Source organism: Nonomuraea sp. NPDC049152, from assembly GCF_040648355.1.
Lineage (GTDB): Bacteria > Actinomycetota > Actinomycetes > Streptosporangiales > Streptosporangiaceae > Nonomuraea.
Window position 1 is genome coordinate 167608 of the sequence record NZ_JBEZDO010000003.1, and the last position, 225839, is coordinate 393446.

Consider the following 225839-nt stretch of genomic DNA (forward strand, 5'->3'; position numbering starts at 1 on the left):
CTGACCGCGCTGTCGATGGCGATCGGCGTCGCCATGGGCGTGGTCGCCGCCGTCATGCAGCTGTCGGACAGCCCCGTGCTGCGCGGCGCCTCGGGCCTCTACACCTGGTTCTTCCGCGGCACGCCGCTGCTGGTGCAGCTCATCTTCTGGTTCAACATCGGCCTGGTCTTCCCCGAGATCGGGATCGGCATCCCGTTCGGCGGGCCGATGTTCCTCCAGTGGCCGGCCAACGAGCTGATCACGCCGTTCACGGCGGCGCTGCTCGGGCTGACCATCAACGAGGGCGCCTACATGGCCGAGATCGTCCGCGCGGGCATCCGCTCGGTGGACCCGGGTCAGCGGGAGGCGGCCGAGTCGCTGGGCATGACACACCGGAAGATCCTGCGCAGGGTGGTGCTTCCTCAGGCGATGCGGGTGATCATCCCGCCGACCGGCAACCAGTTCATCTCGATGCTGAAGACCACCTCGATGGTCTCCGTCATCTCCGGCGCCGAGCTGCTGACCGTCTCGCAGCGCATCTACCTGGACAACTTCGAGGTCATCGCGCTGCTGGTCGTCGCCTCGGCGTGGTACCTGCTGCTCACCAGCGTGGCCACCGTCGGCCAGCGCTTCCTGGAGAGGAGGTTCAGCCGTGGGCACTAGCATGGTGAAGATCGAGTCGGTCAGGAAGCGGTTCGGGCCCATCGAGGTGCTGAAGGGCGTGAGCCTCGACGTGCCGCCCGGCGGGGTGGTCTGCGTGGTCGGACCTTCGGGCTCGGGCAAGTCGACGCTGCTGCGCTGCGTCAACAGGCTGGAGACGATCGACGCGGGCCGGGTGTGGGTGGACGGCGAGCTCATGGGCTTCACGGAGAAGTCCGGCAGGCTGCACCTGCTGCGGCCCGACGAGCTGTGCAGGCAGCGGCAGGAGATCGGCATGGTCTTCCAGCGCTTCCACCTGTTCCCGCACATGACGGCGCTGGAGAACGTCATGGAGGGCCCGTGCACGGTGAAGCGAGTCTCGAAGGCGGCGGCCACCTCGCACGCGCTCGCGCTGCTCGACCGGGTGGGCCTGGCCGACAGGGCGCGACATTATCCGAGACAGCTGTCGGGCGGGCAGCAGCAGCGGGTCGCGATCGCCCGCAGCCTGGCCATGAATCCCAAGGTCATGCTCTTCGACGAGCCGACCAGCGCGCTCGACCCCGAGCTGGTGCAGGAGGTGCTGCAGGTCATGCGCGACCTGGCGGCCAGCGGGATGACGATGATCGTGGTGACGCACGAGATGGGGTTCGCCAGGGAGGCGGGCGACCATCTGGTGTTCATCGACGACGGGCTGATCGTGGAGGAGGGGGCGCCGCGCGAGGTGCTGTCCAACCCGCGTCACGAACGCACCCGCGCCTTCCTCGGGCAGGTTCTGTGAACGGGCCGCTCCTTCCGAAGGGTACGGTGGCCACCCCGTGAGCCTCGACGTGCTGATCAGTGGCGGCCTCGTCGCCGACGGGACGGGCGCGCCGCTGCGCCGCGCCGACGTCGGCGTCTCCGGCGGCCGTCTCGTCCTGCTGCCCCAGGGCGGCCCCTCCGACGGCGGGGGAGCGCGGATGATCGACGCCACCGGGCTCGTCGTCGCCCCCGGCTTCATCGACGTGCACACCCACTCCGACGCGGTCACCCTGCTGGGCGCGGCGGGTAAGGAGCTGGCCGCGGCTCCCGTGCGCATGGGCGTCACCGTCGAGATCTGCGGCAACTGCGGTTCGAGCCTCTTTCCCGCGCTGCCGGAGCGCGTCTCCGCCCTGCGCAGGTCGAGCAGGGCAGGCTTCGGCGGCGATATCCCGATATTTCAGGACTACGGGGCGTTCGTGGAGGCGCATGAGCACGCCCCGAGGTCGAACCACCTGACCTCCCTCGTCGGCCACGGCACGCTCAGGGCGGGCGTGCTCGGCTACGAGGACCGCCCCGCCACGCGCGCGGAGCTCGACACCATGTGCGCGCTGCTGGACGACGCCCTGGCCGCCGGTGCGGCGGGCCTGTCCACGGGACTCATCTACACCCCCGGCACGTACGGCGACACCGCCGAGGTGGTCGCGCTGGCCCGCGTCGCGGCGCGGTACGGCAAGCCGTACGTCACGCACCTCAGGGACGAGATGTCCCGCGTCGAGCAGGCGCTGGAGGAGGCGGTCGAGATCGCGCGCGGCAGTGGGGCCGCGCTGCACGTCAGCCACCACAAAACCGCCGGCAGGCACGCGTGGGGCAGGACCGAGCGGACGCTCCCGCGCATCGCCGAGCTGCGCGCCCAGGGCATGGACGTCACCTGCGACGTCTATCCCTACACCGAGGGCAGCACCTCGCTGTCGGCGATGTTCCCTCCGTGGGCCAACGACGGCGGCACGGAGGCGCTCCTCGACCGGCTGCGCGACCCCGGCGAACGCGACCGGATGCGCAGGGCGATCGAGGACGGCGTGCCGGGCTGGGAGAACACGGTCGGCAACGGCGGATGGGACCGCATCTCCGTCGCCTGCGCCGCCAACCACCCCGAGGTCGAGGGCCGCACGATCGCCGAGCTGGGCGGCGACCCCGTGAACACCGCCGCCGAGCTGCTGCTCGCCGAGGAGGGCGAGGTGACGATCATCAGCCATTCGATGCGGGAGGACGACGTCCAGCGGGTGCTGGCCAGCGAGTTCGCCATGATCGGCTCGGATGGCGTGCCCAAGCCGGGGCACCCGCACCCGCGCCTGGCGGGCACCTTCCCGAGGGTGCTCGGCCGCTACTCCCGTGACCAGGGCCTGTTCCCGCTGGAGATCGCCGTCCACAAGATGACGGGGATGGCCGCGGACAGGTTCGGGCTCGAGGACAGGGGAGTGGTGCGCGACGGCGCGCACGCCGACCTGGTGGTGCTCGACCCCGCCACCGTTGCCGACGGCGCCACCTACGCTGACCCGCTGCTGCCGCCCGTCGGCGTCGAGGCCGTCGTCGTCGCGGGACGGCTGGCGGTGGAGCGCGGCACGCTCACCGAGGAGCGGCCAGGAAGGATCATCGGGCTGTGAACGACATCACGCTCGCCGTGGCGACACGCGACCTGGTGACGGGGGAGTTCCACGGCGTCAACGAGGACGTCGAGCTGCCGCTGGCCAGCGTCGGCAAGCTGCTCCTGCTGGCCGAGGTGGCGATGAGCATCGAGGGCGGCATCCTCCACCCCGACATGCCGCTCACGCTGCACGAGGACGACTACTGCGGAGGCTCGGGCCTGCTGCTGTCGCTGTCGGGCCGCAGCTGGACGATCGGCGATCTGGCTCTGCTCACCGCCGCGATCAGCGACAACACCGCCACGAACGCGCTGCTGCGTAGGGTCGGCGTCGACAGGGTCAACGCCGCGTCAGCCGCTCTCGGCCTGTCGAGGACCAGGCTCCTCGACCGCATCAGGGAGCCGCGCGGTCCCGGCGACCCGCCGACGTTCGCGATCGGCACCGCCGCCGAGCTGGCCTCGCTGGCCGCGCTCGTGGCGGGCTCGGACGGCTGGCAGGTGCTCATGCGGGGCTGGATGCAGCAGAACACCGACCACAGCCTCGTCCCCGCCCTGGTCAGGCACGATCCCGAGGGCGGCTGGCTGGCCAACAAGACCGGCACGGACGACGGCATCAGGTCCGACGTCGGGATCATGGACAGGCGGGTCGCCTACGCCGTGCTCGCCCACGGTCCCTCGGGCGCCGAGCACGAGCTGGCGGCCGCCGTACGGCAGGCGGGGCTGGCCATCGCCGAGCGGATCTCAGCGCAGTGAGGGCTCCAGCGAGTTCCTGAGCTGCGCGGAGGCCGTGCGGAGGTAGGCCAGGAAGGACCGGGCGGCCGGATTCGGGTTGGTCGGCCGCCTGGCCACGCCGATCCTGCGGAACAGGTTCGGCGTGGCCAGGCGGCACGTCTGCAGCCCGGTGGCGCCCATCAGGCCGAGGCTCGGCACCAGCGCGACGCCGAGCCCGGCCCGCACCAGGCCGATCGTCACCTCGTAGTGGTCGCTGCGGCAGCGGATCCGCGGCGAGAAGCCCTCCAGCGTGCTGGCCCGCTCGAGGATGGAGACCGGGTGCTCGGCGCCGAACGTGGTGATCCACGGCTCGTCGGCCAGGTCCGCCAGCCGTACCCTCGGCCGCTGGGCGGCGGCGTGCCCTGTCGGGACCACCAGCAGCTGCGGCTCGTCGAACAGGTGCACCACCTCCACCCCCTCGGGACACTGCCACGGGTCGAGGGCGTGCTCGAAGACCACCAGCACGTCGAGCGCACCCCGCTCCAGGTCGGGCAGCAGCTCGTACGGCTGGCCCTCCACCAGGTCGAGCGCCACCTTCGGGTACCTGGAGGCGAACCGCGACAGCGCCAGCGGCAGCAGCCGGTAGCCGGCGGAGGCGAAGAAGCCGATGCGCAGCTCGCCCGCGTCCACCCTGGCCTGGGCGAGCAGGTCCTTCTCCGCGGCCTCGATGATGTCGACGACCTCCTGCGCGCGGATCGCGAGACGGCGGCCCGCCTCGGTCAGGCGCAGGCTCTGGGCGTTGCGCTCGACGAGGCCGACGCCCGCCTCCTGCTCCAGGCGCGACAGCTGGTGGGACACCGCGGAAGGCGACAGCTTCAGCACCCTGGCCGCGCCCGCGATGCTGCCCGTCCTGAACACCTCAAGCAGGACACGCAGTCGGTTACTACTCAACACGTGACCAAGCGTATGAGCCTGATCACCGAACCGCAGCACGCGCCGGCGAGTCTCACCAGGTATGAAAGCCACATCCACCGTCGCCGCCCTGCTGGGAGCGGCGTTCCTCACCCCTGCGGCCGCCTCCGCGTCCACTGCCGCGCACACTGCCGCCTCCTCGGCGGCGCCGGCGCGGTGTACCACCGGCGTCCTCAAGGGGGCCCTCGGCCGCGAGGACGCGGGCGCGGGCCAGCGCCACCAGGCGCTCCTCCTGACCAACAAGTCGGCCAAGTCCTGCTGGGTGTACGGCTTTCCGGGGCTGACCATGGTCGACGCCGAGGGCGACGCGCTGCGGACCCGGGTGGTCAGGAAGAAGGCGACGCCGCACAAGGTGATACTGAAGCCGGGCAAGGCGGCGACGTCGACGGTCAGCTGGACCGTCGTCGAGACCGGCGAGGAGACCTCGTGCCCGGCCTCGGCCAAGCTGCTGGTCTACCCGCCGGACGAGCGGTCGCACCTGGAGGTCCGCTTCGTGTCCACCGTCTGCGGCGGCGGCCGGCTCAACGTGACCCCGTTCACCGCCCGCTGACCGGACGCGGGGGACGTCAGACCTTCGAAGGGCCGTCGGAGACGACGATCTCGTGCCGGTCGCCGGGAGCGAGGAAAGCCAGCAGCCGCGCCGCCTCCTCACCCGCCTCCGTGGGGTCGAAGGGCTCCCACCGGTGGATCGTCAGCGTGGTGGTGCCCTTGGATCGCGCCGTCGTCCAGTCGCCGGCGGGGAACCCGTCCACCAGGATCGTCCGCGGCTGCACGTTGTACGGGACGAAGCGCCTGAGGACGTCCACGTGCTCCACCACGCGCGACCTGTCCTCATGGGAGAGGAACAGGTTGTCGAAGTCGTACATGAACCGCACCGGCACCGGCAGGTCCTCGGCCGGCAGCTCGATGTCGGGAAGGTCGTAGAGCACCCGCCCCCCGGCGTCGCGGTAGGTCACCAGGTCGAGGGAGGCGACCACCTCTCCGAGGCGGGTCAGCCCCGACCACGTCTGCACGTCCTTCACGCTCGCAGGACCGAACGACTTCAGGTAACGCAGCACCAGCTCGCCGGCCGTCATCGGCGGCGTCTCGAACCCCAGCCACCCGTCCGCGGCGGTGTGCGCGATCGGCCCGCTCTTGCCCCACAGGCCGCGCGGCGGCACCTGCACCAGCGGCACCAGCCACCGCACGCCCTGCCCGAGCGCGTGCTGGTCGTTGTCCGGCCAGCGCTCGCCCAGCGCCCTGCCGAGTTCGGCGAAGGTCATCGCCCTGTCCTCCAGCAGCGACCTGGCGAGCGTCTCCAGCTCGTCGAGGTCGACGCCGGCCAGCTTCCTGCCGAACGTGGTGCGGGTCATCCGTTCGGTGACGATCTGGACCAGCGGCCGCATCGCCAGGCAGTCACGCGCGCTGACCAGGTGGATGGTCGAGCGCTGCAACGCGATGCGGACGATCTCCCTGCGTTCGAGCAGGTCGGCGGCCTGCTCCGCCTTGAAGCCCTCGATACGGTTCCACAGCCCGGTGTACCAGGAGTGCGGGGTCTGCGCCTGGAGCCCCGCCAGGTGCTCGATCACGTCGATGACCGGCATCGTGGTCCTGCGGATGAGGAGCTGCCGGTCGAGGGTGGCGCGGTTGAGCGCGCGGCGGCTGAGCACGGGATCCATGAGCGACACACTAAGGGCGAAAGCTCCCGCTCAGGAGCACATGCCGCCCGGGTACGGTGTGACGGGAAACAGCCGCTTCCATCCCGCCTCGTCCAGCGCGCCTCCCGCCTTGGCACAGACGGCCTTGGCGGCCATGGCGGGGTCGAGGGGGCTCTCCCGCACGCTGCCGTCCTCCCGCAGCCCGATCAGCTTCGAGCCGTCGGCGCTGAAGGCGACGTCGGAGACGTTCCGCCCGAGCGGCACCCTGCTGATGACGCGCAGCGTCGTGGCGTCCCACAGCGTGGTGTACTCCCCGCCCACGGCCAGCAGCTTCCCGTCGGGGGAGAACCTGACGCTGGTGCCGAACCCCGACCCCTTGACCGTCTGCGGGGGCCACGTGGCCAGCTTCCACACCGTGAAGAAGTCGGCGTCGACGACGAAGGCAGCGGTGGCGCCGCTGGGGCTGAAGGCGGTGGCGAAGGTGTCGCCGCCTCCGGTCTCGGTGACCTTGCCGGAGGACAGGTCCACCAGATCATTGCCCGCGAACAGCCTCCTGCCGTCGGGGGAGAAGACCAGCGGGGTCCTGATCGTGTCGAGCGGCCCCTTGACCGGCGTGCCCTCCGGCACGCTCCAGAGTCTCAGCCCCTTTTCTCCCACGGCCGCCAGCAGCCGGCCGTCGGCCGACAGCGCCACGTCGTGGACCTCGCCCGTGGGGATCGCCAGGACCTCCGTGCGGGTGGCAACGTCCCAGATCGTGGTGCGCGCCCCTCCCACGGCCAGCAGCTCGCCGTCGCCGCCGAAGGACAGCCGGCCCGCCGCCGGGATGTCGCCCATCGGCCTGCCGGCCGTCGTGTCGTAGAGGTCGGTGCGCCGGCCCTGCTGGACGGCGGCCACCGTGCCGTCGGGGGAGAGCAGGCGCTGCGGCGGGCTGCCGTAGAAGGACTGCTGCCTGGTGGCGCTGAGCGCGATCGTCTGCTGCCTGGGCGCGTCGGTCAGGACGTCGGAGACGTCGATCGAGAGGACGGTGCCGCCTTCCACCGTGTAGCGAATCGACCTGCCGTCGGCGGAGAAGGCGAACTGGCCCGTGGCCTTCCTGGCGGGATAGCTGCCGAGCAGGTGCCCGTCGGACAGCCGCCACAGCCGGACGGTCTGGCCGAGCTCCGGCTCGGGCCATCCGGAGGACTCCCCGGCGGGATCCTGGGAGGGCTGGTCGGATACCGGGCCCGTCCATTCGGGAGGCTCGACCTCCAGCTCGTCGGGTTCGAGTGGTTCGAGCAGGAAGCGGCCGTCGGCGGAGAACGACAGCGGCCCCCATCCCCCGGTGTGGCCTTCTTCGCTCTCCTCGTCCAGCCGGGTCTTCGATGCGCCCGTTCTGGTGTCGAGCACGGAGTCGCCGATCACCAACCGACGGCCGTCGGGGCTGAACGCCGTGACGGGAGGGAGCTCGACCTGGGCCTCACCGATGAAGGGCTTGCTCGCGCGGGTGTAGATCCGTTCGCGCCTGGTCAGATCCCATACCTGGACCTCGCCGGAGGTCGCGGCGACCGTGGCCCACCTGCCGTCCGCGGAGGTGACGATCGTCCTGCGGCGGACGTCGAGCAGCGGGGGGCCGCCGCCGGTCGAGTAGAGCCTGGTGCGATAGCCGGTGGTGACGCTGAGGAGCCTGCCCCGCGCGTGCAGCGCCGGCTTGCCGCCTGGCCAGGCCCCCCGGACCGCCGCCCCCGTGGCCAGGTCCCACACCCGCACCGACGCGGAGTCGCCGGCGGCGTAGATCCTGCCGTCGCTGGACAGCGACGTCCACGCGTCGGCCGGCGAGGGCAGGCGGTGCTCGCCGACCAGCTTCCTGGTGCCGAGATCCCAGCGCAGCACCTGGTCCTTGCGCTGGCCGAGCAGGCTGGTGCCGTCGTCGGACAGGCGGTAGGTCGTGCCCTCCACCGGCCCGGGGTCGGTGAAGCCGCCGAGATCGCTCTGGCCGAGCGAGCGCTGCAGCGCGTTGCGGGCCTCCGGCACCGGCGCCAGGCTCCACGCGGCCACGCTCAGCTTCATCGCGGTCATCGGGTCCGCGCTGCGCAGGCTCTCCGCCCGCGCAGCCACCTCGCGGGCCGCCCGGAGCGCGGGGCCCGCGAGCTCGGTCTGTCCCGCCCGCCCCTGGCGGGACAGACCGCTCGTCACGCTCACCACCGTCGCGGCCATCGCCACGGCCACCCCCGCCGCGACCCCCGCCACGAGGACTCTGCGCCTGATCCTGCGCCGCCTGAACGGGGTGACGTCCTCCGTCCACGTGCGCAGCCTCGGCCACGCGTGGAACAGGGCCGGGCTGGCCGGGCCCACCGAGTCGTCGGCGACGGCGACCAGGCGGCCCTCGGGCCGGTCGACGGGCGGGACCGCGATGCTCCGCCGTACCAGGATGCCCGCCTCGGTCAGCGCGGCGACGGCGGGATCGACCTCGACCTCGGCCAGCGGGAGCCTGCCGGGCTCGCGCATCCGCAGCAGCACCTCGGGCAGCGTCGACTGCTGCTCGGGCGGCAGGCTCTGGTAGACGCCCTCCGCCACGTCGCCGAGCGGGGGCGGCCCGGTCAGTCCCTCCGGCGGCCTGACGTCGGCGGCCAGGTGCGCGCCGACGGCGGGCTCGGCGCTGCCGGTCAGGCCGATCAGCAGTTCGCGCGCGGTGGGCCGGTCGCCCGGCTCCTTGGCCAGCGCCCTGGCGGCCATGGAGCGCAGCGGTTCGGGCAGGTCGCTCACGTCGGGGTCGACGGTCAGCACCGAGTGCATGAGCCCGCCCAGGCTCTCGGCCTCGAACGGCTCGCGGCCGGTCGCGGCGAACAGGACGGTCGCCCCCCACGAGAACACGTCGGCCGGCGGCCCCGCGACGCCCCCGGTGAACACCTCGGGGGCCGGGCGCTGGGCGTCGGCGGTGCCGATCCCGGCGACCCTGGGGCCCTCGGGGCCGAGCAGCAGGCAGTCGGGCCCGAGGTGGCGGTGCACGGCGCCCGCGTCGTGGATCGCCACCAGCGCGGTGGCCAGCGCCACGGCGATCCTGTGCAGCCGGTCGCCCGCGTAGGGACCGGCGTGCGCGACCGCCTCCCTCAGGCTGGGCCCCTGGACGAACTCGCTGACCACGAAACCAGGCCCCGACTCCACCACCCTGGCCACGCAGTGCGGCGCCACCACGGGCGCCCTGCCGGGCGCCATTTTGATCGCGTAGCGTCTGCCTCCACGGTCGTAGGCGTCGAAACACGAGCCGAGCCGCCCCGCCAGCCAGTAGCCGCCCAGCCGGTCAGGGTCCCCGGGAAGCAAACGCGTCGTCACTGCAGCTTAGATGCGCCAATCTCGGATTTGGTTGTGACCCATTCCCTCCGCAGCACCGACATCACGATCTCGTCGTGCCACTCGCCCTCCCACAGCAGGGCGTCGCGCAGTACCCCTTCCACCACGAAGCCCACCTTCTCGTAGACATGCCGCGCGCGCTCGTTGAAGTCGTAGACGCCCAGGCTGACGCGGTTGAGCGGGGTCGTGGAGAAGACGTGGCCGAGCACCAGCCTGAGCGCCTCGGTGCCGAAGCCCTTGCCGAACACCCGCGAGCCGATCAGCGCGATCCGCAGGTTGCACGAGAGGTTGTCGGCGTCGAGCTCGTTGATCACGATCTCGCCCACGTACTCGTCCTCGTGACAGATCGCCAGGTCGAGCCGTTCGGCGTGGTCCGCGCGCGTGACGTACCACATCGTGGCCGGCTCGCGGCCGACCCCCGCGCGCGAGCCGGTCAGCCGCCTGACCTCGGCGTCGGTGACGAGCTCCAGCAGACCTTCGACGTGCTCGGGACCGACGGGGCGCAGCGTGACCCGCTCTCCGACGAGAATGGGTTTGGTGGCGAACATGCGTTCTTCCTATCGGATCGCGTCGAGTGCTTCTTCGGCCACGTCCTCCGGAAGCGCGGACGTCACGTCGACGCGCAGATCGGCGACCTCCCTGAAGTACGGATCACGCCTGGCCTTCATCACGGCGGGGTCGAAGTCGGGCCGGTGGTCGCTCGACTTCATCCGCTCGGCCAGCACCTCGGGGGTGGTGTCCAGCCAGATCACGAACGCCTTCCGCATCGCCTCGCGCACCTCGGGGCGTTCGACGGTGCTGGCCGCCGCGGTGACGACCTGGTTCTCGCCGAGCGCGGCGAGCACGTGCTCGGCCTCCCGCTCGTGCAGGACGTCGGCGCCCTCCGTCCTGGCGATCTCCGCGGCGCTCTTGCCGTACCGCTGCCTGAGATAGGGGTCGCTGTCGCTCATCGGCACACCGAGCGCCTGGGCCAGCAGCCGGGCCACGGTGGTCTTGCCCGATCCCATCAGCCCGATCACAACGACGGGTTTGTTTCTCGACATGGGGATAGAAGTTTCCTTGGCTCTAGGGAGGTATTCCATGACCATCGCCGGAAGCATTTTCCTCATCATGCTCGGCGCCGTGCTCACGTGGGCCGTCGAATGGGACATCGCCGGCCTGGACATCAACATCGTGGGCGTCATCCTCATGCTGGGCGGCATCGCCTTACTGCTGTTCGGGCTCTACAGGGTCAGGGTGACGCGCCAGATCGTGTCGCCCGTCGAGCCCGACAAGGAGCGGACGACCGTGTACGAGGAGCGGCGCTACACCGACCCGCCGCAGATCTGACAGAGAGGGACAGAGGGGGACCGCCATGCCAGGACGCGAGGAACTGCCTTCGACCATCGCGCGTTCGCCCAAGAAGGCGCAGGAGACGTGGATCAAGGCGCACGACTCGGCCGTGAAGACCTACGGCGAGGGGGAGCGCGCCCACCGCACCGCGTTCTCGGCGCTGAAGCACTCCTTCGAGAAGGTCGGGGACCACTGGGAGCCGAAGTCTCGCAAGGGACCCTCCGACAAGGGCGCCACCGACCGTTCGGGGCGGACCGCCGAGGGCGTGGACGCCGAGGCCAGCAAGGAGCACCTGTACGGCGTGGCCGCCAGGCTCGGTGTCAGGGGCCGCTCCAAAATGACCAAGTCCGAGCTGGTCGACGCGATCATGAAGGCCAACAGGCGGGAGACGGCCAAGGCGCGCTGACCGCGTGCGAAAGGGGATCCCCTGGCGCAGGGGATCCCCTTTCGTATGGGTCCTTCTCACAGCAGGTGTTCTTCTCACAGCAGGCGCCGGACCGCGGCCACGATGGCGTCCTTGTCGATCCCCGCGTCCGCGAGCTGTTCGGCGGGCGTAGCCGAGCCGGGCAGCCCGCGCACGGCCAGTTTGATCACCCGCGGCCCCAACTCCGAGACCGCGTCGAGCACCGCGTCGCCGAGGCCGCCCTCGGGCCGGTGGTCCTCGACGGTGATGAGGTTGCCCGTCGTGGTCGCGGCCTCGATCAGGACCGCCTTGTCGACGGGCTTGACCGAGTACAGGTCGACCACGCCGATCGGGACGCCCTCGGCCCTGAGCGTGTCGGCGGCCGTCAGCGCCTCGTGCACGGTGACGCCCGCCGCGATGACCGTCGCCCTGTCGTCGGGGGAGTGCCGCAGCACCCTGGAACCGCCGACGGTGAACGGCTCGCCGGGATCGTAGATGACAGGGGTGTCGCCACGCGTGGTGCGCAGGTAGGAGACGCCGGGGATGTTCGCCATCTCGTTGACCAGCGCAGCGGTCTGGTTCGCGTCACACGGGTAGAGCACCGTGCTGCCGTGGACCGCGCGCAGCATCGCCAGGTCCTCGAGGCCCATCTGGGAGGGGCCGTCCTCGCCGATCGACACGCCCGCGTGCGAGCCGACGATGCGCACGTTCGCGCCGCTGACCCCGGCCATCCTGATGAAGTCGTGCGCCCTGGTGAGGAAGGCGGCGAACGTCGAGACGTACGGCACCCAGCCGCGCACCTGGAGGCCGACGGCCGTGGCGACCATCTCCTGCTCGGCGATGAAGCACTCGAAGAACCGCTCGGGGAAGGCGTGCGCGAACTCCTCGGTCTTGGTGGAGTCGGCCACCTCGCCGTCCACCACCACGACGTCGCCGCGGGCAGTGCCCAGAGCTTTCAGCGCGGCGCCGTACGCGGTCCTGGTGGCGGCCTTCGTCCCCACCTCGAAGACCGGCCACTCCGTGGGGCCGCTGTCGAAGGCATGCGGGAGACGGCTGTTGTCGGGCGGGCTGACCTTGACCGTCACGCCCCTGTCGCCGCCCAGCTCGTAGATCGCGTGCTCGGGGTCCTTCAACGGTTTGCCGTGCGCGCCTTCGCGGTTCTCCACGGCGTTGACCCCCTCGCCCTTGCGGGTGCGGGCCAGGATCACGGTCGGCCGCCTGCGCGTGTTCCGCGCGTCGGCCAGCGCGTAGTCGATCTCGCCAGGATCGTGGCCGTCCACCTCGATGGTGTGCCAGCCGAAGGCGCCGAATCTGCGCGCGTAGGCTCCGGTGTCCCAGCCGTGCCTGGTGGGGCCGCGCTGGCCGAGCCTGTTCACGTCGACGATCGCGGTGATGTTGGCGAGTCCCTCGTAGGCGGCGTGCTCGGCCGCCTCCCAGATCGACCCCTCGGACAGTTCGCTGTCCCCGCACAGCACCCACACGTGGTACGGCAGGCGGTCGAGACGCCGCCCCGCCAGCGCCACGCCGACACCGACCGGCAGGCCCTGGCCGAGCGAGCCGGTGGCCACGTCGACCCACGGCAGACGCGGGGTCGGATGCCCCTCCAGCCGGCTGCCGCGTTTCCTGAAGGTGAGCATCTCCTCGTCGGTGATGGCCCCCGCCGCCTTGTAGAGCGCGTAGAGCAGGGGAGAGGCGTGTCCCTTCGAGAAGATCAGGTGGTCGTTCGCCGGGTTGGTGGGATCGTCGAAGTCGTACCTGAGGTGGTGGGCGAACAGCACGGCCATGAGGTCGGCCGCCGACATGGACGAGGTCGGATGGCCGGAGCCCGCCGCCGCGGAACTCCGTACGGAGTCCACTCGCAACTGTTGCGCCAGCTCACACAGGTACGGAACATCCCGCTCGGGCATCGGTCCTCCTAGGCTCTCCCGCCGCCTACCCAGCCCCGCCTTCGCTATGTGCGGCGCAGGGCGCGAGTGGCCAAGGCGCCCGCCGCCGCTGCGCCGAGCGTGACCAGCACGGGCCTGCGGTGTTCGGAGAGCCAGACCTGCGCGCTCCTGCCGTGGGCGCGGGCGTCGAAGGAGCCGTGCGCGCCGTAGGCGTGATCCTCGTCGGCCGGTTCCCACAGGTTCGCCACCCCGGTCGGCGGCTGGTCGGTGGTGACCTGCGCCTTCTTGCCGGTCTTCGCCAGGTAGCGGTCGATCAGCCCAGGCGCGATCCGCTGCCCGAGCATCGTGAGCGCGGTGGACGTGCCCACCCAGTACTCCCTGCGTTCGGGATGGTCGGCGGCGTGGACCAGCGCCCGTGCCGCCACCTCGGGCTGGTAGATGGGCGGCACCGGCTGCGGGTGTCTGCGCAGGTGCGACAGCACCCAGTCGAACTGCGGGGTGTTCAGCGCGGGCAGCTGGACCATCGTCACCCGCACTCCACTGCCCTCGGCCATCAGCTCGGTGCGCACCGACTCGGTGAAGCCCTTGATCGCGTGCTTGGCGCCGCAGTACGCCGACTGCAGCGGAATCCCCCTGTAGGCCAGCGCCGAACCTGCCTGCACGATCACGCCCCTGCCGCGCGGACGCATGAGCTCCAGCGCGACCTTGGTGCCCCACACGTAGCCGAGGTAGGTCACCGCCGTGGTCCGCTCGAACTCCTCGGGCGTGATCTCGGGAAACGGGGCGAACACCGAGGAGAAGGCCACGTTCATCCACACGTCGATGGGGCCGAGGTCGTCCTCGATGCGCTGAGCGGCCTGCCGTACCTCCTCGTAGTTCGCCACGTCGGCGGGATAGACCAGGCCGGAGCCGCCCGCGGAGCCGACGTCGACCGCCGCGGCGCCGAGACCCGTCGTGCCGCGCGCGATCAGCGCCACGGAGTCGCCGTGCGCGCCGAGCTCACGAGCCACCGCCCTGCCGACGCCACCGCTCGCTCCTGTCACCACCACCACTCGGGAGGGCCGCATCAGCCGGCCTCTCCCGAGCCGCGCTCCTTCTGCCGTCGTACGGCCAGGACGATGTCGACGATCGTGGCCACGGCGGCCACCCCCGCGACGACGGCGAGCCAGCCGATCCCCGCGATGACGCTGATAGCGCCGACCGCCACGAGGAAGACGAGGATGAACGACCCGATCCTGATGTGGACGACGTCACGAGGGGTCGAGGGAACCATGGGCTGGCCCGATGCGGACTGCTGTTCGGGACGGTAGTCATCTTCACGCATGCCCGACCCCCTGCCCTTGCCGTTTGCCGCATAACACGCCGGGTAGCCGGGTCGGGTGCACCCCAGTGACCAGAACGAGCCGGGCATCAGGCGCAGGCGCAGGGGGAGGGGATTCAGCTACTCCTATCCCGACGGCCGCCCCGTGCGCGACCCCGCCACGCTGAACAGGATCAAGGCGCTCGCCGTGCCGCCCGCGTGGAAGGACGTGTGGATCTGCCGCTCGGCCGACGGGCACCTGCAGGCCGCGGGCACCGACGCGGCGGGACGGCGGCAGTACCGCTACCACGACGAATGGCGGGCCCAGCAGGACAGGCTCAAGTTCGACAAGGTGCTCGAGATGGCCGAGCGGCTGCCCGCCTTCAGGAAGAGGGTGCAGGAGCACCTGGAGACGAAGGGGCTGACCAGGCAGCGGGTGCTGGCCGCGGCCGCGCGCCTGCTCGATGTCGGGTTCTTCAGGGTGGGCGGCGAGGAGTACGAGTCGTACGGGCTGGCCACGCTCAGAATGGAGCACGTCAGCTGCGTGAACGGCTCGGTCGTCTTCTGCTATCCCGCCAAGGGCGACATCCCGCGTGAGGTGGAGGTCTCCGACCGCGACGCGTGCAGGGTCATCAGGTCGTTGAAGGCGCGCTGCCGCGAGGGCGAGCTGCTGCGCTACAAGGACGAGAACGGCTGGACGGACGTGCGCAGCGCCGAGATCAACGCCTACGTGCGCGAGACGCTCGGCTGCGAGGCCACGGCGAAGGACTTCCGCACCTGGCACGGCACCGTCCTGGCCGCCGTGGGCCTGGCGTCCACGCCGAACGTGCCCGAGGTCATGCGCCAGGTCGCCGACTACCTCGGCAACACCCCCACGGTCGCCCGCGCCTCCTACGTCGACCCGCGCGTGATCGAGGCGTTCGAGCGGGGCAGGACCATCGACACCGGCGGCGACGTGGAGAGCGCGGTCATCGACCTGATCAGAGCTGTTTGACCGCCGTGGCCGGGGGCATCGTGGTCACCTGACGAAGGAGGAAGCAATGGAGGCTCCCCAGTACGTCGCGGCGCGTGTCCAGCGGGCGCTGGCCGAGGACGACAGGTCCCACGAGCTCGGCATCCGCGTCGACGTGCGAGGCGACCAGCTGTTCCTGCGCGGCCAGGTCTCCGGCGAGGAGCACAGGCGCCAGATGGAGCAGGTGGCGAAGGAAGCGGCCCCAGGGCTCCACGTGCACAACGAGTTGCAGGTCATGCGGGTCCGCGAGCCAGGAGAGGATGAGCATCTTGACTGAGCTGCGTATTGCCGCAGTCGGCGACATACACCTGGGCGAGGACATGCGCGGCAAGTACCGCGAACAACTGGACGGCATCGAGCGGCGGGCCGACGTCCTGCTGCTGGCGGGTGACCTGACCAGACACGGGACGTTGGAGGAGGGCAGGCTGGTGGCCCAGGAGTTCCGTGGGCTGCCGGTCCCCGTCGTCGCCGTCCTCGGCAACCACGACTACCACTCCGACCTGGAGTACGAGATGGCGGCGGAGATGCGCGACCACGGGATCGTCGTGCTCGACGACGACTCCGCCGTTCTCACCCTCCATGGCGTACGGCTCGGCGTCGTCGGCGGCAAGGGCTTCGGGGGCGGCTTCGCCGGCAAGTGCGCCAGCGATTTCGGCGAGCGGGAGACCAAGAACTTCGTCCGGCACACCAGGCACATCGCCGAAAGCTGGCAGGCCGCGCTGAAGGAGCTCGACACCGATCGCAAGGTGGTGCTGTCGCACTACTCGCCGATCAAGGAGACGCTGGAGGGCGAGCCGCTGGAGATCTATCCCTTCCTCGGTAGCTACATGCTGGCCGAGGCCGTCGACACGGCGGGCGCCGACCTCATCCTCCACGGTCACGCGCACAAGGGCCAGGAGAAGGGCATGACGCCGGGCGGGATCAGGGTGCGCAACGTCGCGATGCCGGTGCTGGGAAGGGCCTACGGCGTCTACTGCCTTAGTGAGTCCGACTCATGTTAGGTATTGACCAAGCAGTAGCTTGGTGGTGATGTCAGTGCATGGTCGTACGCCGTGTCCTGGCTTTACTCGCCCTGTTGTGCGCGGTCGCGATGGCCGCGCCGACCCAGCCCTCCGCTCCCGTCCGCGGGTTCGTCGACGGGCACAGTCACCTGATGTCCTACGAGGCGTTCGGCGGCAAGCTGCTGTGCGGCAAGCCGTTCGATCCCGCGGGCGTCGCCCGCGCGCTGCTCGACTGCCTCGACCACTACCCCCACGGCGAGGCCGCCTGGTTCGAGAACTTCACCAGGACGGGCTCGCCGACCGGCACCCATGACCCCGTCGGCTGGCCCACGTTCAAGGACTGGCCCGCCCACGACTCCCTCACCCACCAGCAGGCCTACTACGAGTGGATCGAGCGCGCATGGCGCGGCGGCCTGCGCGTCATGGTCAACGACCTGGTGGCCAACCGGCAGCTCTGCGAGATCTACCCGCTGAAGAGCAACCCGTGCGACGAGATGTGGGCGATCAGGCGCGAGGCCCAGCGCACGATCGAGCTGCAGAACCACATCGACACGCTGTCGGGCGGACCGGGGCTCGGCTGGTTCCGCGTGGTGAAGAGCCCGGCCGAGGCGCGCGAGGTCATCGCGGCAGGCAAGCTCGCGGTCGTGCTCGGCATCGAGACCTCCGAGCCGTTCGGCTGCCGCACCACGCTCGGCGTCCCGCACTGCACCAAGGCGCAGATCGACCGCGGACTCGACGAGATGTACGCGCTTGGCGTGCGCAGCATGTTCGTCTGCCACAAGTACGACAACGCACTGTGCGGCGTGCGCTTCGACTCGGGCACCCAGGGGGCGATCGTCAACCTGGGCAACCTGCTGTCGTCAGGGAGCTTCTGGCGGGTCGAGCAGTGCAAGGGGCCCGAGCACGACAACCCGATCTCGCCCGCCGTCCTCCCGCCCGAGCTGGCCCGATGGCTGCCGCCTGGCGTCGGCCTGCCGGTCTACCCGCCCGCCCCGCACTGCAACTCCAAGGGGCTGACCTCGCTCGGCCGCTACATGGTCGAGGGCATGATGCGGCGCGGCATGATGATCGAGATCGACCACATGAGCGTCAAGGCCGCCGACCAGACGCTCGACCTGCTCGAAGCCGCCCACTACCCGGGCGTCCTCTCCTCCCACAGCTGGGCCGACCCCGCGTACCTGCCGCGCATCTACCGGCTCGGCGGCATGGTCACCCAGTACGGCCACGGCGCCGCGGAGTTCACCGAGGAGTGGCGGCGCACCCAGCCGCTGCGCCAGGAGATCGGCCGGCCGGGGTACGGCTACGGCCTCGACGCCAACGGCCTCGGCCCGTTGCCGGGACCACGGGCGGGCAGCGCCGTGACCTACCCGTTCACCACCGCTGACGGTGCCGCCACGCTGGACAGGCCGAGCACGGGGCAGCGGGTGTGGGACTACAACGTGGACGGCGTCGCCCACTACGGCCTGGTGCCCGACTGGATCGAGGACCTGAGACAGCTCGGCGGCCAGCCGATCGTCGACGACCTCGCCGCCGGAGCCGAGGCCTATCTCCGCACGTGGGAGACGGCTTCCGCACCCGCGACACGATGAATTCCGCGGGTGGTCCGGCCGCACGACACCCGGGCTGATCGCGGCAGGACGACGGCCGCGGAGCTGATCGGCTCCGCGGCCGTCGACGTCCCTGACGTGGTCGTAGTTTTCCCTGCCCCCTGCCCATCCGAAGGAGGGATGGCCTGGTCAGGGCTTATTTTGGGCGCAGCCTGGGGCGGGTGGGGACTCCGGTGTCCGGCCCGCCCAAGGGTCATACATTGAAGATACTGACGCCTCCGGGGCCGACCAGGAATCCGAGGACGATGAGGACGATCCCCCAGAGGATGTCGCGACGGGCCAGGATCACGTAGATCCCGGCGATGACGAGGATAACTGCGATGATCCAGAGCAATGTAGCCATGGCATGTGAGCTGCCCCTGAGAAAAGCCGCCTAACGTCCTAAGCGCTGAGAAGCGGCCGTTTTATGACGACATTCGATTACTTTTTGGCATCGGAGGAACACGGTCCGCCGAGCTCGTACGGCCGCCTGGGCGTCGGCATCGGTGAGGCCCTCAACGAGCACAGGAACGGCGTGGCCGCCCGCCGAAGAACGGCTGGACATGCTCGAAGAGACCGTCGGAGTCATCCGCGAGCTTCCCCCGCGCGACCGTCCATCGGTTCTGGCCCACGCAGGGCATCAAGGGTGAGGAGTCACAGCTCCGCTGAGGTGTCGCCGCGGGTGCGGTAGAGGTCCACGATCGGCTGAGCCAGCCAGAACCACCCCGCCGTCAACGCCACCGCGGCGCCGAACAGCGCGGCCGGCCAGCTGTTGATCACGGTTTCGGTGACAAGCGCGACGGCGCTGGTCATGGCGATCAGCAGGAACACCGCCCCCGCCACGCCGAGCCCGTTTGCGCGGTGCAACATCCGCTCCTTCAGCCCGGTCCTGAAGATCAACCGGTGCTGGGAGGCGGGAGTGATGAAGCAGACGGAGGCGAAGGCCGCCGACATCAGGGCGATGAAGAACAGCCAGTGACCCAGAGCGTCGACCTTGGAGAACCCGGCCTGAAAGGGCAGCGTCAGCAGGAACGCGAAGAGCACCTGCACGCCCGTGACCGCCACCCGCAGTCCCTGTAACAGCTCCCCGAGCTCACGGTCCACCCGTTCCTTGTGACTCTCACCGCGCTCGGGCGCCTCCTCGTTCACTCCGCCCCCTTCATGAGCTTCGCGTACCCCAGTTGCAACCAGTCGGACACGGCCACCGCCGTCATGGTCGCCCCGATCAGCCTGGTCAGCCGCGGCGCGAGCACGAGCCCCGCCGCGTAACCCGTCGCCACCCACTGCGCCAGGCAGAACGGGCACGCCATCAGCTCGCCCATCGCGTCGCGCGGCTCCTCCTTCAGCTCCGCAGGCCCGCTCACCCCCCTGAACCTGGTGAAGGGCGCACGCAAGGGGCTGGTCACCGGGTCCTTGGACAGGGTGCGCGACAGCCGATGGGTGCTCACACCCATCAGGAGAAGATCGAGCGGGCCAAGGCGGTCAGGAGGCTGCTTTCCCCTCAGTACGGCCACCGCGGCCGCCGCCGCGACGGCTCCGCCGTACGCCGCCATGATCAGCACGTAGCCGCCCAGCGGGCGGCCGTATTCCTTGGAAACCTCGCTCATGGAGGCCCGCTACCCCTGGCCGTGAGGTCTAGTCGCCGATCGATCGGGTAGCTCCCCGCCATGGGCAGCCACAGTCACGAGGTCACCGACGCGATCCTGGAAACCCTCAAGCGCGCCAGCTCCGGCCTCAAGGAGGCGGGCGTGAGATACGCGCTCGCGGGAGGCTGCGCAGCCTACGCGCGAGGAGCGGCGCCGTCCCTGCACGACGTCGACTTCGTCGTGATGGAGAAGGACGCACCCGCCGCGCTGGAGGCGTTGACGCGCGTGGGGTTCGACACGGTGCGGCCGCCCGAGGACTGGCTGGTCAAGGCGTACGACGAGGGCAGGCTGGTGGATCTGATCTTCAGGGTCTCCGACCGGCCGGTCACCGAGGCGCTGCTGGAGAGGGCCGAGCCCCTGATGGCGGCGGCGGTCATCGTGCCGGTCCTGGAGGCGACGGACCTGGTGGTCTCGTGGTTGCTGCCGATGTCGGAGCACGCGTGCGACTACGGCGGGCTGCTGCCGCAGGTCAGGGCGCTGCGCGAGCAGGTCGACTGGAACAGGGTGGCGGCGGTGACGGAGGATTCCCCTTACGCGTCGACGTTCCTGACGCTTCTGGAGCGGCTCGAGGTGATCGAGAAGCCGGTGGAATGCGGCATGGACCCCTCCTGGCCCTAACCCGCGCCCTCCAGCGGTGACCCCACCTGGTCCTGACCCCCGTACCTCCGGCCGGTACCCCTTCCCCAGCCTCCGCCCCTCCCAACCGGTGGCTCCTCCGCCGACCCCTCCAGAGAGGTGACCCCCGCCCCCCGACTTCGACCTTCTCCCGGCTCTGACCTCCTCCGGGCCCTGACCTCGGGCATGGATAAGGGCCGCGCCCCTGGTGGGGCGCGGCCCTTATGCCTCTAGTCAGAAGGTGTTGGGGAAGCGGCCGTAGTACTCGCCCAGCCGCTGCCGGTAAGCCGGCTCCTTGAAGGCGCCCTCGTCAAACTCGGGCGCGTTCTTGATCTCTTCCTTCGTCCTGGAGACGTAGACGTTGCGCTCCTGCGGGTCGATGCGCGTGATCACCGAACCAGGAAGCAGAACCTTCTTACCGAAGATCCACGGCCCGGTGTCGACGATCACGTAGCTCTCGCCGACCTCGTAGGTGGCCTCGTCGATTGACCCGATCTTTCCGTCCGTCGCCTGAACGTGGTACCCCACGAGGTCCAGACTCTGGTTCCGGTCGTAGACGTCAGGACGATAGTTCCAGAGCTCCATTGGTGCTCTCTCCCTCTCTTCTGTGCGTCTTTCTCGGGCCGGCCCCCTCTACCCGGGCAATCAACGATCAATCCCGTCATGGCGGATTTTTGCGCGACTATTCCACGCGATCATTCCGGTGCCACTCACAAGGCACACCAGATAGACGCCCAACATGATCGTGCGGACCTCATACGGCAGCTCCAGCTCCTGAGTCGCGATCATGAGCGGGAAGGAGGCGGCGATCAGCATGCAGGCCCACCCCTGCACGCGAGGGTTGTCGACGCTCCTCCAGTACGGCAGCAGCCGGATCGCGCGATTGGTGACCACCATGTACAGGCCCGCTCCGACGAGCACGGTGGACAGCGCCAAGCCGACCACGTCAATCACGTCGATCACCTGAGAGAACATCTGCCCACCCCGTGAATCTTATGAAGATCGTTCCAAAATCGTCGCAGACAAAGAGAGATAAGTCCGGATACGATCCGCCATGGCCACTGAGATTTTCCCCGAGTGGGCGCCCCCTGGCGTCGATCCCACCCGACCCAGCGTGGCCCGCGTCCATGACGTCCTTCTCGGCGGGACCGAGAACTTCGCGGTGGACAGGGCCGTGGCCGAGCGGCTCCGCCTGGCCGTACCCGACATCTCCGAACTCACGTGGTGCAACCGTGCCTTCATCGGCCGCGTCGTCACCTATCTGGTTCGCGAGGCGGGCGTGACCCAGCTGATCGACCTCGGCTCCGGTCTGCCCACCATCGAGAACACCCACGAGGTCGCCCAGGCCGCCGATCCCGCCGCCCGCGTCGTCTACGTCGACCTCGACCCGATGGTCGAGCCGCACGCCGCACAGATCCTGCGCGAGAACGGCAGAGCCGTCGCCATCGCCGTCGACGCCCGCGACGTCGACGCCGTCCTCGGCCATCCCGCCCTGGTGAACCTCATCGACTTCTCCCGGCCCGTCGGCCTCATGATGATCGGGCTGCTGCACCTCTTCCCCGACGACCGGGACCCGTGGGGACTGGTCAGGCAGTACATGGACGCCCTGCCGAGAGGCAGCCACCTGGCCGCCTCCCACATGCACGCCGCCGCCAATCCCGAGGCCCTGGCGCTGGAGCGGACGCTGCACGCCACGATGGGCACCGGCCACTTCCGCTCCGAGGAGGAGATCACCCGCTTCTTCGACGGCCTGGAGCCGGTGGAGCCCGGCGTCGTCCACGTCCCGCGGTGGCGGGCCCAGGTGGAGGGCCCGCTCGAACCGTGGCAGGAGCTGCTGCTGGGCGGGGTCGCGCGCAAGCCCTGACTCAGCCGTGGCGCAGCGCCGACGTCACCCGCTTCAGCAGGCGATCGAGCTCGGTGCCGAACGGGTTCTCCTGCACCATGTACGTCCACGTCGCCGAAGGGCGCTTCAGCTCGCGGGCCGGAGCCTCGAAGGACTCCAGCGAACGGCGCTCGACCTCGGCGAGCAGCGTCTTGTACTCCGCCACGGCCTCGCGCTGGAACTCGTCCACCGGGCTCATCCGGCCGAGCGCCCGCAGATGGATGCCCTCGCGCAGGTCGCTCAGGAAGGCCAGGTGCTCGGTCCAGCAGGTGTCGATCGCGTGCAGGACGATCTGCCTGGCCGTCTCGCCGCGGGTGTCCTCGTCGAGGGCGTCCCAGCGCTCGGGATCGGCGGCGGCCAGCGCGTTGGCGGCCGACTCGGTGTGCAGGACCTTGTCGCGCCACTCAAGGATGAGCTCGCGCTGGTGCTCCAGCAGGCGGGTGTAGCGCCAGGTGTTGCGGTGGATCTCCAGATTGACGCCCTCGGCGACGCGCTGGGCGTGGCCGACGAGGTAAGCGCCGCGGCGGTGCCGTACCACGCCGTCGGGGTCGGCGGACGGCGGGCGCTCGTCGGGGACGTACTGCGTGACCAGGTCGTCGCGCATGCTCGCGAAGAAGACGGAACCGCCGGGGTCGCCCTGGCGGCCCGCGCGGCCGCGCAGCTGGTCGTCGAGACGGCTGCTGACGTGCCTGCCCGAGCCGATCACGTACAGACCGCCCAGCTCGGCCACGCCCTCGCCGAGCCGGATGTCGGTGCCGCGCCCGGCCATCTGGGTGGAGACGGTGATGGCGTCCCGCTCTCCGGCGCGGGCGATGATCGCGGCCTCCTCCGCGTCGTTCTTGGCGTTGAGCACGACGGGCTCCATGCCGCGGCGCTGCAGCAGCTTGGCGAGGTTCTCCGAGGCGGCCACGTCGAGCGTGCCGATCAGGATCGGCCTGCCCGTGGCGTGCACCGCCTGGATCTCCTCCACCAGCGCCGCGTCCCTGTCGGGCTCCGTCGGGTAGAGGCGGTCGGGCTCGTCCTCCCTGACGCAGGGCGTGTTCGGCGGGATGACCGCGACCTTGAGGCCGTAGAACTCGCCGAGCTGCTCGCTGACCGCAACCGCCGTGCCGGTCATGCCGCAGACCTGCGGATAGCGTTTGATCAGCCCCTGCACGGTGATCTGGTCGAGGATCTCGCCCTTCTCGGTGGGGGAGAGCGCCTCCTTGGCCTCCACCGCCGCCTGCAATCCGTCGGGCCAGCGCTGCAGCAGCGCCACCCGGCCCCGCGAGGGGTTGATGAGCTGCACCCTGCCGTCGCGGACGATGTAGTCGACGTCCCGCGTCAGCAGCGCGTGGGCGTGGAGCGCCAGGTTGAGCTCGATGAGCGTGCCAGGCTCGTTCTCGTCGTACAGCTCGACGCCGAGGATCGACTCCACGCTGTCGGCGCCCTTGGACGTCAGGAAGACGTTCCTCGCCTGCTCGTCGATCTCGTAGTGGTAGCCCCTGACCAGGGTGCGCACCAGCTCCGCCATCTCCGGTACGGCATCGCCCGCGTCGGCCGCGCCCGCCAGCACCAGCGGCACCCGCGCCTCGTCCACCAGCACCGAGTCCGCCTCGTCCACCAGCGCCACCTCGGGCGCGGGCATGATGATGTCGCCGGCGCTCGTGCGCATCCTGTCGCGCAGCACGTCGAACCCGATCTCGCTGACCGGGCCGTAGCAGACGTCCCTGTCGTAGGCCTCGCGCCGCTCCTCAGGCGTGGAGTTCTGGCCGAGCCAGCCGACCGTGACGCCGAGCGCGTCGTAGAACGGCGCCATCCACTCCGCGTCACGCTGCGCCAGGTAGTCGTTGACCGAGATCACGTGGACCCGCTTGCCCTGCAGCGCGTAGCCCGCCGCCGCCATCGCGCCCGACAGCGTCTTGCCCTCGCCCGTGGCCATCTCCGCCACGTGCCCGTGGAGCAGGGCCAGCGTGCCGAGCAGCTGCACGTCGTACGGCCTGAGCCCCAGCGTCCTGTCGGCGGCCTCCCTGGCCACGGCACAGAACTCGGCCAGGTTGTCCATCTTCGGCTCGGGCAGCTCGCCGGGATAGGACAGCTTGCCGGCCGCCTCGACGATCTTCTTGTACGAGGTCAGGTTCAGGCCACCTGGCCGGTCCAGAATATTCCTGAAAAACCCGGAAAACGACGCCACGAATCCTCCAACGAGCGGTCAGTCGGCACCTGTTCCCGGATCTGTCCGGTACGGCGGCGTCCGCCGTACCGGACACTAGCTCATCCGCGTTCGTGAACGGTGAGCGTGATCACCGCGGCGAGCAGGACGAGGCAGCCTGCCGTGGTGAGCACGGTCAGCCGCTCGCCGAACACCAGCACCCCCAGGGCCGCCGCGCCGACCGCCTCGCCGAGGGAGATCACCGAGACGGTGGTCGCCTTGAGCACGGACAGACTCCTGAAGTACAGCCCGTACGCCAGGGCCGTCGGTATGGCGCCGAGGTAGAGCAGCAGACCCACGGTGGGCAGGGTGACCTGCGGCAGGAAGCCATCGAACAGCGCGAAAGGGGCGAGGCACAGCGCACCCACGGCGAACCCGCCCACCGCGGTGCCGTAGGGGTCGTCGTGGTGCCTCCGGGAGTGGAGGGTGACCGCGGCGTACCCGGCTGCCGAGACCAACCCGAACCCCAGCCCCGCCAGGGTCCCGGCGTCGGCGTTTCCCCGACCGAGCCCCGTCTCGCCGGTGAGCAGGATCAACCCCACCAGGGCGGCGGCCACGCAGATCGCGCCCACCCTGTCGAGCCGCTCCCCGAGGAACAACCGTCCCCCGAGCGCGGTGAACACCGGGGTCGCACCCATCGTGACCACCGTCGCGACGGCCACCCCCGAGAAGGAGATCGCCCCGAAGTAGGCGGTCTGGTACACCGCCATCCCCACCCCCACGAGCAGGGTCCTGCTGTGAAGGCCGGGCCTGCGACGAACGAGGGCGATGAGGAAGACCGCGCCGAGCAGGTATCGCCAGAGCGACACCCCGATCGGCCCCAGCCCGGCGGACTGGAAGAGCAGGGAACCGGCCGCGCCACCTGTGCCCCAGGCGGCCGCGGCCACAGAGACGTACAGCACGCCGCGCCGTACGGAAACTTGCGTCATTGATTTCTCCGGAAGGAGTGGTTGTCGACGTCCGGCCCGTACGCGGGCAGCGACCACCACCGGATCGCTCGGATCCGGAGAAATCAGGAGAGGTGCCGCCCGCTAGTGCGCGGGGGGCGGAGAAATCACGTAGAACGGCACGGGCCCACCCTACGCCCTGCTCTCCACACGCCTGAGCACCTCCCCGTCCTCACACCCCGCGATCCGCGCCTCCGCGCGATCCGTGCCTCCCCGCGATCCGTGCCTCCCCGCGATCCGCGCCCCGCGCCATCCGAGCCCCCGCGCCATCCGCGAGGCTCCGCCCTCTGCGACGCCTGCCACCTGCGCCGTCCCGCTCGTCTGAGACGCCCGCCACCGCCGACCTTCGGTCCGTCATCGGTGCGTTCGAGCTGGGTGGATTCGGTTTCTTGTACCTGACACAACCTGACAGGTATGGGATGAAGACTGGCCGCATGACAACGAAGGCAAACCTGCTCGCCGTCACCATCGACTGCGAAGACCCCGTCCGGATGGCCGAGTTCTGGCACCAGGTCACCGGGTTCGACATCCAGGTCGCCGAGGCCGAATACTCCGCCGTGAGCGACGGCACGAACACCATCTACTTCGCCCGTATCCCCGGCTACAAGGCCCCCGCGTGGCCCAGCGACGACAAGCAGTTCCACCTCGACTTCCGGGTGCCGGACGTGGCGAAGGCGGTCGAGGAGTACCAGAGCCTGGGCGCCACCAAGCCCGATTTCCAGTCGAGCGACGGCTGGGTGGTCATGCAGGACCCCGAAGGGCACCTGTTCTGCGTATGTCCCGAGAGGTCGTCCTAAAGTCTGATTCGAGCGATGCGGCCGGCATCATAAGCTGGAGCAATGCTCGTGAACATGCCCCTGCGTGGGCGCCCATGACCTGGGTCGGCCTGATCATCGCCCTCGCTGGGGCACTGGGATACGCCGTCGGAGCGGCGCTGCAGCAGTTCGAGGCAGTCGCCGAAGGCGCCTCGTTCAAGTTGGTGAAGCGCCCGCGCTGGTGGATCGGCGGCATCATCGGTTTCACCGGCGCCAGCCTGCACGCGGTGGCGCTGAGTTTCGCGCCACTCGTGGTCGTGCAGCCGGTGTCGGTGGCGACGTTGGTGTTCGCCGTGCCGCTGGCCGCCTACTTGTACGGCCGCAAGCCGTACAAGGCGGAGGTTCTCGGCTCCATCGCCGTCGCGGTGGGACTGCTGTGGCTGACGCTGCTGGTCCCGCACACCGACGTGACGCCCAAGCTGTCCACCCCCGCCGCGCTGGGTTTCCTGGCGGTGATCGGGCTGATCGTGCTGGTCGCGAACATGGCGGCGGCCAGGTCGACGGGCGCGACCAAGGCGCTGCTGCTGTCGGTCGGGGCGGGTGTGGTGACCGCGAGCGTGTCCACGTTCGTGCGGGTGGTCGGCGGCGGCCTGCATGGTGATTTCTCCAGGCTCATCCACTGGTTCACGCTGGTCATTCCGACGATGCTGGTCTTCGCGGTGATCCTGCTGCAGCGCTCCTACGCGGTCGGCTACTTCGGCATCGCGTACGCGGGCGTGCAGGTCATCGACCCGATCACCTCGGTGCTCGCGGGGGCGATCCTGCTCGGGGAGCCGTTGCCCACCTCGCCGTCGACGGCGGTGCCCGCCCTGCTGGCCGCGGCGCTGACCATCGGCGGGACGATCACACTCGGGCGGCTGGCCCCCGACCAGTCGCGACCGCTGCCCGAGGTGTCCATCCCAGTACCTCATCCATCGAGCGCAACATCAAATCAGCGCTGAACCTGGCCGCCAGCGACATTCCCGTGTCTCGCAGCCGTACGGCGAGCGGGTTGTGGATCTTGGTCAGCCCGCAGATCCTCATCGACTGGGCCACCACCTTCGACGTGCGTTCGAGCCTGGCCGCGGTGTAGGCGGGCAGGTCGCAGGGGGTCATCGCCAGGACGATCGCATCCTCGACGGCCTGGCACGCGCCCTGACCGAGGTTCGGCGTCATGGGGTGCGCGGCATCGCCGATCAGCGCAACCCTGCCGCGGTGCATCGCCGGCAGCGGGGTGTCGAGGTGGTAGATGTCGTTGCGGATCACCTTCTCCCCGCTGGCCGACCCCAGCAGCGTGGGCAGCGGCTCGTGCCATCCCCCGAACCTCCGCAGGAGCTCCTGCCGCTCATCCGCGTGTACGGCTCCCGCGGGCGACAGGTCGGTGGCGTAGACGTAGACGAGGTCGTCGGCCAGCGCGTGGACGCCGATGACCAGACCCTTGCCCCAGCTCTCCGTGCTCTGGATCGTGCCGCCAGGATGGGGGACCAGCGCCCTCCACGCGGTCACCCCTGAATAGACGGGGTCGGGATGGCCGGGAAAGAGCGTCCTGCGGGTGGCCGAGTGGATGCCGTCTGCCCCGATCACCAGGTCTGCCTCGAACTCGGCGGCGTCGGTCCGCACCACACCGTTCTCCGCGTCCACACCGGTGACGGTCGTGCCGAGGCGTAGATCCTTGACCCGGTCGGCGAGCAGGTCCATGAGCGTGGCGCGCAACATGATGACCACCGAGTCGCCGTACCTGGCGGTGGCCCGCTCCTCGGTGGCGTGGACGAGCCAGCGGCCCGTCGGCGTACGGATTCCACCCTTGCCCTGGATCCTGGACAGGCGGCGGACCTCGTCACCCAGCTTGATCATGTCGAGTGCTTTGAGGGCGTTCGCCGCGATCGCCAGGCCTGAGCCCACGGGTTCGAGCTTCTTCGCGCGCTCCAGAACGGTGACCTCCCACCCACGCTGCTCCAGCGCGATGGCCGCGGTCAGCCCGCCGACCCCTGCACCGATCACGACTGCCTTCGACATCGCCTGTCTCCTCACTACGACTGTAGTTGGGACCGTACTACAGCCGTAGTTCAACTACAAGTGTAGTCTGGCTAGGTGAAACGTTTGGATGCCGTCGCGGAGGCGGCCATCACCCTGCTCGCCGAGCGCGGCATGCGCGGGTTGACGCACCGCGCGGTGGACGAGTTCGCGGGTCTCCCTCCCGGCTCGACGTCGAACCTGGCACGCACCAGGGCCGCGTTGCTGGAGCTGACGTTGCAGCGCCTGACCGAGCTCGAGGCCGCGGCCCTGGCTCCCGCAATGGGCTTGCCGGGCGAGCGGACCGCCGCGCCCGGTGCCGGTTCCCCGGCCGAACGGGCACTCACCTCCAGCCTGACCGCGACGCTGGGGAAAGGCCCTGCCGCTGGGCCGGGCCCGACCGACGATGAGGGGGCCGGGGTGGCGGGCGGCGAGGGGGGCGCCCGCGGATCCGGGGTGGCCGAGCTGCTGGAGTGGGGAGACCTGGCGGGTCTGATGGCCGAGCTGCTCTGGGTGCAGCTGGCGGACCGGCGCAGGACACTCGCCCGTTACGAGCTGGCGTTGGAGGCGACCCGCCGTCCCGAGCTCCGGGAGATCTACGACATGGCGGGCGCCCGCTTCCGGGACCCCGCCGTCGCGCTGCTCGCCGCGGCTGGTTCGCGGGATCCGGTACGGCACGGGCGCCAGTTGGTGGCTTACGGCGAGGGCGTCATGTTCGACGCGATCGCGGGCGCGGGTGTGATGCCCTCGATCGAGGACCTTCGGGCGGGGCTGAGCGAGTTCCTCTCCGGCATGCTGTCCTGACCGACTGACCGACTGACCGACTGACCGACGTGCTGACTGACTGGCGGATGGTGAGGAGACCCGGTCGAGGTCAGGCGGCGGGTCCCACCAGGCGGGCGCGGTGCGGCGGCCACTCCTCGGGAAGGATGCCGAACACGACCGTGTCCCGCCACGTCCCGTCGGGCCGCTGCCTGTTGCGTCGCAGCGTCCCCTCGTGCACCCCGCCGATCCGCGCGATCGCCGCCTGCGACCTGGTGTTCAGGTGGTCGGTCTTCAGCTGGACCCTGTTGTACCCGATCACGTCGAAGGCGTGGTCGAGCAGCAGCACCTTGCAACTGGTGTTCACCGCCGTGCGCCACACCGCCCTGCCGTACCAGGTCCAGCCGATCTCGATGCTCTGGTCGAAGCCGGGCACGTCGAGGTAGGTCGTCCACCCGACGGCCTTGCCGCTCTGCTTGAGGATGACCGCGTGCGCCGCGTACTTGTCGCTCTCGATGAGCTCACCGGCGATCGCGGCGAGCTCCTCAGGCGTGCGCGGCACGGGTACGGACAACCAGCACCACACCTCCTCGTCCCCGCCCCCCGCCTCGAACAGGTCGGGGATGTGGTCAAGGGTCAGCGGCTCGAGCCGTACGACAGCGTTCTCGAGCACGGTGGCGGAGGGCAGCTTGGCGGTCATGTGGGACACCGTACCTAAGGCGTCCACCTGCGCTTATGGCCACCCGATCGGTTTTCCTCGCGACCACTTGTCGACACTCATACCGGCCGGTCGGTATGGTCAGGGCATGGACTTCGCCTTCGACACCGTCACCGAGGACCTGCGCGAGCGGCTGCTGCGCTTCATGGACGAATGTGTCTACCCGGCCGAGGAGGCCTTCGAGGAGCAGGCGGCCGTGAGCGGCTGGAGCAGCCCGCCGCTGATGGCCGATCTGAAGGAGGAGGCCCGCAAGAGAGGGCTGTGGAACCTCTTCCTGCCGGGCGAGCACGGCGCCGGCCTCACGAACCTGCAGTACGCGCCGCTGGCGGAGATCACCGGACGGAGCCCGAGGATCGCGCCGACGGCGACCAACTGCGCCGCGCCCGACACGGGCAACATGGAAGTGCTGTCGATGTTCGGCAGCGAGTGGCAGCGCAAGGAGTGGCTGCGGCCGCTGCTCGACGGCGAGATCCGCTCGGCGTTCGCGATGACCGAGCCCGACGTCGCCTCCTCCGACGCGACCAACATCTCCACCCAGATCGTCAAGGATGGCGCGGAGTACGTCATCAACGGCCGCAAGTGGTTCATCTCCGGCGCGATGAACCCGGACTGCAAGATCCTCATCGTCATGGGCAAGACGAACCCCGACGCGCCCAAGCACCGGCAGCAGAGCATGGTGCTCGTCCCTCGCGACACCCCTGGCCTGCACATCAAGCGCGGCATGCACGTCTTCGGCTACAGCGACGCCGACCACGGCGGCCACGCGGAGGTGGTCTTCGAGGACGTGCGGGTGCCCGCCGACAATTTGATCGGCGAGGAGGGCGGCGGCTTCGCGATCGCGCAGGCCAGGCTCGGCCCAGGCCGCATCCACCACTGCATGCGCATGATCGGCATGGCGGAGCGGGCGATCGAGCTGATGTGCAGGCGCTCGCTCCAGCGGACGGCCTTCGGCAAGACGATCGCCGAGCAGGGCGTCGTCCAAGACTGGATCGCCGAGTCCAGGGTCCGCGTCGAGCAGCTCAGGCTGCTGGTGCTCAAGACCGCGTGGCTGATGGACACCGTCGGCAACAAGGGCGCCCACACCGAGATCCAGGCCATCAAGATCGCCACGCCCCGCGAGGTGGAGTGGATCCTCGACAAGGCCATCCAGGTCCACGGCGCGGGCGGCGTCAGCCAGGACTTCCCGCTGGCGGGGCTCTGGGCGGGAGTGCGATCGCTGCGCTTCGCCGACGGACCCGACGAGGTGCACAAGCGTTCGCTCGCCCACAGGGAGCTGAAGAAGTGGATGTAGTCGACAGGTTCCTGGAGAACGCCCCCTCCGACCGCCTGGAGTTCCTGCGCGCCCGGTTCGACGCAGGGCTGGCGTGGGTGCACTTCCCCGTGGGGCTCGGCGGCCTGGGCGCGCCCCGCGAGCTGCAGCGGGAGGTCGAGCGCGCGCTCGCCCACACCCCGCAGCTCGACACCGGCGTGCAGGGGATCGGCCTCGGCATGGCCGCCCCGACCATCCTCTCGTTCGGCACGGAGGAGCAGAAGAAGCGCTTCCTGCGGCCGCTGTGGACGGGCGAGGAGATCTGGTGCCAGCTCTTCAGCGAGCCCGGCGCGGGCTCCGACCTGGCCACGCTGGCCACCCGCGCCGTCAGGGACGGCGGCGAATGGGTCATCGACGGCCAGAAGGTGTGGACCTCCGGCGCCCACCACGCCCGCTGGGGCATCCTCGTCGCCAGAACCGACCCTGACCTGCCCAAGCACCGCGGCCTGACGTACTTCATCTGCGACATGCACGCCCCCGGCGTCGACGTGCGCCCGCTGCGGCAGATCACCGGTGAGGCCGAGTTCAACGAGGTCTTCCTCACCGGGGTGCGGCTCTCCGACGACCTGCGCCTTGGCGAGGTCGGCGACGGCTGGCGGGTCGCCCAGACCACGCTCATGAACGAGCGCGTGGCCATCGGCGGCGCGCCCGTCCGCAAGGGCGGCGGCATGGTCGGCCTGGTCGCCGACGCCTGGCGTGAGCACCCCGAGCTGCGCACCCACGACCTGCACCAGCGCCTGCTCGCGCTGTGGGTGGAGGCCGAGGTCACCCGCCTTTCAGGGGTACGGCTGCGCGAACAGCTCGCCGCCGGGCAGCCCGGCCCCGAAGGGTCGGGCATGAAGCTGTCGTTCGCCAAGCTCAACCAGGCGCTGACCGGCTTCGAGGTGGAGTTCCACCGCGACCTCGGCTACGACGACTGGGCCTTCCGCCGCTCCGACTCGGTCGACTTCCTCGGCCGCGGCCCCGGCTACCGGTACCTGCGCGCCAAGGGCAACTCCATCGAGGGCGGCACCTCGGAGATCCTGCGCAACATCATCGCCGAGCGCGTGCTCGGCCTGCCCTCCGAACCCCGCGTCGACAAGGACGTTCCGTGGAAGGACCTGCCGCGATGACGCTGCTCTACACCGACGTCGAGGAGGAGCTGCGGGCCGCCGTCCGCGACCTGCTCGCCGACCACTGCCCGCCGTCCGCGGTGCTGGCCAGGATCGAGGGCGCGCCCCACGACCTGGACCTGTGGAAGACGCTGGCGCGCGACATCGGCGTGGCGGGGCTGCTGATCCCCGAGGAGTACGGCGGGGCGGGCGCCTCCGCGCGGGAAGCGGCGGTCGTGCTGGAGGAACTGGGCAGGGGGGTGACGCCTGTCCCGTTCTTCACCAGCTCGGTGCTGGCCACCCATGCCCTGCTCCAGGTGGGCGCCGTGGACCTGCTGCGCGGGATGGCGGACGGCGAGATCACCGCGGCCCTCGCCGTGCCGTTCGCGGCCTCGCCGTACAGGGAGGCAGGGGCGACGGTCACTCTCACGGACGGGACGCTGACCGGACAGGTCCGGGGGGTCGCGGGCGCCGATGTGGCCGACGTGCTGCTGGTGCCGGCCGACGGCGTCCTCCACGCGGTCCGCGCGGCCGATGCCCGCGTCGAGGTCGTGCCCTCGCTGGACCTGACCAGGCCGATCGCGCACGTCACCCTCGACGGCGCCGCCGAGCCGCTGGGCGCATTCGACCAGCGGGAGACGCTGCGGTTCGGGGCGGGACTGCTGGCCTCCGAGCAGCTCGGCGTGGCCGAGTGGTGCCTGGAGACGACGCTCGCCTACGTCAAGGAGCGCTACCAGTTCGCCAGGCCCGTCGGCTCCTTCCAGGCGATCAAGCACAGGCTCGCCGACCTGTGGCTGGACGTCGTCAGAGCACGGGCCGCCGCCCGCGGAGCCACCGACGCCGGTCCGATGTCCGCTGCGGTGGCGCAGGCGTGGAACGCTGGCGTGGCGGTGCACGCGGCGGAGGAGGCGGTGCAGCTGCACGGCGGGATCGGGATGACCTGGGAGCATCCCATTCACCTGTACCTCAAGCGCGCCAAGTCCACCGAACTCGCCCTCGGCACTCCGGGCGATCACCGGGACGCGCTGGCCTCGCTCGCCGACCTGCCGGGGCCTGCCTGAGCGTGGCGTAGGTCGTCCATCGGGAGCGGCGCGCAGGTCCCTCGGCGCGCCTGCTCCTTCGACGTCGCGTCGTACTTCGCCGCCTGCGGCCCTGGTCGGCCGGACGGTCACCAAGGGCGTCGCGCGTACCCTTACGGTCGCAGCGACGTGAGCAGCAGGTCGGCGAAGTGCGCCCCGACCTGGGCGCCCGAGAGCACGCCCTCGGCGTGGTACCAGGAGCCGAGGTGGTGGACCGAGCCGAAGAAGTAGTCGACGACGATCTCGGCGGGCACCGCGGAGCGGAACACGCCCTCCCGCTGCCCCTCCGCCACCAGGTCGCGGAAGCGCTCGTGGTAGCGGCGGCGCTCGGCCCTGACGGTCTTCTGCGTCTCGGGGGCGAGCAGATGCATCGACCTGAAGAAGATCTTGGAGTCGTCGAGGTTGTCGGTGGTGGTCTCCACGACGTCGGCCGCCGCCGCGTGCAGGCGCTCGGACACGGTGCCGGGGCCGTCGGCGATCTTCGTCAGCCGTTCCATCTGCATCCGGAGCACGCGGCCATAGATCTCGTGCAGCAGATCGTCCTTGGAGTCGAAGTAGTGGTACATCGCCCCCTTGGTGACCCCGGCCGCGACCACGATCTCCTGCACTGACGTACTCTCGAAGCCGCGGTCGGCGAACAGCCGCGTCGCCTCGGACAACAGCCGCTGTCTGACCGGTTCTTCCTGTGCCATGGTCAACAGCATACCGACTGGTCGGTCGAGTGTCCGGAAGGGGCTCCTCACGGCTAAGTTAGGCTTACCTTGGGTATTTGATGACCAGCGAGGGATCTTCGGCGTGGCAGATCCGTGGTCAACCTTCTGAGCTTGGGGGAGTTTGCCGTGCCCGGTGGCTCGATCTACGTGCAGCAGGACGAGAAGTTCACAGGCTCGTCCCCGCAGTGGTGGTACGAGAAGTTCTTCCGCGAGGACGCGAAGAACCGTCAGCGGTCCAGGGCGATCAAGGCGGGCGTGGGGCTCGTCGCGGGGCTGGCGCTGGCCATCCGCTTCGACCTCCCATGGATACCCGTCTTCGGGCTCCTGTCCGCCGCTCTCGTGGCCGCCCTCGACTGGGGCATCGTCTGGTACAACTTCAACGCCACCTCCGTCTGGCGCGGTCGCCGCCGCGGCGAGGTGATCACCCAGCGCAAGCTCAAGCGCGGTCTCAACAGCTCCGGCTACCGCATCCTGCAGGGCAGGGCCATCCGTGGTCAGGCCTCCATCGACCACCTGGTCATCGGCCCCGGCGGCGTCTGGATCGTCGACAACGAGTCGTGGTCGCCCGACACCGACATCGCGGCCTATGGCGGGCGGCTGTTCTTCGGCGAGAAGTTCGGCACCCACGTCGCCAAGCCGCTGGTCGCCACCGCCGACGCCTTCGCCGAGCTGCTCGGCAGGGAGACCGGGATCGCGCTGTCCATCCAGCCGATACTCGCCGTCCACTGCGGCAGGCTGCCGCGCGGCGGCATCGTGAGCGCCGAGGGCATCACGCTGCTCAAGCCCTCCCTGGCCGCCAAGGTCATCAAGAGGGCCGACAGGGTGGTGCTGAGCGAAGAACAGATCGAGCTGCTCGCCCGTACGGCGGCGCGGGAGCTGGCTAGGCCAGTCGCTCGATGAACTCCGCCAGCTGGGCGATGTTGCGACACTCGCGCATCGGCACGATCGAGCCGTAGGCGGTGGCGAGGGAGTCGCCGCTGTCCCACTGCTGCCTCGGCTCGGGATTGAGCCAGTACGCGTGCCTGGCGCCCTTCGCCAGCCGCTTCAGCGTGTCGAGCGCGGGCGGCTGGTAGTTGGAACGCGCGTCGCCGAGGATCAGCAGGCTCGTCTTGGGTCCGACGGCGTCCTTCTTCGCGAATTCCTCGAAAGCCCGCCCATAATTCGTCCGGCCAAAACGCGACATATTCGCTTCTGTTGCTAGTTTGGCCAGCGCTTCGCTCACGTCACCACCGGGCGCGAAGAACCGGGTGATCTCGTCCACCGTGTCGACGAATCCGAACGCCCGCACCTTCGTGAACTGCTCCCGAAGCGCATATGTGAGCAGCAGCGTGAAATGGGCGAACGACGAGACCGAATCGCTGGTGTCGCACAGGACCACCAGTTCGGGCTTGTGCGGCCGCGGCGGCCTGAACTTCGGCTCCATGGGCACGCCGCCCGTGGACAGCGACGCCCGCATCGTCCTGCGGAAGTCGAGCCGCCCCCGCCTGCCGTGCTTGTGCCTGATCGCCAGGCGCGTGGCCAGCCTGCGCGCCAGCGGATACACCTCTCGGCGCAGCCTGACGAGGTCCGCCCTGGTGATCCGCAGGAAGTCCAGCTGGTCCACGGGGGGCCGTACGGCGGAGCGGGCGATGCGCTCGATGCCCGAGTCCTCGGCGATCCTGCGCCTGACGTCGGTGGCGACGGCGTCCTCGAAGCGTTTGATGTTGGCGTTGACGCGCTGCCTGGCGATCTTCTCCTCCAGGCCGCCCCTGGCCACGCCCTGCAGGAGGCGCGCCATGAGGGTGTCGGGGGACAGGGCCCGCATGACGCTGTAGGAGAACCAGTTCTGCCTGCCCTCCGCCGCGGGCTGGCGGCCGAACCGCTCGACCATCGCGCGGGCGAACTCCCTCATCTCGGCGTCGGTCGAGGCGCGCAGCAGCTCGCCCAGGCGCTCCCTGGGATCGGCGTGATCGTCGTCGCGCTCGCCGTACCGGTTCCCCGGCTCCGCGGACAGACCCGTGGTGGAGGACGGGAACCACAGGTCGAACAGCACGTCGAAACCGGGCCGGTAGGCGGGCCTCTTGACCAGCGTCGCCGCGTATGCGGCGCGCAGCGACTCACGCTCGGCCAGGTCGATCACCTGTAGTGCCCTGGCCGCGTCGAGGCCCTCGGCCAGCGACACCGGTAGTCCCGCCTCACGCAGCGCGTGCACGAAGCCGACATGCCGGTCCACCAGGCTCACAGGCCCAGCTCCTTGCGGGCGCGCGCCTGGTCGGACGCGTGCTTGAGCACCACGCCGAGCGTGCCGGACACCGTCTCCTCGTCGAGCTCCTCGCGGCCGAGCGCCAGGAGGGTGCGCGCCCAGTCGACGGTCTCGGCGACCGAAGGGGCCTTCTTCAGCTCGAGCGCCCGCAGCGTGGCCACCGTCCTTGCGAGCTGCTCGGCCAGGTCGGCAGGCAGGGTCGGCACCTGCGAGAGCACGATGTCGCGCTCGCGGTCCTGCGTCGGGTACTCGATGTGAAGGTAGAGGCAGCGGCGCTTGAGCGCCTCCGACAGCTCGCGCGTGGCGTTGGAGGTGAGGACGACGAACGGCCGAAGCGTGGCCTCGATCGTGCCCAGCTCGGGGATCGTCACCTGGAAGTCCGACAGCAGCTCCAGCAGCAGGCCCTCGACCTCGACATCGGCCTTGTCGGTCTCGTCGATCAGCAGCACGGTGGGCCCCGCGCTCCTGATCGCCTTGAGCAGGGGCCGCTCCAGCAGGAACTCCTCGGAGAAGATGTCGTCGTCCGAGCTCGTCGCCTGAATGCGCAGGAGCTGCTTCTTGTAGTTCCACTCATACAGCGCCCTGGCCTCGTCGAGCCCCTCGTAGCACTGCAACCTGATCAGCTCGGCCCCCGTCGCCTGCGCCACGGCCTTGGCCAGCTGAGTCTTGCCGACCCCCGCGGGCCCCTCGGCGAGCAGGGGCTTGCCGAGCGCGGCGGCCAGGAACACCGAGGTGGCGATGGAGTCGTCGGAGAGGTAGTCAACGGCGGCGAGCCGCTCGCTCACGTCAGCGGGCGAGTTGAACATCGATGCTCCTGTCTGGGGGACCGAACTTTATTCTAGCAGACGCAGCAATAAGTCCGAATTGAGCTGTTCTATGGCGTTTAGAGAAATGCCGATAAACGGGGGTTCTGCCTTAATGCAGTAATGGTCATGGCAAGAAGCGGATTGTGTCGGTTCGGCGGGCGCGCGCAGGGGGGATTTCCGCACTGACTTCATAGTCACTCAGAGAGGAAATAGCGATGCGTATCGCAGTTGCCGCCACCGGCCTGATTCTGGTCGCTGGCTTCGGCCTCGCCTCCACGGCGACCACCGCTTCGGCGCAGACCCTGCCCGCCCGCGTCGTCCTCGCGGGCGACGACTGGAAGGACGGTGGCGACGAGTGGGACGACAAGGGCGACGGGTTCGGCAAGGGGCATGGCTGCCACTCCGGCCATTGCGGAGAATTCCACGGCTGCGGCGGTGGCGGCGGCGGCGGATGGTGGAACACCTGCCGCGGCTGGGGCCCCGGCCTGGGCGGCCGCGGCCCGCACACCGGCGGTGGCGCCATGGCCAAGGTAACCGTTCGCAAGTGATGAGGGGACACATCGTCGGCCGCCACGCCCTGTGCGTGGCGGCCTCCCTCACGACTCTGGCCCTGGCGCCGGTCGCCGCGCACGCCGGCATCGAGCGAGTCCAGGCCCCCAAGCCCGGTCGCGCCGCCACGAACAAGCCGGCCAAGCTCGTTCGCGCCGAGATTCCCAGGCCGGGGCGGGTGGGGACGGACAAGCCCGCCAGGTCTGTTCGGGCCGAGGCCCCGAGGCCGGGTCGCGCCGATACCGACAAGCCCGCCAGGCGCGAGATTCCCGGGCCGGGTCACGCCGCGACGGACAGGCCATCCAGACCTGTTCGCGCGGCGATCCCAAGGCTGGATCGTGTGGACGCGGACCGGCTCGTCAGGCTGGATCGTGTGGACGCGGACAGGCTCGTCAGGCTGGATCGTGTGGACGCGGACCGGCTCGTCAGGCTGGATCGTGAAGACGAGGACAGGCCTGCCAGGCCGGGTCGGGAGGACGCGGACGAGCCCGCCAGGCCGGGTCGCGCGGACCTGGACAAGTCCGTGAGGCCTGTTCGCGTCGAGACCCCGAGGCCCGGTCGCGCGGACCTGGACAAGTCCGGACGGGACGACACTTCCTGGGCCGATCGCGTCAACCTGTACAGGCCCGACAGGCCCGCCCGCGTCGCGGATCTCAGGGACGCTCGCCAGGAGACCGCCGCGGAGCGCCAGGCCAAGGCTGCCAACGTCCCTCCCGCGACCATCCAGATTCCCAGCCTGGACATCGGCGCCGGCGTCATGCGGGTCGGCACGGAGGAGGGCAGGATCGCCGCCCCGCCGCTCAGCGCGTCGGGGAAGGTCGGCTGGTTCGAGGGCGGTCCCAAGCCCGGAGAGCCGGGTGCGGCCATCCTGCTCGGGCACTACGACAACACCACGGGCCCCGCCATCTTCTACAAGCTCAGCGAGCTGCGCCCCGGTCAGCGGATCTATGTGACCCGCAAGGACGGAGAGCGGCTGCGCTTCGTCGTCACCAAGATCGCCACCTACCCGAAGGACGACTTCCCCGCCGCCAAGGTGTACGGCGACCCCGGCTACCCGGCCCTTCGACTGATCACCTGTGCGGGCGCGTTCAACACCACCACCAGGCATTACGTCGACAACACGGTGGTCTTCGCCAGGCTCCTCAACAGGGGCGAGTGGGCCTGATTGCCGCTGATTCGACCTGCGTCGCGAAGCCGGGTATATTTCTTCCCGCGGGCGCCGCTAGCTCAGTTGGTTAGAGCAGCTGACTCTTAATCAGCGGGTCCGGGGTTCGAGTCCCTGGCGGCGCACATATCGAAAGCCCAGGCCGGTTCACCGGCCTGGGCTTTCGCTGTTTCGGGGAAATGCCGGAAGAAATGTTCGGAGGCGCACGGATCTGCGCGGCCGTCCACCAAAGGACGGCCCGGACAAGACGAGCGGCGGGATGAAGGAGCGGTCGCGGCTAGTCGCGCTTGCGGCGCTTGCGCCTCACGTCGATGCCGCCCCAGAACGAGAACCCGGTGACCCTGATCCGCGGGGCGCCCGGCGCTCCCGCGCCGCTGGCGGCGTGGTCGAAGCCGCCCATGATCCCGATGCCCGTCACGTTGACGTCGGCGTCCTCGGGCACGACGATCTCGACCCCGCCCATCACGGCGAACGCCCTGATCGTGATCTCTCCGCCGTTCAGCACCGCGTCACGCAGGTCGATCTTCCCGCCGCCCCAGAACGCGACGGTGGTCAGCCGGCGCGGCGCCCGCCAGATGCCGGTCCGCTTGAACCCGCCCATGACGGCGATCGCGACGCCGCTCTCCTCGCCCGAGGTCGTCGAGGGCAAGGACGAGGGCGAGGGCGAGGGGGAGTGGGAGGGGGTGGGCAGGTCGTGGGTGAGGAGGTCGAGCTCAGCGTAGGTCTTGGCGGTGTAGACCTGGTCGAGGCGCTCGTGGAACTCCTCCATCCCCAGCCGCCCGTCTCCCGCGGCGGTACGGAGGATCTCGGCGGTGCGCTCACGGTCGAGGTCTGCGGCGCGCATCTCGCGCGGGTCGCGGTCGGGCAGGGGGGTCATGGGTAAAGCCTAGACCGGTTTCGCGTGGCCCGTGAGCTCGTGCGAAGCTGTCACTGTCCCCAAGACCAGGAGGTCCTGATGGCTGAAACACCGGCGGAACCCGAGCCCACCGAGGCTGCCGAGGATGAGCTGAAGCGGAAGTTCCGCGAGGCGCTGGAGCGCAAGAACAACGCGCACGCAGACTCGGTCGCGGGCGGTAAGGGAAAGGATCCCTCGAAAATCCACGGCGCCCACGGTCCGGCCTCGAGCAAGCGAACCTTCCGCCGTAAGAGCGGCGGCTGACGCCTCGGCTTCCCGGGAGGGTACGGCAATGCCGTGCCCTCCCGCTCTTTTTGGCCTGACTGAAACGATTCACCATTACGCCGAACTGCGGTGACGCGCTGCGGCCATAGAATATGAAAAACATTCTCAATGGCCGCCCGGCGGAATAGCCTTGCCACTCTGATGGGCTTTTTCGCTCCTCTAGCTATAAATATCCATAACCGTGGTCTCGTCCCTTCTTAAGATGACACGGCCTCCTCCTACGCTGTCCCGGTCAGCGCGACGGTGAGGGAGGTTTCGTGCTGGGACTCGATGACTGCCTGGCCGAGGTCATGGCCATACCTGGCGCCCTCGACGCGATGGTGGTCGACCACACCAGCGGCATGGCGGTGGCCGCGAGCGGGGGCGAGGGCATCGACGTCGAACGCTCGGCGGCGGCGCTGAGCGAGGCGCTGCGCCACACGACGGACGGGCTCGCCCAGACCTCGCCGGACGGAACGATCCGCCTCGACGAGATGCTCATCACCACCGACAAGGGTCACCATCTGGTGCGCCACCTGGTGACGCCGTTCGAGGGGCCGCTGGTCCTGTACGTGCGGCTGGACAGGGAGCGGGCCAACCTCGCCCTGGCGCGCTACCGCCTGCAGGCCATCTCAGGACAGTTGGCCAAGTGACATGCCCGCACTGGACACGCTGCTCGCCGGGCTGGCGAGAGAACGCTCGACGGGCGCCCTGCGGGTGGGGCGGGCCGGCACGATCTTCATGGACGCCGGACGGGTCACCTACATGGAGTGCGTCGACACGCCGAGGGCCGAGGACGTGCTGATCGCCAGTGGCAGGGTCTCGGCCCCGGCCCTGCGCAGGGCCCAGCGCGAGGGCGGCGGCGCGCGCCTGGTCGAGGACGGCATGGTCACCAAGGGCGAGCTACAGCACTGCGTGCTCGGCGCGGTGCTCGACGCGGCCTACTTCCTGCTGCCCGTCACGGGAAGCAGGCCCAAGTTCCGGCCGGGCGAGCGGCACTGGCTGGGCTCCCACTGGTACTTCGAGGTCGAGGAGATCGTCCGCGAGTGCGGGCGGAGGAGGGCTCAGTTGGCGGGGATCTGGCCGTCGGCCGAGGTGGACACCGCGCCTGTGGCGCCGGTCAGGCGGCTGCCGGGCCACCGCGTCGTGCTGAACGACCTGCAGTGGGAGATCCTCGTCCACGCCGACCGCGCGACCACCCCGCTGGAGCTGGCCATGAAGCTCGGCAGGCCCGGCTACTCGACGCTGGTGGCCGTACGGCGGCTGGCGGCGGCGGGCCTGCTCGCGCGCCCGGAGGGTACGGCGCCGCCGCCACTGCCCAGGCGGCTCGGCCGGACCGAGGAGCCGGGGCCGCGCCCCAACCTCGACGCTCCGACCCTGCCGCTCGGGCCCGTGGTGACCGCGGACCCGACCGACATCAACCTGCTGATCCGGCTGAAGAAGGCGCTGGAGGAGCTGTCGTGAGGTTCCCCTCACTCAGAAGGAGGCCACCGATGGAGCTGCGGGACGAGGTGCTGAGAGAGATGGTCCTCCTGCGTGAACGCACACCCGACGTGAGCGGGAGCATCGCCTGCAGCGTGGACGGGCTGACCATCGCCAGCGACCTGACGGGCGGCAACGTCGAGCAGACGGCGGCGCTCTCTGCCGCGCTGCTCGCGCTCAGCAAACGCATGGCCGTCATAGCGGGCAAGGGCGCCCTGGAGGAAACCCTCATCTCGGGCACCGCGGGCTTCGCCGCCTTCTACGCGGCCGGCCCCACGATCGTCCTCACGGTCCTGGCTGACCCGGGTACCAATCTCGGGCTGCTGCGGCTGGAGGGTCGCAAGACGGCGGCGAGCGTCGCCGCCATCGCATCGCGAAAGTGACTCACATCCACACGGAGGAAACGCATGGCCAGCATGGACGTCTCCCTCAAGGAGATGATGGCGATCGACGGTGCTCTCGGCGCCGTCGTGGTCGACTACGGCAGCGGCATGGCGCTGGGCGCCCTGGGCGGCTCCAAGGACCTGGACCTGCAGGTGGCGGCCGCGGGCAACACCGAGGTCGTCAAGGCCAAGATGCGCACGATGGACTCCCTCGGCCTCAAGGACGTCATCGAGGACATCCTCATCACGCTGACGGGGCAGTACCACATCATCAGGCCGATGACCGGCAGGGGCGGCAAGGGACTGTTCCTTTACCTCGCCCTGGACCGCGGCAGGGCCAACCTCGCGATGGCGCGGCACCAGATGCGCTCGATCGAGGAGAAGCTCGAAGTCTGACGGACCGCGCCCCGTGTCCGCGGCGCGGCGGACACGGGGCGTGCCGTGGGACCTGGGCGCGCCCCCTCGCGCCGTGACGATTCCGGCGTTCTACCATGACTCATTCAAGATTCTTGTCTACTGATCGAATTACTGCGCTGAACCCCACGAAACCCGTTGATTCGCAGGGGTTTTCGTGTCTTCTGCGCCTGTCGATTCATGACGATAAAGGGTAGATCTTCTTTCCGATTCATGGGCTTGCTTTTGCCTTTGGGGTGTTTTGCCCATAGAGTCCATTACGTGACCGACCGGTGACCGTGCTCTTCACAAGGGAGAGCAGGCTGGTTGGCGCCGAATCCCGCGAACGCGGGAACCGGGGACCCATCTCATTGGGGTGAATCCGGCTCTGTGCCGGTAGGGCATCTCCACGCCCGAACCCGTCAGCTAACCCGGTAGGCGAGATGGAGAGGACCACACTCGTGCACTATCACCCCCTGAACTGAGCGGCGCTTTCTTCCCCCGCTTCTTCGCGCTCCCTCTGCGTAGCGACTGTCAGGCCCATGCCCGGCTACGCCTTTGCCTGATCTTCATTTGAGCGCGGACTGCCCATTTCCCCCGCACAAAGGACTTTCATGACCCGCCGCTTCGGCATGCGCGTTTCCGCCCTGCTCGCTACCACCGCTCTCACCGTCGGTTCCGGCGCCGCCGCCGCTTTCGCCGAGCCGACGGGGCCCGACATCTCCCAGGTCACCCAGCAGCGCGCCCTCCTTCAGGGGGCCACCACCGCCTCCTACTACTGGGATGACGCCTCCGGCCGCGCCGGAGACACCGGCCTGCCCGCGAGCGGTATCCCGATGCGCAAGGGTCTGGTCGCCAGCCCGAGCTGGCCCCTCATGACCGAGGGCTACGTCCTCTACAAGGGCAAGAAGGCCCCGTTCTTCGTCGGCGACCGCGGTCCCGGCAACCCCTCGAACAACGGCATCATGCTCGACCTCGATGCCAAGACCTTCGCCGAGCTCACCGGCGGCAGGTTCAACTCCGACACGCTGGGCGTGGACGGCATCGGCGGCGAGGGCCACATCAAGGTCCAGTACGTCGTCACCAAATGGGGCAACGGCCCGGGCAAGAAGAACCAGCCCGTCGCCTTCTCCACCGGCGCGTGGAGCCGCAAGGACACGAACCCGGCCAAGCCGCCGGTCGACCTTCTCGCCCTGGCGAAGAAGAAGAAGGCCGAGGAGGCCGAGGAGGCCAAGAAGGCCGAGGCCAAGAAGGTCGCCGCGCTGAAGGTCGCGGAAGCGGAGAAGTCGGAAGAGGCGCAGGGCGGCGCGTCCGTCGAGCCCGCCTCGTACGACTCGGGCGCCACCACCACGGCCGCCCGTACCGTGACCAAGGACGAGGACGGCCACACCGGAACGGCTCTCGCCCTCATCGGCGGTCTGGCGATCGTCGGCGGCGTCGGCTACCTGGGCCGCGGCCACCTGCGCAAGGTCATCTCCCGCTAGCCTCTTGCCGTCACCCGAAACAGAATGGAATTCTGTTTCGCATGACGCTCATGGCGCACGCCAACGGTATCGAGATCTCCTACGACACCTTCGGCATCCCCCGTGACAGGCCCCTCCTGCTGATCATGGGGCTCGGCTCCCAGCTGGTCCACTGGGACGACGAGTTCTGCGAACTGCTCGCAGAGAGGGGCCACCACGTTGTCAGATTCGACAACCGCGACGTGGGGCTCTCCACCCACTTCCCGGAGGCGGGGGTCCCCTCCCTCGCCCCAGGCTCGGCGGCGCCGTACCTGCTGAGCGACATGGCCGACGACGCGGCCGGCCTGATGGACGCGCTCGGCTGGCCCGCGGCCCACGTGCTGGGCGTCTCGATGGGCGGCATGATCGCCCAGGCGCTCGCCATCGCGCATCCCGACAGGGTGCTCACGCTCACCTCCATCATGTCGACGCCGAGCCCCGAGGCGGGCCCGCCCACCCCCGAGGCGATGGCCGCGCTGTTCTCCCCTCCCGCGCCCGACAGGCAGACCGCGATCGAGCGGGCCCTCGAGGTCTGGTCGGTGATCGGCTCGCCCGGCTACGAGCTCGACCGCGAGCGCGTCGCGAAGCTCACGGGGCTGGCATACGACCGCGGTTACGATCCCGCGGGAACCACCAGGCAGCTGGCCGCCGTCCTGGCCTCGGGCGACCGTACCGAGGAGTTGACGCGGCTGCGGGTGCCCACGCTGGTCGTCCACGGCGAGGCCGACGCGCTGGTGCAGGTCTCCGGCGGCAGGGCCACGGCCGCCGCGATCCCCGGCGCGCGCCTGCTCACCTTCCCCGGCATGGGCACGACCTGCCCCGCCCGCTATGGGAGCAGATCATGGACGCGATCACAGATCTTCAAGAGCGCTCTTCAGTCGCCGCAGCAGACTGAGGTCGGCCGGCTCGTGCCGCACCTCGGTGCCGGGGGGCCTGGCGACGCGCTTGGGCAGCCCCGGCGCTCGCCTGGGCTTGACCAGGAGATCGGCCGCCGCCAGCTCCCGTACGGCCAGCAGCACCGTGTACGCCGTCCTGTCCAGCCGCCTGGCCAGTTGGAGCGGCGTCGCGTCGCCGTCGGCGTGGACCAGCACCTCCCACTGGCGGTCGGTGAGCGTGACACGCTCACCGGGCAGGCGGGGGACCGGGACCACCGGCGCGGCGTCGAGCTCGTCCGAGGGCCAGACGTCGTCCAGCTCCGTGCTCCTCCGCCCGCACTCGGCGATGAGCTCGTCGACCTCGAAGTGCCAGTGCGGGCCCAGCCAGTGGCGCTCGCTCGGCTGGAACTTGGGCCTGGTGTTGTCGATCCCGAACAGCACGAGCGCGGCGTCGAGCACGGCCCTGCGCAGGTTGTCGGCCAGTTCCTCCCGCGTCAGCAGGCCCTCGCCGAACAGCGGCTCGCCGCCCTCGCGCCGGGCCACGGCCCGATCCATGTCGGCGAGGTTCACCCGCCCGCCGCCGGTGAGCAGTTCCTCGATGCCCGGCGTCTCGGCGCTCTCCATGTAGGTCACCTTGCCTTCGAGCAGGTAGACCACGCCGGATCTGCCCACGCGCAGGGCCCCGGACGAGCACACGCCCGCCAGCCCGGTGAGGAGGCTTTCCAGCGGACGCACCGAGCCAGGCTATGAAGGCTTGAGCCGGACCGGAAGAGACCGGTGATGGATATCTTCATCCCGGGCGGAGAAAAGCTGTCCCGCGTAGGACAGATCACCCTGTGTGATCGGCGGCCTCTCTGCTGCTGAGGATCCTGTCGATGTTGCTCTCCGCCCATTGGGCGACGGCGGCGACCGGCTGGTGCAACGAGTGGCCGAGATCGGTGAGCGTGTACTCGACCCTGGGCGGCACCTCGGCGTAGACCTTCCTGGTCAGCAGCCCGTCGTACTCCATGGCGCGCAGCGTCTGGGTCAGCACCTTCGGGGTGACGCCGCCGACGCGGTCGCGCAGCTCCGTGAAGCGCATCGAGCCCTTGGCGAGGCTCAGCAGGACAAGCACCGACCATTTGTCGCCGATGCGGTCGAGAACCAGCCGGGTCGGGCAGTTCGGGTCGAAGGCATCGCCAGTATCCATGAGGTACCTATAGCACGATGAAGTAACCAGTATCAAATGGATACCATTGGCGGCATGAAGATCCTTCTTTTCGGCGCGACCGGCATGATCGGTCAGCGCATCGCGGCAGAGCTGGGCAATCGCGGTCACGAGGTCACCGGCGTCAGCAGGTCGGGCCCGGTCAAGGGCGACGTCACGCAGGCGGGCGAGCTCGCCAAGGGCCACGACGTGGTGATCTCCGCGATCGCACCGCCGCGCGACGGCTCCGAGCCCGAGGCGCCCTTCCTCGCCGCCACCAGGGCGCTGATCGACGGCGTGCGCGAGGCGCGCGTCAGGCGGCTGATCACCGTGGGCGGCGCGGGCGGCCTCGAGGTGGCGCCCGGCCTCGACCTCGTCGACACGCCCGACTTCCCGGCGATCTACAAAAAGGAGTCCCTGTCCCAGCGGTCCGCTCTCGCGCTCTACCGGGAGACCGCCGACCTCGACTGGACCTACGTCGCTCCCGCCGTGGTCATCGAGCCGGGCGAGCGGACCGGCTCCTACCGCGTCGGCGGCGACCAGGTGCTCACCGACGAGCAGGGCAACAGCTTCATCAGCGCCGAGGACTACGCCGTGGCCATCGCCGACGAGGTGGAGAAGGCCGAGCACGTACGGCGCAGGTTCACCGTCGCCTACTGAGGCTCGTCGGGAAGCAGGGCCTTCTCGTCGGGCTTGTGCACCAGGACGGTGTCGACGTACGACCGGACGGCGGCCGGGAGCCCCACATCGCTCCCGGCCTTCTCCGACAGGAACCAGCGGTGGTCGAGCACCTCGTGGAAGAGCTGCGCGGGCTCCAGCTTGCGCCGCAGCGCGTCGGGGATGGCCTCTATCGTCGGCTGGAAGACCTCGGCCAGCCACCTGTGCGCCACGATCGCCTCGTCCTCGTGGCGCAGGCCCTTGGCCACGCGGAAGCCGTCGAGGTCGTTCAGCAGCCGCCGAGCCTGGTTCTCCTCGGTGTCGAGGCCGGTCAGGCGAAGCAGCCTGCGCTGGTGGTGCCCCGCGTCGACGACCTTGGGCCGCACGATGAGCCGCCCGGTGCCGACCTTGCGGCGCACCATCATCTCGGCCACGTCGAAGCCGAGCAGGTTGAGGCGGCGGATGCGGTTCTCCACCTTGTGCCAGTCGACCTCCTCGATGATCTCGTCCTGGGTGATCTCCTCCCAGAGCCGGTGGTAGCGCGCGGTGATCTGCTCGGCGGTGTCGTACGGGTCGACCGAGGGATGCAACAGCCCTCCTGCCTCGAGGTCGAGCATCTCGCCGAACAGGTTGGTGTAGGCGACCTCGATGTCCTGCAGCCGCTGACCCTCGCTGATCATCGGGTGCATCTCGCCCGTCTCCGCGTCGACCAGGTAGGCGGCGAAGGCACCCGCGTCCCTGCGGAACAGCGTGTTCGACAGCGAGCAGTCGCCCCAGTAGAAGCCGGTCAGGTGCAGCCGCACCAGCAGGACGGCCAGCGCGTCCAGCAGCCGGGTGAGGGTGTCGGGGCGCAGCGTTCCCGACATGACGGCCCGGTAGGGGAGCGAGAACTGCAGGTGCCTGGTGATGAGCGCGGAGTCGAGCCCCTCCTCCCTGCCCGTCACGTAGGCCACGGGCTCCACGGCAGGCGCGTCGAGCCTGGCCAGATCCCACAGCAGCTTGTACTCCCGCTTGGCGTAGCGCTCGCTGATTTCCTTGATCGCGTACACCTTCCCGCCGAGCCGCGCGAAGCGCACGACGTGGCGGGAGATACCGCGCGGCAGGTCCACCAGGTGACGGGCCGGCCACTCTTCGAGAGGGAGCTCCCATGGGAGCCTGATGAGGTCGGGGTCGCCGAGGGCGCCGGTGATCTGTAGCGGCATTTGACCAGGATATGGTGCCGACGTGGACGAGTTTCTGACCTGGTACTTCACACGCAACCCCATCACCGCCACGCTCCTCGGCGCCGACGGCTACGACAGGACGCTCGGCGACCACTCAGCGGAGGGTCTGCTCGCCTACGAGCGCGAGCAGGCCGCATGGCTGGACCGCTTCGCGACGTGGGAGACCCCCACGCTCGACGACGAGATCGACCGCGACCTGGCCGTCTCCCACCTGCGCGGCGAGCTGGCGCTGGCCACGTGGCCGTGGTGGCGCAGGGACCCCACCGCCTACCTCGCCTCCATCTTCTCCTCGCTGTTCGTGCCGTTCCAGCGGGCGCTCAAGCCCGAGCACGAGCTGGTCGAGGCGGCGGTCGCGCAGCTCGGCGAGGTGCCGGGCGTGCTGGCGGCCTGCCGTACCAACCTCGACCCCGACCTGGCGGCCGACCTGCAGGTGCAGCGCGCACTCGGCCAGGCCCGCACGGCCAGGGGGCTGATCACCCGCACCATCCCCGCGATGATCGCCGACGAGCCGGCGCGCGCCAGGTTCGCCGCGGCGGCCGAGCCCGTCGCGGACGTCTTCGATGACTTCGTCACCTTCCTGGAGAACTTCACGGCGGGCGGCAGCTGGCGCATGGGGGAGAAGCTCTACTCCACGCTGCTGACCGAGAAGGAGCTGCTCGGGTACGGCGCCGCAGGTCTGCACGAGCGGGGCAGGCAGCAGGTCGCGCTGCTCGACGGCCAGATGAAGGAGCTGGCGCGCAGGTTCGACGGCTCCGACGACTGGCGCGCGGCGCTGGCGACCCTGGCCGAGGACCACCCGCCGACGCTGGAGGCCATGCGCGAGGAGTACGAGGCGCAGACCCAGCGCGCCAGGGAGTTCGTCCGCGAGCACGACCTCGTGACCTTCCCCGAGGGTGAGGAGTGCCTGGTCCTGCCGTCGGCGGAGTACAACAGGCCGATCCTGTCCGTCGCGCACTACATCGCGCCGCCGCCGCTGACCAGCTCGCGGCGCGGCTACTTCTTCGTGCCCTACACGCCTGACGGGTTCACCGACGAGCAGGTACGGCAGCGCCTGCGCACCAACAGCCGCTTCCAGATGCCCGCGATCGCCGTGCACGAGGCATACCCTGGACACCACTGGCACCTGGCGCACAAGGCGGGCAACCCCAGGACCATCCGCAAGGTGTTCAGCACGCCGTACTTCAACGAGGGCTGGGGCCTCTACGTCGAGAAGATGATCAACGAGCAGGGGTACTTCGACACCCCCGCCACCGAGCTCGGCTTCCTCGACGCGCGCATCTTCCGCGCCGCCCGCATGGTCGTCGACACCGCCCTGCACTGCGAGGACATGTCGATCGCTGACGCCGAGGCGTACATGCTGGCCAACTCCTCGCTCTCGCCCGAGACGGCCAAGGGCGAGGTCAACCGCTACTGCGCGTGGCCCACCCAGGCGCCCTCCTACCTGACGGGCGCGCTGGAGATCGACAGGATCAGGGGCTCGTTCACCGGGTCGCTGAAGGAGTTCCACGACAGGATCGCGGGCTCGGGCAGCCTGCCGCTCGGCCTGGCCGAGAAGGCCGCGCTCGGCTGACGGTGACGCGGCGGCGGTCGCGGCAGGCCCGTGACCGCCGCCGCCGCGCTCACGCGTCGCGGCGCGGGAACACCGGCGGGTTGAGCGACCGCTCGACCACCGCGGCGAGCTGCTCGTCGGTGAGCACCACGGGCTTGCCCACGGACAGCGCCCGCACGTAGACCTCGCACAGCCACTCCAGCAGCCTGGCCGCGTCGAAGGCCTGGGCCATCGTCGCGCCGATGGTCACCCCTCCGTGGTTGGCCATCAGCGCGGCCTGCTTGCCCTCCATCGCGGACCTGATGTTGGCGGCCAGCTCGGGCGTGCCGTAGGTGGCGTACTCGGCGACTTTCACCGCGCCGCCCAGCAGCAGCGCGTTGTAGTGGACGGGCGGCAGCTCGGTCATCGTGGTGGCGACCACGGTGCCGAACACCGAGTGCGTGTGCACGACGGCCCGCGCGGCGGTCGACGCGTAGATCGCCAGATGCATGGGGGTCTCGGACGACGGCTGCGTGTCGCCCTCCACCAGGTAGCCCTCGACGTCCACGATCGGGCACAGCTCGGGGGTCAGCCGGTCGAGCGCGACGCCGGCGGGGGTGACCGCCACCAGATCGCCGTGGCGGGCGCTCAGGTTGCCCGAGGTGCCGAGCACCAGGCCCAGCTTGACGGCGCGCCTGCCGTAGTCGCAGATCTGCTGCCTGAGCAGGTCGACGGCGGTCACAGTGCCTCCAGGGTGGTGATCACGATGCGTTCCAGCTCGGCCCGGCCCAGTTGGTCGGGGTAGAGCAACGATCTCAGGCTCAGCCCGTCGACCAGGGCCAGCAGCCGTTCGACGACCACGTCGAGGTCGTCGTCCGTGCGGATCTCGCCCGCCGCGCGTGCCTGCTCCAGCAGCTGCCGTACGGCGGCGCGCAGCTCGGCGGCGTCGGCCCGCTGCACCTCCGCCAGCCGTTCCACCGCCAGGCTGCGGCTCCAGAAGCTGATCTCGAGCCGGGTCTCCTGGTCGCGTTCGGCGTCGAGCGGCAGGTTGTCCAGCAGCACCTCGCGCAGCGCCGCCAGACCCGTCAGGCCCTCGACCCTCCGGGTGATGCGGGCGCGGATGCGCTGGTGCGAGTGGCGCAGCGCCGACAGCAGGATCTCGTCCTTGTCGGTGAAGTAGTGGCCGAGCACGCCGTTGGACAGGCCGGCCTCCCTGGCGATGGCGCGGCTGGTCGCGGCGTCGATGCCGTCGCGCACGATGACGGTGCTCGCGGCGGAGAGCACCTCGCGGCGGCGTTCCTCGTGGTCAACGATCTTCGGCATGCCTCCAGCATATTGACTTTTTAGTCGGACGTCTGTCTACTACCGGCCATGAGCGTTGTGACCGTAGGCGTGCACATCGTGGACGTCCTCACCAGGCCGGTCGAGACCATCCCGGCGGGGCAGGACACCGTACTGGTCGACCAGATCCGTCTCACGGCCGCGGGAGCCGCCGCGGGCACCGCCGTCGACCTGGTCAAGCTGGGCAACCAGGTCACGTCCATGGGCGCGATCGGCGACGACGAGCTGGGCGACTTCCTCCTCATGATCATGTCGAGGCACGGCGTGGACGTGTCGGGGCTCGCCCGCCGTACGGGGGAGCAGACCGCCGCCTCCATCCTGCCGATCAGGCCGGACGGCGGCAGGCCCAGCTTCCACGTGCCGGGGGCGAACCTGAGCGTCACCCTCGCCGACCTCGACCTCGACGTGCTGCGCGGCGCGCGGGCCGTCCACCTGGGCGGCATGGACGTCACCTTCGGACTCGGCGACCCCGCCTTCTTCGCGCTCCTGGACGAGCTGAGGGAGCGGGGCACGGTCGTCACCATGGACCTGCTGTCGGAGATGCCCGACCTGCTGGGCATGGCACGGGCCTTCGTCCCGCACGTGGACTACGTGCTGCCCAACGCCTCCCAGGCCCTCGCCATGACCGGCGCGGCCACCGTCGAGCAGGCCGCCACGGCGCTGCTGGCGGACGGAGCCACCGGGGTCCTGGTGACGCTCGGCGCCGAAGGCAGCCTGGTCGTCACCGCCGACGGCGCGACGCGGGTGCCCGCCCTGGAGGTGGAGGTCAGCGACACCACGGGCTGTGGCGACGCCTACTGCGCGGGCTTCCTCACCGGACTGCTGCACGGGCACGACGCCGTCACCTCCGCCCGATGGGGCACGGCCGCCGCCGCCCGCGTCGCCACCGGCCTCGGCTCCGACGCGGGACTCACCGACCTGGACTCCACACTGAAGGGACTGTCATGAAGGACGCCGAGCTGAGGAAGCGCGCGCAGCAGGTCATCCCCGGCGGCATGTACGGTCACCTCAACGCGGCCATCTTCGCCCCCGGCTACCCGCAGTTCTTCGCCCGCGGCGAGGGCTGCAGGCAGTGGGACGTGGACGGCCGCGAGTACATCGACTTCATGTGCTCGTGGGGACCCGTCGTGCTCGGCCACCGGCACCCCGCCGTCGAGGAGGCCGCCGCCCGCCAGCTCGCCCTAGGCGACTGCCTCAACGGTCCAGGCCCGATCATGGTCGAGCTGGCCGAGTTGCTCGTCGACACCATCCCGAGCGCCGACTGGGCGATGTTCTCCAAGAACGGCACCGACGCCACCACCCAGGCGCTCATGGTGGCCCGTGCGGCGACCGGGCGTACCAAGGTGCTGATGGCGCACGGCGCCTACCACGGCGCCGACCCGTGGTGCACGCCCTCACCGGCGGGCACGACGCCGAACGAGCGCGCCGACCTCGTCGAGTTCGCCTACAACTCGCTGGAGTCGCTCGAGGCCGCGGCCGCCACCGTCGAGGGCGACGTGGCCGCGATCATCGTCACTCCCTTCAAGCACGACTCCTTCGAGGACCAGGAGCTCGTCGAGCCCGCCTTCGCCCGCGGCGCCCGCGCTCTCGCCGACCGCCTCGGCGCGGCCCTGGTCATCGACGACGTCCGCGCGGGCTTCCGCATCGACCTGCGCGGCTCGTGGGAGCAGTACGGCGTGCGCCCCGACCTGACCGCCTGGTCGAAGGCCATGGCCAACGGCTACCCCATCGCCGCCGTCACCGGCACGGACGCGCTGCGCGGCCCCGCCCAGACCCTCTACTCCACCGGCTCGTTCTGGTTCTCCGCGGTCGCGATGGCCGCCGCCAAGGCGACCATCGAGACGCTGCGCGACACCGACGCCATCGCGACCATGTCCAGGGCGGGGACCGGGCTCCGCGAGGGCTTGTACGCCCAGGCCAAGGCCCACGGTTTCACCGTCAACCAGACCGGTCCTGTGACCATCCCCTGGCTGAGCTTCGACGGCGACGCCGACCTGTCCGTGGCGATGTACTGGAGCGACGCCTGCCTGCGCAACGGCGTCTACGTCCACCCGTGGCACAACTGGTTCATGTCGGCGGCCCACTCCGAGTCCGACGTCGCCCGCGCCCTGGAGGGCACCGACCAGGCCTTCGCCGAGACCCGCGCTCACTTCGGGGCCTAGGATCCCGCCGGGTCGACGCCCGAGGTGACACGGGCCGGCTCGTTCCGCGCCCTGGGGGTAATCCCCGGGGCGCGGACTTCTGTGCGCCCTGCGACCGCTCGGGCCGGTCGCGCGCCGGGCGGGAGGCCGTAGCCGACTCCATCGTCTGGACGCCCTTGCCGTCGATGCCGTTGTCGACGATGCTGTCAGCTTCGTCGCCCACCACGCGCGGTCCGCGTAAGCCTCGACCAAGGGTCCTGCCCCCACTCGGGAAATCACGGTGTGGCCTCTCAAGGTCACAGCTGCGTCTCGAAGTCTTGACCCAGGTCGTCGGCCGTCCGTACCTTCAGGCAAACGTTTAGGAAACTTTCCTAATTGATCCAAGCGGGAGACCCCATGACCCACCCGGGAGAGATCACCAGGCGCGACCTCCTGCGCCGGATCGGCCTCACCGCCATCGCCGCAGGCCCCGGCGCGGGCCTCCTCACCGCCTGCGCGACCGGCGGCGGCGCCGAGCCCGCCGCGTCGGCCGGCGCGAGCGCGGCCGCCACCAACCTGGTCTCGGCGGCCAACCCGCTCGGCGTGGACGCCAAGAAGCCTCTCGAAGTGGTCATCTTCAGCGGCGGTTACGGCGACGCCTACGCCAAGGACATCCACGAGACGCTGTACGCCAAGGCGCACGCGGGCGTCCAGATCAAGCACGTGGGCACCCAGAACATCGGCACCCAGCTGCGGCCCCGCTTCCTCAGCGGCGAGGTGCCCGACGTGGTCAACAACTCGGGCCCCGAGGCGCTCGACCTGGCCGCGCTCGCCGCCGAGAGTCACCTGGCCGACCTGACGCCGCTGTGGGACGCACCCTCGATCGACGACCCCAGCAAGAAGGTGCGCGACACCATCACCCCCGCGGCCATCGAGAACGCCAAGCTCAACGGTCAGGACCTGGTGCTGAACTACACGGTGTCGCACCGCGCGCTCTGGTACGACGCCAAGCTCTTCGCCGCCAAGGGCTGGACGCTCCCCGAGACGTGGGAGGAGTTCAAGGCGCTCGGCGAGACGGCGAAGAAGGAAGGCATCGCCCTGTTCGCCTACCCGGGGCAGAAGGGTCCGTACTACCAGCTCTGGAACATGCTCTACACCGCCGCGAAGATCGGCGGCAACCAGGTGATCATCGACATCGACAACCTCGTCGACAACGCGTGGAAGTCCGAGGCGGTCAAGGCGTCGGTCACCGCGTGGCTGGAGATCCAGACCGCGTACGGCGACAAGGCCTACCTCGGTCTCGACCACACCCAGACGCAGGTCAAGCACCTGCAGCACAAGGTGCTGTTCTACCCCTGCGGCTCCTGGCTCGAGAACGAGATGGTCAAGGACAAGCCCAAGACCTTCGAGTACGCCATCGCGCCCGTCCCCAGCGTGACCGCCGCCGACAAGATGCCCTACGGAGCGATCCAGGTCGGCGTGGGCGAGAACTTCGTCGTCGCCGCCAAGGGCAAGAACCCGCAGGGCGGCCTCGACTACCTCCGCATCATGCTCTCGAAGGAGGGCGCGAAGGGCTTCACGGAGAAGACCAAGAACCTCACCGTCGTCAACGGCGCAGCCGAGGGCCTCGACCTGACGCCCGGCCTGGTCAGCGCCGCCAAGGCGCAGGACGCCGCCGGTCAGGACATCATCACCGACGCGCGCTTCGAGGGCTGGTACAAGGAGCTGTTCGACTACGCCTGGCAGCAGCAGAACACGCTGATGGCCGGACGGCTGACCGTCGACGAGTACCTGGACAGGGTCCAGAAGAAGGCCGACGACATCAAGGCCGACTCCTCGATCGCGAAGCAGACGAGGAACGCCTAGTCACGATGGAGCGAACCCGACGCAGTGAGCGGAGTGGGCCCGTGAGGGACGAGCGGGTCCGTAGCGAATGAGGAGGGTGAGTGACCAATGGGTGCTACAGAGCGGCTGCGCAAGTACGGGTTCATCGCCGGGTTCCTCATCGTCCCTCTGACCCTCTACCTGGTCTTCGTGATCAGTCCCTACATCCAGGCGTTCCAGCTGTCGCTGACGAGTTGGAACGGCTACCAGAGGAACCCGGCCTACATCGGCCTGGAGAACTTCGGCAGGCTCTTCCAGGCCGAGGTCTTCTGGCAGGCGATCCGCAACCACGCGGTGATCCTGCTCGTGCTGCCGCTCCTGACCATCGCCCTCGCGCTGTTGTTCGCCTTCCTGCTCAACCTGGGCGGCGGATCGCGCGGGGCGGGCATGAAGGGCGTCTGGGGGTCGACCTTCTACAAGGTGGTCTTCTTCGCCCCCCAGGTGCTCGCGGTCGCCGTCGTCGGCGTGCTGTGGAAGGCGATCTACCGGCCCGACGAGAGCGGCGTCATCAACGGCGCGCTCATCAAGATGGGCCTCGACCCCGTCGGCTGGCTCACCGAACCGAACCTGGCCCTCTGGTCGCTGCTGGCGGTGATGATCTGGCAGGCGGTCGGCTTCTACGTGGTGCTCTTCTCCGCCGGCATGGCCGCCATCCCGAAGGACTACTTCGAGGCCGCCGCGCTCGACGGTGCCGGACGCTTCCGGCTGTTCTTCTCCATCACGCTGCCGCTGCTGCGCGACACCATCCAGGTCGGCTGGGTCTACCTGGGCATCGCGGCCTTCGACTGCTTCGCGCTCGTCCAGGTGCTTTCTGTGGACGCGGGCGGCCCCGACGGCGCCACCACCGTGCTGCCTGTGGAGATCTACAAGACCGCCTTCTCCTACAACAAGGTCGGTTACGCCTCGGCGATGGGCGTCGCGCTGTTCTTCCTGACCATCACCTTCGCGGTGCTGACCCTGCGCGTCTCCAGGCGCGAGAAGATCGAGCTCTGACATGCGGAACCAGCGCAAGCCCAACGTCTTCAGCGGCCTTTCGCACCTCGCGCTCGTCATCTGGGCCCTGCTGATCATCCTGCCGCTGCTGTGGACGTTCCTGGCGGCCTTCAAGAACAACACCGAGATCTTCGGCGACGCACTCCAACTGCCCGGCGCGCTGCGCTGGGACAACTGGGCGCGCGCGTGGGACAAGGCCCACGTCGGCACCTACATGCTCAACACGGTCGTCGTGGTGTTCTTCGGTACGGCAGGCACCATGCTGTTCGGCTCCATGGCCGCCTACGTGCTCGCCCGCTACACCTTCCCTGGCCAGCGCCTGATCTACCTGCTGTTCGTGGCGGGCATGGCCTTCCCCGTCTTCCTCGCCATCGGCCCGCTGTTCTTCATCGTCAAGCAGTTCGGCCTGCTCGACTCGCACGTCGGCCTGGTCATCGTCTACATCGCCTACTCGCTGCCCTTCACGGTCTTCTTCCTCGCGGCGTTCTTCCGCACGCTCCCCGAGGCCGTCGCCGAGGCCGCGAAGATCGACGGCGCCTCGCACACCCGCACGTTCTTCCAAGTCATGCTGCCGATGGCCAGGCCCGGCATCATCAGCATCACGATCTTCAACGTGCTGGGACAGTGGAACCAGTACCTGCTGCCGCTGGCGCTGGTGCCGGGCGACAAGGAGAAGTGGGTCATCACCCAGGGCATCGCCGACATCTCCACCATCGCCGGTTACGAGGCCGACTGGCCGGCCCTGTTCGCCGCGCTGAACCTGGCGATCATCCCGGTGCTCGTCATCTACATCGTCTTCCAGCGCCAGATCCAGTCAGGGCTCGGAGCGGGCGCACTGAAGTAACGTGGCCGTTATGACCGATTGGAAGCAAGAGGGAGAGGTGCTCAGGCGCAGCATCACCGCGCCGGACTTCCCCACGGCCATCCGCATCGTCGACGCGATCGCGGTGAAGGCCGAGGAACTCAACCACCATCCCGACATCGACATCCGCTGGAGGACCCTGCATCTGGCGCTGACCACGCACGACGCGGGCCGCCTCACGGAGCTTGACCATTCATTGGCCGCCATCATCGACGACATCGCCCGCGAACACGGGGCGTGAACGCCTGACTACTCAGTAGAGTGGGCGCCTTCGCCCGCCCGTCTGGAGAGTTCGTCATGCGCCTGCCAGCTGCACTCATGCTCGCCCTGTTGACCTTCGGGGCCTGTGCCGCCCCGACCACCGCCGTCGCGCCGACGCCCCAGCAAGGGGTGCGGCTCACCGGCGGCGGTGAGTTCAACAGCAAGGACACCTCGGCCATCGTCTACGACACCAAGCTGGTGCCCCCCGGGGCTCAGGCCAGTGTCACCGTGGAGTCCACCGACGGGCAGACCCGCACGTCCTTCGTCGCCGAGGGGCTGCTGCCCGACCGGAAATACGGCGTGCACCTGCACGCCAAGCCGTGCGGAGTCAAGCCCGACGACTCGGGGCCGCACTTCCAGCACGCCCACGCCAGCCCGAGCGCGACCAACGAGGTGTGGCTCGACATCAAGACCGACAGCTCGGGGGCGGCCACCTCGGCCTCACGCAACCCGTGGGCGCTGACGCCCGACCGGGTGCCGCACTCCCTGGTCATCCACGCCTCCGCCACCGCGCCTGACGGCACCGCGGGCGCGCGCGTCGCCTGCCTGACCCTCAAGTGACCCTTCCGCGCGGCAGGGCGGCGTCGAGGCCGCCCTGGACAGACGGCGACCCCGCGCCTGGGGTGGCGCGGGGCCGTGCTTGCCGTACGGGGCCCCTGGGAGCGGGGCCGCGCGTGACGGCCGGTGACGCGAGGGCCGGCGACCTGGCGCTCAGTGACCCGCCGGGATGCTGCCGAACTTGCCCGACTGGTAGTCCTCGAAGGCCTGGACCAGCTCGGCGCGGCTGTTCATCACGAACGGGCCGTAGTGCGCCACGGGCTCGCCGATCGGTTGCCCGCCCAGCACGATGACCTCCAGCGGGTCCCTCGGCCGCGCCGCGATGCGCAGCCACTCGCCTTCGGTCGTCACCCCCGGCCTGGTGCCAAAACCGTCGAACACCGCCAGCTGCCCGCTCGTGATCGGCTGCCTGTCGCCGCCGACCGTGCCGCGTCCCGACAGGACGTAGGCGAGGGCGTTGAAGTCCTTGCGCCACGGCAGCGTGAGCTGCGCGCCGGGGCTGACGGTCGCGTGCAGGAGCGTGATCGGGGTGTGCGTGCTGCCGGGGCCGACGTTTCCCGCCACGTCACCCGCGATGAGGCGGACCAGCGCGCCGCCGTCGTGGCTGCTGAGCAGGACGACGTTGGTACGCCCGATGTCCTGGTACTTCGGGGCCATCATCTTGTCCTTGCCGGGCAGGTTCACCCACAGCTGGATGCCGTGGAACAGGCCGCCCTTCTGGACCAGCCACTCCGGCGGGGCCTCCTTGTGCAGGATGCCGCTGCCCGCCGTCATCCACTGGGTGTCGCCGTCGGTGATGGTGCCGCCGCCGCCGTGGGAGTCGGTATGGTCCATGACGCCGTCGATCATGTAGGTGACGGTCTCGAAGCCGCGGTGCGGGTGCCACGGCGTGCCCTTGGGCTCGCCGGGGGCGTAGTCGACCTCACCCATCTGGTCCATCATCACGAACGGGTCGAGGTACTGAGGCTTGACCGTGGCCAGCGCCTTGCGGACGGGGAAGCCCTCGCCCTCGAAGCCGCTGGGCGCGGTGGCGACCGTCAGGACCTTGCGCTCGGGCACGGTGACGTCGGCCTCTGGCAGGCGCGGCAGAGTGAGCTGATTCTCTACGGTTACGGCGGGCATGTCGGGCTCCTTCCTGCGGGACTGCCTGCTCCAACCAAGTTTAGAATTCAACTATTCCATGCCGAAGACCGCAGGGGGAGGGGCAGGAGCCAGAACGGCGTCGCCGTCGTGGATGGGGGAGGCGCCCGCGACGAAGTTCGTCAGCGCCTCGCCGTACACGCAGCGGGCCTGGGTGAGGCCGCCCGCCGCGCGCCGGGTGAGCAGGTCGACCGGCAGCTCGGTGGGTGAGGCGGCGATGATCAGGTTGCCGAACCTGCGGCCGCGCATGATGCCGGGCTCGGCCAGCAGCGCCACATGCTTGAACGCGCCGAACGCCGTCGCCACCAGCCGCCTGGCGAAGGGCAGGCCCTTGCCGTCGGCCATGTTGATCAGCAGGGTGCCCGACGCGCGCAGGACGCGGGCGACGTCGGCCAGGTACTCGGCCGTCGCCAGCTCGACGGGCATCGTCGCGCCGGAGAAGGCGTCGAGCACGAACAGGTCGGTGGAGCCGTCCCAGATGCCCGACGTCGCCTCGCGGCCGCCCAGAATGCGCACCTTCAGCTTGGGCACCGAGCGGAGGTCGAGCTGGGAGCGCACGAGCTCGACCAGCGCCGCGTCGGGCTCGACGACGATGTGCCTGGAGCCCGGACGCGTGGCGCTGACGTAGCGGGGCACCGTGCAGGCCCCGCCGCCGACGTGGACGCAGTTCAGTGGCCCGTCGGGCAGGACGTCGATCACATCCGCCATGAGGCGTACATACTCAAAATCCAGATATGTCGGATCTTCTAGATCCACATACGACTGCGGTACGCCATCCTTGGACAGCATCCATCCGTTCGGCCGGTCCAGATCCTGCAACAGCTCGACTTCGCCGAAGGTCACCGGATAGCGGCCGGGCATCGGCTCCCGCGGTCCACGTGTCACGTTCGGCTCCCTATCTGGTATATCGAGGTGGAACTTGTTCCTGGGAGAACCGTATGCGTAGGCGAAGGCTGATCGGGCTGCTTGTCGCGTTAGGCGTGGTGGCCGGCGCGGGGGCCTTCGCGTTCGTGGCCTCCGCGGGTGTGCACGGCAGCGCCATGGCGACGGCGAGCGCCTACCTGGCAGCCTGGCAGCGCAGCGACGTGACCTCCATGGAACGCCTGGTGGCCGACCCGCCCGCCGACTTCACCGACAGGCACCTCGCCTTCGCCGACCAGTTCAAGGTCACCGCGCTCACGCTCAGGCCCGGAAGCCTCAAGGTCACCGGGGAGGAGACGGCGGAGCTGCCGTTCAGCGGCACCAGGGAGCTGACGGGCATGGGGCCGTGGACGTTCGCAGGGACATTACGGCTCGCCGTGAAGGGCGGCGAGTGGAAGGTGCTCTGGGGTCCCGAGACCCTGCACCCCGCGCTGCGGAACGGCGGTGCGCTCTCGCTGGAGGAGACCGACGTGTCGGGCGTCGAGCTGGTCACCAGATCCGGGGCGACCTTCCCGCACGACAGCGCCGCCGAGCCGTACCTCGACCGGCTCAAGGAACGGATCGGCGAGACGAACACCGGCTGGGCGATCAAGGCGACCGCGCGGGGCGCCGAGGCCAGGACGCTGGTCGTCTTCCAGCCGCCGCCTGCCAGGAAGGTGCACGTCACGCTGTCGCGCCCGGTGCAGGCGGCCGCGGCCAGGGCGCTCGACGGGGTCGGCGAGCACGCCGCGATCGTCGCGGTCAAGGCCAGCACCGGCGAGATCCTGGCCGTGGCCGACCGGCTGGGGGAGGTGGGCGCCTTCGAGCGGCTGTTCCCGCCCGGCTCGACGTTCAAGGTGGTGACGGCCGCCGGGCTGCTCGAGGCCGGGATGACGGCCTCGAGCGCGATCACCTGCCCTTCCAGCTACGCGGGCATCGACAACTCCGGCGACCAGACGGCCACCACGCTCGCGGGGGCGTTCGCGGTCTCCTGCAACACCACCTTCGTCCAGCAGGCGCTCGCCAAGCTGGGCGCCGCACGGCTGGAGCAGGCCGCCAAGGAATGGGGATTCGACGGCAGGAAACTGCCCACAGGCGTGGGCGGGCAGTGCGGGCGCCTCAAGGCGGAGGCCGACCAGAGCGTCCTGGCGCTGAACTCCATCGGCCAGGGCACGGTCGAGGCCTCGCCGCTGTGCATGGCGGCGCTCGCCGCCGCCGTCGACAGCGGCGTCTGGCGCTCGCCGAGGTTCGTCACCGCCAAGGCGGCCAAGAAGCTCGACGGCGCGCCGCCCGCCGCGGTCCCGCTGGACCAGCGGGTCGTCCAGGACCTGCGGACGATGATGCGCCAGGTCGTCAGCGAAGGCACCGCCAAGGACGCGGGCCTCGGCGCCGACGTCGCGGGCAAGACGGGAACGGCCGAGGTGCCCGGGGGCAGCCCGCACGCCTGGTTCGTCGGATACCAGGGCGACCTGGCCTTCTGCGTGTTCGTCAAGAACGGCGGATCAGGTGCGAGAGTGGCGATTCCCATAGCCGCCCGCTTCCTCGGAGCGCTCTAACCTACGCTACCGTAGGTTTCATGACGAGTGTCGCCACGTTCACCAAGCCTCGGCTCCGCGGCTGGCTGCACACCGGGGCCCTTCCCGTGGCTCTGGTCGCCGGATTCGTCCTGGTCGCTCTCGGGCCCACCGTTCAGGCCAGGCTCGCCTCCGCGGTCTACGCGGTCACCTCCGGCCTCCTGTTCGGCATCTCCGCCACCTACCACCGCAGCACGCTCGGTCCTCGCCTGGCCGAGGTCCTGCGCAGGTTCGACCACGCGAACATCTATCTGATCATCGCGGGCACCTACACCCCGTTCGCGCTCCTCGCCCTCGACGGGCTGCCGAGATTCCTCGTGCTCGGCGTCACCTGGGGCGGCGCGCTGGCGGGCGTGCTGTTCCGCGTGCTCTGGATGTCGGCGCCGCGCTGGCTCTACACGGTCCTCTACCTGGTGCTCGGCTGGACCGCGATCTTCGTGATGCCGCAGCTGCTGCAGGGCGCGGGCACCGTCGCGGTCGTCCTCGTGGCCGTCGGCGGCGTCCTCTACAGCGCCGGAGCCATCGTGTACGGCCTGCGCAAGCCCGACCCTTCACCGCGCTGGTTCGGCTTCCACGAGGTCTTCCACGCCTTCACCATCGCCGCCTACCTCGTGCAGTACATCGCGGTGTCGATCGTGGTCTACTCTCAGGCGTGAATCTCGGCCATGAGCAGTACGTCTCCGTGACGACCTATCGCGCGAACGGCACCCCGGTGCCCACCCCCGTCTGGGCGGCGCAGGACGGCGACGCCGTCGTGATCTGGACCGTGGCCGACTCCGGCAAGGTCAAACGCATGCGCGCCAACCCGTCCGTCACCGTCGCCCCCTGCGACGTGCGCGGCAGGCGGCGCGGCGAAGAGGTGAAGGGCCAGGCCGAGATCCTCTCCGCCGAGGAGACCGAGCGGGTCAGGCGGCTGCTGCGGGCCAAGTATGGCCTGCAGGGCAGGCTGGTGCTGCTCGGCAGCCTGCTGCGCAGGGGCCGCACCGGCACGATAGGTGTCCGGATCACCGATATTTGACCCCTGCCTGGTCTGTATTCGCCAGACTTCGGGACATCAGACCAGGTATGGAGCAATTGGCAAGCACCTGGTGGCTCGTCCTCATCCGGGGCATCGCTGCGGTGATCTTCGGTATCCTGGCGATCATCTGGCCCGGGATCACCCTATGGGTATTGGTGATCTTCTTCGGGGCCTACGCGCTCGTCGGCGGTATCTTCTCGGTGATCTCCGCCTTCCGGCACGGCACCGAGTCCAAGGCGTGGCTCATCATCTCCGGCATCATCAGCATCCTGGCAGGGCTCGTGGCCTTCGCCTGGCCGGGGATCACGACGCTCGCGCTGCTGTTCGTCATCGCCTTCTGGGCGATCTTCACCGGGGTCTCGGAGATCATCGCGGGGATCAAGCTGCGGAAGGTCATCGACAACGAGTGGATGCTGATCATCGGCGGGCTGCTGTCCGTGGTGTTCGGCGTGCTGCTGCTGATCTGGCCCGCTTCTGGAGCGCTGGCGTTGACGTGGCTGATCGGCATCTTCGCGATCATCTACGGGATCGCGATGATCCTCCTGTCCGTGAAGGTGAAGAGCCTCGCGTGACACCGGTGTAGAACCTTGTGCGATCAAGGCTTTTCGGCGAAAAGTCTTTACATGGACGCCCAAATATGGGGAACGTATGTCGTGATCCAGCTCACAGAGGAGGGGACCATGGACGTCCATGACCGGCTCGCCCGCCACCTACTCGTCGACGGCTACCGGCTGGTACTGGATCTCGACAGAAGCCAGGGCTCCTGGCTCGTCGACGCCCGCACCGGCCGCCGGTACCTGGACTTCTACACGTTCTTCGCCTCCGCGCCCCTCGGCGTGAACCCGCCACTGGACCAGGAACTGCTCGGCAGGATCGCGCTCAACAAGCCCGCCAACCCCGACATGTACAGCGAGCACCTGGCCGACTTCGTCGACACCTTCACCCGCGTCCTCGGCGACCCCGACCTGCCCCACCTGTTCTTCGTCGAAGGCGGCGCCCTCGCCGTCGAGAACGCGCTCAAGACCGCCTTCGACTGGAAGAGCCGTCGCAACGAGGCCGAGGGCCGCCCCCGCGAGCTCGGCGGCCGCGTCATGCACCTCACCAAGGCCTTCCACGGCCGCTCCGGCTACACCCTCTCCCTCACCAACACCGAACCCCTCAAGACCGACCGCTTCCCCATCTTCGACTGGCCGCGCATCGAGGTCCCAGCGACCCACATGGAGGACGTCGAAGCCCTCGAAGCCAAAGCGCTCGCCCAGGCCGCCGCGGCCTTCGACCGCCACCCCCACGACATCGCCTGCTTCATCGCCGAACCCATCCAGGGAGAAGGCGGCGACAACCACATGCGCCCCGAGTTCCTGCGGGCGATGCAGGACCTCTGCCACGAGCACGACGCCCTGTTCATCCTCGACGAGGTGCAGACCGGCGGCGGGACCACCGGCACCCCCTGGGCGTACCAGCAGCTCGGCCTCGCCCCCGACATCGTCGCCTTCGCCAAGAAGGTGCAGGTAGGCGGCATCATGGCGGGCCGGCGCGTCGACCTGGTCTCCAACAACGTGTTCCAGGTCAGCGGGCGCATCAACTCCACCTGGGGCGGCGGGCTCGTCGACATGGTCCGCTCCCGCGCCATGCTGGAGATCATCGAGCGCGACGGTCTCATCCCCCGCACCGCCGAAGCCGGCGCCCGCCTCCTCGAGGGACTCGGCAAACTCCAGGCCGAGCACCCCGCGCTGGTGTCGAACGTGCGCGGCCGCGGCTTCATGTGCGCCTTCGACCTCCCCGACGGACCCCGCCGCAGCGCCCTGATCACGCACCTGCGGGAGGAAGAGGGCGTCGTGGTCCTGCCCTGCGGAGAGCGTTCGGTACGGCTGAGGCCCGCGCTCAACATCCCCGACGAGGACCTCGACCACGGCCTCAACGCCCTCTCCCGAGCCCTCTCCCGCCCCCTCTGAACCCGGCGACGCTGCCGAACGCCACCGTGGCGACCGTCGAGGTCGCCGCCTCGGCGGGGCCGGGGTGAAACGCGACGGCGCGGTCTGTGAGACTGCGTGGCATGAACCGTGAACTGATCTCCAGACTGGCCCATGCCCACCATCCGATCGCCGCCCCGCTCAACGACGAGTCGGTACACCGGCTGCTGCAACGGGCTCTTCCGCGAGGTGATGAGCGGGCGCTCGACCTTGGGTGCGGTGGCGGGGAGTGGCTGCTCCGCGCCCTCGCGGCGCATCCGGACGTACGGGCCGAAGGCGTGGACACCTCCGAGGCCGCCCTCACACATGCTCGCAAGGCCGCGAGCGACCTCGGGGTCCAGGATCGCCTCATCCTCCACCACCAGGCGGCCGAGGACTTCCCCGCGGCGCACGCGTTCGACCTGGTGCTCAGCGTCGGGGCCGTACACGCCTTCGGTGGGTTGACGCCCACGCTGGCGGCCGCGCGCGAGCACCTGGCGCCCGGCGGACGGGTGCTGATCGGCGACGGGTACTGGGAGCGCGAGCCTTCGCAGGAGGCCGTCGAGATGCTCGGCGACTCCATGGACCTGCCGGCCACCGTTGACCGGGTCGTGGCTGAGGGGTGGACGCCCGTCTACGGGCACATCAGCGCGCGCGAGGAGTTGGACGCCTACGAATGGGCGTGGACGGGCTCCCTGGCCTCCTGGGCCCTGGACAACCCAGGGGATCCGGACAGCCCCGAGGCGCTCGAGGTGGCGACCAACCACCGGAAGGAGTGGCTGCGCACCTATCGGGACACGTGGGGATTCGTCACTTTGGTCCTGCGCCGGACGTCCGACTGACCCTGTGCGCGGCGCTCCGGTCCTCACCCACGGCCCGGCGTCCGAACCGCCGGCGCCGGTGCGGTCGGCAGCCTCGACAAGCGCCCGGGAGACGGGAGGTCCCCGACGGCCTGAACGCGTCCTCGTGACGCCCCGGCTGCCACTAGGTGTCGCGGTTGAGCCACAGTCCGATGGCGGTGACCCGGCAGTCCGCGCCGAGTTTGGCGTAGATCCGGTTGACGTGGTTCTTGACCGTCTTCTCACTGAGAAACAGTCGTTGCGCGATCTCGCCGTTGGACTGACCGGTCGCGATCAGATCCATCACCTCAGCCTCACGCTTGCTTAAGCGCGCGACGTCGTCGACTCTCATCCGGCCTCCGGAACAGCGAAGTCGGTCAGATCGCCGATTGGCCCCCGTGCTTCCGGCGTAAGCGGTTGACAGCGAGCATAACTCGCATTGTCCCGATATGGGGCCAAGTCATGGGAGAAAAGCAGAAGGCCGGTCCCAGGGGAACCGGCCTTCTCGCGTGGGGTGAGTGAGGGGACTTGAACCCCCGACATCCAGGACCACAACCTGGCGCTCTGCCAACTGAGCTACACCCACCATGTGCGCGCTGCCGTGGCAGCACATGGAAAAGTGTAGCGGTCTTCGGGACCCTTTGCGCCACTCAGCCTCGCGACACACTTTCCGCCAGGGTCCTGGCGGTCGCGGAGTCCGGTCCAGGCTGGCCGACGAACACGGCCGCGCGGTAGTAGCGCAGCTCGCGGATGCTCTCGGTGATGTCGGCCAGCGCCCGGTGCCCGCCCTGCTTCTCCGGTGCGGCGAAGTAGACGCGGGGGAACCAGCGGCGTACCAGCTCCTTGATCGACGACACGTCGATCATCCGGTAGTGCAGGAAGGCGTCCACGGCCGGCATGTCGCGAGAGATGAACGTGCGGTCCGTGCCGATGGAGTTGCCGCACAACGGCGCCTTCTTCGGCTCGGGGATGTGGCCGCGGATGTAGTCGAGCACGAGTGACTCGGCCTCCGCCAGTGTGACGCCCTCGGCCAGCTCGGGCAGCAGGCCGGAGGCGGTGTGCATTTCGCGGACCACTTCCGACATCTGCTCCAATGCCTCGGAAGGCGGCTTGATGACCACATCCACGCCTTCGTCCAACTGTCGGAGCTCGCTGTCGGTGACGACGCATGCGACCTCGATCAGCGCGTCACGCCCGAGGTCGAGCCCGGTCATCTCACAGTCGATCCAAACCAGCAAGTCACTCATCCGATCAATCTCCTCGCCTCAGCGGCTCGGAGCTACCCGCCCGCTTGCTATTGACTCCAGCGTAGTGCCCAGGTCAGGAGAGCTTGAGAGAGTTCAGGGTCTGAGTGACGAGACCGGTATCCAGATTGTCGGGAACCGAGAGGTAGAGCAGCGCGGGACGCTTCCCCTCGCCCCTGTCGATGACGGCGATGGCCGCCCGCTCCTTCTTCCACTTGTAGTTCTTCTTCTCCGACTCGGCGGTGAAGTCCATCTCGAACTCCAGGAGCCACCCCTTGTGGCCGTCGACGGTGATCGCCTTGTCCTGGAGGATGTTCCGCTCGTGCTTGATCGGATAGAAGCGGGCGAAGTCGATGAAGACCGTGCCCGTGGCGGCGCGCAGGTTGTCGACACCCTGGTAGGGGTAGCTCTCGTGGAGCTCGCCCGAATAGATGCTGCCCATCCAGTCGCCCTGGCCGTCGTACTTCTCCTGCGAGAGCGCCCTCACCCCGGCCGACCACTGCTGGGCGTTCGGGTCGGGGTTGTTGATCTCGGCGGACTTGGGCACGCTCCACGGTTCGCCGGGCGCCGGGTAGGACAGTCCCGTCTTGGGGTCGGTGATGCGGCCCTCGGCCGGTGCGGGCAGGTCGGCGCCGGGGTCCTGCGTGGGCGACTCGGTGGGCGACTGGGTCGGCGACTCGCTCGGGGTGGGCAGCGGGTCGGTCTCCGTGGTGGAGGGGGTCGGCATGGTGGTCGTCGTCTCGCCGTTCCGTTTGAGGATGACGAAGGCCGCGCCCGCGATCAGCGCGAGCACGAGCACCGCGCCGATTCCGCCGAGGATCCACGGCATCGCGCCGCCCGACTTCGGCGGCGGCCCGAAGTCGGGTGCGGGCAGCTGCATCGTCCCGCCGCCCCACGGCTGCTGCCCGTACTGCTGCGTCGGCGCCTGGTACTGAGGCCCCGGACCCGTCCCTTGCTGGTATTGCGGCGCGGAACCCGTCCCCGGCGTCTGGAACGGCCCGCCGGAGACCGGCGCCTGGAACTGAGGACCAGGACCCGACCCCGGCGCGTGGTACGGCTGAGCGCCCGGACCTGGCCCAGGCGGGTACGGCTGAGCTCCAGGACCTGACCCCGGCGGGTACGGCTGAGCGCCCGAACCCGGGGGCTGGTACGGCTGAGCCGCGGGACCCGAGCCCGCCCCCTGAGGCGATCCCCACGGACCCGAGCCAACACCGTCGGGCGATCCCCAAGGACCCGAACCCTGAGGAGCTCCCGCCGGACCCGAGTTCGGCGACTCCCACGAGCCGGCCCCCTGGTTCGACTGCTCCCCGTGATACGGCGTGCTCCCCACGACAGGACCGACAGGACCCACAGGACCGCCTGGACCGCCAGGACCCGTAGGGCCGAGGGGAGCGGCAGGAGCGGCAGGACCGGTGGGACCCTGCGCGGAAGGCTGGGAGGGGCCGCTGCCGTACCCCTGGGACCGGTTCTCCGGCTCGGACGGGTGTGTCGCGTCGGTCCACTGGTTCCCGTCCCACCACCGTAGTTGCGGCGAGCCGTAGGGGTCGGGGTACCAGCCTGCGGGGGTCTGCGTGGTCATGGCCGTCAGACTAATGACAACCGCTTGACCATGGGTAGGTCAGCACTTGTAGGTGAATGTCGCCTTGTCCTCGACCTCCTGCCCCTCGGGCACGGGGGACAGGACCCGCAGCCGCGCCGTCAGCTTGGCCGTCGCCTCTCCCTTCACCGTCCACCGCAGTTGCACGCTGTGGGTCGTCTTGCCCGAGGGGACGGTCTCGGTCTGCTCGATCGGCTCCTTCTTGTCGCTCCGCAGCCACTGGTAGGTGACGCTGCCGCCGGAGCCGTTGGTGACCAGGTTCCCTGTGATGGTGGCGGTCTTGCGGCAGCCCAGCGTCTTGGGCGCGCTCACCGTCACCGCCCGCACGACCAGGTCGGCGGAGGACCGTACGGAGAACCACGCCAGCACGGCGCCCGCGACGATCAGCGCGAACACCGCGGTGGACACCACGGTCCTGCGGCGTCGCGCCCTGGCGGCCTTCTTGGCTCGCGCGCCGTGCGATGAGGGGACGGCGGGCTTGTTGCCTTCGCGCCAGATCTTCTCCGCCGTGGTCTCGCCATGCGTGCCGTAGGAACCGTGTGTGCCGGGGGTGGCGACGCCAGGGCCGAAGCGGGCCGACTCGTGGGTCGGTCCCGGCACCCGCAGCATGGTGACGATCTCCCCCTCGTCCCTGAAGGGGGACGTGCCGGGCGTCGAAGGGGTCGCCCAGCGGCGGGCGGTCTCGGCCAGGACGTCGCGGCTGATCAGCCCGCCGGGCAGGGCGTCCCTTCCGGCGAGCAGGGCGTCCCTGGCGGGGGCGAGCCCGTGGGTGGTGGCGGTCGTCGCGACCCTTTCCAGCAGGTCGGCCGCGGCGGGCGAGGTCGCGGCCCAGGTCGCGGCGAGGCCTCTGGCCAGCGCCGCCCATGCGGTCACGTCCCTGTCGGGTGCGGGCGGCAGACCTCGGGCGGCGTCGGCGAGCCCGCGCTCGGCCAGCAGCGCCGCTCCGTCTTCGGCGATCAGCACCGTGCCAGGGTGGAGCGAGCCATGGGCGAGCCCGGAGGCGTGGAGCGCGGCGAGAGTCTGCGCGGTCTCGACGAGGACGGCCGCGGCGCTGGCCGGGTCCATCGCGGGCGCGGTCAGCAAGTCAGACAGGACGGGCGAGATCGAGTGGCCGACCAGCAGCCACACCTCGGGCCCCGCCGTCACCAGGTCGGCGATGGGAACGAGCCCGCTCATCCCGCCTTCTGCGAGCCTGCGGTCGGCGAGTACGGCCTGGACCAGGCGTTCGCTGGCGCCGGGCACGGCCATGATCCTGGAGTCGAACCGCAGGGCGCCGCCGCGGCGGCCGTCGGGCCCCGTCGCCTCCACCCACGTGCCGAGCTCAGAGACCCTGGTCCTGTCCGTGAGCGAGAAGCCGGCGATCATGCTCATCAGTTCCCCCGGTGACTCGCCCCCGCTAACTCTGCCTCCTGTGCCGCCCGGCGACACGGCGCTTCACCGCAAGTGTGACCGGAACCGCGCCGGACGTCACCAAGCCGAGCGCGAGCAGCGCGGCAGGCGCCGTCTCCGCGGGCGTCTGGGTGGGCGTCTCGGTGACCCTGGGTGTCTCGCCGCCGCCCGTGTTACCGCCACCGCCACCGCCGCCGTCGTCGGAGGACGGGGTGGGCTCCCTGGTCGGATCCGTCGGGGTCTCCCTCGGCGTCTCGCTCGGCGGACTCGGCGGGGGCGGAGTGGACGTGGTCGCCGTCTGCGAGGGCGATCGTGGAGGCGGTGCGGGGTCGTTGTCCGACTTGCCGCGCAACGTCTCGTCCGGCGTCGGCGTGGGCGTGGCCGCCCTGGTCTTGGTGGGAGGCGGAGGAGGCGGGGTCGACCTGCGCACCGGCTTCTTGGTCGGCGTCGGCGTCGCGGTCTTCTTCGCGGCGGCGACCGTCGGAGAAGGCGTCGGCGTCGAGGTCGAGACAGGCGCGACGGTCTCCTCGGCGGACGGCTCCTCGGCCGAGGGCTCCGCCGTCGGCGACTCCGACGGCGAGGGGGCCTCGATCAGCGACATCGCGGGTGTGGCAGGGGAGGTCTGCGCCCTCAGCGCGGGATCGTCCTCGCCCGAGGTGAGCATCACGGTGGCGACCGTGCCGATCACCACGACGAGGCCGATCCCCACCAGCATCTTCACGCCCAGCTTCGCCACGATGCCCTGCGGCTCGGCGAACTCCGTCTCAGCCAGGGTCGTGGTGGCGTCCAGCGCCTCCTCCCGCGTGCCGAGGAAGGGCACGAGCAGCAGTCCCGCGAGCCTGGCCAGGCGGCGCCTGCCCCGCTCCTCCCAGTCGGGACCGTAGGCCCTGGCCGCCACGACCTCCAGCTCGTCGAGGAAGGCCTCGGCGGAGGGCGGGCGCTCCACAGGGTGCTTGGACAGGCCGCGCTCGATGAGCGGCTGCAGGGCGTCGGGCACCTCGTCGATCGGCGGCGGTGTCGCGTGGTGCTGCCTGGCGAGCGCGGCGACCGTGGCGGCGCGGAAGGGCCGCATGCCGGTCAGGCACTCGAAGAACACGATCGTGGCCGCGTAGACGTCGCTCGCGGCCGTGGCGGGTCCGCCCGACCACTGCTCGGGGGCCATGTAGGCGGGCGTGCCCGCCGAGTTCGCGCCCTCGCCCTGCCGTACGGCGATGCCGAAGTCGACGAGCTTGCTGCTGCCGTCGCCCTGCACCACCACGTTCTCGGGCTTGAAGTCGCGATGCACGACGCCGATCGCGTGCGCCGCGGCCAGGCCCTTCAGCGCGCCCTTGAGCACGGCCAGAGCCGACTCGGGACCCGTCGGGCCCTCGGAGTCGAGCAGCGCCCGCAGCGATACGCCGTCGACCAGCTCCATGATGATCGCCGCGCCCTCGCCGTCCTCGACGTAGCCGAGCAGACGGGCGTTGTACGGGCTGCGCATGCTGCCGAGCATCCGCGCCTCGTGCCTGAACCTGGCCACGAAGCCGACGTCGTCGCGGAGCCTGTCGGACAGGTACTTGATCGCGACCTCGACGCCGTCGTGGTCGCGTGTGGCCAGCACCACCCGGCCCGAGGCGCCAGAGCCAAGCTCGCGCACCTCGGTGTAGCCGGGGACCCCCCACCGGTCCATCAGATCACCTCTGATCCCTCTGGGCCCCCACCCACCTCAGACGGATCGTAGCCTAATGACCGTCACTCTCGCCCGGAACAGAATTGTCAGTATCTTCTTGTCCGGAATGGCCGGGACGAGGCGTAGCGGTCTCGGTCTGCGGTTCGCAGGCGGGCGTCTTGCCGCCGGCGGAGTCGGTGCCGTTGGCCGCGGCGGGGCTGGTGGCCGCCGTCACGGCCCACGCCGATCCGCAGGAGAGCTCGGGGAAAGTGAAGCTGACGGTCCTGCTGTAGGAGGTCTGGCCTGACAGCTCGACCGACTCGCTGTGCCGGACCTGTCCGCCGAGGCTGAAGGCGACGCTCAGCCGTGCCGGCTGGACGCCCTCGGTGCCGACGGTCACGATCGCGGTCGCGCGGCCCCGCGCGTTCATCGAGGCGCGGGCGATCGAGACCTGCCGCACCCCCGCCGGGCACGGGACCGCCGCTTTGGCGGTGTCCTGCCTGTCGCCCGCCCGTACGGTCACCACGACCGTCCCGCCGCACGGCCGCTCCCCGAAGGTGTGGTCGAACGCGCCCGTGTAGGTGGTGAACCCCGACAGGGAGAGGGTCTTGGCGGCCACTTGGTCGCCGTTGAGCGCCATCGTGGCGGTCACGGGTACCTTGCCCGTGCCGCTGGTCTGGACGGAGATCCGCGCGCGTGCGGCCCGCCCCGGCGCCTCGGCCATGTCGAGTGAGACCCGCAGCCCCGTGACGGTCGTCGGGCACGCGGGAAGCGCGGCCCTGACGGTCTTCGCGCCTCCCGCGGCGGCGGGCGAGGTGGAGACCGTGAGCGCGACGGTCTTGCCGCACCGCCGCTCGCCCAGGCTGTGGCTGAAGGCGCGGGTGTAGGTGTTCGCGCCGCTGACCCGGGTCCTCTCGGTGTGCACGACCTGGCTGTCGACGGCGAACCGGGCGATGATCGTGACGGGTCCCGTGCCGGTGGTGCGCAGGGAGACGGTGGCGGCGGCCAGGGCGTCCGAGTTGACCGACAGGCCACCGACGTTCAGCGCCGACACGGCCGTCGACGGCGGCGGCGTGGGAGTGCTGGGAGTGGGTGTGGGCGTCGGTGTGGGAGTCGGCGTAGGGGTCCGGGTGGGCGTGGGTGTGGGGGGCGGGCTGGTCGTGTCGCCGGGGGGAGCGGCCGTGGCAGGGGCGGAGGTGGACGGCGAGGGCGGACGGGTCGTGCCCTGGTCGGTGCTCGATCCCGCGCCGCCGGGCTCGTCCGTCGGGTCGCCGCCGCCACTCGGCTCGGGAGTGACCGACGGCGGCGTCGCGGGGCTCGAAGGTGCGGTGGAGGCCGGGGTCGAGGGCTCCGAGGCCACCACCTCGATCGCCGTGGGACGCGGCGACTGCCTGCCGGCCAGCACGTAGCCGGTCACGCCCGCGGCCACCACGACCGCCGCGGAGCCGGCCAGCAGCCGCTTGCCGTGGCGCCTGGCCGTGCGGCCTGTGCCCCTGAAGACCGTCTGGAAGAACGAGGAGCTCGTGGCAGGTGGCGGAGTCTCGGGTTGCGGCAGCAGCAGCGCCAGCAGCGCCACCAGCCCGGCCAGCAGCCGCCTTCCGCGTTCCTCCCATTCCTCGCCGTAGGCCGCCAGCGCGGCCCGCTCGACCTCGGCCACGAACGCCGCCGCGCTCGGCGGGCGCTCGGCCGGGTCCTTGGCCAGGCCGCGCGAGATCAGCTCGTGCATGGCCTCGGGCGCGTCATGGACGGGGACGGGCGCGTGCAGGTGCTGGTAGCCGAGGACGTGCGACTCGGTCGAGCGGTAGGGCCTGTGCCCTGTCAGGCACTCGAAGAAGACGACCGTGGCCGCGTAGACGTCCGTCGCGGGGGAGGCGGGCCGGCCCGACCACAGCTCCGGCGCCATGTACGGCGGGGTGCCCGTCGCCCGCGTGGCGGTGCCGTGCCGTACGGCGATGCCGAAGTCGACGAGCTTGCTGACCCCGTCGTCCCTGACGATCACGTTCTCCGGCTTGTAGTCGCGGTGGACCACGTTCGCCGCGTGCGCCCGCTCCAGGCCGAGGAGCGAGCCCTTGAGCACGACCAGCGCCGCCTCGGGACCCGTCGTGCCGTTCTCGCGCAGCAGGGCCCGCAGCGAGACGCCGTTGATCAGTTCCATGACGATCGCGGCGCCCTGGGGCTCCTGGATGTACTCCCACATCCTGGCGATGTGCGGATCGACCAGCGTGGTCAGGACCTCGGCCTCGGCCCTGAAGGCGGCCAGCACTCCTGGCTCGTGCCGCACCTGGTCGGACAGGTACTTGATCGCGACGCTGACGCCGGTCTCGTCGTGCACGGCGAGGACGACCCTGCCGCTTCCACCCGCGCCGAGCTGCCGTATCTCGGTGTAACCGGGGGCACTCCAGTCCATGGCGCTCTCCCATCAGGAGTCTGGCCCACCTGATGAGACGTATGAAAGACCGTCCTGGTTTGCCGTCAACGGTCCTTAATGTGGGCGGGTGTCGCAGTCCCGTCCGGGAGCACGGGGTCGGGCACAGGCGCTGCCCACGAGCTGACCAGCGGGAGCACGCCGGCCCAGATCGGCAGGGCGTAGTCCTCCTCCTCGTCGTTCGGGGGGCCCTGGCGCAGCTTGACCGAGGCCTCCTCCAGCGACAGCGCCAGCACCGCCGTGGCCGCCAGCTCCTTGCGGGTGGGCCGCCTGGCGTAGTCCCACTGTCCCGGCGCGAGCTGCTCGGTCAGCGCCCGCAGGCCCGCCATGCGCTCCTCCTCGTCGGTGACGAGCCTGGCCTCGCCGTAGATGATCGCCGACCGGTAGTTGACGGAGTGGTTGAAGACCGAGCGGGCCAGCACGATGCCGTCGACGTGGGTGACGGTGACGCATATCTGCTCGCCCTGGCCCGCACGCAAGGAGCGAGCGCCGGTGGAGCCGTGCAGGTAGAGGGTGTCGCCGATGCGGCCGTAGCCGGTGGGCACGACCATCGGGTGACCGTTCAGCACCACGCCCAGATGACAGATGAGCCCGGAGTCGAGCACCTCGTAGAGATCGTTCCTGTCGGTGCTGCCGCGGTGCTTCTCTCGGCCGAGCGTCGTGCGGGGTGTGGTGGAGAGCATGCGCTCACGGTATTGAGATAGTGGACCTGTCGTTAATGTCCACTAATAACCGCTTCGTGGAGACCACTTCCTTGCGCACGCTCGTTGACCTGCCCGTCTCCCTGACCAGGGACTCGGCGGTGCCGCTGTCCGTGCAGCTCGGCGACTGGCTGCGCGATGCCATGCGCGCGGGCGCCCTCACCGCGGGGGCGCGCCTGCCGTCCTCACGAGGGCTCGCGGCGCAGCTCGGCGTCAGCCGTACCGTGGTCACCGAGGCCTACCAGCAGCTCTACGCGGAGGGCTGGCTCGACGGCCGTCACGGCTCCGGCACCTACGTGGCCGACCTGTCGGAGGAGGCGCCGCGCGCCGCGGCCGTCCCCGCCGCCGCCGTGGTCCAGCCCGTACGGCGGGAGCTCCAGCTCATCGACCTCACCCCCGGCGACCCGTGGGTGAAGGACTACGACGTGGCGGCGTGGAAGCGGGCCTGGCGCAAGGCCGCCGACCTGCCGCCGGGCGACGCCCCCGACCCGTACGGCCTGCCGCACCTGCGCGAGCTGCTGGCCGAGCACCTGCGCAGGACCAGGGCGATCGCCGTGGGCCCGGAGAACATCCTGGTCACCAGGGGCACGGGCAACGGCCTCTTCCTGGTCGCCATGGCCCTGCTCGGCCACGGAGCGAGGGCGGGCGTCGAGGATCCCGGCTACCGGGTGGCCCGCAACGTCTTCGCCGCCAGGGGCGCGACGATCGTGCCGTGTCCCGTGGACGAGGACGGCGTGATCGTCTCCTCCCTCCCCTGCGACCTGCGCGTCCTCTACACCACCCCCGCGCACCAGTACCCGATGGGCGGCCGGCTGCCCATCCCGCGCAGGGAGCGGCTGCTAGCGTGGGCGCGCCGTACGGGGGCGGTGGTCGTGGAGGACGACTACGACGCCGAGTTCCGCTACGACGTGGCCCCGCTGCCCGCCCTCTACGGCCTCGACCCCGCACGCGTGGTGCTGCTCGGGACGCTGTCGAAGTCGCTGGCCCCCGACGTGGGGGTGGGCTGGCTGGTGGGCCCGCCCGAGCTGCTGCGGAGGATCGCCGCCATCAGGGACGACCTGTCCGACCGCACCAGCGGCCCCGTCCAGCAGGCCGTCGCCACCCTGCTGGAGCGCGGCGACCTCGACAGGCACCTGCGCAGGATGCGGCTGGAGTACGCCCGCCGCCGCGCGGCCGTGGTGGAGATCCTCGGCCCCGTCTGCCGCCTGCGCGGCGACACCGCGGGGCTGCACGTCCTGGCCGAGCTGCCGCCCTCCGCGGTGCGGGGCATCGTCGGCTCGGCGGCCTCCGCCGGCGTCCTGCTCGACACGACCGCCCGTCACCACCACGGCGAGTCGCAGGTGCACGGCCTCGTCATCGGGTACGGCTCCGCCTCGCTGGCCGACGTGCGGCGCGGCTGTCAGATCCTCGCCGGCCTCATCCGCGGGCTGGAGTGAGCCTCCGCAGCACGGGCAGCGCGCGGTCGGCGTAGAGGGGGTCGACGGGCAGCACGTGCTCGGCCCACCATCGGGCGTCGCGGGGGGAAGGGGAGGGGGTCGTGAACGAGGGGGCGTAGTCGTCGTAGGGAGGGGCGTAGAGGTAGCCGGTGACCACTCCGCGGCGTTCGAGCGCGGCGATGGCCTCGTCGCGCTCCTCCACCAGCAGCGGCACCCTGAACAGGGGCTGGTCCAGGTGGTCCAGGACTCCCTGCGCCACGCTCGGCAGCTCGGCCAGCCGCCGCACCCCGACCAGCCGCCGCGGCCGCCGCCGCGCGACCTTGGCCACCTTGCGGCCCTGATACCAGTGGGACAGTGGCCCTCGCCTGGCTCTATAGGAGTGGAGGTCGGCGCGGACCCACCGGTCGAAGGGCGGCAACGAGGGCACCGTCTTCATGGCCGACTCCAGCTCGGAGGCGCGCAGCGCGATCCGGTAGCCCTCGCGCTCCTCCTCCATGCCGAGCGCGCGCATCAGCGCCAGCGCGGGCCTGACCAGGTCGAGGGTGAGGGCCGCCTGCCGGGCCATCGAGCTGGCCACGCTCAGCGCCTCGGCGCGCAAGGACCCCGGCTGGAGGAGTTCGTCGCGGGCCTGCTCCAGCGCCGTGAAGTCGGCGGCCTCCTCGACCGCCAGCACACCGCCCGAACCCGCGCCCGCGTGCTTGGAGAGACTGAACACCCCCGCCGCTCCGAACGTCCCGAGTGGGCGTCCCTCGACGGTGGACTCCATCGCGTGGGCGACGTCCTCGATGAGGGTCTTGCCGCGGAAGGCGGGCAGGTCGTCGGGCAGGCCGTACAGGTTGGTGGTCAGCACGGCGTCGACCTCGGACAGGTCCACGCGGGAGGGGTCGATGTTGCCGGTGCGGCGCGACAGCGGCGCGATCACCGGCCGCAGGCCGGCGGCGAGCACCAGAAAGAGGATCTCGTCGGCGGAGATCGGCGACATGAGCAGCCGCTGTCCAGGGACGCAGAAGTGGCGCAGCGCGAGGTAGAGGCCGAGCCTGTTGGAGGGCAGCGCGAGGCAGCGCCGGCCGGTGCGTTCCTCGAGCGCGCGGGTGGGGCTCACGCCTGCAGCGCCGTGCGCAGGCGACCGTAGGTCTTCAGCGCGCGGTCGGCCGTCTTGAGCAGGACCGGGTTGGCCATGACCGCGCCGCGCGCCTTGCGCACGGGAACCCTGATCATCCAGTGGACGCCCGCGCCCGCGCTGGCGCGCGCGACCCTGCCCTCGGCGACCTGGAGCTCTCCGGTCTTGAGCTTCTCCTTGTACTCCTTGGCGCCCCTGCCCATGTCGATCAGCTTGATCCCGGCGGCGGCGGCGGCCTCGGCCATCGCGAGATGGTGGATCAGGCCGGGCGAGGACTTGGCGAAGGCGGTGTCGTAGGCGGGGAACCAGCCCACGAGCGTGTTCCTGGTGCGCAGGCCGAAGTGTCCCGCCATCGGCACGCCGTCGACGTAGACCATGTCGAGCACGCCGGCGAAAGTCTCCGTCTGGGTGGCGAGCAGGCGCTCGACCAGCTCCACGATCCAGCGGGTGGCGAACCTGTCGGTGCGGCCCGTGCGGCGGTACTGGTCGGTCTTCCAGCCCAGCAGCGTGCGCAGGGGCGCGGGATCGGTGCTGGCGTAGTCGTGGCGCAGCGGCCCGACGTCGCGCTGGAGCTTGCGCGACTTGGCCAGCGTGCTCTTGTACGTCTTGCCGGAGTTGGTCGTGAGGTAGTCGGTGTAGGCCGCCCACCCCGCGCTCAGATCGATGATCGGCGAAGGGTGGAGCTCGTGCCGCTCGGCCAGCATGGGCTGGCCCGCCACCAGGTGGTCGAACTCGAAGACGCCCAGCCCGCAGCCCTTGATCAGCGTCTGGGCGTCGATCTCCACCTTGGCGTGCTTGACCATGCCCTGGGCGTCCGTGAGCCCTGCGGCCACGGGCTTGCCGATGCCGAGCGGATGCCGCTCGAAGGGGAAGAACCCGACCACTTCGTTGCCGTCCTCGACGACGGCGACGCGGGTCTGGTCGCGCGACTCGCCTACCGCGATCGTGAACTCCGGCGAGAGGAAGGGATTGTCGTAGCACGGCTCGGCCTCCTGCAAGGCCCGCCACCGGTCCACTTCCGGCTTCCCGAGATCACGGGGGTGAACAAGAGTGATGCGCATGGGCTCCTACTGGGGTGTGCGGTCCCCGACCACCATCCGCCATTGTCCGAAGTGGATGAGAGTCCTCTTCATGAGCAGATCATGCGTGGCGGTGTACAGCAACGTTATTGGATGAGCGGGTGTGGTGGACCACGCCGGCGCTCAAATTTAGGGAACTCTCATTTTGGCAGCGAGAACCGAATCGAGTTCTAATGGGGTCCCATGACGGTACCTGGCATTGACTGGCCGCGCCTGGTCGCGTGGATGAACGAGCACGCGCCCTCGGCGGGCGCGCCCGTCTCGGTGTCGCTGATCTCCGGCGGCAGGTCCAACCTGACCTATCTGGTCGAAGCGACCGAACGGCGCGTGGTGCTCCGGCGGCCCCCGCTCGGTCACGTCCTGCCGACCGCGCACGACATGCGCCGCGAGTGGCGGGTCATCTCCGCTCTGTACGGCACGCCCGTCCCGGTCCCGCCGCCCCTCGCCTTCTGCGCCGACGACGAGGTGATCGGCGCGCCGTTCTACCTCATGGGCCACGTCGAAGGCGCGGCCGTCCGCAGCAGGGACGAACTGGGCACGCCAGGCGTCGAGGAGACCAGGAAGCTGTCCGAGCGACTGGCCGAGGTGCTCGCCGAGATCCACGCGGTGGACTACGCGGCGGTGGGCCTGGCCGACTTCGGCCGCCCCCATGGCTACCTGGCCAGGCAGCTCGATCGCTGGTGCCAGCAGTGGTCACGCTCAGCCGACCGCGACGAGCCCGTCTACAACCGGCTCGTCGCCAGGCTGCGCGACCGCCTGCCTGCCACCTCGGCCTCCACGCTCGTGCACGGCGACTACCGGCTCGACAACACGCTGGTACGGCTCGCGCCACCGGAGATCCGCGCGGTCGTCGACTGGGAGATGTCGACGCTCGGCGACCCGCTGGCCGACCTCGGCCTCACGCTGACCTACTGGCAGGACCACGGCGACGACGAGCGCGCCTCGATCCCCGTGGCGGGCGACGTCACCCTCGCCCCCGGGTTCCTCAGCGCCGCCGAGTTCGCCGCCCACTACGCCAAGGTGTCCGGCAGGGACCTCGCCGACCTGGACTTCTACGTGGCGTTCGGCAACTTCAAGCTCGCGGTCATCGTGGAGGGTATCCACGCCAGGTTCCGGCAAGGTAAGACCGTGGGGGAGGGGTTCGAGCGCATCGGCGGCGCCGTGCCCGTCCTGCTCGCCCGCGCCCACCGCGCCCTCGACAGGGGTACCCCGTGATCTCGTCCAGCGACCAGGCAGGCGCACCAGCGACAGCGAAGGAGACCCGATGAGCAGCGTTGTCCTCATCACCGGAGCGGCCAGCGGCATCGGGGCGGCGGTGGCGCGCAGGATGGCGGCGGGAGGCGCGCGCTGCGTGCTCGTCGACCGTGACCAGGCCGGCCTCGAACGCGTCGCCAAGGAGGTGGGCGGCGTGTGGCTGGCGGGCGACGTCAGCGACCACGAGACCTCCCGGCGCGCCGTCGACCTCGCCGTCGAGACGTACGGCAGGCTCGACCTCGTCCACCTGAACGCGGGCGTCTCCGGCGGGGTCGACCTGGCCGCCTTCGACCTGGAACGCTATCGCCTTACCATGGGCGTCAACGTGGACGGCGTGGTCTTCGGCGTCACCGCCGCGGTGCCCGCGCTGGTGCGCTCGGGCGGCGGCGCGATCGTCGTCACTGCCTCGCTCGCCGGTCTGGTCGGCTTCGACGGCGACCCCGTCTACACGATGACCAAGCACGCCGTCGTCGGCCTGGTCAGGGCCCTGGCCGCGCCGCTCGCCATGGAAGGGGTCAGGATCGGCGCCGTGTGCCCGGGGTTCACCGACACCCCGCTGGTCGCCGGGCAGCGGGAGATGTTCGTCGGCGCCGGATTCCCCCTGCTGACCGCCGAGGACGTGGCGGGGGCCGTGGAGTCGGCCTTCTACACCGAGGAGCCTGGCACTCTGCTGGTCGTTCAGCCAGGCCGGTCGCCGGTTCCCTACCGTTATGCTGGGGTCCCCGGACCGGCAGGGGGACAAAGGCCACCGATTCCCAGCTAATCGCTAGACCAAGTTTCAAGCGTTTTGCAATCGGTCCGAATACCTTGGTGTTTGAGCCGGGCACTACGACCCGGCTTCGTCGTGTGGAACGCTACAGGAGGCTTCGGGTGATACCGACGAACGGCCGTCACGCGCACAGGCGCTCACCGTGGCCGATCGCCCTCGCAGCCGGAGTCGTCGCGCTGGTCCTCGTCGCGGGGATCATGATCTACGCCGGCTCCAGGACCAAGGCCTCCGGTGAGCAGAACACGATCCCGCCGTCCCAGGCGGCGCCCACGCTGTCGCCGCCGCCGGTCACGCAGGACTGGCCGCGCTGGGGCGTCACCCACACGCAGTACAGCGCCGACCAGGAGCCCAAACAGGTCAGGGACCGCGCGGCGGACATGCTCGGCCGTGAGCCGATGCTGCAGAACCAGCACATCATGGGCTTCGGCGCGGGCAACCCCGAGCCGAGCCCGGGCAAGTACGACTTCCGCGAGCTCGACCGGCGGATGAAGCTGATCTCCGACTCGCGGGGCATCCCCATCATCACGCTGTGCTGCGCGCCCGACTGGATGAAGGGCGGTACGGCGGGCCGTACCGACTGGGCGAAGAACGCGACCACCGCGCCCAGGCGCGAGCACTTCGACGACTACGCCAAGCTGGCCGCGACCGTCGCCAGGCGCTACCCCACCGTCAAGCACTTCATGGTCTGGAACGAGTTCAAGGGCTTCTGGAACCAGGCCACCAACACCTGGGACGCCGAGGCCTACACCGAGCTCTACAACAAGGTCTACGACGCGCTCAAGCAGGTGAGCGCGGACATCAAGGTCGGCGGCCCCTACGTGCCGATCGACCACCACGGGCCCGTGGCGGGCGGCTCGCCCGTCAGTGGCGAATGGGGCATGGCCGACCGGCGGGTGCTCGGCGCCATCGAGTACTGGATCCAGAACAAGAAGGGCGCCGACTTCATCGTCGTCGACGGCGCCACCATGACCAAGGACCAGCCGCCCACTCCTGACGAGTTCAGCGCGACGGCCAAGTTCTCGGCGATCACCGCATGGCTGCGGCAGCAGGCGCCCGACCTGCCCGTGTGGTGGGCCGAGTACTACATGGAGCCGCAGAACACCGGCTGGACCGAGGAGCGGACAGCCGCGGTGCAGGCCACGGCGATGATCGAGTTCGCCAAGAGCGGCGTGACCACCGCGCTCTACTGGAACCCCCACAAGAAGGACGCGCGGGAGTGCCACGGCTGCCTGTGGGTGCCAGGCCGCGGTGCGGAGATGCCGATGGCGGGGCTGCTCAGCGGGTTCGTCAAGTGGTTCCCCGCGGGGGTGAAGGTCGAGCAGCCGACGTCGAGCGACCCGAAGGTGCGCGCCCTCGCCCAGCCGGAGCAGATGGTGATGGTCAACACCACCAACGCCCGGCTGACGGCGACGGTGGACGGCAAGCAGTTCACCTTCGGGCCGTACGAGATCAAGTGGAGCCCGCGCGGCTCCACCTCCTAGATGGCCTTGAGGACTAGATGGCCTTGAGGAACCCTCCGTCGACGACGAACTCCGCGCCCGTCGTGCTGGCCGAGCGAGGCGAGGCCAGCAGCGCGATCACGTCGGCGACCTCCCTGGGCTCGACGAGCCTGCCCGTCAGCAGGTTCATCATCTGCGGCGCCACCGTGTCCATCACGCTGTCACGGTCGGAGCCCGTGGCGCCGGCGAGGATGTCGGCCGCACCGCCCTCCTCCGTCCACCACGCGGTCCTGACCGGGCCAGGAGCGACGGTGTTGACCCTGATGCCCTGCGGCGCGTACTCCTCCGACAGCGCCTTCGACACGTTCAGTAGGGCCGCCTTGGCCGCCTGGTAGTCGACGTTCATCGGGCCGGGCTGCCTGACGGCACCGGTGGTGACGTTGACGATCGAGCCGCCGCCGCGTGCCAGAAGGTGCGGGACGGCCGCCCGTACGGCACGCACGACCGCGAACAGGTTGAACTCGAACATCTCCCGCCAGTCGGCGTCCGACGGCGTCATGAAGGCGAAGCGGGGCAGCTTCACGCCGGGCGGAGGGCCACCGGCGTTGTTCACCAGGATGTCGAGCCCGCCGTAGACCTCCACGGCCCGCTCCACCGCGGCCGCGGGCCCCTCGGGGTCCATCAGGTCAAGGGCGGCGTGCGTCAGGTTCGCCCCCGCCAGCGCGTCGAGGTCGGGGTTGCTCTTGCGCGAGACGGCCACGACCTTCGCCCCCTCCTCCAGGAGGGCCTCGACGGTGGCGAGGCCGATGCCCTTGGAGGCCCCGGTGACGACGGCCACGCGGCCGGAGAGCTGCAGATCCATGAGTGTGCCTTTCAGCGAATGCGTTTGCACCCTCTGAAACACCGGCATCGTCAGGTCGGTTGCACCCGTTTCGAGGGAAACCTCCAGTAGGTGAGCGCGCGGAGGAGCCACTCGACGGGGCCGTAGCGGCGGCCGCGCAGCCACCAGTGGCTCAGGGCGGCCTGCAGGGCGAAGACGGCCACCGCGATGAGCACCTCGACGAGCGGACTGACCTTGTCGACGAGCGCCAGGCCGTACCCCGTGAAGATCAGCGAGCAGATCAGCGACTGCCCGAGATAGTTGGACAGCGCCATGCGGCCAGGAGCCGCGAGCAGCCGGCCCACGCCGGGCAGGTGTGGCAGCAGCCGCAGCAGGGTGGCGGCGTAGGCGGCGGCGAGCAGCGGTGCCGTGACGAGGTCGACGGCCTGGCCGAGCAGGCGCAGCACGTCCCCCGAGCCGCTCCAGGCCGAGTAGGAGTGGAAGGCCTGCCCGGCGATGCCCACGGTGAAGCCGAGCCACTGGAGCGTGCGCAGCGTCCGCGGGTTCGGCTCGCGCAGCGCGCCCCTCTTGCCGAGGGCGAGCCCGACCAGGCAGGCGGCCAGTACGGCCGGCCCCTGGAACAGCACCCGCAGCACGACGATCATCGACAGCTCGTGCAGGTGCTCGGAGATGATCTTCCCGGGCCCGTCGCGCAGCAGCACGTCGGCCCTGAGCGCCTCCGCGACCCCGCTCGCCCCGACGCCCGGCACGTGGAAGCCGAGCGCGGCCACGAGGGCGGCGAGCACGAAGCCGGCCGCGAGCAGCGAGGTCAGCGCGACGGCCAGGATCACGGCCTTCCTCGGCGTGATCCTGCGCAGCGCCAGGAGCACCAGACCGACCAACGCGTAGGTGACGAGGATGTCGCCGGGGAAGAGCAGCACGGCGTGCGCCAGCCCGAGCAGGAACAGCCCCGCCAACCGGCGCAGGAACATCGGCGAGAAGGCCGCGCCGCGCCTGGCGGCCGAGTCGAGCTGCAGGGTGAGGCTGTAGCCGAACAAGAAGGAGAACAGCAGGTAGAACTTGTTCTCCATGAACATGGTCACGAACCAGCGCACACCCCAGTCGAGCGCGCTGTCGAACCCTGGCTCGGGCAGCCCCGCCATCCGGTAGCCGGAGCCGAAAAAGGCGATGTTGACCACCAGAATGCCCAGCAGGGCGAAGCCGCGCAGGGCGTCGACGGAGGCGATCCGGTCCCCGGGGGTGCGAGCAGATGTCCACATCAAGTGGACATCATCTCGCAATCTCAGAGTTTGCTGTGACTTTTCTCGAGCTAGTGGAACATATTCAGGCCTATGTAGAGGAATCGGAAGACCACCACGGCGACGGCGATCGCGAACGCGGGCACCGCGGCCCACAGCAGCCGCCTGCGCGCCCGTGGGGCCCTGTCCGCGCCGCGCAGACGGATCACCTCGTAAGAGAGCAGCGCCGCCCACGTGAGTCCGAGGGCGAGCACCCCGACCAGGTCCCACGGCGAGGCGGGTTCGCCCGGCCCGCCGACCGCGTAGCGCGGTGGCGGAATCTCGGTGCCCTTGACGAACTTCTTCCAGGTGTAGAGCGCCGCGTTGTCGTTGGAGTAGACCTTCTTGATGTCCTTGGACCGGTCGAGCGCGGCCACGAACCTCGGATACCAGTCGGCAGGGAAGCCCTCGTTCAGCTGCAGGTACGCGGCCTGTCCGGTGGTGACGGCCAGGAAGGTGTTGCGTTCGCTGCTCTTGAGCTTCGCGACGACGTCCTTGATGTCGTCCGGGTTCTGGTGCACCAGCGCCTGCTGGGTGTAGTCGACCTTCTCGAAGTCCTTCTCGCCCCACGGCAGGATGGGCGTGACCTCGGGGCCGATCTTGGGCACCAGGTAGAGCACCCTGGCGCTCGGCTTGTCGTGCTCGTAGACGTAGCGCATCGCGGCCACCTCGCCCGAGGTGACCCGCTCGAACTTCTCGTTGCCGTAGCGGGCGATGAGGAAGGCCATCGAGAAGCCGAGTGCCACACACGCGGCCAGGACGATCGAGACGATCCTCGTGGTCCTCGGGTTGAACCTGACGTTGCGCTGGCGGAACGGCACCGTCTCGTCGGAGGCGTCCTCGCTGTCGGCAGGCAGGTTGGGGAAGAAGGCGTAGGCGGCCAGCAGGCAGGCGCCCGGCAGCATGAACATGTAGACCCGCAGGCCCATCTCGCCGCCGTAGCTCTGCAGGCCCATCGCCAGCACCGGCACGCACAGCAGGACGAGCGCCGCCCTGTCGAAGACGCCGCGCCGCAGCCGCCTGATCAGGCCCGCCACCGCCAGCAGCAGCACGGCCGCGCAGATGCCCAGCCGGGTCTTGAGCACCAGCGCGTGGACGGGATCGCTGCCCGCGATCCTGTCACCGGTGCCGCGCTGGAGGTTCTCCAGGAGCCTGCCGATGCCGCCGAAGATCGCGTCCATGTGGCCGGCCCAGAACCCGACCGTCTGGTAGCTGATCCACGCCAGCACCACCAGGCCGAAGAAGAACGGCAGCGCCCACGTCAGCGAGGTGCGCTTGACCAGCAGGAAGGCGGTCAGCACGCCCAGCATCATGAACGGGGTGATCTGGTGGGACGCCGTCGCGGCGAAGAACAGCGCGATCAGCATCATCAGCATCAGGAGCTTGTCGGCCCTGTAGGTGCCCGTGAAGGCCAGCTCGCCAGGCAGCATCGCGTCGAGCTTGGCCAGCAGCCTGCGGACGCGCCCCTTGGCGGGCAGCGGCTTGCTCCGCGTCTCGACCTTGCCGAACCAGCGCAGCAGGATCGCCACGAAGGCCAGGTAGAGGGCGAAGGTGAAGCCTTGCGGCGAGAAGTAGTCCTGCCCGATCCACTGCACCAGGACGAACAGCAGCGCCGCGAACCACCTGGCTCGCGTGGTCGCCACCACCTGGCGCAGGATCAGCACGAAGGGCAGGAGATAGAGCAGGTTCGACAGCAGCGGCGTCCAGTTGAGGATCGTCGTGAAGTCGGTGATGCCCGCCGCCTTGCCGACGAACGCGAAGAGCGCGAAGAAGCCGGGCCAGGCCATGCGCGCGTCAAGGCCGATGGCGGACTCGCCGGTTCTGGCGATGAAGTCGACCAGACCCGCGTGCACGTACGCGGTGGGGAAACGCGGCGCGTCGGCCACGATCGCCCCCGCTCCGTGCAGGGCGAACGTGATCGCGGCGATCTGGAACAGCAGCAGGAACTTGCGGTCCGTGCTCTGGGTGACCGTCACGAAGAACGAGACGATCATGAGGATGATCGCGAAGAACGCGCTGAGCGGCATCGCGGAGATCAGTCCGAGCCCGCCGATGTCAGCGGGGTCGACCCCGCGCAGCGGCCCCGGCGAGACGCGCAACGCCAGGACGTACATGACCAGGCCCTCGAGGACCAGTAGCACCGGCAGCCAGCGCGGCGCGCCCTGCACCAGCGCCGTCAGCCGCGCCCCCCACCCGTGGGCGGGGGCGGCGGTCTTCCTCCCGGATACGGCGGGCACCTTCGTGGGCGCCGCCTCGGGCGCCGTCGTGGGCGCCTCGGAAACCTGGGAAGCCTCGGGAGCCTCGGGAGCGTGGCCCACGTGGACGGAGGCGGGGACGCGCTTGGCGACGGTCGTGTCGTCGGCCTGCTCCTCGTGCTCCTCCTCGCCCTGCTCGTCGACCTGCTCTTCGACCTGCTCTTCGGCTCGGGGCCGCGGGGGCAGGCGCACGGCCTGCGTGATCTCCGTGACGTCCTCCGCCTCCCGCCCGGGGGGCCGGATGACGGGGTTGGTCTCGTCGCTGTCGACCTCCGCCCCCTGCGGGAACGCAGTCACCTGCGTGACCTCGTCGTCCTGCGCCGCCTGAACGTCCTCCGGCACGCGAGGGCCCGCGGTCTCCTGCGTGGCCTCGTCGTCCTCGACGGTCTCGGGGTCGTCCAGCGCTGCCTGAGCGTCCTCCGGCACACGCGGGGCCGCAGTCTCCTGCGTGAGCTCGTCGTCTTCGGCGTCGTCCTGCGTTGTCTGGGCGCTCTCCGGCGCGCGAGGGGCCGTGGTCTCCTGCGTGGCCTCGTCCTGCTCGGCGACCTGTGGGCCTTCATCCGCCCGCGGGGAGCGGGTCTCCGCGGCGACATCGGTCTTCGGGGAGTCGGTGCCAGGGGCGGGGTCGGTCTCGGTGGCCGGGTCCTCCCTCGGGGCCGCTTCTTCCGGCTGCCGTGCGTCCACCTGCGGGGCGGCGGGGTCGTCCTTGGGCACCGTGATCCGCGGGATGACGCCGGTGGCGTCAGGATCGAACTCCGGCTCCTCGGGCACGTCGCTCCCCTCCACCTCCGCGGCCTCGGAAGCCGCGGACGTGCCGGTCGTCTCCGTCGTCATCGCATCGCCCGCCGGTTGCCTCACGTTGACCATCATGCGGCCTCGGGCGACCTTTGGGTGACACGTGGCTGCCCGGTATCGCCATGTCTGAGAATTTTACGGAGACTTCTGAAGATCAACAACGCTACCAAAATCTCACTGAAAAGCAGACCGTATCCGACCGCGTTCACATCCAAGAAGGGGAAGAGGGTCATGATCGAAGTCAGCACCAGCACCGCGAGCCCGATCTGCACCAACGCCAGCTTGCGCGCCTGGCCAAGAGCTCGCAGGGAACTCAGGTAGACCTCGATGAGCACCCTCGGCAGGACCGCCAGCGCCATCAGGCGAAGCAGCGTCGTCCCCTCCACAGCGAATTCGGAGCCGAAGACGGTCAGGATGAGTGGAGCGGCGAGCAGCGCCACCCCGATGATCGGAATGATGATCGTCAGCGCGCGCTTCAGCGCCCTCCTGGCGTTGGACGCCAGCATGGAGCGGTCGAACGAGCCCTCCACCGTCAGCGAGACCGCCATGTTCATCGCCAGGAGCTCGATCATGCAGCCCAGCGTGTGCGCCATGGAGAAGCGCCCGAAGGTCGCCTCGCCCACCCTCGCCGCGACCAGCACGGGCACCAGGTAGACGATCGCCAGCATCGACAGCGTGCCGGGGAAGTCGCCCGCCAGGAACCTGCCCATCTCGCGCAGCCTGGGCGGCCGGGCGGTCTCCGCGGTCGCGCGGATGTGCCTGGGCACCTGGATGCCGAAGATCAGAAAGTTGACGGGGATCAGCGCGATCGCCGTCGGGATCATCCAGGAGACGAAGATGCCGCCGGAGGGCAGCCGGCTCGCAAGGACCGCCAGTAGGCCCATCTTGACCAGGCCGAACACCAGATTGTTCACCGGCACCCATGTGGCCTTGCGCAGCCCGGTGAGCGCCACGTCCTGCAGGGTGAACACCGACCACACCAGGACCGAGCCGAGGAAGAACAGGCTCATGGCGGGAGTGCCGAGCACCGCGTAGATGTCGCCCCACACGGGCAGCGTCAGGAGGAAGCCCACGGCCGCGGCGCCGCCCGTGGCGGCCGCCATGCCGTACCCACGGAGGATGACACTGCCGGTCCTGCGGCCGGAGATCGGGATGTAGCGGGCCAGCGCGCCTACGAAGCCGAGCGCGGTCAGCGAGGCGAACAGCCGCATCGCGGTGATGAGCGCCTGCCCCCTGCCGAACTCCTCGGGAGTGTAGAAGTGGGTCGCCAGCAGCCAGTAACCCATGCCGAGCGTGGCGGTGATCGCCGTGTTGGCCATGAGGGCGTAGCCGTTGCGGAAGAGCGGATTGCGCAGGTCCCGCAGCAGCTTCTGCAGGACCGATCGGTCAGACATTCCCGCGTACCCGCTGCAGTCCGTACCTCGTTCTCCTGACGACGGCGTAGCCCTTGGTGAGCACCCGCTCCCGCAGGTAGATCAGTGGGATTCCGTTGCCCTCGACGGCGCGCCTGAACATGCTCATCGAGGTGTGCTGGCCCACGGTGAGCCGTGGGATGGCCAGCAGGTCGTGCCGGTCGGCGGCGAGCGTGTTGTTCACCGCGCAGGCCGCCCAGTAGCCCGCTCTGCGCACCTCGCGGCGCACCCTGGCGCTGGAGTAACCGTAGGGGTAGGCCATCGTGGCGACAGGTGCGCCGATCCTGTCTTCAAGGAGTCCCTTGTTCTTGCGCAGTTCCTGGCGCAGCTCGGCGTCGGGCAGTTGGTCGAGTTGGGGGTGGCTGTGACTGTGTCCGCCGATCTCGATGCCGGTCTGCGCGATCTCTCGCGCCTGGCCCCAGCTGAGCATGTCGTCCAGCGGGTTGCCCGCGGCGTCCTTACCGGCGTCGGCGACCCATCCGCTGGTCAGGAAGACCGTGGCGGGGAAGTCGTACCGCTCCAGGATAGGCAGCGCGTTGGTGTGGAAGTCGGCGTAGCCGTCGTCGAAGGTCAGCACGATCGGCTTGTCGGGCAGCGACCTGCCGTTGTTCTTGTGCACGGCGGCGACCAGGTCGGCCACTGTCAGAGGGGTGAAGCCCCGCGTGGACAGGAAGTCGAGCTGCTCGGCGAAGTCGCCGGTCCGCACGGCGTGCGGCCTGGTGTCCTGGTTGGGCCGCTCGGTGATCGAGTGGTACATCAGAATCGGCACTCTGATCATTTGCGCACCACTTTCAGCCGGGCGGAACCGACCACGTAACCCCAGGTCGTCCACGCGAGCCCGATCACGATCGCGAAGGCCCTGCCGATCCCCGACACGTCGCCGCGCACCGCCTCTCCGAGGCCGCGCAGCGCGCCGAGCGGAAGCGCCTTCAGGGCGTGCGCCCGCTCGCTCTTCAGCCCGTCCTGGGTGCCCACGCTCTGCGTGACCAGGGCCTTGGACAGGCCCTCGGCGTAGCAGCGGGAGCGGAAGTAGGCGAAGGTGGCGCGCTGGGCCGGCACCTTGTGGCCGATCACCGCGTCGGGCTCGAACAGCATGACCGAGCCCGGCTTGCGCTGGGACAGCCTGATGCAGAACTCGGTCTCCTCGCAGCCGAGCGGCCGGCTCTTGCGGCCCTGCACGCTGCGTCCGATGCCGCTGTGGAAGCCGCCGACCTCGCCGACGGCCTCGCGTCTGAACGCGGCGTTGCCGCCCATGACGTTGCGGATCGGCGACCGTACGGCAGGCATGCCCCGGTAGCTGCACCCCACGGTCCAGTCGAACTCGTAGGGGAACCAGCCGGGGCGACCGCCCGTCTTCCAGAGCGGGTCCGTCCTGCCTCCCACGCCGACCACCGCGGGGTCCTGGAAGCCCTCCTCCAAAGCCTCCAACCATCCCGCGTCGGCCACGGCGTCGTCGTCGAGGTAGGCGACGATGTCACCGGTCGCCACGTCGGCCCCGGTGTTCTTGCCGCCGGACAGCCCCTTGTCGTGGACGTTCTCGACCACGCGTATCGTGGTCGCGCCCGCTTCGCCGCTCGTCGGCTCCTCCGTCGCTCTCTCCCTGCGAGCTCCTGCGCTCACGGCGCGCGCATAGGCGTCTTTCAGCCTGAGCAGCAGATCCGGGTTGTAATCGACGACCAGGATCAGCTCGTGCGCTGGGCGCCGCTGGCGCTCGACGGATTCGACCGCTTCCCTGATGTCCTCCCAGCGATCTTCGGTGTAGACGCAGATGACGACCGAACTCTTCATACCGAACCTTTACGCGACGCCCCGGTCAGCCGCCGGTCGGGCGGTGGGCTCGGGCACGGGCTGCGAGGGACGGCGGCGCCGCTCGCGCAGGATGGTCTTGAGCACCCTGATGCCGTCACGCACGGCGTGCAGGTTGCTCTCGCCGTGGATGCGGCAGCGCTCGTGGCTGGGCACCTCGTGCACCCGCAGGCCGGCCTTGGCGGCCCGCACGTTCATCAGGGTCTCCACCTCGAAGCCGTCACAGTCGAGGTTGAGGACGGGCAGGTGCCGAGCCCAGAAGGCGTTGTAGCCGTAGCAGAGGTCGGTGTACTTGGTCCGGTAGAAGACGTTGACCAGTGAGGTCAGCACCTTGTTGCCGAAGTAGCGGCTGAAGGTGAGGTCGTCGCTGCCGCCGCCGGAGATGTAGCGCGAGCCCTTGACGAAGTCGGCGCCGGTGACGAGCGCGCCCACGAAGGAGATGATCTCGTGGCCGTCGGTGGAGCCGTCCGCGTCGATCATGACGATGATGTCGCTGGTGCAGGCGGCGAATCCGGCTGCCAGCGCGTCGCCCTTGCCCTTGCCGGTCTGGGTGACGATCTTGACGTTGGGCCTGAGCCTGCGGGCCACGGCCACCGTGTCGTCGACCGAGTTGCCGTCGACGAGGACGATCTCGTCGATCCACTGCGGGATGGTGGCGAAGACGTGCGGCAGGTTCTCCGCCTCGTTCATCGCGGGCACCACCACGCTGACGGTCGGAGAAATGGCCAGGTGAGGCGTGAGGGGCGTGAACCGTTCGATCGGTGGCATCGATCTCAGGGACGTGCCCTGAATCTTGTGGCCGTTCGCCTTGATGATCTCGGGACTCATGGTGCGCTAAATCCTTCCGGGACCTGTCGCTGCCGCCGTACGGACCCGGGGCCATTCGCGATCCCATGGATCATCGGGAATGGCAGAAGTGACGAACGGTGCATGAAGGGTCCAGTGGGTGAGGGTGCCAATGGAGGTGCTGGTGCTGGTGTTGCCAATGGTGCTGGTGGTGCTGGTGCTCGTGCTGGTGGTGCCGTGGTGCGAGGGTTGGGGGCGCTTAACGCGCTCCCGTGGGTTCCTTGACGACTGACTCCGATGACGAATCGGACTGCAGAGTCGTGCGCACCCGCCCGAATCCCTTCAATACGCGATCGGCCACCTTATAAAGAGACGGCCGATCAAGCACGATTGTTCGTGCTTTGTTGACAGGAGTCCTGCCGATCCAATGGACGGCCGCGGTGGCGGAAGGCCTGGACACGCGTCCTTCGGACACGTAGAGGACCCCGCTCTTGAGCCAGTCCTTGTACTCCTTGCCGCCCTTGCCCATGTCCACGGCGAGGACGCCGGCCCTCGCCGCGTGCTCGGCCATCTGCAAGTGGTGCACGATGCCGGGGGAGTAGCGCGCGAACTCGGTGTCGTAGGCGGGGAACCAGCCGACCAGAGTGGTCGCCGTGCGCAGTCCGAAATGGCCTGCCACCGGAGTGTCACCGGCATAGAGCATGGTGAGCACACCCGAGAAGTCGGCGGACCGTTCGGCGTGCATCAGATCGATGAGCTCCACGATCCACGGCTGGGCGAACCTGTCCACTCTGCCGGTCCTGCGGTACTGGTCGGACTTCCAGTTCAGAAGCACGCGCAGTACCTCGGGGTCGGCCGAGGCGTACTCGAAACGCAGCTCGCCCTGCTCCCTGCCGAGCTTGCGCTCCTTGTAGCGCACGGTCTTCAGGTTCTTGGGCGAGTTGGTCTTGACCTGCTCGATCCAGGCGTCGAACCCCTCGGTGAAGTCCATGATCGGGGCGGGTCTGACGTCGGTCTCGAACGGCGCGAACGTCGCCTGACCCGCCACCATGTGGTCGAAGTCGAAGACGCTCAGCTTGGCGGCCCTGAGGAGGGCCTTCGTGTCGATCTTCAGCTCTGGGGCCGAGATCAGGCCATGACACGTGGTCAGAAAGCCGCCGAGCGGCTTGCCGATGCCGAAGCTGTGCCGTTCGTAGGGGAAGAACCCTGCGATCGAGTCGCCGTCGTGGACGACGGCCACTCTCACATAGTCGCGCAGGCGATCCATGGCGAGCGCGAACTCGACCGACAGGAAGGGGTTGTCCAGGGAGGCATCCGCCTTCTGCAACTCCCGCCATCGAACCCGTTCGGGCTCCGCGAGCTCGCCCGGGCGAACGATGGAGATTTTCACCGTGACCCCGCCCCCTGTCCGCTTTGCATGTTCTTCCCCCGATACAACACGCGTAGTACATACATGAACCCAGCGAGGACGGCGACCGTCGCGACGCCGGCCCGTGGGGACCATGCGTCGAACAGAAGCATGGCTTGGGCAAGGAGAACGTTAAGAACGAGACTTGCCGCAGCTCCTACTGATAGTGCGGCAAGTGGGTCACGATCACGCAACAGTCCGACTACTGCCGCACCAGGAACCACCAAAAGGAACAGAGAGATCAGAAGCGGACGCAGTGGCGTCTGGATATCGGCGAGCGCGATCACCGCCCCCGCGATGCACGCGGCCGCCAGCACCCATGTGAGCGCCCTCCACTTGCTGATCATCTCCCCACTCCTGGCTGCTAGCTGGCGAAGACACGATTGATCGCATTATTCATGGGATCAACCTTGCCTTGGGGTCGTCAATGCCGACGTCTGACGGCAGCTCCAGGTTTACCGAAGATGTCGAGATTCCAATGTGTAGTTCAACACATTGTCAAGAGCGTCAAACACTGCGTGGCCCCCTAGGGCATCTAGCTTGCCCTATCGTGGGAGATCATCGCCGCTCAAAGTCTGGTTTGTGGGTCTTTGTCCCCAAAATGAGGTCTTAATCACCTTGCGGGTCATGCGACGATGTGCTGCTCGCCACACCTGGGTCAGGTGTTTCCGTGGGGGCTGAAGAGGTGGGAGGTTCCTCCGTCGGCTCGGGCTCGTTGCCCTCCTGCCCGCTCCACGAAACCGCGCAGGAGCCCCCGCCTCCGTTGGACCTGATGGTGACTCGCCCCGTGCCGCCGGAGCCCGGATCGTTGACCGTCACCCAGACGGACGCCGCCTGACCTGCCTTGATCGAACCCCCGGAGGGGAACACGTCGAGCCCGTCCGAGGCGCCGGCGCTCCACGTGACGGTGGTGTTGCGGGCGGCCAGCCGTACCGTGCCCGCTCCCTCGACGGTTCCCGGGCAGGTGACGGAGAGCCTGGCGCCCGGCGCGGGAGGTTGGGTGCGGGTGGCGGTCGGCCTCGGGCGCCTGGTCGACGGCAGCGAGGCGGGGGTCGGCACCGGCCTGGCCGCGGGCCGCGACTGCGGCACCTGCCCGTCCGTACGGCCGGCCGAAGGGGTCGGCTCTCCCGCCTCCTCGCCTTCGCTCTGCGGCTCGGGCTCCAGTGACGGCTCCAGCGAGGGATCCGCCGAAGGATCGACCATCGCGGGCACGGCTTCGGACACCGAAGGCGAGGCGGAGGGGACCAGGTGCAACGCGGTGGGCTCGGCCTGGCCGTTCATCACGACCATCGCCCCCGTCGCGGCCAGCACGCAGGCCCCGACGGTGAAGACCGGCGCCAGGCGGCGCGGTCTGCGGCGGGAGCGGCGCTCCATCGTCACGGGGAAGCCCGTCCTGTCGAAGCTGTCGCCGCGCTCGGTGATCAACGTGCGGGTCTGGTCGCGCTCGGGGCTGGTGCAGGTGTCGATCACCCGGCGGCGCAGCGAGATCGGCGGGAAGGCGACGGGCACCATGTCGAGGAGCCTGCCCGCGGAGACGTGCCGGTGCCTGCCCTCGGTGCAGACCTCGCAGCCGCCGATGTGCCCGGACAGGCGGCGGCGCAGGATCGGGGTGAGCGGCCCCTCCCACGAGTCGACCATCGCCGACAGATCGGGGCAGTGCGCGCGTCCCGTCCTGGCGAGCACCACGGCCGCGGCGGCGTTCTCCAGGTGGTCGCGAGCCCTGCCAAGCCTGGTCGCGGCCTGCCTGGAGGTCAGCCCGAGCACCGCGCCCACCTCGGAAGGGGTCAGCCCGTGCCTGAGCGAGAGTTCGAGCACCTCGCGCTCGCCCTTGCTCAGCTCGCCGAGCGCCTCGTGCACCAGCTCGGCCAGCTCGGGGTCCTCGGGGTCGTCGAGGACGGGGGGAGGGGCGCCGGGCGTCTTGGGGGTCTTGGCGGCGCTCTGGAAGCGGGCGAGCGCGTACAGCCAGGCCCGCAACCTGCTGCTCTCCCTCAGCTGGTCGGTACGGCCCTGCGCGGTCACCAGCGCGTCGTGCACGGCGTCGGCGGCGGCGTCGCGGTCACCGGTCAGCGAGCAGGCGTAGTCGTGGAGTCGTTCGGCGTAGGCGTCGTAGAGACGGGCGGGGGCGTCGGGGTCGGCACGGCGCAGCGCCTCCACCAGCTGGTGATCGTCGGCGCGGTCGACAGTAGGCCATCCGGGCACGGATCTTCCTCCCCGCGGGCGAGCTCGTTCTCACAGCCCCACGCGGGTAGGACGCCCCCTCTCGGAGGAGGGTTGCCTTGGCATAACGACCGGGTATGGACGCCTTTGTCAGCGGCAGTCGGGCGCGCACAGGCGCCGCTTCATGCCCTGCACGAAGAACTTGCGGACATCGAGGATGTTCTCCGCGATGTAGGCCTCACCGCCGCTGGCCTCGGCCAGGGCGTCCATCTGCTTCCTACCCTTGGGCGCGTCGGGCCCGAACGCGATGATCAGCAGGTTGACCGGCCGCTTGGCGTCGTACTCCTTCTTCAGGAACTCCAGCATCTGCGCGTTGGTGACCTTGCCGGTCGGGTCGTCGTTGCCCGCGCCGTCGGTCAGGATCAGGATCGTGTTGATCTTGTCGCGCTCGTAGCTGGCCTTCATCTCCTTGTAGGCGGCCATCAGCGTGTCGTTGAGCCCCGTGTCACCGGTGGCCTTGGCCTGCACGGTGGCCAGCTGCTGGCCGAGGATCTGCTTGCGGGGCACGCCGTTGACCATCTCGCTCAGCGGGCCGACCGAGACCAGCTCCTTGTAGTCCTTCTCGCCGTCGAGCAGCGTGGAGAAGCTCCAGACGCCGATCTCGCTGTCGGCGGGGAACAGGCTCAGACCCTCACCGGCGATCTTGGTGATGGCCTGCATGCGGGTCATGCCCGCACCGGGGACGGGCAGCGCCATGGTGCCCGAGACGTCCAGCAGCGCCAGCAGCCTGGTGCCCAGGTTGAGGCGCGACCAGGTCTGCCGCATGCTCGCCACGTTCCTGGTGTCGGGCGAGGGCAGCGCCTGGGGGGCGGCCTGCTCGAAGCCCTTGTCCTTGGCGAGGGCGCCGCCGCCTACGCCGTCGGGGGTGCGGAAGCCGTACTCGCGCAGCGTCGTCTTGGCGGGGTCGGTGGCGAGTTGCTGCGTGAACGCGGCGGCGGCCTTCTGCGTGGCGGCGTCCTTGGCGGTGACGACGATCGGATAGTCCAGGCTCAGCGTGCCGTCCTCCGGGTAGAGCGGCACGACGGGCGAGGCGGACTTCTTGGCGTTGTGCGCCCAGACGCTCTGCTCGGAGGCGACACCGATGGGCACCTTGCTGCCCGACTTGACGGTCAGGCTGGCCAGCAGCGCGCTCGGGTCGGTGGCGATCTGCTCGGAGAGCTTCTTCAGCGCGCCGACGAGCTGCTCGTCGCCCAGGCCCGCCTCCTTGGCCGCGCCGGCGGCGGCGACCAGCGCGCCCAGTCCCGCGGAGTTCTTGGCCGGGTCGAGCGCCAGGACGCGGATGTTCTTGCCAGGGCCGTCGGCGTTGGCCACGTTCGCCACGCTGATCAGGTTCTGCCAGCTCGGTTTCAGGCTCTTGGCCAGGCTCGCGGCGGCGCTCTTGGCGGCGACCAGGACGATGGGCGAGGTGGCGGCCGACCCGGTGGGCGCGGGCAGCGTGACCCCCGACTCGGCCTCGCGCAGCATGCCGACCACCAGGCTCGAGTCGGCGATCCACATGTCGGCGTCGAGCTTGCCGTTGGCGAAGCTGTTGGCCGACTTGGCCGCCGACTCCTTGGCGACGGTCACGGTGACGCAGTGGCCGTCCACGGCCTTGCCCGTCTTGTTGAACGATCCTGCGATCTTGTTCAGCGCGGGCGAGATGTCAGGAGTGGCCACGACGCGCAGCGCGAGAGGGTCGCCCGTGCAGCCCCGTTCCCTGTTGAAGATGACGAAGGCGGCGACACCCAGGAGGACGGCGAGGGCGACCGCCCCCGCCAGGGGAACCAGCACCCTGCCGCGCCCTCTGCTGGGGCGTCGGCGGGGGGCGCGATAGCCGTCATCGAGTTCGTCTGTACGGTGTCGCCCCACGTTGCCCTCTTTGGTGTCGATAGATTCGGGTCACCATACCGGGAGAAACTCCGCGGTGCTGACGGAACGATACTCGGTGCGCTTGGTGTGGCAAAACCACTGATTTGGTGCACTGATTACCGAGAGTGCCTGTCAATGGCAGCAGTCGTGACCACGCCACGCATGGGTTCCCTCGCGCACGGCTACCACCGCGAGCCCCGTCGCCACCGCGGGATCGACCCACCACCAGCCGAGCGTGTTGAGCCACAGCCCGGCCAGGACGCCGCCCGCCACCGCCGCGCACATGAGGTTCTGGGCGCCCTCCCCGCGTGTGGCCGCCGAGCCGAGCCGCGCCCCGAGCCGCCGCTTGGCCAGGCCGAGCGCCGGCATGCTCACCAGGCTCACCGACGTCACGACGATGCCCAGCACGGTCGGGGCCGAGCGGTAGCCCTCGTCGAGGTCGTGCAGCACGTGGACGACCAGATAGGGAGCCAGCAGCCAGAAGCTCACCGCCACCGCGCGCCTGGCCCGCTCCTCCGCGTGGGGCGAGAGCGTGCGCGCGCCGGTGAAGCGCCACACCACGATCAGGCTCCCCAGTGCTTCGACGAGGGAGGACAGCCCCCACCCGATCAGCGCGACCGAGTGCGCCTCCAGCCCGGCCGCCAGGCCGAGCGTGCTCTCCAGGCCGAGCCATACAAGCGTGGCGATCGACAGGGCCCGTGCCCTCGACGCGTCGCGGAGCCAGGCGGCCGACACGACCGGATACGAGTGACTCCGCTGGTCAGGAACCATGACCTCGATCACACCCCTCGGGGCCGACAACAGCGTTCCGTACCCTATCGATCACTCTCGGTTATTGTGGGGTTTCTGTGCAAAGCTCGGTCAAACATCACCGGGGGAGAGTCCGTGCCGTTCACGCCGAGCCATGTCGCCGCAGTCGTCCCGATGTTCCGGGTGCGCTGGCTTGATCCGTGGGCCCTCGCGCTCGGCGCGATGGTGCTCGACCTGCCGATCTTCCTGCCGTTCCTGCCCGACTACATGCTGTGGCACTCCGCGGCGTGGGTGGTGACGATCAACCCGCTCGTGGTGTGCGTGCTGATCGCCGCCTTCGCGGGGATCTTCAGGCTGCCGCTCGTCGCGCTGCTGCCGGCGGGGCTCGTGGGACGGGCCGCCTCGCTGCGTCCCTCTCCCCGGATCGTGCCCCTTCTCGCGGGCGCGATGGCCGGTTCCGCCACCCACGTGTTCTGGGACTCCTTCACCCACTCCTACAGTTCGCAGGTGTGGGGATGGACCTGGCTCGACCACGAGGTCCTCGGTGTGATCCCGGTCTTCAGGCTGCTGCAGTACCTCTCCTCGGTGGCGGGCCTGGCGTTCGTGGCGTGGTGGGCATGGCGCGGCCTGTCCCGGATGGCCGACGTGGCCGCCCCCGAGGAACTGCTGCTGCGTGACCAGGTACGGCGAGCGGTGCTGTGGGCGAGTGTGGCGGGCGCCGCGGCGGGCGCGGCCTGCTGGCCCCTGCTGAACCCGCCGGGACCGAGCCTCGCCGCGCTGGTCACCAGGCTCGGCGCAGGAACGGTCGTCGGGTTGTGCGTCGTGCTCACCGTCTATGCCGCGATCTGGCAGTTCAGGCGGCTCAGGCGGCTCATGGCAGGATTCGACGGTGCCTGAGTACGTATCCGAAGCCCACGACCCCCGCCTGTCCGACTTCACCGGCCTGCGCGACGTGGAGCTGCGCAAGAGCATGGAGGCCGAGCAGGGCCTGTTCGTCGCCGAAGGCGAGAAGGTGATCAGGAGGGCGATCGCCGCGGGGTATCCCGTGCGCGCGGTCCTCACCACCGAGCGCTGGCTGGAGTCGCTTGCCGACGTGCTCGGCGACGCCACCGTCTACGTGGTCTCCGAGGAGGTCATGCACGGCGTCGCCGGATTCCCCGTGCACAGGGGGGCGCTGGCCTCGATGGAACGACTGCCGGTGCCGCCGGTGACCGAGGCGCTCGAGGGCACCTCTGCCGAGGGACCCGAACGACGCCCTCGCCGCATCCTGGTCCTGGAGGACTTGGTCGACCACGGGAACGTCGGCGCGATCTTCCGGTGCGCCGCCGCTCTCGGGGTCGACGCGATCGTCCTCTCTCCCCGTTGCGCCGACCCGCTCTACAGGAGAGCGGTCAAGGTGTCCATGGGCGCGGTCTTCGCGATCCCCTACGCCCGCATGGACAACTGGTACGACGGGCTGGAGCGGATCCGCGCGGCGGGGTTCCGGACGCTGGCGCTGACCCCGGACCAGAGCGCCACGCCCATGGACACTGTCGAGATGGGTGATCGGGTGGCGTTGCTGCTCGGGTCGGAAGGGGACGGGCTGTCCTCGCGCTGGTTGCGGGAGGCCGACGAGCAGGTGTGCATCCCGATGAGCCCCACGGCGATGGCCTCCGGCGTGGACTCGCTCAACGTGGTGGCCGCCGCCGCGATCGCCTGCCACGGCTTGATGCGGAGCGGCCCCCGGCCGTAGCGAGGTTCACCCCCGGCCTACCCGAGGTTCGAGCACGGATCCAGGCCGGTCAGGCCGGAGCTGGCGGCCCACACGCGCGCCGCGAGTTCGGTGTCGGCCAGGTCGCCTCGGATGGGTTCGAGGATGGGCAGGCCGCGGATCCCGAACACCCGGGGTCCCCATAGCTGGCCGCCGCGAACGGACGGGTCGAGGACGGCCCGGACGGCGGGCCAGGCGGCGGCCTCCTTGCTCTGGAGGAGGAGCCCGGCGGGCAGGCCGCGCAGCCGCTCGCCGGTGGTGCGGAGATGGACCGGCGGGCGTGCGGGGGTGAGGGAGTCGAGTGCGCCGCCGGGGTGGGTGACCACGCTCAGCGTCGTGCTGCCGACGGCGCGCAGGCGGCGGTCGAGTTCGAGGCCGAAGAGCATCTGAGCGAGTTTCGATCGCGCGTACGTGCGCTTCGGCCGGTAGTCGCGCGTGCTCTGGAGATCGTCGAGGTCCAGGCTCTCGGACTTGGCCGTGAAGCTGCCGGTGGTGACGACGCGGCTCACGGGTGTGGCCGTCAGCAGGGGTGCCAGCCACCACGTCAGCGCGAAGTGTCCGAGGTGGTTGGTGGCGAACATCAGCTCGTTGCCGTCCTCGGTGACGCGTCGTGGCGGCTGGTCGAGCAGCACTCCTGCGTTGTAGACGACCGCGTCCAGTCTTTCCAGCTTCAGCGCGTCAGCGGAGCCCTTCAGGGAGGAGAGGTCGGCGAGGTCGAGGCGGATGTGACGGACGTGGGCGCCGGGGACGTGGGCGCGGATCGCGACCCGCGCGGCTTCGGCCTTGGCGGTGTCACGGCTGCCGAGGATGACGGTGGCGCCCGTGCCGGCGAGTTGTTCGGCGACGAAGTAGCCGATGCCCGCGTTGCCGCCGGTGACGAGGAAGTTCTTGCCCTCGGCGCGGGGCAGGCGTTTCACGTCCCAGGTGTCCGGGCTGTGGAGGGAGGACATGGCGGTCCTTACGTGGATGGTCGGTCGTGGCTGCGTCAGTGCTGGAGTTCTTCCGGTGCTCGTCTGGGCATCAGGATCACGGCCGGGACGGTGATGGCGGTGAGGCCCACGACGACGATGAGGCTGGTCGTCATGGCGTGGCCGAGGCCGGAGGCGGCTGAGTGGAAGAAGACCGAGGTGACGGCGGCCGAGCCGATGCCGGCCGCGAGTTGCTGGATCGCCGACAGGGAGCCGCTGGCGCTGCCGGCCTCGTCGGGATTGATGTCGCCGAGAGCCACGTCGAAGATCGTGCCGTAGCAGGCGCCCATCCCCAGTCCGGTGAGGAAGACGGCCGGGGCGAGGGCCCACAGGCTCAGATCCGTGCCCGAGCCGGTGACCAGGACGAGCAGCCAGCCGCAGCTGATCAGGATGATGGCCAGGCCGAGGAAGACGAGGGTGCGGCCCATCTTCTTGATCAGCGCCATGCACGCTCCGGCGGCCACGATGATGCCCACGGTCATCGGCAGCAGACCCAGGGAGGCCTCCCGCGCCGAGGCGTGCAGCCCTTGCTGCATGAACAGCGAGAGGACGTAGACCAGGCCGGTGGTGGCGGCGAAGACGATCAGCCCGACGAGCAGGCCGGAGCTGAAGCCGCGGTTGCGCAGCAGGGACGGCTTGAGCAGCGGGTCGGCGGCCGTGGCCTGACGGCGGGCGAAGGCCGCCAGGAACACCAGGCCGACGACGATCGAGAGGATCGGGATGGCGGTCCAGCCGTTGCCCGCCCCCTCGACCAGCCCCAGGAGCAGGCCGAACATGGTGGCGGCGAGCAGCCCTGAGCCCACCCCGTCCACGCCGATGGACGCGTCACCGTCGTCGTGCGGCAGCAGCCGGACGGCCAGGACCAGGCCGAGGCCGCCGAGCACCACGTTGACCAGGAAGATCGGGCGCCACGACAGCCCGGCGATGTCGGCGTCGATGACGAACCCGGCCAGGATCGGACCGCCGACCGAGGCGATGCCGAGGAGGGGGCCGAACATTCCGAAGGCCTTGGTGAGCATGTCACGCGAGAACGTCTTGGTCATGATCGCCATGCCTTGCGGGATCAGGAGCGCGCCGAACGCGCCCTGCGCGGCGCGGGCCAGGACCAGCAGAGCGGGGCTGGGCGCGAGTCCCGCGACCGCCGAGGCGATCGTGAAGCCGCTCATGCCGATGAGGAACAGCCTGCGCTGGCCGTACTTGTCTCCCAGCCGCCCGCCGACCACGAGCAGGACGCCCATCGCGAGCATGTAGACCGACCCGAGCCACTTGATCAGGGCCTCGCCGCCGTGCAGTTCGGCGGTGATGGTGGGTGCGGCGATGTTGGTGACCGCGGCGTCGATCATGTCGAGGGCGTCGGCGAGCAGGACCAAACCCAAGATCGCCCACATGAGCCGGGTGGACGCGGTGACCGGCGGGCCGACCTTCGCGGGGACTGTCATGGGACCTCTCCATCAAGAAACTGAAATGACTCTGGAACTATAGCCACTATAGATTCAGATGCGTTCCGGATCCGGATACGATGGAGGCATGGCGACGACGATGGGGCGCCGCGAGCGCAAGAAGGCACAGACCCGCCAGGCGTTGTCGGACGCCGCGCTGCGGCTGTTCTCCGAGCACGGGTACGACGGCGTCACAGTCGCTCAGATCGCCGACGAGGCGGACGTCTCCATCGCCACGCTGTTCGCGCACGTGCCGGACGGCAAGGAAGCGCTGATCTTCGACGACGGCGCCGAACGACGTGTCTGGCTGGTCGCCGCGGTCCGCGACCGGCCCACCGGCCAGTCGGTGCTGCAAGCCCTGCGCCGCTGCATGGCGGGCCGGGGGCCCTTCACCGAAGACCTCCCGCCCGAACTGCGGCGCAAGCGCGACCTGATCGTGAGCACGCCCGCCCTGCGGGAATACTCACGCAAGCTCTGGATAGCCAGCGAGGGAGCCCTGGCCGAGGCGATCGCCGCCGAGAGCGGCCGCGATCCCTCCGACATGACCGTCCGCGCTCTCGCCCGCTACGTCCTGGAGATCCCCGAGCTCGCGGGCACCGAACCCGACCCCCTGACCGCGATGAACGCCATCTTCGACCTTCTCGAATCCGGCTGGCCCGAGTCGCCCGAGCAGACCTGACCAGGCCCCGCCCGGTCGAGTGGCCTGGAGTCCTCGCGCCTGTGGGCCCCGCGGAGCGGTACAACCGACGTTCCCCGGAGGTTCTCAGGTGGCGAGGAGCCGGGGTTAAGCGCGGCGATCGCCGCGGGTGCGTTTGGGAGCCGGACACGGGGCACGGACAGACATCATCGTGAGGAGACGAGATGCAGTCTGTGGAGAAAGTCGCATCCCTGGGAATGGGCGTGCTGAGCGGTGCCTTGGCGGGCTCGCTGTTCAAACGGGTGTGGAAGCTGGCGTCCGGTCAGGACGACGCGCCCGACGCCGACGACCTGGCCAGGAGCTGGATGGAGGTCCTCGTCGCCGCGGCGGTGCAGGGAGCGATCTTCGGCCTGGTCAAGGCCGCCGTGCACCGCGCGGGCGCGCAGACCTTCCGCCGCAAGGCGGTCAAGAGCGGGGCGAAGCACTGACCTGCCGGTGTCGCCGATCAGCTCCGCCGGCAGGCGGTCAAGGTGTCAGGGAGTGGTGGCGGTGATCTGCTCGCTCGCGTAGTCGAGCAGCCTGCCGGCGGTGGTGAAGCGGCGGGAGTCCTGGTCGCCGAGCAGTACGCCGATGACGCGCCTGCCGTTGCGTTCGGCGGCGAACAGCAGGCAGAAGCCCGCCTTGCTGGTGAACCCGGTCTTCACTCCGATCACGCCGTCGGTCTGGCCCAGCAGCTTGTTGGTGTTGGTCCAGGTGTGGGCCCGGTGGAGGGCGCTCTTGGGGAGCTTGTAGGTCTTCTTGGACACGACGGTCCTGAACGTCGAGTCGTCCAGCGCGATCTTCGCGAGCTTGGCCTGGTCGACGGCCGTGGAGTGGCCGCCCTCCTTGGGCGCGGGCAGGCCGTCGGCGTTGGTGTAGACGGTGTCGGCCAGGCCCAGCCGGCGCGCGGCGGCGTTCATCTTGGCGATGAAGGCCGGCTTGCCTGGGCCGTAGGTGCGGGCCAGCGCGTTGGCCGCGTCGGCTCCCGAGGGGAGCATCAGCCCGTAGAGCAGGTCCCTGACCGTCACCTTCTCGCCGGTGCGCAGCGCCGCGCTGGTGGCGCCGTGGTCGGCGGCATGCCGTACGTCGGCCTTGGTGATGGTGATGAGATCGCCGAGGTCGCCCTCGTGCAGGACGACATAGGCGGTCATGACCTTCACCAGGCTGGCGATCGGCACCCTGCGGGTCTCGCGCTTGCCGAAATGGGCCGTCCCCGACGAGTCGACGACGTACGCGATCCGCGCGCCCACCTCGGGCGCCTTCGCCGCGTGCGTCTCCGCCTGCGTCGGCGGGGTGAACCCCACGATCAGGGCGAGAGCCGCGGTGCCGGTCAGTAGTCGAATGCCCCCAATACGCATGTCAGACATGGTGGCAGGTGATCAACGAGTGATATGCGGAACTTGACTCTATGGCGGGAAAACGTCGTCCGGGACGCGGGTAAATGGTCCCTAGAACCGTCATATCGGGGGAGATCGACATGGCAGGCAAGTTCATCATTACAAAGGACAGGCGCGGAGAATTCCGCTTCAAGCTGGTGGCGGGAAACGGCCAGACCATCGCGATCAGCGAGGGTTACACGACCAAGGCGGCCTGCGTGAACGGGATCGAGTCGGTCCGGAAGAACGCCCCCGAGGCGACGGTCGACGACACCACGATGGCCGCCGTCTGAGCGGCCGGGCCCTCGCCGGACTCGTCAGGCGGCGAGGGCCTTCTCGCTCTTGCGGCGCCTGCGCCACACCACGAAGGCCGTGACGGCGCTCACCACGATCACGGCGGCGATGGCGGCGGCCACGGGGGAGTGCGTCGCCAGCTCCAGCCAGCCCCAGATCACCGAGTAGAGCGCGAACGAGGTCACGGGTACCCAGGTCAGGCAGCCGAGCGCGCTGGCCACGACGTACCACGGATAGGAGATGCGCAGCGCCCCCGCCACCCACGGCAGGGTATGGCGCAGGACGGGGACCCAGAAGCATGCGTAGACGGCGAGCGCCCCCCACTTCTCCACGACCCTCTCGACCGCGTGAATGCGTTCGCGGGGCAGCTTCCTGCCGAACTTCGACTCGTACAGCTTGTCGCCGAGCTTGTATCCGATCCAGTAGTAGGCCTGGAAGGCGCCGAACAGTGCGACCGCTCCGACCGCCACGATCAGCCAGTACGGCAGGCCGAACAGTGAGGCGCGCGTCGGGTCGGGGATGGCGATCGCAATGTGCCGCATGACAGACATCACCACCCCAACAGAATATTAGGCCAGGCTTACCTTAGGTCATCGTGACGGGCCCACGCTACCCGCCACCCACGCTACCCGGGCGGCGTTCCGCGACCCGCCAGAGCTGAGCCATGACCTGCAAGTCGCCATCAAGTGGACCTCAACCCCTCACCCCTACAAATGGGGTGGAAGAGAAGGGGTGTTGATCATGGGGACGAGAAGCAAGGCGGTTCTGGGAACCGGTTCGTCCACCGCCGCCAGGCTCTTGGTCGGCGCCCTCGCCTTCACCGCCGCCTACGTCGGCGTCTCGGCCTACGGCACCGCGAACTCCACGCAGCGGGCCACCACGACCGTGGACCTCTCGGCCACCGTCCTGCCGGTCACCGAGCAGACCGATCCCGATGTCGGCACCATCACCGTCAGCGCGCTCGACGGCAAGGGCGACTGCGACAAGAGCTTCGTCGCCAGGTCCGTCGTGCTCAACCCCGACGCGGGCAACACCCTCATGTACCACTGGCGGCTGACCAGATGGAGCTCCGTCAACAGGGCGTGGAAGACCTACCAGACCGAGTACGCGGGCTTCGCCGGGGCGCGCAGGAACGTCAAGTGGGAGCTCAGCGTCCAGGACAACCCCGGTTGGTACCGCATCGAGCTGGTCGTCGCAGGGCAGGAGAAGTCCATCAAGTCGGATCGGATCCTGGTGAGTTGCTGACCGCCCGCTGAGCCGCCTCCACCCACCGCGGCACCCCGACCCTCCTGGCCACCTCCAGGGCCTTGTGGTAGTGGTCGCGAGCCGCATCGGGCTGGTCGAGCCTGATCGCCAGGTCGCCGAGGGTCAGCGCCACCGGCCACAGGGCCACCACGCCGGTGCCCGCGCCCGCGATGCGGTCGGTGAACGGCTTGAGCTTGTCGTAGCAGTCGACCATCCGCTCGCGGTCGTCGAGCAGCATGCCCGCCAGCGCCCGCCACGTCATGGCCAGCTCGTACAGGAAGTCGGGCCGTACGGGAGGCCTGGTCGCGGCCACCGCCTTCGCGTCCTTGACGTGGCCCGCCGAGGCCAGCGCGAGAGCGTAGGCGTCGAGAGTCCACTTGGCGCCGCGCTGGTGGGCCTCCGCGAGCAGGTCGACCGTCTGCGCGGCCCTGCCGTCGACCAGGTGCAGGCAGAACGTCGTGATCAGCGGCAGGTCCTGGCGGCCCTCCAGCATGCCGGCCCTCGCCGTCATCCTGGCCGCCTCGCGGTAGGCCCGCTCGGCGCCGGGATAGTCGCCTGCGATCATCAGCCGCTGCCCTTCGTACCAGGCGACGACCGCGGCCGGAGCCGACAGGTCGTACTGCTTGGCCAGTCGCTCGGCGGCTCGCGCGTGCTCGTCGGAGACCGAGAACTCGCCGCGCGCCGCCGCGCACTCCAGCAGCACCAGGTGGGCCAGCGCCTGCACCGCCATCTGCCCCGAGTGCTGGGCGACCTCCAGCAGCTCGCGGCCGATGCTCTCGCGGGTGTCGACCGCGGGGATGTCGTAGGACTGGCGCAGCCTGCCGCTCAGCGCCGCCGCCAGCAGCGTCGGGTCGCCGCTCTGCCTGGCCAGCTCGAGGGCCTCCAGCGACGCCTGCCGCCCTCTCTCGGGCGAGGACGACCCTTCGAGCTCCAGCGCGAGCGTGGTCAGCAGGCTCGCGCGCAGCGTCTGCTCGCCCTCGGGCAGCTCGATCAGCGCCCGCTCGGTGACGTCGACGATCTCCCAGGCGGTCTGGGTGAAGTCGCGGGCCATGCCCTTGTGCGGTACGGCGAGCGCCGCGGCCACCCGCGCGGTCAGCACCGGGTTGTTCAGCGGCAGCGCCAGGTCCATCGCCTCGCGCCGCCTCAGCCTGGCAGCCGTCATGTCGCCGCACAGCGCCAGCGCCTTGATCTGGGCGAGCATCAGCTTGAGCCGCTCGGCGGTGTCGCCGCCTGTGCGGTCGAAGGCCGCGATGGCCTGCTCCCACAGCGTGGCGGCCTCGCGGTGGGCGAAGCGCCGCTCGGCCTGCTCGGCGGCGAGCCCTGCGTAGTGGACGGCCTTCTCGGCGACGTCGGCGACGAAGAAGTGGTGCGCCAGCGCCGCCACCTCGGCGGGCCTGCGCTGCTCGATGACGTTCGCCACGGCGGCGTGCAGCCTGGTACGGCGCAGCCTTGAGGCGTCGGAGTAGATCGTGTCGCGCACCAGGTCGTGGTCGAAGCGCAGCATCCCCGGGCCCGGCTCGGTCACCAGGCCGGCCAGCAGCGCTGCCTCGACCGCGTCGACGACCGCGTCCTCGTCGCCCGCCACCTCGACGAGCACGTCGACGTCGACGTCGCGGCCGATCACCGCGGCCTGCAGCAGGATCTGCTGGGCTCGCTCGGGCAGCCGCGAGATGCGCCGCCGCAGCACGTCGCGCACGCCCGAGGGCACCTGGGAGGCCACCTCGGCGGCGGTCGCGCGATCGCCGCCGACCGCCTCGGCGTCGAGCAGCCGCACGGTCTCGCGCACGAAGAACGGGTTGCCCCTGGTGCGCTCGACGATGGACTCGACCGCGTCCTCGTCCACCTCGCGCACGCAGGTGGCCCGCACCAGCTCGGCCACCGCCTTCGGGTCGAGGCCCGACAGGCTCACCCTGACGGGCCCGAGCCTGGCCAGCGCGGCGAGCACGTCGGACTGCCTGTCGTCGAGCTCGCTGTCGCGGCAGGTCACCACCAGCAGCACCCTGCTGGTGGCCAGCAGGCTGGGCAGGGCCCGCAGCAGCGCCAGTGTCTGGTCGTCGGCCCAGTGGAGGTCCTCGACCGTGAGCAGCACGGGCGACCTGCGGGCGACTCCGGCGATGTAGCCGCCGACCGCCCGGTGCAGGCGGAAGCCGCCCGACACCTCGTCGTCGTCGGGGTCGGCTTCGCCGTCGTCGAGCAGCGGGGCGAGGAGCTGGCCGTACTCGCCCGCTCCCGTCACCTCGACCAGCGTGCGCAGGATGCCCACCCACGCCCAGCCAGGAGGGGTCGCGCTGGAGTCGGGGCAGGCGCCGGAGGAGGCGATCCAGCCGTCGCCGGTGAGCTTGCGCTCCAGCTGGCGCAGCAGCGTCGTCTTGCCCGCGCCCGCGTCGCCCGTGACGATCGCCACCTCGAAGCGCGCGGTCTTGGCGGCCGCGCCGGTCAGCCTGGCCAGCTCGGCGTCGCGGCCGATGAAGGGCTCCGGCTCCAGCGGCGGCGGCTCGACGGGCGTGGTCGCCCTGGGCGGCCAGGTGTCGGCGACGGGCGCGGGCTGCCGCGCGGGGCGCGGCGCGGCGGTCAGTTCGAGCTCGGGCGACTGGGCCAGGATGTCGGACTCCAGCTTGCGCAGCGCGGGACCCGGGTCGATGCCCAGCTCGTCAGAGAGGATGCCGCGCGCCCTGCGCAGCGCGGCCAGCGCGTCGCCCTGCCGCCCGCACCGGTAGAGGCCGAGGGCGAGCAGCCGCCAGCCCTCCTCGCGCAGCGGGTTCTCGCCCGTCATCGTCTCCAGGTCGGGAACCGTCTCCGCGTGCATCCCCAGGCGCAGCCCGGTGTCGGCGTGGCGCTCACGCGCCACCAGCCGCAGCTCGGTGAGCCTGTTGACCTCGGCCTCCGCCCACGGCTGGTCGCAGAAGTCGGAGTACGGCGTGCCGCGCCACAGCCCGAGCGCCTTGCCGAGCCTGGTCCTGGCCGACTGCGGATCGTCGCTGTCGAGATGCTCGCCCGCCGCCCTGACCAGCTGCTCGAAGCGCAGCGCGTCGACCTGCTCGGGCGCGACCCGCAGCGCGTAGCCCGAGGCCACGGTCACCAGCAGCCTGTTGGGCCCGCCACGCGGCCTGCCGGGCTCGAGCACCCTGCGCAGGCGGGAGATGTAGACCTGCAGGCCCGACTGCGCGCCCTTGGCCGCGTCGTCGTCCCACAGGTCGTAGAGCAGGGTGTCAACAGGCACGACCTGCCCTCTGGCCACAAGAAGGCGGGCGAGGACGGCTCGTTGCCGCAACCCGCCGAGGTCGAGTTCGTCGTCGCTGTTGCTTTCGTACGCCTCGACTGGCCCCAGAACCCGGAACGCCACCATGTCAGCCGCCACGCTATGCGCGCTTCCGAAGCACGCACAAGGTCTTTGTAAGGTTCGCGATGGTCACGGCTGCGTTTCCATGTTCGTGTGGGGGCTCTCGCGACGAGTCCTGCGGTTTCTGCCCAGCAGCGTCCAGGCGCCCAGTGCCAGCCCGCCGAAAGGGATCTCGACAGTGTAGGTCCAGAAGCCGAAGAGCAACGCCGTGGCCGTCGCGGCGGCCGTGTCCACGCCGAAAGCGGAAGTCAGCAGCAACACGACACCCCCCTCCATGAGCCCCGCGCCACTAGGTGTGACCAGGACCGCGGTGAGCACCCGGGACAGGGCGAAGACCGCGATCGATTGTGCAAGACCAGGATACGCGCCGGTCGCCTGCATGCAGCAGATCATGATCAGCCACTGGAGCACCAGGAAGGCGATCATGCTGGTGGACAGGCCCAGCCACCTGGTTCTCACGATCCCCGCGATGTCCTTACGGAGTTTCTCCAACGATTCGGACGCGGAGAACTTCAGGCGGGCCAGCCGTACGAGCGCGTCGAGGGCGCGGCCGAGCAGCGCGGCGGCGCGGTCCCAGTAGAGCGCGGCCGCGACGACGCCGACGAGGGCGAGGATCGAGACGGCGCCGACCCATCCGGCGTTGGCCACGGTCGGGTTGGGCACCTCGCCCGCCATCAGCAGCGCGATGATGCCGACAGCGGGCAGGATGAACCTGAACATGGTGTTCCACACCCCGCTGACCAGCGTCATCACCACGATGGGGCGGTTGCCGAAGCCCCAGCTCCTGGCCATGGCGAAGGTCAGCGCCACGCCCGCGGCGCCGCCGAACGGCAGCAGGTTGCTGACCGCGCTGCCGGCGGCGTTGAGCGTGAGGCCCTGCACGTTGTTCAGGCCGGGCATCGCGTTGGTCAGCACGAAGGTGTAGGCGATCAGGCTGGCCAGCCACACCGTGGACATCAGCGCGATCATCCCGGGGCTCATCGTGGCGAACTCCGCGCCGATCTCCGCCCACGAGACCTGCTTGCCGGTGAGCGCCTGCACGATCTGCGGGAGGTAGACGACGAGCGTCACCGCCAGGCCGAGGGAGACGACCGACAACGAGATCTGGAGCCACTTGTTCTTCATCGATACCACCCTGCCCCGGTTCGCGGGTGTTCAGCGTCGTCCTGAGGGATGAGGCGGCCGATCCTCACGTGGTCCTCACGGCGCCTCGTCGAAGGGGTGCCTGAGGCGGGTGCCAGGGGGCAGGTCGCGCCGGACGTACCACTCGGTGCCGAAGACCAGGCGGTAGAGCGGGCCCGGGATCTTCAGCAGGACGGCCAGCGTCCTGTCGCCGTCTCCACCGCTGGCCTGGGAGGCGTGCGCGATCATGCTCGCCCGTTTCTGCCTGGTGTATTTCCTGACGTTGACCCTGTGGGTGATCTGCTCGCCCGCCGTGTAGGCGCTCTCGAAGGTCCTGAGGTCGAACTCGGGAGGGAAGGTGTAGACCTTGCCCGCCAGCCGCAACGCCCTGATCAGCGGGTCCCTGTTGACCGTGGCCTCCAGCACGATCGGCGTCCGCGCGATCTGCGCGGCCCGTCTGCCCACCCTGTGCACCTGCACGTGGTCGGGATGGCCGTAGCCGCCCGCCGGGTCGTAGATCGACAGCAGGTCGGCCTTCTCCTCCTCCAGCACGGCCGCGAGCGCCTTGGCGGCCTCCTCGGAGTCGGCGTCGATGAAGGCGTTGTCGGACCGCTCCTCGGCGATGCCGCCCGAGGGGCTCAGCCCCGAGTCGCCGTAGCCGAGACACACCACGCGCGCGCAGCCGAGCACCGCGGCGGACTCGTACAGCTCCCTCATCCGCTTCTCACCGAGCGCCTCGCCCTTCTCCATCTCGGCCAGGCCGCGTTCGCCCGCGGTGGCCACGACGAGCACCACTCGGTGGCCCTCGGCCGCGAGCATCGCCATCGTGCCCGCCGTCAGGAGGGCCTCGTCGTCGGGGTGGGCATGGAAGAACACAGCGGTACGTGGTGGCACAAGGTCAGATTAGTGTGGGACGGGTGCGGATCCTTCACGTCAGTGACTGTTACCTTCCGCGGCTCGGGGGCATCGAGGTGCAGGTCGCGGACCTCGTCAGGATGCAGCGCGAGGCGGGCCACGCCGTCGAGGTGGCCACCGCGACCAGGGGAGAGACGCTTCCCGGCGTCCACAGGATCGTCGCCAGGATGCCCTTCGACCTGCCCGTCCACCCTCGTGGTGTGGGCAAGCTCACCAGGCTCATGACCTCGAGCAGACCCGACGTGGTCCACGTCCACGCGGGCGCGGTCTCGCCGTTCGCGTGGATGGGGGTGCGCGCCGCCGTCAGGGCGGGGCTGCCCGTCGTGGTGACGGTGCACAGCATGTGGGACCCCGTCACCCGGCTGCTCTACACCGCGCTCAGGCTGGTGTTCGAGTGGCACAGGTGGGGGCTGGTCGCCACCACCGTCAGCAACGCCGCGGCCGGGCCGATCCGGGCGGTCGCGGGCCGGGGCACGCCCGTGCACGTCGTCTCCAACGGGCTCGACGTGTCGGGCTGGCGGCCCACGGGCGCCCTGCCGCCCAGCGACGGCGAGGTGCACCTCGTGGCGGTCGGCAGGTTCGCGCCGCGCAAGCAGCCCGTCCGTCTGCTGAAGCTGTTGCGGGCGGCGCGCGCGAAGGTCCCCTCCGGCGTCCCGATGCGGGCCACGATCATCGGCGAAGGCCCCGCGCGCGGCTCGATGGAACGCTTTCTCGCCGCGAACGGCATGAACACGTGGGTCTCGCTGCCCGGCCGCCACACCCGCGAGCAGATCGCCAAGGTGCTCTCGTCCGGCGACGTGTTCATCGCCCCCGCGCCCCGCGAGTCGTTCGGGATCGCCGCGCTCGAGGCGCGCGCGGCGGGGCTGCCCGTCGTCGCCCGCAGCCAGAGCGGCGTGGCCGACTTCGTCAGGAGCGGCAAGGAGGGGCTGCTCGGCCGCTCGTTCGACGACCTGGTGTCGGCCGTCGTGCGGCTGTCGACCGACACCTCGCTGCGCGAGTCCATCGCCGAGCACAACCGCGCCACGCCGCCGACGACCGGCTCGTGGCCGCTGGTCCTCGAGGGCTTCGACCGCTGTTACCTGGAGGCCATCGACTGATCCGCGTCGGTCTTGCGCAGCACGACGTAGCCGTTGCGCTCGAAGACCTTCTCGTAGCCCGATGTCAGCAGGAGCGCGACGCGTTCGGCCTGGGCGGAGGGCGAGCCGTGGGGATACTCCCATCGGGCGACGTCGGCCACGACCCACGGCGCGTAGCGGGGCTGGTGATCCCACAGCAGCACGGTGGCGCGTGAGGTCAGGGCGGGGCCGAGCGAGTTGGTGACCTCGACGACGACGCCCGATGGCACTTTGGAGACGGCCTCGGCCGCCGCGAGCGTGCGGTCGGGGTCGGCCCGGTAGAAGGCGGGATGGGCGAGCTGGTCCAGGGCGAAGCGGGGGAGCAGGGTGAGGGCGACGACGGCGACGCCGACCGACCACCCGACCTTCAGCGAGTTCGGGCCCTTGATCCGGCGCAGCAGCCGGGAGAGCCCGTCGACGCCCGCGCAGAACAGGATGATCACTGTGAACGCGCTGTACTGGAAGTCGGCCTGCCACCACGACGACCTGTCGGACAGCATGCGCTCGAGGACGTGCGGCAGCGCGATGAGCGAGACCGGGGAGAGCAGGCAGAGCATCAGCGTCGGCCAGACCAGCAGGAAGAGCGTGTCGACCTTGGCCTCCTCGCTGAACGGCAGCGCGAGCGTGCCGAGCGGGTCGCCGAGCAGGTGGAGCAGCGCGCTCGGCACGTCGGCGCCGAGGTGTCCGTAGGCCCAGAAGTCGCCGGTGTCGCCGCCGGCCAGCTTGATCAGCACGCCGCGCACCAGGACGGTCCACGCCAGGCCGACCGTGACGCACAGCAGGCCGCGCAGCCGGTCGCCGAGCAGGACGAGGCACGCTCCGGCCCCGATGGCCATCAGGCCCATGTCCTCCTTGACGAGAAGGAGGGCGAGCATGGCCACGAACGCGGGCAGCGGGCGGCCCGCCTGGTAGCGCTCGATCATGATGGCGGTCAGCAGCGGGACGAACATCACCTCGTGCGCGTCGAACGCGGCGGCCTGGGCGATCGGCCACGACACGGCGTAGGCGAAGGCGACGAGGTAGGCGGGAGCCGTACCGAGGATCCTGCGGGTGAAAGCCCACAGGAAGGGGATCGCGGCCGCGAACAGGGCGGCCTGGGCGACGATCAGCGTGGCGGGACCGTCATGGATCCAGTAGAGCGGCGCGAGCAGCGCGTAGATCGGCGAGAAGTGGTCGGCCAGCTGCGGGTAGTCCATGCCGCGGTCGTGGAAGACGCCCACCGAGGGGATGTACGGCGCGCCGAAGCGGGCGTAGCCGCGCACCGCCTGGTCCACGATGACCAGATCGAACGTGGTGGCGCGGAAGGTGACGAGCCTGACCAGGCCGAGCAGCGCGTAGGCGAACGCCGCCGCGAGCGACAGCAGGTAGACCCATAGGCGGGGGGAGGTCGTCGGGCGCACGGGGAACAGGGTAGACAGATCGGACGCCTGACCCTGGCCGCCGCGCCGCGCTGCCCCCCACAGGCGGTGCGGCGGCCAGGCGATTCATCAGGTGCAGGCGCTCTGGATCTTGGTGGAGAAGCCCTGCATCTTGCCGGTGAACTCGGTGAGCTTCGAGGCGTCCTTGAGGTCCTTGATGCTCTCGAAGCCGGCGGCCAGGTCGTTCAGGGCCGCGGCGATCTCGCCGTCGTACTTCGCCGCGAGAGCCTTGGACTTCTCGGCGGCGGTGTTGGAGGCCTTCTCCATGGCCTTGGGGTCGGTCATGCCTGCCGACAGACTGCCCGTCCACTCCTGCATGATCTTGGTGGCCTCGTTCCCGGCCGCGTTGCAGTCGACGGCGGTGCCCACAGCACCGCAGGCGGTGAGGCCTGCGAGGGTCAGCGTGGCCGCGGAGACGGTGATGGCCCGCTTGAGGAAACGCATTCTGGTGCCCTTCGTTGGATGTGCAGCAGAAGGGACATTATGGGCCCAGACTTGATGTTCACTTACATCCCGCTTACATCACCTGTCACATGCACGAGTAGGAGCCGTGTCATGACACAGAGCCACCAGCTGAAGCGGGTCATCGGGCGCAAGGTCTGGCCGAGTTCGCCCCGGTGATCGTCGGCGCGTTCGCCTTCCTCGGGTCGTCGCGCCCACGTGGATGCCCGTGCTCGGTGCGGTGGCCCGCCTCTTCCTGACTCTGCCGATCACGGGCCGGTCGGGCGACGTCTACCTGCGGGCGGCGATCCTCGTCGGCATCGCCGTCGTGCTGTGGTTCATAGACCGGATCTTCGTGGGGCCGATCGAGGAGGTCGACATCACCAAGATCAACCCTCCTGACTGAACCCGTGCAGCAGGGCGTGGACGATCGCGTCGGTGTCGCCGAAGTCCATGCCCAGCAGCCCCCGGTACGCGACGAGCCCGGCGAACAGGTCGGTGAGTAGCCACAGGTCCGCGTCCTGCGCCAGCTCGCCGCGCGCGATCGCCCGGTCGTAGACGGTCCACGACCGTTCCATCCTGGTGCGCATGCTGTCCCTGACGATCGCCGCCACGGCCGGGTCCCTGCCCGCCTCGCCGTACACCTGCCTCGCCAGGGTGGCCACCGCGGGGTCGCGCCAGATGGTGACGGTGTCGGAGACGATCACACGCAGGTCGCCCTCCAGTGAACCCGTGTCGGGGATGGCGATCTGGGCGTCCATCAGGGCCGTCATCGTGGCCAGGAGCAGGTCGCGCTTGGTGGCGTAGCGGCGGAAGACGCTGGCTCGCCCGACGCCCGCGGCCTCGGCGACCTCGTCCATCGTGAAGGCGAGGCCCTTGTCGAGCATCAGCCTGACCGCGCCCTCCTTGATGCGGAGGTCGAGCGTGGGGTCGGGCTTGCGGCCTCTCGTCATTGTCCAATCCTTTATGAGACTATTAGTATCTGATATCGGAGGTATCGAATATGAGAGTAGTCGTGATCGGCGCTGGGGTCGCGGGACTGGCCCTGGCGCGGGCATTGCACGGCCACGAGGTGGAGATCTACGAGGAGGCCCCCTCCCTGCGTACGGCGGGCGGTTCGGTCACGCTCTGGCCGGGCGCCGTGGGCATCCTCGGCGAGCTCGGCCTCGACCCGGGCGGAGTCGGGGAAGAGCTGGCGAGGCTGGGATCGTGGTCGTGTGATGGCCGCCGGCTGTACACCGTGGACGTCGCCTCGATCGGGCGCGCAGTCCACCTGGCACGCAGGGAACTTGTCGAGTTACTCGCCGAGGGTGTGCGCGTCACCTACGGCGCGCCGGTGGTCGCTGCCGACCCCGACAAGCCCGAAGTACGGCTGGCCGACGGTTGTGTGGTGCGCGGCGACGTGCTCGTCGGCGCCGACGGCCGCAGGTCGGTCGTCAGGCACGCGCTCTGGGGCGCCGATCCCGCCGAGCCGGGCGGCTGGGTGACCTGGCAGGGCTTCGCGCGGCTGCCCATCCGTGAGGGCTACATGATCACCGGGAGGGAGGGGTTCTGCGGGCTGCTGCACGCGGGCGGCGGGCGCGTCCTCTGGTGGTTCGACGTGCGCTCGGGGCCCGGCAGGCCGCTCTGGGGCGACGAGCCCGATCCGGTGGGGCGGCTGAAGGAGCTGTTCGGCGGCTGGGCCGAGCCCGTGCCCTCGGTGCTGGCCGCGATCAGGGAGCCGGACTTCTTCCCCCACCACCGGCACAAGGTGCCCGCTGTGTGGGGGCGCGGGCCGACCACGCTGGCGGGCGACTCGGCGCACACCATGCCGCCGACCATGGCGCAGGGCGCGAACCAGGCGCTGGAGGACGCGTGGGCGCTGGCGAGGGCGCTCGGCGGCGGCGGACCCGTCCCGGAGCGGCTGCGCGCCTACGAGCGGGCCAGGGCCAAGGTCGTGCGGCGGCCGGCCATGCTGGCGCGGACGGAGATGACCAACAGCCACCAGCCGTGGTTCAGGCTCTTGCCCGACCGGCTCATGACGCAGGCGTTCGCCGCCATGCTGCGCTGGAGCGGTAGCTACCCGATCACGTCTCGCTCTTCCACCATTGGGCGACCGAGCGCCTCGGATAGCGGACCCTCAGCTCGCCGTACTTGATCCGGCCGGTGATGCGCACGTGGAGGATGCCGTGCCGGGGGTGCGCGGGCACGGTCACCTTGGCCTCTCCGCCCCATTCCGCCTGGTAGCCGTCCACGTTCGCGGTGGCGCCCTCAGGCAGGACGATCTTGGCGGAGCCGTACTTCAGGTCGAACTCGATGTCGACCACCGGATGGTCGACGCTCGCCTCGGACAGGTCGAGGCTGGCGTTGCCGTACTTGGAGACGATCCTCAGCCGCTGGGGCACCGGCCAGTCGCCCGAGCGGCTCACGTCGCCGCTCTTCGACTCCAGCACCACCGCGTCCGCGTGCGGAGCGGAGGCACCGGCGACGGGCACGAAGGCGCCCGCGCCCGGCAGGTCGGACAGCGGCTCGGTCAGGTCGCCGTAGGTCTTGGCGGCGAAGGCCAGCTCCAGCCGTTCGTCCAGCTCCGCCGGGGTCAGCCGGCCCTCGGCGAAGGCCTTCTGGAGCTGCTGCGCGGCCCGCTCTCGGTCGGCGTCGGACACGCGCATCCGTCGATCGTTCATCCGCGTCTCAGAAAGCCTCGGAAGTCTAGGGAAGTCTCAGAAAGGGAGGGGTCTGCCAGAGGGGGTGCGCAGGTCGAGGGGAACGGGGCGGCGGGGGAGCCGCGGACGGGGGACCAGCTGGAGCTTCTTCACCTAGTGGAATCCTTCCAGTGGGACGTACCTATGTAATACCCGATGATCAGGTGTAACTCACCCTGTCGCGGTAACCTCACAGATATGGCGTTCGCGCACCCGGCGTTCTTCTACAAGGACGACGTGGACTATCTCTCGGGCACGGCCTCGTTCATCCGCGCAGGACTGGCGGCGGGTGACCCTGTGGCCGTGGCGGTGCCAGGCCCCAACCTCGAGCTGATCAGAGACGAGCTCGGCGAGGCGGCGGGGCGGGTCCGGATGCTGGACATGACGGTCGTGGGCCGCAACCCCGGCCGGATCATCCCCGGCGTGCTGCGCGACTTCGCCGACCACTATCCCGACAGGCACGTGCGGATCATCGGCGAGCCCATCTGGGCGGGCCGCACCGGCACCGAGTACCCAGCGTGCGCCCAGCACGAGGCACTGATCAACCTGGCCTTCGAGGGACGCCGCGTCACGATCATGTGCCCCTACGACGCCAAGCGGCTCGAGCCCGAGGTCCTCGACGACGCCGAGCTCACCCACCCCGTCCTCCAGGACGCCAACGGCGAGCGCGAAAGCGGCCTCTACGCCCCCATGCGGGTGATCGACGGCTACAACGTGCCCCTGTACGAGCCGCCCGCGTCCGTCGCGCTCCACTTCGACAGCGGCAACCTCGGCGAGGTGCGGCACATGGCCAACGAGTGGGCGATGGCGGCCGGGCTGTCCGGCACCCGCCTCGACGACGTGCAACTGGCGGTCTCCGAGCTGGGCGCCAACAGCCTCGACCACGGCGGCGGCTCGGGTGTGCTGCGGGTATGGCACGAGGAAGGCCGCCTGGTCTGCGAGGTCAGCGACGCGGGGCACATCCTCGACCCGCTCGTCGGCAGGTCCCCCGTGGACCCGCGCACGCCCGGCTCGCGCGGCCTGCTGATCGTCAACCTGCTCAGCGACCTGGTCCGTGTCCACACCCGTGAGGGTTCGACGGTGGTGCGCGCCTATTTCGACCGGCCGCAGTGAGCCGCAGGACGGCGGCATGACGCTGCTGCGTTCGATGCGGGCACGCCCGACGGACGAGCCGCACCGCGTCGCGACCCCGCTGGAGCTGTTGTTCGACCTGTTCTTCGTCGTCGCGGTCTCCTTCGCGGTCAACCAGCTGGCTCACGCCCTGTCGGCCGGGCACCTCGGCGAGGCGCTGGCCGGCTACTTCACCGCGTTCTTCGCCATCTGGTGGGCGTGGATGAACTTCACCTGGTTCGCCTCCGCCTACGACACCGACGACTGGATCTACCGCGTCATGACGCTGGTGCAGATGGCGGGCGTGCTCGTGCTGGCGGCGGGGGTGCCGAGGGCCTTCGAGCATCACGACTACCGGGTCTTCTGGTTCGGCTACCTGATCATGCGGTTCGCGATGGCCTTCCAGTGGCTGCGCGCCGCCGCGAGCGACCCCGCGCACCGGCGGGTGGCACGGCGCTACGCGCTCGGGATCTGCCTGGCGCTGGTCTACTGGTCCGTCCTGTTCGTCGCGCCCGAGTCGCTGATGGTGCCGGTGTTCGCGCTGGGCGCGGTGATCGAGCTGGCCGTACCCGTGTGGTCGGAGAGGGGCACGCGCACCACCTGGCACGCGCACCACATCGCCGAGCGCTACGGGCTATTCACGATCATCATGATGGGCGAGAACGTTCTGGGCGCCACCGTCTCGGTGCGCGGCGCACTGTCCGACCAGGGCGCCAAGCCGTCGCTGATCGCATTGGCCGTCGGCGCGCTGGTGATCGTGTTCGCGCTGTGGTGGATCTACTTCGGCCCCGAGACCCACGAGATCCTCACCTCGAACAGGGTCGCGCTGCCGTGGGGGTACGGCCACTACGTGATCTTCGCGTCGATCGGGGCCGTCGGTGCGGGCATCGAGGTCAACGTCGCCTCCGTCACCGGCGAGAGCGTGCTGACCAGGTCGCAGGCGGGCCTGGCGATGGCCGTCCCCGTCGCGGTCTTCCTGGTCGCGGTGTGGGCGCTGCACATCCGCCCGCACGCGTACGGCAGAGCCGACAGCGCCGCCTTCCTCATCGCGGCGGCACTGGTGCTCCTGGCCTGTCTCGCCCCCTCGGCCGTCCCGCTGATCGCGGTGATCATGGCCGCGCTGGTGGTGGCGTCCACGCTGATCAGGCGGGCAGCGTGGCCCGCACGGTGAACCCGCCCTCGGGCAGGGGGTGCGCCTCCAGCCACCCGTCGAACAGCGCCACCCGCTCACGCATGCCGATGAGGCCGTGGCCGAGCGCGCGCCGTCCCGGCACCTCGTGGCCGGGCGCCGGGCCCTCGTCGGTGATCTCCAGGAACAGCTCCCTGTGCCGGTGCGCGACCGTGACCACCACCCTGGTCGGGCCCGCGTGCTTCAGCGTGTTGGTCAGCGCCTCCTGGATGATCCGGTAGGCCGACAGCTCGAGACCGGCGGACAGCGGGGCGGGCTCGCCGCGCACGTCGAGCTTCACGACGAGGCCGGCCACGCGCACCTGCTCCACCAGCTCCTCCAGGCGGCCCAGGCTGGGCTGCGGGGCGTTGACCTCCGTCTCGTGCACCGACCTCAGCACGCCCAGCATGCGCCGCAGCTCGTGGACGGCCTCGCGGCCCGCCTCCTCCACGCCCGTCAGCGCCTCCCGCTCGCGGGCCTGCTCCTCGTTCAGGCAGCGGCGCACCGCGCCCGACTGCATGACCATGACGCTGACGCTGTGGGCGACGATGTCGTGCAGCTCGCGGGCGATCCTGTTGCGCTCCTCGTTGACCGCCTCCCTGGCCAGGAGCGCGCCGCGCTCCTGCGCCTGGGCGGCGACCTCCCTGTGGCGCTGGACGGCGAAGCCCGCGCCGGCCGCGACGCTGGTCATCACCAGGGCGATGGCGACGTCGCCCGGGCCGATGGGCGCGTCGTCGGTGAAGACGACCAGGCCGACGAAGCCGAGCGCGAGGGCGAGGCCGGCGGGCGTCCGCCAGTTCCTGGGCGGCACCTCCGCCATCAGCGTGAAGAGCAGCAGCAGCTCGACGTAGAACTGCCAGGCGCCCAGCGTCTCCTGTGACAGCGGGATCGCCATGCCGCCGAACACCGCGTAGGCGGCCAGCGCGGCGAACGGGATGCGCCGCCGTACGGCCACCAGGGCCGCGCTCGCGACGGCGAGCCCGATCCACAGCGCGGGATGGGCGCGGCCGGGCTCGCCGGTGCGGCCACCGATCTCCTCTGCCAGCGAGAACACGGCCACGATCACGGCGATCGCCCAGTCGAGCCTCATGGATCCCGACTGTAGAGCGTCGCCAGGCGGCAACAAATCACCCGCTAGACGGACATCACCGCTCTACAGATGACATATCGGCGTAGCGGGCGCCCTGAACGGCGTCGGCCAGGCCGGACAGCGCGTCCAGCTGCTCGGCGGTGAGGGGGAAGGAGGCCGCGGCGGTGTTCTCCTCCAGGTACTTCAGCCGCTTGGTGCCGGGGATCGGCACGATGTCCTCGCCCTGGGCCAGCAGCCAGGCCAGGGAGAGTTGAGCGGGCGTGCAGCCCACTTCGGCGGCGATCTCGGCGACGCGCGCGACCAGCCCCGCGTTGTGGTCGGCCGCCTCGCCCGAGGTCCTGGGGTTGACCCTGCGGAAGTCGTCGGCCGCCAGCTGGTCGGCGGCGGGCAGCGCGCCGCTCAGCAGGCCGCGGCTGATGGGGGAGTAGGCCACCAGCTTGACGCCCAGCTCGCGCGCGGCGGGCAGGATCTCCTTCTCGATGTCCCTGGTGAACAGGGAGTACTCGCTCTGCAGGGCGTAGACGGGGTGCGTGGCGTGCGCCCTGCGCAGGGTGTCGGCCGAGACCTCCGACAGGCCCAGGTTGCGCACCTTGCCCTGCTCGACCAGCTCGGCCATGGCGCCGACCGACTCCTCGATCGGGACGTCGGGGTTGCGGCGGTGCATGTAGTAGAGGTCGATGTGCTCGACGCCGAGGCGCTGGAGCGAGGCGTCGCAGGCCTGCCGGATGTACTCGGGGGTGTTGTCGATGCTGCGGACGCCGCCGTCGCGCCTGATACCGAACTTGGTGCCGAGGAACACCTCGTCGCGGCGGCCCTTGATGGCTCGGCCGACGAGCTCCTCGTTGTGCCCCAGGCCGTACATGTCGGCGGTATCCAGAAAATTCACGTCAAGGTCTAGAGCGCGGTGAATGACGGCGATCGACTCGGCTTCATTGGTTTCGCCGTAGAACTCGGACATGCCCATGCAGCCGAGCCCGATCCTGGAGGTCATGACATCTCCTTGTACATATTGATCTTGTAGTCGAGGACATCGAGGTCCTGTGCGAGTTCGGCGATCCTGGCGGCCACGCGGACCCTGTGGGTCTCCAGCATCCGCTGGCGCTCGGGGGCGGTGTGCCGTCCCTGCCGGCGCAGGTCGGCATAGCGGCACATGTCCGCGATCGGCATGCCGGTGCTGCGCAACCTGGTCAGGAACTCCAGCCAGCTCAGGTCCTGCTCCGTGTAGTCGCGGTGGCCCTTGCCATCCCTGTCGACGGAGTGGATGAGCCCGATGCGCTCGTAGTAGCGCAGCGTGTGGGCGCTCAGCCCCGACCGGCGCGCGGCCTCCTGGATCGTCATGCCTCCAGAGTCGCCCTTAGAGTGCACTCGAAGTCAAACCGGACGCAGGACCGGTAGTCAGCTGTACCCACCCTGAGGGGGCCAGCGCCACCAAGGGTCGACTCCCGCCAGGTCATCGGGGTGATGCAAGGGATGGTCCTACCAAGGTCGTAAGGGTCGGTTCAGGGGCCGCGTGGGGCCGATCTCCGATACTCCGGAACGCCGTGTTCCACGAGCGTTGACGGCATGAAGGGATTGCTCATCGGTGGATTCGCGGCGCTCGGAACGGGCGCCGGCGCGATGCTCACGCTGCAGACGGAGGCCGGGCTTGACCCGATGCACACCTTGATCAGCGAGTACGCCTTCCACCCGATCGGGTGGCTCCTCCCCGCCTCGCTGACGCTCTTCGCGGTCGGCGCGGCGTTCATCGCCGCCGCGCTCCGCAGGTCGGGCGCCGACCGCAAGGTCGTGGCCCTGGTGGCGGCGTGGGGGGTGTGCATGTTCCTCCTGGGCGTCTTCCCGACCGACAGACCTGGACTGCCGCTGTCCCTGTCGGGCGGCATCCACCGCTACGCCGGGTTCGTCGCCTTCCTGGTGATGCCGGTGGCGGGCCTGCTGCTGGCCAGGGCGAAGGTGGGCTACACGCGGGCGGTGAAGGTGCTCAGCGGCTTCGCGCTGGCCGCGCTGGTGCTGGTCGTGATCCCTTACGTGGTCAGGATGTTCGGGATCCCGCTGAGCAACGGCGACATCCCCGCCGGGCTCACCCAGCGGTTCGTGGTGGTGTCCGAGCTCGGGTTGCTGCTGTTCCTGAGCCTCCATCTGGTACGGCTACCGCACTGGAGGGCCCACCGCGGTCACGGGCTGGTGTCCGTCCAGCACGCCGCTCCAGCGGCGAACGTTCCCGTGCAGACGTCTCGGTCGCTGGCCGCGTAGGTGGTCAGCGCTCCCAAGGGGGCGTTTCCCCGAGCTTGGCGTAGTACTTGGCGAGGTGGGCCTTGACCCGGTCCACCTCGTCTTTCGGTATCTTGACCCCGCCCCTCGCGCCCTGCATGACGGCGCCGGCCGCCATGATCGCCCGAGGGACGGCCTTCAGCGTGCCGTCGACGACGTCGGCGATGGGCAGTTTGTAGGCGCCGAACTCGTCGGCGTTGTCGCCGTCGTACCAGACGTGGGCTTCGCGGTACTTCGCGTTGGGCGCGTCCTCGGCCTTCGCCCAGGAGCGGACGCGCTGCTCGGCCTCTGCGGCGTCCCACTCCCTGTCGCGGTCGGCGAGCGGGAGATCGTGGAACTGGGTAACGGTCATAGGTTCCGCCCTACCCGCCGACCGCTCGGGAAACGAATGAAACGGATCCCGCGGGATAGGAGGCGCAGGGAGATCACCACGTAAGAGGAGGCCCAATGACCATTTTGGTGGCGTATGACGGTTCGGATGATTCCAAGGCGGCCATCGCCTACGCGGGAACCCTGTTGAAGGGCCAGGAGGCGGTCGTCCTCAGCGTGTGGGAGCGGCTCGCTCTCGCCTCGATCAGGGGCTCGGCCGGGATGATCGCGCCGGTCGACACCACGGCCGAGGACGAGGCGATCCAGGCCGCCACCAGGGAGCTGGCCGAGCAGGGGGCAGGACTGGCCGTTCAGGCCGGCCTGAACGCCACCGCCCGGTGGGAGTCCGACTCGCTGGCGGTGTGGTCGACGATCGTGGACGTGGCGGAGGAGCTTGACGCGACGCTGATCGTGACGGGGACCAGAGGGCTGGGCGGGGTCAGGTCGCTCCTGCTCGGCAGCACATCCGACCGGGTGCTGCACCATGCGGGGCGCCCCGTGCTGATCGTGCCGTCCAAGGAGGACAAGGAGACCAAGGAGTGACCTCGCCCTGATCCCCCGATCGGGCGGCGTCCCATGACGCTTCGAAGGACCGCGCCGCCGCGGACGACGACCGAATGGTGTCCACCGGGATTCGGCGGCCAGGCCGCGGGGGCCGCCGGCGGACCCGGAATGTCGCCTCGATAGGGCACAGTGGTTCCCTCGTGAATCTCTGGTTCACCGGAGGGAGGGCGGATGGCGTCAGGTCTGGCGCGGCGGCTGGGCACGGGCGACGCCGTCGTCGTGGGGCTCACCGCGATGATCGGTGCGGGGGTCTTCGCCGCCTTCGCGCCCGCCGCCTCCATCGCGGGCCGCTGGCTGCCGGCCGCGCTCGCGCTGGCGGCCGTCGTCGCCTACTGCAACGCGACCTCCTCGGCCAGGCTCGCGGCCCGCTATCCGGAGTCCGGCGGCACCTACGTCTACGGCAGCCGGCGGCTCGGCCCGTTCTGGGGATACCTGGCCGGTTGGGGCTTTGTGGTCGGAAAGACGGCCTCGTGCGCGGCGATGGCACTGACGTTCGGCGCGTACGTCGCGCCCGACCTGGCCGTCCCGCTGGCGGTCGGCGCGGTGGTGGCGTTGACGGCGCTCAACCTGTACGGCGTGCAGCGCTCGGCGACGGCGGCGCGGATCATCGTGGCGCTCGTCCTCGCCGTGCTGGCGGCGGTGGTGGTCGCGGGTCTCACGGGCGGCAAGGCGCCGACGGTCTCCTATCTGGGCCTGCTCCAGGAGACCTGGTCGCGCTCGGCCGGCGCCGAGCCGTACCTGTCGCCGGGAGCTCTCCCGGAACCGTCGTCGGACCCGCAGGGATCGCTGGATCCGGACGCGCAGCCAGACCAGGAGAGGGGCCTGACAGCAACCTTCGTGGCGGCGGGCGTGCCGCAGGGGTTCTCGACCGCGCCCGCCGACGGCCTCTATCCCGTCGGCCTCTGGGACGTCCTGCAGGCGGCGGGGCTGCTGTTCTTCGCCTTCGCCGGATACGCGCGCATCGCCACGCTGGGCGAGGAGGTCCGCGACCCGGAGCGGACCATCCCCAAGGCCATCTCGCTCGCCCTCGGCATCACGCTCGTCGTCTACACGCTCGTCGCCCTGGCCACGCTGCGGGTCCTCGGCCCCGCACGGCTCGGCCTGTCACCCGCCCCACTCGTCGACACCGTGACCTGGGCGGGCGCGGGATGGCTCGCACCGGTGGTCAGGGCGGGCGCGGCGGTGGCGGCGCTGGGCGCGCTGCTCGCCCTGATCCTCGGGGTGTCCAGAACCACCTTCGCGATGGCCAGGGAGCGCGACCTGCCGGGGTTCCTCGCCGCCGTCCACCCGGTCAGGCAGGTGCCGTACCGGGCGGAGCTTGCGGTGGCCGCGCTGGTGATCCTGCTGGTCCTGGCGGTCGACCTGCGAGGGGCGATCGGGTTCTCTTCGTTCGGCGTGCTCGTCTACTACGCGGTGGCCAACGCCTCGGCCCTCACTCTGACGCCCGACGAGGGCGCGCCACCGAAGGCGGTTCCCCTGGCGGGGCTGGCGCTGTGCCTGGTGCTGGCGTTCACGCTGCCGTCCGAGTCGGTGGTGGCGGGGTTGGTGGTGTTCGCGCTGGGCGGCCTGTGGTGGGCGTGGCGCCGGCGCCTTCGGATCCGGGGATAGCCGCCGGTCGCGGGCTCGCTGGTGCCGTACAGGCCGGCCGGGCTACCATGAGCTCATGACGACGCGGCGAATGATGGCCCCCTAGGGGCTCGCCGACGTCTTCGTTGAGGCCCTGATGACCGGGGCCTCTTCGCATGTCCGGGGCCCCTTTGGAGGTTCCGATGTACATCACGACCACCATCCCCTATGTCAACGCACGTCCCCATCTGGGCTTCGCGTTGGAGATCGTCCAGGCGGACGTGCTGGCCAGGCACTATCGCAGGCGCGAACCCGTGCGCTTCCAGACCGGCACGGACGACAACTCGCTGAAGAACGTCCTGGCCGCCGAGGCCGCGAACGTGCCGGTCCAGGAGTTCGTCGACCGCAACGCGGAGGCGTTCGAGGCGCTGCGCGAGCCGCTGGCGCTCTCCTTCGACGCCTTCGTCCGCACCAGCCGCGACCACGCCCACCGCGCGGGCGTCGAGCGGCTGTGGCGGGCCACCGAGCACGACGTCTACGAGCGTTCCTACGACGGCCTGTACTGCGTCGGCTGCGAGGCGTTCTCCACCGACGACACCTGTCCCGAGCACGGCGGCCCGCTGCAGAGGGTCGCGGAGAAGAACTGGTTCTTCCTCCTGTCCCGCTACCAGGACGAGCTGAAGGCGCTGATCGCCGACGGGCGGCTGCGGATCGAGCCCGCCGCCCGCAGGAACGAGGTGCTGGCCTTCATCGAGGCGGGGCTCGAGGACATCAGCATCTCCCGGTCGCAGGATCGCGCCCGCGGCTGGGGCGTCCCCGTCCCTGGCGACCCCGCACAGGTGATCTACGTCTGGTGGGACGCGCTGGCCAACTACGTCACCGCGCTGGACGACTACGACCGCTGGTGGGCGAACGGCCGCAAGATCCACCTGGTGGGCAAGGGCGTGATCCGCTTCCACGCCGTCTACTGGCCCGCGATGCTGCTGTCCGCGGGCCAGCCGCTGCCCACCGAGATCTACGTCCACGACTACCTGACCGTCGACGGCCGCAAGATCTCCAAGTCCTCCGGCGCGACCGCCGACCCCGCCGAACTCGCCGCCCGCTACGGGACCGACGCGGTGCGCTGGTGGCTGCTGCGTGAGGTGCCGCGCGTCGGCGACGCCGACTTCACCGAGGTACGGCTGGCCGCCCGCCACGACGAGGACCTGGCCAACGGCCTCGGCAACCTGGTCAAGCGGGTCGTCACCATGGTCCACAGGTTCCGCGACGGGTACGTGCCCGACCTCGAGGTGGCGCCGCTCGTGCCGGATGTCGACAAGCGGGTGCACGCGGCGCTGGAGGACTTCGACTTCAGGGCGGCGGCCTCGGCGGTCTGGTCGATCGTCGAGGAGGCCAACAGGTACATCGAGCGGGAACAGCCGTGGAAGCAGGCCGATCCCGATGTCGCACTGGCGACGCTGGTCCATGCGTGCAGGGCGCTTGCCGTACATCTGGAGGATCTGTTGCCGGGAGCGGCGGCGAGGGTCGCGGCGCAGGTGGCGGGGGAGCGGCTGCCCGCGCCCGCGCCATTGTTCGCCCGGATCCTTTGACATAGGTTGGCGCGCACAGACCAGTTGGTGTGGGAGGCTCCGCATGCCCACCGTTCCCACCGTCCGCGGCCAGGTCGACGTCAGCGAACTGGGCCAGACCCTGATGCACGAGCACATCTTCGCCCTTTCGACCGAGCACAAGGACAACTACGGCGAAGGCGGCTGGTGGGACGAGGAGTTCAGGGTCGCCGACGCGATCGGCAAGCTCAAGGGGGTGGCGGCGAAGGGCGTGCGGACGATCGCCGACCCGACCGTGTGGGGGCTCGGGCGCTACATCCCGCGCATCCAGCGCGTCGCCGAGCAGGTGCCCGAGCTCAACGTCATCGTCGCCACCGGGCTCTACTTCTACGACCTGCCACCCCACCCATACGAGCACCGCGGGCCCGGGCTGCTCATGGACATGCCGGACCCGATGATCGACGACATGGTGCGCGACCTCACCGAGGGCATCGCCGACACCGGGGTCAAGGCCGCCTTCATCAAGTGCGTCGTCGACAGGCGCGGCCTGACCGAAGGCGTCGAGCGCATGTGCCGGGCCGCCGCGCAGGCGCACGCGCGCACCGGCGCACCCATCACCGTCCACACCGACGCCGCCACGCAGTCGGGGCTCCTGGCTCTCGACCTGTTCGCCAAGGAGGGCGTCGACCTGCGCAAGGTCGTCGTCGGACACGCGGGCGACAGCAACGACCTCGACTACCTGCGCAGGCTCGCCGACACCGGAGCCATCCTCGGCATGGACCGGTTCGGGCTCGACATGTACAACCCGACCGAGCAGCGCGTCGCCACCATCGCCGCGCTGTGCGAGGAGGGCTACGCCGACCGGATGGTGCTCAGCCACGACGCCGCCTGCTTCATGGACTACTTCGCCGGCGAGTGGGACGAAGGCGTCCCGCTGGTCGCGCCGAACTGGCGTTACGACCACATTCACGATGACGTGCTCCCCGCGCTCCTGGCGCTCGGCGTGACCCAGGAGCAACTCGACCAGATGCTGGTCGCCACACCCGCCCGCTACTTCTCCTGAACCGCGCTTCGCCCGGCGCACCGCCGGGCGGGCGAAGCGTTCCCCGCGACCTTCGGTAAGGTAGCGGGATCGAAGCGTGCTACACGGGTAGGTGGAGCTGGGTGACTGCGGAGCAGGCCTTGTCGATCAGCCTCGGACTGCAAGGTCCCTGTGTCATCGCGAGGCTGACAGGAGACTTCGACTTCGGATCGTCGGCCGAGGTGCGAGATCGAGTCACCAAGGCGCTCGATCTCAGCCGGCCTCCGATGATCGTCATCGACATGCAGGCCGTCAGCGTCTGCGACTCCTCCGGACTGTCCGTGCTGGTCTACCTCCACAAGGCGGTCACCGCCTCCGGCGGGCGGCTGCTCCTGTCGGGCCTGAACGGGCGCTGCAAGCACCTGTTCGCGATCACCGCCCTCGACAAGTTCTTCGACATCAGGACCACGGCCGAACTCGCCATCGCCGAACTCTCCGAATCAGGGAATTCTCCGCCGTTTGCCGGGTAGTCGGGCAGCATGGCGGACCTGTTAGGCGACTACCTCAAGGAGATCGGCAGGACCCGGCTGCTCACCGCCGAGGACGAGGTCGACCTCGCCAGGCGGGTGGAGGTGGGTCTCTACGCCGAACACCTCCTCGCCCACGGCGACGAACGACCGGAACTGCCGGTACTCGTGCGGGAGGGCAGGCTGGCCAGGGAGCGGCTGATCAGGGCGAACCTGCGCCTGGTCGTCGCCGCGGCCAAACGCTACGCCCACCGCGGGCTTCCCATGCTCGACGTGATCCAGGAGGGCAACCTCGGGCTGATCAGGGCGGTGGAGAAGTTCGACTACAAGCGCGGATACAAGTTCTCCACCTACGGCATGTGGTGGATCAGGCAGGCGATCGAGCGCGGCATCAACGACAAGAGCAGGACCGTGCGGCTGCCCGTCCACGTGGCGGAGGAAGTCGCCCGCCTGTCCAGGATCGCCCGCCGGCTGTCCGCCGACCTTGGCAGGGAGCCGGAGGAGGACGAACTGGCCGACGCGGCGGGCCGTACCGTCGAGCAGATCGCGGGACTGCGAAGACTCGCGCAGGAGACGATCAGCCTCGACACCCCCGTCGGCGAGAACGGCGAGGCCAGCGTCGGCGACCTGATCGCCGACGAGGACGTCCCTCAGGTGCAGGAGCTCACGGAACTGCGCGCGCTGGCCGCCGAACTGCGCGGGCTCGTGCGGGAGCTGCCGGTGCGCGAGGCGTTCATCATCAGACGCCGGTACGGCCTGGCGGGCGGCAAGGTGTTGACGTACCAGGAGATCGCCGACACGCTCGGGCTGACCAGGGAACGCATCAGGCAACTGGAGAAGCAGGCGCTGCGGCGGCTGCGCGAAGGCAGCCCATTGCTGGCGTGGGCCTCGTAGCTCGACGGGTTGGAGTGCCGGCGTGCGCCGTGACGGGTCATTCACGGGTGGGGTGCCGGCGAGCGTGGTGACGGCGCGCTCATGAGGTGGAGCGCGGTGCGAGGGAACGGGCGAAAGCCCACGGACGGCTCCTGTGAGAAGGGCCGTCGCGCGGGCTGGGCCAGCGAATGTGCTGGATCAGGCGGTGATCATGAGGGCGAGGCCGATGAGGACCACGATCGGGACCACCCAGACGACAGCCTCGGCCGCGAACTCCTTGTACATGCTGTAGCTCTCCCTCAATGGGCCGCAGAAAAGGTCACTGCGCAGCATAGCCGCAGTAGTCAGCGGTCTGTCCCCCGGTGCTCCCTCTCGGCGAGCCTCAGCCGCTTGGCGAGACTGAAGTGCAATCCGTCGGCCATGAGGAGCGGAAGGTCTCGGGAGTCGGCATCGACGCGTTCGCGCACCTCGGGATGATCTCCCAGATGGCGCGTCCAGGCCCGCAGGACCTGCGGCATCGCGTCGACGGCGGCCTCACTCATGATCGCCTCCCTCGGCAACCACGAGGTGATGAACTGGGTGACTCGCGCCGGACTCCACCACGACGGACGATCACCAACGAACTCCACAAGAGTGGCGAACGCCTCACTCGCTCCCGGCACGTCAGGAAGATCGTCGAACCGCTCCACGGTGTCATCCGGCGACCACCGCCCACCCCCGGCACCTCTGGCCCCTTTCGTCCCCAGCCTGGAGGCCTCTGCGGTGCGGGCGCGGGCCAGGACGATCGCCCGGGCCTGCGGGAAGGTGTCGGCGACGGGTGCGCCCATAATGGCGTCGGTGAGCTCGAACGCGTCGATGACCCGGCCCGCCACCCGCACGGGATCGGCGGGACGAACGTTGAGGTCGTCGAGGAACTTCGGCTCCTCGATCATCACGTCGACCGCGAACCCACCGTTGGCCTGGTCGATGCCGACCACCGCCAGGTGGGGCTCCTTCCCGTTGGGGTAGACGAAGGAGATGACCGCCAGGGCCTGCTCGCCGTAGGGGTCGGCGGTGCCGTACCACGCGCCATCGGCCTGAGCCCGCCCCATGAGCTCCATCCACCGAGCTGCTGGGGCGTCGGCAACTTCACCGACTGGAGTTCCGCGTGCAGGCGCCTCACCAGCGGTCGTCTCATCGGTGGTCGGCTCGGCGGTGGGGGGTTGGGCGATGGAGGCGAGTGCGGTCAGGATCAGGCGGGCCTCAGGGGTGTCGTCGTGGGTGGCGCGCTCCACGAACGATCGTGCCGGCCCATCGTCGTCGTGCCATTCGGCGGCCAGCCTGCTCGCCCATAGCTCGGCTCGCAACGGCGATCGCCACCTGAGCAGGTCATGCGCCTGCCGTACGGCGTCGCGGTAGAGGTCATCGGTCTTGTCCATCGCACCCACCCCCCGACCGTACCCACTTGACGGGGTGGGGCAGACCACCGTCCGCTTGTCGCTGAACCGGACCGGCGTGTCCGGCGCACGGGCCATGGGGGTGCGGGGCCCGGGTGGGGTCCCGCACCCGCGGGCGATCAGTAGTCGTCGCCCGCCAGGCCTGCCTTGCGCAGGGCCTCCGCGAGGGCGCCCGTCGGGGCGGGGCGGCGCTGGCCACCGCGCTGTCCGCCCTGGCGGCCACCGTCGCGGCCGTCTCCTGAGCGGCCGCCGCCGTTCCCGCGGCCACCCTCACGGGCTCCGCCGTCGCGGCCGCCACGGCCACCGTCCCCGCGGCCACCGTCGCCCCGGCCACCGTCTCGGCGACCACTGTCTCCACGACCACTGTCTCCACGGCCGCCGTCTCCACGGCCGTCGCCGCGGGCGGCATCGGCGCCGCGGCCGCCGCCCGAGCGTGCGTCACCGGAACGACCGCCTGAGCGTCCCTCGCCGCGGCCGTCTCCGGAGCGGGCGCCACCGGGACGGCCGCCGCCCTGCTGGCCCCCGCCTGGACGGCCACTGCCCTGCTGGCCGCCGCCCTGCTGGCCGTCGCCGCGTCCCTCCGATGAACGGCCGCCCCGACCCTGCCGGGAGCCCGCCGCGGTCTCGTCCTCCAGCCGCAGCGTGAGCGAGATGCGCTTGCGGGGGATGTCGACCTCGAGCACCTTCACCTTGACGATGTCGCCGGGCTTCACCACATCGCGCGGGTCCTTGACGAACGTGCGGGACATCGCCGAAACGTGGACCAACCCGTCCTGGTGCACGCCGATGTCGACGAACGCTCCGAAGGCCGCGACGTTCGTCACCACCCCTTCGAGGATCATCCCGGACGCCAGGTCGGAGAGCTTCTCCACCCCGTCCTTGAACGTCGCCGTCTTGAACGCGGGGCGCGGGTCGCGTCCGGGCTTCTCCAGCTCGCCCAGGATGTCGGTCACCGTCGGAAGGCCGAACGTGTCGTCGACGAACGCGTCCGGCTTGATCGAGCGCAGCGTCGCGGTGTTGCCGATCAGCGACTTGAGGTCCGTGCCGACCGAGGTGAGGATGCGCCGCACGACGGGGTACGCCTCGGGGTGCACGCTGGAGGCGTCGAGCGGGTCGTCGCCGCCGGGGATGCGGAGGAATCCGGCACACTGCTCGAACGCCTTGGGACCCAGCCGCGCCACCTCCTTCAGCGCGGTGCGCGACCTGAAGGGCCCGTTGGTGTCGCGGTGCTGGACGATGTTGTCGGCCAGTGTCGAACCGATGCCGGACACGCGGGTCAGCAGCGGCGCCGAGGCTGTGTTGACGTCGACGCCGACCGCGTTGACGCAGTCTTCGACCACCGCGTCCAGCGAGCGCGACAGCTTGGTCTCGGCCAGGTCGTGCTGGTACTGGCCGACGCCGATGGACTTGGGATCGATCTTGACCAGCTCGGCCAGCGGGTCCTGCAGACGACGGGCGATCGAGACCGCGCCGCGCAGCGACACGTCGAGGTCCGGCAGCTCCTGCGAGGCGTAGGCGGAGGCGGAGTAGACCGACGCGCCCGCCTCCGACACCACGATCTTGGTCAGCCCTGGCATGTGCTTGACCAGCTCGCCGGCAAGCTTGTCGGTCTCGCGGGAGGCGGTGCCGTTGCCGATCGCGATCAGCTCGACGCCGTGCTTCTGGGCGAGCGCGCCGAGCACGGCCAGCGACTGGTCCCACTGCCGCTTGGGCTCGTGGGGGTAGATGGTCGCGGTGTCGACGACCTTGCCCGTGGCGTCGACGACGGCGACCTTGACACCGGTGCGCAGGCCGGGGTCGAGACCCATCGTGGCGCGCGTTCCGGCGGGGGCGGCCAGGAGCAGGTCGCGCAGGTTGGCGGCGAACACCCGCACCGCCTCGTCCTCGGCCGCCTGCCACAACCGCATGCGCAGGTCGAGGCCGAGGTGGACGAGGATGCGCGTGCGCCACGCCCAGCGGACCGTGTCATTCAGCCACTTGTCGGCGGGCCTGCCCTGGTCGGAGACGCCGAAGCGGGAGGCGATGCGCAGCTCGTACTCGGGCCCCTCCTCGGGCTCGAGCGCGACCGAGAGGACCTCCTCCTTCTCGCCGCGGAACATCGCGAGGATCCGGTGCGAGGGCAGCTTGGTGAACGGCTCGCTGAAGTCGAAGTAGTCGGAGAACTTCGCCCCCGCCTCCTCCTTGCCTTCGCGCACGGTCGAGACCGCCCTGCCGTACGACCACATGCGCTCGCGCAGCGTGCCGATCAGGTCGGCGTCCTCCGCGAACCGCTCGATCAGGATGGCCCGCGCGCCCTCCAGAGCCGCGGCGGCGTCGGCGAGCCCCTCCACGACGTACGGCTCGGCGGTGGCGGTGGGGTCGAGCGTCGGGTCGGCGAGCAGCGCGTCGGCCAGCGGCTCGAGCCCGAGCTCCCGGGCGATCATGGCCTTGGTGCGGCGCTTCGGCTTGTAGGGGAGGTAGATGTCCTCGAGGCGGGCCTTGGTGTCCGCCGCAAGGATCTGCTCCTTCAGCTCGTCGGTGAGCTTGCCCTGCGACTCGATCGACTCGAGGATCGCCGCGCGCCGCTCCTCGAGCTCGCGCAGGTAGCGCAGCCGCTCCTCCAGCGTGCGCAGCTGCGCGTCGTCGAGCGCGCCGGTGACCTCCTTGCGGTAACGCGCGATGAACGGCACGGTGGCGCCGCCGTCGAGCAAGTCGACCGCCGCTTGCACCTGCCCGTCGCGTACGCCCAGCTCTTCCGCGATCCGCTGGTGAATAGAGAGCACTGATTCGCCTTTCGATGGTCCGCCGCCCAATTGTGCCGGACACGGGGCGCGAGTGCGCTCGCCGGCGTCGTCTTGCCTGCACAGGAGGCCTTCCCTCCCGTACGGCAAGCCTGCTGGGCGCCTCCGCTTCCCCGTGGTCCCGTCCGCCGAGGGCGCGCGCCCAGCAGGACTTCGGTCCCCGCCGTCACGGCGAGCCTGAAACCGACACCCTAGACTCCCGCACCGACGTTTTCCGCGAGGCGGGGACGACCACGCGCATGCCGCCGCCGTTCGGCGGAGACGGCGGCGGCGCGGCTCAGCGAGGAACGGTCGCCTGCGCAGGTGTCGAGCATTCGGGACACACGAGCCCCGAGCACGGCGCGGGCACCAGTTGGCCGCGGTGACGCCAGGTCACGGCGCACCTGCCGCGTCCGTTGTCGACGTGCCATGCCTCATAGGTGTGCTGCCACTCCGAGCGGCACTGCGGGCAGTGATGGGTCCATGTCTCCAGTACGACGCAACAATCCTTCATGTCCGGCTCCGATCATGTGGTTGTACGGCGGGCACGGGGGCCCTGTCACGTACGCCACACGCAGAGCAGCGTCTGGAGTTCGGCCGTCCGCACGCATGGGCGCCGGGCGGGCGTGGTGGTCGCGGGGGTGTGGTGCCTCGGCCTGGCCTGGCGGGTGGGACGGCGGAGGGGTTGTTCGGCTCTCCGCGAGACCTCCTCGACGGTGGAGAACCGGTCGGTGGCGACGACCTCGCGTTCGGAGGTGAGCGGCTCGGTGTGGGTCGGTGCGGGGCCGACGACCTGCATGGTCCAGGCGAGGGCGGCCACGAGCACCCAAAGCCATGCCCTTGCGCCGGGGGACAGGCGGGGCCCAGCTGCGATCACGTAGCGTGATATCTCCGCTACTCACGGTGGGGAACCGCAACGGACCGTAATATTCGCCCCGGCCCCCACCGGCACGGCCCCATCCGTCGTCACGCGCGGGCGTTTCTCCGGGTGAGCGGTGTGGGGGCTTCGGGGTGGCACGGCCGCGCCTGTGGTCAGACGTGGGCGTTCTTCGGGAGGGTCGGGCTTGCGTGGGAGGGGCCGAGGGCGGAGGGGGCGTGATGGGGGTCAGGCGGGGGCCAGGCGGTGTTCCTGCGGGCTGAGGCCTCTCTCCCGCTTGAACGCCGTGCTCAGCGCGAACGCGCTGCCGTACCCCACCTTGTGGGCCACGGAGGCCACGGTCGCCTCGGGCTCGCGCAGCAGGTCGGCGGCCATGGTGAGCCGCCAGTTGGTCAGGTAGGACATGGGCGGCTCGCCCACCAGCTCGGTGAAGCGGCGGGCCAGCGCGGCGCGGGAGACGCCGACGCGCTCGGCCAGCGCGGAGACGGTCCACGGGTTGGCGGGCTCGTTGTGCAGGACCCGGAGGGCGCGGCCGACGACGGGGTCGCTGTGCGCCTGGTACCAGGCGGGCGCCTCGGCCTCGGGCCTGGAGAACCACGCGCGCAGCGTCGCGATGAGCAGCAGGTCGAGCAGCCGGTCGAGGAAGACCTCCTGCCCCGGCTGGTCCTTTGCGACCTCGTCGCCGAGCAGCGTGAGCAGGGGTGAGTCGAGCGAGGGGACGAGCAGCGTCGGCGGCAGGGCGCGCAGCAGCCGCCTGCTGATCTCGCCGTGCATCTGGTAGGTGCCGCTGAGCATGACCGCGGGGCCGTCGAGGCTGTCGCCCCACGTGCGGACGCCCAGGTCCATCGACGCGCACAGTTCCACGCCGTCGACGGTGGTGCTGCGCTCGCCCGGGTGGACGAGGATGGTGGGCTCGGTGCCCGGTTCGTCGGCCACGTTGTACGCCTCGGGCCCGCGCATGATGGCCACGTCGCCGGGCCGCAGCCGTACGGGGGGCCCGCTGTCGGGCACCACCCATGACTCCCCGCGCAGCATGGAGACCAGCGTCAGCGGGGCCCGGTCGAGGATGCGCACCGACCACGGCGGTGTCATGATCGATCGAAGCAGGAAGGCGCCTCGGGCTCGCGGCCCGTCGAGGAGTCCTGCGAGAGCGTCCATGGCAGGAAGCCTAGACGCTCGATGATGCGGGCGAGCTTCTCGACGATGGCCGCAGGATGGGGGTCCCGGCCAGGCTGAAGGCATGACAAACCTGGTTCTGGGCGGGACCGGCAAGACCGGCCGCCGCGTGGTGAAGAAGCTCGAGTCCCTCGGTCTGCCGGTTCGCGTCGGCTCGCGGAACGGCACGCCGCCGTTCGACTGGGAGGACGACAAGACGTGGGCGCCCGTCCTCGACGGTATGTCCGCCGCCTACATCGCCTACTTCCCCGACATGGCGGCGCAGGGCGCGGCCGAGCGCATCGGGGCGCTGTCCGGGCTCGCCGTCTCGATGGGCGTGCGCAGGCTGGTGATCCTGGCGGGGCGGGGCGAGGAGGAGGGCCTGCCGACCGAGCAGGCGCTCATCGACTCGGGCGCCGACTGGACGATCCTGCGCTCGACCTGGATCGCGCAGAACTTCAGCGAGTCCTTCCTGCTGGAGCCGGTGCTCGCGGGAGAGATCATCCTGCCCACGGGCGACATCGGCGAGCCCTTCGTCGACGCGGAGGACATCGCGGACGTCGCGGTGGCCGCGATGACCTCGGAGGGGCATGTCGGGCAGATCTACGAGCTGACCGGCCCCCGCCTGCTGACCTTCGGCGACGCCGCCGCGGAGATCGCACGGGCCACCGGAAGGGACATCCGGTACGAGTCGGTGTCGGCCAAGGAGTTCGCCGCCATGCTGGCGGAGGGCGAGGTGCCCGCGGACTACGTGGAGTTCCTGACCGAGCTGTTCACGAAGGTGCTGGACGGGCGCAACGCCTACGTGGCCGACGGCGTGAAGCGGGCGCTGGGCCGTGAGCCCCGCGACTTCCGCCTGTATGCCGAGGACGCCGCGGCGACCGGGGTCTGGGGTGCGCGATGACGATGCTGACGCAGGTCGCCGGTTTGCTCAGCCTGGTGCTGCTGGGCGCGATGGCGGGATTGTTCTACGGGTTCACGATCTCGGTGATGCCGGGCCTCGACGCGATCAAGGCCGACCAGGCGGTCGCGGCGATGCGCAGCGTGAACAGGAAGATCCTGAACCCGGTGTTCCTGCTGATGTATCTGGCGGCGCCCGTGGCGCCTATCGCGACCGGGGTGCTGCTGCTGACCCAGGGCGTGTCCGAGGCGGGGATCGCCTTCCTCGCCGCGGGCGGCCTCTACGTCATCGGCTCGTTCGCGGTCACGGCGGCGATCAACGTGCCGATGAACAACGCCCTGGAGGCGGGCCAGGGCGAGCCGCAGCGGCTCTGGGCCGCGTACACCTCCCGCTGGCAGCGGTGGAACACGTTCAGGGGCCTGGTGAGCTTCGCGTCCCTGGTCATCGCCGGAGTCGGCCTGCTGTTGTGGTGATGCTCGCGAAGGAGGAGGCGTAAGTCGCTACGATCTTGCCGGGCGGGTGAAACTCGGGCGAAAAGCGCGGATCCCGTCAGAGTGGCCTACGAAAGGAAATCCCCCCATGCGCTGGCACAAGCGTCTGCTCACCGCAGGGGTCGTCGGGGCCGTGACCATGACCGCGTCCGCGTGTGCGGGCGGCCAGGTACGCGGTGCCGGCCAGCCCCCTTCAGCGCCCGCCACAGGGACCGCCACAGGATCGACAGCCTCCCCGCAGGCGAGCACGGCGACGGAGAACGACAAGGCGTTCGTCTACGCGCCCAACCTCGACGTGGTCACCGACTGGGACCCCGCGACCTCGTACTCCAACGAGAACATCGCGATGCAGAACATCTACGAGTCGCTGACCCGCTACAACGTCACGACCCAGAAGCCCGAGCCGCGCCTGGCGACCGAGTGGAGCTCGGCGGCCGGCGGCAAGGAGTGGACGTTCAAGCTCCGCGAGAACGTGAAGTTCCACAGCGGCAATCCCGTCACAGCCGAGGCCGCGAAGAAGGCCATCGAGCGGACCAAGAAGCTGAAGGGCGGCGCCGCCTACATCTGGGACTCGGTCAAGAATATCGAGGCCCCTGACGAGCACACGCTGAAGTTCACCCTCTCCTACGCCACCCCGCTCGACCTGGTGGCCTCCGCGGGCTACGCCTCCTACATCTACGACACCAGCGCGGTCGACCAGGTGAAGGACGGCAAGGCCGACGCGGGCACGGGCCCCTACACGATCGACACATGGGAGAAGGGCAAGGAGACCGAGCTCACGCTCAAGGCCTTCGAGGGCTACTGGGGCGGCTGGAAGCCCGAGCAGTACAAGAAGGTGGCCTTCCGCGTCACGCCCGAGCTGAACACGGCATGGCAGCTACTGCAGAAGGGCGAGGTGAACTTCGTCCAGCGGCTCAACCCGCAGCTGTTCGCGCAGGCCGGCGGCACCGCCGGCGTGCAGGCGTCGCAGACGCCTTCCTTCCAGAACCTGATGCTGCTGTTCAACACCGAGAGCGGCCCGCTCAAGGACGTGCGCGTACGGCAGGCGCTGCAGAAGGTCCTCGACTACGACGGCCTGGCCGCCGCGCTCAAGGGCGCGGGGCAGAAGGGCTCGGGCCTGGTGCCGCAGGGCCTGCTCGGCTTCACCCCTGGCATGGAGCCCAAGCAGGACATCAAGGAGGCCACCGAGCTGCTGGCCTCGGCCGACTACGGTCCCGACCTCAACGAGCTGAAGCTCAGCCTGACCTACGCCCAGGGCGACGCCGACCAGCAGCTGCTGGTCACGCTGCTCAGCACGGAGCTGAAGAAGCTCAACGTCTCCCTGCAGGCCAAGCCCATGCAGTGGAACCCGCAGTGGGACCTCGGCAAGAAGAAGGGCCAGGACATCTTCGTCATGTACTGGTTCCCCGACTACGCCGACCCCTACTCGTGGTTCGTCAACGTCTTCCGCAGCGCCGACCCCGTCTCCTTCAACCTCTCCTACCTGAAGGACGAGGCCATCGACAAGGCGATCGACGCGCTGCCCGAGCTGACCGCGACCGACAGGGCGGCGGCCGAGCAGTCCTACGCGGAGCTGCAGAAGAAGATCATCGACGAGAAGGCCGCGGTCGCGGTGCCCTACGTGCAGACCTACCAGCGCGCGCTGTCGGCGGGCGTGCAGGGGTACGTCGACAACCCCGCCTACCCGAACGTGGTCTCCTTCTACGACCTGAAGCCCATCGGGTGACGCGTTATCTGGCTCGCCGGCTCGGCCAGGCTCTCCTGGTCGTGGCCGGCGTGGTCACGCTCACGTTCGTCATCATGCGGATGGTGCCGGGCGATCCCGCCGTGGCGTACGCGGGGCCGAAGGCGACGCCCGAGCAGCTCGCCGCCGCGCGTGAGCAGTTCGGCCTCGACCGGCCGCTCTACGTCCAGCTCTGGAACTACGCCAGGGACCTCGTCACCGGCGACTGGGGCACCAGCCTGCGCACCCGCAGACCGGTCGTCGACGATCTCCTCACCGCCTTCCCCGCCACGCTCGAGCTGGTGGGCGCGGCCCTGATCGTGGCGATCCTGGTGGGGTTGCCGGTGGGCATAGTCGCCGCCCGCTGCAAGGCGAAATTTCCTGATTTTTCGGTACGGCTGGGCTCCATGCTGGCCGTCTCCGTCCCCGTGTTCTGGCTGGCGCTCGCCCTGCAGACCCTGTTCGCCAGCCACCTCGGCTGGTTCCCCGTCGCGGGCGAGTACGACAACACGCTCGACACCACCAGCCCGCTCACGCTCTGGACCGACATCACGATCGTGGACGCCCTCATCACGGGCAACTGGCCGATCTTCACCAGCACACTGAACCACCTCGTGCTGCCGTCGCTCGTGGTCGCCGCCTACCCGGCGGGCGTGATCGCCCAGATGACCCGCGCCGCGCTCATCGAGGAGTCGGGTCAGGACCACGTGCGGCTGGAACGAGCCATGGGCTTCGGCGAGACCGCCATCCTGACGCGCTTCGCGCTGCGGCCCGCGCTCAACCCCGTGCTGTCGCTGATCGCGCTCGTCTTCGCCTACTCCCTCGTCAACGGCTTCCTCGTCGAGGCGGTCTTCAACTGGCCGGGACTCGGGCGGTACGCGTTCAACGCGATCAGCTCGCTCGACACGCCCGGCATCGCGGGGGTGACGTTGCTGGTCGCCGTCGTCTACGTGCTCGCCAACCTGATGGTCGACCTGCTGCAGGGCGTCATCGACCCGAGAGCGAGGGCGCGATGACCGCCGTCGAGCCGCGCAGGCGGCTGTTCCGCGTCCCCGACCGCTTCGCGGCCTTCGGGGCGGTGCTGCTCGTGCTCATCGTGCTGTCGGCCGTCTTCGCGCCGTGGCTGGCGCCGTACGAGGAGAACGACGTCAGGCCGCTGGAGTCGCTGCTGCCGCCCAGCGGTGCGCACTGGTTCGGCACCGACCAGGTCGGCCGCGACGTCCTCACCCAGGTCCTGTACGGCGGGCGCACCTCGCTGGTGATCGCCGCCGCCGTGCTGGCGGCGTCCGCGACGGTCGGCGTCACGCTCGGCGTCGTCGCCGGATACGCGGGCGGCTGGGCCCGCGACGTGATCATGCGCATCACCGACGTCTTCCTCGCCTTCCCCGCGCTGCTGCTCTCGCTCGCGCTCGCCGTGGTGCTGCAGCCGAGCGTGACCACGGTGATCCTGGCGATCGCGGTGACCTGGTGGCCCTGGTACGCCCGCCTGTCGGCCTCGGTGGCGGCCTCGGTCGCCACCAGGAGCTACGTGGACGCGGCCCGCTGCCTGGGCGTGCCCGCCTCCGTGATCGTGGCGAGGCACGTGCTGCCGAACTCGCTCACGCCCGTCCTCGTGCAGCTCTCGCTGGACGGGGGCGGCGTGATCCTGACCGCGGCGGCGCTGTCGTACCTGGGGCTCGGCGCGCACGAACCGACCGCGGAATGGGGGTTGATGGTGCAGCAGGGGCAGACGATCTTCACCACGAACTGGTGGGTCGTCACCTTCCCCGGCCTTGCCATCCTGCTGACGGCGTTCGCGTTCAACGTCCTCGGCGAGGGCCTGCGTGGCGCGCTCGACCCACGGAGGACCGTCAGGTGATCAGGATTCGCGACCTGCGGGTCGCCTACGGCCCCAGGGAGGTGGCGCACGTCCCCGCACTCGACGTGGGGGCGGGGGAGTGCGTGGCGATCGTGGGGGAGAGCGGGTCGGGCAAGTCCACCACGCTCCTGGCCGCGCTCGGCCTCGCGGAGGGGGCCAGGGTGTCGGGTGAGGTGACGGTGTGCGGGGTCGACGTCCTGCGGGCCAGACCCCGCGCCCTGCGGGCGATCAGGGGGTCGAAGGCGGCGCTGGTCATCCAGTCACCGCAGGCGGCGCTGTCGCCGACGACGCGGCTCGGTGTGCTGATGCGCAGGGCGCTCGCCCTCCACGGCGTCACGGGCGCACCCTCCCAGGGGAAGACCCAGGTCCAGGGAGAGCCGGCGGATGTCCGGGGCGGGGGTCCGCGCCGCGGGATCGAAGGGGTGATGGCGGAGGCGTGCGAGGCGGTGATGCTCGACCCCGCGATCCTGCGCCGCTACCCGCACGAGATCTCCGGCGGCCAGGCCCAGCGGTTCGCCATCGCCCTCGCCATCGCGCTCGGCGCCGAGGTGATCCTCGCCGACGAGCCCACCAGCGCCCTCGACGTCACCGTCCAGGCCGAGGTGGTAGGCGTGCTGCGCAGGCTCCGCGAGGAACGGGGGCTCGCCCTCCTGTTCGTCTCCCACGACCTCGCCCTGGTCTCCACGATCGCCGACCGCGTGCTGGTCATGAAGGACGGCGAGGTCGTCGAGTCGGGCCAGGCCGCCCAGGTGTTCACCCGGCCCAGCCACCCCTACACCCGCGAGCTGCTGGAGGCGCTCCCATGATCATGTGCGCCGAAGGCGTCACCCTCGCCTACGGGAAGACCCCCGTCGTCCACGACGTCACCCTCGACATCACCGAGGGCGGCGTCGGCCTCATCGGCGAGTCGGGCTCGGGCAAGACCACGCTCGCCCGCGCCTTCCTCAGCCTGCTCGAACCCGTCAAGGGCCGCATCACGTACGGCGGGCGGGACCTGCGCCAGGTCGACATGAAGGCCTTCAGGAAGGCGGTCCAGCCGGTCTTCCAGGCCGAGTCGCTCGACCCCAGGATGTCCGTCGGCCGCTCGATCGCCGAGGGCAGCCGCGACAGGGCCGCGGTGCCCGCGCTGATGGAGGAGGTCGGTCTCGACCCCGCCATGGCGGGCCGCAAGCCGCACCAGCTCTCGGGCGGCCAGCGCCAGCGCGTGGTCATCGCCAGGGCGCTGGCCGTGCGGCCCAGGCTGCTCATCCTCGACGAGCCCACCAGCGCCCTCGACGTCACCGTCCAGGCCAGGATCCTCGACCTGCTCGAAGGCGTCGGGACCGAACGGCTGCTCATCACCCACAACCTGGCCGTGGTGGGGCGGCTGTGCCGTACCTCTCATGTGTTGTTCGCCGGGCGGATCGTCGAGTCGGGGCCGACGGAGGACCTGCTGAGGCGCCCCGCCCACCCCTACACGCTGGCGCTGCGCGACGCCGTGCCGAAGCTGGGCGGCGAGCCGCCGGTGGCGAGGGGGAGGGCGGAGTCGGCGCCCGCGGACACCGGATGCCCGTTCAGGCTGCGGTGCCCGCTGGCCGTGCCGGAGTGCGAGAGCGTGCCCGAGCCGCGGGAGGTGGCGGGCAGGAGGGTCGCCTGCCACCGGGCGGAGCTGGTCCTCACCGGGCTCGCGGGCCGCTGATCACAGGGCGCGCAGCCCGTTGATCACTTCCAGCATCACCTTGGCGTCGGGCGCGGGCGGCGGCTTCTCGACCTCGACCAGCTTCTGCGCGTGCAGGTCGCCGACCAGCACGCGCACGACGCCGATCGGCAGGTTCAGCTCGGCGGCCACGTCCACCAGCCTCGTGGGCTTGGTGCACTGTTGAAGGATGATCAGATGCTCGGGGCCGAGGCCCACGGGCATGGCAAGACCGCCCGCCGTGATGATCACGGCGATGAGGTCGATGGCCTCGCTCGCGGGCACGGTGCGACCACGGGTCAGCAGGTAGGCCGGGACGATGGGACCTGCGTCCTCGTCCAGCCAGCGCTCCTCACTCACTGGTCACCACCCGCATCTTCCTCACGGGTTCCGGCTCCTGCTCCTCGGGTGTCACGACGAGCTCTGCGGGGATCAGCACGATGGCGGTGGTCCCTCCATATGGCGAACCGCGCAACGTCACGCGGATGTCATGCCTGGCGGCCAGGCGGGCGACGACGAACAGGCCGAGCCTGTCGCTGTCGGCAAGATCGAACTCGGGCGGGTTGGCCAGCCGCTCGTTGAGATCGGCCAGCTCCTCCTCGCTCAGTCCGAGACCCCTGTCCTCCACCTCCACCACGAAACCGTGCGCGGCGAGCTCGCCGCGCACGATCACGGTGGTGTGCGGAGGGGAGAAGACGGTGGCGTTCTCGATGAGTTCGGCGATCAGGTGGATGACGTCACCGACCACGGGCCCGGCCAGCGAGTGGGCGGGCATGGGGGAGACGGTCACCCGGGGGTAGTCCTCCACCTCGGCCGAGGCGCCGCGCACCACGTCGTGCAGCGGCACAGGCTTGCGCCAGCCGCGGCCGGGGGTGGCGCCGGACAGGATGATCAGTCCTTCGGCGTGGCGGCGCATGCGGGTGGTCAGGTGGTCGAGGCGGAACAGGTCGTCCAGCGCCTGCGGCTCGGTCGCGGTGCGCTGCATGCCGTCCAGCTGGATGCGCTGGCGGTGCAGCAGCGTCTGGCTGCGCCTGGCGAGGTTGCGGAAGACCTGGCCGACGCCCGCGCGCAGCCTCGCCTCGCCCACGGCCGCCTCGACGGCGGTCTGCTGGACGGTGGCGAAGGCCTTGCCGACGTCCGCGATCTCGGCCGTCCTGCCCGGCACGGTCAGCTCGGGCATCTCGACCTCCTCGCCCTGACGCAGCTTGCGGACGACCTCCGGCAGCTTGGTCTCGGCCACCTCGAGCGCCGCCTGGCGCAGCCCTGCCAGCTCCTTGGACAGCCTGTTGCCCATCCGCAGCGAGATCACGATCGACACCACCACGACCAGCAGGCCGGTGCCCGCCAGGACGAAGGCGTTCACGAGCACCGCGTCCGCCACCGGCTCGGCGCGCTCGGTGAGCACGACGCTCGCCTCGTTCTGCGCGTTCTGGATGGCGTTGGCCAGAGCGGTGGAGGTCGAGGGCCAGTCGACGGGCGCGCGGCCCGCGATGATCTGCTCCTCCATGATCCGCAGCCGCTGGTAGGCGGGGGTGGTGATGATGCCGACCTGGATCTCGCGCAGCGGCGCGTCCAGCTCGGACAGCGCCTGGTCGATGAGGAAGCGGCGGTTGCCGACGAGCTGGGTGAAGAGCTTGCGCTCCTCGTCGGCGGGGTTGCCGATCGCGATGGCCTGCTCCCTGGTCAGCAGCTCCTTGGCGTACCCGAGGTTGATGACCAGGCGCGACTGCTCGTAGATCGGGATGTCGTCGATCAGCGCGACACTGCGCTGCAGGCCGAAGAGCGCGTCGGAGATCGCGTTGTAGGCCTCGACCGTGGGCAGCCTGGGCGACAGGCCCGCGTCGACCTCGCCCCTGATCGCGTCGAGGTGCGACAGCTGGGTGAGGACCGTGTCGATCTGGCGGCGCACCGCCTCGCTGCTCGATCCGCGCGAGCGGTCCGACAGCCTGCGGAAGAGGTCTCTGGCCGCGTCGGTTTTGGCCCGCTGCTCGTAGGCGTCGCTCTGGTCCACGGGAGCGTGGCGGCGGACCACGAGCCTGGCCGAGGTCAGGCGCTCACGCTGGAGCTCGCCGATCAACTGACTCGCGGGTTGGCGTAGATTGGTCCAGCGCTCCTTGTACGAACGCAACTCGAGGCTCTCGCCTGCGGTCACCGCCACGATGACACCCCACAGGGTGATCATCGAAACCAGCGGAACCAGCAGCAGGCCGACGATCTTCACCCTGATCGTGCGGCTTCGGCCCATGGCACCTCACTCCGGTCGGTCCCTAGTATCGGAACCCCGGATTTGGGACAGGTGAGAGCCTAGCAACTGCACCTCACTTTTTCCCGATTTTTCGGGATTTTCAGCGTGATTTCGTGATCTTGCAGTAGGTTCGCCAGCACAATCGGGGAGTAGAGGGAGGCAGATGCGCCGTCGGCTGATCGCGGCCGCGCTCTCGCTCCTCCTCGCGGGCTGTTCGACCGCGCAAGTACGGCAGGAGCAGCCGCCGCTCTCGAAGGAGTCCACGTTCGTCTACGTGGAGAACCTCGGCGTGGTCACCGACTGGGACCCGGCCAGCTCCTACTCCAACGAGATCATCGCGATGCAGAACATCTACGAGTCGCTGACGATCTACAACCCGGTCACCAAGAAGGCGAGCCCGCGGCTGGCCACCTCGTGGCGCGCCTCGCCCGACGGCAGGACCTGGACCTTCACCCTGCGCTCCGGCGTCACCTTCCACACCGGCAGGCCCATGGACGCCGCCGCGGTCAAGGCGTCGATCGAGCGCACCATGAGCTCGAAGAGCACCCCCTCCTACATCTGGGGCGCGGTCGACGCCATCAGGGTCGACGACCCGCTCACGGTCACGTTCACGCTGAAGTACGCCGTGCCGCTCGACCTGGTCGCCTCCTCCGGGTACGCCGCCTACATCTACGACACCGCCGCCGCCCCCGACCTCAAGAAGTGGGTCTCGACCGGAAGGGACGCCGGCACCGGCCCCTACACGGTCGCCGGCTGGCGGAAGGGCAAGAGCGACGAGCTCACGCTCAAGGCGTATCCGGCCTACTGGGGCGGCTGGGACAGACCCCACTACACCACCGTCAAGTACGTGGTCGTTCCCGACCCCGAGGAGGCGTGGCAACGCCTGCTGCAGGGCGAGGTCAGCTTCGTGCACCGGCTGAACCCGGTCCTCTTCCGCAGGGCGAGCAGGACGGCGGGCGTGCGGACCGCGGACATGCCGTCGTTCCAGACGGCGATGCTGCTGTTCAACACCGCCTCGGGCCCGCTTGCCGACGTGCGGATCCGCAGGGCACTGCGCAAGACCATCGACTACGCGGGCACGCTCCGCGTGCTGCGCGGGGCCGCCTCTCCCTCGACGGGCGTGATCCCCGAGGGGCTGCTCGGCCATGTGGCGGGCCGTTCGCCCCGGCAGGACCTGCAGGGTGCGGCGGACCTGCTCGCCCAGGCGGGGTACGGCCCTGGCCGACTCCCGCTCCGCCTCACCCTCACCTACGCCCAGGGCGACGAGGACCAGCGGGTCTTCGTCCAGCGCATGGCCGCCACCCTCGAACCGCTCAACGTCACGCTGGTTGCCAAGGCGATGCCGTGGGAGGAGCAGTGGGCGCGCGGCAAGCGGCACGGCCAGGACATCTTCCTCATGTACTGGTGGCCCGACTACGCCGACGCCTACTCGTGGTTCGCCAACGTCTTCAGGAGCGCGGAGACCGTCCAGTTCAACCTGACCTACCTCAAGGACCGCGACGCCGACGCGCTGATCGACACCCTGCCCCAGCTCACGGTCACCGACCGCGCCGCGGCGCAGAAGACCTACGCCAAGCTCGGCAGAAGGCTGCTCGACGTCCAGGCGGCGGCCGCGGTGCCGTGGGTGGTCAACTACCAGCGCGCCTACCTGAGCGGCGTGCAGGGCTACAACGACAACCCCGCCTACCCCGATGTGGTCTTCGTCCACGACCTGCGCCCGGTCGGCTGAGGTCAGGCCCCCTTGTCGGGAGCCTCGACGCGCTCGCGGAGCCTGGACCTGATCTCCTCAGGCGTGTAGGCGCGGCGGCGCCGTTCGGCGCGGGCCATGACGACACCGGTCGCGGCGACCCCGGCCATGCCGGCCAGGCCGAGAATCTTCCACCACTTCGTCCGCATGTGCCTAGGGTAGTGGTGTGCTGACTCTCGACGAGGCCGTGAACCTCACCCGCACCGGCGACCTCTGGGTGTTCAGGGGACGTTCGGTGCCCGACCGGGCGATCCAGACGGTGACCAACAGCCCGGTCAACCACGTGGGCATGTCGATCGTCATCGAGGACATGCCGCCGATGATGTGGCACGCCGAGCTCGGCAAGTCGCTGCTCGACCTGTGGTCGGGCACCCACCAGCGCGGAGTGCAGCTGCACGACCTTCGCGAGGCGGTCACCGTGTGGGGTCAGAGGTACGGCCAGCGCGGCTGGTTGCGCCAGCTCGAGCCCCTGGCCACCGGCGAGATGGAGGACGCGGCCCTGCGCACGGTCGCCAGGGTCGACGGCACGCCGTTCCCCTCGACCGCGCGACTGGCGGGGCGGTGGCTGCGTGGCAGGGTGCCGCGCTTCCGGCGCGAGGTGGGGGAGCGGACGCTGGAGCGCGCCTACTGCGCCGAGGTCGTCGCCGTCACCTACGAGGAGATGGGCCTGCTCCCCACGGGACGCAGGCCCAACTGGTACGACCCCGGAAGGTTCTGGAGCGGTGACGACCTCGACCTGCAGCTGGGCCACAAGCTGGGCGGCGAGATCTCCGTCGCCGTGCCGCTCCGGAGCTGACGGGGTTACCCGGCGAGCTCCCACACCGACTCGAACGCCTCCCCGCTGATCTCGGTCAGCTCCCAGATCTCCAGCGCCTGGTCGGTGAGGAAGCCGTGCTCGTCCTGCAGGTGGCGCCACCAGTAGCGATGGACCGAGCGATCGGCGCCGATCTCGACCTGTCTGATCGCCCAGTGCTGACCGTCGCCCTCGACGCTCTCGAACAGCCACACCCCGCCGTCCTCGTCGTCGGCCCTCCAGTGGTGGCGGGCCAGGTCGGACTCGGCGAGCTGCCTGATGACGGGCTCACGTAGATCTGGAAGCACGCGCCCACTCTAGGAGGCGCGACCGACACTTCCGCTCGCCGCCAGCGCCCGGAAGGCGGCCGCGCCTTCACGCTCCAGCCACGTCGCGAAATCCATCAGATCCGGATGGAGTCTCCTGAGCATGGGCACATCGGCCGCCCACCCCGCGAAGGACCCGGTGCGCTCGGCCTCGTAGCCGGTGCCGAGCCGTTCGAGCGCCTCGGCGGGCAGTGGATCGGTCGAGATCGGCACGCCCGCCACCTCGCCGATCGCCGCCGCCAGGCTGTCGCGCGCCAGCTCGTCGCCCGCCAGCTCGATCTCCCTGCCCACGTAGGTGTCGGGGTCGCCGAAGGCGAGCCCGGCGAACGCGCCGATGTCGGCGACGGCGATCAGCTGCACCGTCATCTTCGGCGGGATCACCCTGACCAGCGCGGTCTCGCCGAAGACGCCGAAGCGCGCGTCGAGGTGGTTCGACATGAACTGCACGGGCCGCAGGATCGTGTACGGCACGCCGCTCGCCCTGATGTGCCGCTCGATCTCCAGCTTGGGCGCCCACTGCGTGACGAGCGGGGGGCGATGGAGCGCGCCGACCGAGGTGTAGACGAGGTGTTTCACGCCCGCCTCGCGAGCGGCGTCGGTCACGTTGACGCCGAGCCGTACCTCCTCGTGGTCGAAGTCGGTCGAGCCCGCGGTGGGCTGGACGCTGAAGACGCCGTAGGCGCCCTCGGCGGCCGCCTCCAGCGCCGCCCTGTCGCCCATGTCGCCCTTGACGAGCTCGGCGCCCGCGGCCTCGAGCTGCCGCGCGCCCGCCGCCGAGGGGTCGCGCACGAGCGCCCGCACCCGCCAGCCGTCGGCCAGCAGCCGGTGGGCGGTCGCGCCGCCCTGCTTTCCCGTCGCGCCTGTGACCAGCACGATCCGTGTCATCTGCGTCTCCCGTGACTAGGATTTGGAGCAGTGCTCCGATAATAGGCGGAGCACTGCTCCGATTGTCAATGGGGAGGACGCATGGCCGACATGGCCCGCGCCGACGCGCGGCGCAACTACGAGCAGCTGCTGGCCGTGGCCAGAGAGGTGTTCGCCGAGCAGGGTACGGACGCCTCTCTGCGCGAGGTCGCCCGCCGCGCCGGCGTGGGCATCGGCACCCTTTACCGGCATTTCCCCACGCGGGAGGCGCTGCTGGAGGCGCTGACCCGGGCGGGCTTCGAGGCCATGCGCGAGCACGCCGACGAGCTGCTGACCGCCGCCTCGCCCCGTCAGGCCCTGCTCGACTGGCTGCGCGTGTTCGCCGCGCGCTCGACCACCTACCGGGGGCTGCCCGAGTCCGTGATGGCCGCGCTACGCCAGGAGGGCTCGGAGCTGCACGCCTCCTGTGAGGCCATGCGCACGGCAGGCGGCAGGCTGCTCGCGCGGGCGCAGGAGGCGGGAGAGGCGCGCCCCGAGGTCACCGGCGCCGAGCTGCTGGCCCTCGCCGCCGGCATCGCATGGGCGGTCGAGCAGTCGCCAGGCCGCGACGACCTCATGGACCGCCTGCTGGCCCTCGCCTCCCACGGATTCCTCCCATGACGGCGCCCACGCGGCTCATCGTCCTGCGCGGCAACTCGGGCTCGGGCAAGACGCCCACCGCCCGCGCGCTCCGCTGCTGAGGGACTGGTACGCCGAGCGGGACCTGCTGCCCCGCCCGGTCGAGAGGGTGATCGGACAGGACAGCTCGATCGACGACACCGTCGGGTTGTTGATGGCCGCGCTGCTCTCCTGAACCGCGCTGCCCGGCGGCTCAGGACTGACGTGCGCGCTCCAGCGCCGCGTCCGTCGCCGCCACGGCGCCCACGACCAGCGTGGCAACGACGCCCAGCGCCAGCGGCGGCATCAGCGAGGGCGCGAGGATCACGAGCACCCCCACCGCGACCAGCACCGCGATCCCGATGACCCGGTTCATGGACAGGTCGCCGAACACGGCTCGCTTGAACAGCGCGTGCCCTGCCAGGAACAGCACAGGGCCGCCGAGCACGGTCAGCGCGGTGCCCAGCGAGATCGCCCCGGTCGGATGCGCGATCGCCAGCTCGTCGCCCACCGCGGTGATGATGATCCCCATGACCATGGGGATGTGGATGTAGGTGTAGGCCGACCTGCCCAGCTGTGCGGGGTCGTCCGACTCGGCGATGGCCTCGGCCGCGGCCTCCGCCGTACGGTCGAAGTAGACCCACCACATCGCCACGCTGCCGAGGAAGGCGATCACGAACGCGGCCACCGTGGCCGTGGTCAGGTGGTCGTTGTCGGCCAGGGTCAGCCCGGTGACCAGCACGGACTCGCCGAGTGCGATGATCACGAAGAGCTGGCAGCGCTCGGCCATGTGCGCGCCGTCGATCGTCCAGTCGGTGGTCGACACCTTGCCGAGGTACGGCGTGCGGTAGCCGGCCCACGGCCCGCCGTACTCCACCAGCAGCGCGACGATCCACAGCACCACCTGGGCCGCGCCGCCGAGGACGGCGCCGGTGATCCACAGTGCCGCGCTGACGACGTGCCAGACGAGGATCAACCGGAAGGTGTACCCGATCGGGAAGGTCCGCGTCGCGAGGGCCACCGCCAGCGCGCGCCCGACCTGGATGGCGACGTACGCGCCCGCGAACCACAGCGCCCGCTCGCCGAACGCCTGGGGCAGCGCCGCCGACATGACCAGGCCCGCGAGCATCATCCCTGTCAGCGTCAGCCGCAGCACAGGATGGTCGGGATTGCCCAGGTTGGTGGTCCACGTGGCGTACATCCAGGCCCACCACACCGCCAGCGTGAGCAGCAGCGTCTGCGCGGCTCCCGCGAGGTCGAAATGGGCGAGCAGCAGGTGGGAGAGCTGCGTGATCGCGAACACGTAGACGAGGTCGAAGAAGAGCTCGATCGGCACGACCTTGGCGGTCTCACCGCGAGCTCGAAGAATCTCCGCTGCCATTGGCTTCCTTCCCCGTGTGCCCGCGAACCCGTGGACCCGCGCGGACCCTGCGTACCGATTCGTCATAGTAGGGCCCGTCACACCCCGGCGATCACGTCTGCTCGTGCCGGTTCGGGAGAATCGCCCGCATGATCACGGAGATGGCCTGTTCCGCACAGGCCTGCCCGCCCCGCCGGCAGGAGGGCTGCGGGCAGGTCGGGCCGGTGGTGTCCTCAGTGCCGTCGGCGTAGCCGGTCCAGGAACCGCCGCGCCTTCGCCTGGTTCTGAGGGTCGTTGGCCATGCGCTTGGCCTTCTCGATCGTCTGCTTGCCTTGCGGGCTGCGCAGGTACGCGCGCACCCGATCCATGAGCGTCGCCATGCGCGTCCCCTACCCCGCACGGGGCCACATTCGCACGGCTCTGCCTACGTAGAGTGTCCTGCGATGTGGAACACGACGACTTTTCAGCGTGACGGCGTGCGTCTGGTCTGCCGCGACAGCGGAGGGTCAGGGCCCGCCGTCCTGCTGCTTCACGGCCTGGCCGGGCAGTCCCACGAGTGGGACCCGCTCAGCGAGCAGCTCGGCGACCGCTACCGGCTTCTGGCGCTCGACCAGCGCGGCCATGGCGCCAGCGAGTGGCATCCCTGCGACACCTCCAGGGCCGCGTTCGTCGCCGACGTCGTCACCGTGATCCGTGAGCTCGCGGTCGCGCCGGTGATCCTCGCCGGACAGTCACTCGGCGGGGTCACCGCGATCCAGACCGCCGCCGCGCATCCCGACCTCGTCCAGGCCCTCTTGCTGGTCGAAGCGGGCCCTGCGCCTGGCGACACCGACCTGCCCGGCCACATCGACGGCTGGCTCCGCTCCTGGCCGGTCCCCTTCGCCACCCGCCGGGACGCCGAGCGGTTCTTCGGCGACGGGCCGGTCGGCGAGGGCTGGGCCTCCGGGCTGATCTCCTCGGCTGACGGCCTGCGCCCGTCGTTCGACCGCCGGGTCGTCGTCGACGTCATCGCCGATCACTCGAGTCGGTCGAACTGGGATGACTGGACCCGGATCAGCTGTCCCACGACCGTCGTCCTCGGTGAGCAGGGCATCCTTCCGGCCGAGGAGGTGGCGGAGATGCGACGCCTCCGCCCCGACGCCCGCTTCGTCACGGTGCCGAATGCGGGGCACGACCTGCACCTGGACTCCCCCGCCGAAGTGGCGGGGGAACTTCAGCGCCTGTGCGGCAGATCTCCCTCCGACCACCCGGAGCGGGCGCGGTCCTCGACGGCATGACATCTCCATGGGTTCCAGGAGAGCCTGACCCGGGGTCGGTGAGGTCGCACGGTCAGCCCAGCAGCTCGGCCAGAGCCGCGCGGTCGCTGACGCCGGTCTTCTCGTAGACCGCGTAGAGGGTGTTGGCGACGGTCCTGATCGATACCACGAGCCGGGCCGCGATCTCCCTGTTGGTCAGGCCCTGGGCGGCGAGCAGGGCCATCTCGCGCTGGCGAGGGGTCAGGTCGGGCACGTCGAGATCGAGCAGTGCGGGGGTGCGGGCGCCCTGGCAGCGGCGTGACAGCGCCCACGCCCTGGTCTCGGCGGCCCTGGCCGAGCGGGTCAGTCCCTCGTGGCGGTAGCGGCGGGCCGCGTGGGCGGCCGCCTCGGCGGCGTGGACGATCAGGCCCAGGCGCTCGAAGTCGCGGGAGACCGCGTCGAGTTCGGGTCCTGTGCGGGCGGCGGCGTGCTCGGCGAACAGCGCGACCAGCGGGCCCTCGCCCGTCAGGCGGGCGGTGACCGAGGTCGCCGCCGACGGGCCCTCGCCGGTCACGCGGGCGGCGTTCGGCGCCGGTCGGCCGAGCCGTACGACGTCGTGGAGGAGGAACGGAACCTGGGCGGGCAGCGCCCGCTCGGCCGCGGCGAGCGCGGTCGCGACGGCTCCCGGGATGTCGCCGCGAGCGGCCAGCGTCCACACCTTGGCCTGCTCGAGCGGGATGACGACGGCGGGGCCGAGCGGCAGCCCGGTGCGCCCGGCCAGCTCGATCGCCTCCTCGGCCGCGGCGACCTCGCCCAGCAGCGCGTGCGCGTGTGCCAGCTCGCCCAGGCACAGTCCCGCCCACACGCTGCGCTCGGGCAGATGGGCGATCGCCTCCCTGCACGACCCCAGCGCGTCGGTGACCCGGCCGCGCAGCCTGAGCGCCTGCGCCTTGCGGGCGCCGAAGTAGACGAGCGCCCTGGCCCACGAGCCGAACTCGCCGTCGAGGCCACGCCCCTGCTCGGCGTGGCGTTCGGCGGCGGACAGATCGCCCAGGAAGAGCGCGGCCTCCGAGGCGGCCTCCAGGACCGCCGCCCTGAGGCTCGGCAGCGCGTTCGGCGCGCGGTCGAGCGCCGCCTCGGTGCGGGCGACCGTCTCCAGGCACTCGGTCGCCCTGCCCTCAGCGGCGAGGATGACGGCCTCGGTCGTGCCGAACGCCCGCACGTTGCGCGGATGCGTGGAGGGCCCCATCTCGGCCGCGGCCCGCAGCGACGCCCTCGCCGCCCCCAGATCGCCGGCGAACACCTCCAGCGAGGACCTGGTGCTGCGGACGCCCTGCCGCGCGTGAACGTCGGTGACCGAGCGCTCGGCCGCCGTCATCAGCTCCAGCGCCTCCTCGACCCTGCCCAGGCCCCAGAACAGGTTGAACGCCCTGGTGACCGCGCAGTCGATGCGGGAGTAGTCGTCCGGCGCCAGCGCGGAGGCGGCGGCCAGCACCTGCTCCGACTCGGCGTAGCGGTCGGCGTAGAACAGGATGCCGCCCAGCGCGAGCCTGGCCCGGAAGCCGTCGCCCGCCGCGCGGGCCAGGCGCTCGGCCAGCTCCAGGTCGCGGACCATCCTGGCCATGTCGCAGGCGGCGAGCAGCAGCTCGGGATCACTGCTGGCGCCGCTGTCGAGCCGCCACACGGCCACCCGCAGCACGTCCTCGCGGCGGCGCAGGTCCGTCCCCGCCACCGCGTCGGCCAGCTTGCGCAGGAGCTTGCGGGCGCGCAGGGTGCCGCAGCCGCGCCTGATGACCTCGCCGTAGAGCGGGTGGCCGATCCGCACCTGCAGACGGCGACCCTCCAGGTCGACCGTCACCAGCTGGCGGTCCTCCAGACGCTCGACCGCGGCGGCGGGGGCGAGCGTGGTCAGCAGGTCGGCGCCGAGAGGCTCGCCGTACGCCAGGAGTTCCAGGACCTCGCGCTCGTCGGGCGTCAGCTCGCCGATACGGCCCGCGATCGTGTCGCGCAACGACGGTGTGATCTCCAGCTGACCCCGCCATCGCCACACGCCCCCGTTGTCGGCGGGCATCCATGCCAGCACCAGTTCGCGCAGGTAGAGGGCGTTGCCGCGGCTCGCCTGCCACAGTCGCGTCACCGTTCCCTGCTCCACCCTGCCGCCCAGCGCCCGTTCGAGGACTCGGCCGGTCTCCTCCAGCGTCAGCGGCGCCAGTTCCATGCGCGGCAGGAGGTCGTCCTTCCACAGCGCCTGCACCGCGTCGGGCGCGGGCGTCTCCGTGCGTAAGGTCGCGATCACCCGGGTACGGCCCCGCGCCACCAGATGATGGACGAGCGCGGCGGAGGCGGCGTCGAGCAGGTGCGCGTCGTCCACCACCAGGACGGGCGCGCGCACGGCGTCGGCCGCCCAGCCGAGCGGGTTGCCCACGGGCGGGGCGGAGGGCAGCAGCGGCCCGAAGGCGCCCAGCGGCAGTTCGGCGGCCGCGGCCGTGGCCCGCACCCACGCCACGCCATCGAGATCTCGTACGGCGTGCGCCACCAGGCGGCTCTTGCCCACCCCCGGGGCGCCCACGACGACCAGACCGGCTACCGCGGACCTGATCTCGGTCAACTCCGCCGTCCGGCCTGCGAAGGGCCACGCGCGTGCCACGCTGGAAGCGTATTTGAGTAGCCCTTACTCATGCGAGGCGATTGCTGGAGGGAGCAGGGTCGGGGCATGGACATGAGGGACCTGGTACGGCGGAGCCTCGACGACCCGCACGCCGAGATCGCCGAGCAGCGCAGCGAGCCCGTGGCCACGCACGGGTTCGGCGCGCTGTCCACCACCTCGCTGCGCAGGCTCCACGGCACCACGACGGCAGGCGTGCCGTGGGCGTTCTTCGTCAAGTCGATCGAGTCGCCGGAACGCCGTCCAGAAATCGGGGACAGGGCGGCGAACTTCCCGTGGAGGGCCGACCTCGACATCTACCTGGCGGGCCTCGAGCTGCCGGAGGGCATGCGCCTGCCCCGCCTGCACCACGTGGAGGACCTGGGCGAGGACCGCTACGTGATGTGGCTGGAGGACGTGCGGACCGCCGACGCGGCGTGGGACCTCGACAGGTACAGGTCCGCCGCCAGGCTGCTGGGGGAGCTGGCGGCCATGCACCCGGCGACGGGGCCGAACGAGGGCCTGCGACACTTCCTCGGCGGGCCCGTCGAGCACCTGTTCCTGCCCGCGCTGCGCGACCCCGACCTCTGGCGGCATCCGCTCGTCGCCGCGCACGCCGACCCGCTGCTGCGCTCGGACCTGCTGGCGCTCGCCGGGCGGATCGAGGCGCTGGTCGAGATGGTCGCCGAGCTGCCGCACACGCTCTCGCACGGCGACGCGTGCCCTGCCAACCTGCTCGTCCCCGCCGACGGCTCCGCGCGGTTCGTGGCGATCGACTGGAGCTGGCCATGGGCGACCTGCGCGGGCTTCGACCTGGGACAGCTCCTGGTCGGCAGGGCGCACACGGGGGAGCTCTCGCCAGGGGAGCTGCCGGCCGTCCACGAGGCGATCGAGTCGGCCTACGTCGAGGGGTCGGGCTTCTCCGCCGACGAGGTGGCGCTCGGTCACGCGGCCACGCTGGTGCTGTGCGGCGCGTGGACGGCCCTGCCGCTCGAGCGTCTCGGTGACGAGCCGACGCCGGAGCTGCACGAGCTGTTCCACCGGCGGGCGGGGCTCGCCAGGTTCGTCGCGGACGTCGGTCGCGGGCTCTGACGTGGGCGGATTCACGGGTATGGGCGGTCCATGATCTGGGGCTCCCTTTCGGTGATATACAGGTGCCCTCTCTAGGGAGCTAACGGGGGAAATGGGGCATCGTGGTCGAGATAAGACCGCTCAATCCTGAGGATCCAGCGGCGGTCGGGGGACACCGCATCCTCGGGAGACTGGGCGAGGGTGGTCAGGGCATCGTCTTCCTGGGCGAGGGGCCAGGCGGGCAGCGGGTCGCCGTCAAAATCCTGCAGGGTTACCTGACCGCCAACGCGGAGGCGCGCGAGCGGTTCGTCCGCGAGGTGCGGATCGCCACCAGCGTGGCCAGATTCTGCACGGCCCAGATCCTGGCGACGGGTGTGGTGGGCGACAGCCCCTACATCGTCAGCGAGTACGTTCCAGGGCCCTCGCTCGAGGAGTCGGTGCGGGAGGCGGGGCCCCGTACGGGGGCGGCGCTCGAACGGCTGGCGCTCAATACCGCAATGGCGCTGGCTGCCATCCACCGGGCGGGCGTGCTGCACCGCGACTTCAAGCCCGCCAACATCCTGCTGGGGCCCGACGGTCCCGTGGTGATCGACTTCGGCATCGCCAGGGCGCTGGACGGCGGGCTGGCGGGGATGACGCACCAGGGGCAGTTCTTCGGCACGCCCAGGTACATGGCGCCCGAGCAGTTCGCCGAGGCTCCGGTCGGGCCGCCCGCGGACGTGTTCGCCTGGGCGATGACGATGGTGTTCGCGGCGAACGGGCGGCCCGCGTTCATCACCGAGACCCTGCCGGGGCTGCTGCACTCGATCATGAACGAGGAGCCGGACCTCGGGGTGCTCGCCGGGGGGCTGCGCGACCTGGTATCCCTCTGCCTGGCCAAGGATCCCGCGCGCAGGCCGTCGGCCGAGCAACTCGTGGCCCAGCTGAGCGGGGCCCACACCCCGGTGCCGCCCGCCCCGCAGCCCTTACCGCGGCAGGCCCCGCCCGCGCCCCAGCCGCCGCCGTTCCTCCAGCAGCCACCCCCGACGGCTCCCCAGCAGCCACCCCAGAGCCTCCACCAGCCAGCCCCGGCCTCCCACCACACGTCGCCAGGGCCCCAGCACCCGATTCCAGGGGGCCGGCACACGTCACCGGGGGTTCAGCACCCGGCACCAGGACCCCAGCACCCGATCCCAGGCCAGCACACCTCGCCAGGGGTTCAGCACCCGATCCCAGGGCCCCAGCACACCTCGCCAGGGGTTCAGCATCCGGTCCCAGGGCCCCAGCACGCGCTCCCGGCCGTGCCGCAGACCGCGCCCGAAGTCCAGCAGGAGCCGCCGATCCCGCTCCAGGTGGCGACCATCCCATCGCAGGCGCCCCCGCCCGGCGCGCCGGGCCAGGAGAGCGGGCCGAAGGGGAACAGGCGGCTGCTCGCCGTGCTGGCAGGAGCCACGGTCGTCGTGCTCGGCGCGGTGACGGCCGCGGTGCTGCTCAGCAGGGGTGGCACCACACCGGAGGCGGCCGCGAAGGCGCAGGCCGATCCTCAGCCGAGCACCCTCCCGGTGGTCGTCCCCTCGGACCGCGACGCGTGGTCCACCCCGCTGCCGACGCCGAAACCGAAGGCGAAGAAGACCCGATCGCCGACCCCCTCGCCGACCACCACCGTCTCCACGCCGCCGGTCAGGCACACACGGCTCACCGAGCGCAACCTCCTGGCGAACGGCGCGTTCAACGGCGCCGACCTGGCGCCCTGGTACCTCAGAGGCACGGTCAAGCAGGCCACGAGCGGCCAGCGCAGCGGCTGGGGCGCGCTCTGGCTGACCGCCACGCCCGGAATGGACGCCGCCGCCGAGCAGGTGACCAGGCTGCGCCCGAACACCAAGTACACGCTGAGCGGCTGGGTCCGCTCCGACGGCAAGAGGACCGTGCTGGGCGTCAAGACCGCCGACCCTCACAGGGGCGGATGGAGGGCGCACCGAGGAAAGAAGTACGGGTACTACTCGATGACCTTCACCACCGGCAAGGACATGACGAAGGCGTCGATCTTCTGCTGGCGGAAGGACACGGGCCAGGGCTACTGCGACGACGTCAGCCTCCGCGCCTGGCAATGAGCCCCTCGAGCAGCCCTTTGACCGCCGTAGCCTCGTGGAGGTCGCCGTCGAACGGGCCGAGCAGGACGGGCCCGTCGTCGGCGCTGTCGGGCAGCCGCCCGTGGCTGCCCCGCACCGGCGACGGGTCCAGGGGAACGACCGACATCGTGTAGCGCATGCCGAGCTTCTTGCGGGCCAGCGCCAGCCCCGCGCGAACCTTGACGAACGGGTCGGCTGGATCCATGAACAGCTCGGCGGGGTCGTAGCCGGGCTTGCGGTGGATCTCGACGAGCCTGGCGAAGTCGGGGGCGCGGGCGTCGTCCAGCCAGTAGTAGTAGGTGAACCACGCGTCGGGCTCGGCGACCGCGACGAGCTCGCCCGACCGTTCGTGGTCGAGGCCGTACTTCGCCTTGCCGACGCCGTCGAGCACCTCGTCGACGCCGGGCAGCTCGGCCACGACCGAACGTGCTCTCGGCAGGTCGGCGGGGTCGCGGACGTAGACGTGGGCGAGCTGGTGGTCGGCGACGGCGAAGGCCCGCGAGGTCCACGGGTCCAGGTACTCCATCCCGGCCTGCGTGTACACCTCGAGGAGCCCGGCCGAGCGCAGCGCCCTGTTGATGTCGACGGGCCTGGCGGCGGGGGTGATGCCGTACTCCGACAGCACGACGACCGTGGCGTCCTCGGCCAGCAGGGGAGCGAGGGCGGCGTCGACGGCTCGGGCCGCGGCGACGGCCTCGGGCCCGTCGGGGCCGTACCGCTGCAGGTCGTAGTCGAGGTGCGGGACGTAGACCATCAGCAGGTCAGGCCGGTGGGCGTGGAGGATGTGGACGGAGGCGCCGACGATCCACTCGGTGGAGGCGATGCCCGCCCCCGGCCCCCAGTAGCTGAACAGCGGGAACGGCGGCAGCTCGTCGTGCAGGGAAGGCGGCCTGGTGTAGCAGTCGGGCGACTTGCGGCCGTCCGCGTGGTAGATCGGGCGCGGAGTGATGAGCAGGTCGGAGGCGGCGCCCATGGCGTACCACCAGCACACGTTGGCGGTGCGCAGGCCGGGCGTCGAGTCCCAGAGCTGGCCGCCCTGGATGAGCGCGTTGTGCTGGCGCCACAGGAAGATCTCGCCGAGGTCCCTGAAGTACCAGCCGTTGCCCACGATCCCGTGCTCGCGCGGCGGCGCGCCGGTGAGCAGGGTGGCCTGCATGGAGCAGGTGACGGCGGGCAGCACAGGCCGCAGCGCCGCCGCCGCGCCGACCTTCGCCACCCCGGGCATGAGCGCGAGCAGGCGCGGGGTCAGCCCGACCACGTTGATCACGACGATCGGCGCCATCACAGCTCCTTCAGTCCGAGTACGGCGAGCTCGCGCCGCATCCAGTCGAGTTCGGCCGCGATCCCGCCGATGACATCGGGCTCACGCAGCACGCTCCAGGTGTAGGTCTCGACCTCGATGTGCCTGGTCAGCGGCGGGGCCAGCACCGCCCGCAGCAGCTCGCCGAGATACCCGGCCGTGGTGGTCAGCGGCGCGGGAGGGGCGGCGTGCAGCGGCATGTGGAAGTGGGTCCGCCACCTCTCCCCGTACGGCAGCCGCTCCAGCGCCTCGTCCAGGTCGTCGGCGTATCCCGACGCGCACCGCGTCTGGTGCAGGAAACGCGCCTCGTCGTAGGCCTCGAGCGCCCGCTGCGCCCCTGGCGGCGTCTCCAGCGCGCACGACGCCTGGAGCTTGACGATCGGCAGGTCGCCGAAGTCGAGGCCCTCGAAGCCGACCGCCAGGTGGCAGGCGTCCAGGCAGACGCCGAGGAGCTCGTCGCGCGGCAGCAGCGCGGCGGCCTGGGCGGTGGTCTCGATGACGCAGCCAGGCTCAGGTTCGAAGGCGACCCTGATGGTCCTGCCCGTCCGGGACCTGACCTCGCGCAGTCCCTCGACCAGGGGCTCCAGCAGGGCGGTCGGCGCGCCCTCAGTGCGCCAGGCGAGCGGCAGGGTCGAGATCGAGCCCTCCGTCACGTCGTCCGGCAGCAGGGCCGCCAGGATCGCGGCCAGGTCGAGGGTGTAGCGCAGGCGTTCGGGCGAGGACCAGTCGGGGGAGTAGACCCGGTGCTTCACGACCTCCTGCTGGAAGCCCCGGTAGGGGAAGCCGTTCAGCGTGACGACCTCCAGGCCGTGGGAGTCGAGCGCGGCGCGCAGCCGTACCAGCTCCTCGGGGTCGTCGAGCAGCGTGCGGGCGGCGCCCGCGGGCAGCCACAGTCCGACGCCGAGCCGCGGCACCCCGAGCAGGGAGCGGACGCGGGCGCAGAAACCGGACAACTGGGAGTGGATGCCGGGCAGGTCCTCGGCGGGGTGGACGTTCGTGCAGTAGGCGAGGTGGACGGTCGAGCCGTCGGGGTGCAGGAACCGCATCAGCCACCCCGTTTGATCGTGTTGCCCGCGTAGTCGTCTCCCATGACCGGCGCTTCGGGATCGGCGCCGTAGAAGGCGGAAGGGTTGCGCCACAGCACCCTGTCGACGTCGTCCTCGGTGTAACCGGCGGCGCGCATCGCGTCGCCCACGGCCCTGGTGCGCAGCGGGTCGCTGCGGCCCCAGTCGGCCGCCGAGTTCACCAGCATCCGCTCGGTGCCGTACTCCTGGAGGATCGCCACCATCCGCCCTGGGTCCATCTTGGTGTCGGGGTAGATCGAGAAGCCCATCCAGCAGCCGGAGTCGGCGACCATGCCCACCGTCACCTCGTTGAGGTGGTCGATCAGCACGCGCTCGGGCGGCAGGCCCCTGACGACGTCGAGCGTGCGCCTGGTGCCCTCGGCCTTGTCCCTGTGCGGGGTGTGCACGAGGACGGGCAGGTCGTGCTCGGCCGCCATGGCCAGCTGCGCCTCGAACGCCTTGTCCTCCGCGGGGGTCATCGAGTCGTAGCCGACCTCGCCGACCGCCACGACCGACTCCTTCAGCAGGTAGCGGGGCAGCTCGTCCAGCACGCCCGCGCAGCGGGGGTCGTTGGCCTCCTTGGGGTTGAGCGCGAGCGCGCACAGGTGGCGGATGCCGTGCTGCGCCGCACGGTACGGCTCCCAGCCCAGCAGCGCGTCGAAGTAGTCGAGGAAGCTGCCCACGTTCGTGCGCGGTTGCCCCAGCCAGAAGGCCGGTTCGACGACGGCCCGCACCCCGGCGTCGTGCATCCGCTCGTAGTCGTCGGTGGTCCTGGAGGTCATGTGGATGTGGGGGTCGAAGATGCGCATCAGATCCTCTCCAGCACGTCGGAGGGGACGGGCCTGCCCGCCGCCCTTCGTTCGTCGGCGTAGGCGGTCAGCATCCTGGCCAGCTCGGCGTCGAAGCGCTCGTCGAGCCCGGCGAGCCTGTCGAGCGGGATCGACATGAACACGCACTTCAGCACGCCCTGGCGGTAGGCGTGGTCGTCGAGCGTGCGCGCGCCGTAGGGGCCGAGGGCCGCGGTGACGAGCCTGGCGTCGTTGGTGCGCAGCGCGTCCTCCACCAGGGGCAGCGCCGCGTCGCCCAGGTCGAGCTCGGCCAGCGCGTCCAGGACGGCCAGGCGCTCGCCGGCGTCGCCGTTCCTGTACAGCGCCACGACCGTCGCGGCGTCGACGTGCCGGAGCAGGGCGCGCCTGGCGGAGGGCCCACCCCTGCGCGCCGCCACAGGGAACAGCCGGTGCACCGCGTCCTGGTCGTCCTTCACCCGGCGCACGGCCTCAGCCGTCCAGTCGCCCATGTGCCCTCCTCAGGAAGTCGATCGACCGGCGGGCCACCTCGGGCGCGGCGTGGCCGTGCCTGGCCAGCTCGACCGCCACCTGGCCGCGGTAGCCCGCGAGCGCGGCCATGACGGGCGGGAAGTCGATCTCGCCCGCCCCGAACTCCAGGTGCTCGTGCACCCCTCGGCGCATGTCCTCGATCTGCACGTGCGCCAGGTACGGCAGCGCCCGCCGCACGCACGCGGGCACGTCCTGCGGCTCCAGGCACCTGCAGTGCCCGATGTCGAGCGTGAGCCCGAAACGGGGATGGCCGCCGAGCAGGTGGCGCAGCCGCTCGTAGCCCTCTAGGTCCTCGACGAGCATTCCCGGCTCGGGCTCGAAGGCGAGCGTGACGCCCACCTCGTGGGCGTCGTCGAGCAGCCGCTCGCACCATCCCGCGAGCCTGGCCCACGACTCCTCCTCGGAGACGCCGTCGGGCCTGGCGCCGCTCCACAGGTGCACGACGGGCGCGCCGAGGTCGGCGGCCACCCGCATGGCCCTGCGCAGGTAGTCGGCCCTGCGCCACGCCTCGTCGCCGAGCAGCGTCGGGTGGTGCTTGCGCCGCGGGTCGAGCGTGTAGCGGCCGCCTGTCTCGACGACCGCGGTCATGCCGAGCTCGCCGAGCAGCTTGGCGGTCGCGGCGACCTCACGGGCCAGGCCGGGGGCGTAGGGGTCGAGGTGGCCGTGGTCGAGGGTGATCGCGGCCCCCGTGTAGCCGAGGTCGGCCAGGACGGCCAGCGCCTCGGGCAGCCGGTGGTCGCGGAAGCCGTTGGTGCAGTAGGACCAGTTCACGAGGTCGCCACCATTCTGGACAGCCATCCGCCGAAGGGGGCGGCCGCAAGGAGCGCCACCGACTGGGCGGGTCGGCCGTGGCCGGCGACGGCGGCGGCCTGCAGGGGGATGAGGGCCATGATGCTCAGCCGTACGGCCTGCCGTACGTGCTCTGGGTCGGGGTTCGAGCGCAGCCCCGCCCGGGCGCGGGCGACCGTGGCGACGTAGCCGGCCAGGGGTGCGCCGGGGCAGGTCCAGGCGACGAGCGCGGCGGCGGTGGCGCAGGAGGCGAGCGCGCCCCTGACGGTCGAGGGCGTGGCGCCCTTCACCTCGGCGCGGCCGAGGACGCTGATGCCGTAGGTGTGGGCGCCGATGGCGAGCGCGGTGGGAACGGCCCTGGCCGCGCCGCCCGCGCCGAGCATGACGTCGAGCGCCCTGCACGCGGCCATGGCGGCAGGGCCCGACGGCGTGCGCTTGAGGCCCAGGTCGTAGGCCCACACCGCGCCCGCGAGCAGGCCCGCCAGGCCGAGCCCTCGCCTGCCGTCCGCGACGAACGCGGTGAGCAGGCCCGCGCCCGTGCAGCCGGCCGCCGTGGCCAGCGCCGTCGCCGGGCTGATCCTGCCGGAGGGGATGGGCCGTTCGGGACGGTCGAGCGCGTCCTGGTGGCGGTCCGACCAGTCGTTGAGCGCCATGCCCGCCCAGTAGAGCAACGTCGAGGCCAGGGCGGGCCAGGGGCGAGCGGGCAGGCCCGCGGCCGCCGCGCCCGCCATCGTGTCGCCCGGCACCGACAGCGCGGCGGGCGCTCTGATCAACTCAAGCAGCGCCCTCATGCGAGAGATTCCGCGAACGCCCGCAGCCTGTCGTACTGGGCGGGCAGCGCGTGCTCGTCGCTGCCGAGGGGGTCCTTGAAGAAGTAGCCGAGCTCGGCGAGCACGCCGTGCCTGCCCCGCTCGTGGGCGCGAGCCACGAGCCTGGCCAGGTCGAGCACCAGGGGCGCGGCGAGCGCGGAGTCACACCCCTGCCAGGTGAACTGCATGGTCATCCGCACGCCCATGAACCCCTCGAACGTGACGTGGTCCCACGCGGTCTTCCACTCGCCGAGGTCGGCGACGAAGTCGATGTGCGTGCGTCCCTCGACCTGGCCGCCGAGGACGCCCTCCACCGCCCTGTCCTTCGAGACCTCCTTGCTCCGCCTGGCCGCCGGGTCGGCCAGGGTGGCGCCGTCGCCGCCGCCCAGCAGGTTCAGGCCCGACCACGAGCGCACCGCCAGCCCACGCCCCTCGAACATCGGCGCGAGCGCGCTCTTCACCAGCGTCTCGCCGGTCTTGCCGTCACGTCCCGCGTACGGCAGGCGCTCGGCGGCGGCGAGCTCGGCCAGCGCGGGCAGCACGGGCCCGGTCGAGGGGGTGAACGCGACGTAGCCGCAGCCCGCGCGGAAGGCCGCGTAGGCGTACAGCGAGCTGGCAGGCAGAACCGTCTCCCCGGTCGCCATGGCCGCCTCCAGCGTCGCGAGGTCGGCGAACTCGGGCCGCCACGGCACGGGCGGCTCCGTCGAGGAGAGGTCGACGACCACGACCCTCGACAGCTCCTTCCTCTCGCGGAAGTCGGTCAGGTCACGGACGAGTCCGGCGGCGGCCGCCTGATCGCCACCCTCGTGGGCGTGGCCGGGCCTGATCTCCGCCTCGGCCGCCTCGAGCTCTCCCGCCAGCAGTTCTGGGAGCGCAGGAGGGATCACCCCTGCCTCGCTCAGCCGTTCGGCCCGTTTCCGCAGGGAGATGGGGGCGATGTCATGACCGCCGAACACCAGGTCGGCGACGCCGGGTAAGCCGCACGGAGGCAGCCGTTCCGCCACGCAGCCCGTGGCGGGCAGCAGCCCCGACCTGATGGCGGCCGCCCCGACTATGACAGTGGTAGCGACCGAGCCTCTAGCGCCGATGAGCCATACACCAATAGCCATAGTCGGTATATAAGCCGGAGATCTTCTGAAGTAAACCCCTGACTTTTGCTTGACCATCGTCATAAGTCCGATCTACGATCCCGAAACATGGAGGACATAAGCCGGGAATCGGCTGATAATCCCCGAGTGGGCATCATCGGGACCGGCTTCATGGGCCGCGTGCACACCCGGTCCGCCCGCCTCGCAGGCGCCACGATCGTCGGCGTCGCAGGGTCCAGGCCCGACAGGTCGCAGGGCCCCTACCGCTCGGCGGACGAGCTGATCGAGTCCGGCGCGATCGACCTGGTCCACATCTGCACGCCCAACCACCTGCACGCGCCGCTCACGCTCAAGGCCATCGCCGCGGGCTTGGCGGTCATCTGCGAGAAGCCCCTGGCCACCGACGGGGAGACCGCCGCGCTCATGGCCGCCCGCGCCAACGAGGCAGGTCTGGTGGCCACGGTCCCGTTCGTCTACCGCTTCCACGCGATGGTCCGCGAGGCCAGGCAGCGCGTCGCGCGCGGCGACGTCGGCAGGGTCACCCTCATCCACGGCAGCTACCTGCAGGACTGGCTGCTGCGCCCCGAGGACGACAACTGGCGGGTCGACCCGGAGCTCGGCGGGCCCAGCCGTACGTTCGCCGACATCGGCTCGCACTGGTGCGACCTGGCCGAGTTCGTCACCGGCGAGCGCATCGGCGCGGTGTCCGCGCAGACGGGCGTCGTCCAGCGGGAGCGCGCGGGCCACGCCCCGGTGCTGACCGAGGACGTGGTCACCGTCCAGTTCCGTACGGCAGGCGGCGCGCTAGGCTCCGTCACGACCAGCCAGGTCTCGCCGGGCCGGAAGAACCGGCTCTTCCTCGAGGTCGCGGGCACCGAGCAGAGCCTCGCCTTCGACCAGGAGCAGCCGGAGAAGCTCTGGGTCGGCAGGCGCGAGGCGTCCATGGCGCTGGTGCGCGATCCCGGGACGCTGACCGCCGAGGCGCTGCCGTACTCGCCGCTGCCCTCGGGACACCCGCAGGGCTACCACGAGTGCTTCGACGCCTTCGTCGCCGACAGCTACGCCGCGCTGCGCGGCGAGCGCCGCGACGGCCTGCCCACCTTCGACGACGGCGCCCGCGCCGCCCGCGTCTGCGACGCGGTGCTCGCCTCCGCCGCCTCAGGGGGGTGGGTCGAGTGCTGAGCATGACCGGCATCGGCAAGAGCTTCCTCGGCGTGCGGGTGCTGTCGGAGGTGGACCTGGCCGTCGAGGCGGGACAGGTGCACGCCGTCGTCGGCGAGAACGGCGCGGGCAAGTCCACGCTCATGAAGATCCTCGCGGGGGTGCACACGCCCGACACGGGGACGATCGCCATCGACGGGCGGCAGGTCTCCTTCAGCCACCCGCTCGACGCCCAGCGGGCGGGGGTGGCGATCATCTATCAGGAGTTCACGCTGCTGCCCGAGCGCAGCGTCGCGGAGAACGTCTTCCTCGGCAGGGAGCCCCTGCGCCGCGGCCTGGTGGACAGGGCCGCGATGGACGGCGCGACCGCCGCGCTCCTGTCCGAGCTCGGCGAGGACTCCTTCGGCCCCCGCGACCCCGTCAAGCGCCTGTCGGTCGCGCAGCAGCAGGTCGTCGAGATCGTCAAGGCGCTCTCGCTCGACGCGCGCATCGTGGTGATGGACGAGCCGACGGCCGCGCTCGCCGACCACGAGGTGGAGCTGCTGTACCGGCTGGTCAGGCGATTACAGGAGCGCGGCATCGCGGTGGTGTACATCTCGCACCGCCTGCGCGAGGTCTTCGACCTGGCCGGACGGGTCACCGTCCTGAAGGACGGCCGCCTGGTCAGCACGGTCGCCACCGCCGAGGTCACCCCCGACGACCTGGTCCGCCTGATGGTGGGCCGCGACCTGGGCACCTACTTCCCTCCCCTCGCCACCTCGACGGGGGAGGTACGGCTGAGCGTCACCGGTGGCGGCAATGCCCGCCTGTCGGACATCTCGCTGGAACTGCGCGCGGGCGAGATCGTCGGCATCGCGGGCCTGCAGGGCTCGGGCCGCTCCTCCCTGGCCAAGGCGCTGTTCGGCGCCGCGCCGTTCACCACAGGCACCATGACCCCCGTCAGGCCCCGCTCGGTCCGCGAGGCCGTCGCCGCGGGCATCGGGCTCGTCACCGAGGACCGCAAGGCCGAGGGCCTGGCCCTGCGCCAGTCGGTCCGCGACAACGCGCTGCTCGTGGCGCGCGCGATCGGCCGCCCCGGCGCCTCGGTGCGCGACCTGCTCGACCGGGTACGGCTCTCGCCGCCCCGCCCCTCGCAGGAGGTGCGCTACCTGTCGGGCGGCAACCAGCAGAAGGTCGTCCTCGCCAAGTGGATGACGCTCGCCCCCGACGTCCTGCTCTTCGACGAGCCGACCCGCGGGGTCGACGTCGGGGCCAAGGCCGCGATCCACGACCTCATGCGGGAACTGGCCGAGGACGGCACGGCAATCATGATGATCTCCTCCGAGTTACCCGAACTGATCGGGATGAGCGACCGCGTCATCGTCCTGCGCGACGGGCGCATCGCGGGGACCCTGCCCGCGGGCTCGTCGGAGGAGGCCGTCATGCTGCTGGCCGCGAGCGAGGAGGCGGCATGAACGACGCGCCCCCATCCGAGATCACGACCCCCGCGGAGGCGGCCCCTCCCGCCGCCCGCCGCGCCGGCGCCACCCGACACCCGTGGGCGAACCTCGGCTCCACCCAGGTCGTCTTCCTCGCGCTCCTGGTCACCATCGTGGTCGGCTGGATCCTCGTCGCCATCGACGGCGGGAACCTGCTCACTCTGGAGACGGTCGTCGGCGTCCAGCAGCGCAGCGCCGCCCTCGGCATCGTCGCCGTAGGCCAGACGCTGGCCATCCTCGCGGGCTCGCTCGACCTGTCCGTCGCCTACCTCATCAGCCTCGCCTCCCTGGTCGCCGCCGAGATCATGCAGGCGGGCAGCGTCCCGGGAGCCGTCGCCGCCGTCATCGCCGTCAGCGCGCTCGTGGGCCTGGTCAACGGGGTGGTGATCACCAAGCTCAGGGTCCACGCCTTCATCGCCACCCTCGGCGTCGCCCTCGTCATCAAGGGCGTCCTCGACCACCTCTACGACGGCCCGGCCGGGCGCGTCCCCGAATCCTTCCAGCACCTCGGCTACGACCGCGTCGGCCCGATCCCCGTCTCCGCGATGCTGTGGGCGGCCGTGGCCCTGACCGCGTGGTTCCTGCTCAGCAGGACCAGGTACGGCTACCGCGTCCACGCCGTCGGCGGCGACCCCGACGTGGCCCGCCTGTCCGGCGTGCGCACCGACAGGGTGATCATCCTCACGCACGTCCTGTGCTCGCTGTGCGCGGGCATCGCGGGCCTGCTGCTGGCCAGCAGACTCGGCGCGGGCGTCCCCACCGTGGGCACCGACGGCGGCTACGACCTGGAGTCGATCGCCGCGGTCGTCCTCGGCGGCACCGCGCTGGCGGGCGGCAGAGGCGGTGTGGCGGGCACCGTCGGCGGCGTCCTGCTGCTGGCCGTCCTCGACAGCGTCTTCAACCAGCTCGAGGTCAACTCCTTCTTCAAGGACGTCGTCCGCGGCGTGGTCATCGTGGTCGCCGTGGCCGTCTACGCCAGGAAGAGGAGCACCTCATGAAGCGCGCCCTGCCGATCTTCGCGGTCCTGGCCGTGCTGCTGGCCGCGATCGCGCTGGCCAACCCGTTCTTCCTCGAACCCGCCGGCTTCCTGGCCTTCGTCAAGCGGGCCGCGCCGCTGGTGATCCTGGCGGCGGGGCAGTACTTCGTGATCGTCTCCGGCGAGTTCGACCTGTCGGTCGGGTCGCTGGTGACCGTCGAGGTGGTGGTCGCGGCCCGGCTGATCGACGGGAACGAGGACGCCACCTGGCCGGTCCTCGCCCTGGTGGTCGTCATCGGCCTGCTGGTCGGGCTGGTCAACGGGGCGGTGACCACGTTGCTGCGGGTGCCCTCGTTCATCACCACGCTCGGCATGATGCTCGTCCTGTCGGGCGCGGTTTTCCTGTGGACCGGCGGCGCACCGCGCGGCGCGCTCTCGCACGCCTTCAGGGTCTTCGGGCGCGACACGCTGTGGTCGGTGCTGATCCTCGCGTCCGTGGGCGTCGCGGCGGTCCTGCTCATGCGCGCCGACTTCGGCCGCACGCTCATCGCGACGGGCGACAACGAGCGCGCCGCCGCGCTGTCGGGCGTCAGGGTCACCAGGGTCAGGATCGTCGCCTTCGCCATCTCGGGGCTGGCCGCGGCGGTCGCGGGCATCCTGCTCGGCGGCTTCGCGGGCGTGTCGGCGCAGGTCGGCCAGGGCCTGGAGTTCTCCGCCATCACCGCGGTCGTCCTCGGCGGCGTGGTGCTCGGCGGCGGCAGGGGATCGGTCGTGGCCGCCATGGCGGGGGCGCTCACCTTGGAGGCCCTGTTCACACTGCTCAACCTGTACGGGATCTCGGGGGCGCTGGAGTTCACCGTGCAGGGCGTCATCATCATCGCCGCCGTCGCGGCGGGAGCCGTACGGCTGCCTTTCTCCCTCACCCCCCGCAAGTCCAAAGGAGACGCACATGCCGCGTCATAAGCCCCTCCTCCTCACGGCGACGGCGGCGCTCGCGCTGCTCGTCGCGGGCTGCACCAGCGACAAGCCGACGGACACGACCACGGCCGCCGCATCGGCGGCGCCCGCCTCCTCCGCTCCCGCGTCCGAAGCCGCGGCGGCCGGGACCGGCGAGCAGTCCACGTTCTTCGTCCAGTCCGACTACGACGCCCAGCTCGGCATGCGCGCCAAGAGCGCGCAGGGCCCCGCGGACAAGCCGTGGGAGCAGGCCATCGACCCGCAGATGGTCAGCACCACCCAGTACAAGAAGGACGGCGGCTACCACCTGTGCTTCTCCAACGCGGCGGTCAACAACCCGTGGCGGCAGGTCGGATGGAAGAGCATGCAGGCCGAGGTGGCGCTGCACAAGGAGATCACCACGTTCACGGCGCTGGACGCCGAGGGCAAGGACGACAAGCAGATCTCCGACATCGCCGAACTGACGGGCAAGGGCTGTGACGCGCTGATCGTCTCGCCGAACACCACCGCCACCCTCACCCCCGCGGTGAAGGCGGCCTGCGGCAAGCTCCCGGTGATCGTCTTCGACAGGGGAGTGGAGACCGACTGCCCCGTCACCATGATCAACCCGATCGGCGGCTACGCCTTCGGCGCCGACGGGGCCGAGTTCCTCGTCGAGAAGGTGCCCGCGGGCGGCAAGATCCTCGCCCTGCGCATCCTGCCGGGCGTCGACGTGCTGGAGACCCGCTGGTCAGCGGCCAAGGTGACCTTCGACAAGAGCCGGCTCAAGGTCGTCGGCGTCGAGTTCACCGACGGCGACGCGGCCAAGACCAAGAGCATCGTCAGCGACTACATCGCCCGCCACGGCAAGCTCGACGGCGTCTGGATGGACGCGGGAGCCACCGCCGTCGCCGCGGTCGAGGCCTTCGAGGACGCGGGAGTGCCCGTCCCCGCCATGGTCGGCGAGGACCAGCAGGACTTCCTGCAGAAATGGAAGCAGAACAACCTGACCGCCATCGCCCCCACCTACCCGACCTATCAGTGGCGCACCCCCGTCATCGCCGCCCTCAAGATCCTCAAGGGCCAGGAGGTGCCGAAGACGTGGAAGCTGCCCCAGCCGAAGATCACCGCTGACAACCTCGACACCTACCTGCAGCCGAACATGCCGCCGCTGCACTATGCGCTGTGCGGGTGCGAGAGCCTGCCCGGATTCCCCGAGACGTGGGGCGGCAAGAAGTGAACCTCGGGGTCAACACCTGGGTGTGGACCTCCCCGCTCACCGACCGAGAACTGGCGGCGCTCGCGCCCAAGGTCGCGGGCTGGGGGTTCGACGTCATCGAGCTGCCCGTCGAACGGCCGGGCGACTGGGACCCCGCGAGGGCGGCCGACCTGCTGGCCTCGCTCGGCCTCGCCGCCACCGTCGTGCTGGTGATGCCGCCAGGACGTGACCTCGTCGCCTCCGACACGGTCAAGGAGACCCAGGACTACCTCATGCACTGCATGGACGTGGCCGAGATCGTCGGCTCGCCCGTCATCGCGGGCCCCGCCTACAGCGCGGTCGGCCGTACCTGGAGGATGTCGGCCGACGAGCGCGTGGCCGCCTACGCCGAGCTGCGCGAGAACCTCAAGCCCGTCATCGACCACAGTCCGGTGCGGCTGGCCGTCGAACCGCTCAACCGCTACGAGACCAGCCTGCTCAACACCGTCGAGCAGGCGCTCGAAGCGCTGCCCGAGGGCGCCGGCCTGGCGCTCGACGTCTACCACCTGAACATCGAGGAGAAGGATCCCGCCGCGGCCGTCCACGCGGCCGCGGGCCGGATCGCGCACGTGCAGGTCTGCGGCACCGACCGGGGGACCCCCGGCCAGGACCGCTTCGACTGGCCGGCCTTCACGGCGGCCCTCCGCGCGGCCTCCTATGAGGGGCCGCTGGTCATCGAGTCCTTCACCGCCCACAACCAGACGATCGCCACCGCGGCCTCCATCTGGCGGCCGCTGGCGCCCAGCCAGGACGCTCTCGCCGTCGACGGGCTGGCCTTCCTCCGCACTCTCTGACTCTCCGCCCCCTGTCACCGGAGTCATCGCCATGCGTCGTGTTTTTGCTGCCCTGATCCTCCCCTTCCTGCTGTTGTTACCCGGTACGGCGAACGCCGCCACCGCCCGACACGAGCTCTTCCGCGCACTGCTGTTCACGAAGGCCGTCGGCTACGTTCACGGCTCCATCCCCGCCGGCATCCAGATGGTCAAGGACCTGGCCGCGGCCAACCACTTCGAGGTCGTGCAGACCGACGACTCCACGGTGTTCAACGACACCGACCTGGCCGGCTACGACGTGCTGATCATGCTGCAGAACTCCGGCATGGTCTGGGAGAACGACGCCCAGCGCCAGGCCGTGCAGAAGTACGTCCGCTCGGGCAAGGGCGTCGTCGCCGTCCACAACGCGCTCGACATGGGCATCGAGAACGACTTCCCCTGGTGGGACGACCTGGTCAACGGCGGCGCGCACATGCCCGCCCACTCGCCCGGCGTGCTGCAGGGCACCGCCAAGGTCACCGACAGGGTCCACCCCTCGACCAAGAACCTGCCACTGCGCTGGGAGCGGCCCGAGGAGTGGTACAACTTCTCGCCCAACCCGCGCGGCAACGTGCACGTGCTGGTGTCGGCCGACGAGAAGACCTACAACCCCGGACCCTCCGCGATGGGCCCCGATCATCCCATCTCCTGGTGCCGCAACTCCGAGGGCGGCAAGGTGTGGGCGACCGCCATGGGCCACGACACGGCCGCCTACACCGAGGCCGCCTTCCGCGAGCACGTCCTCGGCGGCATCACCTGGGCCGCCGGCGCCGAGGCAGGCGACTGCGGCGGCACGGTGAACAGCAGCTTCGAGAAGGTCACCCTCGACGACAACACCGCCGACCCGATGGAGCTCGACGTCGCCGCCGACGGCCGCGTCTTCTACGTGCAGCGCAAGGGCGAGATCAAGATCTTCAAGCCCGCCACGCACGCCACCGTCACCGCGGCCACGCTCGACGTCTACACCGGCGGCGAGGACGGCCTGGTCGGCATGGAGCTCGACCCGGCCTTCGCGCAGAACGGCTGGATCTACCTCTACTACTCGCCCGCCTCCAGCGCCGAGGACGTCAACAGGCTCTCCCGCTTCACCGTGACGGGCGACAGCATCGACCTGGCGTCGGAGAAGAAGATCCTCGACGTGCCCGCCTACCGGCAGCGCACCTACCCTGAGCCTGGACACACCGGCGGCGCCGTGGAGTTCGGACCCGACGGCACCCTCTACCTCAGCACCGGTGACGACGTGCCGCCCAACCTGTCGCCCGACTGGCAGGGCTACGCGCCGATCGACTGGCGCCCGGGCCAGCACATGCTCGACGCCGCGCGCACCGCGGGCAACACCAACGACCTGCGCGGCAAGATCCTGCGGATCAAGCCGAAGGCCGACGGCGGCTACGACATCCCCTCCGGCAACCTGTTCGCGCAGGGAACGGCCAAGACCAGGCCGGAGATCTTCGCGATGGGCTTCCGCAACCCGTTCCGCTTCACCGTCGACCAGAAGACCGGCTACGTGCACGCCTCCGACTACGGCCCCGACCGGGGCGGGCCGACCACCGACCGCGGGCCCGAGGGGCTGGTCGAGTACAACGTCATCAAGAAGGCGGGCAACTACGGCTGGCCGTTCTGTCACGGCGACAACCAGCCCTACGCGCCCTACAACCCCGACACCAAGGTCGTCGGGCCCAAGTTCGACTGCGCCCACCCCGTCAACGACTCGCCGAACAACACCGGGCTGACCGAGCTGCCGCCCATCGAGCCGCCCGTCATGTGGTACGGCTACGGCACCTCGCCGTCCTTCCCCGAGCTCGGCTCCGGCGGCTCCGCCCCGATGAGCGGCCCCGTCTACCGCTACGACGCGGGCTCCACCTCCACCACGAAGTTCCCCGCCTACTTCGACGGCAAGAGCTTCTTCTACGAGTGGTCGCGCCACTACGTGAAGACCCTCCACCTCGACGACCAGGACAAGCTCCTCAAGATCGACCCGTTCCTCGGCGCGTTCGTCAAGCCGATGGACATGACGTTCGGCCGCGACGGCTCGCTCTACCTGCTCGAATGGGGCAGCTCGTTCGGCGGCGGCAACAACGACTCGGGCCTGTACCGGATCGACTACTCCGCCGGCGCCCGGGCCCCCATCGCCAAGATCACCACCTCGCGCACCGACGGCCCTGCCCCGCTGAGCGTGGAGTTCGACAGCGCGGGCAGCTTCGATCCCGACGGCGACCCGATCGACTTCTCGTGGGACTTCGACGGCGACGGCACCTTCGACTCGACCGAGGCGAAGGCCACGCACGTCTACGCGGCCAAGGGGCAGTACACCGCCCAGCTCAAGGTCAAGGACTCCACCGGCAAGGAAGGCTTCTCCAACGTCGTCATCACGGCGGGCAACAGCAAGCCGGTGGTGACCGTCGAGGCGCCGATCGACGGCAGCACGATCGAGTTCGGCCAGGACGTGCCGTACAAGATCAAGGTGACCGATCCCGAGGACGGCACGATCGACTGCGCCAAGGTCTTCGTCAACCCCGCGCTCGGCCACGACGACCACGAGCACGAGACCGTCGAGATCCCCGGCTGTCAGGGCACCATCTCCACCAGCGACATCGGCGGCCACCCCGCGGGAGCCAACCTCTACTACGTCATCAACGCCCACTACACCGACAAGGGCGACGACCCGCTCACCGGCTACGCCAAGGTCGTCCTGCAGCCGAAGAGGAAGCAGGCCGAGTACTTCAAGACGTCGTCGGGCGTCAGGGTGATCGACCAGGCGGGCGCGGAGAGCGGCAAGCGCATCGGCGACATCAGCGACAACGACTGGATCGCCTTCACGCCGCTCGACCTCAACGGCGTCACGTCCGTCGCCTTCCGGGTCTCCAGCCCGTACGGCGGAGGCGCCATCGAGTTGCGCGCCGACTCTCCCACCGGCACGCTCCTGGCCTCCGCCCCCGTCCAGAACACCGGCGGCTGGGACACCTACCAGATGACCAGCGCCGTCCCCGTGAAGAACGACGTGCGCACCAGGACCGTCTACGCCGTCTTCAAGAACAGCCGCAACAACGGCTTCGACCTGGACGCCGTCCAGTTCGCCGGCGAGGACGCCGGCGGCGGGCTCGAGCCCGGCGTCTACACCGTGACCGCCCGGCACAGCGGCAAGAACGTCACGCCGGCGTCCCTGCTCGACGACGCCAAGATCGTCCAGCTCGGCGCGAACCAGGGTGACGAGCAGAAGTGGGAGGCGCTCCCGGCCACGGCAGGCGGCTACCAGCTCAAGAACGTCAAGAGCGGCAAGTGCCTCGACGTGCCAGGAGGCTCGACGGCGACGGGCACCCAGCTCGTCCAGTGGACCTGCCATCCCGACGGCGCGGCCCACCAGCTCCACCAGCGCTTCTTCATCACCGCCTCAGGCGACGACCACATCATCACGGCCGCGGCCAGCGGCCTGTGCGTCGACGTCAACGGCGTCTCCCAGGCCGACAACGCCGCCGTGATCCAGTGGACCTGCGTCAACGCCCCCAACCAGCGCTTCCGCTTCACCCCCGTCGCGGGAGCCGACAAGACGCCGCCGGTGACCACCGCCAAGGCCGCGCAGCCGAACGCGGCGGGCTGGCACACCACGAGCCCCGTCGAGGTCACTCTCACCGCCAAGGACGAGGCGTCGGAGGTCGCCGCCACAGAGTGGCGCCTCGACGGCGGAACCTGGACGCCCTACACCGAGCCCGTCCTGGTCAGCGGCGACGGCACCAGGAAGGTGGAGTTCCGCTCGCGTGACGGCGCGGGCAACGTGGAGGAGCCCAAGTCGCTCGACCTCAAGCTCGACACCACCGCGCCCGTGACCACCGCCGCCTTCGCCCCGCCCAACGCCGAGGGCTGGAACGACGGCGACATCCCCGTCCTGCTGTCCGCCGCCGACGCCACCTCGGGGGTGTCGAAGACGGAGTACTCCCTCGACCAGGGCGCCTGGACGGCCTACGCGAACCGGCCCGTGGTCGTCAGCGGCGACGGACCGCACGAGCTGCGCTACCGCTCGGCCGACACCGCGGGCACCACCGAACAGGAGAAGGCCGCCGTACTCAAGATCGACGGCACCAAGCCCACGCTCATGGTCTCGGGGGTCTCCGACGGCGAGGTGTACGGCGACGCCCAGGACCTGCGCATCACCTGGCAGGCCGTCGACACCACCTCGGGCGTCAAGACCACCTCCGGCACGCTGGACGGCGCGGCGCTCACGCCCGACTCGGTCGTGCCGCTGTTCCCGCAGACCCTGGCCCCACACACGGTCTCCGTCACGGCGGGGGACAACGCGGGCAACTCGATCAGCACCAGTGTCCGTTACACGGTGACCACGTCGCTGCGGGACATGCAGAACCTCATCGACCGTTTCCGGGCGACGAGCTGGTTGACAGGCTCGGCGGCCCAGTCCCTCACCAGCGAGCTCACCAAGGCCCGCAAGGCGGAGGCGTCGGGCAAGGACGCCAAGGCCATCAGGCACCTGGCGGCCCTCAAGACCCTGGTGGCCGATGCCCGCCTGGTGCCCAGGGCCGACGTCCGCCAGGTCCTGACCAGAGACGCCGACAAGGTCATCTCAACCCTGAACTGACCCGTCGGAAATGAGGGAGCCCCCCGGACCTGCTGGGTCCGGGGGGCGTCTGACGTTCGGTCACGACAGGGTAATGAACACTTTCTGTCGTCGACAAATCACCTCACGTCATATTTTCTGAGATACATAAGACAGTGCTAATCTCGCATACCAAGCAAGCGCTCGATCGCACGGAGGTGGCGGGTGGGTCGCACGGCCGTTCTGGTGATGGAGATGCAGAGGGGCGTCGTCGGCGATATCGCGAAATTTCCGGATCTGGTGGCTGTGTGCGACAAACGCGAGGTCATCCCCAACGCCGCCCACGTGCTGAGAGGCGCGAGGGCCAACGGCATCCCGGTGATCCACTGCACGGCCGCCTTCCGCGCCGACCGGGCGGGCTCGCACACGAGTAACACCCCCTTCCTCGCCCACCTGCTGAAAGATCCCGCCCACATGCTCGAAGGCGCTCCGGCCGTCGAGGTTCTTCCCGAGCTGTGGGAGCCGGGCGACCTGGAGAGCCGGCGCTTCCACGGGTTCTCGCCGTTCACCGGCACCAGCCTGGACATGACGCTGCGCTCACTCGGCGTGACGCGAGTGGTCGCGGTGGGCGTCTCGCTGAACCTCGGCATCCAGGGCCTGGCCATCGAGGCGGTCGCGCTCGGCTACCGGGTCACGGTCGTCACCGACGCCGTCGCCGGCATCCCCGAGGACTACGCGCAAGCCGTACTCGACCACACGATCAGCCTGCTGGCGGCCAGGGTGACGGCCGCGCGGGTCTGGGAGGGCGTCGGATGATGGAGGGGCTGCGGCTGGACGGCAGGACGGCGGTGGTGACAGGGGGCGCGGGCGCGATCGGGGCGGCGATCTGCGCGGACCTGGCCGCCCTCGGCGCCCGAGTGGTGGTCGCGGACGTGAACGAGGAGGGTGCGGCCGAGGTGGCCGGAACCCTGCCCGCGGGATCCGGTACGGCACGCCGCGTCGACCTCGCGGACCCCGCGTCCATCGAGGCGTTCTGCGCGCATGCCGGCCCCGTCGACATCCTGGTCAACAACGCGGGCGTCTCGATCGTCGAGCCGTTCACCGAGGGCGACCCCGCCCACTGGGACCTCATGTGGCTGGTCAACCTGCGGGCGCCCATGCTCATGACGAAGTTCCTGCTGCCTGGCATGGTCGGGCGCGGCTGGGGCCGGCTGGTGTTCGTCTCCTCCGACGGGGCGCGAGCGGGCTCGGGAGGCGAGGGCGCCTACGCCGCGACGAAGGCGGGCCTGTTCGGCCTGGCCAAGACGCTGGCGAGGGAGGCGGCCAGGGGCCGGGTGACCTCCAACGTGGTCTGCCCTGGCCCGACGGACACCCCGATGCTGCGCAGGGTGGACGCCGAGAAGCCCGGACTGGTCGACAAGATCGCGAAAGCCATCCCGCTGCGCAGGCTGGGCGTGCCCGAGGACGTCGCGGGCCTGGTGGCGTACCTATGCACCGACAGGGCGGCCTACGTCACCGGGCAGACGCTGTCGGTCAGCGGCGGGGTGACGATGCATTGAGCTCAGAGCGCGTCGTAGACCGCGGCGGTCAGCTCCCACGCGGGCGTGGTCGCGGCGAAGGCGGTGGAGAGCCTGTTCATGGTGTAGGCGATGGCCACCCCGCGCTCGGGGTCACCGAGGCCGAGGAAGCCGCCCATGCCCGTGTGCCCGAACGCCGAGGGGGCGAAGGGGGCGAAACTCTCCGAGGAGGTCATGAAGCCGAGGCCGAACGAGGTGCCGATGTGGAGCACCTGGTCGTGGCCGCCGACCCTGGGCCTGACGGCGTCGCTCAGCGTGTCGGGCCGCAGGATCTCGCCCGCGATCAGCGCGCGGTAGAAGCCGGCCAGCGCTCTCGCGGTGGTCACCAGGCCCATGGCGGGCCAGCCCGCGCGCAGGATGTCGGGGTGGTTGGCGCCGCCCTTGAGCCGGTGCACGCCGGGGTTGCCGAGCGCCCTGTTCATGGTGCTGTACGGGTCACGGGCGGCCTGCTCGGCGGCCGTGAGCGGAGCGGCCGACCCGCCCGAGGCGCCGGTGGGCGGAGCGGTCGACGCGCCATCCGAGGCGGCCGCCTCGGGCGGGTCGCCCGCCGACAGCCTGGCGACCCTCGGGAGGACCTCGTCGGGTGCGCCCAGCCACATGTCGAGACCGAGCGGCCCGGCGATCTCGGCCGCCACCAGCTCGGCCACCGACTTGCCCGTGACCCTGCGCACCACCTCACCGATCAGGAAACCGTAGGTCAGCGCGTGGTAGCCATGGGCGGTGCCCGGCTCCCACAGCGGCGACTGGCCGGCCAGCCTGGCGGCGATCGCGGCGTGGTCGCCGTACTCCTCGACGGGAACCCGCTCCTCGATCACCGGCAGTCCGGCCTGGTGGGTGAGCAGGTGCTCGACGGTGACCGACGCGGTGGAGAACTCGGGCCACACCTCCTTCACGGGCGTCGAGAGGGCGAGCAGGCCCCGCTCCACCAGCAGCAGCGCCACGGTCGCCGTGACCGCCTTGGTGCAGGAGTAGGAGAGCACGGGGGTGTCCCGCTCCCACGGGCGTCCTGTGCGCCGGTCGGCGATCCCGCCCCACAGGTCCGCCACCAGCTCCCCTCCCACGTGGACGGTGAAAGCCGCGCCGAGCGCGGTGTGCCGCGCGAACACCTCGTCGAGCCGCATGGACGATTCTCCTCAAGGAAGGAAGCGCTTGCTTGGTAGCCGAGCCTAACAACTGGGGCCGCTTCGGCCCAGACGACCAGCGCGGCACGCTGAACCTCCTCACCCCCGAGGTGGTGCTGCGGGCCCTGGCCAGCGCCAGGACGGGGAGGGTGCTCAGCCTGTCGCTGCCGATCAGGGGCGCCACGTCCTCGCCCGCCCCCACCACCGTCCCGCACCTGCGCGGCCGCCCGCTGCCCCAGCACTTCATGTCCGTGGACGGCGGCGACTACGCCGCGGGCGCCAGGGCGATCGGCGCGGGCCTGCGCATGGCCGACGACGCGCTGGTCGTCACCCACCACGGCACCACCACGCACATGGACGCGCTCTGCCACATGTGGGAGGGCGAGGAGCTCTACAACGGGCACCCGTCGGGAAGGGTCCGCTCGTACGGCGCGACCCGCTGCGGCATCGAGCACGTCGGCGGCGTCGTGGCGCGCGGGGTCCTGTTCGACGTCCCCGGTCACCTCGGCATGGCGCACCTGCCCGCCGACTTCAGGATCGAGGCCGCGCTGCTGGAGGAGATCAATCCCGACGTACGGCAGGGCGACGTGCCGGTGATCCGTACGGGCTGGCCGCTGACCTGGCCCGACACCTACTGGACCGGACAGCCGGGCCTGTCGTCCGGCGCGGGCCGCTGGCTGGCCGAGCGCGACGTCGCCGCAGTGGCCAGCGACAACGCCGCCATCGGCGGACTGAACGCCGACCAGCTCGCCGACGAGGGCCTGGAGGACGACCTGCACCTCATCCTGCTGCACCGGCATGGCATCCACCTGGTCGAGATGCTGTGGCTGGAGGAGCTGGCCGCGGCGGGCCCCGCGGACTTCGTCCTCGTCGTGGCCCCGCTGAAGATCGAGGGCGGCACCGGCAGCCCGGTCAACCCGCTGGCGATCCTGTGAGGTCGAGGGCGGCCGGCAGCCGGGTCAGCCCGCCGGCGATCCTGTGAGGTCGAGGACGCGCAGGGCCTGCGCGGCGGTGTCGCGCAACCTGGCGGGATCGTTCGACCCCTTGCCGACCAGGCGCAGCCCCTGCAACACGGTGAGCAGGAACCTGGCGAGCGAGCGAGGGTCCTGGCCCTCGTCCAGCTCGCCCTGTTCGCGGGCCCTGGTCAGCGCGGAGGCGAGCGTGGTCTCGATGAAGTCCCAGTTTGACTCCACCCGCCCCGCCAGCTCCTGGTCGTGGGGGGCCAGCTCGACGGCGGTGTTGACGACCAGGCAGCCGCGGTGGTCCTTGTCGTGCGCGGCCTCGTCGGCGAACCTCATGACCAGATCCCGTACGGCGGGCAGCGCGGGTCCAGGGGCCGACAGCAGCCCCTCGAAGTCGATCCCCTGCTCGAGGTAGCGGTCGTAGGCGCGCAGGTAGAGCTCCCGCTTGCCGCCGAACGTCGCGTAGATGCTCGCCCTGCCGATGCCGAGGTGCTGGACCAGGTCGGACATGGAGGTCGCCTCGTAGCCCCGCCGCCAGAACAGCTCCATCGCCTTCTGCAGCGCCTGGTCGGGATCGAACTCCTTGGTCCTGGCCATGCGTCCGAAGCTAAGCCTTTCTGGAACGAGCTGTCAAATATCAGCTGTACTCCTGGAAGCGCGGCCACGCCGCCCTCCAAGGCATCCTGAGCCCCCTGCACACGAGGACCGGCAGGCCGCGGAACTCGTTGTCCACGCCCGCCGCGTTGTCGACCCTGCCGCGCTCCACGCAGGTCTGGAAGACCGTCTCCAGGCCCCTGCGCGGGTACTTCACCGCCACTGCCACGTCGGCGCTCTCGGGCGGCGGGCCGTACGCGTAGAGCTGGTTGTGGCCGCTGTAGACGGGCGGCAGGCCGCCCGCCAGGTGCAGCGCGCCCGCCTCGCCGTAGCTGCCGGCCAGGATCACCGCCCTGGCCCGCTCCTCGGGCGTCAGCGTCCTTACGGCCGAGCCGACCGCCGCGGTGAACTCCGGCCAGCCGATCGACTCCCTGGCCACCTCGTTGACCCGCGGGACAGGCGTCATCCCCACCAGGGAGACCGGGATCAGCGGCAGGGCGATGATCGCGCAGAACGCGCCGTTGACCGCCAGCGCGGGCCCGAGCCCCTGCGTGACGCCCGCGCAGAACAGCAGGATGATCAGCCCCGCCGTGTAGTCGAACCTGCCGCCGCTGATCAGCGTCAGCGCCGCCGCGACCGGGTAGGCGACGGCCAGGCAGCGCAGTCGCTCGTCGCGCCACAGCCGCAGCCAGCCGCGCGCCGCGACGAAGGCCACCACGGGGCCGAACAGCACGATCTGCATCGGCACGAAGAGCGCGCGCATCTCGGCGCCCTTGTCCGCGCTGAGCGCGGCCGCCATCTCCAGTTGCGGCCAGCCGTTCGTCGCCTGGAAGATCAGGTTGGGCGCGGCGATCAGCACCGCGAGCGCGGCGCCCGCCCACAGCCACGGATCGCGCAGGATCCTGCGCGGGCCCACGGCGAGCACGCCCACGGCCAACCCGATGACCAGCAGCGAGATCAGATGCTTGTTGTAGGTGGCCGCGCCGATGGCCGCGCCCGCCGCCGGCCACCAGCGCCCGTCGCCCCTGCGCAGCACCCGCAGCACGAAGAGGATGGCCGCTGACCACAGCGGCATGTCGGCGCCGAGCGTCAGCAGCGAGTGGCCCGCGATCAGCGTGAACGCGCCGGTGCCGATGCCGGCGGCGGCCAGTACCTGGGCCTTCCTGTCGCCGCCCAGCTCCCTGGTGATCAGTCCGACCATGAGGATCAGCACCGCCGCGCACAGCACGGCGGGGATCCTGAGCCCCGTCAGCGTGTCGCCGAACAGCGCGATCGACACCTTGGCGAGCATCGGGGTGAGCGGCGGCTGATCGACGTAGCCCCACGCGGGGTGCTCGGCCAGGAAGCGGAAGTACAGCTCATCGCGGTGGTAGCCGTACAGCGGGCTGAGGGCGAGCAGGAGCGCCGACAGGAGGGCGGCGACGACGGCGAGTGGCCGCCAGGCTAAGGAGGGCACATCCGATCAAGGTAGCCCTCGGCGCTGCCTCTCGGCCACCGTCTTGAAGACGCGCTTGAACGCGGCGTAGGCCTCCGCGCCGACGGCCTCGGCGTGCCTCCGCTCGATGTCGGCCACGATCGCGTCCGACTTGGCCATCTGGTCGAGACCGAGGTCGGTCGGGACGACCAGTTTGGCTCTGCGGTCGCGGGGGTCGGGCTCCCTGCGCACGTAACCCAGCTCGACCAGCTCGTCCACCAGCGTGCCGATGACCTGCTTGTGCTGGCCCGACTGCTGGGCCAGGTCGGTGGCCCTGCTGCCCGCCTCGTCGAGGTAGGCCATGACCGCGCCGTGGCGTGGGCGCAGCGCTGGATGGCCCTGTTCGGCCAGCGCGCCGAACAGCTCTTTCTGGAGGGAGAACAGCACCTGACCTGCCATGACGCCCAGATCGGGGTCGGCCTGCTTGCGTTCGGCGCGGTTCAACGAGCCTCCTTTAGTCATAAATCTTGACGGTCAATTTCTCTTACTATATCGTGCTTCTCATGACGATTCTCATCACCGGTGCGACCGGTACGGTGTCCACGGCTGTGCTCCGCTCTCTCTCCAACAAGCAGGATCTCAGGGTCCTCGTGCGCGATCCCTCGAAGGCCCCCTCTGATGTCGAGGTGGTGGTCGGCGACCTTGACCAGCCGAAGACCCTGGTCGAGGCTTTCCGTGGTGTCGAGACGCTGTGGCTGCTGACCGCGATGGGCCCCCAGGCGCCCCACGCGAGCATGAACGCGGTGTGGGCGGCCAGGGAGGCGGGCGTGAACCACGTGGTCAGGATGTCGGCGATCGGCGCAGGCCATGACGCGCCGACGCGCAACGGCAGGTTGCACGCCCTGTCCGACAACGAGCTGAAGGCGTCGGGGCTCGAGTGGACGATCGTCAAGCCGGCCTTCTTCATGCAGAACCTGTTCGGCTCGGTCAACGGCGACACCATGTACGGCATGCTCGGTGGCGAGGGCAGGGTGGGCCTGATCGACGTGCGCGACATCGGCGACTTCGGCGCCGCGGTGCTGACCGACCCCAAGGCCCACGCGGGCAGGACCTACACGATCACGGGGCCGGAGAGCATCTCCCTGCACACGGCGGCCGCCAGCCTCGGCGCGAGCTACCAGCCCGTCTCCGAGCAGGCCGCGTTCGACGCGATGATCGGCGCGGGCATGCGGGAGTGGGACGCGGCGGTCAGCCTGGAGTACGGCAGGGCGTACTCGGCGGGGTGGGGCGACTACACCACGCCCGACTTCGCCGAGGTCGTCGGACGGCCCGCGCGGTCGTTCGCCGAGTTCGCCAAGGACCACGAGTCCAGCCTCCGCGCCTCCTGAACCCGCGGGAGCCGGGCTTCCGGCGCCGGGGGTTCAGGTTCCCGGGTAGTTGCCGCCGCCGTGGGCGGCGTCCAGGGCGGCGTAGTCGGGGGTGAAGCCCCTTTTCGGGATGGACTCCACGAAGTCGACGTGCCGGGGCTTCTTGTAGCTCGCCAGCAGTCCCCTGACGTGCTCGATCAGCTCCTCCGCCGACGCCTCGCCCTTCAGCGCCACCACCGCCTTCACCGCCTGGTGCCACCGGGAGTCAGGAACCCCGATCACCGCGGCGTCGGCCACCGCGGGATGAGCCTTGAGCGCCCGCTCCACCTCGGCGGGGTAGACGTTCTCGTTGCCCGACTTGATCATTCGCAGCTTGGGGCCGATGAACGTGATCGTGCCGTCGGGCTCGCGTCTGCCCAGGTCGCCGGTGTGATGCCAGCCGTACAGTGATTTCTGGGCATTAAGCTCCGGCCGGGCGAAATATCCGGAAAAGAGAGATTTGCCTCTGGCGCAGATCTCGCCCACCTCGCCTGACGGCGCCTCGCTCCCGTCGGCGGCCAGGATGCGCACCTGGACGAGCGGGGAAGGGCGGCCCGCGAATCCCGCCGCGCCCGGCGCGAGGCCGAGGAAGGTGAGCATGCCGCCCACCTCGGTCTGTCCGTATCCGCCCATCTTCGACCTGCACCACGGCGAGTCGTCGGGAGTGGTCATCTCGTCCCACTCCGCCGAGTGCGAGACGAACCGCAGCGACGACAGGTCGTACTTGCGCTCCGCGTTCGCCGCCACCACGGCGTCGATCATCTGCCCGAACAGGAACGCCTGCGTCACCTTCTCCGCGTCGACCAGGCGGCACACCTCCTCGGCGTCGAAGGAGGGCGTGAAGACGTTCGTCCCGCCGATCTGCAGCGTGGCCAGGCAGAACATCATCGTGCCCACGTGGAAGAGCGGCCCGTTGTTCAGGAACGTGAAGCCGGACTCCATCTGCCTGACCACCAGCAGCGACGTGCTGTGCGCGAGCAACGCGGCGCTGCTGAGCAACGCCGCGTTCGGGCGGCCGTCGAAGGCGGCGGTGTAGAGGGCGAGGACGGGGGCCGTGTCGTCGAGCGCGGGGAACTCGGCGGCGCTCCCCTCCTCGACGAGCGCTGCGTAGTCCTCCACCCACGCCTCGGTCGCCAGCGGCGCGGCCGCCTCGGACCGTTCCCACACCACCACCGCGGGCGAGAGGTCCTCGACGACGAAGCGCAGCTCGTCGGTGGACTGGCGCCAGTTGGCCGGGCAGAAGATCGCCCCGAGGCGGGAGCAGGCCAGCAGCAGTTCCAGTACGGCGTGCGAGTTCTGGCCGAGCCACAGCACCCGCTCGCCCGCCGTCACGCCCCTGCCGGCCAGCGCCCCGGCCAGGCGGGTGACCCTGGCGTCCAGCTCGGGATAGCCGAGCCGTACCTCGCCGTCGACCACCGCCGTCACCTGCGGGCGGCTGCGCGCGTGCTCGGACAGGACGTCGGAGAGTGTCAGCGAGTGGATCATCAAGTCTCCTGGAACGCGGGTATCACCTCGGTCGCGAAGAACCGCATGACCTTCTTCATCTCCTCCAGCGGCATCGGGCGCGTGCTGCCGAAGTCGCACAGCACGGTGGAGTACCCGGCCGCCTTCAGCACGCCGATCTGCTCGATCACCCGCGCGGGATCGCCGATGACCTCCAGCTGCTCCCAGCGGAAGTCGTTCGACACCGAGCCGCCCTTGAGATAGCGGTCCTGGTAGTACTCGAAGCCCTGCGCGGCCCTGCCCGTCTTCGGGTCGATGGGCGCGCTGCGCTCGTTGAAGATGCGCGACCGGTCGAAGGCCGCCTCGAATCGCGCCTGGTCCTCGCGGGCCTGCTCGACGGTCGGCGCCACGTAGACGCTCCGCGCGACGACCAGGTCGGCCTCGACGGCTCCCGCGGACTCGCGCCAGGTCTCCGCCGCCTTCACGACCTTGCGGAACGTCGCGGCGGGGTCGGCCAGGATCGGCAGGCCGCGCTCGCCGTACATGGTGACCGTCTCGGGGGAGACGGCGGCGACGTGGATCGGCGGGTACGGCGCCTGCAACGGCCTGGGCGTCAGTGAGACCTCGCCCGTCCGGTAGAACTTGCCCTCGTGCTGGAAGGACTCCTGGGTCCACAGGCCCAGGACGACCTCCAGCGCCTCGTTGAAGCGGTCGCGCGCCTCGGCCAGGTCGATCCCGAAGCCCTCGAACTCGAAGCTCTGGTAGCCGCGGCCGATCCCCAGGTCGAGCCTGCCGCCTGACAGGACGTCGACGAGGGCGGCCTCCTCGGCGACGTGGACGGGGTTGTGCAGGGGGAGGACGACGATGCCGGTGCCCAGGCGGATCCGCTCGGTGCGGGCGGCGGCGTGGGCCAGCAGCGTGAACAGGTTCGGGACCACGCCGTAGTCGCGGAAGTGGTGCTCGGCCAGCCGTACGCCGTCGAAGCCCAGCTCCTCGGCCAGCTCGATGAGCTCCAGGTGATAGTCGTAGACGTCCTTGAAGCTCTGCCCGTCGAACCGGTGGAAGAGGTGGAACGTGGAGAACTTCATGCGTCTGCCCTTCGGCCGGTAAACCAAGCGCTCGCTTGGGAGAGCGTACCAGCTTCGGGCCCGCGAATGAACGACTCCGGATCAGAGCTTGCGCGCCACCCCGCCGAGCAGGTAGTCGCCCACGCCCTGCATCGGCGCCAGCTCGGCAACGTCGGGGCGCCACTCCGCCACGTTCACCAGCCCCGGCTCGACCAGCTCCAGGCCATCGAAGAGCGGCGTTATCTCCGCCCGGTCACGCAGCCTGATGCCCGAGGTGGCCAGGTCGTAGACGGAGGCGATGTCCTCCGACTCAGCGGGACGGTTGGGGCAGGCGTGCGAGAGCACCAGGTGGCTTCCCTGAGCCATCCGCTCCTTCAGCCTGCCGAGGATGCGCTCCGGCTTGTCGGAGTCCTGGACGAAGTGGAGCACCGCCACGACCATGATGGCGATCGGCTCGTCGAAGTCGAGCAGCCCGCGGGCCTCGTCGCTGTCGAGGATCGCCTCGGGCAGGCGCAGGTCGCCCTGCGCGACGGCGACTCTCTCCGTGCCCGACAGGATGGCCCTGGCGTGTGTGAGCACGATCGGGTCGTTGTCCACGTACAGCACGCGCGCGTCAGGCCCCGCGACCTCGTGCACGTTTCCCTGCGTCGGCAGGCCCGTGCCGACGTCCAGGAACTGCCTGACGCCCTGCTCGGCCAGGTACCGCACGGCGCGCTGCATGAACGCCCTGTTCTCCCTGGCCGCCTGCCGGGTCTCGGGGACGACGGCGAGCACCTTCTCCGCGGCCTCCCTGTCGGAGCGGAAGTTGTCCTTGCCGCCGAGGTAGTAGTCGTACATGCGGGCCACGCTGGGAATGTGCGGGTTGATGCCGGGGGGAGCCTCGTCCATGAAATGTGATCATAGGACAGTGAAAGTCACTCTGCCGGGCCTGCGTGCCGTCGATCACGAGTTCACCGTCCCGCTCGACCACGCGGACCCGGACGGCCCCACCATCACGGTCTTCGCCCGCGAGATCGCCGACCCCGCCCGCGCGGACCTGCCATGGGCCCTGTTCCTGCAGGGCGGCCCCGGCGGCAGGTCTCCGAGGCCGACGGGCCCGGCGCACTTCGCCCACATCATGAAGACCCACCGCGTCCTGCTCCTCGACCAGCGCGGCACCGGCCGCAGCACGCCGGTCGTCGCCCCGGCCTCGCCGGGGGAGCCCGAGGACCTGGCCGCCTACCTCACGCACTTCCGCGCGGATGCCATCGTCGCCGACTGCGAGCACATCCGCGCCTCGCTTGGCGTCGACCAGTGGGAGACCTGGGGGCAGAGCTACGGCGGCTTCGTGACCCTCACCTACCTGTCGCAGGCGCCGTCCGCGCTCAGGGCCTGCCACATCACCGGCGGCCTCCCTGGACTCGACGCGACCGCGGACGACGTCTACACCCGCACCTACGCGCGGGTGCGCGACAAGGTCACCCGCTACTACCAGCGCTTCCCGGGCGACGCCGAGAAGGTCCGGCGGATCGCCGCGCACCTGGACGAGTCGGAGGTGCTGCTGCCCGACGGCGACCGCCTCACCTCGAGACGCTTCGGGACGCTCGGCATGGGCCTCGGCACCCGGGACGGGGCAGCCTCGCTGCACTGGCTGCTCGACGACGCGTGGGCGGGCGGCAGGCTGTCCGACGCGTTCCTGTACGAGGTCATGACGGCCACGGGCTTCGTGGGGAACCCGCTGTACGCGGTCCTGCACGAGGCGATCTACGCACAGGGAGCCGCGACCTCGTGGGCCGCCGCCAGGGTCATGCCGGAGGACTTCGCCGCCCCCGAGATGCTCACCGGCGAGATGATCTACCCGTGGATGTTCGACGAGATCCGCTCGCTGCGGCCGTTCAAGGAGGCGGCGGAGCGGCTCGCGGCCCACTCCGGCTGGCCCGCCCTCTACGACCCGGTACGGCTGGCCGCCAACCAGGTGCCTGTGGCCGCCGCCGTGTACCACGACGACATGTACGTCGACGCCGCCCTGTCGCTGGAGACGGCAGGCCGGGTGGCCAACACGCGCGCGTGGGTGACCAACGAGTTCGAGCACGACGGGTTCAGGGTCGCCGCCGACCGCGTCGTGCCCCGACTCATGGACATGATCGCCGGACGCTGCTAGGCGGGGATCTCCCGCAACGGGAGCCGTACCTCGAACCAGGTGTCGCCGGGCACCGACCGCACCTTCAGCTCGCCGTTGTGACGGCCCGCCACGATCCGGTAGGAGATGTCCAGCCCGAGCCCGGTGCCCTTCCCCACGCTCTTGGTGGTGAAGAACGGCTCGAAGATGCGCTCCTTGATCTCGTCGGCCACGCCAGGACCCGTGTCGCCGATCTCGATGATCGCCTCGTCCTCGTCGTGGGCGGTGCGGATGGTGAGCGTGCCCTCCTGGCCCATCGCGTCGAGCGCGTTGTGGATCAGGTTCGTCCACACCTGGTTGAGCTCGCCGCCGTAGGCGGGGATCGGCGGCAGCGTCCTGTCGTAGTCGGTGACCACGGTCACCTCAGGGGGGATCTTCCCTCTGAAGATCGCCATCGTGCTGTCGAGCAGCTCGTGCACGTCGATCACGCTGTACGGCGCGCGGTCCATCTGGGAGTACTGCTTGGCCGAGGCGAGCAGCGAGCTGATCCGCTCGGTGGCCTCGGTCACCTCGCCCAGCATCTGCGAGATCTCCGTGGCCTCCGACAGCCACCGCAGCGCCGCGCCCGCGTGCTCGTCGCCCACCTTGGTGCGGATCTTGGCCAGCGTCTCGAGCGTGAACCCGGCGTTGACCAGCGAGGGCGCCAGCTCCCACGCGTCGTCGACACCCAGCTCCTCCAGCGCCTCACCCACGGTGTCCTCGGCGTCGGAGATCTCCATGGGGGTGCGAGGGGGGAGCGTGCCGACCGCCTGCGCGCAGGCGTCGGCCATCTCGATGAGGTGCAACAGCTTCTGTGGCGGTATCCCGTCGGCCGCCAGCCCGGCCAGCTGGATGCGCGAGGCCCTGATGAGCGTCCGCAGCTCGCTCACGGCCCGCACGGCCGCCGCCGCCGGGTTGTTCAGCTCGTGCGTGAGCCCTGCGGTGATCGTGCCGAGCGCGGTGAGCCGCTGGCGCCTGTCGATGATCTCGCGGGCCGCCCGCCCGCCGTACGTCATGCCCTCCAGCAGGTGGAAGGCCATCGGGAACCACTCGGTGACGATGTGGCCGAACTTCTTGGCCGGCAGCACGAACATCCTCGTGGGCGCGCAGACGCGCAGCGAGTGCTGGTAGACGTCGGGCGCGCGGTTGCCCAGGTAGGCCTGGACGGCCCCGGCGTAGACACCCGGCTGGGTGGTGCGCGGCTGGGAGACGGGCCCCGCGCTGGTGTCGGTCATCATCTGCACCTCGCCCTCGATGAGGACGAAGAAGTGCTCGGACGGCTCGCCCTGGCGCAGGGCGAACTCGTCCCTTTCGTAGGAACGGACCTCGCCCTTGGCAGCCAGCAGGGTCAGCTGCTCGTCGGTCAGCCGCTCGAAGAGGAACAGCTTGCGCAGTTCGTCTATGTCGATCATTGCTTCTCCATGTAGCGGTGCACCAGAGCCACGGCCATAGCGCCCTCGCCGACGGCGGAGGCGACCCTCTTGATCGAGTCCGCGCGGACGTCACCGGCGGCGAACACGCCGGGGACGTTGGTCTCCAGGAAGTACGGCTGCCGCCGCAGCGGCCAGTTACGCGGCCGCTCGCCGAACGCCACCAGGTCGGGCCCGGTGAGCACGAACCCCTTGGCGTCGCGCTCCAGACCGTCGCCCAGCCACGACGTGTACGGCTCCGCCCCGATGAAGACGAACAACCACTGCGCGTCGGCCGACCATTCGACGCCCTTCGTGGACAGCGTCAGCTGTTCGAGGTGGTCGTTTCCCGCGCCGCCGGCCACCTGGGTCTCGTAGTGGACCTCGATGTTGGGGATCGCCGCGATCTGCTCGATGAGGTAGTAGGACATGGACTTCTCCAAACCTTCACCCCTCACCAACAAATGGACCTTGCTGGCGAATCCCGCCAGGTAGACGGCCGCCTGCCCCGCCGAATTGGCCGCTCCGACGATGAACACCTCGCTGTCCTGGCAGGAGGGAGCCTCGGTGAGCGCGGCGCCGTAGAAGACGCCCCTGCCGACGAAGTCGTCGAGCCCAGGAGCCTCCAGCCTGCGATAGGTGACGCCGGTGGCGAGGATCACCGCGTGGGCGGCGATCTCCCCTCCGTCCCTGAAGCCGACCACCCTGGCCTGCCCCTTCGCCTCCAGGCTCACGACCTTGCGCGAGGTCAGCAGCTCCGCGCCGAACTTGAGCGCCTGCCTGCGCGCCCTGTCGGCCAGTTGCGCGCCGGAGACGCCGTCGGGGAAGCCCAGATAGTTCTCGATCCGCGAGCTCTGCCCCGCCTGGCCGCCCGAGGAGTACGCCTCGACCAGCACGGTGCGCAGCCCCTCCGAGGCGCCGTAGACGGCGGCGCCGAGGCCCGCGGGCCCGCCGCCGATCACGATGAGGTCGTAGAAGTCGGTCGACGGCGTCGTGGACAGGCCCACGGCCGAGGCCAGCGTCGACTGGTCGGGCGCCTGGAGCTGCTCGCCCTCCGCGGTGATCACCAGAGGGAGGTGGCAGTCGCTGCCCACGGCCGCGACCAGCTGCTGTCCCTCGGGATCCTCGGACAGCATCCACGTGTAGGGCACGTGGTTGCGGGACAGGAAGTCGCGCACCCGGTAGGAATGCGCCGACCAGCGGTCGCCCACCACCTGCAGCTCCGCCCTGACCTGCCGGTCGGTGCGCTGCCACGCGTCGAGCTGGCCGTCGATCACCGGGTAGAACTTCTCCTCCGGCGGGTCCCACGGCTTGAGCAGGTAGTGGTCGAGGTCGACCACGTTGATCGCCTGGATGGCGGCGTCGGTGTCGGCGTAGGCGGTCAGCAGCACCCTGCGCGCGAACGGGTACATGTCCATCGCGAGTTCGAGGAACTGCACGCCGTTCATCTGCGGCATCCGGTAGTCGGCCAGGATCGCCGCCACCTCGTCGCCCCGCAGGCGCATCTCGCGGACCGCCTCGATGCCCTGCTCGGCCGTTTCCGCGCGCACGATGCGGTACTGCTGGCCGTACTTCTTCCGAAGGTCGCGGGCGACAGCCCTCGACACGCCCGGGTCGTCGTCAACCGTCACGATGACCGGCTTGTCCATGCCCCCGTCCTTCCCTTTTCGCTTCTACACGAAGGATGTCATGGGTTGGCGGATCGTGGATCGGCCGCTCAGGCCACGACCCTGCTCTCCCCGCCGTCGACCAGCAGGGATACGCCGTTGACGAACGACGCCCGCTCGCTGGCCAGGAACGCGACCACGTCACCGACCTCCTCGGGGCGCCCGATCCGCCCGAGCGGCGTGGTCCCCGTGTGCCCCAGCGACCGCAGCCGCTCGGTGTCGATCGGTCCTGGAAGCACGTTGTTCACGAGGATGCCGTCCCCGCCGACCTCCCTGGCCAGCGTCCGCACCACGCCCGCGACGGCCGTACGGGTGGCGTTGGACAGCGCGAGACCGTCGATCACCTCGCGCGCCGACCTGCTCGTCACGGTGATGATGCGGCCCCAGCCGCGCGAGCGCATGTCGGGCAGCACCGCCCGCATCAGGCGAACCGTGCCCAGCAGGTTCCGCTGCACGGCCACCTCCCAGTCTGCCAGGCTCACCTCCACGAACGTTCCGGCGGGCGGCCCGCCCGCGTTGGCGACCAGGATGTCGATCGGCCCCAGCACCTCGCGCGTCTCGGCCACCACCCGCTCGGCGGCCGCGGGGTCCTCCACGTCGGCCAGGACCGCGTGCACCACGTGGCCGAACTCCTGCAGCCGCACCACGGCGTCGGCGAGCCGTTCGGGGCTACGCGCGCTCACGCACACGTCGCACCCCTCCCGCGCCAGCGCCTTGGCGGCGGCCAGCCCGATGCCCGCGCTACCACCGGTGACCAGTGCGACCTTGCCCGAGATGCCGAGATCCATAAGAGCGAGACTACCGATCGCGGTATCGCGTCGCCGTGATGCCCGATGGGGTTTCCTCCTAGCCGGTCCGCGGGAAGTCGCGGAGCTTGTCGGGGTTCAGCACCGCGTAGATGCCGTGGACCAGGCCGTCGCGGACGTCGAGGTAGGCCACCTGGGGCCGTCCCTCGATCGTGATCCAGAGCGCGGGAGCGCCGTTCGCGTCGACGATCCTGACCTCCCCGAACCCGAAGCGCCTGACGAGCCCGGCGATGAAGGCCACCACCTTGTCGCGCCCGACGATCGGGGTGAGCGCGGCGCGGACCTTGCCGCCGCCATCGTTCCACGCCACCACGTCGTCGCTGAGCATCGAGGTGAGCGCGGCCAGGTCGCCGCCCTGCGCGGCGTCGAGGAAGCGCAGCAGCAGCTTGGAGTGGTCCTCGGCGCTCGGGTGGAAGCGGTCCCTGGTTCAGACCGGTCGGTTTTGCTGTTCGATGTACTGGTGCACGATCGACAACGGTGCACCGCCGACAGACCCGGCGAAGTAGGAGCCCGACCACAGCTTGTTGGCCCGGTAGTAGTGGGCCGCCAGTTCGGGGAACTCTTGCCGCATCCGCCGGGAGGATACTCCATGGTGACAGGACGGGGGAGGCGCGCGGTCTGTGACAGTGAACCGGGTCACTCTCCGAAGGCGCCCCTCCGCCGCGGCTACAGGTCGAATACCGACCCCGTCGCCAGGAGCATTTCGCAGCGGTTGGCGAAGATTCTTTGGAAGTGAACTGTCCTGCCCGCCCACCACCCCGTCAGTGCGGCCGTGTGCGGTTGGTACTCCCTGGTGCAGATGCCCTGCTGGCCCAGATAGCGCCAAAGGTCGCCTTCGACGGCCGTCAGCAGGGCGCAGGAGGCGACGGGCTTCGGGTGGGCGCCGCCGTCGGGATCGCAGTTCAGGCTCACCGTGCGGGACCAGCCGCCGGTGACGGTGAGCTGGATCAGGAAGAGCGCCCTCGCGGACGACACGGGCGCGGCCGAAGCGGTCGCGGACGTGGCGAGGAGAGCTGCGGTCGCCAGGGCCGCGATCTTGACGAATCTCATACGCAGATCGTGCCCAAGATCGAGTTTTGGCTGGGTCAGCGAAAGGACATGGATTTACCCGGGTCACTCGTGATGAAGTTGTGACGTGTCGAGAAATCTGATTCTTTCAGGAGGCCTGTTCCACGACTTCGACGCCACGTCGGCGGCCCTGGCGGGGGTGCTGGCCGACATCGGGGTGGAGTCCGAGATCACCGACGACATCGCGGGAGCGCTCAGCGAGCCGTCCGAGTACCAGCTCATCACCGTCAACGCGCTGCGCCGGCAGGAGAAGGGCTTCACGCTTCCCGCGCAGGCCCGCACCACGCTGCTCGACCACCTGGAGCGGGGCGGCGGCTTACTGTGCATGCACGCCGCCTCGATCTGCTTCGACGACTGGCAGGGCTGGCCGCGTGTGCTCGGCGCCCGCTGGGTGTGGGGCACCTCGCACCACCCGCAGCTGGGCTGGACGAGCGTCCGCGTCCTCGGCGGCCACCCGATCGTCGAGGGGCTGCGCGACTTCGACCTGGTGGACGAGGTCTACAGCGACCTGGAGGTGCTGCCCGACGTGCGGCCGCTGGCCTCCGCGATGGGCCAGCCGATGCTCTGGGCCCGTCCGGTACGGCGGGGCCGCGTCGTCTACGACGCGCTCGGCCATGACACCCGCGCCTACGACAACGAGGTGCACTGCACGCTGCTCAAGCGCGCGGCGCTCTGGTTGCTCAAGCGTCCCCTGGTGCTGGGGGACTGACCTTCAGCCTGCGGGCCGACTCCGACTCCTGGGCCAGGCGGCGCAGCGCGTCGAACGCCCTGCCGTACAGCACGGTGCCGAGGACCAGCGCCTCCACGGCCGCGTCGCGGGGGCCGTCCAGGGGGATGGTGTCGAGCTCGACCTCGGTGACGAGCTGGTGCGCGGCGCGGGCGTAGGGGGTCAGGTCGGTGCCGAGGCCGAGCTGGTGGAGCTTGACCAGGGTCTGGGCGAGCTCGTCGCGGGCGGGCGCGTTCTTGAAGACCTGCCAGCCGAGGTCGTCGAGCAGGCCGTCGATCTGCTCGCGGGCCGCCGTCCACTCCTCGCCCTCGCCTGCCTCGACGGCGGGACTGATCGCGTAGTGGGCGGTGCCGAGCATGAAGTGGACGGGCAGGCTCTCGTCGTCGACCGCCTCGATCACCTTCTTGATCGAGGTGATCGGCAGGCGGCCCACCTCCAGCAGTGCCCTGATCAGCCGGAGCCTGCGCAGGTGCGACTCGTCGTACTCCGCGCGGGTGGCCGCCACCTGCTCGCCCTGGTGCAGGAGGCCCTCCCGCAGGTAGTACTTGATGGTGGCGATGGCGACGCCGGACTCGGCGCTCAGTTGGGACATCCGCATAGTTGGATAGTACTACTACCCAACTATGCCACTGCCCCCGGGATGCCTGGCTTGACCAGGTCCACCTCGACGGGCACGGCCGGACGCCACGCTTCCACGGGAACGATGCCCGGATCCAGCGGCTCCACACCCTTGAAGCAGCGGGCGATCCGCGCGGGATCGCGGTGGTGTCCGGATTCCCGGAGACCTCTGGCGCGGGCCACCGCCGACGGGCGAGCCTGGCGTCAGGATCGCCGGCGCTGCCGTCGTAGAGCCGCACGGGTCGCGGGGGCGTCGCTCGGCGCGCCCGTCTCTCCCGCCGTGAGGTGGTGCGCGAGGGAGACGACGGTGGGATGGGCGTAGAGGGTGGTCAGCGGGATACGCCGGCTCAGGACGCCTTCGAGCCGCTGCTGGACCTTCGCCATGAGCAACGAGTGCCCGCCCTGGTCGAAGAAGGATCGCTCCCAGTCCACCTCCCGCCCGTCGAACACGGCGCCCCAGACGGCCGCGATCTCGGTGGCAAGCTCGGCCTCCTGCGCAGGCAGGTTCACCGTCCGCGCGGGAGCGGGTCCGGGGTGCGGGTCCGGCAGGGCGGCCGTGTCGATCTTCCCGGTGGGGGTCAGGGGCAGCGTGTCGACTCCGACGATCTCGGCAGGAACCATGAAGTCGGGCAGCACCTCGGCCAGCCGCTCGCGCAGTCCTGAGGTGTCGTCTCCCAGGACGTAGGCCACGATTCGCGGCTCGCCGCGGACCTCGCGGGTGAGGACGGCGGCCCGGGGCACCAGAGTGGCCAGCACGGCCTCGATCTCGCCGAGCTCGACGCGGTGGCCGCGGATCTTCACCTGCCGGTCGAGGCGGCCCAGGTAGGCCAGCCGGCCATCGGGAAACCACCGCCCCAGGTCGCCGGTTCGGTAGAAACGCATGCCGTCCGGATCGACGCCGAACCTGGCCTGGTCTCGCTCGGCGGCGCCCAGATAGCCGGCCAGGTACGGGCTGCGGATGACGATCTCGCCCTCCGTCGGGTCCGGCCTGAGCTCGATCTCCACGCCGTCCAGGGGCCGCCCGATGGGCACGACCGGGTCGTCGGCCATCTCGGCTGCGGTCAGGTGGTTCTGGGCGACGAAGGAGATCTCGGTGGCCCCGTAGCCGTTGACGAAGACGCTGGAGGCGGGGAAGTGCCGCTGGAAGCGGTCGAGGTCGTGGCGGATGACCTCCTCGCCGCCGAGGATGACGACCCGGACATTCGACAGCACCTCTCCCTCGGAGAGGGAGTCCAGCAGATAGCGGTAGACAGTCGGCGTCGAGTGATAAATCGTGACTTGTCCGGCGACGAGCGCCTCCCTCAGCTGACCCAAGCCATGCAGCCGGAGGTCGACGGGCACCACGGCGGCCCCGTTGAGCAGGGCGGAGAAGCCGTCTGTCACCGCCATGTCGTAGCTGAAGGAGGAGACGACGCTGATCCGATCAGTAGGACGGATACGCAGGTTGTTGGTATGCGTCCGGATCTGGAACAACGCCCCCCGATGAGTCTGCACGACCCCCTTGGGGCGCCCCGTGGAGCCTGAGGTGAACAGGATGTACGCAGGGGAGCTCGGATCCACGGTGATGGGCAGGAAACCCGGCGCCGGCGGCACCGAGGTGAGGTCGACGAGGTCGCCGGTGAGCAGGTCCTTGTGCTCGGGCACGGTCACGACCAGCTCCGGCCGGGCCAGCTCGGCCATGCTCTTCAGGCGGGCCGGCGGATAGGCCGGATCGAGCGGTACGTAGGTGGCCCCGGCCGTGAGCACGCCCAGGATGGCGGCGACCATCCTGGGGCCGTGCCCGACCAGGAGCCCGACCCGGGAGGCGCCGTGCACCGCCGCCGCCACGGCCTGGACCTCCTGTGCGAGCTCGGCGTAGGTGAGCGGGCCCTCCTCGCCGAGCACCGCGACCCGGTCGGGATGCTCGGCGACGACGGCCCAGAACCGGGCGGCGATGGACTCCTCGAGCCACTCCGCCCGGAACTCGCGATGCTCGGCGTGCATCGGGCTACCTTCCTCGCGCAACGCGCGGGATCGTGGTGGCAGGGGTCGCCGGGGCGGATGCCGGGGTTGCCGGCTGCTCGGCGCGGATCTGCTCGACCCTGGCGGCCATCTGCCGCACCGACGGGGCCTCGAAGAGCGTGCGCATCGGCAGCTTGACGCCGACCGCGGCCCGAGCCTGCGCGATCAGCTGGACCGCGATGAGCGAGTTGCCGCCGAGCTCGAAGAAGTCGTCGTCGGCACCCACGTCGGGCACGCCCAGGATCTCGCTCCACACGCGGGCCAGCGCGGCCTCCACCTCGCCTTCCGGCGCGACGTAGTCCTCGGTCCTGGCCACGGGGGCCTGGGCCTCGAGGCTCTGGCGGGTCAGCCGCTCCCGCCGGGTGATCTCGGCGAGCGCGGTCGCGCTGATGACGACCTGCGGGCCGAGATCGGCCGCGGCCAGCACGCGGAAGAACGCCTCGGCGCCGTCCGCCGGGCGGATGCCGGTGTCGGACTGCTGGTCCCCGGCGCTCAGCGACCCGGTCATCGCCGAGGCGTCGATGCGCCGCAGCACGAACTCCTCGATCTCCACGAGCACCGTGCCCGCCTGGTCCATCAGCGTCAGATCGGCCGTGACGACCTCGGCGCCGCCGTCGCCCCTGCGCCGCAGGTGGCTGTAGAAGCGGTCAGGCAGCGCCGACCTGACCAGCAGCCGGCCGTAGCTCAGCGGCAGGTAGGCACCGCCGCCGTTGCCCCGGCCGAAGGAGGTGGCCACATCGAGCAGCGCGGGGTGCAGGCCCCAGCCCCCGACCTCCGCCGCCACCTGCTCGGTCCCCTCGACGAAGGCGAGCTCCTCGCCCTCGGCCCGCCAGATCAGCTCGGGCGAGCGCCACCGCGGACCGAACGTCAGCACTCCGGCGTATTCGCCGTCCTGCTCGGCCTCCGGCGTCATTCCGGCCTTCAGCGCCGCCACGTCCACGGCCGCGACCGGCGCGGGCCGTACCCATGCCGCCGCGCCCTGGGTGTGCAGCCGCTCGCCGGCGCGCACCTCGAAGGCCGAATCGTCGGCGAAGGCGACCACGAGCTCGGTCGTGGTGTCGTCCGGTACGGCCAGCGGCTCCAGGAAGACCACGTCGCGGAGCTCCACCGCGTGGCCCTCGCCCGGCGCCGGGACGACGGCCGCGAAGGCCGCCCTGGCGCATTCCAGTTGCCCGGTCGCGGGCAGCACCGGCACCCCGCCGATGCGGTGCTCGTCCAGCACCCAGTGGGTGTCCGCGGCCAGCGGCCCCGACGCCCGGTCGTGGGTACGGCTGCGCATGACCGGGTGGTCGACGGGCGTTCCCTCGGCGACGGTGGTGGGGCTGGTGGCGGCCGGGCCGGTGGCGTCGGCGTTGGCGGCCATGCCCACCTCCAGCCACGCGCCCCAGTTGAGGCTCAGGACGCGGGTGCCATGCCGGGCGCGGGCGAAGGCGTCCTGGAAGGCGTTCGCCGCGCAGTAGTCGACCTGGCCGAACCCGCCGCTGACGGCGGTGACCGACGAGCACAGGGCGACGAAGTCCAGCCCGGGGTCGCCGAAGACGTCGAACAGCGCGGCGGTCCCGGCGACCTTGGGGTCGAGTACGGCTTGCGCGACGGCCCGTTCCTTGATCTCGGCCATGCCGCCGCCTGGCAGGCCCGCGGCGTGCACGATGCCGTGCAGCCCGCCATGGGCGGCCAGGACCTCCTCCTTGACCTGGCGCAACCGGGCAGGATCGGTGACGTCGGCGGCCAGGACCGTCACCTTGCCGCCCGCCTGCTCGATCCGGGCGATCGTGCGCGCGGCCCTCGGAGTCACCGTGCCACTGCGGCCGAGCAGCACCACGCGGGCCCGCAGCCGGGTGCCGAGGTGCTCGGCGAGGGTGAGGCCGATACCGCCCAGGCCACCGGTGATCAGGTAGACGCCCTCCTCGCGCAGCCCGGAGTCGCCCTCGCTCAGCCGTACCGGCTGGAACTCGCGGACCCACCGGCGCCCGCCCCGCAGAGCCAGCACGTCGCCCGCCGGCTCCCTGCGCAGCTCGGCCAGGACGCTCGCGGCGGGGGTGCCGCCGGACTCGAGGTCGAGGTGACGCACCTGGAGGCCGTCGACCTCCAGCGGCACGACCCGGGCGATGCCTGCCACGAGCGCGTACTCCGGCCGGGTCAGGTCGGCGCCGCCCAGGGGGTCCTCGGTGCCGGAGGTGAGCACGTCGAGGCGGACCCCGTCGGCCCGCTGCTCGGCGGCCAGGGCCTGGATCAGGGAGAGCAGGCTGAAGAAGCCGTGCTCCTGCGCCTGGGTCCGGTCGCTGTCCAGCGCCCAGGCGTGCACGATGCGCGAGGGCAGGGAGTCGCCGAGCGCGCTGATCAGGGCGTCGTAGTCGGCGCGCTCGCCGGGCCTTACGGTGAACTCGCCGGAGTAGTCCGCGCCGGGGCGGACCGTAGTCACCTCGGCGCCCTGTGCCCGGAGCGCCGCCACCAGCTCCTCGCCGCGCTCCCCGCTGACGAAGGCGAGGCAGCGGGTGACCGGCTCGCCGAGCGGGGAGGGCGCGAGCTGCTGCCACGCGGGGATCTCGAACCAGTCCTCCAGCGCCCGGGGACCGGAGGGCTGCTGCGCCTTCGGCTTGGCCCCGGCCTCACCCGGCGGGATGAAGCGGTACTCCCGCTCGTAGGGGTAGCCCGGCAACGGCACCCGGTGGCCCTGGTCGCCGTCCATGGTGATCGGCACTCCGGCGGACCACAGCCGGGCGGCGGAGCCGTACAGCACGTCCAGGTCGCCGGCGCTCTCGCCAGGCCCGGGCAGGCTGGCGAGCGGCGGCAGCACGTCCTTGGCGCCGCGCAGCTGCATGCGGGCGAGTTGGGCCAGCTGCTTGCCGGGCCCGCACTCCAGCATCACCCAGTCCTTCTCGGCCAGCAGCCGGGCCACGCAGTCGCCGAATCGCACCGGACGGCGGATGTGTCCGGCCCAGTAGGCCGGGTCGACGGCCTGCTCGGGGGCGATCCAGTCGCCGGTCACGTTGGACAGGAACGGCAGGGCGGGCGGCTGCCGCGGCACGGCGGCCACGAGGGACTCGAACTCCGCCAGGATGGGCTCCATCATCGGCGAGTGGAAGGCGTGCGAGGTGCGCAGCCGGGTGGCCTTGACGCCCTTGCCGTCGAGCAGCTCGGCGAAGGCCGTGATCGCCTCGTCCGTCCCGGCCACCACGCAGGTGCCAGGGCCGTTCACCGTGGCCACGCTCACCCCGTCGATGAGCAGGTTGGCGATCTCCTGCTCGTCCTTCATCACCGCGAGCATCGAGCCGGCGGGCATCGACTGCATCAGCCGCCCGCGCGCCGCCACCAGCCGCAGCGCGTCGGGCAGGGTGAACACCCCGGCGAGCGTGGCGGCGACGTACTCCCCGATGGAGTGACCGATCATGCCTGAGGGCTGCGCGCCGAGCTCCTGCCAGAGCCTGGCCAGCGCGTACTCCACGGTGAACAGCGCGGGCTGGGTGAAGCGGGTCTCGCGCAGCTTGTCGTCGCCGCCCTCGGCGAACATCAGCTGCCTGATGTCCTCGCCCAGCTCGGCACGGAGGAGCTCCGCGCACTCGTCGACGGCGGCGGCGAAGGACGGCTGGGCCGCGTAGAGCGCGGCGGCCATGCCCGCGTACTGCGCGCCCTGCCCGGAGAAGAGGAAGGCCACCCTGGGCAGCGTCCCGCCCGCGTTCCCTGCCGGGTGCCGCTTGCGGTCGGTCAGCGCGCTCACCGCGCCGGCCAGGTCGCCGGCCACGACGGCGACGCGGTGCCGAAGCTCCGGCCGGCCCACCCGCAGCGTGTGGGCCACGTCGGCGACGGAGAGCTCGGGGTGCTCGGTGAGGTGCTCGGCGAGCTGGGTGCGCATGGTGTCGAGCGCGCTCTCGGTGCGGGCCGAGAGCCGTAGCAGCTGCGGCCCCTGCGCGGTCGTGGCGGCGGCGGGGGACGGCGCCTCCTGGAGGATCACGTGGGCGTTGGTGCCGCCGATGCCGAAGGAGCTCACCGCCGCCCGGCGCAGGCCGTCCTCCCACTTGGTGGGGGTGGAGACCACGTAGAAGGGGCTGGAGTCGAAGTCGATGGCGGGGTTGGGCCGCTCGAAGTTGATGCTGGGCGGGATCAGGCCGTGCTCCATGGCGAGCACCGCCTTGATCACGCCGACGACGCCGGAGGCCTGGCTGAGGTGTCCGAGGTTGGACTTCACCGAGCCGATGCCGCACCAGCCGCGATCGTCGGTGCTGCGCCGGTAGACCTCGCTCAGGGCGGCCACCTCGATGGGGTCGCCGACGGCGGTGCCGGTGCCGTGCGCCTCGACGTAGCCGATGGTGCGCGGGTCCACCCCGGCGACGCCGAGCGCCTCGGCGATCACCTCGGTCTGGCCCGCGTGGCTCGGCGCGGAGAAGCCGATCTTGTTGCTGCCGTCGTTGTTGATCGCGTTCCCCAGCACCACGGCCCGGATGTGGTCGCCGTCGGCCAACGCGTCCTCCAGGCGCTTGACCACGAGCACGCCGACGCCGCTGCCCCAGATGGTGCCGTCCGCGCGGGAGTCGAACGGCTTGACGTGCCCGTCGGAGGTGGTGAAGCCGTCCATGGCCGGGTAGCCGGCGCCGTGCGGCAGTTCCACGCAGACCCCGCCGGCCAGCGCCATGTCGCACTCCCCGTTGCGCAGCGACTCGCAGGCCAGGTGCAGGGCGACCAGGGAGGAGGAGCAGGCGGTGGTGACGGTCATGGCCGGCCCGCGCAGGTTCAGCCGGTAGGAGACCGTGGTGGCGACGTAGTCGATGTTGTTGCCGATCGACATGCCGAGTTTGACCGCGTTGCTGTCCAGATCGGGGTTGGTCTGGAGGTTAAGCCACTGGTACTGGCTGGGCCCGGATCCGCCGTAGACGCCGATGGAGCCCTCGTAGGCGGCCGAGTCGTAGCCGGCGTCCTGCAGCGCGGCGTGCGACTGCTCCAGGAAGACCCGCTGCTGCGGGTCGGCGAGCTCCGCCTCGCGCGCGCTCATGCCGAACAGGCGGTTGTCGAAGCCCTCCATGTCGATCATGACCGGCGCGGCCTTGACGAAGGAGGGGCTGGCCAGTTCCTCCGGAGTCGCACCCCAGGCGAGCTGCTCCTCGTCGGTGAAGAAGGTCACCGACTCCACTCCGTCGACCAGGTTGCGCCAGAACTGGCCGAGATCGTTCGCGCCCGGCACGCGGGCGCTCATGCCGATGATGGCGATGGGCTCGGCGCCCGAGTCGTTGGACAACTCTGTCACTGTCTCCTCCTGCGCTTGTCCCGCAGCTGGCGGCGTGTGTCGGCACGCCGGTCGGCGCGGCTCAGTTCCGGATTCGCGGCATCACCGTCGAGGTGGGCGGCCAGCGCGCGTACGGTCGGGTAGCGGAACATGTCCACGACTGTCACCTGGCGCCCGGTCAGGGCGGCCAGCCGGTCGCGGACCACGACGACGGCCATGGAGGTGCCGCCGACGTCGAAGAAGTTGTCGGTCGCGAGCACCTTGGCTCGGCCGAGCACGTCCCGCCAGATCCCGGCGAGCAGCCGCTCGGTGTCGGTGGCGGGATCCGCGCGGAGCCCGGATTCCGGTACGGCTAGCGCCGGCTCGTCCGTCACGCCGTGCGCGAGCGTGGTGACATGCCTCAGCTCGAAGCCGGCCGCGGGGGCGCTCGGGTCGGCCACGGCCTGGTCGAGCAGGTCGGTGAAGGACCGGAGCAGCAGCTCGATGCGCTCGGCGGTGTAGAGGTCGGTGTTGTAGACGAGGTCGACCGCGTACCTCCCGTCCCGCTCGACGACGTAGACCGTCAGATCGAACGGGGAACCCGCGGGCGCGGGCACGATGCCGGTGGAGCTCAGCCCCTTCAGCTCCAGCCGGGGCTCCGGGAAGTTGAAGACGTTGAAGAGCACCTGCACCAGCGGCGCCCGGCTGGGCTCACGGCGTATCGCCAGTGCGCCGACGATGTCCTCGATGGCGGCGCCTGGCCTGGCCATCGCGTCGATCATCGCATCGGCGCAGCCACGCACCCGCTCCGCGAAGGAGGCGTCCCCGGTCGATCGCAGGCGGATCGGCACGATGTCGACGAAGAAGCCGATCAGGTCCTGGAAGGCCTCGTGCCTGCGGTCCGCCGCGGGGGTGCCGACCACGATGTCGTCACGGCCGGTGACGCGCCGGACCAGCTCGGCGAAGGCGGCCAGCAACACGCTCGGCGCGGTGGTGCCCAGCCGTACGGCCAGCTCGCGGATACCTGCTGTGGTCTCCATGGTCAGCGCGGCGGTGGCCAGGGCGCCGGCGTGGCTCTGCACGGCCGGCCGCGGGCGGTCCCTGGGCAGGTCGAGCGTCGTGGGGGCGTCGGCCAGCGAGCGGGTCCACCAGGCCAGGTCCTCCCCGGCCCGCCTGCCGTCCCGCGCCGCCCGCCAGGCGGCGTAGTCGGCGAAGGTCGCCTCCGGCTCGTCCAGGACCTCGCCGGCGTAGGCGCGGGCCAGGTCGTCGAAGAACGGGCCCTCTGACCAGCCGTCGAAAACGGCGTGGTGGAAGGTCACCGTCAGCACGTGGTCATCCGGGCCCAGCCGGAGCAGCCTGGCCTGCCAGAGCGGGCCGCGGGCCAGGTCGAAGTGCTGGGCGCCGGCCCGGTCCAGCCAGGCGCGGACCTCATCCGGCAGGCCGTCCGACCCGCTGTCCGGCCCGTCCGACCCGCTGTCCGGCGCGGCGTCCAGGGACTCGACCGCTATCCGCGCAGGTTCGGGCGCGGACACCTCCACGCGGGGCACGCCACCGTCGTCGGGCACCCGCCAGCGGAGCACCTCGTGCCGCTCGGCCACCGCGGTCAGCGCCCGCTCCAGTGCCACCACGTCGAGCGGGCCGCGCAGGCGCTCGGCGAGCGCGATGTTGTAGGCGACGTTGCCGGGGAAGAGCCGCTCCAGGAACCACAATCGACGCTGCGCCGCGGTCAGCGCGGGCGGGCTGCCGGAGGGCAGTTCCTCGGCCACGGGAGGTGCGGCTTCCACCAGCGCCGCCAGCGCGCCGAGGGTGCGCGCGGCGTAGACGTCCTCCACCGCCACCTCACGCCCCAGTGCCCCGCGAAGGCCGCTGACCAGGCGCATGGCGCTGATGGAATGCCCGCCGGAGGCGAAGAAGTCGTCCTCCAGCCCCGGGACGCGGTCGAGCACCCGAGCCCATACCTCGGCCACGGCGCGCTCGGTCGGCGATTCCGGCGGCGCACCCAGGGCCGGCGTACCAGGCACCAACGCATGCAGCGCCTGGACGTCGACCTTGCCCGACGAGGACATCGGCAGGCTGGGCAGGATCAGCGTCTCGGCGGGGACCATCACCTCGGGCAGCCGCTCCGCGCAGTGCTCTCGCAGCAGGTCCGGGCTCACGCCGTCCGCCGTGCAGAAGGCCACGAGCCGGACACCCGCCGGACCCTCGACCGCCTCCACCACGGCGTGCCTGACCTGCGGGTGGCCGCGCAGCACGGTCTCCACCTCGCCGATCTCCACCCGCTGCCCGCGGATCTTGACCTGCCGGTCGGTCCTGCCCAGGAACATCAGGTTCCCGTCCGGCTGCAGCACCACGAGGTCGCCGGTCCGGTAGAGCCGCTCGCCGTCGCCGCCGAACGGGTCGGGCACGAAGCGTTCGGCTGTCGGACCGGGTCGCCCCAGATATCCGCGGGCCAGCCCGACCCCGCCGACCAGCAGCTCGCCCGGCACGCCCGCTGGAACCTCGCGCAGCTCCTCGTCCACGACATGTACGCGGTGCCCGTGCTGTGCGGCGCCGATCGGCAGCGGCCGGTCCCAGCTTCCCGCGGCCTCGAAGACGGTGACCGCCACCGTCGTCTCGGTCGGGCCGTAGTAGTTGAGAAACCGGCTGCTCGCCCAGCGCTCCACCTGCTCAGGGCCGGGGGCCTCGGAGCCGGTGGTCAGCACCCGCCACTCGGGCAGGCGCGCCGGATCCAGCACCGGCAGCAGGGCGACCGGCAGGTCACCGGAGGTGATGCGGTGCTCCACGCAGAAACGCTGGAGCCGTACGGGGTCACGCCGGTCGTCCTCGCCTGCCAGCATCAGTGTGGCCCCAGCGGCCAGGTGCACGAACAGGTCGTGCACCGACACGTCGAACCCGAGCGAGGCGAAGGCGAGGCCGCGCGTGTCCTCATCGACGCCCAGCAGCTCGATGTTCCCGAGCGCGTAGGCGCAGGCGCTGCGATGGCTGACCACCACGCCCTTGGGTGTGCCGGTGGATCCCGAGGTGTGCAGCACATAGGCCGCGTTGCCGGGCAGCGCAGGACACTGTCCGGGCGCGGCGGGCGGGCCCTCCACCGGGACGGTCCGCACCCCGTCGAACAGCTCCGCGGTGGACTCGTCGACCACGATCAGGTCTAGCCCCGCGTTCCGGATGATCTGCTCCCTGCGCGCGGCGGGGCCGTCGGGGTCGAGCGGCACGTACGCGCCTCCGGCCAGAAGCACACCGAGAACCCCGGTGACCATGCTCGGCCGGCGTCGCAGGCAGACTCCCACCAGACGCTCCGGCCCCACGTCCGGCAGCCGCGCGGCCAGGCCGCCCGCCCGCTCGGCCAGCTCGCCGTACGTGAGCACCTCCTGCCACTGCCGCACGGCAGGTGCCCACGGGCGGCGCTCGGCCTGGGCCAGCACCAGATCGGGCAGCGTCGTCATCCCGCGCCTCCAGGAAGGGGATCGACCATGTGCATGCGCAGCTCCGTGAAGTAACGGCGGCCCTCGGCGTCGGACAGCCAGGTCTGGTCCGGGCCGGGGAGCATCTCGGAGATCACCAGCCGCACGTCCTGCCCGGCGGTGAGGCGGGCCGAGCGGACCATCGAGCAGAGCAGGTCGGCGAAGACCGGGCTGGTGAGGTCGACGTAGAGCGGTTTGATCTCCGTGGACAGCTTGACGAAGACCTGCTCGGGCAGGCCGAGCTCACGCCGCCAGCGGCGCACGGCCAGGTACCGTGCGCGCTCACCGCCGACGTCGGCCAGTCCCGTCGCGTCCACGGTGGTCCGCCAGGTACGGCGGGCGACAACCAGCCGGTCGATGGTGATCCTCGGCGTGTGCCGATCGCCTCCGACGAGTTTGAAGCCATCCACGGCGTGGATCGACACCAGCTGCGAGAAGACCTCCAGCAGCGGCCGGCTCCTCCCGTCCGGCATGGTGGCCACCAGCTCCCCGTCCGCCTCGTCGACCAGCACGCCCGTGGCGGGCACCAGCCGGTCGGGGTCGGCGCCGGGGGCGGCCGTCCAGCCCAGCTCGATGTCGGTCGGGTGGTCCAGCCCGTGCGCCAGCCGGCCGGTGTAGCGGGGCCACTCCACCGGGTAGAGCGGCCTGACCCTGTCGGTTCCCAGGTCCTCGGTCAGCGCGTCGCGCAGCGGCCCGGGATCGGGGTGGGCGAGGGTGAAGACGGCGCAGTCGAAGGTCGCCCAGGCCGCGTGCATCTCGCCCATGACCACCAGGTAGTCGCCGCGGTTGACCGCCTCGACGCTGTCGGCGCAGATCTGCAGGTCGGGGCTGTGCAACCGGCCGTCCGACCAGCCGGGTCCCGCGGCGGCGAACGCGTCGGAGGCGGCAAGCTCGCGGGCGGTGAAAGTCAGCTCGGCGGTGTCCGGGTCGACCTGGTCCAGGCCGAACAGCTCCGACCAGCGGCGGGCGAACTCCTCGGCGATGGCGTCCACGGGTCTGGGACCGGCGCCGAACAGCATGCCCTGGGCGAGGTACCACAGGTCGGACAGCAGCACAGGGCCGTCCGCGCGCAGGTCCTCGTACAGCTCGCGCAGCGCCTGGCCGTAGGTCGTCGCCAGTTCGGCCGTCAGCCAGCGGGCGGCCTGGAGCATGAGCGCCAGCGGCTCGGCGATGCCGTCGATCAGCGGCTTGCCCACGGTCACTCGCACGTCGCGCGTGGTGTCCTCGTAGACCAGGCCGCGGCCGGCGTAGGTCTGGCCGATCCTGCGGACCGAGTCGGTGCCGGTGACCTCGCTGAACACCGTGCTGAGCGCCTCCAGCGCGGCGCGCAGGGCATCGGGGTCGCCCGCGGCGCGCGCCACCTCTCGCTTGGCGGATGCCAGCCGCTCCAGCCCGGCATGGGCCCGCTCGCGCACGGCCGGGTCCTCGATGCCGGCCAGCAGCTGCCGGAGGTGCTCCTCGGCGTGCGGGCTCTGCGGCACGTCGCCCTGCCAGGTCAGCAGGCGGCGCTCGGTCAGGAGGTCGAGTTGCAGGTAGGCGTCGGCTTCGGTGCGGATGCCCGCCTGCCCGGCCACCTCGGCGGCCACGTCGACGGCCCGGTGCCTGCCGTCGCATCGCGACAGCAGCAGTGCCTCGGCGGCCGACACCGGGACGGGCGGCTGTGCCGGCCGCCGCACCTGGCGGCCGTCCAGGGTCAGCTGGGGTTGCAGGGCGGGTGGCAACCAGCGGCGCACCGCGGGATCCTCGGCCAGCTTCGCCGCGTACGCGCGCAGCGCCCAGTCCTCGAAGAACACGCGCCGGTCCGACAGCAGCCGTTCGCCGGGCCGTACCTCCAGAGCCGGGCCGTCCTCCGTGCACCGAACCCATGTCACCGGCCCGAAGAAGCCCACTGTCTCGTTCTTGGCGCTGTAGCGCTGCCAGTACTTGACGGCGATGCGCTCCCGTTCGCGCCGCTTGCTGTCGCGGCGGCCGCCGCGGCTCAGGGCGTCCAGCGCGACCAGGGCGCCCCGGTTCTGCCAGGTGATCGCCTCGCGGAAGAGCGGGTCGGCGGCGATCTGGGTCAGCTCGTCGCCCAGTTCGTGGCCGGCCTCCGCGAGGATCTTGTCGAAGTCTTCCGCCGCGAGCTCGCCCGAGAGCAACGTGTCCGCCGCCTGCGCGCAGCCGGGGGCGGACAGGCGCGCCAGGCCGTCGGCAGGGAAGCCGGTGCTGCGCAGCAGCGCCTCGTTCCACACCCACCAGCCGGTGTCGCCGAGCGGCATGCGGTGGTCGCTCATGCGCGCACCCGGTCCAGAATCGCGCACCCGGTCCAGAATGTGGTCACGCCGCTCGCGCAGGAAGAAGTGGCCGCCCGGCTCGACGCTGAGAGTGAAGCCGGCGCTGGTGTGCCTGGCCCAGCCCCGCATGGCCTCGACGGAGATCGACTTGTCGTCGGCTCCGGCGAAGGCCTCGATCGGCACCTCGATCGGCGGCCCCGGCCGGTAGACGTACTCGTGCAGCCAGGCGAAGTCAGCGCGCAGGACCGGCAGGAGGAGCTCACACAGCTCCGGCTCGGCCACCAGCTCCTCCGGCAGGCCGCCGAGCTCGGTGAGCCTGCCGAGCAGCTCCTCGTCCGACACCTCCGACAGCTCCCCAAGCGGTTCCACGTGATCCGGCGGCCGGCACCCGCCCAGGTACAGCCGCTGCGGCAGCCGCTCGCCCCGCCTGGTCAGCTCGCGGGTCACCTCGAAGCCCAGCCTGCCGCCCATGGAATGCCCGTAGATCGCGTACGGCCGGTCGGCCCGGGCCGAGACCGCGTCGGCAAGCTCCCCGATGTCGATGCCGAAGGGCTCCAAGAAGCGGCCCTCCCTGCCCGGCAGGACCATGGGCAGCACCTCGATCCCCGGTCCCGCCGCGGCGGCCCAGCCCTGGAAGGCTCCGGCCCCTGCGCCCGCCCACGGCAGGCAGAACAGCTGCATGGGCGCCGCGTGGCGGGGTTGCGGAACGGAGAACCAGCGGTCGAGCCAGCTGGTGTCGGGTCTCATGATCAGACCTCCTGCCGTTGGAACGGGTAGGCGGGCAGGGAGACGATGCGGCCGTCCGCCGACGGCCAGGCGGGCTCGTCGCCCGCCACCCAGGCCCCGGCCGCCCGCGTCAGGTCCTCTGGCGCGTCGTACGGCAGGCCGCGCAGCCGGGCGACGGCCTCGGACAGGTCACGGCAGACGATCGCCGCCCTGTAGGCGAAAGCACGGCGTCCGGCGGTCAGCGTGTGGGCGACGTCGTCCAGGTCGGTCCGGGGAGCCGCCTCCAGGTGGTCGGCCAACCGCATGCGGGCCTGGCTCAACGCCTCGGGCGTCCGGGCCGAGACGGGCAGGACGCGCCAGCCGGCGGAGGCCGGGCGCGGCGGTTCGTCCGCGATCTGCTCGACGATCACGTGGACGTTGGTCCCGCCCAGGCCGAAGGAGCTCACCCCGGCCCGGCGGGTCTCCGCCTCCCAGGCCACGTTCTTGACCGGCACGTGGAAGGGGCCGAACTCGACGTCCGGATCGGCGCGCTCGAAGTGGAGGTTGGCCGGGATGACGCCGTGCCGTACCGCCAGCACGGCCTTGATCAGCGCCGCCGCGCCCGCCGCCGCGTCGAGGTTGCCGAGGTTGGTCTTGATCGAGCCGAGCGCGACGGCGCCCGGCGGCAGCGGGTCACCGGAGAAGGCCTGGGCCAGGGCGGCGACCTCGATCGCGTCCCCGACCACGGTGCCGCTGCCGTGCGCCTCGACGAAACCGATCGCGCCGGGCGCCAGCCCGGCGTCCGCCAGTGCCTCGACCACCACGCTCGCCTGCCCGTCGAGCCCGGGGGCGGCGAACCCGGCCCGACGGGCGCCGTCGTTGCCCACCGCCCAGCCCCGGAGCACGGCGAGAACCTGGTCCCGGCTCTCGACCGCGTCCTGCAGGCGCTTGAGCGCCAGGACCGCTACGCCGCTGCCGTAGGCGCCGCCCTGACCGGCGGCGTCGAAGGCGCGGCAGCGGCCGTCGGGCGAGACCAGGCCGCCGGGCGTGTGCAGGAAGCGGGGTTCCGTGACGCTCACCCCGCCCGCGAGCGCCAGGTCGCAGCGGTAGTCGAGCAGGTGCTGGGCGGCCATGCAGACTGCGGTGAGCGAGCTCGAGCAGGCGGTCTGCACGGCCATGGCGGGGCCGGTCAGGCCCAGCCGGTAGGCCACCTGGGCGGCCACGTAGTCGGGCGCGAAGCCCGGAACCAGCGGCTCGTCCGGGTCGCCGGTGAACTGCCGGTAGAGGAAGTGCCTGTTGACCGAGGCACCGGAGAAGACGCCGATCAGCCCGTCGAAGGCCGCGGGGTCGCAGCCCGCGTCCTCCAGCGCGGCCCAGGACTCTTCGAGGAAGAGCCGTTGCTGGGGATCCATGGCGGCGGCCTCGTCCGCTGTCACGCCGAAGAAGTCGGCGTCGAACGCGGCCACGTCGGGCAGGCGGCCACCCGCTCGCACGTGCGCAGGATCGGCCAGCAGCCGCTCGCCCACCCCGAGAGCGCGCAGCTCGGCCTCGGTGTAGTCGTGCACGGCGTCCACGCCGTCGAGCAGGTTGCGCCAGAGCGAGGGCACGTCGGGAGCGCCCGGGAAGCGCCCGGCCATGCCGACGACGGCGATCGCGTCCTCCGGGAGAGACATCAGCGGCAGACCACCGCGGCGACGTCCTCGACGGTCGCGACCTCGGTCATCGCCGCCGGATCGAGCGGCGTGTAGTCCGCCGAGGTGTAGCGGCCCGACCCGTGCACCACCACGTCGCGCCAGTCGTCGGCCAGGCCGCGGTCGACGGCGTTGAGCACGCCCGTCAGGGCCATGACCAGGGACCATTCCCGGAGCTGGCGGAAGTCGGCGGGCAGTTCGCAGCCGGTCCCGGCGAGCAGCTCGCGCACCTGCGGATAGCGGGCCACGCATTCGGCCAGCGAGACCACGATGCCGTCGCCGCCCGAGCGCTCGATGATCGCGTTCATCGAGGGCGAGGTGGCGGGCCGGTGGGTGTAGAAGGTCGGGTCGAGCACCTCTTCCGGGTCGTAGGTCAGCGCGGGGAAGCGCGGGTCGGCCGACTGCCGGTAGAGGCCGTCCGCCAGGGCGTACTGGGGCAGGTTGGCCCGGTCGAAGGATCCGTTGCGGAGGTTGAGCACCATGTCCGGGGTGCCGAGGTGCTGCACGAGCAGGCTGGCGGGCCGGTGCTCCGGGCTCGAGGAGCCGGAGTCCTCCAGCACATCCCGGCCGCGGTGGTAGCCGAGCAGCCCGAAGGCGCTGGAGACCGCGTGCGCGTGCAGCCGGGGCCCGGTGACAGGGGAGGCCGCGTGCTCGAAGTACGCCCTGGCGGTGTCGGCGACGAGATAGTTGGCCAGGTCCAGCGAGTACCACAGGTTTTCGCCGTTGGCCCGCAGGTCGCCTGCGTACTTGTCGGCGAAGGCCCGGCCGAGCGCCTTGACCTGCTCCGGCTCGGGGCCGTTGTAGACGAGCATCGGGTTCAGCTCGCGCAGCTCGGGATCGGTGGACAGCCGGCTGGAGCGGAGCTTGGCCAGGCACGAGCCGGGCGCCAGGATCACCGTGCGCAGCTGGTCGGGGCGGACCAGTCCGGCCTCGATCGCGCGCAGCACCGCGTCGCGCAGCGCGACGCCCTTGTTGGCCGAGGTGGGCGAGAAGATCGTGACCGCTTCGCCGTACCGCCTGATGTACTCCACCGCGCGGGCGACGATCATCAGCGAGGCGAAGGTCTTGGTGGTGCCCGTGGCGGGGTTGCCCGTGAGGTCGAGCAGGGTCAGCCGGTGCTCGCCGTACTCGCCGAGCGGTTGCCAGCGGGCAGTGGCCACCGACAGGAAACGTTCCACATCCGCGTCGAGGGCGGGCAGGTGGTAGCCGGGGGAGAAGCCGATGTCCGATCTGACCGGTTCGAGGTCGTCGACGCAGGCCGCGATCGAAGCGGGGAGGCGGTCGTAGTAGTCGATTAGCAGGTTCGCTGCGTGCATCGTCGGGCGCACCTCGTTAGGGGTAGGCGGGGAGATCTCGGAGCCGGTCTCTGAGCTGGGTGAAGGCTTTGGCAGCGGAGTCCAGGTCCGCGGTGTGGAAGCCGTCGGCGAGGTCGGGGGCGACCCGGGCGAGCTCCTCCCGGGCGGCGGGGCCGAAGGTGACGCGCCTGCCCTCCACGACGACCCCGTCCTGTACGGCTGAGCGCTGGTTGAAGGCGATGGCTTCGCCCCGGTCCAGTCCCGGCGGCAGGCGCAGGCTCAGCTGACCGGCCGCGAGCCGTACCGGATAGCCGCCCGGCAGCCCGAGCGGGCCCGGCAGGGAGGTGTCCAGGTCGCCGCCGGTGAGCAGGCATCCCAGCACCCGGGCGGCGGTCAGGCCGGTGACGTGGTTGAGCTCGGTGCGCGGGGTGGCCCGCTGGGCGGCAAGGAGTGCGCCGACGTCGGTGAGCGCCCGGCCCTGGTGCCAGACCTGCGCCTCGTCCTCGGGGGAGGCGGGCGTGTACAGGTGGACGTGGTGGGCGAGCACCTGCAGCTCTCGCTGGTCGGCCAGGCCGAGGGCGGTCTGGAGGCTGGCGGCCAGCAGGCCGGCGTTGCCGATCCCGCACAGCACCGGGACGCCACACGCGGCCAGCACGGGGTTGACCGCGTCGGGGAAGCAGGCGTTGACGAACCAGGACCCAGGGCTGGCCGAGGCGAGTGCCGTGCCCACGCGGACGGCGGACTCGGCCTGGAACGGCAGGGTGAGTCCGAAGCCGCCGCGCCGGAGCAGGGCGGTCCACGCCGAGGGGGAGCTGAGAGACTCCCAGGGGGATTGGCTGGAGGCGGCCAACAGCACGCCCGCCGGAGCGGCGGTCGCCAAGGCCTCGGGCAGAGAGCCCGTCACGGGGCGGAAGGTCACGTTGGAGCCGGCGAGTGCGGCTCTGGCCATACCAACATGGCATAGCTCGGCGGTCCGAGCCGGATCGCGCCCGATCACGGTGATCCGAGCCGGCGGCCCGGTCACGGCCAGGGCATAACAAACGGCTCTGGCCAGACCACCGGTGCCGATGACTGCCAGCTCGGTCATGGGCTCTCCTCCGTCGGCCCCATGACCAGATCACTGCGTCTGTCGATGCCCCCGACAAGCTCGGTCATGCTGTTCTGGCCGGCAACGGAGAGGTAACTCTGCACCGCCATGCTGGACTGATGCCTCTCTACATGCTGGTAAGCACGGAATTAAGGATTAACCCCCAAAACGGACGGATCGCCCGTTATGACCCCAAACTGTTGTGGCGAGTTTGGGCCCGGCCTATATTCCACAGTTCACCGAGGTGCTGTCAATCCACCATTTTAGGGTCATGAACACTGTCAGTGATCGATAGGTGCGGTTCTCCCGACATGAGTTGACTTGCCGGGTTCCTGTGGACTTCAATCGGCGGCACTTCGTTGAAAGCGACTACTGGTGCTGTCAGGGCCCAATAAAGGCGCTGCTGTTCCATTACTGGCCGTAACTAGTCGTATTTTGCGGCCCTAGGTCCCACATTGTTCTTTGGCGTGTCGGGCAACCCCTGACGCGGCGAAAGGGAGATACGCGTACCCATGCCCAGTGGCGACTACAAGGTAGTGATCAACCACGAAGAGCAGTACTCGATCTGGGCATCAGATCGCCCCACGCCGACCGGCTGGCGGGATGAAGGATTTTCGGGTGACCGGAATAGCTGCCTTGAGCATGTTGACAAGGTGTGGACGGACATGAGGCCCCGCAGCCTGCGTGAGGCCATGCAGGAGTCCGAGCGGGCGTGAGCGCGCCCATGGATCAGACGTCCGGTTTCGCGCTTCCTGCCTCTTTCGCGCAGGAGCGCCTCTGGTTTGTGGACCAGCTGGAACCTGGGCTCGCCGTCTACAACATCCCGTTCGGCACCGGCCTGCCGGCCGGTGCCGAGCCTGACGCCGTGACCGCCGCCCTCGCCAGGGTCGTCGCCCGCCACGAGGTGCTGCGAACCGCGCTGGAGAACCGCGACGGCGTGCCGACCCAGATCGTGTTGCCCGAGGTCCCGATCGAGGTCCCGGTCACCGACCTGCGCGGACTCCCCGCCGATGAGCAGCAGGCAAGGCTCGCCCAGGTGCGTGAGGCCGACGCTGCCCGGTCCATCCCGCTCGATCAGGCCCCGCTGTGGCGGGCGCGCCTGATCCGCACCGGGGACGAGCGCGACCACCTCTTCTTCACCGTGCATCACGTCGCCTTCGACGCGGCTTCCGTGGCGATCTTCCAGCGGGACTTCCTGGCCTGTTTCGGCGAGGCCGACCTTCCCGAGCTGCCCATCCAGTACGGCGACTTCGCCGCCTGGCAGCACGGCCGGTGGGAGGGCGCCGAGCTGACCGACCAGCTCGGCTACTGGCGCAAGCAGCTCGCCGACCTGCCCGAGCCGCTGCGTCTGTCGCCCCGGGCGCCCGACCCCGGCCTCCCGCGGCACGCCGGCGGCGACATCGGCTTCGAGCTGCCCGCCGCCACCGTGCAGGGTGTGCACCGGATGGCGCGGGAGCGGCGGACGACGCCCTTCGTGGTGTTGCTGGCCGGGCTCAAGGCGTTGCTGTCTCGCCTGGCCGGGCGGGCAGATGTGGTGGTGGGCTCCCCGGTGGGCGGGCGGCCGCTGCCCGAGCTGGAGCCTCTGATCGGCAACTTCGTCAACACCCTGCTGCTGCGCACCGAGTGCGCGCGGGAGGTGAGTTTCGATGAGCTGGTCGACCGGGTGCGGACCGCGGTCTTCGACGCCCTCGATCACACCGAGGTGCCCTACGAGCGGCTCGTCGAGGAGCTCCGACCGGACCGTTCGGACGGCGTGGGTGCGCCGCTGCACCAGGTCGTGTTCAACCTGCTGCCCTCTCTGGTGACCAACGGGCAGGTACGCAACGGCACCGCCAAGGTGGACCTGCTGATCGACCTCGCTGAGGTGGACGGGCGCATCGACGGGCGCATCGAGTATGCGGCCGCGCTGTTCGACGAGGCCTGGGCGAGGGATTTCGCCGCCCGCTACCGCAACCTGCTCGACGCCGCGCTGGCCGCGCCGGAGACCTCCCTGGCCGACCTGCCGCTCCTGCTGCCCGGCGAGGAGGAGCGCCTCACCACGGCGCCACCACCGTTCAGCGCCGAGTACGACACCGTGACGGAGGCCTTCGCGGCCCAGGTAGCCGCCCGCCCCGACCAGGTGGCGGTGGCCGACGCCCAGGGACGCAGCCTGACCTACGCCGAGCTGGACCGCAGGTCCAACCGGCTGGCCCACCGCCTGGCCGGGGTGGCCCGCCCCGACAACCCGGTGGCGATCTTCCTGGACACCGACGTCGAGCTCGCCGTGGCCGTGCTCGCCGTGCTCAAGGCGGGCGCCGCCTACCTGGCGCTGGACCTGGAGCACCCCGTGGAGCGGCTGCGCCGGCTGCTGGCCGACTCCGGTGCGACAGCCGTACTCACCAGCGCGGAATTCGAGACCGACCTTCCGGTCATCGACGTGCGCGAGACGGATGAGCTGCCGGAGACGGCTCCCGAGATCACCCGCCACCCGGACACGCTCGCCTACGTGATCTACACCTCCGGCTCGACCGGCCTGCCCAAGGGGGTGGGCATCGCCGACCGGCACCTCACGGCCTACGTGGCCGGGGTCAGCGGGCTGCTCGGCCTGGCGCCGGGGTTGCGCCACTCGATGTTGCAGCCGCTGACCTTCGACTTCAGCGTCACCGTCTTCCACGGTTCGCTGCTCACCGGCGGCACGCTCCACCTGGCTCCGCGGGAGCGCGCGACCGACGCCGCGTGGATCGCCGAGCACCTCCGGCGCGACCGGATCGACCTGCTGAAGATCACGCCCTCGCATCTGGCCGCCCTGCAGCTCGACCAGTTGCCCGCGCGCACGCTGGTGTTCGGCGGCGAGGCGTCCCGCTGGGATTGGGTACGGCAGCTGCGCGCGCGTCCGCACGGCCCCGCGGTCGTCAACCACTACGGCCCCACCGAGACCACCGTCGGCGTGCTCGGCCTCGCAGGCGATCAGGAGCCGGCCGGAGCGGGTGCGGTCACGCCCATCGGCTTCCCGCTGCCCCATGCCGAGGCATACATCCTCGATGAGGACCTGCGCCCGGTGCCCGACGGGGTCGTCGGCGAGCTGTGCATCGGCGGCGTCACCGTCGCCCGCGGCTACCTGGGCCGGCCAGGACAGACCGCCGCCGTCTTCGTCCCCCATCCCTTCGGCCGGCCGGGTGCGCGGATCTATCGCACCGGCGACCGGGCACGGCGGTTGCCTGGCGGCGCCATCGAGTTCCTCGGCCGTGCGGACGGCCAGGTCAAGATCCGCGGGCACCGGGTCGAACCCGGAGAGGTGCAGGCCGTCCTGGCCGCCCATCCCGCCGTCACCGACTGCGTGGTGGTCGTGCGCGGGCAGGACGAGCCCGAGCTGGTGGCCTACGTCGTCGGCGACACCCGGCAGCTGCCCGGCTACCTGGCCGAGCGCCTGCCCGCCTACCTGATCCCCGCGCACCTGGTCGAGCTGCCCGCGCTGCCGCTGGCCGCGCACGGCAAGGTCGACCGGTCCAGGCTGCCCGACCCGCCCGACGCCGTGGAGGCCGAGCGGGTGCCTCCGCGCGGCCCGGTGGAGGAGCTGGTGGCCGGCCTGTTCGAGGCGCTGCTGGAGACCGGTCCCGTCGGCCGGGACGACGGCTTCTTCGCACTGGGCGGCCACTCCCTGCTGGCCATCAAGCTGATGGGCCGCCTGCGCAAGGCCTTCGGCGTCGGGCTCTCGCCCAGGGCGCTGTTCGAGTCGCCCACGGTCGCCGGGGTCGCCGCCCTGGTGGCCGCGGCGCAGGGCCGCAGTGCCGAGCAGGTCCCGCCGGTCGTCCCCGTGCCCCGAGACGGCCTGCTTCCCGCCTCCTACTCGCAGCGCCGGCTGTGGTTCCTGGACCAGCTGGAGCCGGAGCTGGCCGTTTACAACACGCATGTGAGGCTACGACTCCGCGGCGCCCTGGACGTGGCGGCGCTGGAACGTGCCCTGGTCATGGTGGCCGCCCGCCATGAGGTGTTGCGGTCGCGGTTCGTGCAGCGCGACGACGACCTGTTCGTGTCGGTGGCGGCCGAGGCCGTCGTGCCCTTCGAGGTGGTGGAGCCTTCCGAGCTGGAGGCCTGCGGTGCCCGCCGGTTCGATCTGACCGCCGAACCGCCGATCCGGGCTGCTCTGGTACGGCAGGCCGTGGATGAACACGAGTTGCTGGTGACGCTGCACCACGTCGTCACCGATGCGTGGTCGGCGGTGCTGTTCGCCCGTGAGCTGGGTGAGTGCTACGCGGGCCGGGCGTTGTCGGAGCTGACCGTGCAGTACGCCGACTTCGCAGCCTGGCAGCGGGAGCGGGTCGAGGGCGAGCTGCGCGACACGCAGCTGGCCTACTGGCGCAAGCGGCTCGCCGGAATGCCGGAACGCCTGGAACTCCCGGCCGACCGCGCGCGCCCCGCTCGCCGGGACTACGTGGGCGCGAACGTCCCGATCACCATCCCGGGCCCTGTCGTGGAGCGGCTGCGAGCCATGGGTGCGCAGGAGAACGCCTCCCTCTTCATGACCATGGTCGCTGCGCTCTCGATCGCGCTCTCCCGCGCGACCGGGCAGCGGGACGTCGTGGTCGGCACGCCCGCGGCCGAGCGGCCCCGGCCCGAGCTGGAGTCGCTGATCGGCTGCTTCCTCAACACGCTGGTGCTGCGCACCGACACCTCGGGCGACCCCACCTTCCGCGATCTGCTCAAGCAGGTCAGGACCACCACGCTCGAGGCCTTCGCCAACTCCGAGGTGCCCTTCGAGGCGCTCATCGAGGAGCTGCAGCCCGAGCGCGACCTGGGCGCGACGCCACTGGTCCAGGTGCTCTTCAGCCTGGAGGACGCCGACCGCCCCGCGGTGAGCTCGGGCGGGCTGACCATGGAGTGGCGGGGAACCGGCACCTCGACGGCCAAGTTCGACCTCACCATGTACCTGCGGCGGGAGCCCGGCGGGGTCGGCGGCATCCTGGAATACCGCACCGACCTGTTCGACGAGGCCACTGCCCGGCGCATCGCCGCGCTCTACACCGAGGTGCTGGCCGCCGTCGCGGCCGGGCCCGAGCAGCCGATGTCGGCCCTGCCCGCGCTGACCGCCGCCGACGAGGCGCTGGTGGAGCAGTGGAACGACACGGGTACGCCGGAGGAGTACGCCTCCCTGGCCGAACTGCTGGACCGGCGGGTGGCTTCGTCGCCGGATGCGCCGGCTGTCTGGGACGGCTCCTGGTTGACGTACGCCGAGTTCGGCGCGCGGGTTCATGGGCTGGCTTCGGTGCTCCGCGAGCAGGGCGTACGGCTGGGCGATGTGGTCGGCGTCTGCCTGCCGCGGAGCGTCGGCCTGGTCGTGGCCGTCCACGCGGTGGTGGCTGCCGGGGCTGCCTACCTGCCACTCGATCCCGGCTACCCCGACCAGCGGCTGGACTTCATGGTCGAGGACGCCCGCGCCGGCGTGGTGATCACTGAGGAGCCTGAGCGCTTCCCTGGGCTTGTCACGGTGGCTCCGACCGCGTCCGCGGACGGGCCGCTCGACCTTGCGATCCCGCCGACCGCCCCGGCCTACCTGATCTACACCTCCGGGTCGACGGGCGTGCCGAAGGGCGTGCTCAACTCCCACGAGGCCATCGTCAACCGGCTGACCTGGACCGATCACGCCTTCCGGCTCACCGCCGAGGATCGGGTCCTGCTGAAGACGACCTTCACCTTCGACGTGTCGGTCTGGGAGCTGTTCTGGCCGCTCATCGCCGGGGCAGGGCTCGTGGTCGCCGCCCCCGACGCGCACCGCGACCCGGCCGCGCTGGTCCGCCTCCTCGCGACTCACGGCGTGACCACCGTGCATTTCGTGCCGTCGATGCTGGACGCGCTCCTGGACGAACCGGTCCTCGACCTGCCCTCGCTGCGCCGGGTCTACTGCTCCGGCGAGGCGCTGCCGTCCTCCCTGGTTGCACGAGTGCACGAGCGGCTCCCGGGCATCGAGGTGCACAACCTCTACGGTCCCACCGAGGCCGCCATCGAGGTGACCTGGCACAAGTCCGAGCCGGACGAGCTCCGCACGCCGATCGGCGCGCCCATCCGGGGCATCAGGATCGAGATCCTCGACTCCGACCTGCGCCGCGTTCCCGTCGGCACTCCCGGGGAGCTGTGCATCGCCGGCATCGGCGTGGCAAACGGCTATGCGCGGCGTCCCGGGCTGACCGCCCGGCAGTTCGTACCCGACCCGTACGGCCCGGCCGGCGCGCGGATGTACCGCACCGGCGACCTGGCCCGCTGGTTGCCGAACGGCGAGGTCGACTACCTGGGCCGGATGGACGGCCAGGTCAAGATCCGTGGCATGCGCGTCGAGCCCGGGGAGATCGAGTCGCTCCTGGCCGCGCACCCCGCGGTCAGGAGCGCGGTGGTGCAGCCCGTGCGGGGCTTGCTCGCCGCCTACGTGGTCGGCACGGCCGACCCGGCGGCGCTCACCGGCCTCCTGCGCGAGCGGCTGCCCGAGCACATGATCCCGGCCTCGTTCACCTTCCTCGACGAGCTCCCGACCAACGCCAACGGCAAGCTCGACCGCGCCGCCTTGCCTGAGCCCGGTCAGGTGCAGCAGGACTCCGCGGGCACCCCGCCGCAGGGTCCGGTGGAGGAGTTGGTCGCGACGCTGTTCGAGTCGGTGCTGGAAACCGGTCCGGTCGGCCGGGAGGACGGCTTCTTCACGCTCGGCGGCCACTCGTTGCTGGCCATCAAGGTCGTCACCCGCCTGCGCGCCGCCTTCGGCATCGAGCTGCCGGTCCGAGCCCTGTTCGAGGCGCCGAATGTGGCCGGCCTGGCGGAGCGCATCGCCGCCGCCCACACCGCCACCTCGGTCGAGGTGGTGCCCATCCCGCGTGACGGGTTGCTGCCCGTGTCGTACGGCCAGCGGCGGCTGTGGTTCCTGGACCAGCTGGAGCGGGAGCTGGCTGTTTACAACACGCAGGTGTGGTTGCGGCTGCGGGGCCCGCTGGATGTGGCGGCGCTGGAGCGTGCGCTGGTCGCGATGGCCGTCAGGCACGAGGTGCTGCGATCGCGGTTCGTGCAGCGTGACGACGATGTGTTCGTGTCGGTGGCGGCCGAGGCCGCTGTGCCGTTCGAGGTGGTTCGGTCGGAGGAACTGCAGGCCTTCGGCGCTCGACGGTTCGATCTGACGGTGGAGCCGCCGATCCGGGCCGCTCTGGTACGGCACGCATTGGATGATCACGAGCTGCTGGTGACGATCCATCACGTGGCCAACGACGCGTGGTCGTCCGGACTGTTCGCCCGGGAGCTGGGTGAGCTTTATGCGGGTCGCGAGCTGCCTGACCTAGCCGTGCAGTACGTCGATTACGCGGCCTGGCAGCGGGAGCGGGTCGAGGGCGAGCTGCGCGACACCCAGCTGGCCTATTGGCGCGAGCGGCTGGCGGGCATGCCGGAACGCCTGGAGCTCCCGACGAGCAAGCCGCGTCCCGCTCGCAGAGGTCATGACGGAGGCAACGTCCCGTTCATGATCTCTCCGGAGGTCTCCGAACGCCTCCGGCTGCTCGGCGCGGACGAGAACGCGTCGCTCTTCATGACGCTTCTGGCCGCCTTCACCGTTCTGCTCGCCCGCCACACCGGACAGCGGGACATCGTGGTCGGCACACCCGCTGCCGAGCGGCCCCGGCCGGAGCTGGAGCCGCTGATCGGCTTCTTCCTCAACACCCTCGTGCTGCGCACCGACTGCTCCGGCGACCCCACCTTCCGAGAGCTGATCGGCCGGGCCAGGAACACCGCGCTCGAGGCTTTCGCCAACTCGGAGGTGCCCTTCGAGGCGCTCGTCGAGGACCTGCAACCGCGTCGCGATCTTGGCAGCACGCCGCTGGTCCAGGCGCTCTTCAGCCTGGAGGACGCGGAGCGGTCCGAGCTCCGCGTCGGCGAGCTGGAAGCCGAGTGGGTGAGCTCGGGCACGACCACCGCCAAGTTCGACCTGTCGCTGTATCTCCAGCGCTTCCCCGGCCAGCTCGGTGGGATCTTCGAGTACCGCACAGACCTCTTCGACGCTGACACGGTTTCGCGGCTGGCCGAGCACTTCGTCGCTCTCCTGTCCGCCGCCGTCGCCGATCCTGATCTGCCCGTCTCCGAGCTGCCCCTCCTGGTCGCCGATGTGGCGTCGGTGGAGGGGTGGAACGCGACGGGTGTGGCTCGGGAGTTCGTGGCGTTGCCGGAGGTGGTGGCTCGGCGGGTGGCTTCGTCGCCGGATGCTCCTGCTGTCTGGGATGGCTCCTGGTTGACGTATGCCGAGTTCGGGGCGCGTGTGAACGCGTTGGCCTCGGTGTTGCGGGAGAAGGGTGTGCGGCTGGGCGATGTGGTGGGCGTGTGCCTGCCGCGTGGTGCCGATCTGGTCGTGGCCGTGCATGCGGTGATGGCTGCTGGTGGGGCCTACTTGCCGTTGGAGCCCGGCTACCCCGATGAGCGCTTGTCCTTCATGGTGAGTGATGCCGGGGCTCGTGTCGTGATCACCGAGGAGCCGGAGCGCTTCCCCGGGGTGACGGTGAGTCCGGCCGCGTCAGGGGACCCGGCTCCGCTGGGTGTCCGGATCCCGCCCAGCGCCCCCGCCTATCTGATCTACACATCCGGCTCCACCGGCCGTCCGAAGGGGGTGCTCGTCTCCCATGAGGCCATCGCCAACCGGCTGGTGTGGATGGGGGAGGCCTTCCCCCTGACCTCCAGTGATCGGGTCATGCAGAAGACGCCGTTCACCTTCGACGTGTCGGTGTGGGAGCTGTTCTGGCCCCTCATGGAGGGGGCCGGGCTGGTGGTGGCACCTCCTGGGGCTCATCGCGATGCGGACGCGTTGGTCGAGCTGATGCGCGCTCACAGCGTGTCGATGGTGCACTTCGTGCCGTCGATGCTGGACGCGGTGCTGGAGGAGCCGGACATGGCGGTGCCGTCGTTGCGGCGGATCGTGTGCTCGGGTGAGGCGCTGCCTTCTTCTCTGGTGGCTCGGGTGCACTCAGCATGGCCCGGCGTGGAGGTGCACAACCTCTACGGCCCGACCGAAGCGGCGGTGGACGTCACCTGGCACGCCTGTCAGGTGGGCGAGGAGCGCACGCCGATCGGGGCTCCGATCAGGGCGACGCGCATCGAGATCCTCGACGCCGACCTGCGCCGGGTGCCCGTGGGCGCCGCCGGCGAGCTGTGCATCGGCGGAGTGCAGGTGGCCCAGGGGTATGCCGCGCGGCCGGGCCTGACGGCCGATCGGTTCGTCCCCGATCCGTTCGGACCACCCGGGTCGCGGTTGTACCGCACGGGCGACCTGGCCCGCTGGCTGCCCGATGGCGAGGTCGACTACCTGGGCCGCATCGACGACCAGGTGAAGATCCGCGGCATACGGGTGGAGCTCGGCGAGATCGAGGCCGTCCTGGCTCAGCACCCTGGCGTCCAGGCGGCTGCGGTCCGTCCGGTCGGCGGCGCGCTGGCGGCCTACTTCGTCGGCACGGCGGATCCGGAGGACATGGCCGGCTTCCTGCGCCAGAGGGTGCCCGAGCACATGGTGCCCGCCTCCTTCACGGTGCTGGACCGCTTGCCGGTGACCGCCAACGGCAAGCTCGACCGCAAGGCGCTCCCCGAACCGCAGGGCCCGGTCGGAGTGCCGTACGAGGAACCGAGCGGTGAGATCGAGCGGGCGCTGGCCGCGGTCTGGGCGGAGGTGCTGGGCGTCCCGACGCCAGGCGCCCACGACAGCTACTTCGCGCTGGGAGGGGACTCCATCAGATCGCTCAAGATCGTCGCGCGCCTCCGGGCCCGCGGATACACCCTCGCGCTCGAGGACATCTTCGTCCATCAGACGGTGCGCGAGCTCGCCCAGGTGGTCACCACCGGGACGGTGAACGAGAGCCGCAGCAGCGAGGCGTTCAGCATGCTCGGCGCCGCGGACCTGGACCGGCTGAAGCAGCGTTTCCAAGGAGGCAAGCGTTGACGGCTCTGGAACTCGAGGACGCCTACCCGCTGACCGCGTTGCAGTCAGGGATGCTCTTCCACAGCGCCTACCAGGAAGATTCCGCTACCTACCACGACGTCTTCACGCTGATCCTGCGCGGGCCGTACCAGAGCGACGCCTTCCGCGCCGCCCTTCGCGAGGTCATGGCCCGGCACTCGGTCCTGCGCACCTCGTTCGACCTGACCGGCTTCGACGAGCCCATCCAGCTCGTTTGGCAGGACGTCGAGCCACCCGTCCAGGAGCTCGACCTGTCCGGGTTCGAGGACCCCAGGCAGCGCCTGAGCATCTGGCGCGAGCAGGAGAAGCACCGGCCCTTCGACTGGGAGGCCCCGCCGCTCTTCCGCGCCGTCATCCACCACCTCGACACCGACTGGTTCGCGCTCACGCTGAGCTTCCACCACGCGATCCTCGACGGCTGGAGCGTCGCCTCCATGGTGACCGAGCTCCTGGACCGCTACGCCGCGGGGCTGCAAGGGGTACGGCAGGCGCCGGCCGTACCGCCGCCCTCCACCTTCCGTGACTTCGTCGCCCGGGAGAAGGAGGCGGTGGCCTCGCCGCAGACCGAGCAGTTCTGGCGGGACGTGCTGGCCGACGCGCCGGTGACCGCGCTGCCCAGGCTTCCCGGCTACCGCACGGGAGACGCCGAGGACACCGTTTCGCATGCCGTACCCCTTGATGATCAGCTCGTCAAAGGTCTGGAGCGGGTGGCGCGGCAGGCCAGGGTGCCGCTGCGCACCGTGCTGCTCGCCGGGCATCTACGCGTGCTGGCGCTCCTGACGGGCGACAGCGACGTGGTCACCGGCCTCGTGACGCACGGCAGGCCCGAGCACGAGGCGGCCGAGCAGGTCCTCGGGCTGTTCCTCAACAGCGTGCCGGTGAGGGTGCGCACCGACGTGCCGAGCTGGGAAGAGCTGATCAGGCGGGTCTTCGCTGCGGAGGTGGCGTTCCTGCCGCACCGGCTGTATCCGCTGTTCGAGATGCAGCGTCTCAGCCAGCGCTCTCCCCTGATCGACGTGCTCTTCGACTATCGCGACTTCCACGTCTACCAGGACCTCGGTCCCGGCGGCGTCATCCAGGTCGTGGAGAGCGAGTTCTTCGAGCAGACCAACCTGCCCCTGTCCGCGAACTTCACCTGGTCACCGCAGGTCGGCGGGCTGGAGCTGAAGCTCAAATACGACATCACGCAGTTCTCCGCCGATCAGGTCGTGCGGGCAGGAGAGCACTACCGCCGGGTCTTCGCGAAGATCGCCGAGGATCCGGCCGCTGACCCGCGCGAGTCCGAGGAACTCCTGGTCGCCGATGTGGCGTCGGTGGAGGGGTGGAACGCGACGGGTGTGGCTCGGGAGTTCGTGGCGTTGCCGGAGGTGGTGGCTCGGCGGGTGGCTTCGTCGCCGGATGCTCCTGCTGTCTGGGATGGCTCCTGGTTGACGTATGCCGAGTTCGGGGCGCGTGTGAACGCGTTGGCCTCGGTGTTGCGGGAGAAGGGTGTGCGGCTGGGCGATGTGGTGGGCGTGTGCCTGCCGCGTGGTGCCGATCTGGTCGTGGCCGTGCATGCGGTGATGGCTGCTGGCGGGGCCTACTTGCCGTTGGAGCCGGATTACCCCGATGAGCGCTTGTCCTTCATGGTGAGTGATGCCGGGGCTCGTGTCGTGATCACGGGGGAGCCTGGCCGTTTCCCGGATTCGGTGGTGGTGGCTCCTTCTGAGTCGGCGGATGGGCCGGTTCTCGGCCTGAAGATCCCGCCGAGCGCTCCCGCCTATCTGATCTACACCTCCGGGTCGACGGGACGCCCGAAGGGCGTGCTCGTTTCCCACGCGGCCATCGCCAACCGGCTGGTGTGGATGGGGGAGACGTTCCCGCTCGGTGCCGGCGATCGGGTCGTGCAGAAGACGCCGTTCACCTTCGACGTGTCGGTGTGGGAGCTGTTCTGGCCCCTCATGGAGGGGGCAGGGCTGGTGGTGGCGCCACCAGGTGTTCACCTGGACGCGGCCGCGTTGGTCGAGCTGATGCGCGCTCACAGCGTGTCGATGGCGCATTTCGTGCCGTCGATGCTGGACGCGGTCACGGAAGTCCCGGATCTGGACGTGCCGTCGTTGCGGCGGGTCGTCTGCTCGGGCGAGGCGCTGCCTTCTTCTCTGGTGGCTCGGGTGCACTCAGTGTGGCCCGGCGTCGAGGTGCACAACCTCTACGGTCCGACCGAGGCCGCCGTCGATGTCACCTGGCATGCGTGCCGGGTGGGCGAGGAGCGGACGCCGATCGGGGCGCCGATCAGGGCCACGCGGATCGAGATCCTCGATGCCGAACTGCGCCGGGTTCCGGTCGGGACCGCAGGCGAGTTGTGCATCGGCGGAGTGCAGGTCGCGCAGGGGTATGCCGCGCGGCCAGGTCTGACCGCGGAGCGTTTCGCGCCGGACCCTTACGGCCCGCCAGGGTCGCGGTTGTACCGGACCGGTGACCTGGCACGCTGGCTGCCCGATGGCGAGGTCGACTACCTGGGCCGCATCGACGACCAGGTGAAGGTCCGCGGCATGCGGGTGGAGCTCGGCGAGATCGAGGCCGTCCTGGCTCAGCACCCTGGCGTGCAGGCGGCGGCAGTGCGGCCTGTCGGCGGCGTACTGGCGGCCTACGTGGTCGGCACCGCGGAACAGGAGGAGCTGGCGGGATTCCTTCGCCAGCGGCTGCCCGACCACATGGTGCCCTCCTCCTTCACCGAGCTGGACCGGTTGCCCGTCACCGCCAACGGCAAGCTCGACCGCAAGGCACTCCCGGACCCGGCGCCGGTGGCCCGGGCTCCCTACGAAGCACCCCGGGACGAGCTGGAAGAGACCCTCGCCGGGATCTGGGCGGAGATCCTCGGCGTGGAGCGTCCCGGCATCCGTGACGACTTCTTCGACCTGGGCGGACACTCGCTGCTGGCGCTCCGCCTGGCCCTGCGGATGCGGCAGGCGCTCGGCAGGGAGATCCCGGTGGCCACGGTGCTCGCCGCGCCGACGATCGCCCAGCTCACCGAAGCCCTGGCGGACGAGGGCGAGAACCCGATCTCCCGTGGCCGGGTCGTGCCGCTGCGCACCGCGGGCAATCGTCCGCCCCTCTTCCTCATCCACGCTCTGGGCGGGCAGGTCTTCCGGTACCGGCCGCTCGCCCAGCACCTGGGTGACGACCAGCCGGTCTACGCCATCCCCGCGCACGGGCTGACCGAGGGCGACGCCGTACAGACCACCATCGACGAGATGGCCGAGACCTACGCCGGCTACATCCGCGAGCTCTTCCCCGCCGGGCCGTACTTCGTCGGCGGCTTCTGCATCGGCGGGAACATCGCCCTCGAAGTGGCCCGCCGGCTGCGCAAGGACGGCCACGCCGTGCCGTACGTCTTCCTGGCCTGGTCCTCGGCGGAGGAGCCGGTCGCCGGCTCGACGCTGGAGGACGACACCGCGCTCATGGTTCACGCGTTGGCAGGCGGAGCCACCTCGCTCGACCCCCGCGAGCTGAGCCTGATGGAGCCGGCTGAACGGTTGCTGGCCATCGTCAACGCCGCCACCAAGGAAGGCCAGCTCCGCACGGAGAGCGCCGACCTCGACCAGATCCAGCGCTACGTCGAGGTCTTCCGCGCAAACGCGCACGCGGTGGGGCGCTACAAGCACGACACCTTCGACGGGCCGGCGATCCTGCTGATCCCCGAGGAGGACAACGCCCCGCCCGACGAGGACTACGGGTGGCGGGCGTTCGTCCCGAACCTGGAGACCGGGCTCATCCCCGGCGCGCGCTTCAGCGCGCTCTACAACCCCTACGTCACCCGGACCGCCAACGCATGGAGGAGGTGGATGGACCGTGGTCTCGAACACCGCGCCCGCCACTGAGGCAGAACCGACAAGCCTCTGGAAGCATCGTGACTTCCTCAAACTCTGGGTCGGTTACAGCACCTCCCAGTTCGGTGGTCAGATCACCGTCGTGGCCATGCCGCTGGTCGCCATCGTCGTGCTGGGCGCCACCGAGGCCGAGGTCGGCACGCTGGGCGCGGTCGGGCGGCTGCCGTTCCTGCTGTTCCTGTTCGCCGGGTTCTGGGCCGACAGGTTCCGCAAGCGGCCCACCATGATCGCCGCTGACATCGGCCGCGCCGTACTCCTCCTGGCGGTCATCGGCCTCTACGCCGCGGACATGCTGACGCTCTTCTGGCTCGGCGCGATCTCCTTCCTGTCCGTCGTGCTGTTCGTGTTCTTCGAGGTCGCGAACATGTCGCACCTGCCGTTCCTGGTGGGACGGGAGTTCATCGGCGACGGCAACGCCAAGCTCCAGCTGAGCAACTCCGTCGCCCGAGTCGCGGGCAACAGCGTCGGCTCCGTGCTGGTCAACGCCTTCATCGCGGTCCAGGTTCTGATCGTCGACGTGGTGACGCTGGTCGTCTCCGCGATCAGCTGCGCGCTCATCCGCAAACCCGAGCCCGTACCGGAGCGCGGCGAGGACCGGCCCGGCGTCTTCTCCTCCATCGCCGAGGGCCTGCGCTGGGTGCTGCGCGACTCGCTGATCCGCCCCAGCATGATCGCCGCCGGCTTCTACATGTTCTTCTACACCGGCATCGAGGTGCTACTGCCCATCTGGGTCATCAAGGGCCTGGGCCTGCCGGTGTACTGGGTCGGCATCCTGCTGGCCATCGGCGGGCCCGGCGCCATCCTGGGCTCGCTCCTGGCCGTCAGGTCCATGAAGAAGATCGGCATCGGGCCATCCTTCTTCTGGATGACCGTCATCGGCAATCTCTCGCTCTTCCTCATCGGCCTGGCCACCGGACCCACCTGGCTGCTCGTCACCATGATCGGCCTCGCGCAGTTCCTGCTCGGCATCACCGGCCCCATCGCCATGGTGTCCAGCGGCACCCTCCGCATGGGCGCCACCCCGGAGCACCTCCAGGGCCGGGTCATGGCCTCGCAGCGGGCCGTCGCTCTCAGCTTGGCACCCGTGGGCGCCCTGCTCATGGGCCTTCTCGCCGAAGGCATCGGCCTTCGTACCACCCTGCTCATCTGCGCCGCGGGCGCGGTGATCCCGATCATCGTGCTGGCGCTCTCCCCGATCCCTCGCACCAAGGGCATGCCGGAACCGCAGGAGCACTGACCATGGACAAGATCACTTCTGGCGCGACGACCATCGCTGTTCTGGGCTCTCTCGACCGCGACTCCGCTGATTCGCTGTTGCTTCAGCACGGCGCTGTCCTCTTTCGAGGGCTTGGCGTTGACTCGCCTGCTGCGTTCCACGAGTTCGTCAGGACCTTCGGGGAGCCGTTCACGAACTACCGCCATGGCAACTCGCCTCGCGTCGCCGTACAGAGCGGCGTGTGGACGTCCACCGAGTATCCGGCCGAGTACGAGATCTCTCTGCACAATGAGCTGTCCTATGCTCACCGGTGGCCTTCGCGGTTGTTCTTCTACTGTGATCAGGCTCCTGCTACCGGTGGCGCCACTCCTGTGTCCGATTCGCGTGCCGTGCTGACCGGGCTCTCGCCTGAGGTGCGTTCGCGGTTCACGTCTCTTGGGGTCGCCTACCTGCAGAACCTGCACGGCGGGTTCGGGCTCGGTAAGTCCTGGCAGGACACCTACGAGACCGAGGATCGGGGTGAGGTCGAGCGTGCCCTCGCCGAGACCGGCGCTGAGTTCCGGTGGACGGACGACGACGAGTTGCGCGTGCGGCAGGTTCGGCCGGCTGTTCGTCTGCACCCGGTGACGGGGGAGGAGGTTTGGTTCAACCAGGCTGAGCAGTGGCACGTGTCCAGCTTGCCCGCCGATGAGGCTGAGGCTTTGTTGGAGATGGCTTCTTCCGATGAGGAGCTTCCTCTTCAGGCGACCTTCGGGGATGGGAGTGCGTTGGGCGTGGATGACCTTCGTAGGGTGCGGGAGGTCGCCAAGCGCAACGAGTGCTCGTTTCCGTGGGAGCGGGGGGACGTCATGATGATCGACAACCTCCTGGTGATGCATGGGAGGCACGCTTACACCGGTAACCGGAGGATTCTCGTCTCGATGATCTGACCTCGATCGCGGGAGCGCGGCGCGTACGATGATCATCCGCGGCAGGCCGATGACGGTGGACGACGCTCCCGCCCGCCACATCGTCCCGGGATCGTTGGGTCGACTCCGGGCGGTGCCTGCTCGGTCATGCCCGCATGGTAGGCGATCGCGATCTTCTCGGCGAGAGATAACCTAACAAGCGCTTGCCTAACTCGGTGCGCCGCACTACCGTAACGGGCGGACGGTCGGCTTGCCCGCACCGCCACCCACCGACACTTCGGCCACCCCCCACCTACCCCTCAAGACCACAACCCACCCACGCCTCAGGGCAACAACCCGCCCTACCCCTCTCGACCGCGACCCCGCCTCCGCCTCGGGCGGCAACCCGCTCCTACCCCTCTCGATCGTGACTCCGCCTACCGCCTCTGGACCGCGATCACGCCTACCGCCTATGGGCCACAACCGGCTCCTACCCCACTTGACCGTGACTCCGCCCACCCTTCTCGATCGCGACCGTGCCTACCGCTTCTGGATCGCGACCTCGTGAATGCCTCTGGACCGCCGCCCGCCGCCCGGATCGCGCCCCGCCGGCGGGCGGCATCCCGCGCCCCAACCGCGGGACCTGAAGGACGGAAGAGTGCCGCGGCATCGCCCAGGGCCAGGGACGGAACGGCAGCAGAGGTCTAAGGGCGACAGCGCCACTCGCCTCAAGGATCGGGAGGAGCATGCGCGGCACCATCGCAGGGGTCGGGATGACACCCCTCACGCGGGCCTCCGGCAAGACGGAGCTGGAACTGGCGGTCGAGGCGGCCCAGCTCGCCTGCGCCGACGCGGGCCTGGACCCCCGCGAGATCGACGCCGTCCTGAGCTACCACCTCAACGACTCCGCACCGGTCGTCCAGGTAGCCCGAGCACTCCGGATCGACAGGCTCGGCTGGCACAACGACATCTCCGGTGGCGGCACCCAGGCCGCGTCCATCCTCGGCGACGCGGCGATGCTCATCGAGGCGGGCCTGGCGCGCAACGTCCTGATCTACCGCGCCCTCAACGGCCGCTCGGGCAAGCGCATGAACACCGTCTCGACGGGCCCGCAGGAGCGCTTCACGATCCCGTACGGCATGGCGGGCCCCATCCCGATGTTCGCGATGGCCGCCACCCGCTACCTGTACGACACCGGCCTCAGGGAGGAGCACCTGCACGCGGTTGTCGCCCAGTCCCGAGAGAACGCCGGGTCCAACGAGCGGGCCCTGCGACGGGACCCGCTTCCCCTCCGTGAATACCTGGAGAAGCCTTTTGTATGCAGTCCGCTGCGTACTGTCGACTGTTGTCAGGAGACCGACGGCGCCTGCGCGTTGGTGGTCAGCGCCTCGCTGCCCGGGCCCAGGATCCAGGCCGTGGTACGTGGCGGCGGTCCGGGCTGCTCGACGATGGACCGCTCGCCGGACGTCACGGCCGTCTTCTCGGCGCATGTAGCCCCCATGCTGTGGACGGTATCCCGTATGCAGCCGACCGACGTGCGAGTCGCGCTGCTGTACGACGCGTACTCGTGGCTGGTTCCGCGCCAGCTCGAAGACTTCGGCCTGGTGTCACGGGCCGACCTCGGCAGCTACCTGTTGGCGAGAGGGCACGCGGGGGTCAACCCGCACGGGGGGCTGCTGTCGGAGGGGTACGTTCACGGGCTCAACAACGTGGCCCAGGCGGTACGGGAGGTTCGGACAGGGGCCGAGGTCGCACTGGTGACGGGGTTCGGCGGCTCGTACGGCAGCGCCGCCCTCCTCACCGCCTGACCCGCTCCCGCCCTGCCGCCG

The 225839-nt window shown here is 70.4% G+C and carries 201 protein-coding genes, 2 tRNA genes, 2 pseudogenes and 1 riboswitch (1 of these 206 running past the window's edge); of the genes and pseudogenes, 99 read left to right on the top strand and 106 right to left on the bottom strand.

Annotated elements, in window-relative coordinates; all coding sequences use genetic code 11:
* The 4 genes in view from AB0B45_RS07285 to AB0B45_RS07300 are tightly spaced (at most 37 nt apart) and all read left to right on the top strand, a layout consistent with a single transcriptional unit that may run on beyond the window.
* Window positions 1-642, top strand: partial view of an amino acid ABC transporter permease gene (locus AB0B45_RS07285; RefSeq protein WP_358126712.1) — the 3' portion only. Its footprint begins 195 nt before the window's first position; only the last 642 of its 837 coding nucleotides appear in the window; the start codon falls outside the window, past its left edge; its stop codon occupies window positions 640-642.
* 1 nt (window position 643) lies between these two features.
* Window positions 644-1396, top strand: coding sequence for an amino acid ABC transporter ATP-binding protein (locus AB0B45_RS07290; protein ID WP_358127557.1), 753 nt, complete (start codon window positions 644-646; stop codon window positions 1394-1396).
* A 37-nt stretch (window positions 1397-1433) separates the two neighbouring features.
* Window positions 1434-3017 carry an amidohydrolase family protein gene (locus tag AB0B45_RS07295; RefSeq protein ID WP_358126715.1) on the top strand — a complete coding sequence of 528 codons (1584 nt, stop codon included), beginning with the start codon at window positions 1434-1436 and terminating at the stop codon, window positions 3015-3017.
* A complete protein-coding gene (locus tag AB0B45_RS07300) occupies window positions 3014-3748 on the top strand; it encodes a serine hydrolase (protein ID WP_358126718.1) in 735 nt (244 codons plus the stop codon). The genes AB0B45_RS07295 and AB0B45_RS07300 overlap by 4 nt, the downstream gene beginning before the upstream one ends.
* On the opposite strand, the gene AB0B45_RS07305 is transcribed toward AB0B45_RS07300, so the two are convergent.
* Entirely contained in the window at window positions 3737-4660 is a 924-nt protein-coding gene (locus tag AB0B45_RS07305; RefSeq protein WP_358126721.1) for a LysR family transcriptional regulator, read from the bottom strand. The two genes, AB0B45_RS07300 and AB0B45_RS07305, sit on opposite strands and share 12 nt — an antisense overlap.
* Window positions 4661-4721: 61 nt before the next feature.
* Here AB0B45_RS07305 and AB0B45_RS07310 point away from each other — a divergent pair, with 61 nt between their 5' ends.
* The gene (locus AB0B45_RS07310) at window positions 4722-5228 is read left to right on the top strand and encodes a DUF4232 domain-containing protein (RefSeq protein ID WP_358126723.1); all 507 of its coding nucleotides are present in this window, start codon (window positions 4722-4724) and stop codon (window positions 5226-5228) included.
* 16 nt (window positions 5229-5244) lie between these two features.
* Here AB0B45_RS07310 and AB0B45_RS07315 read toward each other — a convergent pair whose 3' ends face one another.
* Genes AB0B45_RS07315 through AB0B45_RS07330 form a run of 4 tightly spaced genes read right to left on the bottom strand, consistent with a single transcriptional unit; the run spans window position 5245 to window position 10685 of the window.
* On the bottom strand, window positions 5245-6336 hold the full coding sequence (locus AB0B45_RS07315; protein WP_358126726.1) for a winged helix DNA-binding domain-containing protein: 1092 nt from the start codon (window positions 6334-6336) through the stop codon (window positions 5245-5247).
* A gap of 30 nt (window positions 6337-6366) precedes the next feature.
* Window positions 6367-9624: a hypothetical protein gene (locus AB0B45_RS07320; RefSeq protein ID WP_358126729.1), complete on the bottom strand. Its 3258-nt coding sequence runs from the start codon at window positions 9622-9624 to the stop codon at window positions 6367-6369.
* A complete protein-coding gene (locus tag AB0B45_RS07325) occupies window positions 9621-10190 on the bottom strand; it encodes a GNAT family protein (protein WP_358126732.1) in 570 nt (189 codons plus the stop codon). The genes AB0B45_RS07320 and AB0B45_RS07325 overlap by 4 nt, the downstream gene beginning before the upstream one ends.
* A 9-nt stretch (window positions 10191-10199) precedes the next feature.
* Window positions 10200-10685, bottom strand: a complete 486-nt coding sequence (locus AB0B45_RS07330) for a shikimate kinase (protein WP_358126735.1) — start codon at window positions 10683-10685, stop codon at window positions 10200-10202.
* Window positions 10686-10722: 37 nt separating this feature from the next.
* On the opposite strand from AB0B45_RS07330, the gene AB0B45_RS07335 reads away from it, so the two are divergent.
* Window positions 10723-10971: a DUF6458 family protein gene (locus AB0B45_RS07335; protein ID WP_358126738.1), complete on the top strand. Its 249-nt coding sequence runs from the start codon at window positions 10723-10725 to the stop codon at window positions 10969-10971.
* A gap of 25 nt (window positions 10972-10996) precedes the next feature.
* Window positions 10997-11380: a ChaB family protein gene (locus tag AB0B45_RS07340; RefSeq protein WP_358126741.1), complete on the top strand. Its 384-nt coding sequence runs from the start codon at window positions 10997-10999 to the stop codon at window positions 11378-11380.
* Window positions 11381-11454: 74 nt separating this feature from the next.
* Here AB0B45_RS07340 and AB0B45_RS07345 read toward each other — a convergent pair whose 3' ends face one another.
* Genes AB0B45_RS07345 through AB0B45_RS07355 form a run of 3 tightly spaced genes read right to left on the bottom strand, consistent with a single transcriptional unit; the run spans window position 11455 to window position 14587 of the window.
* On the bottom strand, window positions 11455-13284 hold the full coding sequence (locus AB0B45_RS07345; protein ID WP_358126743.1) for a transketolase: 1830 nt from the start codon (window positions 13282-13284) through the stop codon (window positions 11455-11457).
* A 44-nt stretch (window positions 13285-13328) separates the two neighbouring features.
* Window positions 13329-14330 carry an SDR family oxidoreductase gene (locus AB0B45_RS07350; protein WP_358126746.1) on the bottom strand — a complete coding sequence of 334 codons (1002 nt, stop codon included), beginning with the start codon at window positions 14328-14330 and terminating at the stop codon, window positions 13329-13331.
* The gene (locus tag AB0B45_RS07355; RefSeq protein WP_358126749.1) at window positions 14330-14587 is read right to left on the bottom strand and encodes a hypothetical protein; all 258 of its coding nucleotides are present in this window, start codon (window positions 14585-14587) and stop codon (window positions 14330-14332) included. Before AB0B45_RS07355 ends, AB0B45_RS07350 begins: the two co-directional genes overlap by 1 nt.
* 55 nt (window positions 14588-14642) lie before the next feature.
* Between AB0B45_RS07355 and AB0B45_RS07360 the strand changes: the two genes are divergently transcribed.
* From AB0B45_RS07360 to AB0B45_RS07375, 4 genes are read left to right on the top strand one after another with little or no spacing between them, the layout of a single operon-like run.
* A complete protein-coding gene (locus AB0B45_RS07360) occupies window positions 14643-15557 on the top strand; it encodes a DNA topoisomerase IB (RefSeq protein WP_358126752.1) in 915 nt (304 codons plus the stop codon).
* Window positions 15558-15603: 46 nt separating this feature from the next.
* Window positions 15604-15852: a BON domain-containing protein gene (locus AB0B45_RS07365; protein WP_358126755.1), complete on the top strand. Its 249-nt coding sequence runs from the start codon at window positions 15604-15606 to the stop codon at window positions 15850-15852.
* Entirely contained in the window at window positions 15836-16576 is a 741-nt protein-coding gene (locus AB0B45_RS07370; RefSeq protein WP_358126758.1) for a metallophosphoesterase, read from the top strand. Before AB0B45_RS07365 ends, AB0B45_RS07370 begins: the two co-directional genes overlap by 17 nt.
* A gap of 38 nt (window positions 16577-16614) precedes the next feature.
* Window positions 16615-18165: a membrane dipeptidase gene (locus tag AB0B45_RS07375; protein WP_358126760.1), complete on the top strand. Its 1551-nt coding sequence runs from the start codon at window positions 16615-16617 to the stop codon at window positions 18163-18165.
* Between the two features lie 211 nt (window positions 18166-18376).
* On the opposite strand, the gene AB0B45_RS07380 is transcribed toward AB0B45_RS07375, so the two are convergent.
* From AB0B45_RS07380 to AB0B45_RS07390, 3 genes are all read right to left on the bottom strand, one after another.
* Window positions 18377-18526, bottom strand: coding sequence for a GPGG-motif small membrane protein (locus tag AB0B45_RS07380; protein ID WP_164903902.1), 150 nt, complete (start codon window positions 18524-18526; stop codon window positions 18377-18379).
* Window positions 18527-18816: 290 nt separating this feature from the next.
* A complete protein-coding gene (locus AB0B45_RS07385; protein WP_358126763.1) occupies window positions 18817-19311 on the bottom strand; it encodes a DUF6328 family protein in 495 nt (164 codons plus the stop codon).
* Complete coding sequence (locus AB0B45_RS07390; RefSeq protein ID WP_358126766.1) at window positions 19308-19769, bottom strand: DUF1360 domain-containing protein; 462 nt, start codon at window positions 19767-19769, stop codon at window positions 19308-19310. The genes AB0B45_RS07385 and AB0B45_RS07390 overlap by 4 nt, the downstream gene beginning before the upstream one ends.
* A gap of 60 nt (window positions 19770-19829) precedes the next feature.
* Between AB0B45_RS07390 and AB0B45_RS07395 the strand changes: the two genes are divergently transcribed.
* On the top strand, window positions 19830-20426 hold the full coding sequence (locus tag AB0B45_RS07395; protein ID WP_358126769.1) for a hypothetical protein: 597 nt from the start codon (window positions 19830-19832) through the stop codon (window positions 20424-20426).
* Between the two features lie 231 nt (window positions 20427-20657).
* On the opposite strand, the gene AB0B45_RS07400 is transcribed toward AB0B45_RS07395, so the two are convergent.
* Window positions 20658-21008 carry a PRC-barrel domain-containing protein gene (locus AB0B45_RS07400; RefSeq protein WP_358126772.1) on the bottom strand — a complete coding sequence of 117 codons (351 nt, stop codon included), beginning with the start codon at window positions 21006-21008 and terminating at the stop codon, window positions 20658-20660.
* Between the two features lie 60 nt (window positions 21009-21068).
* Window positions 21069-21398 carry a hypothetical protein gene (locus tag AB0B45_RS07405; RefSeq protein WP_358126775.1) on the bottom strand — a complete coding sequence of 110 codons (330 nt, stop codon included), beginning with the start codon at window positions 21396-21398 and terminating at the stop codon, window positions 21069-21071.
* A gap of 79 nt (window positions 21399-21477) precedes the next feature.
* On the opposite strand from AB0B45_RS07405, the gene AB0B45_RS07410 reads away from it, so the two are divergent.
* Window positions 21478-22287: an SAM-dependent methyltransferase gene (locus AB0B45_RS07410; RefSeq protein ID WP_358126777.1), complete on the top strand. Its 810-nt coding sequence runs from the start codon at window positions 21478-21480 to the stop codon at window positions 22285-22287.
* Window position 22288: 1 nt separating this feature from the next.
* Here the strand turns inward: AB0B45_RS07410 and secA2 are convergent, their stop codons facing one another.
* Together secA2 and AB0B45_RS07420 are read right to left on the bottom strand one after the other, a co-directional pair.
* On the bottom strand, window positions 22289-24478 hold the full coding sequence (gene secA2, locus AB0B45_RS07415) for an accessory Sec system translocase SecA2 (protein WP_358126779.1): 2190 nt from the start codon (window positions 24476-24478) through the stop codon (window positions 22289-22291).
* Window positions 24479-24558: 80 nt separating this feature from the next.
* Window positions 24559-25425 (bottom strand): EamA family transporter, encoded by an 867-nt coding sequence (locus tag AB0B45_RS07420; protein ID WP_358126782.1) that lies wholly within the window; start codon window positions 25423-25425, stop codon window positions 24559-24561.
* Window positions 25426-25877: 452 nt separating this feature from the next.
* Between AB0B45_RS07420 and AB0B45_RS07425 the strand changes: the two genes are divergently transcribed.
* Both AB0B45_RS07425 and AB0B45_RS07430 read left to right on the top strand, forming a co-directional pair.
* Window positions 25878-26240, top strand: a complete 363-nt coding sequence (locus AB0B45_RS07425; protein WP_358126785.1) for a VOC family protein — start codon at window positions 25878-25880, stop codon at window positions 26238-26240.
* Between the two features lie 74 nt (window positions 26241-26314).
* Window positions 26315-27199 (top strand): hypothetical protein, encoded by an 885-nt coding sequence (locus AB0B45_RS07430; RefSeq protein WP_358126788.1) that lies wholly within the window; start codon window positions 26315-26317, stop codon window positions 27197-27199.
* Here AB0B45_RS07430 and AB0B45_RS07435 read toward each other — a convergent pair.
* Complete coding sequence (locus tag AB0B45_RS07435; RefSeq protein ID WP_358126791.1) at window positions 27102-28253, bottom strand: FAD-dependent monooxygenase; 1152 nt, start codon at window positions 28251-28253, stop codon at window positions 27102-27104. The genes AB0B45_RS07430 and AB0B45_RS07435 overlap by 98 nt on opposite strands.
* Window positions 28254-28328: 75 nt before the next feature.
* Between AB0B45_RS07435 and AB0B45_RS07440 the strand changes: the two genes are divergently transcribed.
* Window positions 28329-29054 carry a TetR/AcrR family transcriptional regulator gene (locus AB0B45_RS07440; RefSeq protein ID WP_358126794.1) on the top strand — a complete coding sequence of 242 codons (726 nt, stop codon included), beginning with the start codon at window positions 28329-28331 and terminating at the stop codon, window positions 29052-29054.
* A 70-nt stretch (window positions 29055-29124) separates the two neighbouring features.
* On the opposite strand, the gene AB0B45_RS07445 is transcribed toward AB0B45_RS07440, so the two are convergent.
* Window positions 29125-29712 carry a GNAT family protein gene (locus tag AB0B45_RS07445; RefSeq protein WP_358126797.1) on the bottom strand — a complete coding sequence of 196 codons (588 nt, stop codon included), beginning with the start codon at window positions 29710-29712 and terminating at the stop codon, window positions 29125-29127.
* A 106-nt stretch (window positions 29713-29818) separates the two neighbouring features.
* On the opposite strand from AB0B45_RS07445, the gene AB0B45_RS07450 reads away from it, so the two are divergent.
* Genes AB0B45_RS07450 through AB0B45_RS07460 form a run of 3 tightly spaced genes read left to right on the top strand, consistent with a single transcriptional unit; the run spans window position 29819 to window position 33191 of the window.
* Window positions 29819-31021, top strand: a complete 1203-nt coding sequence (locus AB0B45_RS07450) for an acyl-CoA dehydrogenase family protein (RefSeq protein WP_358126800.1) — start codon at window positions 29819-29821, stop codon at window positions 31019-31021.
* On the top strand, window positions 31012-32151 hold the full coding sequence (locus tag AB0B45_RS07455; protein ID WP_358126803.1) for an acyl-CoA dehydrogenase family protein: 1140 nt from the start codon (window positions 31012-31014) through the stop codon (window positions 32149-32151). The genes AB0B45_RS07450 and AB0B45_RS07455 overlap by 10 nt, the downstream gene beginning before the upstream one ends.
* On the top strand, window positions 32148-33191 hold the full coding sequence (locus AB0B45_RS07460) for an acyl-CoA dehydrogenase family protein (protein ID WP_358127559.1): 1044 nt from the start codon (window positions 32148-32150) through the stop codon (window positions 33189-33191). The genes AB0B45_RS07455 and AB0B45_RS07460 overlap by 4 nt, the downstream gene beginning before the upstream one ends.
* Window positions 33192-33322: 131 nt before the next feature.
* Here the strand turns inward: AB0B45_RS07460 and AB0B45_RS07465 are convergent, their stop codons facing one another.
* Window positions 33323-33901: a TetR/AcrR family transcriptional regulator gene (locus AB0B45_RS07465; protein WP_358126806.1), complete on the bottom strand. Its 579-nt coding sequence runs from the start codon at window positions 33899-33901 to the stop codon at window positions 33323-33325.
* A 132-nt stretch (window positions 33902-34033) separates the two neighbouring features.
* Here AB0B45_RS07465 and AB0B45_RS07470 point away from each other — a divergent pair, with 132 nt between their 5' ends.
* The gene (locus tag AB0B45_RS07470) at window positions 34034-34822 is read left to right on the top strand and encodes a nuclease-related domain-containing protein (protein ID WP_358126809.1); all 789 of its coding nucleotides are present in this window, start codon (window positions 34034-34036) and stop codon (window positions 34820-34822) included.
* Here AB0B45_RS07470 and AB0B45_RS07475 read toward each other — a convergent pair.
* Both AB0B45_RS07475 and AB0B45_RS07480 read right to left on the bottom strand, forming a co-directional pair.
* A complete protein-coding gene (locus AB0B45_RS07475; protein WP_358126811.1) occupies window positions 34803-36143 on the bottom strand; it encodes a VWA domain-containing protein in 1341 nt (446 codons plus the stop codon). The two genes, AB0B45_RS07470 and AB0B45_RS07475, sit on opposite strands and share 20 nt — an antisense overlap.
* A complete protein-coding gene (locus tag AB0B45_RS07480) occupies window positions 36140-36970 on the bottom strand; it encodes a MoxR family ATPase (protein WP_358126814.1) in 831 nt (276 codons plus the stop codon). Before AB0B45_RS07480 ends, AB0B45_RS07475 begins: the two co-directional genes overlap by 4 nt.
* Before the next feature lie 215 nt (window positions 36971-37185).
* Here AB0B45_RS07480 and AB0B45_RS07485 point away from each other — a divergent pair, with 215 nt between their 5' ends.
* The 3 genes from AB0B45_RS07485 (at window position 37186) to AB0B45_RS07495 (ending at window position 38809) form a co-directional block, all read left to right on the top strand.
* Window positions 37186-37518 carry a hypothetical protein gene (locus AB0B45_RS07485; RefSeq protein WP_358126817.1) on the top strand — a complete coding sequence of 111 codons (333 nt, stop codon included), beginning with the start codon at window positions 37186-37188 and terminating at the stop codon, window positions 37516-37518.
* Window positions 37518-38684, top strand: coding sequence for a class F sortase (locus AB0B45_RS07490; RefSeq protein WP_358127561.1), 1167 nt, complete (start codon window positions 37518-37520; stop codon window positions 38682-38684). Before AB0B45_RS07485 ends, AB0B45_RS07490 begins: the two co-directional genes overlap by 1 nt.
* 51 nt (window positions 38685-38735) lie before the next feature.
* Window positions 38736-38809: transfer RNA gene (locus AB0B45_RS07495), tRNA-Lys, on the top strand.
* Window positions 38810-38961: 152 nt separating this feature from the next.
* Here AB0B45_RS07495 and AB0B45_RS07500 read toward each other — a convergent pair.
* Window positions 38962-39561, bottom strand: a complete 600-nt coding sequence (locus AB0B45_RS07500) for a DUF1707 domain-containing protein (protein WP_358126820.1) — start codon at window positions 39559-39561, stop codon at window positions 38962-38964.
* Between the two features lie 78 nt (window positions 39562-39639).
* Between AB0B45_RS07500 and AB0B45_RS07505 the strand changes: the two genes are divergently transcribed.
* From AB0B45_RS07505 to AB0B45_RS07535, 7 genes are all read left to right on the top strand, one after another.
* A complete protein-coding gene (locus AB0B45_RS07505) occupies window positions 39640-39843 on the top strand; it encodes a DUF5302 domain-containing protein (RefSeq protein WP_358126822.1) in 204 nt (67 codons plus the stop codon).
* Window positions 39844-40121: 278 nt separating this feature from the next.
* Entirely contained in the window at window positions 40122-40496 is a 375-nt protein-coding gene (locus AB0B45_RS07510) for a roadblock/LC7 domain-containing protein (RefSeq protein WP_358126825.1), read from the top strand.
* A gap of 1 nt (window position 40497) precedes the next feature.
* On the top strand, window positions 40498-41307 hold the full coding sequence (locus AB0B45_RS07515; RefSeq protein ID WP_358126828.1) for a hypothetical protein: 810 nt from the start codon (window positions 40498-40500) through the stop codon (window positions 41305-41307).
* Window positions 41308-41336: 29 nt separating this feature from the next.
* Window positions 41337-41708, top strand: a complete 372-nt coding sequence (locus AB0B45_RS07520) for a roadblock/LC7 domain-containing protein (protein ID WP_358126831.1) — start codon at window positions 41337-41339, stop codon at window positions 41706-41708.
* 24 nt (window positions 41709-41732) lie between these two features.
* Window positions 41733-42104, top strand: coding sequence for a hypothetical protein (locus AB0B45_RS07525; RefSeq protein WP_358126834.1), 372 nt, complete (start codon window positions 41733-41735; stop codon window positions 42102-42104).
* Window positions 42105-42422: 318 nt separating this feature from the next.
* Window positions 42423-42557: riboswitch (cyclic di-AMP (ydaO/yuaA leader) on the top strand.
* 158 nt (window positions 42558-42715) lie between these two features.
* A complete protein-coding gene (locus AB0B45_RS07530) occupies window positions 42716-43585 on the top strand; it encodes a hypothetical protein (protein ID WP_358126836.1) in 870 nt (289 codons plus the stop codon).
* A 41-nt stretch (window positions 43586-43626) separates the two neighbouring features.
* The gene (locus tag AB0B45_RS07535) at window positions 43627-45228 is read left to right on the top strand and encodes an alpha/beta fold hydrolase (protein ID WP_358126839.1); all 1602 of its coding nucleotides are present in this window, start codon (window positions 43627-43629) and stop codon (window positions 45226-45228) included.
* A gap of 79 nt (window positions 45229-45307) precedes the next feature.
* Here the strand turns inward: AB0B45_RS07535 and AB0B45_RS07540 are convergent, their stop codons facing one another.
* The gene (locus AB0B45_RS07540) at window positions 45308-45667 is read right to left on the bottom strand and encodes a helix-turn-helix domain-containing protein (protein ID WP_358126843.1); all 360 of its coding nucleotides are present in this window, start codon (window positions 45665-45667) and stop codon (window positions 45308-45310) included.
* 54 nt (window positions 45668-45721) lie between these two features.
* Here AB0B45_RS07540 and AB0B45_RS07545 point away from each other — a divergent pair, with 54 nt between their 5' ends.
* Entirely contained in the window at window positions 45722-46324 is a 603-nt protein-coding gene (locus AB0B45_RS07545; protein WP_358126847.1) for an NAD(P)H-binding protein, read from the top strand.
* On the opposite strand, the gene AB0B45_RS07550 is transcribed toward AB0B45_RS07545, so the two are convergent.
* Window positions 46318-47523, bottom strand: a complete 1206-nt coding sequence (locus tag AB0B45_RS07550; RefSeq protein WP_358126850.1) for a DUF4032 domain-containing protein — start codon at window positions 47521-47523, stop codon at window positions 46318-46320. The genes AB0B45_RS07545 and AB0B45_RS07550 overlap by 7 nt on opposite strands.
* Before the next feature lie 22 nt (window positions 47524-47545).
* Between AB0B45_RS07550 and AB0B45_RS07555 the strand changes: the two genes are divergently transcribed.
* The gene (locus AB0B45_RS07555; RefSeq protein ID WP_358126853.1) at window positions 47546-49114 is read left to right on the top strand and encodes a DUF885 domain-containing protein; all 1569 of its coding nucleotides are present in this window, start codon (window positions 47546-47548) and stop codon (window positions 49112-49114) included.
* A 49-nt stretch (window positions 49115-49163) separates the two neighbouring features.
* On the opposite strand, the gene AB0B45_RS07560 is transcribed toward AB0B45_RS07555, so the two are convergent.
* On the bottom strand, window positions 49164-49814 hold the full coding sequence (locus AB0B45_RS07560; protein ID WP_358126855.1) for a class II aldolase/adducin family protein: 651 nt from the start codon (window positions 49812-49814) through the stop codon (window positions 49164-49166).
* Window positions 49811-50395: a TetR family transcriptional regulator C-terminal domain-containing protein gene (locus AB0B45_RS07565; protein ID WP_358126858.1), complete on the bottom strand. Its 585-nt coding sequence runs from the start codon at window positions 50393-50395 to the stop codon at window positions 49811-49813. Before AB0B45_RS07565 ends, AB0B45_RS07560 begins: the two co-directional genes overlap by 4 nt.
* 48 nt (window positions 50396-50443) lie before the next feature.
* Here AB0B45_RS07565 and AB0B45_RS07570 point away from each other — a divergent pair, with 48 nt between their 5' ends.
* The 7 genes from AB0B45_RS07570 to AB0B45_RS07600 all read left to right on the top strand — a co-directional run bounded on the left by AB0B45_RS07570 (window position 50444) and on the right by AB0B45_RS07600 (window position 57094).
* Entirely contained in the window at window positions 50444-51361 is a 918-nt protein-coding gene (locus AB0B45_RS07570) for a sugar kinase (RefSeq protein ID WP_358126861.1), read from the top strand.
* Complete coding sequence (locus tag AB0B45_RS07575; RefSeq protein WP_358126863.1) at window positions 51358-52575, top strand: aminotransferase class III-fold pyridoxal phosphate-dependent enzyme; 1218 nt, start codon at window positions 51358-51360, stop codon at window positions 52573-52575. Before AB0B45_RS07570 ends, AB0B45_RS07575 begins: the two co-directional genes overlap by 4 nt.
* Before the next feature lie 375 nt (window positions 52576-52950).
* Entirely contained in the window at window positions 52951-54399 is a 1449-nt protein-coding gene (gene ngcE, locus AB0B45_RS07580; RefSeq protein WP_358126866.1) for an N-acetylglucosamine/diacetylchitobiose ABC transporter substrate-binding protein, read from the top strand.
* An 87-nt stretch (window positions 54400-54486) separates the two neighbouring features.
* The gene (locus tag AB0B45_RS07585) at window positions 54487-55410 is read left to right on the top strand and encodes a sugar ABC transporter permease (RefSeq protein ID WP_358126869.1); all 924 of its coding nucleotides are present in this window, start codon (window positions 54487-54489) and stop codon (window positions 55408-55410) included.
* A 1-nt stretch (window position 55411) separates the two neighbouring features.
* A complete protein-coding gene (locus AB0B45_RS07590) occupies window positions 55412-56254 on the top strand; it encodes a carbohydrate ABC transporter permease (protein WP_358126872.1) in 843 nt (280 codons plus the stop codon).
* Between the two features lie 10 nt (window positions 56255-56264).
* Entirely contained in the window at window positions 56265-56513 is a 249-nt protein-coding gene (locus AB0B45_RS07595; RefSeq protein WP_358126875.1) for a 4a-hydroxytetrahydrobiopterin dehydratase, read from the top strand.
* Window positions 56514-56569: 56 nt separating this feature from the next.
* Entirely contained in the window at window positions 56570-57094 is a 525-nt protein-coding gene (locus AB0B45_RS07600; protein WP_358126878.1) for a superoxide dismutase family protein, read from the top strand.
* Between the two features lie 150 nt (window positions 57095-57244).
* Here AB0B45_RS07600 and AB0B45_RS07605 read toward each other — a convergent pair whose 3' ends face one another.
* Both AB0B45_RS07605 and AB0B45_RS07610 read right to left on the bottom strand, forming a co-directional pair.
* On the bottom strand, window positions 57245-58213 hold the full coding sequence (locus AB0B45_RS07605) for a pirin family protein (RefSeq protein ID WP_358126882.1): 969 nt from the start codon (window positions 58211-58213) through the stop codon (window positions 57245-57247).
* A gap of 51 nt (window positions 58214-58264) precedes the next feature.
* The gene (locus tag AB0B45_RS07610) at window positions 58265-59116 is read right to left on the bottom strand and encodes a fused MFS/spermidine synthase (RefSeq protein ID WP_358126885.1); all 852 of its coding nucleotides are present in this window, start codon (window positions 59114-59116) and stop codon (window positions 58265-58267) included.
* A 53-nt stretch (window positions 59117-59169) separates the two neighbouring features.
* On the opposite strand from AB0B45_RS07610, the gene AB0B45_RS07615 reads away from it, so the two are divergent.
* The 6 genes from AB0B45_RS07615 (at window position 59170) to AB0B45_RS07640 (ending at window position 64514) form a co-directional block, all read left to right on the top strand.
* Window positions 59170-60687 carry a penicillin-binding transpeptidase domain-containing protein gene (locus AB0B45_RS07615; protein WP_358126887.1) on the top strand — a complete coding sequence of 506 codons (1518 nt, stop codon included), beginning with the start codon at window positions 59170-59172 and terminating at the stop codon, window positions 60685-60687.
* 20 nt (window positions 60688-60707) lie between these two features.
* Window positions 60708-61361, top strand: coding sequence for a hemolysin III family protein (locus tag AB0B45_RS07620; protein WP_358126890.1), 654 nt, complete (start codon window positions 60708-60710; stop codon window positions 61359-61361).
* Complete coding sequence (locus tag AB0B45_RS07625) at window positions 61358-61723, top strand: PPOX class F420-dependent oxidoreductase (RefSeq protein WP_358126892.1); 366 nt, start codon at window positions 61358-61360, stop codon at window positions 61721-61723. Before AB0B45_RS07620 ends, AB0B45_RS07625 begins: the two co-directional genes overlap by 4 nt.
* 47 nt (window positions 61724-61770) lie before the next feature.
* A complete protein-coding gene (locus AB0B45_RS07630) occupies window positions 61771-62295 on the top strand; it encodes an HdeD family acid-resistance protein (protein WP_358126895.1) in 525 nt (174 codons plus the stop codon).
* Between the two features lie 108 nt (window positions 62296-62403).
* Window positions 62404-63675, top strand: coding sequence for an L-lysine 6-transaminase (lat, locus tag AB0B45_RS07635; RefSeq protein ID WP_358126898.1), 1272 nt, complete (start codon window positions 62404-62406; stop codon window positions 63673-63675).
* 101 nt (window positions 63676-63776) lie between these two features.
* Window positions 63777-64514 carry a class I SAM-dependent methyltransferase gene (locus tag AB0B45_RS07640; RefSeq protein ID WP_358126901.1) on the top strand — a complete coding sequence of 246 codons (738 nt, stop codon included), beginning with the start codon at window positions 63777-63779 and terminating at the stop codon, window positions 64512-64514.
* Between the two features lie 142 nt (window positions 64515-64656).
* Here AB0B45_RS07640 and AB0B45_RS07645 read toward each other — a convergent pair whose 3' ends face one another.
* From AB0B45_RS07645 to AB0B45_RS07685, 9 genes and pseudogenes are all read right to left on the bottom strand, one after another.
* Window positions 64657-64863 carry a helix-turn-helix transcriptional regulator gene (locus AB0B45_RS07645; RefSeq protein WP_358126905.1) on the bottom strand — a complete coding sequence of 69 codons (207 nt, stop codon included), beginning with the start codon at window positions 64861-64863 and terminating at the stop codon, window positions 64657-64659.
* A 158-nt stretch (window positions 64864-65021) separates the two neighbouring features.
* A tRNA-His gene (locus tag AB0B45_RS07650) sits at window positions 65022-65097 on the bottom strand.
* A 64-nt stretch (window positions 65098-65161) separates the two neighbouring features.
* The gene (orn, locus tag AB0B45_RS07655) at window positions 65162-65758 is read right to left on the bottom strand and encodes an oligoribonuclease (RefSeq protein WP_358126908.1); all 597 of its coding nucleotides are present in this window, start codon (window positions 65756-65758) and stop codon (window positions 65162-65164) included.
* A gap of 73 nt (window positions 65759-65831) precedes the next feature.
* The gene (locus tag AB0B45_RS07660; protein WP_358127576.1) at window positions 65832-66635 is read right to left on the bottom strand and encodes a hypothetical protein; all 804 of its coding nucleotides are present in this window, start codon (window positions 66633-66635) and stop codon (window positions 65832-65834) included.
* A gap of 600 nt (window positions 66636-67235) precedes the next feature.
* Window positions 67236-67334, bottom strand: a pseudogene (locus AB0B45_RS07665) (DUF2510 domain-containing protein); the annotation flags it as partial.
* Between the two features lie 39 nt (window positions 67335-67373).
* Window positions 67374-68723: a hypothetical protein gene (locus tag AB0B45_RS07670; RefSeq protein WP_358126911.1), complete on the bottom strand. Its 1350-nt coding sequence runs from the start codon at window positions 68721-68723 to the stop codon at window positions 67374-67376.
* A gap of 25 nt (window positions 68724-68748) precedes the next feature.
* Window positions 68749-70410 (bottom strand): protein kinase, encoded by a 1662-nt coding sequence (locus tag AB0B45_RS07675; RefSeq protein WP_358126913.1) that lies wholly within the window; start codon window positions 70408-70410, stop codon window positions 68749-68751.
* A gap of 52 nt (window positions 70411-70462) precedes the next feature.
* Complete coding sequence (locus AB0B45_RS07680) at window positions 70463-72796, bottom strand: protein kinase (protein ID WP_358126915.1); 2334 nt, start codon at window positions 72794-72796, stop codon at window positions 70463-70465.
* Between the two features lie 65 nt (window positions 72797-72861).
* Window positions 72862-73497, bottom strand: a complete 636-nt coding sequence (locus AB0B45_RS07685) for a pyridoxamine 5'-phosphate oxidase family protein (RefSeq protein WP_358126917.1) — start codon at window positions 73495-73497, stop codon at window positions 72862-72864.
* Window positions 73498-73568: 71 nt separating this feature from the next.
* On the opposite strand from AB0B45_RS07685, the gene AB0B45_RS07690 reads away from it, so the two are divergent.
* Entirely contained in the window at window positions 73569-74951 is a 1383-nt protein-coding gene (locus tag AB0B45_RS07690; RefSeq protein WP_358126920.1) for a PLP-dependent aminotransferase family protein, read from the top strand.
* Here AB0B45_RS07690 and AB0B45_RS07695 read toward each other — a convergent pair.
* A complete protein-coding gene (locus AB0B45_RS07695; RefSeq protein ID WP_358126923.1) occupies window positions 74932-76053 on the bottom strand; it encodes a DegT/DnrJ/EryC1/StrS family aminotransferase in 1122 nt (373 codons plus the stop codon). The genes AB0B45_RS07690 and AB0B45_RS07695 overlap by 20 nt on opposite strands.
* The gene (locus tag AB0B45_RS07700) at window positions 76050-77132 is read right to left on the bottom strand and encodes a GNAT family N-acetyltransferase (RefSeq protein ID WP_358126926.1); all 1083 of its coding nucleotides are present in this window, start codon (window positions 77130-77132) and stop codon (window positions 76050-76052) included. The genes AB0B45_RS07695 and AB0B45_RS07700 overlap by 4 nt, the downstream gene beginning before the upstream one ends.
* Window positions 77133-77333: 201 nt before the next feature.
* Here AB0B45_RS07700 and AB0B45_RS07705 point away from each other — a divergent pair, with 201 nt between their 5' ends.
* The 3 genes from AB0B45_RS07705 (at window position 77334) to AB0B45_RS07715 (ending at window position 80654) form a co-directional block, all read left to right on the top strand.
* Window positions 77334-78365 carry a phosphotransferase family protein gene (locus tag AB0B45_RS07705; protein WP_358126929.1) on the top strand — a complete coding sequence of 344 codons (1032 nt, stop codon included), beginning with the start codon at window positions 77334-77336 and terminating at the stop codon, window positions 78363-78365.
* 49 nt (window positions 78366-78414) lie between these two features.
* Window positions 78415-79167, top strand: coding sequence for an SDR family oxidoreductase (locus tag AB0B45_RS07710; RefSeq protein WP_358126932.1), 753 nt, complete (start codon window positions 78415-78417; stop codon window positions 79165-79167).
* A gap of 107 nt (window positions 79168-79274) precedes the next feature.
* Entirely contained in the window at window positions 79275-80654 is a 1380-nt protein-coding gene (locus AB0B45_RS07715; RefSeq protein ID WP_358126936.1) for a xylan 1,4-beta-xylosidase, read from the top strand.
* Between the two features lie 13 nt (window positions 80655-80667).
* Here AB0B45_RS07715 and AB0B45_RS07720 read toward each other — a convergent pair whose 3' ends face one another.
* From AB0B45_RS07720 to AB0B45_RS07775, 12 genes are all read right to left on the bottom strand, one after another.
* Window positions 80668-81474, bottom strand: coding sequence for an SDR family oxidoreductase (locus AB0B45_RS07720; RefSeq protein ID WP_358126939.1), 807 nt, complete (start codon window positions 81472-81474; stop codon window positions 80668-80670).
* A gap of 50 nt (window positions 81475-81524) precedes the next feature.
* Window positions 81525-82712, bottom strand: coding sequence for a DUF418 domain-containing protein (locus AB0B45_RS07725; RefSeq protein WP_358126941.1), 1188 nt, complete (start codon window positions 82710-82712; stop codon window positions 81525-81527).
* 50 nt (window positions 82713-82762) lie between these two features.
* Window positions 82763-85843 carry a hypothetical protein gene (locus tag AB0B45_RS07730; protein WP_358126943.1) on the bottom strand — a complete coding sequence of 1027 codons (3081 nt, stop codon included), beginning with the start codon at window positions 85841-85843 and terminating at the stop codon, window positions 82763-82765.
* Between the two features lie 8 nt (window positions 85844-85851).
* The gene (locus AB0B45_RS07735) at window positions 85852-87174 is read right to left on the bottom strand and encodes a hypothetical protein (RefSeq protein ID WP_358126945.1); all 1323 of its coding nucleotides are present in this window, start codon (window positions 87172-87174) and stop codon (window positions 85852-85854) included.
* Window positions 87167-87970, bottom strand: a complete 804-nt coding sequence (locus AB0B45_RS07740) for a polysaccharide deacetylase family protein (protein WP_358126948.1) — start codon at window positions 87968-87970, stop codon at window positions 87167-87169. The genes AB0B45_RS07735 and AB0B45_RS07740 overlap by 8 nt, the downstream gene beginning before the upstream one ends.
* Complete coding sequence (locus AB0B45_RS07745; protein WP_358126951.1) at window positions 87967-88980, bottom strand: glycosyltransferase family 2 protein; 1014 nt, start codon at window positions 88978-88980, stop codon at window positions 87967-87969. Before AB0B45_RS07745 ends, AB0B45_RS07740 begins: the two co-directional genes overlap by 4 nt.
* 9 nt (window positions 88981-88989) lie before the next feature.
* Window positions 88990-89826, bottom strand: a complete 837-nt coding sequence (locus AB0B45_RS07750) for a glycosyltransferase family 2 protein (RefSeq protein WP_358126954.1) — start codon at window positions 89824-89826, stop codon at window positions 88990-88992.
* 217 nt (window positions 89827-90043) lie between these two features.
* The gene (locus tag AB0B45_RS07755) at window positions 90044-91174 is read right to left on the bottom strand and encodes a GNAT family N-acetyltransferase (protein ID WP_358126957.1); all 1131 of its coding nucleotides are present in this window, start codon (window positions 91172-91174) and stop codon (window positions 90044-90046) included.
* Window positions 91171-91539 (bottom strand): hypothetical protein, encoded by a 369-nt coding sequence (locus AB0B45_RS07760; protein WP_358126961.1) that lies wholly within the window; start codon window positions 91537-91539, stop codon window positions 91171-91173. Before AB0B45_RS07760 ends, AB0B45_RS07755 begins: the two co-directional genes overlap by 4 nt.
* Before the next feature lie 262 nt (window positions 91540-91801).
* Window positions 91802-93391 (bottom strand): sigma-70 family RNA polymerase sigma factor, encoded by a 1590-nt coding sequence (locus AB0B45_RS07765; RefSeq protein ID WP_358126964.1) that lies wholly within the window; start codon window positions 93389-93391, stop codon window positions 91802-91804.
* Between the two features lie 108 nt (window positions 93392-93499).
* Entirely contained in the window at window positions 93500-95179 is a 1680-nt protein-coding gene (locus AB0B45_RS07770) for a substrate-binding domain-containing protein (protein WP_358126966.1), read from the bottom strand.
* 210 nt (window positions 95180-95389) lie between these two features.
* Window positions 95390-96028, bottom strand: a complete 639-nt coding sequence (locus AB0B45_RS07775) for a hypothetical protein (protein ID WP_358126969.1) — start codon at window positions 96026-96028, stop codon at window positions 95390-95392.
* A 114-nt stretch (window positions 96029-96142) separates the two neighbouring features.
* On the opposite strand from AB0B45_RS07775, the gene AB0B45_RS07780 reads away from it, so the two are divergent.
* Together AB0B45_RS07780 and AB0B45_RS07785 are read left to right on the top strand one after the other, a co-directional pair.
* On the top strand, window positions 96143-96904 hold the full coding sequence (locus AB0B45_RS07780; protein ID WP_358126973.1) for a DUF4184 family protein: 762 nt from the start codon (window positions 96143-96145) through the stop codon (window positions 96902-96904).
* A complete protein-coding gene (locus AB0B45_RS07785) occupies window positions 96897-97739 on the top strand; it encodes an RNA methyltransferase (protein WP_358126977.1) in 843 nt (280 codons plus the stop codon). The genes AB0B45_RS07780 and AB0B45_RS07785 overlap by 8 nt, the downstream gene beginning before the upstream one ends.
* Window positions 97740-97756: 17 nt before the next feature.
* Here AB0B45_RS07785 and AB0B45_RS07790 read toward each other — a convergent pair whose 3' ends face one another.
* Window positions 97757-98707 (bottom strand): SDR family NAD(P)-dependent oxidoreductase, encoded by a 951-nt coding sequence (locus AB0B45_RS07790; protein ID WP_358126980.1) that lies wholly within the window; start codon window positions 98705-98707, stop codon window positions 97757-97759.
* A gap of 35 nt (window positions 98708-98742) precedes the next feature.
* Window positions 98743-100164, bottom strand: coding sequence for an MFS transporter (locus tag AB0B45_RS07795; RefSeq protein ID WP_358126983.1), 1422 nt, complete (start codon window positions 100162-100164; stop codon window positions 98743-98745).
* A gap of 88 nt (window positions 100165-100252) precedes the next feature.
* Here AB0B45_RS07795 and AB0B45_RS07800 point away from each other — a divergent pair, with 88 nt between their 5' ends.
* Together AB0B45_RS07800 and AB0B45_RS07805 are read left to right on the top strand one after the other, a co-directional pair.
* Window positions 100253-100843, top strand: coding sequence for a TetR family transcriptional regulator (locus AB0B45_RS07800; protein ID WP_358126986.1), 591 nt, complete (start codon window positions 100253-100255; stop codon window positions 100841-100843).
* A gap of 182 nt (window positions 100844-101025) precedes the next feature.
* Window positions 101026-101289 (top strand): DUF4235 domain-containing protein, encoded by a 264-nt coding sequence (locus AB0B45_RS07805; RefSeq protein ID WP_358126989.1) that lies wholly within the window; start codon window positions 101026-101028, stop codon window positions 101287-101289.
* Window positions 101290-101334: 45 nt separating this feature from the next.
* Here the strand turns inward: AB0B45_RS07805 and AB0B45_RS07810 are convergent, their stop codons facing one another.
* Window positions 101335-102198 carry a serine hydrolase gene (locus tag AB0B45_RS07810; RefSeq protein ID WP_358126992.1) on the bottom strand — a complete coding sequence of 288 codons (864 nt, stop codon included), beginning with the start codon at window positions 102196-102198 and terminating at the stop codon, window positions 101335-101337.
* Between the two features lie 119 nt (window positions 102199-102317).
* Here AB0B45_RS07810 and AB0B45_RS07815 point away from each other — a divergent pair, with 119 nt between their 5' ends.
* Window positions 102318-102509, top strand: a complete 192-nt coding sequence (locus AB0B45_RS07815; RefSeq protein WP_358126995.1) for a YegP family protein — start codon at window positions 102318-102320, stop codon at window positions 102507-102509.
* Between the two features lie 24 nt (window positions 102510-102533).
* Here the strand turns inward: AB0B45_RS07815 and AB0B45_RS07820 are convergent, their stop codons facing one another.
* Window positions 102534-103052 carry a VTT domain-containing protein gene (locus AB0B45_RS07820; RefSeq protein ID WP_358126998.1) on the bottom strand — a complete coding sequence of 173 codons (519 nt, stop codon included), beginning with the start codon at window positions 103050-103052 and terminating at the stop codon, window positions 102534-102536.
* Window positions 103053-103251: 199 nt separating this feature from the next.
* Here AB0B45_RS07820 and AB0B45_RS07825 point away from each other — a divergent pair, with 199 nt between their 5' ends.
* Entirely contained in the window at window positions 103252-103755 is a 504-nt protein-coding gene (locus tag AB0B45_RS07825) for a hypothetical protein (RefSeq protein ID WP_358127001.1), read from the top strand.
* Here AB0B45_RS07825 and AB0B45_RS07830 read toward each other — a convergent pair.
* The 3 genes from AB0B45_RS07830 to AB0B45_RS07840 all read right to left on the bottom strand — a co-directional run bounded on the left by AB0B45_RS07830 (window position 103724) and on the right by AB0B45_RS07840 (window position 109111).
* On the bottom strand, window positions 103724-107101 hold the full coding sequence (locus AB0B45_RS07830; protein WP_358127004.1) for a BTAD domain-containing putative transcriptional regulator: 3378 nt from the start codon (window positions 107099-107101) through the stop codon (window positions 103724-103726). The genes AB0B45_RS07825 and AB0B45_RS07830 overlap by 32 nt on opposite strands.
* Before the next feature lie 63 nt (window positions 107102-107164).
* The gene (locus AB0B45_RS07835; protein WP_358127007.1) at window positions 107165-108220 is read right to left on the bottom strand and encodes a lysylphosphatidylglycerol synthase transmembrane domain-containing protein; all 1056 of its coding nucleotides are present in this window, start codon (window positions 108218-108220) and stop codon (window positions 107165-107167) included.
* 75 nt (window positions 108221-108295) lie between these two features.
* Entirely contained in the window at window positions 108296-109111 is an 816-nt protein-coding gene (locus AB0B45_RS07840) for a PIG-L family deacetylase (RefSeq protein WP_358127009.1), read from the bottom strand.
* 23 nt (window positions 109112-109134) lie between these two features.
* Here AB0B45_RS07840 and AB0B45_RS07845 point away from each other — a divergent pair, with 23 nt between their 5' ends.
* Window positions 109135-110229, top strand: a complete 1095-nt coding sequence (locus AB0B45_RS07845; RefSeq protein ID WP_358127012.1) for a glycosyltransferase family 4 protein — start codon at window positions 109135-109137, stop codon at window positions 110227-110229.
* Here AB0B45_RS07845 and AB0B45_RS07850 read toward each other — a convergent pair.
* A complete protein-coding gene (locus AB0B45_RS07850) occupies window positions 110208-111647 on the bottom strand; it encodes a DUF2079 domain-containing protein (protein ID WP_358127015.1) in 1440 nt (479 codons plus the stop codon). The genes AB0B45_RS07845 and AB0B45_RS07850 overlap by 22 nt on opposite strands.
* Window positions 111648-111734: 87 nt before the next feature.
* Window positions 111735-112109, bottom strand: a complete 375-nt coding sequence (locus AB0B45_RS07855; protein WP_358127018.1) for a hypothetical protein — start codon at window positions 112107-112109, stop codon at window positions 111735-111737.
* Window positions 112110-112329: 220 nt separating this feature from the next.
* On the opposite strand from AB0B45_RS07855, the gene AB0B45_RS07860 reads away from it, so the two are divergent.
* On the top strand, window positions 112330-112512 hold the full coding sequence (locus AB0B45_RS07860; RefSeq protein ID WP_358127021.1) for a hypothetical protein: 183 nt from the start codon (window positions 112330-112332) through the stop codon (window positions 112510-112512).
* Here AB0B45_RS07860 and AB0B45_RS07865 read toward each other — a convergent pair.
* Window positions 112496-113059, bottom strand: a complete 564-nt coding sequence (locus AB0B45_RS07865; protein WP_358127024.1) for a TetR/AcrR family transcriptional regulator — start codon at window positions 113057-113059, stop codon at window positions 112496-112498. The genes AB0B45_RS07860 and AB0B45_RS07865 overlap by 17 nt on opposite strands.
* Window positions 113060-113109: 50 nt before the next feature.
* Here AB0B45_RS07865 and AB0B45_RS07870 point away from each other — a divergent pair, with 50 nt between their 5' ends.
* Entirely contained in the window at window positions 113110-114243 is a 1134-nt protein-coding gene (locus AB0B45_RS07870) for an NAD(P)/FAD-dependent oxidoreductase (RefSeq protein ID WP_358127027.1), read from the top strand.
* Here the strand turns inward: AB0B45_RS07870 and AB0B45_RS07875 are convergent.
* Window positions 114173-114754 carry a DUF1707 domain-containing protein gene (locus AB0B45_RS07875; RefSeq protein ID WP_358127030.1) on the bottom strand — a complete coding sequence of 194 codons (582 nt, stop codon included), beginning with the start codon at window positions 114752-114754 and terminating at the stop codon, window positions 114173-114175. The two genes, AB0B45_RS07870 and AB0B45_RS07875, sit on opposite strands and share 71 nt — an antisense overlap.
* Window positions 114755-114985: 231 nt before the next feature.
* Here AB0B45_RS07875 and AB0B45_RS07880 point away from each other — a divergent pair, with 231 nt between their 5' ends.
* Together AB0B45_RS07880 and AB0B45_RS07885 are read left to right on the top strand one after the other, a co-directional pair.
* Window positions 114986-115900 carry a sensor histidine kinase gene (locus AB0B45_RS07880; RefSeq protein WP_358127033.1) on the top strand — a complete coding sequence of 305 codons (915 nt, stop codon included), beginning with the start codon at window positions 114986-114988 and terminating at the stop codon, window positions 115898-115900.
* A 16-nt stretch (window positions 115901-115916) separates the two neighbouring features.
* The gene (locus AB0B45_RS07885; protein ID WP_358127037.1) at window positions 115917-117068 is read left to right on the top strand and encodes a low temperature requirement protein A; all 1152 of its coding nucleotides are present in this window, start codon (window positions 115917-115919) and stop codon (window positions 117066-117068) included.
* On the opposite strand, the gene AB0B45_RS07890 is transcribed toward AB0B45_RS07885, so the two are convergent.
* From AB0B45_RS07890 to AB0B45_RS07900, 3 genes are read right to left on the bottom strand one after another with little or no spacing between them, the layout of a single operon-like run.
* A complete protein-coding gene (locus tag AB0B45_RS07890; protein ID WP_358127040.1) occupies window positions 117040-118155 on the bottom strand; it encodes a sensor histidine kinase in 1116 nt (371 codons plus the stop codon). The genes AB0B45_RS07885 and AB0B45_RS07890 overlap by 29 nt on opposite strands.
* 55 nt (window positions 118156-118210) lie before the next feature.
* A complete protein-coding gene (locus tag AB0B45_RS07895) occupies window positions 118211-119146 on the bottom strand; it encodes an aldo/keto reductase (RefSeq protein ID WP_358127043.1) in 936 nt (311 codons plus the stop codon).
* The gene (locus AB0B45_RS07900) at window positions 119143-119493 is read right to left on the bottom strand and encodes a MerR family transcriptional regulator (RefSeq protein ID WP_358127046.1); all 351 of its coding nucleotides are present in this window, start codon (window positions 119491-119493) and stop codon (window positions 119143-119145) included. Before AB0B45_RS07900 ends, AB0B45_RS07895 begins: the two co-directional genes overlap by 4 nt.
* Before the next feature lie 225 nt (window positions 119494-119718).
* Between AB0B45_RS07900 and AB0B45_RS07905 the strand changes: the two genes are divergently transcribed.
* Entirely contained in the window at window positions 119719-120405 is a 687-nt protein-coding gene (locus AB0B45_RS07905) for a DUF998 domain-containing protein (protein WP_358127048.1), read from the top strand.
* A 4-nt stretch (window positions 120406-120409) separates the two neighbouring features.
* Here AB0B45_RS07905 and AB0B45_RS07910 read toward each other — a convergent pair whose 3' ends face one another.
* Window positions 120410-120775: a hypothetical protein gene (locus AB0B45_RS07910; protein ID WP_358127051.1), complete on the bottom strand. Its 366-nt coding sequence runs from the start codon at window positions 120773-120775 to the stop codon at window positions 120410-120412.
* Window positions 120776-120870: 95 nt separating this feature from the next.
* On the opposite strand from AB0B45_RS07910, the gene AB0B45_RS07915 reads away from it, so the two are divergent.
* The 6 genes from AB0B45_RS07915 (at window position 120871) to AB0B45_RS07940 (ending at window position 126911) form a co-directional block, all read left to right on the top strand.
* A complete protein-coding gene (locus tag AB0B45_RS07915; RefSeq protein ID WP_358127054.1) occupies window positions 120871-121335 on the top strand; it encodes a universal stress protein in 465 nt (154 codons plus the stop codon).
* A 192-nt stretch (window positions 121336-121527) separates the two neighbouring features.
* Window positions 121528-122964: an APC family permease gene (locus tag AB0B45_RS07920; protein ID WP_358127057.1), complete on the top strand. Its 1437-nt coding sequence runs from the start codon at window positions 121528-121530 to the stop codon at window positions 122962-122964.
* A gap of 161 nt (window positions 122965-123125) precedes the next feature.
* Window positions 123126-124511 (top strand): methionine--tRNA ligase, encoded by a 1386-nt coding sequence (locus tag AB0B45_RS07925; protein ID WP_358127060.1) that lies wholly within the window; start codon window positions 123126-123128, stop codon window positions 124509-124511.
* Window positions 124512-124554: 43 nt separating this feature from the next.
* Window positions 124555-125532 carry a phosphotriesterase-related protein gene (locus AB0B45_RS07930; protein ID WP_358127063.1) on the top strand — a complete coding sequence of 326 codons (978 nt, stop codon included), beginning with the start codon at window positions 124555-124557 and terminating at the stop codon, window positions 125530-125532.
* A 101-nt stretch (window positions 125533-125633) separates the two neighbouring features.
* A complete protein-coding gene (locus tag AB0B45_RS07935; RefSeq protein ID WP_358127066.1) occupies window positions 125634-126020 on the top strand; it encodes an STAS domain-containing protein in 387 nt (128 codons plus the stop codon).
* Between the two features lie 9 nt (window positions 126021-126029).
* On the top strand, window positions 126030-126911 hold the full coding sequence (locus tag AB0B45_RS07940; RefSeq protein ID WP_358127069.1) for a sigma-70 family RNA polymerase sigma factor: 882 nt from the start codon (window positions 126030-126032) through the stop codon (window positions 126909-126911).
* A 177-nt stretch (window positions 126912-127088) separates the two neighbouring features.
* Here the strand turns inward: AB0B45_RS07940 and AB0B45_RS07945 are convergent, their stop codons facing one another.
* The 5 genes from AB0B45_RS07945 to AB0B45_RS07965 all read right to left on the bottom strand — a co-directional run bounded on the left by AB0B45_RS07945 (window position 127089) and on the right by AB0B45_RS07965 (window position 133120).
* Entirely contained in the window at window positions 127089-127223 is a 135-nt protein-coding gene (locus AB0B45_RS07945; protein ID WP_358127072.1) for a hypothetical protein, read from the bottom strand.
* An 11-nt stretch (window positions 127224-127234) separates the two neighbouring features.
* Window positions 127235-128308: a hypothetical protein gene (locus AB0B45_RS07950; protein ID WP_358127075.1), complete on the bottom strand. Its 1074-nt coding sequence runs from the start codon at window positions 128306-128308 to the stop codon at window positions 127235-127237.
* A gap of 137 nt (window positions 128309-128445) precedes the next feature.
* Window positions 128446-131088 carry a Tex family protein gene (locus AB0B45_RS07955; protein ID WP_358127079.1) on the bottom strand — a complete coding sequence of 881 codons (2643 nt, stop codon included), beginning with the start codon at window positions 131086-131088 and terminating at the stop codon, window positions 128446-128448.
* 556 nt (window positions 131089-131644) lie between these two features.
* On the bottom strand, window positions 131645-131911 hold the full coding sequence (locus AB0B45_RS07960; RefSeq protein WP_358127082.1) for a hypothetical protein: 267 nt from the start codon (window positions 131909-131911) through the stop codon (window positions 131645-131647).
* A 279-nt stretch (window positions 131912-132190) separates the two neighbouring features.
* Window positions 132191-133120 carry an AraC family transcriptional regulator gene (locus AB0B45_RS07965; protein ID WP_358127085.1) on the bottom strand — a complete coding sequence of 310 codons (930 nt, stop codon included), beginning with the start codon at window positions 133118-133120 and terminating at the stop codon, window positions 132191-132193.
* Between the two features lie 82 nt (window positions 133121-133202).
* Between AB0B45_RS07965 and AB0B45_RS07970 the strand changes: the two genes are divergently transcribed.
* The 7 genes from AB0B45_RS07970 to AB0B45_RS08000 all read left to right on the top strand — a co-directional run bounded on the left by AB0B45_RS07970 (window position 133203) and on the right by AB0B45_RS08000 (window position 139768).
* Window positions 133203-134021, top strand: a complete 819-nt coding sequence (locus tag AB0B45_RS07970) for an NmrA family transcriptional regulator (RefSeq protein WP_358127087.1) — start codon at window positions 133203-133205, stop codon at window positions 134019-134021.
* Complete coding sequence (locus AB0B45_RS07975; protein ID WP_358127090.1) at window positions 134018-134491, top strand: anthrone oxygenase family protein; 474 nt, start codon at window positions 134018-134020, stop codon at window positions 134489-134491. The genes AB0B45_RS07970 and AB0B45_RS07975 overlap by 4 nt, the downstream gene beginning before the upstream one ends.
* Window positions 134492-134597: 106 nt before the next feature.
* Entirely contained in the window at window positions 134598-136235 is a 1638-nt protein-coding gene (locus AB0B45_RS07980) for an ABC transporter substrate-binding protein (RefSeq protein WP_358127093.1), read from the top strand.
* Complete coding sequence (locus AB0B45_RS07985) at window positions 136232-137248, top strand: ABC transporter permease (RefSeq protein WP_358127096.1); 1017 nt, start codon at window positions 136232-136234, stop codon at window positions 137246-137248. Before AB0B45_RS07980 ends, AB0B45_RS07985 begins: the two co-directional genes overlap by 4 nt.
* Window positions 137245-138090 carry an ABC transporter permease gene (locus AB0B45_RS07990; RefSeq protein WP_358127099.1) on the top strand — a complete coding sequence of 282 codons (846 nt, stop codon included), beginning with the start codon at window positions 137245-137247 and terminating at the stop codon, window positions 138088-138090. The genes AB0B45_RS07985 and AB0B45_RS07990 overlap by 4 nt, the downstream gene beginning before the upstream one ends.
* A complete protein-coding gene (locus AB0B45_RS07995) occupies window positions 138087-138896 on the top strand; it encodes an ABC transporter ATP-binding protein (RefSeq protein WP_358127102.1) in 810 nt (269 codons plus the stop codon). The genes AB0B45_RS07990 and AB0B45_RS07995 overlap by 4 nt, the downstream gene beginning before the upstream one ends.
* Window positions 138893-139768 (top strand): ABC transporter ATP-binding protein, encoded by an 876-nt coding sequence (locus AB0B45_RS08000; RefSeq protein WP_358127105.1) that lies wholly within the window; start codon window positions 138893-138895, stop codon window positions 139766-139768. Before AB0B45_RS07995 ends, AB0B45_RS08000 begins: the two co-directional genes overlap by 4 nt.
* Here the strand turns inward: AB0B45_RS08000 and AB0B45_RS08005 are convergent, their stop codons facing one another.
* Together AB0B45_RS08005 and AB0B45_RS08010 are read right to left on the bottom strand one after the other, a co-directional pair.
* Window positions 139769-140125: a DUF742 domain-containing protein gene (locus tag AB0B45_RS08005; protein WP_354913508.1), complete on the bottom strand. Its 357-nt coding sequence runs from the start codon at window positions 140123-140125 to the stop codon at window positions 139769-139771. It abuts the gene before it with no gap.
* On the bottom strand, window positions 140118-142010 hold the full coding sequence (locus AB0B45_RS08010) for a nitrate- and nitrite sensing domain-containing protein (RefSeq protein WP_358127109.1): 1893 nt from the start codon (window positions 142008-142010) through the stop codon (window positions 140118-140120). Before AB0B45_RS08010 ends, AB0B45_RS08005 begins: the two co-directional genes overlap by 8 nt.
* 163 nt (window positions 142011-142173) lie before the next feature.
* Between AB0B45_RS08010 and AB0B45_RS08015 the strand changes: the two genes are divergently transcribed.
* On the top strand, window positions 142174-143739 hold the full coding sequence (locus AB0B45_RS08015; RefSeq protein WP_358127112.1) for an ABC transporter substrate-binding protein: 1566 nt from the start codon (window positions 142174-142176) through the stop codon (window positions 143737-143739).
* Window positions 143740-143741: 2 nt separating this feature from the next.
* On the opposite strand, the gene AB0B45_RS08020 is transcribed toward AB0B45_RS08015, so the two are convergent.
* Window positions 143742-143906 carry a hypothetical protein gene (locus AB0B45_RS08020; RefSeq protein WP_358127578.1) on the bottom strand — a complete coding sequence of 55 codons (165 nt, stop codon included), beginning with the start codon at window positions 143904-143906 and terminating at the stop codon, window positions 143742-143744.
* Between the two features lie 20 nt (window positions 143907-143926).
* Between AB0B45_RS08020 and AB0B45_RS08025 the strand changes: the two genes are divergently transcribed.
* Complete coding sequence (locus tag AB0B45_RS08025; protein ID WP_358127562.1) at window positions 143927-144553, top strand: hypothetical protein; 627 nt, start codon at window positions 143927-143929, stop codon at window positions 144551-144553.
* Window positions 144554-144558: 5 nt separating this feature from the next.
* Here AB0B45_RS08025 and AB0B45_RS08030 read toward each other — a convergent pair whose 3' ends face one another.
* Window positions 144559-144858, bottom strand: coding sequence for a hypothetical protein (locus AB0B45_RS08030; protein WP_358127116.1), 300 nt, complete (start codon window positions 144856-144858; stop codon window positions 144559-144561).
* A gap of 9 nt (window positions 144859-144867) precedes the next feature.
* On the bottom strand, window positions 144868-145761 hold the full coding sequence (locus AB0B45_RS08035; RefSeq protein WP_358127119.1) for an NmrA/HSCARG family protein: 894 nt from the start codon (window positions 145759-145761) through the stop codon (window positions 144868-144870).
* An 81-nt stretch (window positions 145762-145842) separates the two neighbouring features.
* Here AB0B45_RS08035 and AB0B45_RS08040 point away from each other — a divergent pair, with 81 nt between their 5' ends.
* Window positions 145843-146400: a helix-turn-helix domain-containing protein gene (locus AB0B45_RS08040; RefSeq protein WP_358127122.1), complete on the top strand. Its 558-nt coding sequence runs from the start codon at window positions 145843-145845 to the stop codon at window positions 146398-146400.
* A 211-nt stretch (window positions 146401-146611) separates the two neighbouring features.
* Here the strand turns inward: AB0B45_RS08040 and AB0B45_RS08045 are convergent, their stop codons facing one another.
* Window positions 146612-147778, bottom strand: a complete 1167-nt coding sequence (locus AB0B45_RS08045; protein WP_358127125.1) for a low temperature requirement protein A — start codon at window positions 147776-147778, stop codon at window positions 146612-146614.
* 212 nt (window positions 147779-147990) lie between these two features.
* Complete coding sequence (locus AB0B45_RS08050; protein ID WP_358127128.1) at window positions 147991-148137, bottom strand: hypothetical protein; 147 nt, start codon at window positions 148135-148137, stop codon at window positions 147991-147993.
* Between the two features lie 96 nt (window positions 148138-148233).
* On the opposite strand from AB0B45_RS08050, the gene AB0B45_RS08055 reads away from it, so the two are divergent.
* Window positions 148234-149034, top strand: a complete 801-nt coding sequence (locus AB0B45_RS08055) for an alpha/beta hydrolase (RefSeq protein WP_358127130.1) — start codon at window positions 148234-148236, stop codon at window positions 149032-149034.
* A gap of 52 nt (window positions 149035-149086) precedes the next feature.
* Here AB0B45_RS08055 and AB0B45_RS08060 read toward each other — a convergent pair whose 3' ends face one another.
* Window positions 149087-151639 carry a LuxR C-terminal-related transcriptional regulator gene (locus AB0B45_RS08060; protein ID WP_358127133.1) on the bottom strand — a complete coding sequence of 851 codons (2553 nt, stop codon included), beginning with the start codon at window positions 151637-151639 and terminating at the stop codon, window positions 149087-149089.
* 66 nt (window positions 151640-151705) lie between these two features.
* Here AB0B45_RS08060 and AB0B45_RS08065 point away from each other — a divergent pair, with 66 nt between their 5' ends.
* Both AB0B45_RS08065 and AB0B45_RS08070 read left to right on the top strand, forming a co-directional pair.
* A complete protein-coding gene (locus AB0B45_RS08065) occupies window positions 151706-152728 on the top strand; it encodes a phosphotransferase (RefSeq protein WP_358127137.1) in 1023 nt (340 codons plus the stop codon).
* Between the two features lie 101 nt (window positions 152729-152829).
* A complete protein-coding gene (locus AB0B45_RS08070; protein WP_358127140.1) occupies window positions 152830-154797 on the top strand; it encodes a protein kinase in 1968 nt (655 codons plus the stop codon).
* On the opposite strand, the gene AB0B45_RS08075 is transcribed toward AB0B45_RS08070, so the two are convergent.
* Genes AB0B45_RS08075 through AB0B45_RS08105 form a run of 7 tightly spaced genes read right to left on the bottom strand, consistent with a single transcriptional unit; the run spans window position 154775 to window position 161223 of the window.
* A complete protein-coding gene (locus tag AB0B45_RS08075; protein ID WP_358127143.1) occupies window positions 154775-156097 on the bottom strand; it encodes a nucleotide pyrophosphatase/phosphodiesterase family protein in 1323 nt (440 codons plus the stop codon). The genes AB0B45_RS08070 and AB0B45_RS08075 overlap by 23 nt on opposite strands.
* The gene (gene eboE, locus AB0B45_RS08080; RefSeq protein ID WP_358127146.1) at window positions 156097-157161 is read right to left on the bottom strand and encodes a metabolite traffic protein EboE; all 1065 of its coding nucleotides are present in this window, start codon (window positions 157159-157161) and stop codon (window positions 156097-156099) included. Before eboE ends, AB0B45_RS08075 begins: the two co-directional genes overlap by 1 nt.
* Entirely contained in the window at window positions 157161-157988 is an 828-nt protein-coding gene (locus AB0B45_RS08085; RefSeq protein WP_358127149.1) for a TatD family hydrolase, read from the bottom strand. Before AB0B45_RS08085 ends, eboE begins: the two co-directional genes overlap by 1 nt.
* Window positions 157988-158476, bottom strand: a complete 489-nt coding sequence (locus tag AB0B45_RS08090) for an EboA domain-containing protein (protein ID WP_358127152.1) — start codon at window positions 158474-158476, stop codon at window positions 157988-157990. Before AB0B45_RS08090 ends, AB0B45_RS08085 begins: the two co-directional genes overlap by 1 nt.
* On the bottom strand, window positions 158457-159287 hold the full coding sequence (locus AB0B45_RS08095; RefSeq protein WP_358127155.1) for a sugar phosphate isomerase/epimerase family protein: 831 nt from the start codon (window positions 159285-159287) through the stop codon (window positions 158457-158459). Before AB0B45_RS08095 ends, AB0B45_RS08090 begins: the two co-directional genes overlap by 20 nt.
* Window positions 159284-160096, bottom strand: a complete 813-nt coding sequence (locus AB0B45_RS08100; protein ID WP_358127158.1) for an SCO3242 family prenyltransferase — start codon at window positions 160094-160096, stop codon at window positions 159284-159286. The genes AB0B45_RS08095 and AB0B45_RS08100 overlap by 4 nt, the downstream gene beginning before the upstream one ends.
* Complete coding sequence (locus tag AB0B45_RS08105) at window positions 160093-161223, bottom strand: inositol-3-phosphate synthase (protein ID WP_358127161.1); 1131 nt, start codon at window positions 161221-161223, stop codon at window positions 160093-160095. Before AB0B45_RS08105 ends, AB0B45_RS08100 begins: the two co-directional genes overlap by 4 nt.
* 132 nt (window positions 161224-161355) lie before the next feature.
* Here AB0B45_RS08105 and AB0B45_RS08110 point away from each other — a divergent pair, with 132 nt between their 5' ends.
* The 9 genes from AB0B45_RS08110 (at window position 161356) to AB0B45_RS08150 (ending at window position 173928) form a co-directional block, all read left to right on the top strand.
* On the top strand, window positions 161356-162384 hold the full coding sequence (locus tag AB0B45_RS08110) for a Gfo/Idh/MocA family oxidoreductase (protein ID WP_358127564.1): 1029 nt from the start codon (window positions 161356-161358) through the stop codon (window positions 162382-162384).
* Window positions 162385-162386: 2 nt separating this feature from the next.
* Window positions 162387-163817, top strand: a complete 1431-nt coding sequence (locus AB0B45_RS08115) for a sugar ABC transporter ATP-binding protein (RefSeq protein ID WP_358127566.1) — start codon at window positions 162387-162389, stop codon at window positions 163815-163817.
* Window positions 163814-164839, top strand: a complete 1026-nt coding sequence (locus tag AB0B45_RS08120) for an ABC transporter permease (protein WP_358127164.1) — start codon at window positions 163814-163816, stop codon at window positions 164837-164839. Before AB0B45_RS08115 ends, AB0B45_RS08120 begins: the two co-directional genes overlap by 4 nt.
* Entirely contained in the window at window positions 164836-165780 is a 945-nt protein-coding gene (locus tag AB0B45_RS08125; protein WP_358127166.1) for an ABC transporter permease, read from the top strand. The genes AB0B45_RS08120 and AB0B45_RS08125 overlap by 4 nt, the downstream gene beginning before the upstream one ends.
* Complete coding sequence (locus tag AB0B45_RS08130; protein WP_358127168.1) at window positions 165767-166993, top strand: substrate-binding domain-containing protein; 1227 nt, start codon at window positions 165767-165769, stop codon at window positions 166991-166993. Before AB0B45_RS08125 ends, AB0B45_RS08130 begins: the two co-directional genes overlap by 14 nt.
* A complete protein-coding gene (locus AB0B45_RS08135; RefSeq protein WP_358127171.1) occupies window positions 166990-167805 on the top strand; it encodes a sugar phosphate isomerase/epimerase family protein in 816 nt (271 codons plus the stop codon). Before AB0B45_RS08130 ends, AB0B45_RS08135 begins: the two co-directional genes overlap by 4 nt.
* A 31-nt stretch (window positions 167806-167836) precedes the next feature.
* Window positions 167837-172411, top strand: coding sequence for a ThuA domain-containing protein (locus AB0B45_RS08140; protein ID WP_358127174.1), 4575 nt, complete (start codon window positions 167837-167839; stop codon window positions 172409-172411).
* 207 nt (window positions 172412-172618) lie between these two features.
* Window positions 172619-173185, top strand: coding sequence for a cysteine hydrolase (locus AB0B45_RS08145; RefSeq protein WP_358127177.1), 567 nt, complete (start codon window positions 172619-172621; stop codon window positions 173183-173185).
* On the top strand, window positions 173185-173928 hold the full coding sequence (locus AB0B45_RS08150; protein ID WP_358127568.1) for an SDR family NAD(P)-dependent oxidoreductase: 744 nt from the start codon (window positions 173185-173187) through the stop codon (window positions 173926-173928). The genes AB0B45_RS08145 and AB0B45_RS08150 overlap by 1 nt, the downstream gene beginning before the upstream one ends.
* Window positions 173929-173930: 2 nt before the next feature.
* Here the strand turns inward: AB0B45_RS08150 and AB0B45_RS08155 are convergent, their stop codons facing one another.
* Window positions 173931-175067: a serine hydrolase domain-containing protein gene (locus tag AB0B45_RS08155; protein WP_358127180.1), complete on the bottom strand. Its 1137-nt coding sequence runs from the start codon at window positions 175065-175067 to the stop codon at window positions 173931-173933.
* A 32-nt stretch (window positions 175068-175099) separates the two neighbouring features.
* Between AB0B45_RS08155 and AB0B45_RS08160 the strand changes: the two genes are divergently transcribed.
* A complete protein-coding gene (locus AB0B45_RS08160) occupies window positions 175100-176002 on the top strand; it encodes a cyclase family protein (protein ID WP_358127183.1) in 903 nt (300 codons plus the stop codon).
* A gap of 24 nt (window positions 176003-176026) precedes the next feature.
* On the opposite strand, the gene AB0B45_RS08165 is transcribed toward AB0B45_RS08160, so the two are convergent.
* Genes AB0B45_RS08165 through AB0B45_RS08175 form a run of 3 tightly spaced genes read right to left on the bottom strand, consistent with a single transcriptional unit; the run spans window position 176027 to window position 178541 of the window.
* Window positions 176027-176626, bottom strand: coding sequence for a TetR/AcrR family transcriptional regulator (locus AB0B45_RS08165; RefSeq protein ID WP_358127186.1), 600 nt, complete (start codon window positions 176624-176626; stop codon window positions 176027-176029).
* 40 nt (window positions 176627-176666) lie between these two features.
* Window positions 176667-178079: a glycosyltransferase family 39 protein gene (locus AB0B45_RS08170; protein WP_358127189.1), complete on the bottom strand. Its 1413-nt coding sequence runs from the start codon at window positions 178077-178079 to the stop codon at window positions 176667-176669.
* A 6-nt stretch (window positions 178080-178085) separates the two neighbouring features.
* A complete protein-coding gene (locus tag AB0B45_RS08175; protein WP_358127192.1) occupies window positions 178086-178541 on the bottom strand; it encodes a MarR family transcriptional regulator in 456 nt (151 codons plus the stop codon).
* 59 nt (window positions 178542-178600) lie between these two features.
* Between AB0B45_RS08175 and AB0B45_RS08180 the strand changes: the two genes are divergently transcribed.
* Window positions 178601-179425 carry an SDR family oxidoreductase gene (locus AB0B45_RS08180; protein WP_358127195.1) on the top strand — a complete coding sequence of 275 codons (825 nt, stop codon included), beginning with the start codon at window positions 178601-178603 and terminating at the stop codon, window positions 179423-179425.
* Between the two features lie 33 nt (window positions 179426-179458).
* Here the strand turns inward: AB0B45_RS08180 and AB0B45_RS08185 are convergent, their stop codons facing one another.
* The 3 genes from AB0B45_RS08185 to AB0B45_RS08195 form a co-directional block, all read right to left on the bottom strand.
* Window positions 179459-180928: an AMP-binding protein gene (locus AB0B45_RS08185; RefSeq protein WP_358127198.1), complete on the bottom strand. Its 1470-nt coding sequence runs from the start codon at window positions 180926-180928 to the stop codon at window positions 179459-179461.
* Entirely contained in the window at window positions 180928-181974 is a 1047-nt protein-coding gene (locus AB0B45_RS08190; protein ID WP_358127200.1) for an LLM class flavin-dependent oxidoreductase, read from the bottom strand. The genes AB0B45_RS08185 and AB0B45_RS08190 overlap by 1 nt, the downstream gene beginning before the upstream one ends.
* Window positions 181975-182055: 81 nt before the next feature.
* A complete protein-coding gene (locus AB0B45_RS08195) occupies window positions 182056-182841 on the bottom strand; it encodes an SAM-dependent methyltransferase (RefSeq protein ID WP_358127202.1) in 786 nt (261 codons plus the stop codon).
* Between the two features lie 19 nt (window positions 182842-182860).
* Between AB0B45_RS08195 and AB0B45_RS08200 the strand changes: the two genes are divergently transcribed.
* Complete coding sequence (locus tag AB0B45_RS08200; RefSeq protein WP_358127205.1) at window positions 182861-184093, top strand: alpha/beta fold hydrolase; 1233 nt, start codon at window positions 182861-182863, stop codon at window positions 184091-184093.
* Here AB0B45_RS08200 and AB0B45_RS08205 read toward each other — a convergent pair.
* The 6 genes and pseudogenes from AB0B45_RS08205 to AB0B45_RS08230 all read right to left on the bottom strand — a co-directional run bounded on the left by AB0B45_RS08205 (window position 184090) and on the right by AB0B45_RS08230 (window position 189022).
* Window positions 184090-185502 carry an ATP-binding protein gene (locus AB0B45_RS08205; RefSeq protein WP_358127208.1) on the bottom strand — a complete coding sequence of 471 codons (1413 nt, stop codon included), beginning with the start codon at window positions 185500-185502 and terminating at the stop codon, window positions 184090-184092. The two genes, AB0B45_RS08200 and AB0B45_RS08205, sit on opposite strands and share 4 nt — an antisense overlap.
* Window positions 185499-187148, bottom strand: a complete 1650-nt coding sequence (locus AB0B45_RS08210; RefSeq protein WP_358127211.1) for an FAD-dependent oxidoreductase — start codon at window positions 187146-187148, stop codon at window positions 185499-185501. The genes AB0B45_RS08205 and AB0B45_RS08210 overlap by 4 nt, the downstream gene beginning before the upstream one ends.
* A gap of 68 nt (window positions 187149-187216) precedes the next feature.
* Window positions 187217-187954 carry an SDR family oxidoreductase gene (locus AB0B45_RS08215; protein ID WP_358127214.1) on the bottom strand — a complete coding sequence of 246 codons (738 nt, stop codon included), beginning with the start codon at window positions 187952-187954 and terminating at the stop codon, window positions 187217-187219.
* Between the two features lie 58 nt (window positions 187955-188012).
* Window positions 188013-188357: a nuclear transport factor 2 family protein gene (locus tag AB0B45_RS08220; protein WP_358127570.1), complete on the bottom strand. Its 345-nt coding sequence runs from the start codon at window positions 188355-188357 to the stop codon at window positions 188013-188015.
* Between the two features lie 42 nt (window positions 188358-188399).
* Window positions 188400-188561 (bottom strand): annotated as a pseudogene (locus tag AB0B45_RS08225) (transposase); the annotation flags it as partial.
* Window positions 188562-188638: 77 nt separating this feature from the next.
* Entirely contained in the window at window positions 188639-189022 is a 384-nt protein-coding gene (locus tag AB0B45_RS08230) for an SSI family serine proteinase inhibitor (RefSeq protein ID WP_358127217.1), read from the bottom strand.
* 85 nt (window positions 189023-189107) lie between these two features.
* Between AB0B45_RS08230 and AB0B45_RS08235 the strand changes: the two genes are divergently transcribed.
* Complete coding sequence (locus AB0B45_RS08235) at window positions 189108-189749, top strand: ThuA domain-containing protein (RefSeq protein WP_358127220.1); 642 nt, start codon at window positions 189108-189110, stop codon at window positions 189747-189749.
* Here AB0B45_RS08235 and AB0B45_RS08240 read toward each other — a convergent pair.
* The 8 genes from AB0B45_RS08240 to AB0B45_RS08275 all read right to left on the bottom strand — a co-directional run bounded on the left by AB0B45_RS08240 (window position 189721) and on the right by AB0B45_RS08275 (window position 208098).
* On the bottom strand, window positions 189721-190365 hold the full coding sequence (locus AB0B45_RS08240) for a MerR family transcriptional regulator (RefSeq protein WP_358127222.1): 645 nt from the start codon (window positions 190363-190365) through the stop codon (window positions 189721-189723). The genes AB0B45_RS08235 and AB0B45_RS08240 overlap by 29 nt on opposite strands.
* A gap of 224 nt (window positions 190366-190589) precedes the next feature.
* On the bottom strand, window positions 190590-192368 hold the full coding sequence (locus AB0B45_RS08245) for an AMP-binding protein (RefSeq protein WP_358127224.1): 1779 nt from the start codon (window positions 192366-192368) through the stop codon (window positions 190590-190592).
* Window positions 192369-192372: 4 nt separating this feature from the next.
* On the bottom strand, window positions 192373-197625 hold the full coding sequence (locus AB0B45_RS08250) for an SDR family NAD(P)-dependent oxidoreductase (RefSeq protein ID WP_358127227.1): 5253 nt from the start codon (window positions 197623-197625) through the stop codon (window positions 192373-192375).
* The gene (locus AB0B45_RS08255; protein ID WP_358127230.1) at window positions 197622-201029 is read right to left on the bottom strand and encodes an amino acid adenylation domain-containing protein; all 3408 of its coding nucleotides are present in this window, start codon (window positions 201027-201029) and stop codon (window positions 197622-197624) included. The genes AB0B45_RS08250 and AB0B45_RS08255 overlap by 4 nt, the downstream gene beginning before the upstream one ends.
* A complete protein-coding gene (locus AB0B45_RS08260) occupies window positions 201026-204067 on the bottom strand; it encodes a thioesterase domain-containing protein (RefSeq protein WP_358127233.1) in 3042 nt (1013 codons plus the stop codon). The genes AB0B45_RS08255 and AB0B45_RS08260 overlap by 4 nt, the downstream gene beginning before the upstream one ends.
* A gap of 2 nt (window positions 204068-204069) precedes the next feature.
* Window positions 204070-205698 carry a beta-ketoacyl synthase N-terminal-like domain-containing protein gene (locus AB0B45_RS08265; protein ID WP_358127236.1) on the bottom strand — a complete coding sequence of 543 codons (1629 nt, stop codon included), beginning with the start codon at window positions 205696-205698 and terminating at the stop codon, window positions 204070-204072.
* Window positions 205698-207032: a DUF6002 family protein gene (locus tag AB0B45_RS08270; RefSeq protein WP_358127239.1), complete on the bottom strand. Its 1335-nt coding sequence runs from the start codon at window positions 207030-207032 to the stop codon at window positions 205698-205700. The genes AB0B45_RS08265 and AB0B45_RS08270 overlap by 1 nt, the downstream gene beginning before the upstream one ends.
* A 16-nt stretch (window positions 207033-207048) precedes the next feature.
* Window positions 207049-208098: a hypothetical protein gene (locus tag AB0B45_RS08275; RefSeq protein WP_358127242.1), complete on the bottom strand. Its 1050-nt coding sequence runs from the start codon at window positions 208096-208098 to the stop codon at window positions 207049-207051.
* A 512-nt stretch (window positions 208099-208610) separates the two neighbouring features.
* Here AB0B45_RS08275 and AB0B45_RS08280 point away from each other — a divergent pair.
* The 6 genes from AB0B45_RS08280 to AB0B45_RS08305 all read left to right on the top strand — a co-directional run bounded on the left by AB0B45_RS08280 (window position 208611) and on the right by AB0B45_RS08305 (window position 225818).
* Complete coding sequence (locus AB0B45_RS08280) at window positions 208611-208814, top strand: MbtH family NRPS accessory protein (protein WP_358127244.1); 204 nt, start codon at window positions 208611-208613, stop codon at window positions 208812-208814.
* Window positions 208815-208822: 8 nt separating this feature from the next.
* Window positions 208823-218020, top strand: coding sequence for an amino acid adenylation domain-containing protein (locus tag AB0B45_RS08285; RefSeq protein ID WP_358127247.1), 9198 nt, complete (start codon window positions 208823-208825; stop codon window positions 218018-218020).
* Window positions 218017-221898: an amino acid adenylation domain-containing protein gene (locus AB0B45_RS08290; RefSeq protein WP_358127250.1), complete on the top strand. Its 3882-nt coding sequence runs from the start codon at window positions 218017-218019 to the stop codon at window positions 221896-221898. Before AB0B45_RS08285 ends, AB0B45_RS08290 begins: the two co-directional genes overlap by 4 nt.
* Window positions 221870-223144, top strand: a complete 1275-nt coding sequence (locus AB0B45_RS08295; protein ID WP_358127253.1) for an MFS transporter — start codon at window positions 221870-221872, stop codon at window positions 223142-223144. The genes AB0B45_RS08290 and AB0B45_RS08295 overlap by 29 nt, the downstream gene beginning before the upstream one ends.
* 2 nt (window positions 223145-223146) lie before the next feature.
* The gene (locus tag AB0B45_RS08300; protein ID WP_358127255.1) at window positions 223147-224052 is read left to right on the top strand and encodes a TauD/TfdA family dioxygenase; all 906 of its coding nucleotides are present in this window, start codon (window positions 223147-223149) and stop codon (window positions 224050-224052) included.
* Between the two features lie 704 nt (window positions 224053-224756).
* Window positions 224757-225818, top strand: a complete 1062-nt coding sequence (locus AB0B45_RS08305; RefSeq protein WP_358127258.1) for an acetyl-CoA acetyltransferase — start codon at window positions 224757-224759, stop codon at window positions 225816-225818.
* Window positions 225819-225839: the final 21 nt, after the last annotated feature.

Coding starts and splice junctions, on each gene's coding strand:
- AB0B45_RS07290 (WP_358127557.1), top strand. CDS start 644: ATGGTGAAGATCGAGTCGGTCAGGAAGCGGTTCGGGCCCATCGAGGTG.
- AB0B45_RS07310 (WP_358126723.1), top strand. CDS start 4,722: ATGAAAGCCACATCCACCGTCGCCGCCCTGCTGGGAGCGGCGTTCCTC.
- AB0B45_RS07315 (WP_358126726.1), bottom strand. CDS start 6,336: ATGGATCCCGTGCTCAGCCGCCGCGCGCTCAACCGCGCCACCCTCGAC.
- AB0B45_RS07325 (WP_358126732.1), bottom strand. CDS start 10,190: ATGTTCGCCACCAAACCCATTCTCGTCGGAGAGCGGGTCACGCTGCGC.
- AB0B45_RS07330 (WP_358126735.1), bottom strand. CDS start 10,685: ATGTCGAGAAACAAACCCGTCGTTGTGATCGGGCTGATGGGATCGGGC.
- AB0B45_RS07335 (WP_358126738.1), top strand. CDS start 10,723: ATGACCATCGCCGGAAGCATTTTCCTCATCATGCTCGGCGCCGTGCTC.
- AB0B45_RS07340 (WP_358126741.1), top strand. CDS start 10,997: ATGCCAGGACGCGAGGAACTGCCTTCGACCATCGCGCGTTCGCCCAAG.
- AB0B45_RS07345 (WP_358126743.1), bottom strand. CDS start 13,284: ATGCCCGAGCGGGATGTTCCGTACCTGTGTGAGCTGGCGCAACAGTTG.
- AB0B45_RS07350 (WP_358126746.1), bottom strand. CDS start 14,330: ATGCGGCCCTCCCGAGTGGTGGTGGTGACAGGAGCGAGCGGTGGCGTC.
- AB0B45_RS07355 (WP_358126749.1), bottom strand. CDS start 14,587: ATGCGTGAAGATGACTACCGTCCCGAACAGCAGTCCGCATCGGGCCAG.
- AB0B45_RS07365 (WP_358126755.1), top strand. CDS start 15,604: ATGGAGGCTCCCCAGTACGTCGCGGCGCGTGTCCAGCGGGCGCTGGCC.
- AB0B45_RS07370 (WP_358126758.1), top strand. CDS start 15,836: ATGAGCATCTTGACTGAGCTGCGTATTGCCGCAGTCGGCGACATACAC.
- AB0B45_RS07375 (WP_358126760.1), top strand. CDS start 16,615: ATGGTCGTACGCCGTGTCCTGGCTTTACTCGCCCTGTTGTGCGCGGTC.
- AB0B45_RS07380 (WP_164903902.1), bottom strand. CDS start 18,526: ATGGCTACATTGCTCTGGATCATCGCAGTTATCCTCGTCATCGCCGGG.
- AB0B45_RS07390 (WP_358126766.1), bottom strand. CDS start 19,769: ATGAGCGAGGTTTCCAAGGAATACGGCCGCCCGCTGGGCGGCTACGTG.
- AB0B45_RS07395 (WP_358126769.1), top strand. CDS start 19,830: ATGGGCAGCCACAGTCACGAGGTCACCGACGCGATCCTGGAAACCCTC.
- AB0B45_RS07400 (WP_358126772.1), bottom strand. CDS start 21,008: ATGGAGCTCTGGAACTATCGTCCTGACGTCTACGACCGGAACCAGAGT.
- AB0B45_RS07405 (WP_358126775.1), bottom strand. CDS start 21,398: ATGTTCTCTCAGGTGATCGACGTGATTGACGTGGTCGGCTTGGCGCTG.
- AB0B45_RS07410 (WP_358126777.1), top strand. CDS start 21,478: ATGGCCACTGAGATTTTCCCCGAGTGGGCGCCCCCTGGCGTCGATCCC.
- AB0B45_RS07420 (WP_358126782.1), bottom strand. CDS start 25,425: ATGACGCAAGTTTCCGTACGGCGCGGCGTGCTGTACGTCTCTGTGGCC.
- AB0B45_RS07425 (WP_358126785.1), top strand. CDS start 25,878: ATGACAACGAAGGCAAACCTGCTCGCCGTCACCATCGACTGCGAAGAC.
- AB0B45_RS07430 (WP_358126788.1), top strand. CDS start 26,315: ATGACCTGGGTCGGCCTGATCATCGCCCTCGCTGGGGCACTGGGATAC.
- AB0B45_RS07435 (WP_358126791.1), bottom strand. CDS start 28,253: ATGTCGAAGGCAGTCGTGATCGGTGCAGGGGTCGGCGGGCTGACCGCG.
- AB0B45_RS07445 (WP_358126797.1), bottom strand. CDS start 29,712: ATGACCGCCAAGCTGCCCTCCGCCACCGTGCTCGAGAACGCTGTCGTA.
- AB0B45_RS07450 (WP_358126800.1), top strand. CDS start 29,819: ATGGACTTCGCCTTCGACACCGTCACCGAGGACCTGCGCGAGCGGCTG.
- AB0B45_RS07460 (WP_358127559.1), top strand. CDS start 32,148: ATGACGCTGCTCTACACCGACGTCGAGGAGGAGCTGCGGGCCGCCGTC.
- AB0B45_RS07465 (WP_358126806.1), bottom strand. CDS start 33,901: ATGGCACAGGAAGAACCGGTCAGACAGCGGCTGTTGTCCGAGGCGACG.
- AB0B45_RS07480 (WP_358126814.1), bottom strand. CDS start 36,970: ATGTTCAACTCGCCCGCTGACGTGAGCGAGCGGCTCGCCGCCGTTGAC.
- AB0B45_RS07485 (WP_358126817.1), top strand. CDS start 37,186: ATGCGTATCGCAGTTGCCGCCACCGGCCTGATTCTGGTCGCTGGCTTC.
- AB0B45_RS07490 (WP_358127561.1), top strand. CDS start 37,518: ATGAGGGGACACATCGTCGGCCGCCACGCCCTGTGCGTGGCGGCCTCC.
- AB0B45_RS07500 (WP_358126820.1), bottom strand. CDS start 39,561: ATGACCCCCCTGCCCGACCGCGACCCGCGCGAGATGCGCGCCGCAGAC.
- AB0B45_RS07505 (WP_358126822.1), top strand. CDS start 39,640: ATGGCTGAAACACCGGCGGAACCCGAGCCCACCGAGGCTGCCGAGGAT.
- AB0B45_RS07515 (WP_358126828.1), top strand. CDS start 40,498: ATGCCCGCACTGGACACGCTGCTCGCCGGGCTGGCGAGAGAACGCTCG.
- AB0B45_RS07520 (WP_358126831.1), top strand. CDS start 41,337: ATGGAGCTGCGGGACGAGGTGCTGAGAGAGATGGTCCTCCTGCGTGAA.
- AB0B45_RS07525 (WP_358126834.1), top strand. CDS start 41,733: ATGGCCAGCATGGACGTCTCCCTCAAGGAGATGATGGCGATCGACGGT.
- AB0B45_RS07530 (WP_358126836.1), top strand. CDS start 42,716: ATGACCCGCCGCTTCGGCATGCGCGTTTCCGCCCTGCTCGCTACCACC.
- AB0B45_RS07535 (WP_358126839.1), top strand. CDS start 43,627: ATGACGCTCATGGCGCACGCCAACGGTATCGAGATCTCCTACGACACC.
- AB0B45_RS07540 (WP_358126843.1), bottom strand. CDS start 45,667: ATGGATACTGGCGATGCCTTCGACCCGAACTGCCCGACCCGGCTGGTT.
- AB0B45_RS07545 (WP_358126847.1), top strand. CDS start 45,722: ATGAAGATCCTTCTTTTCGGCGCGACCGGCATGATCGGTCAGCGCATC.
- AB0B45_RS07550 (WP_358126850.1), bottom strand. CDS start 47,523: ATGCCGCTACAGATCACCGGCGCCCTCGGCGACCCCGACCTCATCAGG.
- AB0B45_RS07565 (WP_358126858.1), bottom strand. CDS start 50,395: ATGCCGAAGATCGTTGACCACGAGGAACGCCGCCGCGAGGTGCTCTCC.
- AB0B45_RS07570 (WP_358126861.1), top strand. CDS start 50,444: ATGAGCGTTGTGACCGTAGGCGTGCACATCGTGGACGTCCTCACCAGG.
- AB0B45_RS07575 (WP_358126863.1), top strand. CDS start 51,358: ATGAAGGACGCCGAGCTGAGGAAGCGCGCGCAGCAGGTCATCCCCGGC.
- ngcE (WP_358126866.1), top strand. CDS start 52,951: ATGACCCACCCGGGAGAGATCACCAGGCGCGACCTCCTGCGCCGGATC.
- AB0B45_RS07585 (WP_358126869.1), top strand. CDS start 54,487: ATGGGTGCTACAGAGCGGCTGCGCAAGTACGGGTTCATCGCCGGGTTC.
- AB0B45_RS07590 (WP_358126872.1), top strand. CDS start 55,412: ATGCGGAACCAGCGCAAGCCCAACGTCTTCAGCGGCCTTTCGCACCTC.
- AB0B45_RS07595 (WP_358126875.1), top strand. CDS start 56,265: ATGACCGATTGGAAGCAAGAGGGAGAGGTGCTCAGGCGCAGCATCACC.
- AB0B45_RS07600 (WP_358126878.1), top strand. CDS start 56,570: ATGCGCCTGCCAGCTGCACTCATGCTCGCCCTGTTGACCTTCGGGGCC.
- AB0B45_RS07605 (WP_358126882.1), bottom strand. CDS start 58,213: ATGCCCGCCGTAACCGTAGAGAATCAGCTCACTCTGCCGCGCCTGCCA.
- AB0B45_RS07615 (WP_358126887.1), top strand. CDS start 59,170: ATGCGTAGGCGAAGGCTGATCGGGCTGCTTGTCGCGTTAGGCGTGGTG.
- AB0B45_RS07620 (WP_358126890.1), top strand. CDS start 60,708: ATGACGAGTGTCGCCACGTTCACCAAGCCTCGGCTCCGCGGCTGGCTG.
- AB0B45_RS07630 (WP_358126895.1), top strand. CDS start 61,771: ATGGAGCAATTGGCAAGCACCTGGTGGCTCGTCCTCATCCGGGGCATC.
- lat (WP_358126898.1), top strand. CDS start 62,404: ATGGACGTCCATGACCGGCTCGCCCGCCACCTACTCGTCGACGGCTAC.
- AB0B45_RS07640 (WP_358126901.1), top strand. CDS start 63,777: ATGAACCGTGAACTGATCTCCAGACTGGCCCATGCCCACCATCCGATC.
- AB0B45_RS07645 (WP_358126905.1), bottom strand. CDS start 64,863: ATGAGAGTCGACGACGTCGCGCGCTTAAGCAAGCGTGAGGCTGAGGTG.
- orn (WP_358126908.1), bottom strand. CDS start 65,758: ATGAGTGACTTGCTGGTTTGGATCGACTGTGAGATGACCGGGCTCGAC.
- AB0B45_RS07660 (WP_358127576.1), bottom strand. CDS start 66,635: ATGCAGCTGCCCGCACCCGACTTCGGGCCGCCGCCGAAGTCGGGCGGC.
- AB0B45_RS07670 (WP_358126911.1), bottom strand. CDS start 68,723: ATGAGCATGATCGCCGGCTTCTCGCTCACGGACAGGACCAGGGTCTCT.
- AB0B45_RS07675 (WP_358126913.1), bottom strand. CDS start 70,410: ATGGACCGGTGGGGGGTCCCCGGCTACACCGAGGTGCGCGAGCTTGGC.
- AB0B45_RS07680 (WP_358126915.1), bottom strand. CDS start 72,796: ATGGACTGGAGTGCCCCCGGTTACACCGAGATACGGCAGCTCGGCGCG.
- AB0B45_RS07685 (WP_358126917.1), bottom strand. CDS start 73,497: ATGCTCTCCACCACACCCCGCACGACGCTCGGCCGAGAGAAGCACCGC.
- AB0B45_RS07700 (WP_358126926.1), bottom strand. CDS start 77,132: ATGCGCATCACTCTTGTTCACCCCCGTGATCTCGGGAAGCCGGAAGTG.
- AB0B45_RS07705 (WP_358126929.1), top strand. CDS start 77,334: ATGACGGTACCTGGCATTGACTGGCCGCGCCTGGTCGCGTGGATGAAC.
- AB0B45_RS07710 (WP_358126932.1), top strand. CDS start 78,415: ATGAGCAGCGTTGTCCTCATCACCGGAGCGGCCAGCGGCATCGGGGCG.
- AB0B45_RS07720 (WP_358126939.1), bottom strand. CDS start 81,474: ATGGATCTGCAGCTCTCCGGCCGCGTGGCCGTCGTCACCGGGGCCTCC.
- AB0B45_RS07725 (WP_358126941.1), bottom strand. CDS start 82,712: ATGTGGACATCTGCTCGCACCCCCGGGGACCGGATCGCCTCCGTCGAC.
- AB0B45_RS07735 (WP_358126945.1), bottom strand. CDS start 87,174: ATGTCTGACCGATCGGTCCTGCAGAAGCTGCTGCGGGACCTGCGCAAT.
- AB0B45_RS07740 (WP_358126948.1), bottom strand. CDS start 87,970: ATGATCAGAGTGCCGATTCTGATGTACCACTCGATCACCGAGCGGCCC.
- AB0B45_RS07745 (WP_358126951.1), bottom strand. CDS start 88,980: ATGAAGAGTTCGGTCGTCATCTGCGTCTACACCGAAGATCGCTGGGAG.
- AB0B45_RS07750 (WP_358126954.1), bottom strand. CDS start 89,826: ATGAGTCCCGAGATCATCAAGGCGAACGGCCACAAGATTCAGGGCACG.
- AB0B45_RS07760 (WP_358126961.1), bottom strand. CDS start 91,539: ATGATCAGCAAGTGGAGGGCGCTCACATGGGTGCTGGCGGCCGCGTGC.
- AB0B45_RS07775 (WP_358126969.1), bottom strand. CDS start 96,028: ATGGTTCCTGACCAGCGGAGTCACTCGTATCCGGTCGTGTCGGCCGCC.
- AB0B45_RS07790 (WP_358126980.1), bottom strand. CDS start 98,707: ATGTCCTCCCTCCACAGCCCGGACACCTGGGACGTGAAACGCCTGCCC.
- AB0B45_RS07795 (WP_358126983.1), bottom strand. CDS start 100,164: ATGACAGTCCCCGCGAAGGTCGGCCCGCCGGTCACCGCGTCCACCCGG.
- AB0B45_RS07800 (WP_358126986.1), top strand. CDS start 100,253: ATGGCGACGACGATGGGGCGCCGCGAGCGCAAGAAGGCACAGACCCGC.
- AB0B45_RS07805 (WP_358126989.1), top strand. CDS start 101,026: ATGCAGTCTGTGGAGAAAGTCGCATCCCTGGGAATGGGCGTGCTGAGC.
- AB0B45_RS07810 (WP_358126992.1), bottom strand. CDS start 102,198: ATGCGTATTGGGGGCATTCGACTACTGACCGGCACCGCGGCTCTCGCC.
- AB0B45_RS07815 (WP_358126995.1), top strand. CDS start 102,318: ATGGCAGGCAAGTTCATCATTACAAAGGACAGGCGCGGAGAATTCCGC.
- AB0B45_RS07820 (WP_358126998.1), bottom strand. CDS start 103,052: ATGCGGCACATTGCGATCGCCATCCCCGACCCGACGCGCGCCTCACTG.
- AB0B45_RS07825 (WP_358127001.1), top strand. CDS start 103,252: ATGGGGACGAGAAGCAAGGCGGTTCTGGGAACCGGTTCGTCCACCGCC.
- AB0B45_RS07830 (WP_358127004.1), bottom strand. CDS start 107,101: ATGGTGGCGTTCCGGGTTCTGGGGCCAGTCGAGGCGTACGAAAGCAAC.
- AB0B45_RS07835 (WP_358127007.1), bottom strand. CDS start 108,220: ATGAAGAACAAGTGGCTCCAGATCTCGTTGTCGGTCGTCTCCCTCGGC.
- AB0B45_RS07855 (WP_358127018.1), bottom strand. CDS start 112,109: ATGCGTTTCCTCAAGCGGGCCATCACCGTCTCCGCGGCCACGCTGACC.
- AB0B45_RS07860 (WP_358127021.1), top strand. CDS start 112,330: ATGCCCGTGCTCGGTGCGGTGGCCCGCCTCTTCCTGACTCTGCCGATC.
- AB0B45_RS07865 (WP_358127024.1), bottom strand. CDS start 113,059: ATGACGAGAGGCCGCAAGCCCGACCCCACGCTCGACCTCCGCATCAAG.
- AB0B45_RS07870 (WP_358127027.1), top strand. CDS start 113,110: ATGAGAGTAGTCGTGATCGGCGCTGGGGTCGCGGGACTGGCCCTGGCG.
- AB0B45_RS07875 (WP_358127030.1), bottom strand. CDS start 114,754: ATGCGCGTGTCCGACGCCGACCGAGAGCGGGCCGCGCAGCAGCTCCAG.
- AB0B45_RS07880 (WP_358127033.1), top strand. CDS start 114,986: ATGGCGTTCGCGCACCCGGCGTTCTTCTACAAGGACGACGTGGACTAT.
- AB0B45_RS07885 (WP_358127037.1), top strand. CDS start 115,917: ATGACGCTGCTGCGTTCGATGCGGGCACGCCCGACGGACGAGCCGCAC.
- AB0B45_RS07890 (WP_358127040.1), bottom strand. CDS start 118,155: ATGAGGCTCGACTGGGCGATCGCCGTGATCGTGGCCGTGTTCTCGCTG.
- AB0B45_RS07895 (WP_358127043.1), bottom strand. CDS start 119,146: ATGACCTCCAGGATCGGGCTCGGCTGCATGGGCATGTCCGAGTTCTAC.
- AB0B45_RS07900 (WP_358127046.1), bottom strand. CDS start 119,493: ATGACGATCCAGGAGGCCGCGCGCCGGTCGGGGCTGAGCGCCCACACG.
- AB0B45_RS07905 (WP_358127048.1), top strand. CDS start 119,719: ATGAAGGGATTGCTCATCGGTGGATTCGCGGCGCTCGGAACGGGCGCC.
- AB0B45_RS07910 (WP_358127051.1), bottom strand. CDS start 120,775: ATGACCGTTACCCAGTTCCACGATCTCCCGCTCGCCGACCGCGACAGG.
- AB0B45_RS07915 (WP_358127054.1), top strand. CDS start 120,871: ATGACCATTTTGGTGGCGTATGACGGTTCGGATGATTCCAAGGCGGCC.
- AB0B45_RS07920 (WP_358127057.1), top strand. CDS start 121,528: ATGGCGTCAGGTCTGGCGCGGCGGCTGGGCACGGGCGACGCCGTCGTC.
- AB0B45_RS07925 (WP_358127060.1), top strand. CDS start 123,126: ATGTACATCACGACCACCATCCCCTATGTCAACGCACGTCCCCATCTG.
- AB0B45_RS07930 (WP_358127063.1), top strand. CDS start 124,555: ATGCCCACCGTTCCCACCGTCCGCGGCCAGGTCGACGTCAGCGAACTG.
- AB0B45_RS07940 (WP_358127069.1), top strand. CDS start 126,030: ATGGCGGACCTGTTAGGCGACTACCTCAAGGAGATCGGCAGGACCCGG.
- AB0B45_RS07945 (WP_358127072.1), bottom strand. CDS start 127,223: ATGCTGCGCAGTGACCTTTTCTGCGGCCCATTGAGGGAGAGCTACAGC.
- AB0B45_RS07950 (WP_358127075.1), bottom strand. CDS start 128,308: ATGGACAAGACCGATGACCTCTACCGCGACGCCGTACGGCAGGCGCAT.
- AB0B45_RS07965 (WP_358127085.1), bottom strand. CDS start 133,120: ATGGACGCTCTCGCAGGACTCCTCGACGGGCCGCGAGCCCGAGGCGCC.
- AB0B45_RS07970 (WP_358127087.1), top strand. CDS start 133,203: ATGACAAACCTGGTTCTGGGCGGGACCGGCAAGACCGGCCGCCGCGTG.
- AB0B45_RS07975 (WP_358127090.1), top strand. CDS start 134,018: ATGACGATGCTGACGCAGGTCGCCGGTTTGCTCAGCCTGGTGCTGCTG.
- AB0B45_RS07980 (WP_358127093.1), top strand. CDS start 134,598: ATGCGCTGGCACAAGCGTCTGCTCACCGCAGGGGTCGTCGGGGCCGTG.
- AB0B45_RS07990 (WP_358127099.1), top strand. CDS start 137,245: ATGACCGCCGTCGAGCCGCGCAGGCGGCTGTTCCGCGTCCCCGACCGC.
- AB0B45_RS08000 (WP_358127105.1), top strand. CDS start 138,893: ATGATCATGTGCGCCGAAGGCGTCACCCTCGCCTACGGGAAGACCCCC.
- AB0B45_RS08010 (WP_358127109.1), bottom strand. CDS start 142,010: ATGGGCCGAAGCCGCACGATCAGGGTGAAGATCGTCGGCCTGCTGCTG.
- AB0B45_RS08015 (WP_358127112.1), top strand. CDS start 142,174: ATGCGCCGTCGGCTGATCGCGGCCGCGCTCTCGCTCCTCCTCGCGGGC.
- AB0B45_RS08020 (WP_358127578.1), bottom strand. CDS start 143,906: ATGCGGACGAAGTGGTGGAAGATTCTCGGCCTGGCCGGCATGGCCGGG.
- AB0B45_RS08035 (WP_358127119.1), bottom strand. CDS start 145,761: ATGACACGGATCGTGCTGGTCACAGGCGCGACGGGAAAGCAGGGCGGC.
- AB0B45_RS08040 (WP_358127122.1), top strand. CDS start 145,843: ATGGCCGACATGGCCCGCGCCGACGCGCGGCGCAACTACGAGCAGCTG.
- AB0B45_RS08045 (WP_358127125.1), bottom strand. CDS start 147,778: ATGGCAGCGGAGATTCTTCGAGCTCGCGGTGAGACCGCCAAGGTCGTG.
- AB0B45_RS08050 (WP_358127128.1), bottom strand. CDS start 148,137: ATGGCGACGCTCATGGATCGGGTGCGCGCGTACCTGCGCAGCCCGCAA.
- AB0B45_RS08065 (WP_358127137.1), top strand. CDS start 151,706: ATGGACATGAGGGACCTGGTACGGCGGAGCCTCGACGACCCGCACGCC.
- AB0B45_RS08075 (WP_358127143.1), bottom strand. CDS start 156,097: ATGGCGCCGATCGTCGTGATCAACGTGGTCGGGCTGACCCCGCGCCTG.
- eboE (WP_358127146.1), bottom strand. CDS start 157,161: ATGCGGTTCCTGCACCCCGACGGCTCGACCGTCCACCTCGCCTACTGC.
- AB0B45_RS08085 (WP_358127149.1), bottom strand. CDS start 157,988: ATGCGCATCTTCGACCCCCACATCCACATGACCTCCAGGACCACCGAC.
- AB0B45_RS08090 (WP_358127152.1), bottom strand. CDS start 158,476: ATGGGCGACTGGACGGCTGAGGCCGTGCGCCGGGTGAAGGACGACCAG.
- AB0B45_RS08100 (WP_358127158.1), bottom strand. CDS start 160,096: ATGAGGGCGCTGCTTGAGTTGATCAGAGCGCCCGCCGCGCTGTCGGTG.
- AB0B45_RS08105 (WP_358127161.1), bottom strand. CDS start 161,223: ATGGCTATTGGTGTATGGCTCATCGGCGCTAGAGGCTCGGTCGCTACC.
- AB0B45_RS08115 (WP_358127566.1), top strand. CDS start 162,387: ATGACCGGCATCGGCAAGAGCTTCCTCGGCGTGCGGGTGCTGTCGGAG.
- AB0B45_RS08120 (WP_358127164.1), top strand. CDS start 163,814: ATGAACGACGCGCCCCCATCCGAGATCACGACCCCCGCGGAGGCGGCC.
- AB0B45_RS08125 (WP_358127166.1), top strand. CDS start 164,836: ATGAAGCGCGCCCTGCCGATCTTCGCGGTCCTGGCCGTGCTGCTGGCC.
- AB0B45_RS08130 (WP_358127168.1), top strand. CDS start 165,767: ATGCCGCGTCATAAGCCCCTCCTCCTCACGGCGACGGCGGCGCTCGCG.
- AB0B45_RS08140 (WP_358127174.1), top strand. CDS start 167,837: ATGCGTCGTGTTTTTGCTGCCCTGATCCTCCCCTTCCTGCTGTTGTTA.
- AB0B45_RS08145 (WP_358127177.1), top strand. CDS start 172,619: ATGGAGATGCAGAGGGGCGTCGTCGGCGATATCGCGAAATTTCCGGAT.
- AB0B45_RS08150 (WP_358127568.1), top strand. CDS start 173,185: ATGGAGGGGCTGCGGCTGGACGGCAGGACGGCGGTGGTGACAGGGGGC.
- AB0B45_RS08155 (WP_358127180.1), bottom strand. CDS start 175,067: ATGCGGCTCGACGAGGTGTTCGCGCGGCACACCGCGCTCGGCGCGGCT.
- AB0B45_RS08165 (WP_358127186.1), bottom strand. CDS start 176,626: ATGGCCAGGACCAAGGAGTTCGATCCCGACCAGGCGCTGCAGAAGGCG.
- AB0B45_RS08180 (WP_358127195.1), top strand. CDS start 178,601: ATGACGATTCTCATCACCGGTGCGACCGGTACGGTGTCCACGGCTGTG.
- AB0B45_RS08185 (WP_358127198.1), bottom strand. CDS start 180,928: ATGATCCACTCGCTGACACTCTCCGACGTCCTGTCCGAGCACGCGCGC.
- AB0B45_RS08190 (WP_358127200.1), bottom strand. CDS start 181,974: ATGAAGTTCTCCACGTTCCACCTCTTCCACCGGTTCGACGGGCAGAGC.
- AB0B45_RS08195 (WP_358127202.1), bottom strand. CDS start 182,841: ATGGACGAGGCTCCCCCCGGCATCAACCCGCACATTCCCAGCGTGGCC.
- AB0B45_RS08205 (WP_358127208.1), bottom strand. CDS start 185,502: ATGATCGACATAGACGAACTGCGCAAGCTGTTCCTCTTCGAGCGGCTG.
- AB0B45_RS08210 (WP_358127211.1), bottom strand. CDS start 187,148: ATGGACAAGCCGGTCATCGTGACGGTTGACGACGACCCGGGCGTGTCG.
- AB0B45_RS08215 (WP_358127214.1), bottom strand. CDS start 187,954: ATGGATCTCGGCATCTCGGGCAAGGTCGCACTGGTCACCGGTGGTAGC.
- AB0B45_RS08230 (WP_358127217.1), bottom strand. CDS start 189,022: ATGAGATTCGTCAAGATCGCGGCCCTGGCGACCGCAGCTCTCCTCGCC.
- AB0B45_RS08240 (WP_358127222.1), bottom strand. CDS start 190,365: ATGCGGATGTCCCAACTGAGCGCCGAGTCCGGCGTCGCCATCGCCACC.
- AB0B45_RS08245 (WP_358127224.1), bottom strand. CDS start 192,368: ATGCACGCCGAGCATCGCGAGTTCCGGGCGGAGTGGCTCGAGGAGTCC.
- AB0B45_RS08255 (WP_358127230.1), bottom strand. CDS start 201,029: ATGACGACGCTGCCCGATCTGGTGCTGGCCCAGGCCGAGCGCCGCCCG.
- AB0B45_RS08260 (WP_358127233.1), bottom strand. CDS start 204,067: ATGAGACCCGACACCAGCTGGCTCGACCGCTGGTTCTCCGTTCCGCAA.
- AB0B45_RS08265 (WP_358127236.1), bottom strand. CDS start 205,698: ATGTCTCTCCCGGAGGACGCGATCGCCGTCGTCGGCATGGCCGGGCGC.
- AB0B45_RS08270 (WP_358127239.1), bottom strand. CDS start 207,032: ATGCACGCAGCGAACCTGCTAATCGACTACTACGACCGCCTCCCCGCT.
- AB0B45_RS08275 (WP_358127242.1), bottom strand. CDS start 208,098: ATGACCGAGCTGGCAGTCATCGGCACCGGTGGTCTGGCCAGAGCCGTT.
- AB0B45_RS08280 (WP_358127244.1), top strand. CDS start 208,611: ATGCCCAGTGGCGACTACAAGGTAGTGATCAACCACGAAGAGCAGTAC.
- AB0B45_RS08285 (WP_358127247.1), top strand. CDS start 208,823: ATGGATCAGACGTCCGGTTTCGCGCTTCCTGCCTCTTTCGCGCAGGAG.
- AB0B45_RS08300 (WP_358127255.1), top strand. CDS start 223,147: ATGGACAAGATCACTTCTGGCGCGACGACCATCGCTGTTCTGGGCTCT.
- AB0B45_RS08305 (WP_358127258.1), top strand. CDS start 224,757: ATGCGCGGCACCATCGCAGGGGTCGGGATGACACCCCTCACGCGGGCC.